Origin of the sequence: Erythrobacter sp. NAP1 (genome assembly GCF_000152865.1) — a bacterium.
In the GTDB taxonomy this organism is placed as follows: domain Bacteria; phylum Pseudomonadota; class Alphaproteobacteria; order Sphingomonadales; family Sphingomonadaceae; genus Erythrobacter.
In genome coordinates this window covers 286,286-509,602 of record NZ_CH672390.1, presented here as the reverse complement: position 1 = coordinate 509,602, position 223,317 = coordinate 286,286, and the positions used below count along the sequence as shown (strand labels likewise).

The window sequence follows — 223,317 nt, the reverse complement described above, 5'->3', positions numbered from 1 at the left end:
TCACTTTCATCGGTCTCACGCTCAACAAGCGCGGTATCATGCGCGGCCTTGCAACGCGCGAGGGCGGAAGGCGTGGGATAGATCAGGCGGGCTGCGTAATCGTGGCGAGCGATACGTTTGGCATAAAGAACCAGGGCCAGACCATCGACGAAGGGATCGCAGAAAACCGCGACATGATCCGCTTCGCCAAGGCCGAGGGCCTGCGCGCACAGGTAACGATCAGCGCCGCTTTCGGATGCCCGTTCGAAGGCGAAGTCAAATCCGAAACCGTGCTCCGGATCGCCGAGGAACTGGCAAGGGAAGGCCCGGAGGAGATCGCGCTTGCCGATACGATTGGTGTCGGCGTTCCATCGCAGGTCACAGACCTGTTCGGACAGCTTGGAGAACTTCTCGGCGGCAAGATCCCGATGCGCTGTCATTTCCACAACACGCGCGGGACCGGCATCGCCAATGCCTGGGCGGCTTACGAAGCTGGCGTACGCACATTCGATGCATCGCTAGGCGGGCTTGGCGGCTGTCCCTTCGCGCCCAACGCCACGGGTAACATCGCGACCGAGGACCTCATCTACCTGATGCAGCAGTCGGGCGTTGCCACGGGCATCGACCTCGATGCCGCCATCGCCGCTAATCGCAGTTTCAGCGCGGTCCTTGGCCGCTCTCTCCCCTCGCTCGTTGCAAAGGCTGCCTGAGACGAGGGCAAGCACCACTCACACCCTCTCCATCAGATCCCACCCGGAGAATATATGACTTACAGATTGGGCGTTGATGTCGGCGGCACGTTCACCGACCTCCTGCTGTTTGATGAGGCCAATGGCCGTTTCTGGCGGCACAAGACCCCTTCGACCCCGCATGACAGCTCCGAAGGAATCCTCAACGGGGTGAAGGCCATCACCGAAGAAGCGGGCGTCGCCGCGAGCGAAATCAGCTATTTCCTTCACGGCACGACCGTGGCGACCAACGCGGTGCTCGAAGGAAAGGGCGCGAAGGTCGGGCTCGTCACCACCGAAGGCTACCGCGACATCATGCAGATCGCGCGAAGCTTTGTTCCCGGCGGGCTGGCGGCGTGGATCGTGTGGCCCAAGCCCCAGCCGCTTGCACATCTCGAAGACACGGTCGAAGTTCCAGGGCGCATGGGAGCGGACGGCGATGAAGTTCGCCCGCTCGACGAAGACGCGGTTCGCGCCGCGCTGCGCAAGCTCAAGGATCAGGGGATCGAGGCGCTCACCGTCAGCCTCATCAACGCCTATGTGAACGGCGCGCATGAAAAGCGCATCGGCGAAATCGCAGCCGAAGAACTGCCCGATATTCCCGTCTCGCTCAGCCACGAAGTGCTGCCCGAAATGCAGGAATATGAGCGCACACTCTCCACCGTAGCCAACGCGGCGGTGCGTCCGGTGGTGAGCAAATATGTCTCGAACCTGCGGACCAAGCTGGAGGATGAAGGCGTCGAGGGGCGGTTGTCGCTGCTGCGCTCGGATGGCGGGCTCATGTCGAGCCACAAGGCTGAAGAGCATCCGGTGAACATCCTCATGTCCGGCCCTGCTGGCGGGGTGACGGGCGCGAAGTGGGTCGCGCAGAATGCGGGGCTCGAGAACATCCTGACCCTCGATGTCGGCGGCACTTCGACCGATGTTGCGCTGATCGAAGGGCTGGAGGCCCGCCGCGTGCGCACGACCGACGTCGGGCACTTGTCGGTGCGTGCATCGGCGCTCGATGTGAAGACCGTGGGCGCAGGGGGCGGTTCTATCGCTCACGTGCCTGAACTCACCGGAGCGCTGCGCGTTGGCCCGGAAAGCGCGGGCGCGGTCCCCGGTCCGGTTGCCTACAACAAGGGCGGAGAGCTTCCGACCGTGACCGACGCCAATGTCGTGCTCGGCTATCTTCCCGAAGACCTGCTCGGCGGCAGTTTCAAGCTCGACCGTGAGGGCGCAAAGGCGGCGGTGCAGACGATTGCCGATGCGCTGGGCGTGAGCTTGATGGAAGCGGCGCGCGGGATCATCGACATTGTGAACGAGAACATGTTCGGCGCGCTGCGCATGATCAGCGTTCAGCAGGGCTACGATCCGCGCGAATTTGCGCTGATGGGCTTTGGCGGGGCTGGCCCGCTGCATGTGAACGCCGTGGCAAAGCTGATGGGAAGCTGGCCTGCGGTCTCTCCCGTCTCCCCCGGCGTGCTCTGCGCTCTGGGTGATGCGACGACCCAGATGCGGACCGAAACGGCGCGCAGTTTCTCAAAACTCGCGCGCGAAACGTCTGTCGCCGACCTGGTCGCCGTTCTGGACGAGATGGCCGAGCAGACGCGCGGTGAATTGCTCGCCGATGGCGTGCCCGAAGAACAGATCACCACCCAGTTCGAGGTCGATGTGCGCTATGCAGGGCAAGCCTTTGAAGTGCCGCTGACCATCGACAAAATGGTGCTCGATGCTGACGGGATCGAGGGTATCCTTGCGCGCTTTGATGAGGAGCACTTGCGGCTCTTCACCTTCAACATGGATACCCCGCACGAGATCGTGAACCTTCGCGCCGTTGCATTGGGAGAGGCCCCCGCCCTTCCAGCCAACGAACTCGACAAAGGCGATGGCGATCCGAGCGCCGCAAAAATCCGCGACCACACGGTCTGGATGGACGGACGCCAGCAGCCAGCCGTCATCTACGACCGCGCTAAGCTGAGGCAAGGAGACCGCATCCCCGGCCCTGCCATCATAACCGAGATGGATTCGACCACCCTCGTCGAAAGCGGCTGCAAAGCGACGATCGACGCGGTCGGCAACATCCTCATCAACCCCGATCAGGAGGGCTGAGCCATGCCCGCGACTATTATCGAGACCAACGACAAGCCGTTCGAGCGCGTCGAAATCGACCCGGTCACGCTCGACATCATCGAAAACGCGCTTCGAAACGCGCGGATCGAGATGGATGCAACTCTGGTGCGCACCGCGATGAGCCCCGGCATCCGCGAACAGGGCGACAGTTTCCCACTGATCGCCGACCCTTCGGGCAAGATGATCGTTGGCCAGTTCGGCAGTTTCATCGACGGCTTCCTGCGCGGGTTCGACGGGACACTGGAAGATGGCGACATGATCTTCCTCTCCGATCCCTATTCCTGCGAAGGCGCGATCAGCCACTCCAACGACTGGCTCATCCTGCTGCCCGTGTTCAAGGATGGACGCCTCATCGCCTACACCGCGATGTTCGGCCACCAGTCGGATATCGGGGGGATGGTCCCCGGCTCCATGCCGATCGGGGCGTCCTCCATCTTCGAAGAGGGCGTGCGCATCCCGCCGGTCAAGATCTGGCGAAAAGGCGAATATAACGACGACCTGATGAAGCTCGTCATGCACCAAACCCGCAAGCCCGACTGGTGCCAGGCCGACCTAAACGCGCTCATCGCCAGTTGCCGCGTTGCCGCCAACCGCGTGATCGAAATGGCAGGCCGCTTTGGCGACGATGTCTATTATTCGGCAACGCAGGAATTGCTCGACCGCAATCACCGCGCGATGAAAGCGCTGATCGGCATGGCGGTCGCCGAGGAACCGGTGAGCTTCGAGGATTACATCTGCGACGATGGCAAGGGCTTCGGGCCCTACAAGATCAAATGCACGATGCGGCGCGAGGGCGACAAGGTCATCCTCGACTTCGACGGAACCGACCCGCAGTCTGCCGCATCGATCAATTTCTACCTCAACGAGAACATGTTCAAGATGTTCTTCGGAATCTACATGATCATGGTCTTCGACCCTCAGATCATGTTCAACGATGGGTTCTACGACCTCATCGAAGTGCGCATCCCCGAAGGCTCGCTCCTCAAACCCAAGTTCCCGGCAGCCCTGTCGGGTCGCACCCACGCGCTAGGCCGCATCTTCGATATTCTTGGAGGACTATTGGGCCAGAAGACGCCCGAATTCCTCAATGCGGCGGGTTTCAGCTCCTCTCCCCACCTGTTCTATTCAGGCTGGGACGAAAGGGGCGGAAAAGAGCGCGAATGGTACCAATTGTTCCAGATCGGCTTTGGCGGCATTCCCGGTCGCCCGCTTGGCGATGGCCCGGACGGCCACTCGCTCTGGCCGGGCTTTACCAACGTGCCCAACGAGTTTCTGGAACGCTATTTCCCGCTGCGGATCGAGCGCTACTCGACCGAGCCGGACAGCGGCGGTGCAGGGCTTCACCGCGGCGGGAACGGTATCCACATGACCTATCGCTTCCTCGCCGATGGCGCGATTGCGATCCACGATGATCGCTGGTTCGTGCCCCCGTGGGGCGTGAATGGCGGGCATCCGGGAATGCGCGCGAGGAAAGTGCTCGAACGCGCTGACGGCACTAAAGAGATTGTCGGCAACAAGATCGAAGATGTCGAGGTGAAGGAAGGCGATCTGCTCCACTTCATCACCTGGGGCGGCGGCGGCTGGGGCGACCCGCTCGAGCGCGATCCGGAAATTGTCGGTCTCGAAATCCGGCAGGGTCTCGTGACGCCAGAGGGCGCGAAGCATTACGGTGTTGTCGCTAACGAAGCGGGCGTGATCGACACCGGCGCAACCGAGGCGCTGCGCGAGGAACTCAAGTCGACACGCGGCGACTTGCCGCTGTTCGATTACGGCCCCGGCATCGACACCCTGCGTGAAAATTGCCTCGAAGAGACCGGCCTTGAGCCGCCCAAGCAGCCCGAATGGCACGCCTCCGAAATGCGCGAGGCAGCGGAGTAATGGGCGCGCTAGGCGACATTCGCGTGATCGAGATGGGGCAGCTTCTCGCCGGCCCCTTCTGCGGTCAATTGCTCGGCGACATGGGCGCTGACGTCATCAAGCTCGAGCCTCCAGGAAAGGGCGACCCGATGCGCCTGTGGGGTCAGGGCGAAGAAAAGGTGCAATGGGAAGTCATCGCGCGCAACAAGCGATCGGTCACCTGCAATCTGCGCATTCCCGAAGGCCAGGCACTCGCCCGCAAACTGATCGCCAAGGCGGACGTGCTGGTCGAGAACTTCAAGCCCGGAACGCTCGAGAAATGGGGCCTCTCACCCGAGAGCCTGCTCGAAGAGAACCCCGGCCTCATCATCGCGCGCATGTCGGGATACGGTCAGGACGGCCCCTATTCGAACCGCGCCGGCTTCGGCGGCATTGGAGAAGCGATGGGCGGCTGGCGCTATATCGTGGGCGATCCGGACCGTCCGCCTGCGCGCATGGGCATCTCCATTGGCGACACGCTTTGTGCGACCTACGGCACGATGGGCGTGCTTGCCGCCTTGCATCACCGCGAGAAAACGGGTCAGGGTCAGGTGGTCGACACCGCCTTGTACGAAGCGGTCCTGCAGGTGATGGAGGGTCTCGTTCCCGAATACGATCACAACGGATTTATTCGTGAGCGTTCCGGCTCGATCCTGCCGGGCATTGCGCCATCCAATGTCTATCAGTGCAAGGACGGGCACTTTATGATCGGCGCGAACAAGGACGAGATCTTTGCGCGGCTGGCGCAGGCGATGGGACAGCCCGAGCTTGCCACCGACGAACGCTACGCAACCCACATCGCGCGCGGCAGGAACCAGACCGACCTCGACACGCTGGTCAACATGTGGACCAACACCTTGACCGTGGACGAGGTCGAGGCCGCGATGATTGAGCATTCGATCCCCGCAGGCCGCGTCTACCGCGCGCCCGACATGATCGCCGACCCGCATTTTCAGGCGCGCGAGGCCATCATCGAGGTCGAAACCGAAAAGCACGGCTCCCTCAAGATGCAGAACGCCTTTCCCAAGCTCTCCGCCACCCCATCGGGCGTACGCCGCCCCGCCCCATCGACGCCTGGCCAGCACAATGCGGAAGTGTTTGCAGAACTGCTCGGCATGGGCGCGGACGAGATGGCGCAGCTCACTCAAAGCGCGGCAATCTGAGATGACCGACTGGGACGGCGCCTTTGCGGGAAAGCTCACCCCAGGCAAGTCCCCGGCGCTCCTGCTGGTCGATCCGGTGCGCGCCTATGTCGAGCCCGCTTTCCCCCTCTTTCTCGAAAGCGGCAGTGCGGCGGTGTCGCATATGGCGCAGCTGGCTGACGAGTTTCGCAAGCGCCGCCTCCCCGTTATCTGGACCGGGGTTCGCTATTCCGAGGGCGGCGGCGATGGCGGGCACTTCTTTCGCAAGGTGCCCGCGCTCGAGATTTTCGTCGGCGACACCACCGCAGGCTCGTTCCCCGAACAGCTGACCCCGCACGGCGAAGAACCGGTGTTCTTCAAGCAGTACCCGTCCGCATTCTTCGGTACTGCGCTGGACGATTGGTTGCACGATCACGGCGTCGACACGCTCTATATCGGCGGTTTCTCGACCTCCGGCTGCGTCAGGGCGAGCGCCTTGGATGCGCTGCAATATGGCTTTGTGCCGATCACGATCTCCGATGCCTGTGCGGACCGCGACGACGAATTGCACGGCTCGAACCTGCGCGATCTGGGCGCGAAATATTCCGAGATCGTGCGCGCGAGCGATGTTCCCGCAATGCTCGACAGCGGCGAATTGCCTGCCAACTAGGCTCGTGGCGCCCCCGCGACAATTTGCGACGAGCAGCGACGTGACTTGAGCGCGGCTCTCAGGCACCTTCTCTTTTCGAGGAAAGGGAAGAGATGAGCACCGACATTTCCGCGCACATTGCCCTCAACCGCTTCGGCTACGGCATCCGCTCGGGCGACCGACCGCCTGACGATGCGCGGCGCTATCTGCTGCGCCAGATGGAGCGGTTCGACCCCAAGCCCGCAGCAATCGCCGCGCGCGAGGATGTGTCTGCGAAGCCGGGTGAAATCCTCGAAATGCTGCGACGGCTGCGGCGTGAACGCCAGCGCAGCGGCGGCGATACGGCGATGATGGACATGTCGATGGGGGACGAGGCGATCCCATCCGAAGTGCGCCAATCCTATATGAGCGCAGGCCGTTTCCTGCGCACCGATATCGCGCTGCGCACCAATGTCGCGATTGGAAGCGACACGCCCTTTGCCGAGCGGATGGTGCATTTCTGGGCCAACCATTTCAGCGTCAGCGCGCAGAAGCCCGGCACGCATTATCAGGTCGGCGCACACGAATTCGACGCGATCCGCCCGCATGTCTTCGGGCGCTTTTCCGACATGCTGAGGGCGGCGGTGCTGCACCCCGCGATGCTGCTCTACCTCGACCAGTTCCAGTCGGTCGGGCCGAGCTCACGCTTCATGCAGTTTCGCAGGCGCAGGCAGCAGGGCATTGGTGGCGGGCCGCAGGGGCTCAACGAGAACCTCGCGCGCGAGATATTCGAGCTGCACACTCTGGGCGTCGATGGCGGGTATTCGCAGGGCGACGTGACTGAGTTCGCCAAGGCGCTAACAGGTTGGACGGTATCCGGGATCGGCAGGATCGATCGGTTTGCAGAGGACAAACCCAACGGCGCTGCCTTTGTGGCTCCCGCGCATGAGCCGGGGGCGCGGCAGATCATGGGGCGGACCTATCGTGACAGCGGATCGGATCAGGCGCTCGACGTGATCGCCGACCTTGCGCGCCACCCATCGACCGCGCGGTTCATCGCGGCGAAGCTCGCGCGGCACTTCGCAGGCGATGAACCACCTGCAAGCCTTGTCGCAAAGCTGGAGAAGGACTTTCTCGCTACCGGAGGCGACCTTGCCAGCCTGACCCGCACCCTTGTCGAAGCTCCCGAAAGCTGGGTGGCTGGCCCGGTCAAGTACCGACAGCCGTTCGAATGGCTTGTCGCGAGCCTTCGCCTTTGCGGCGTCGATGACCTCGATTTCCGGCGCATCTCGGGCGCGCTCGACCAATTGGGACAATTGCCGTGGCGGGCGCCCTCGCCTGCTGGCTACGACGATCTCGAAGGCAGCTGGGCCGGGCCCGATGCGCTGTTCCGCCGCGTCGAACTGGCTGAGCGCCTCGCGCGCAACGTGCGCACCGACACAGTACTTGAGCATGCCGAGCGCGCCTTCCCCGGTGCGCTTTCAGACCACACCCGCACCTGGCTGGCGCGCGCGGAAAGCGGGCATCAGGCGCTCGGCCTGTTGCTGGTCTCACCTGAAATGATGCGGAGGTAAAAGAGCCATGACGATGAACCTGAACCGCCGCACGATGCTCGCCGGATCGCTGGCGCTTTCTGCCGGACTGACGCTGCCGAAGATGGCGTTTGCGCAAGGGACCGGCTCCAAAAAGCTGCTGTTCGTGCTGCTCCGCGGCGCAGCGGACGGAATGGCGATGGCCGCGCCGATAGGCGATCCCGGCTTTGCGGCTCTGCGCGAGGCGAACCTTGGCGACTATGAGAGCGCCGTGCGCGCCGACACCATGTTCGCGATCCATCCGGCCTTCGAGCGCGTCGGCGAGGCATACGCTTCGGGCGATGCTCTGTTCGTGCACGCCACCGCGACAGCCTATCGCGAGCGATCGCATTTTGACGGGCAGAACATGCTCGAAACCGGCGGAGCCTCGCCCTACGCCGCTCGCGATGGGTGGCTCAACCGCCTCGTCGGAATGATCGCGGCGGACAGCGGCACCGAGCCACCGCGCGCCCTCGCCATCGCGCCCACCATGCCGCTCGCGCTGCGCGGTGATGCCCCTGCCTCAAGCTACGCACCAAGCGCGCTGCCGCAAGCGAGCGATGCGTTTATGGAACGTGTGGGCCTGCTCTACGAGGGCGACCCGCAGCTAGGCGCCCTGTGGGAGCGGGCCTTGGAAACGCAGGCGATGGCGGGCGACAGCGACATGCGAAACCTGCGCGATGCAGAGGCCGCAGGCGAGCTTGCCGCTTCGCTGATGAACGGCGAAGGGGCGGCGCAGATCGCGATGATCGAGCTTGGCGGATGGGACACCCACGCCAACCAGCGCGGCGCTTTTGCACGCGCAGCGCGCCAGCTCGACACGCTGCTAGGCGCCTACCGCAAGGGCGTCGGGGGCGACTGGAATGACACCCTGGTCGTCGTCGCGACCGAGTTCGGGCGCACCGCCAGCCTCAACGGTACAGGCGGCACCGACCACGGCACAGGAGGTGCGGCGCTACTTATGGGCGGCGCGGTCAAGGGTGGGCGCGTGCTTGCCGACTGGCCGGGACTTGCGCCCAGCCAGCTTCACGAAGGCCGCGACTTGAGGCCCACCACTGCGCTCGAAAGCGTGCTCGCAGGCGCTCTTGCCGAGCATATGCGGCTCGACCCGGCGCGCGCGATGGCGCAGCTTTTCCCGGGCAGAAGCGCGAGCCCGTCCAGCGGGCTGATCGGCGTCTAACGCTTACTCGGCGTCCATGATCGCAGGCGCGCTCGGCATGACGCCGCCGGTCTGGATCGACCGCGCCTCGTTCGCGAGGATGCCCACGACCTGTGTCCACACCGCGACATTCTGGCGCAGCTGCACCGGGTCGATCTTGTCGAGTGTGTCGTCGGGCGTGTGGTGCAGGTCGAAATAGCGCGTTCCATCCTGCTGCAGGTCGATGATCGCCCCGCCCTGATCGCGCGAGATGTTGATGTCCGCCCCGCCGCGCGCAACGATGGTCGAATTCGCAACCCCGAACCGCGCGACCGAAGCAGCCAGCCGGTTGTGCAGGCCTTCGTTGGTCTCGCGGAAATTGCTTTCAAACCGCCAGATCCGGTCCGCACCGAAATCGCTTTCGAGCCCAACGCCGATCTTCTCGTCGATGTGAGCCTCGGAGTACGCGCTCGATCCGAACAGGCCGACTTCCTCTGCGCCCGCCATCAGCACGCGAATGGTGCGCAGCGGCTGGCCGCTCTTGGCGACGTTGAGCGCGGCGGCAGCGACGATCCCACAGCCTGCGCCATCGTCGAAAGCTCCGGGAGCATTCCACCAGCTGTCGATGTGGCATGCCACCAGCACCGGTGGGAGTGAGGGATTGCGGCCCACGATCTCGCCAACGACATTGCCGCTCAGCGTCGTGCCAAGGTTTTCAGGCGTCAGCGTCAGTTTCATCATGATCGGGCGGCCATCGGCGCGCTCGAACATGCGCTCAAGGTTCGCTGCGTCTGGGAGTGTGAGTGCGCCAGCCGGGGTCGGCACAGGACGGCCCACATCCGATCCGCCTTCAGCGGTGCGGAACGTCGTGCCGCCCGTATGCGGGTTGCGGTGATAGTCGGTGCCGACCGACTTGATCACGGTTGCGACCGCGCCGCGTTCCTTGGCAAGCTGCGCGCCGACCCAGCGAGCGGGGCCCGCAAAGCCATATTGCGAACCGTCCTGCGTCGGTGTCATCGCGTGGCTGATATAGGCGATCTTGCCCTCAAGGCTGCCCATCGGAGCGGCGGCGAGCGCGGCTGTGTTCTCGAACATCACGACTTCGGCGGTGATACCATCAGGCCCGGTCGAAGCGCTTCCGCCCAAAGGCTGGATCACAAGCGGTTGAGGGAATGGACTGGTGATCTCGGCGCGGTGAATGTCGCCCTGAACCCAGGTTTCCATCTCGAACGGCTCATCGGCAACGTTGGTAAAGCCGTGCTTCGTCATCCAGTCCATCGCCCATTTGCGACCGCGTGCTTCGGCTTCGGTTCCCGCCTGTCGCGGCCCGACTTCGGTAGTGATCCCCTCGACAAAGTCCCACGCATAGGTGTCGCTTTCGAGCGCCATATCGGCGACCTCTTCAAGCGAAGGCGCCTGCCTCGCGTCTTGGTGAGCCTCGGCAAAAGCGGGCGCAAAAGCGTTCGGGGTCAGAAGGATGGCGGCAGCGGCGGTGGCCGAAAGGAGCGTCGTTTTCATGGAGGCTAGCGCTAGTCGCGCAGCGCCCCACTGTCCAGAAGGCTATCCCTTGCCGCCTGCACTCTTGAGCTCGACAAGCTCAGGCTCGCGGCTTGGCGCCTGCTGCTCCGACCCTCGCTCATTGGTGGGCTCGCGTTGAGAGCCCTGAACCACGGATTGACCTTTGTTATCGTCGTTCTCGACCCTGTTCCGACCGTTCGATTTGGCGCGGTAGAGCGCAGCATCAGCACGGGCGAAGAGGCGTTCGTAGGACTCGCCTTCTCGTACCGTCGCAACGCCGAAACTTGCCGTTAGTCGAATGTCGTCGTTCAGCCCGTCATGCTCAAGCCGCGCAAACGCAGTCCTGATCCGGTCTGCGAGGCGCTCAGCGGGTTCGTTGGGGCAATTCCAGACGGCTACGCAGAACTCTTCGCCGCCGATCCTGCCTGCCGTATCGCAGCCGCGGATCGTTTCCTGAATCAACTTGCCAAAGCCCGAAATCGCGCTGTCGCCTGCCTGGTGACCCCAGATGTCGTTCACCTGCTTGAAGTGGTCGATATCGGCAACGACAAGGCTGAAAGGCTTGTCCTCGGTGTGAGCGCGCGGGATGATCCGGCCCATCGCTTCTTCGAACGCGGCGCGATTGTTGAGGCCGGTCAGGGGGTCCTTGTCGCTGCTTTCGCGCAGTGAATTGGTCCATTCAACGATGGTTGCTCCCATCAGGACCATGGCACCTGCAATCGACTTCACGCCAAGAACAAGCCCGATCAGCGAATAATAGATCGATCCGCGATACTCCTCTGCCGGGATCGTCTGTTCGAACATCATGGTGAGCGTAGGACGAATGAAGAAATCCGCGACCTGGATCGCGGTGACGGCGATGATCGCCTTGTCCACCCAGTCGCTGCGCTGTGCCGAAAGCAGTGCGACGAGGTTGACGAGGAACATCGAGCCATAGCCGATATTGATGAGGATCAGCCGCGGGCCGACATCGTTGGTGAAGTTGACCGCGAGCGCCAGAACCAACGCATTGGCGATGTAGATACCCAGCAACAAGGGAAGATACGGACGCTGCCCCACTCGTTCGCAGGTCGACACCACGAAGATGCCGCAGCCGATCGAATAGAAGAACTGGGTCAGGTGGAACGTGTAGAACGCGTTAGCCGGGAGCAAATGGGTTGCAAGGAAACCGGCGGCGAAAAACAGATATCCGATCGCAAAACCAAGGACGTGACGCTTCATGCGCCCCGCTTTCCAGAACACCGCGAATGTCACTGCAAAAAGCAGCGCCATCATCGGTGTTAATAGTCCTAGGATTTGAGTTTGCATCGACCCGTCCGTTTCCCGTCAAGACCGAGTAGGCCAATAAGGTTAAGAGGCCCTTTAGGTGAGTGCCCTGAACCGGTGAAAAACCTTTCCACGAGGCATGTTTAGCGCAGGAGTTAGGGGGCTCAGGGCAATTTCGGCCAACGGGGTTTACTTGAACTTGCGCAAGGGCACGACGCGCGATTGCCTTGTGGAGGGGTCTGTATTTTCTTCGGCGCTTGCCTCGGTGACGCTGGGACCGCCCGCGGCGCTTTCTACCCGGTTTCGGCCGGAGCGCTTTGCTGAATAAAGCGCCCCGTCGGCCCGCCTGAAGCATTGCGCATAATCCTCGCCGCGCTGCCATTCAGCGATCCCGAAGCTGGCGGTGAAACTCTCGCTAGTCGGCAAGCCTTCGATCGCCTCGCTCGCGAAGCTCAAACGAAGACGCTCGGCAAGCGAGACAGCGCCTTGTTCATGGCAGTTCCAGACAAGCACACAGAACTCCTCGCCGCCGATCCGGCCTGCCACGTCGCCGGGCCTGATCTTGCGAGCCATGATGTCGCCGAATGCCGAGATGACCTTGTCGCCTACGCTGTGCCCCCACGTGTCATTGACCTGTTTGAAATGGTCGATGTCGCCGACCAGCAGGCTTACCGGAATACGCTCCTCTCGCGCACGGGCCAGAAGCTCATCGACCTGTTCCTCGAACGCCGCGCGGTTCGGCAACCCGGTCAGCGCATCGATCCTGCCGCTCGCAATCTGGTCCTCCCACTCATCGGTCACGACAAGGGCGAGCAGGATCATGCCGAGCACCACCGGCAGGACTGTCATCGCAATCACCTGCACCGCGTGGAATTCCGAGGTTCGCGAAATCAGCCCGGTGAGATCGCCTTCCGCCATCAGCGCGATGACCGGTCGCAGAAAGCCAACCGCCGTCATCATTGCCATCGTCCAGATAACCGCCTTGTCGAGCCATTTCGCCGGCTGCGCGGTCCACAGCACCGTCGCTGCCATCGTGAAAAGCAGCGCAGAGCCGCCATTCTGCACAATCACGATTGCGTTGGCATCGGCCAGCAGGATCGCTTCTGCCAACAGCCCGGTCGACAGCACCGCGATGCTGGCCATGACGCCGATCGGCATGCGTATTCCCAGCCGCATCCCCGCACCCATCGCGAGCGCGATCACTCCCACACACGCAATCACATGGACAAGCGGACCGATGACGAGAGAACTCATCGAAAAGGGAAGCAAATTCAGCGCGTAGCAAAGCGACAGCGAGAGATAGCCGACGAAGAAGGCGATCACGCTCGGCTTGCGCCCGCCACGCAGCCACAGGGCGCCGAAAGCCAGCGCAAATAGTCCTGCAAGGACCGGAATGACGATCGCGATATATTGCAAGGGGGTTGCAACTCCTTCGATTGCTGCCGCCTAAGCAAGCTGGGTAAACAGGCGGTGAAGCGCCGCCTTCGTATCGCGCGCTTGCCCCGCCGCTCTTGCGCGCCTATCTGCGCAGTCAAATCCAGCACACCCAGACACGTTTTACGAAGGACGACCCCCATGGCCGCGCAATACGCCTTTGTCATGAAAGGCATGACCAAGAGCTTCCCCGGTGCCAACAAGCCGGTTCTCTCGAACATCAATCTTCAGTTCTATCAGGGCGCGAAGATCGGCATTGTCGGACCCAATGGCGCGGGCAAGTCGACGCTGATGAAGATCATGGCCGGGATCGACACCGATTTCTCGGGCGAAGCATGGGCCGGTGAGAACATCACCGTCGGCTATCTCCCACAGGAGCCGGAGCTTGATCCGACCAAGACCGTCCTCGAAAACGTGCGTGACGGCGCGCGCGAGACCGCTGAACTGGTCGAGCGTTTCAACGCCGTATCCGCGCAGATGGCCGAACCCGACGCCGATTTCGACGCGCTGGGCGACGAAATGGCCGAACTTCAGACCAAGATCGACGCTGTTGACGGGTGGACGCTCGACAACCAGCTCGAAATCGCGATGGAAGCGCTTCGCTGCCCGCCTTCGGACGCTTCGGTCGAAAACCTCTCGGGCGGGGAAAAGCGCCGCGTCGCGCTTACGCGTCTGCTGATCCAGAAGCCCTCAATCCTGCTGCTGGACGAGCCGACCAACCACCTCGATGCAGAAAGCGTCGAGTGGCTTGAAAATCACCTCAAGGAATATGCGGGCGCGGTGCTGATGATCACCCACGATCGCTACTTCCTCGACAACGTGGTGGAATGGATCCTCGAACTCGATCGCGGCTCCTACTTCCCGTACGAAGGCAACTATTCGACCTATCTCGAAAAGAAAGCCAAGCGCCTCGAACAGGAAGCGCGCGAGGAAAGCGGGCGTCAGAAGTCGCTCAACCGCGAGCTTGAATGGATCAGGCAGACGCCAGCTGCGCGCCAGACCAAGTCGAAGGCGCGTATCCGCAAGTTCGAACAGCTCCAGGACGCGCAGGGCGACCGCAAGCCCGGCAAGGCGCAGATCGTCATTCAGGTGCCCGAGCGTCTTGGCGGCAAGGTGATCGAGGCCAAGAACATCTCGAAAGCCTATGGCGACAAGCTGCTCTTCGAAAACCTGTCCTTCATGCTGCCTCCGGGCGGCATTGTCGGCGTGATCGGTCCTAACGGCGCGGGTAAATCGACGCTGTTCCGCATGATCACCGGCCAGGAAACGCCCGACAGCGGCACGATCGAGATCGGCGACACCGTACACCTCGGATATGTCGACCAGTCGCGCGACGATCTCAATCCGAAGAACAATGTCTGGGAAGAGATTTCCGACGGGCTCGACTACATGCAGGTCAACGGCCACGACACCTCGACCCGCGCTTACGTAGGCGCGTTCAACTTCAAGGGCGCAGACCAGCAGAAGAATGTCGGCAAGCTCTCGGGCGGCGAACGCAACCGCGTCCACATGGCCAAGATGCTAAAGCAGGGCGGCAACGTCCTCCTGCTCGACGAGCCGACCAACGACCTCGACGTGGAAACGCTCGGCGCGCTCGAAGAAGCCATCGAGAACTTCGCCGGCTGCGCCGTGGTCATCTCGCACGACCGCTTCTTCCTCGACCGCCTGGCAACGCACATCCTGGCGTTCGAGGGCAACTCACACGTTGAGTGGTTTGAGGGCAACTTCGAGGCTTACGAGGAAGACAAGCGCCGCCGTCTGGGCGATGCTGCGGATCGGCCTACGCGATTGGCTTATAAGAAGCTGACGCGGTAGATTCGGGGTATCAGTGTGAAAGCAGAATCAAAGCTCACTGTTGTAGGGCTAGCACTAACTTGTGCTTACATATTTGCTTTCACTGTCTACGGGATCATTGTCCACGAGAAACTTGCACAGCTTGCTCCAAATGAGTTCGGAGACTTTCTCGCCGGGCTCTTCGCACCGTTAGCGTTTTTATGGCTTGTGATCGGATATTTCTTGCAAGCGAGAGAATTGCGGAACAGCGTCAACGCCCTTCGCCTGCAAGGCGAAGAGCTTGCTAAATCGGTCGAACAATATCGGGAGATGGTTTCTCTCGATCGCGAGCGTCTGCGATTTGAACAAGACTCTGTGACGCGAGTAGAAAAAGAGCGACGGGCTAAATCGCAACCTTTGTTGCGTGTTCGCGGCAAAGGACACATGAAATCGGGCCTTCAATACACTTTCAAATTTGCATTGGCGAACATTGGGCACGAATGTCGCGACGTCCACGGGACTATCGTCCTAGATGGTTTGACAGAGGCTCAAGCGATTGAACCGAAGGACCATTTTCCGAAAGAAGCAGAGCTCCCTTGGACTATTTACTTGAACAACGATTATTTTGAGACAGGCCGCCTCGTCATTTCTTACAAAGACACTGAAGGTGAAGATCAGCAGGTCTATTTTCAAATCTCAGGCAGTGGGCCACCTGAAGACTTCAAAGTGAAAGTCGCAAATACACCTCGCATCGCCACAGATTGTTAACAAAGCAGTCTGCCAATCGCTTCCGAAAAAGCTTCTGTGAGATCAAACTCGTTTCAGGCAGCTCATTCCGCCAAATGACCGCCACCCACCTCATAATCCACGGCAAGGTCCAGGGCGTGTTCTACCGCGACTGGACGGTCGAGACCGCGCGTTCCCTCGACCTTGCAGGATAGGTGCGCAACCTCGCCCATGGCACGGTCGAGGCGCATTTGGAGGGCAATTCCCAAGCCATCAAGCACATGATCGCCGTGGTGTTGCTGCCCTCCCCGCGCTGCGCCGACGCGGATCGATGTTAGTGAGGTAGATTCACAGGAATTGCGCAATTTCAAGCGCCCCCCAATCCGGAACGCCCCGACCCTTTCGTTTGTTGCAACCAACGAATGAGAGGGAATCGATGCTCAACAAGAACCGCATCTGGCCGCTGGCCGCGTTTGTCTTCATCTGCCTCGTCGGATACGGCGCGCGGATCGCCATTGGCGATGTCTATTCGGCGGCGGAGGCGCGGCAGTTGCTCGAAGCGCTGAGCCGAGCGGGGCTTTATCTGGGCTCGGCCATCGCGACCGCATCGGCAACGGTGCTGGCACTGATGCTGACGCTGATCGGCATGATCAACCGAATGGAGAAGGAATTCGACAGGGAGGCGTTTCACAATGTCGATCTCGTGGCAAAGCTCGCCACCTCTGCCCTGATGATGAGCCTTGTCGTGCTGCTCGCCTTCGTACTGCCGATCGGCGAATTCGAAGAGCTTCCCAACAGGTGGTACACTATTCTCTATGACGTGCTGTTTGCAGGCAGCGTCCTGATGGTCGCGCTGATCGCAGCTACCGTGGTGATGATCTACCGCACGCTGCAGCGCGTGATGTCCAAGATCACTCCGGGCGAAGACGTCTAGCGCCCGCATTTTCCTACTTCGAATGCGGGTGATAGCGTCGCGGCCTTGTGCTGATCTCCGTGAACTCTCGCCCAACAAGTTTCGCTATGGCCTCGCTGAGCGCCGTACAACGCCGCACGAAAGCGCATGTCGCCCGCAGAAACCGAAAAGTCACACTTCCTACAGCCATTTCTCCCGCAAACCCCTCTGATTGCGCCATTTTCGCCGAAAACGCGTATTTCCCAAACGCCCCCTTGCGTGTCACACCCGCCCGCAAAACCCGCCCGTCCAGCCTGCTTTACTCCGCCTTAACTACGGATCGGGCACATTCCTGTGTAATCGAGGCAAACAGGGGCAGCATCGATGCAAGAGGTCGCGCTCGCATTATCGGCCAATCCGGCGCTCACGCTGGCAACGGGGGTTGTCGCGGGGGCCTTGCTTGTGCTGGTGTCCCAGTGGCTTCGTGCCCGCACGCGCCCCTCGACCAACGCGCTACAGGGGCTCTTCACCAAAGAAAGCCTTGGCGAGGAAATGGACAAGGCGGCCGATCGGCGCAGCTTTGCCGGTCGCTCAGGAGCAGTGCTGCGCGCTCGGGTCGACCATCTGCCACAGGTCGGCCAACTTTGGGGCTTAGAGACCCGCTCGGCTGCGATCGCTCAGGTTGCGCAGGTGATGCGCGCCGGTGTTCGCAGCGAAGACGCGGTGAAAACGGTCAGCGACGATCCCGACACGCTCGAGATCCACACCGGAGATGTGAGCGAGGTCGAAGCAGGCGCAATTGCCCGCAGGCTGCTCGACACGCTGGCACAGATGCCGATGCCTGGCATGGCGCCGGGTATGCGGGTCAGTGCGAGTTTCGGTGTCGCAGCGCGCCAGCCGGGCGAAAGCGAAGAGGAAGCGCGCCAACGGGCCGAAGTCGCCCTCGCAGCGGCTCAGGCGGCAGGCGAGGACAGTGTCATGACCGCTGGCGAATGGGAGGAGATCAAGCTGCTCCCCGCGCCCGAACCTTCACCTGCGAAAGACAGCAAGGCCGCTTGAGCGCGGTCTCAGGGCGAGACCCAGCGCCCTTCCCATTGATCGCCGCTGCGCTCGAACTGCGCGCGCACATGTCCGGTGTGGGCGAGATAGAACCAGTCGAGCTCTTCCAGCGTGATGCGCAGCACCGCGAAATTGGGTCGGCCCGGCGCGACCTCGTCATCTGTCGGCTCGACTCCTTCGAACCGCTCGGGAAGGCCCGACGTGGGCGCATCGCTGACCGCTCCCGGTCCATCGCCAAGGTAACAGCGGCGCGCGAAGTTGGTGCTGTTCGACCATGCGGTGTCGGTCAGAGCGTCCTGCTCCAGCACCTCGCCCGTGCCTCGAACGCGGATCTGTATCTTGGCGCTCTTGTCGTAGAACAGCACCGCCATGCGCGGGTCGGCCTTGACCGCATCGACTTTGGGCGCGCGGGTGTCGGTGTGGAAACGCAGAGTCCAGGCTTTGGGGTCGAAAGCGCGCAAAACCATGGTGCGCGCATCGACGTCGCTGGTGACAACCGCAGGAACGTGCATCGGCGAGCGACGGTCCTTGGCAGCGCGGGTCAGGCGCCTTGCAAGATCGCTTCGCACTTCGTCGAGATCATCGAACATGCGCCGTGCCATCGGAGCATCGGCGTGTATGGTCAAGTCATTCAGGAAATGATCGCGAAACATGAACAGGGCCCTAAACACCCGGTTAAGGTTGAAGTCAGCGACCAAGGCCTAGACCGCTCACATCACTTCATTACGAAGGGTATCAAGCGCCGTAGGTGGTGGGCGGCAACACTGGAGGCATTTCATGGATATTACCCTGTTCCTTAAGGGTAGTGCGCTTTCGGCCCTCGCCTTGGCGTTGGCATTGGTCGCACCCCCCGAGACCGCTCAGGCGGCAACCGGTTCGGCGGAGGCATCGTCCTCGGCTGAGCAATCGCGTCAGGACAGGCGCGCAGAGCGACGTAGCGAACGACGTCAGGCACGCGGCGAACGGCGTGGCCAGCGTCAAGACCGCGGTTTTGAACGCCGTGGCGCGCGCTCGGCTGAACCCGATGCGCGGCCCGTCGCACGACAGCGTGCGCAGCGTGCCGAGCGCCGCGGTGATCGCCGTGCGCAGCAGGTCGACCGCCGCTCCGAACGTCGCGCAGACCGCGTCGACCGCCGCTCTGAGCGGCGCGCTGGCAGCGTCGATCGTCGTTCCGAGAGGCGTGCAGACCGCGTCGAACGGCGTGGCGACCGCGAAGCTCGGCGCTTCCAGCGTCGCGGCAACGAGCGGGCAGCGAACCGCGTAGACCGCCGTAGCGAAAGGCGCGCCGACCGGATCGACCGTCGCGGTGATCGCCGGGCGGACCAGATTGAGCGGCGCGGTGATCGCCGTGCCGACCGGATCGAGCGTCGCGGGGACCGCCGCGCTGACCGGATCGATAGGCGCAGCGATCGTCGCGGAGACCGCATCCGCAACGGCCGCGGTGGCCAGTTCGATGGCCGCGCAGACCGGCGTGCTGATAGGCGTGCCGACCGGCGCGCTGACCGCCGGGGTGACCGTTTCGACCGGCGCGACCGCCGTGGGGATCGCGTCGACAGGCGCGACCGTCGGGGCGACCGGTTCGACCGGCGTGACCGTAGGGGCGACCGTTTCGACCGTCGCTTTGACCGGCGTGATGCCCGTAGGATCCGCCGCGATGGATATCGCAATGGCGTGAGGGACGGCCGGCGTTTCGAACGGCGTGCAGAGCGTCGCCGCGACTTCCGCCGCTGGAACCGCAATTCCTGGCGTAACGACCGCCGTTTCCGCTGGCGCCAGCACCGCTTCTCCAACCGCGGCCTTTATCGCCTCGGTCGGTACTACGCTCCGTATCGCGGCCACTTCTACAACAGGCTCAACATCGGGTTCTTCCTCGATGCCGGGTTCTTCGGCTCGCGCTATTACATCAACGATCCGTGGCGCTATCGCCTGCCGGACGTCTACGGACCCTATCGCTGGGTTCGCTATTACGATGACGTCGTGCTGGTCGATATCTACACCGGAGAAGTGGTCGACGTGATCTACGACTTCTTCTGGTAAGCCCCGGCAATTCAACCAAGCTTGAGCCCCCGTCGCTTTGCAGCGGCGGGGGTTTGCTTTTGCCCATCCTTTGCGTAGCAGGTCGCCATGTCCAAGACCGAGACCATCCCCGACCAGGACGCGCTGCGACGCGTCGGCAAGCAGGTTCGCGAGCGCCTCGACAACGATCCCGGCGTCTACAAGATCGATACGCCCATGGCCGAGCTTTACGCGGTCGGCGACTTTCTGAGCATGGCCGAATGCGAGCGGCTTTGCCTGATGGTTGATCAAACCGCGCGGCCCTCTTCACTGCACGAAATTGGTTATGACAGCGGTTTTCGCACCTCCTATTCCGGCGACCTCGACCCCTTTGACAGCTTCGTAAAAGGGATCGGGCGGCGCATCGACGATCTGCTTGGCCTGCCGTCAGAGATCGGAGAGGCGATCCAGGGCCAGCGCTATCTTCCGGGGCAGCAGTTCAAGCCGCACAATGACTGGTTCTACACGACCGAAAACTACTGGAAGGGCGAACGCGAACGCGGAGGTCAGCGCAGCTGGACGACGATGGCCTTTCTCAATGACGTCGAAGCAGGGGGCGAAACCCACTTCACGCACATCGGGATCAAGATCGAACCAAAGCCGGGCGTCCTGCTGATCTGGAACAACGCGCTTCCCGACGGCACTCCCAACGAGGACACGATGCACGCAGGCACCCCCGTGCTGAAAGGCGCGAAGTACATCATCACCAAGTGGTATCGCACGCGTAAGTGGAAGTAGGAAAGTGGTTTACGTTGCGAAGCCGCATCCGCTGCGGACGGGCGGTCGCCCTTGCGGCGCTTTGCGCCGTTTGGTGCGACCTAACCTTTGCGCTCGACTACGCCCGTTCCAAAGCCTCCGCGATCAGCTTCCTCGTTGGCGCAATGCCGTAGAGCTTGATGAAGCTGCCCATGCGCGGGCCCTGCTCTGAACCAAGCAGCGTTTCATAGAGCGCACGGAACCAGTCGCGCAGGTTCTCGAAACCGAACTCCTCGCGCTTGCCGATCTCGTAGACCATCGTCTGCAGCACCTCTGCATCTGCATCCCCAGGTGCCGCGGCAAGCTGCGTATCGAGCTCGGTCAGAGCCAGCACTTCGCCCCCTGCCGGAGCGCGCTTCTTCAATGTCGGCGCCACGAAGTCGCGGTTGTAGTTCACCGCCGCATCGATCAAACCGAGCAGCGCAGGGTCCTCGACCGGCTTGCCGGTATAGGCCGCGACGTATTCGGCGAGGTTCTCCGGCGTCGCTTCGAGGCCAAGCACACTCACGAGGTTGAGCAGCAGGCTGTAAGGCACACTCAGCGCATCGCCGGCACCCGGTGCATCGGGGCCTTCGAACCGCTCATTCGCGCGTTGCAAATGCCACACCGGATTGCCCAGCTGCTTGTCGAGCGGTTGCTCGGCAAGGCGCTCGCGGAACTGCCAGTAATCGTCGATCGCCTTGGGGATGACGCCAGCGTGCAGTTGCTTTGCGCTCTTGGGATTGGCGAAGATGTAGAAGCCGAGGCTCTCCTCGCTGCCATATTGCAGCCACTCGTCAATCGTAAGGCCATTGCCCTTCGACTTGCTGATCTTCTCGCCCTTGGCATCGAGGAACAGCTCGTAGATCAGGCCTTCGGGCTTGTTGCCGCCCAGCACGCGCGCGATCTTGCCCGACTGCACGCCGCTGTCGGTGAGGTCCTTGCCGTACATCTCATAGTCGACGCCAAGCGCAACCCAGCGCATCGCCCAGTCGACCTTCCACTGGCACTTGGCCATGCCGCCAAGCGCGCTTTGTTCGACCATGCTGCCGTCTTCATCGGTGAAGCGGATCGTGCCGGCCTCGGCATCGACCACCTCGATCGGCACCTGCAGCACCGCGCCGGTGGTCGGGCTGACTGGCATGACGGGCGAGTAGGTCTGCTGGCGCTCTGCGCCCAGCGTTGGCAGCATGATGTCCATGATCGCATCGAAGTTGCGCAGCACCCCGCGCAAGGCATCGTCGAACGCGCCCGAGTTGTAGCGGTCGGACGAGCTTACGAACTCGTAGTCGAAGCCGAACTGGTCGAGGAACTCGCGCAACTTGGCGTTGTTGTGCGCGGCAAAGCTCTCGTGGCTTGTCCCGAACGGGTTCGGGATGCGTGAGAGCGGCTTGCCGAGATTGGCAGCCAGCAGTTCCTTGTTCGGCACGTTTTCGGGCACCTTGCGAAGACCGTCCATGTCATCGCTGAACGCGACAAGACGCGTCCTCTCACCCGTCAACGCCTCATAGGCGCGGCGAACGAGCGAGGTGCGCAACACTTCCTGAAAGGTGCCGATATGCGGCAGACCCGACGGGCCATAGCCCGTTTCGAACAGCACAGGCTCACCGTCTTTCTTCCCGCCACGCAGCCTCTTTGCGAGGCGCTGAGCCTCCTGGAACGGCCATGCCTTGGAATTGCGTGCGGTTTCGATGAGCGTTTCGTCTGTCATAGTGCTGCGGCCTTTAAGCAAGCGCGACCATGTTGCAAGCGCGAAGGCGGGCGTTTGGTTCCCGAAGCTTGCGGGAACATGGACCACGCAAGGCCCCGTTTGGAAAAACCGAAACCCCCGCGCAAAGCCCGGTTTCCTGAGGGCTTGAAGCGAAAAGGGCGTGTTGGATGTGTGACTTTTCAGATTCCGGCCAGGACAATGGGTGGTAATGGCGGGCCTTAAAAAGCCCGCTCCATCATTACCAAATCCCACGCCTGTAGGACAGGTCGGCCCTACCGATACTGTGTCGCCTGACCGGCTTTTGCTTTAGCCGCTGCCCGACTGGAGAAACGCAATCTTGCCGTCCGCTCTGACTTCGTATTCCGAATACGAACAGCACATTTCCTGTCCGCCTTCGAAGACATAGCTCACCGAAAGATAGATGTTCTCGCCATTCACGCCGCTGTCGAGCACCTTCAGCTGCGGTGCGCCGGGGATGAAGTTCAGTTCATACAGGGCGCGGATCTGGTCGCGGCCCATGGCGACAAAACCATCAGCGCGCACAATCGCATCGGGAGCGAATGTTGCGACGAACGCGTCGAGATCGCCTGAACGATAGGCGTCGACATGGCGCTGGATCGCGGCGATTTTGGCAGCTTGCTGCGCTTCAGCACTGGCCGTTTCAGATGCCTTCTGCACAGGTTCTTGTGCCAGCGCGATGGCCGGTGCAATCGCTGCAAACAGGGCGAGCGGGGCGAGAGCTTTGCGCATGGACGGTTCCCTTCGATAGCTAGTCACAGAACTATTGAGACCATTCGTTTACAACTGGTTTAGCCGTTGCCATCTTGGCGGATCAGTGACTTCGCCTGTCCCCCTCCCCTTGCCTGCACTTCACGCCAGTCATGGCGGCAATTGGCTGCGCCCCGCAAACGGCGTGACCGAGGCGGTGTCGAAGGGCGATGCAATCATGGCCGCGGCCGATACGCCGGTGCTGCTATTGAACGCGCCATTGGTCGCGAACCGGCTGGGCTATCCCGACCTGTCGGGGCTGGACGTGCTGGAGCTGTTCGCGTTCGTTCACCCGGCGCGCTTTTGCGTGCCGACGCCTCGCGGGCTTGCGCAGGCGCTGGGGCTGGAGGAGCCGGAAAGCGACCAGCATGTCCCCGGCTTCCTGTTGCAAGCGGCAGGGGCGCTGGTTGCAGCCTGCGAAGATCCCGAATGGTTCGAACGCGCCGGCGCGTGGAGCTCGCTTCATTCGCTCGAACGGCTGCGCTGGCCGTGGGCGCAGGTGTTGAAGCCCCATATCAAGCGTCCCGAGAAAGCGGAAAAGTGGCTGTTTGCCGCACTGCCGGAATGGGAGGAGACGGGCGAGCGCGCTCCCCCGCGGCAGGTGGAATTGCCCGATGCGGACGTGCTGGGCGAGCTCGACGCGCTCACCGGTGAAGGGTCCGAGAAACGCGAGGGTCAGCGCCAATATTCGACCGAGGTCTCGCGCATTTTCGCCCCGCGCGACCGGCGCGAACTTCCGCATGTGGCGCTCGCACAAGCGGGGACAGGGATCGGCAAGACGCTCGGCTATCTCGCGCCCTCCTCGCTGTGGGCCAAGCAATCGGGCGGGACGGTCTGGGTGTCGACCTTTACCAAGAACCTGCAACGCCAGCTGCGCTCTGAAAGCAGGCGCGCTTGGCCGCTGAAACGCCCCGACGGCACGCCGCCTGTCGTGGTGCGCAAGGGGCGCGAGAATTACCTTTGCCTGCTCAACCTTGAAGACGCGCTGCAAGGCGGGTTTGCGGGTCGCCCGGCGATCCTTGCGCAGCTTGTCGCACGCTGGGCGAGCTTTACCCGCGATGGCGACATGATCGGCGGGGATTTGCCCGGCTGGCTCGGCACGCTTTTCCGGAAACGCGGGATCGCGGCACTGACCGACCAGCGCGGCGAATGCGTCTATGCCGGGTGCCCGCATTACCGCAAATGCTTCATCGAGCGTGCGGGACGCGACAGCGCGCAGGCCGACCTTGTCATCGCCAACCACGCGCTTGTCATGGTCAATGCCGCGCGTGGGAGAGACCATGCACAGCGTCCCACCCGCATCATCTTTGACGAGGGCCACCACGTCTTCGAAGCCGCCGACAGCACCTTTGCCGCGACGCTTTCAGGGCAAGAGGCGATTGAGCTGCGGCGCTGGATCATCGGCCCAGAGCGCAAAAATCGGGGCCGTCGCCGCGGGCTTTCCGCAAGGCTCGCGGATGTGGCCAGTTACGACGACGAAGGCGGCGAAGCGATCGAGGCGGCGTGCGAAGCGGCACAGGCCTTCCCCGGCGAAGGATGGCTGCAACGCCTGATCGAGAACGAACCCTCGGGCCCTATTGAAACGCTGCTCGGTGCGGTGCGAACGGCGACCTATGCGCGCGATGAGAGCGGGCAGGAGGCAGGCTACGGGATCGAGACCGAGGCAAGCGGGCTTCCGGGCGAAGTGATCGAAGCGGCGAGCGCAGCTGGCGAGGCGCTGGCTGCGATCCGGACCCCGCTCATCCGGCTGGGCGGCAGGTTAGAGGCGATCCTTGCCGATCCGCCCGACTGGCTCGACGGAGCAGGCCGCGCGCGGATCGAGGGGGCGCGCTTCTCGCTGCAATGGCGCGTCGATCTGCTGGCTGCGTGGGAATCGCTGCTGGACCGGCTTGGCGGGCCTGCGGACCCCGAATTCGTCGACTGGCTTGCGGTCGACCGTTCCGATGCGCGCGAGTTCGATGTCGCGATCCATCGCCGGTGGCTCGACCCGATGAAACCGTTTGCGCGCGTTGTGTTGGAGCCTTCTCACGGCGTGATGCTGACCAGCGCGACCCTGACCGACCGCATTGGGACCGAGGGCGATCCATGGGAGAGCGCCATCCGCCGCTCGGGCGCAAACCATATCGAGAGCGCTCCGATGCTGTCCGCTGCCGACAGTCCCTTCGATTATGCGAGCCGCGCCGAGGTGCTGATCGTCACCGACGTGCGCAAGGGCGACCTTCCCGGCCTTGCGGGCGCCTACGCGAGGCTCATCGAGGCATCGGACGGTGGGGTGCTCGGCCTGTTCACCGCGATCCGCCGAATGCGCGCCGTGCACGGCCGCATCGCCGACCGCCTCGCACGCGAGGGCCTGCCGCTTTATGCGCAACATGTCGATCCGATCGACACCGGCACTTTGGTCGACATCTTCCGCGACGATCCGCGCGCAAGCTTGCTTGGCACCGATGCCCTGCGCGACGGAGTGGATGTGCCAGGCCGAAGCTTGCGCTGCGTCGTGATGGAAGCCGTGCCGTGGCCGCGCCCCGATATCCTCCACAAGGCCCGCCGCGCTGCCGCCGCGCAGGATGACGGGACCGGCAGCCAGTATGACGACCGCATCATCCGCGCGCGGCTCGCCCAGGCGTTCGGGCGGCTGATCCGCAACAAGGACGATGCCGGGCATTTCGTGGTCCTCTCCTCCGCGTTCCCTTCGCGTCTGCTGTCGGCGTTTCCGGAAGGCACAGCTGTTCGGCGCGTCACGCTCGACGAGGCTCTGGTGCGTGTGCGCGACGGCCAAATCGGCGAAGACCCGAGCGAGGTCGCCCAAAACACTGGCGCGCTGGACGACAATATCCCAGATAGTTTCGCATGATCGAGCAACTCGACTATCTCGTCCGCCTCATCGCCATTGGCGCCGCGCTGATGCTGATCGCGCAGATGGTCGCAAGCGAGGTACGCGACCACATCAAGTTCCCGCTGGTGGCGATGGTGGTGGGCGTTGTCGCCTATCTCCTCAACGCGTCGCCGCTGATGACGGCCGAAGGCCCGCTCGATCCGTGGGTCGACCTCTTCGCGATCTCTTCGCCCTACTGGATCTGGCTTTTCGCGCGCCGCCTGTTCGAGGCAGAGCCCGAGCGGCGCGTCGCTTTGGGAGCCATGGCGCTCCTGCTTGTCGGCTGGATCATCGGGAATTTCATACCCGGCACCGGCAGGCTCGGTTTCTACATGCTTCACATCGTCGCGCTCGCCCTGATCGCGGACCTCGTGCGGGTTGGGCTTGCCGAACGCAACGACGACCTCGTCGAAGAGCGCCGCATGGTGCGCTTATGGCTACCCCTGCTGGTCGCAGCGCAGGCAGGAGGCATCCTGCTGTTCGAAACGATCGTCGGTGCATCGGGCGAGTATCCGCCGATCCAGCTCGCAAACTCGGTGCTCATCGTGATCCTCACCCTTTTTGCTGGCGTGGCGCTGCTCGATCCTAACGAGGCGCTGCTGATCGAAAGCGAGGAAGATCTGCCCGGGGACGAGCCCGAACCGCTCGACCTGTCGCCAACCGAGAAGGTGCTGCACGAAAACTTGGTGCGCGCCATGGCAGAGGGCGCCTATCGCGAACCGGGCCTCACGATCGCTGCCCTCGCCGCACAGCTTGATACGCCCGAGCATCGCTTGCGAGCGCTCATAAACCAGCGGCTCGGCCATCGCAATTTCTCCGCCTTCCTCAACCGCCATCGCATTGCAGAGGCGAAAGAGCGGCTCGCGGACAAGGAAACAGTCGATCTGCCCGTTCTCACGATCGCGATGGACCTGGGCTACAATTCGCTGACCCCATTCAACCGCGCGTTTCGCGAGCAAACCGGCACCACACCGAGTGAATTCAGACGTTTGTCGATGGCCAATGGCGCGGACGAGGCGGGCGTTACACAGAGCGTTCAGAACTGAAAAAAGCTGGTCGATTTCGAAAAAGACCGGCATTTTCTGATACAGACGAGCCTGCGAAAGCCGGGTTTGGCAAGACAGTCCGCATCACTTGCATGAAGGACATCTGACGCATGATCATTCCGGTCCCCGAAACGGCTGAAAAGGGCTCTTTCGAATATGCGCTCGCCAAGGTCGCGAACCATTTTGCCGATGTGCTCTATTTCGATTTCAGCCGCTACCTGATCGCGGCCGGGGTACTGAGCGCTTTTCTGATCGTCGTCAAAGTATGGGCCGACAATCGCCGCATCCAGAACCGGCGGGCAAGCGGGCGCGATTACCGGCGCGAGTTCTTCTCCTCGATGCGAACGGTGCTGGTCTTTGCCTTCATGACTTTGGCAACGCTTGTCGGGCGCGAGATGGGGTGGATTGCTCTCAAGCTCAATGGAGCGAGCCTGCTCGTCGTTGCGTGGCAATTCGCGCTGATCGTGGTGGTTCACGATGCCTATTTCTACTGGATCCACCGCGCGATGCATTCCAAGCGCCTGTTCCGCGCGACCCACCTGCACCACCACAAGTCGCGAACGCCGACGCCGTGGGCCGCTTACAGCTTTTCGACCTGGGAAGCCGCGTTCGAAGCCGCCTACATGCCGCTGTTCCTTTTCATGACCAGCCAGTTCGGCATCGCATATGCGGGCTTCGCTGTGTTCCTGTTCATGTGGCACATGATCATCCGCAACGTGATGGCGCATGCGGGCAGCGAGCTGTTCCCGGCAGGCTGGGTCGACAACAAGCTGACCAGCTGGATCAGCACCACCACTCACCACGACCTCCACCACTCCGAAGGCCGCTACAATTACGGCTTCTACTTCACCTGGTGGGATCGCTGGATGGGGACGGAGCACCCCGATTACGCCGAGCATTTCCGCCGGAATGCTAAGCCGGTGATCATGTGGGGCGAGCGCGAAAGCGAGCGACCGGCGGCTCCCACCACCTGATCTTTTCACAGATACGGGCAACCGCTCTCCTCGCGGGGCCCGCCGATGCGGCAGTCTTCCGCGGCGCTCTCCCCAGACTGGCGCCCGCGAAAGGCTGCCGCATTTTCACATGGGGGATTGCATGGCATGGTGTAGAACGTGCAAAGCGGCGGCGCAGCGAAGGGCTGCACCTATGGTGGGGATTCTAGGCACTTGGCGAAACTTCTTGGCCTTTTCCGGCATGCCAAAAGCGATTGGGGCGACGGAGCGCAGCGCGACTTCGACCGCGGCCTGAACGAGCGCGGCATCAAGGGCGCAGCCGTGATGGGCGACCATATCCGCGCGCACGGGGTCGAGTGGGACCGCCTGATCGGAAGCCCTGCGGTGCGCGTGGTCGACACGCTCAAGGGCGCAGTCCCGGAAATGCCCGCGATCTATGACGAGCGGCTCTATCTGGCGAGCTCCGACACCATCCTCGAAGTCGCTCAGGCGCATGCGGGCGAAGGCGATGACGAAGCGCATTCGATCCTGCTGTCGGGTCACAATCCCGGAATGCAGGAAGTGGTGCTCGACCTCGTGTCGCCAAGTCATGAGAACGACCTCTTTCGCGAAGCCGTGGTGAAGTTTCCGACCGCGACCTTTGCCGTGCTTGAATGCGATATCGAAAGCTGGGCCAAGCTGAAGCCGCGCTGCGCCAAGCTCATTCACTTTGCGCGGCCTCGCGATCTTGATCCGGATTTAGGCCCCGGCGCCTAATCCGCCAGGACCTGTCGCGGCCCCGGTCCATCTTCGCCGAGCTTGTCGCCCGGATTGTAGATCGCGCATTTCTCAAGACTGAGACACCCGCAGCCAATGCAGCCGTCGAGGCTGTCGCGGGTGCGTTCAAGTTCCTTGATGCGCACCTCGATCCGGTCGCGGATCTTTGCGCTGATCGCCTTCCAGTCGCGCGCATTGGGCGTGCGGCCATAGGGAAGGCCGCGCATCACCTCATCGATCTCGCCAAGGCTCAGGCCGAGTTGCTGCGCGATGAGGATGAAGCTCAACCGGCGGATATCGGAACGCAGGAAGCGGCGTTGGTTGCCACTGGTGCGCACGGGCTCGACCAATCCCTTGTCCTCGTAAAAGCGGATCGCGGAGACCGACAACCCGGTTCGCCGCGCCATTTCGCCGATGGGAATGAGGTCCTTGGAGGAGAGGGTTTTCGCCATGACCCGCCTGATAGCGCAGAAATAGCTTGATCTCAAGTTAGGTTGAGGTTGCAGAATGAATGGCGACGATGATTCGCTGCGTCCCTCCGAGGCGCCCGGATCGACCGAACCGCACGAAAGGAGCCTTGTTATGCCGACAGGAACAATCGAACACGCCAACCTGACCGTCACCAACCCTGCCCGCAGCGCCGAGCTTTTCAAGCAGATGCTTGGCTGGGAGGAACGCTGGAGCGGCCATTCGCAGATGGGCGGCGACACGATCCATGTCGGCCAGCCCGGCAACGGCGCGGCCTACATGGCGCTCTACACCAATGACGATGTGCGCGCTGATGAGGAGCGCCGCTATTCCAAGGGCCAGCCTCTGAACCATGTCGGGCTGCTGGTCGACGACCTCGACGCGGCGGAGAAAGTGGTGATCGCCGCCGGCCTCGAACCGTTCGGGCATGACGATTACGACCCGGGCAAAAGGTTCTACTTCTTCGACTGGGACGGCATCGAATTTGAAGTCGTCAGCTATGCAGGAGATGCGTCATGAACGAACCGATCCTGCGCGAACCGATGTTCAAAGCCCCTTCCAAGCCCGATCAGAGCAAGGACTTCTGGCTGGCCGCTCCCCGCGTCCAGGCCTGGTCTGTCCGGTCAATCTTGAGGTCGCCCGTCCAAGCTGTGCAGAGAGCTTTTGCTTCATCGGGTGATCCCGACACCCAGCCCTCGTAGTTTTCCGGCGAAAGCAGCACCGGCATTCGGCTATGCACCTCTTCGCTGGCCGAACCGGCGCTGTCGGTCATCACCATCGAATAGCACAGCCCAAACTCGTCGCTGTCGCGCCACACGCCTGCAACGGCAAACAGGTCGTCATCGGGCAGCGACATCCATGTACGCGTCTTGGCGCCCTTCGCCCCCTGCGCTTCCGCCCATGCGCTCACCGGGATAAGGCAGCGGCGCTCTTCGAAGGAATAACGCCAGAAGAAACTGTCGAGCTTGTCGGTGCGGGCATTGTTGACCGGTTTGGGCTTTAGCGGCTGACCGCTCTTGCCCTTCATCACCAGCGGGAACCCCCAGCTCATTTTGGAAACTTCACCGCCTGCAACCACGAGGCCGGGGTAGCCCGGATAAACCTCTTCACCGAAATTAGCCCCGCCCTGCGCGGCGATGGCGTCAAACCACTTGGCGACCTCGTCCACGTTTTTGGTCATGCGATAGAGGTTGCACATCAGGTCGCTCCTGCATTGCCGATAATGAAGCACGCAATCGCCATCAACGCGCCCGCCCACCGGTTCGAGCGAAAACGCGCTAGCGGGTTGGCAGGGTCGTCAGGATCGAGCGTCGCAACCTGCCACATGAGGTGAAACGCCACCGGCAGAAGTGCGAGCAGCGCAAAGATATCCGGGCGGTAAAGCCATACCCCCAGCCCCCACAGCCCGACGGTCGCGGTGTAGAATGCGGCGATCCCTGCACGAAAACTCTCGCCCATTCGAAGCGCGCTCGACTTGATGCCGACCAGCGCATCGTCCTCGCGGTCCTGCAGAGCGTAGATTGTATCGTATCCAATCACCCAGCAGATGCAGCCCGCATAGATCGCGGCGAGCGCGTCCCAATTATCGAAGCGCAACTGCGTCCACCCGACCAGCAGCCCCCAATTGAACACCATGCCGAGCCAAGCCTGCGGCCACCATGTGATGCGCTTCATGAAGGGATAGGCCGCGACCAATGCGAGACTTGCGAGAGCAACAATCTGCGCCTCCAGCCGCAATTGCAGCAGCACGACGAGGCCGATGAGACACAGGAAGATAAGCCAGCCCCAGGCGACCTTCTTGCTCACCCGCCCGCTTGCCACCGGGCGCGCAGCCGTGCGCGCGACGCTCGCATCGAGCTTTGCATCGACAATATCGTTGTAGACGCACCCTGCCCCGCGCATCGCGATGGCGCCGAGCAGGAACCAGCCGATGAGCGCAAATTGCGGCCCTGCCCCGGCAAGCCACACTCCGAAGACGCATGGCCAGAGCAGCAGCCACCAGCCAATCGGTCGGTCGAACCGCGCAAGCTGCGCAAGATCACGCGGCAATTGCGGCAGGCGCTCGATCAGCCTGCGATGCTCTGTGTCTGGAACGATGTCGGCTGTCACAGGCTTCTTATTCCCTGGCTGTCTTGCTCATCGAGCTTCGCTGCGCGCCAGCCGATGACGCAGGCGACGAACATGGTCAAGTTGCCTGCGAAATCGAGCATCCCGATCGAGGTCAACACCGGCACTTCGTAATGGAAGTACCAGTTGAAGACGAAGAATGGCAGCAGCACCACGGCGAAGGTCGCGAACGCGCGCGAGCCCCATTTGACCACCAGCGCCATAACCCCGAACATCACCGCCTGCGCTCCGAAACACGCCATCATGAAGCGGGTTACGAAGGTGTTTTCGCGGTAGGGTTCGGTCAGGGCGAGCTCGATCACACTCGACGGGGCAAAAAGGGCCCAGCCGCCCAGTCCCAGAAACACGATGGCAATGAGAAATTGGCAGATCCGCGCGGTCATGGCTTGCACCCTAGCCACGACCGCGCCTAGGGGCAAAGCCATGCCCGCTACTCCCGCCTGGCCACCGAAGTCCGCACCGCGCCTATTCGTCGAGGACGAGCTTGGCGACGGACGCATTTTCGCACTCGAAGGCAATCAGGCGCATTATCTCGGCAAGGTCATGCGCGTATCGCCGGGCGATACGGTGATCCTTTGCGACAACATCACCGGCGAATGGGCGGCGCGTGTCGGGCAGGTGGAAAAGCGCCGTGTCGACCTGACCGTCACCGACCATCTGCGCCCGCGCGGAGAAGTGCCAGACCTGTGGCTGTGCCCTGCCCTGCTTAAGAAGGACCGGTTCGACTTCGTTCTCGAAAAGGCGACCGAGTTGGGCTCAGCGCGCATCCAACCGATGATCACCCGCCGCTGTGTCGCGGACAAACTCAACATGGAGCGCGCGCGCATCATCGCGACCGAAGCCGCCGAGCAATGCGCGCGCACCGCGCTGCCGGACATCGCCGAACCGGTGAAGCTCGACGCGCTCCTCGCCGACTGGCCTAGCGAGCGCGCGATCTTCTTTGCTGACGAGGAAGGCGGCGAACACGCTGCCGATGCATTCTGCTTTCACGAAGGCCCAGCCGCCATCCTGATTGGGCCGGAAGGCGGCTTCGACGATGCCGAGCGCGCCGCGATCCGCGCTCACCCGCAGGCGCGCGCCATTTCGCTTGGTCCGCGTATCTTGCGCGGCGAAACCGCTGCGATTGCTGCGCTTTCTGTATGGATGGCCGAAGCGGGCGACTGGCCAGATGTGGGCGAACCATAGATTGGCTTTGTCCGCTCAAACGCAGATTACACTTCCCACCGTCAATTCCGTTTTATAGGGCAACCTTCGAAAGAGAGCCTGAATGAGCACACGCGAAGCATCCTCTGCCGACGAGCCTATCCTCGAAGGGATGGACGACCTTACCGCCCCGATGCGGGCCGGTGAAAAGCCGAAGGCGGACTGGCGCATCGGGACCGAGCACGAGAAGTTCGTCTATCATACAGGTGACAAGCACGCTCCGTCCTATGACGAGGACGCGGGCATCCGCGACATCCTGATGAGCCTTCGCGAATTCGGGTGGGAGCCGATTGAGGAGAACGGGCACGTCATCGCCATGAAAGGCGCGGACGGCACGGTCAGCCTTGAACCTGCGGGCCAGCTTGAACTGTCAGGCGCACCGCTCGAAACCCTGCACGAAACTTGCAACGAAACCGGGCGGCATCTGGCGCAGGTGAAGGAAATCGGTGAGCGGTGCGGGGTTGGCTATCTTGGCCTTGGCATGTGGCCCGACAAGACGCGCGAAGAACTGCCCGTGATGCCTAAGGGCCGCTACAAGATCATGATGAACCACATGCCCAAAGTGGGCAATCTGGGTCTCGACATGATGCTGCGGACCTGCACGATCCAGGTCAATCTCGACTATTCTTCCGAAGCCGACATGGTGAAGAAGTTCCGCGTCGGCCTCGCGCTGCAACCGCTTGCGACCGCTTTGTTCGCGAACTCGCCCTTCACCGAGGGCAAGCCCAACGGATACCTCTCCTACCGCAGCCACATCTGGTCGGACACCGACCCGCACCGCACCGGGATGCTGCCTTTCGTGTTCGAGGATGGCTTCGGATACGAACGCTGGGCCGAGTATATGCTCGACGTGCCGATGTACTTCGTCTTCCGCGACGGGAAGTATATCGACGCAGCCGGCCTCTCTTTCCGCGACTTCATGGACGGCAAGCTCTCCGTCCTTCCCGGTGAGCGTCCCACGGCGAGCGACTGGTGGGATCATCTTTCGACCGCCTTCCCCGAGGTGCGTCTCAAAAGCTTCCTCGAAATGCGCGGAGCCGATGGCGGGCCGTGGAGCCGGATCTGCGCGCTGCCTGCCTTGTGGGTTGGCCTTCTCTACGATCAGGGCGCGCTCGATGCTGCATGGGACCTGGTCAAGGACTGGACGATGGAAGAGCGCGAGAAGCTGCGCACCGACGCACCGAAACTCGGGCTGCAGGCTCCGATCCCCGGAGGCGGGACGATGCAGGACCTTGGCCGCGAAGCTCTGAAGATCGCGCATAAGGGCCTCGCCGCACGCGGCAAACTCAATGCGAGCGGCGACAACGAGACCGGATATCTCGAAACCCTCGACGAAATCGTCTCGACAGGTAAAGTGCCTGCACAACGGCTGCTCGACGCCTATCATGGCGAATGGAACGAGGACGTCTCGCGCGTCTACAAATACTCGTTCTGAGCAGCGGTTCCCCCTTTGAGGGCGGAAAGGGAGAGAGAACATGCTGATAGTTCTGGCCGAGGCGAACCTTGGCGAAGGCGCACTGGATGCAGGCCGCGACGCGTTCCCCGCCATGGTCGAGGCGTCGCGCGCTGAGGAAGGGTGCCTTGGTTATTCCTATGCCGTCGACATTCTGGACGCTTCGAAATTCGTCATCGTCGAAAAGTGGGTCGACGATGCCGCGCTGGCATTCCACTTCCAGACACCGCACATGGCCAAGTTCCAGCAAGCCCTCCAAGGCCTCGACATCGAGATAACCGAACTCGCCAAGTACCAGGCCGATGACGGATCGCCCTTGATGTGAGCGTGTATCGCTCGCATAAGCTTCTGTTATGATTGTTGTAATCGGCTCCTTCCGCATCCCGCCCAGCATGGTCGAGGTCGTGCGCCCCGTGATGGGGGAAATGATCACCGCCAGCCGCCGCGAGGAAGGGTGTATCGAATACGCTTATGCGCTCGACGTGATCGACGAGGGGCTGGTGCGGGTGTGCGAAAAATGGCGCGACCGCGCCGCTCTCGAAGCGCATTTTCGCACGGCCCACATTGCCGAATGGCGCGCACAGGTTTCCGCGCTTGCAGTGTCGGAGCGTGACCTTGTTGCACACGAAACGGACGAGGGTTTCTACCTCTGATCCCGACTACTCGGCTGGCTCCTGAAGACCCGCTTCGGGCTTGCCAGAGGCACGCTTACCGCCACTGATCCGACCGATCAGCTTGAGCTTCAACCGGGCGAGCGGCGCGGTAACAAGGCCGTTCACTTCCATCCAGTCGTAATATTCGCGGTACTTGGGGTCCTCGGCCAACAAGTGCGCTTCCTCGGTCCGGGCGCGCCAATAATAGATCGCGTTCACCACAGCCAAGAAGAAGGTGTTGCGGATTGCATCGACAGCCGACCCGTTCGTGACAAGGAACGGCATGACCGAGCACCACCAGAACAGGTTCTTCGACAAGTAAGCCGGATGGCGGGTGAAGCGATACGGCCCGTTGGTAAGCACGCCGCGATAGGTGAGGTTCGAAAAGCGGATGCCGAATACAACCGTCGCCCACGCATAAATCGCTGTCAGGAAGACGAGCCACGCTGCCCACACCCACAGCAAAGCTGGTTGCCCTGCCATCCAGTGTCCCCAGCCCGCAGTCGCGCCCTCATAACTCAGGATCTGGCCGTTATTGCCGATGATCCCCCACACGAACGGCGGATAGCAGAGAAGCGCCGCAAGCCACCCAGCCACGAACGGATTGCCCGAGCGAATATGAGCATCGAGCGGCCGCAACGTGAAGAGATACCCGACCGTCCCGATCTGCACATCCACCACAAATAGCAGCGTGATCAGCAGCATCCCGAACTCGAATGGATTGGCGATAATCGCTGCCGGATCGGCTTCGACAATGAAAGCGAAGCCCGGCGGCAGGATCGAGATCATGAACGCGCCGAAAAACGCCTTGATGATCCACGCTCGCCAATGCTTTTTAACTTGATCAAGATCGACACCCTCACGGCCCAACAAGGCTGCGCCGAAGTGCCAGGTGCTGTCGCGCTGGTCAGTCATGAACCGATCAAGCCAGATGATGTAGGGCACCGAGAGCACCACCATCGGCACGATCAGGAAACCGAGCACCTCCATCGCGAAGAGGTAGCTTCCGTCCCAGTACCAGCGGCACAGGCAATACAGGGCAGCGATGATCGCCCAAGTGGCCCAAAGGCCAACGATCTTGACGGTCGAGACAGGCAGCACATCCTCAACACTGCGCCGGATGCTCCAGTCGAGACCGGTTGACGCGCGCAGATGCACCTTGTCGACCAGCAGCGACCAGATCGCCATCGGTCCCGCAGTGAACGCCATCGCTGTCAGCGCCGCATATGGTCCTGAAAGAACGCCATAGCCGCTTCCCAGGCCCAGTGTTTCGACAATTACGGGAAAGGTGCGGCAGAACAGGATCCACAGCATCAGGCCCAGCAGACCCGCAAGCCCCACACCCGAAGAGACATCGCTCTTGGGCAGGTTCAGCGGCGTTGACGCCGATGCGGGATGAGATTCTGCGCTCATTACCCTCAGGCGTTTAGCGCCAAAGGGTTAATTCTCCGCCCACCAAGACGCCCGCGTGCCGCATGGAGACGACACCGGCACAAAGGTTAACGGCTGTCTTGGGGCTGCGAAAGGCCTGGCGGCAAAGCCGTCAGCGCCAAGCGTGGATGGTACCCGAATCGTCGAGGATATAGAGCATGTTGTCGGCAACAACTGGCGGCAGGCTGACCGCTTCCTTGACGTCGGCAAAAAGCTGCGCCGAGCCTTCGCCCGCGCTCACCTTCCAAACCTCGCCTTCGGAGCTTGCAACCCATAGGTTGCCGCCCGCGAGAACCGGACCCGTCCAGAAGATCGGGTCCTTCTTTTTCTCGACGTTGCGGAACGGGGCAAGCTGAGTGATCCAGCGCACGCGGCCCGTCGAACGAGCAATCGCCAGAAGCCGCGCATCGTCGGTCAGAGTGAAGATCCACTCACCCGCGATCGCCGGGGTGGAAATGCCAGCAAGGTTAAGCTCCCAGATACGCTGCCCGGTGACGAGCTCGTAAGCGGCCATACGACCGCCCTGCCCCAGCGCGTAAACACGGCCCGAATCGATGATCGGGTCAGCATCGATGTCGGTGAGCGAGCTCACCACGGTCGAGATGTTCGTGCGCGCCAGAGCGTCGGCCCACAGCGTGCGACCGTTCTCGTAGCGGTAGGCCGATAGTTCGCCCGAGGAATACCCCGCGATCACGGTGCCCTGTCCCGCTGCCGGAGCAGCGACGCCGAAGACACCGGACTGTGCCGATGAACCCGACTCGTTCCAGAGCAGCTCGCCATTCTCGGTGTTGAGCGCGATGATCTGGTTGTCCTGCGTCATCACGTAAACCTGCCCAAAGGCGATGGTCGGTGAACCGCGCAGCGGGCCGGAAGGCGTCGTCTTCCAGATCATCGAACCGGACTGGGCATCCAGAGCCTTGGCATCGCCCGCGCCGTTAGTTGCGTAGACCCGGCCGCTGTCATAGCTGACGCCGCCGCCAAAGGCGGATGGGCGCATGTCATCGTCCATCTCTTCGTCGTCGAATTCCCACATGCGCGAACCCGACTTCTTGTCGAAGGCGTGGATGACGCCGTCAGAACCCACTGCAAACAACATATTGCTGCCGATCACCGGAGCGGCCGCAAGGCGCTCTTTGTCGCTCGAACCCGCGATGCGAGCGGTCCAGGCCTTGGTCGGGTTTTCAGGCAGTGCCAGATGGCCGTACGACTTGCTTGCCGAACCACCGACCTGTGCCCATTCGGAATTAACCTGTGCGGGCGGCAGAACGACGGTCACGCTGGCAAGCGCAGGATCGACAGTCGCGCCAGTTTCGATCCGCGACAGGATTGGCATACGCTCACCAATCGTCGGCGTGGTCTTGTTGTCGCCTCCGCAGCCGGTCAGCAGCATAGCCAGCGCGCCAGCCACGATAGCGCCGCTTAAACGCTTGTTATACTTCATCATTCGCACCGTCCGTCCAAACTTGTATTCTTAGGTTCCGGGCACCTGCCGGCTCCTCGCTTATTCAGCGGGCCCTTCAGCCGGAGTAACGCCTTCATCTTCGAGCAATTGCTCGACATCTTCAATTGCATCGACCCCTAATAGCCCAGCCATCTGGCGCGCACGTGAACGAAGCGTCTCTGGCAACGCCTCGTCATTCGCCATCTCGGCAAACAGGGCGCCTGCTTCGTCGCGGTTACCCGCCTCAAGGTGGGCGATCGCGGTAAGTTCGCCTGCGCTGCCGAAATACGGGTTGCCGGGCACAGCGAGGTCGCTGAGCTTGGCGATCACGTCAGCTGGATCGCGCTCGTCAAAATTGGTCGAAACTTCGCGGATCACAGCCAGGTTGCGCAGCGGGCCAGGGGTTTCGGGGTCGGCCGCAATGCTGGCGTAAAGCTCGACGGCCTTTGCCGGATTGCCCTCTTCCAGGGCGGCTGCCGCCTGGAGGAACTTGGCCGAGGTGCGGGCGCCAATAGACCCCTCATCGACCAGCCCATCGACCTTCTCCGATGCGCCTTCGAAGTCATTCACGTCGACAGAATCGAGCGCGCTGATGATCTGCTCGGACTGGCGTTCAAGCGCAGCCTCATTGCGGCCATCCCAGAAGTAGAATCCGAACATGCCAGCCAGCAGCAGCGAGATCGCGAGGCCGAGGGGCACGCCGTATTTCTGGAAGAATTCCTTGGTGTCGTCCTGCCGCACCGCCTCGTCGATCTCGCGCATGAGGATTTCGTCCTCGCGCGATGGGCTGCCTGGCTGGTTTTTGTTCTTGTCAGTCGGAGTGCGCGCCACTTGGCGATGATCCTTGTTAGTCGTTTTCAATCTTTGGGCGGGCTTTTAGGGAGCGCGAGGGGCTTGCGCAATGGCTCAAACCTGCCTCTCACCGGTTGGCAGGTCGCCCCGCTACTTAGGCATCGCGGCCTAAAGCCCCCCAATAGAGCGAGCGATAGGCCTCAATCATCTGCGCTTCGTCATATTGCTCGCGCGCCTTGGCCTTGTTGGCAGCGCCAATATCAGCGCGCAGAGCCTCGTTTGCGACGAGTTCGCTAAGCATCGCGGCCAGCGCATCGGTGCTGTCCGGAGCGGCGATGAAAGGCCGGTTCGCCTCGGCGACGATGGACTTTACATCGCCCACATCGGGAGCGGCCACCGGCAGCCCTGCCGCCATCGCCTCGACAACCGAGATCGGGAATTGCTCACTCTTGGAAGACAGGGCGAAGATATCGAACATCCCGATCAGCTTGGCCGGGTCTTCAACATCGCCGGGCAGGTGAACGCGGTGGCTGATCTCATGCGCATCGGCAGCGGCGCGGATCGCGTCTTTCTCTGGTCCATCACCCAAGATCACGAGATGCCAGTTTTCCGGCAGATCGGCGCAGGCTTTCACAAGCTGGTCGAGCTGCTTCACCGGACGAAGCCCCGCAAGCGTCCCGATCCAGCGCTCTCCCTCGCGCTTCACTACGCGAAAGCCGCCGGGCTTGGGGCGCTTGCCGAAGGCCTTGGTGTCGATGCCGTTGGGAATGCGCTGCACCCGCGCAGGCGGTTGCTTCCACGTCTCGACCGCGATTTTCTCGAGCGTGCGGCTGGGCACAACCATCGCATGTGTGCGCCCCGTGGCAATCCGGCGATACCAGTTGCGGCGCGTTTTGAGCTCGCTTGCTTCGTCCTCGTTGAAGCCATCCTCATGATGGATGAGCGGCGGCAGACTGAGCGCCTCACCAAAGACGGTGTGCGCCATCACCACGTCCATCGCACCGAAATTGTAGGTGAGCACAAGGTCATAGTCGCTTATCGCCTTGGCAATCGCGACCAGCCTTCCCGGCGTCGGCCAGCCCTTGAGCGAGGGGAAGCGTGTCGGAAAATGCGCCGGGACGGTGCGATTGATGAGCGCTCTTGCGCCCTTCTCATCCGGCTCTCCCGATATGATTGTGTGATCGAGCGACTTGCCGAACGCGTTCATCAACTTGACCGCGCGCAGCTCCTTGCCGCCGGCAGCAAACGTCGAATGGCAATGCAGGATGCGCGGCGCGCTTTTCTTGTTTGGCATTGTCGGATCAGACCTTCGCCAACAGCGCGTCGATCGCCTCACGCGCCTCGGGTTCGTCGAGTGTGGGTGCATGGCCCACACGCGGCACGGTCACGCTGGTCATTGCCGGATTGCGCGCTGCCATCTGCCTGACCGTTTCGGGCGTCAGCAGGTCGGAAAGCTCGCCGCGCACGAGCAGCATCGGAACGCCGCGCAAGGCCTCGAATGCGAGCCACAAATTGGGCGGCGTTGCGTTGTCTGCCTTCTTGAAAGGCTCCGCGATCGCCATGTCATAGTCGTAGCTGATCCGCCCGTTCTGGCTGACCACCAGAGTGCGCTTGGCCATTTCGAGCCACTGGTCGAGCCCGAAATCGGGGAACGCCTCGCCATGCACCTCGCACATCGAGCGCGCGGCGTGGACCCAGGTGGGATAGCTGCGCCCCTGCCCGACATAGCCGTTGATCCGCTCGATCCCGGCAGGATTTATCTCAGGGCCGATGTCGTTCATCACCACAGCAGCAAGTCGCCCCGGATTGGCGGCGGCGAAGATCATGGTGATGAGCCCGCCCATCGACGTTCCGACCGAGATGAATTTGTCGATGCCAAGTTCGTCGAGCAACACCTTCACATCCTGCGCATACTGGCCGCCGTGATAAGTCGAGGAATCGGGAGCATAGTCGCTCTGACCGCGCCCGCGCATTTCCGGCACAATGACGCGGCGCGTTTCGCTAATATGCTCGGCAAGCCGGGCAAAATCGCGCGCATTGCGAGTGAGGCCGTGGAGGCAGACGACCGGCAGGCCGTCATAGCCATCTGGCCCCGCATAATCGCGATAATGGAGCGACAGGCCGTCCGAACTCGTCCAGCTCTTGTCTTCGTATGGATTGGCCATGGTGTGGCGAGAATCTCCGGTGAATCTATGTGAGCGTCAGAGCGCTTGCGCCCTCGCTCGCTTGTCCCCACTATCGCTACATGAGCGATGAACCGCAAGCAGCCATCTACAGCCCCGACCCTGCAATTCAATCCCTGTCCGACTGGCTCGCCTCGCCGGTCGAGGCTGCTGATTTCCCGCAAACGCAGGTTCGGTTCCGCAATGATCGTGCGGCCCAAAGTGTCGGCCTCGCGGCCCTGAGCGACGATCAGTGGGCGCAGCATTTCGGACGCCTCGAGCCGCTGGAAGGCAACCTGCCGCAGCCGCTCGCGCTCAAATATCACGGCCACCAGTTCCGCGTGTACAATCCTGAAATCGGCGATGGACGCGGCTTCCTTTTCGCGCAGATGCGCGATGGCAATGGACGGCTGATGGACCTCGGCACCAAAGGATCGGGAACGACACCCTATTCGCGCGCTGGTGACGGTCGTTTGACCCTGAAAGGCGCGGTGCGCGAGATACTGGCGACAGAGATGCTCGAAGCGCTAGGTGTGAACACCTCGAAGACCTTCTCGGTCATCGAAACGGGCGAGCAATTGATGCGCGATGACGAGCCCTCGCCCACGCGCTCTGCCGTGATGGTGCGGCTCTCGCATTCGCATATCCGCATCGGCACCTTCCAGCGCCTTCTCGCGCATGAAGAGAAGGAGGATATGGACGCGCTGGTCGATTATTGCCTCGAGCATTTCCCCGGCCCGCCTCCGCCAGACGATGCGCCGGGCCGCGATGAACCTGCTGTGCGCCTGATGCACAATGTGGTCGAGCGCATGGCAGACCTCGCAGCCAGCTACATGGTCGCAGGCTTCGTCCACGGCGTGCTGAACACGGACAACATGAACATCACCGGTGAAAGCTTCGATTACGGACCGTGGCGGTGGCTTCCGAAGTGGGAGCCGGGCTTCACCGCTGCCTATTTCGACCACGCCGGGCTCTACGCTTTCGGCCGGCAGCCAGAGGCGCTGCACTGGAATTGCGGCCAGTTCGCGGTGGCTTTGAGATTGCTTGCCGACACCGAGCCGCTGGTGGCCGCAATGGAGCGCTTCGGGCCGCTCTACATGGAAGCGGTCGCGCGGCGCTGGACGTGGCGGCTAGGCGTCAAACCGCGAGGCGCAGAGTTCGATGCGCAGCTCGTCGCCGCTTGCGAGAAGGCTATGCGTGAGAGCGAGGCGCAGCCCGATGCGTTCTTCTTCGCTCATCGTGGCGGGCGCGGCGCGGAGGGCGAATTAGGCGAAGCGTTGCGCGAGTACGAAGCAGTCGAAGACGCGCACGATTACTGGTCGGACGATGCCCCACAAAGCATGGTGATCGCCGAGGTCGAGGAAATTTGGTCCGCGATCGATGAGCGCGACGACTGGAGCCCGCTCATGGACAAGGTATCGGCGCTGCGGCGGATGGGAGAGGCCCATGGCCCTGCTCCCACGCCCGCCGGACACGCTTAGCGCGTCAGCCTATCGAACCGGTTGCGCTTCGACCATCTGCTGCGGCTGAAGGTCGATGCCGAACAGTTTCCAGCGCCCCTGTTCCCACTGGTAATAGACATCAAAGCCGATCGAGATCGGGCGCAGCTGAAACACGCCGCGCACGCGGAAGACGTCATTGCTGATCATCTGCGGCGCTTCGTAATAGGTCGGCGGGACCAGCAGAGCGTTCGACAGATCCATGTTGAGATTGCGAAGGCCGGAAAAGATCTCGGTCAGGCGGGCCGGATTAAAATTGATCTGGAAGTTCTGCGCCGAGATGTCCCGCAGCACGGAATAATTGCCCGACTGGTTCGCATGATCGACTGCGGCAACAGTCGACCAGAGCAACTTCGATAGCTCAAGCTGGCTCGGCGTCGGACGAACCGACGGCGGCGGCTGAAAGCTCGGCTGGGCTTGCTGCTGCTGCTGCTGCGCCTGAGCGCTTGCCGGAGTAAACCACAGCCCTGCACATACGGCTGCAAGGGTGGCAAAACGAAATGCCGGGGCACTGGGCCCCGGCATCGTATTTTTCGAGGTCATTACAGTCATGACCTGATGTCTAACGGCTTACCAAGCAACTTGGAAGCCGCCGCGTGCACCGACTTCACCGCTGTCGAAACCGACACCGATACCGGCCGAGATCGAAGCGTTCTCAGACACGCGGGCCGAAAGGGCCATCGAGCCTGCGCCGCGATCTTCGAAGTAGCCGATGCCGCCCGACAGAGCGAAGCTCGTGCCAGCCGGAAGCGCCGGGCTTTCCATGGCGAGCGCCATCGCGACACCTTCGTTCGCGCGATCGATCGCATCCCGGTTCGCAGCCGTCTGGCCGAACAGGGTGTTGATCTGAGCCTGGTTGTTGGCGGTCAGGCTCTGAAGACCTGCAATTGCCGTACCGTTGGCCGCAATACCCGAAGCGTTGGTGTTGATCGCTGCCGTGTTGGAAGCGATGCCCGCCGAATTGGTGCTGATGCCGGCCGCGTTAGTGGCGATCGACGTCGTGTTGGTTGCAATCGCGCCCTCGTTGGTGGTGACGCGAGTATCAAGACCAACCACCAGCGCGTTGTTGTCCGCAATCGCCATCGCATTGGTTGCGATGCCGCTTTCGTTCGTCGTCACGCGCGTATCGAGACCGGCAATCGCCGTCGCATTGGCACCAATCGAAGTGGTGTTTGCTGCGATGTTGGTTGCGTTGGTCGCGATACCAGTGGTGTTCGTGGCAATCGCGCCCTCGTTTGCGGTTACCCGCGTGTCGAGACCGGCAATCGCCGTTGCGTTGGCACCAATGGCAGTCGTGTTCGATGCGATGTTGGTCGCATTCGTCGCGATGTCAGTGGTGTTGGTTGCGATGTTGGTCGCGTTCGTTGCGATGTCCGCCGTGTTGGTGGCGATGTTCGTCGCATTGGTCGCGATGTTGGTCGCATTGGTCGCAATATCGGTCGTGTTGGTCGCGATATTGGTCGCATTGGTCGCGATGTCGGTGGTGTTCGTGGCGATATTCGCCGCGTTCGTACCGATATCGGCCGCATTGACTGCAATCGCTGCCGAGTTGGTGTCGATGTTGCCCTGAAGGGTCGCATCGGCAGCCATTCGTGCAGCGGTTTCAGCTGCCAGCTCTGCATCGGTTGCAAGATCATCGACTGCAATCGCCTGACCCAGCGTACCCGAGGCATCGACAGTTGCCACGAACGGCGTGCCTGTCTGAGCCGCGGTGCTTGCTGCGATGTCACCGACCGTCACAGACGTACCGGCACCGCCAAGCACGACCTGGTTGGCCCGCGTGGTGGCTGCAAGAGCGCCAATGGCGACCGAGTTGTCGAACAGAGCCGACGAACCGTTGCCAAGGGCAACAGCGTCAGTGCCGTCCGCATCGCTCTGGTTACCGATGGCGACCGAACCGTCACCCGAGGCATCGGCTGCTTCACCCACTGCCAGCGAACGGATGCCCGATGCGCTTGCGAGGTGACCGATGGCCTGAGCGCGTTCTGCGCTCGCACTCGAACGCCAGCCGAAGGCCGAAGCGCCCGGACCCGAAGCGAAGGCTTCGCCACCGATTGCAGTGGTCGAGTTGCCAAGGGCCTGTGCACCGGTGCCGTTGTTGTCGCCACCAAGGGCAACTGCGTCGGTGCCAGTGGCGAACGAGCCGTCACCGATTGCGATGGCCGACTGACCATCGGTTGCAGCGAGTTCACCGATCGCGACCGTGCCGTCACCGTCCGCAACCGCGAGACGACCCAGAGCAACCGAAGCGCGACCGTTGGCAGTCGAGTTGGCGCCGCCAGCGAACGAGTTCTGGCCAGTCGCCGCCGACGCGGTACCCACGGCCGTGGAGTCAACGCCGAAAGCGTCCGCCCCGGAACCGATCGCCGTGCTGGACAGTTCGGTTGCCTGAGCGTTCGGGCCAAGTGCTAGCGAACCGGTTCCGGTTGCGCGGGCATTGCGGCCAAACGCCGAAGCGTTCTGTTCGGTAGCCTGAGATGCAAAACCGACTGCCGTCGAGCTCAGACCCGAAGCTTCCGAGCCATCACCGACCGCGGTCGCTTCATCGGCGGATGCGAGCGAAGCTGCACCAACTGCCGTCGAGTCGATGCCGGTAGCTTGCGAGTCTGCACCGAAGGCCGAACCGTCCTCAGCGGTTGCCGAGGAATTGGTACCCACGGCAGTGGTGTTGAAGTCGGTCGCCTGAGCGATGACACCAACTGCGACACCGCCCTCGCCGCTCGCCACGGCGCTGTTGCCGAGTGCGGTCGAGATGAAGCCGCTCGCATCAGCAAGGGCACCAAGCGCGGTCGTGAAGTCGTCGCCTGCCGACGAACCCGAACCGATGGCTACACCGCCTTCGCCGGCGGCGCTGGCGCCGACACCGAATGCCGAGGTGAAGTCGCCCGATGCGCTGGCAAGAGCGCCGACAGCCGTGCCGACGAAGCCGCTTGCGTCTGCGTCGGTACCGATAGCGATGCCGCCGTCAGCACCAGCCGAAGCGCCAGTGCCGTTGCCGTCATTGTCACCGCCGATTGCGATCGATTCGAGACCGGCTGCCGAAGCGAGGTTACCCGCTGCGATTGCCTGATCGGCCGATGCGTTGGCTGCCTCACCGATCGCGAGCGAGCGAACGCCCGTTGCGCTTGCGAGGTGACCGAAGGCGTGAGCACGCTCTGCGTCAGCGACCGAGCGCCAACCGATGGCGGTTGCGCCCGGGCCTTGTGCGAAGGCTTCACCACCAACCGAGGTGGTGGAGTTGCCGAGTGCCGAAGCACCAGCGCCTGCATCGTCACCACCGATGGCGAGAGCATCAATGCCCGAAGCTACGGTCGAGTTACCGATGGCAATAGCGCCATCGCCAGCCGTTTCGGAAAGATCACCAACCGCGATCGATCCGGTGCCGGTTGCGATCGAGAGGTTACCCAATGCAATTGAGCTGTCGCTGTTCGCAAGAGCGGCTTCACCCACTGCGAGCGAACGGATGCCCAGCGCGTTGGCGAGGTGACCGAAAGCTTGAGCGCGTTCTGCGTCAGCGACTGAGCGCCAACCGACTGCGGTTGCACCCGGCCCTTGCGCGAAGGCTTCGCCACCCAGAGCGGTGGTCGAGTTGCCAAGCGCCTGTGCACCTGTGCCTGCATCGTCACCACCCAGAGCAACGGCGTCGATACCGTCCGCTACCGAGGAGTTACCGATGGCGATCGAGGAAAGATCGCTTGCAGCGGCGTTGTCACCCTGCGCGATTGCGAAGTCAGCCGAAGCGTTGGCCGCTTCGCCGACTGCCAGTGAGCGAACGCCCGTTGCGCTTGCAAGGTGACCGAAGGCCTGCGCGCGCTCTGCATCGGCAACCGAACGCCAACCGATGGCGGTTGCGCCCGGGCCTTGTGCGAAGGCTTCACCACCAACAGAGGTAGTCGAATTTCCGAGTGCCGAAGCACCGGCGCCTGCATCGTCACCACCGATGGCAAGAGCATCGATGCCCGACGCTACGGTCGAGTTACCAATGGCAATCGCGCCATCGCCAGCCGTTTCGGAGAGATCGCCAACCGCGATCGATCCGGTGCCGGATGCAATCGAGAGGTTACCCACTGCAATCGAGCTGTCGCTGTTTGCGAGAGCGGCTTCACCCACTGCAAGCGAACGGATGCCCAGCGCGTTGGCGAGGTGACCGAAGGCCTGTGCGCGTTCAGCGTCAGCGACCGAACGCCAACCGATTGCAGTTGCGCCCGGGCCCTGTGCGAAGGCTTCGCCGCCTACTGCGGTGGTTGAATTGCCGAGAGCTGCGGCGCCGCCGCCAGCATCATCGCCGCCGATTGCAAGTGCGTCGACACCCGAAGCCACGGTCGCATTACCAATGGCAATCGCGCCGTCGCCTGCCGTTTCGGCAAATTCACCGGCTGCGAACGAACCGAAACCGTTAGCAATCGCCTCGCGGCCGAGCGCGATCGACGAAATGCCGTTGGCCGTAGCGCCTGTACCAATTGCGGTTGCGCGGTTTGCGCTGGCAAGGGTGTTGTGACCAAGTGCGGTCGCTTCATTGGCAAGCGCCTGTGCGGTCGAACCGATCGCCGTGGCAGAAACTTGATTGGCAAGGGTATTTGCGCCAATCGCGGTCGCACCGGTGTCAGTTGCACGGGCGTTTTGACCAAGCGCGCTCGCATTCAGGTCGCTTGCGACTGCAGAATTGCCGATAGCTGTTGCGCTTTCGCCCGACGCTTCCGAATCGGTGCCGATTGCTGTGGCCTCATCGCCGCTGGCTTCTGCGTTATCACCGCAAGCCAGCGCGTCGACGCCGGTAGCGGTCGCACCGCCGGTTACGCCTGGATCAAGCAGACAGACGTCCTGTGCAGCGGCAGGCGTGGCTGTCGCCCCCAGCCCGACGACTGCAGCGATCACCGCGCTGGACGCCGAAAGGCCCAGAGCGGATAGGCTCAAATTCGAGTATTTCATTTGGATCTTCCCCTTACCAAAGCGCCCGAGAGACGCTTGACGGATTGCAACTCCGCGACCCGGCTAGGGGGTATGATCTTGATGTCACGCACTACCATCACGGCAGCTCCCCCCTAACACGTGCCTGACTTCCATACGCATAGTTACGTAGAAGGGAAACCCTTTTGGGCTCAGTTGTTAACCTAATGTTGGGGCTATGCATGGGACTTTGTGGTCGCTACCAGACCGCCTGAAGCGCAAGGGGTTAACGCCCACGGATCGGTCGTCTTGCAACGCAAACCTTGAAAACCAAGCGAACGTGACAGTGACAGACCAAACAGCGCACGACACTCTTACATCCTTCTCACCTTCAACCGGCGAGGAAGTCTGGCGCGGGCCTGTGGGCGACGTAGACGCCATAGTAAGCCGCGCGCGCAAAGCCTGGCCTGCATGGGCGGCACAGGCGTTGAGCCACCGGGTCGAGGTTGCTCGCCGCTTCGCCAACGAAGTGCGATCCGACGCAGACAAACTGGCAGAACTGATCGCGCGCGAGACAGGCAAGCCGCTTTGGGAAGCGCGCACCGAAGTCGACGCGGTCGTCGCAAAGGTGGACATCTCGGTTCAGGCCTATGCAGAGCGGACCGGAAAGAAAAAGCGCGACAGCGCCCTTCAGGGAACGGCCGCTCTTCGGCACAAACCGCACGGCGTCATGGCTGTCTTGGGCCCGCATAACTTCCCGGCGCACTTGCCTAACGGCCATATGGTCCCGGCGTTGATCGCCGGGAACACCGTCATCTTCAAGCCATCTGAAAAAGCACCAGCGGTTGGAATGGCCCTGCTGGAATGCTGGAGCCGGTCGGGGATCCCCGATGGCGTGGTTCAAGGCCTTGTCGGCGGTCCTGATCAAGGCAAAGAGCTGGTCGCGCATCCGGGAATTGACGGTGTTCTGTTTACCGGAAGCGCTCAGGCCGGCATCGCGATCAATCGCAAGCTCGCGGCCAATCCTGGCAAGATCGTCGCGCTCGAAATGGGCGGCAACAATCCCCTGGTAGTTATCGATACGCCGAAGATCTCCGATGCATGCGCGCTCATAATCCAAAGCGCGTTCACGTCTGCAGGCCAGCGTTGCACCGCGGCCAGGCGATTGATAGTCAAATCCTCGATGTATGAGCCGCTCATGGCTGAATTGCTGCCGATGGCTAAACGGTTGATCGTCGGCGATCCTTTCGACAATCCGCAGCCCTTCATGGGCCCGGTGATCGACAATGAAACCGCCGATGGGCTCAGCGACTCGTTTCTTGCGCTTCTGACCTCTGGGGGCAAGGCGCTGTTGCATATGCGCAGGCCCAATCTCGATCGTCCCTTCCTAACTCCCGGTATCATCGACACGACCGAGATTGAGGATCGCCCGGACATCGAGCTGTTCGGCCCTCTTCTGCAAGTAATCCGTGTCCCAGACCTTGATGCGGCCATTGCTGAGGCCAACAACACCCGGTTTGGGCTTTCGGCCTCTCTCATCGGAGGATCGCCTGATGATTATGGGCGCTTCTGGGCGAACACACGCGCTGGGATCATCAATTGGAACCGCCCCACGAATGGAGCGTCTTCGTCAGCCCCGTTTGGCGGAATTGGCCTTTCGGGCAATCACCGTCCGGCAGCGTATTATGCCGCCGACTATTGCGCTTACCCCGTGGCAAGCAACGAGATGGAACAACCGCGCGCAAACATCGAGATTGGAATCGGCGACTAGGGTGTCACCGCCTTACTTGCGCCAATGAACCACATCCACGGCGGTCATCCCGCCCGGTCCTTCGCGAAACTCGAAGATGACCTTCTGGTCGCGCCGTTCGCCATGAAGCTGCGCAGTGGGTTGGGCATACCGAGTGATATCAAAGCGTGCCCGCTCAATCTTGGTCCAGTGGTATTCCAGCGCATCGTCGATCGAGACAGGCGTCATATATCGCACGACCCGCACGACACAGGTCCACTCATCCACCCCTGCAGCCTGTTGGACCATGCCATGCGGCATGATGGAAGAGGTCGGAGGCATGCGGGTGGACCATACCAGATCGCTATCCATGCGAGCGATGCAATCCGTCCGCGCCCCTGCTGCCTCGACCATCTGGTCTGCTGTTTTCAAGTCGGCAAAGGTGGTCTCGCTTGCCTGTGAACTGGCACTGGGAGTTACGGGGATCTGGCCGTTCTCGAGAAGTTCGAGGCGGGCCTCCTCGCGAGCTCTCGCCGCAGCGTCTTCTCTTGCTTCGATCAAAGGAAGCGGGTGGCCATCGCGATAGGCGATCACGGCATTGGCTTCGCTACGCCATGAAAGATCAGGATCGACCATCAGCGGGTCGTTAAGCGCGCGCGCCAGTTGCGGGTCCTGTGCAAGGACCTGCGCTGGTGCTTCATCGACCTGTTCGCCGCAGCCAGAAACGAACGCGAGCGTGAGCGCGAGAAAGGCAAAATGAGTGGCACGGGTCGTCATTGGCCTTTGATGCCCGACTTTGGTTAATTTTCGCTGAGATGAAGCGCTTCTTGCGCGAAAAGTTGAAAGCGCCCCCACGCCCCTTTTTGGGGTCATGGGAGCGCCTTCCGCGACTGGTGGGAGCCGCGCCCGGACCGCTTGGTGGATAGCGACCCAAGGTCAATTGAGAGACCCGCTCACAGGAGAAGGGGTGGAGAGGGGAGAGCGGTGTCTCTCAGTGTGCGTTCATCTATAGAGGGTTGAAACTGAACGAAGCGCGAAAGCGGATGTTGGTTTTCGTTCAGGTTTGCGGGTCGCTTGGGAGCGATTTGGCCGCAATCGGCGTGCTTGCGCATGGGGTCGCCGCCGCCTACTTGCCGGTGCCAGATGTCCCAGCCAAACGACCCTTCCGCTTCGCCCAGCCCTTCAGGCCTTCCAGCCGCGCTCGGCGCCTACATCATCTGGGGCTTCCTGCCGCTGTACCTGTTGCTCGTGACGGCGGTGCCGCCGTTCGAGTTCGTGGGCTGGCGCATCATCTGGACACTGCCGCTATGCCTGCTGATCGTGGCCTTCCGCAGCCAGTTTGCGGAACTGCGCCGCGCTCTCAGTAACAAGCGAACAATGCTCGCACTGTTCGCCAGTGCGATCCTGATTGCGATCAACTGGTTCGTCTACATCTGGGCGATCATGCAGAACCAAGTCTACGCGGCCAGTCTTGGCTATTACCTGAACCCGTTGCTCAACGTGCTGCTCGGCACGCTGTTGCTCGGTGAGCGGCTGAGCCGGTGGCAGTGGCTGGCAGTCGCCATCGCAGCAAGCGGGGTGGCGCTCTTGGCCGCCGGTGCGCTCACGACCTTGTGGATCAGCCTCACACTTGGCCTCAGCTTTGGCCTTTATGGCATTGTTCGCAAACAGATTGATGTTGGATCGCTACCCGGCCTCACGATTGAAAGCATGATCCTCCTCGTGCCAGCTATTGGCATCGTCGCCTGGTACGCGGCGAGCCCGGCCGGCCCTTCTTTCGGTAACGACTTATTCCTCAGCCTCGCGATCATCTTTTCGGGCGTCGTCACCGCAGTGCCGCTGTTGCTCTTTGCTATTGCGGCGCGGCGGATGGATTATTCGACGCTCGGCTTCATCCAGTATCTGGCACCGACCATCGTCTTCTTCCTCGGCCTTACCGTGTTCGGTGCGCAGCTTCGGCCAGTACAGTTGGGTAGCTTCGTCCTGATCTGGACCGCCGTTGCGATCTTCGTTGCAGACCTCTGGCTACGCAGTCGCCGGGCAAAAGCGGCCGCCGCCGCTTAGCCTACGAACCGCCAGCCGATAGTCTGCCCGCCATGCCAAGGGACGATTTCCGAGCCGACCAGCGGCAGGCTATCAGGCACTGACACCTCGGCCCGCTCCAGCGTCACCGTGTCCTCGTTTACCGGCAGCCCATAAAAGGCAGGACCGTGGAGCGAAGCAAAGCCTTCGAACTTGTCGATGGCGTCCTCTTCATCGAACACTGTGAGATAGCTTTCCAGCGCAAAAGGCGCACCAAAGATGCCCGCACACCCGCAGGCGCTTTCCTTGTCGCCGCGCAGATGCGGCGCGCTGTCGGTGCCGAGGAAGAACTGCGCATTTCCGCTCACCGCGGCCTTGCGCAGTGCAAGACGGTGACTCTCACGTTTGGCAACCGGGAGGCAGTAATTGTGCGGCTGGATACCGCCGACAAGCAAGGCGTTGCGATTGATGTGGAGATGCTGCGGGGTGATGGTTGCGGCGACATTGGGGCCGCTCTGCAGCACGAAGTCCACCGCATCGCTCGTGGTGATATGCTCGAACACGACCTTCAGCTTCGGAAAGCTTGCAACGATATCGCGCAGGTGGCGCTCGATAAATTCGGCCTCACGATCGAAGACGTCGATGTCCGCGCTGGTGACTTCGCCGTGGACGCAAAGGACGATGCCCTCTGCCTCCATCCGCTCGAACACCGGGTAGATCTTTGCAACATCGCTGACGCCATGCGCGGAATTGGTTGTCGCATTGGCTGGATAGAGCTTCGCCGCAGTGAACACCCCGTCAGCCGCTCCGCGCGCGAGGTCATTGGCGTCGGTCGTGTCGGTGAGATAGCAGGTCATCAGCGGCGAGAATTCCACGCCTGCAGGTACGGCTGCGAGAATACACTCGCGGTAATCTGCCGCCATCGCCGCCGTCGTGATCGGAGGCGTAAGGTTTGGCATGACGATCGCACGCGCGAACTGGCGAGCGGTGTAAGGCACGACCCCGCGCATGATATCTCCATCGCGGAAATGCAGGTGCCAGTCATCGGGGCGGCGGATGGTGAGTGTGTCGGTCATCGATCGCGAGCCTTAGGCGGCGGCTTCCCCTCGCGCAACGGGGGTTTCCAGCCCCTTTCATCAGCCCTAAGGCCGCAAACCAATGAGCAAGATTGCATTCCTCGCCTGCGAAACCACTCTGCCCGGCGCGGGTCAGCGCCGCAGCGACGCTTTCGAGCATGATCTGATGGTTGCATCACTCGAACCGGCGATGCGTAGTGCAGGCCTGGAATTCGCCGTGATCGATTGGGAAGCACCGCTTGAGACCTTCGACGGCGTCGATCTCGCGATGCTCGGCACGGCTTGGAATTACCAAGACAAGTCAGAGGCTTTCCTCGCGAAACTCGAAGCTCTCGAAGCTCGCGGAGTTCAGGTCTGCAATTCAGCGCAGGTGGTGCGCTGGAACATCACCAAGACCTATCTGCGCGATTTGGCCGAGCGCGGCGCTGCGACGATCCCTACGTTATGGCTGGACGGTCTGAACGCCGACGATGCCCGTGCCGCGATGGACGAGTTCGACACTGACAGGATCGTGGTCAAACGTCAGGTGGGAGCTGGCGCGGAGGGGCAGGAACTGCTGACGCGCGGAGAGGTTGGCGATGAATGGCAATTCGAGCATCCGGCGATGGTGCAACCTTTCCTCGAGGCGATCACCCGCGAAGGCGAGCTCAGCTTCATCTTTATCGACGGCGAGCTAAGCCACGCGCTGCGCAAGAAGGCGGCAGACGGCGATTATCGCATCCAGTCGCTCTATGGCGGGACCGAAAGCGTGCATACCCCCTCGCCCGGCGAAGCACAGGCTGCACGGGCCATCATCGATGCCCTGCCCTTCAATGCGCCGCTCTACGCGCGCATCGACATGCTGCGCGCGGACGATGAAACGCTGATGGTCATGGAAGCCGAGCTTATCGAACCCTATCTCTACCCCGAACAAGGACCGCAGCTGGGCGAGCGTCTTGCCAGAGCTGTTGAAAAGAGATTGAAGCTATGAGCGGCAAACTGTTGAACGACAGGGCGATCATCCGCCTTGCAGCCACCGAAGATGGCGAAGATGTGCGTGGGTTTCTCCAAGGCCTCGTTACCAACGACGTATCCGGTGAACTGCCTGTTTACGCAGCACTGCTGTCGGCGCAGGGCAAAGCAATGTTCGACTTTTTCATTTGGGAAGGCGAAGATGGCGAGATCCTGCTCGATTGCGAAGCGGAGGCAGCGGACGATCTTGCAAGAAGGCTTTCGCTCTACCGCCTGCGCCGCAAGATCGACATCGCGCGCGACGAGACACAAGCCGTTTTCTGGTCGCGGGAAAAATTTGACGGAGCAAAGCCCGACCCGCGCCTGTCCGACCTGGGGTACCGTGCTGTTGCAGAGCGCAGCGAAACTGAATCAGCCGATGCCGAATACCTAGCCTACCGCCTCAGCCAAGGCGTGCCCGAGGGCCGCGCGGAGATTGCCGATATCCTTTGGCTTGAGACAAACGCGGTGGAGCTTCACGGCGTGAGTTTCGAGAAGGGCTGTTATGTCGGGCAGGAAAACACGGCCCGCATGAACTGGCGTCAGAAGGTCAATCGCAGGCTGGTAGTGGTTCCGCTGGATCAGTCCGAAGAGAAGCGACGCAAGGCGAGCTATCCCGAGCTTGCGCTCGCCGTCGATCACCTGCGGGTGACGGACCTCGATCCCTCTACCCTGCCCGAGTGGCAGGCAGCCGGCATTTCGGACTGAGTTACGCCTCGTAGTGCTCGGCCATCGAGGCTTCGAGGTTGGCGGCAGCCCGTTCGCGCGCGGTGTCGCGCGGCAGGCCCAGCGATTTCGCAAGCGCCGCGCCGATCAAAGCATCGCCGAGCGCCAGCAGCACAAGGCTCAGAGTATCCTTGTGCACATGCAGCGGATCGTTGTGCGTTTCCGCCTCTTCCGGAGCGACCTCGTCGACCAGTTCGTGGATAGTCGTGATGATCGGATTGAGCGCGTCCTCGTTGCCGGTCAGCAGCATCCAGCTGGTGAGCGCGCCTGCCCCTTCGCGGTCGAAAGCATCGAAGGCGAGATCTACGACTTCGCGAGCCGAGCCAAGCCCAGCACGGCTTGCGCGCACGGCTTCGATGATCGTTTCGCACACGGTCTTCGCCAAGTGCTCTGCCAGCGCCTTTTGCAGCCCGGATGCCGAGCCGAAATGGTGCAGCAAGTTTGCGTGCGTGCGCCCTATGCGCGCAGCCACCGCCTTGAGCGTTACCGATTGCGGGCCTGTTTCGATCAACAGCGCGCGAGCAGCTTCAAGCGCCGATTTGCGCGATTCTTCCGGGCTTAGTCTTTTGCGACTTGTCATATTGATTGCGAGTTTAGGCCAATCGGCAGCGCCTCTCAAGCGCTGCCGGTTGGCCTTACCCGAAGGTTTTACGCGGCCCGCTTCTCGCTGGCCTCGCCCTGCGCCGCGAGATCGAGCACGAATTCAGCCGTCGGAGCCGATTCGCCGCGCCCGCACGAATGCCGCTCGACGATCCGCCCTGTCGGCTGGAACCCCAGCTTCTCGAGCACCCGGCCAGAGGCGGGATTGTCGAGGAAGTGGCCCGCGTGAACTTGCGTGTGCCCAAGCGTGCGCGCGATCTTCAACGTCGCTTCACCCGCTTCGGTGGCATAACCCTGCCCCCAATGCTCACGCGCGATCCAGTAACCGAGCTCGATCGTGTCGCTCTCGTCCATCCGGTCGATCCCGACGCAACCGATCACCTGCGCATCGCTGGCGCGGGTGATGAGGAAGCGCGGGAACAGCGGCTCGCAAGGCAGCGAGGTAAACTCGCGCGCGTCTTTCGCCGAATAAGGCCATGGAGCGCGCGCCAGGTTTCGCACGACGCCTTCATCGGCGATGCCCTTGAGCACGCCTTCCCAGTCTTCCGGCCAGATCGGTCTGAGCAGCAATCTTTGACTGCGATGAAACACGAGAACTCTCCATCTCGCCCCGCGAGTGCGCTTAGGCACGATGCGTGACAATTGCGTGGCAGCGAAAGATAATTTCGCCGAGCTGAGAGGGAGAAACGACAAGAGGGAGACGGGTCGGCCCCATCTCCCTCTTCGTTGCCGATTGCTATGATCGGCTAGGACCGTCCCGGTGGACGATCCTTTTCTTGAACCGTCCGGTTATTCGGCTGCTTCCGCAAGCATGTCTACCGACACGTATTTGCGGTCTTGCTTGCCCTTGTGGAATCGCACGACGCCCGCTTCGAGTGCGAAGAGGGTGTGGTCCTTGCCCATGCCGACATTGGTGCCCGGGTAGAACTTGGTGCCGCGCTGACGCACGATAATGTTGCCAGCGAGGACCTGCTCGCTGCCGAACTTCTTCACACCAAGACGACGACCGGCTGAGTCGCGACCGTTACGCGATGAACCGCCTGCTTTTTTATGTGCCATTGGTCTCTACGTCCTTACTTGTCTTCAGCCTTGGGCGCTGCCTTCTTGGCAGGAGCCTTCTTGGCCGGTGCTTTCTTTCCAGCGGGCTTCTTAGCCGCTGCGGTCTTCGGTGCTGCCTTCTTGGCCGGAGCCTTCTTGGCAGGTGCGGCCTTGGCTTCTGCTTCTTCCTTCTTGGGAGCAGCTGCCTTCTTGGCCGGAGCCTTCTTGCCTTCGCCTACGTCGGTAATGCGCAGGAGCGTCATCTGCTGACGGTGACCGGCCTTGCGGCGGTAGTTGTGACGGCGACGCTTCTTGAAAACGACGACCTTCTCGCTCTTCGCCTGAGCGATAATCTCAGCCGAGACGGTCACCTTCGATGCGTCAGCGATCGAATCGCCTTCGCCGGCGAGCAGAACGTCGCCCAGGGTGACGGTGTCGCCCGCTTCACCAGCGAGCTTTTCAACGGCAATCTTGTCTCCGGCGGCAACCCGATATTGCTTGCCGCCTGTGCGCACTATCGCGAACATGGCTTGTAACTCTCAATCTTGCGTGTGTGTCCGGAGAGCGACTTTGAGGCGCGACAACCGAACGACATTACGGCGCCGCGTGGTTGCAGCGCCGGAAAGAGTGGTGCCGTTAAGGGAAAGGGTGCGACAAGTCAACGCCTCACGACCGACAAATTCGCGGTGAGTTCACACCAATTGGCGTATTTGCGCGCCTACGATCCCGTGATAGTCGGGAAAGGGACGATGAAAAGCTATTCTTGCAAATTTGTACTGACAGGTACCGCCGTGCTGACGTTGGCTGCGTGCGCTGGCGATTCTGATCGCTATCCCTCGCTTGCGATACGCGATGCGGAGCGGGCGTCGGGTCAGTTTACGCCTGTTCAGACGCCGGCTCCGGCCGCGATCACACCTGCCGATCGTGCCAGCATCGGTGCGGCGCTCGAGCAGGCTCGCAGTACCCATGAACAGTTCATGGCACAGCAGCCCGCCGCTCTCAGCTTGGCCCGCTCCGCCAGCGGCAGGGGGAATGACAGCGACGTGCGATCACGCGCTCTCGTGGCGGTTGCGAGCCTGTCATCTCTAAGAGGACAGACCGCGATTGCGCTTGCTGATCTCGACCGGATGGAAGTCGAAGCAGCAACCAGTTTCGCCGCTATCGAGGACATTCGAACCGCGCAAAGCTATGTCGCGCGGCTTGCAATGGAACAGGATGAAATGCTCGAAACTCTGAGTGAGGTGATGCGCTGATGAACCTTGCCTGCGCAACCTGCCCGGTAAAGGACAGCGCGGCCTGCGCGGTCCTCACGCCTGAAGAACGCGACGCACTCGCCACCGCCGGCCGCACGCGGACCTTGAAACGCGGAGAAATGCTGTTTGCTGCGGGCGATGACGAGGCCGCTTGTGCGACACTCGTCAGCGGCGCGCTGAAAGTGAGCGCATACGATCAGGACGGAAACGAGCAGATCCTCAGCCTCGTCCATCCCTCGGGCTTCATCGGCGAGCTGTTTACGCCATTTGCCCATCATGACGTCGTCGCCCTTACAGAGAGCCGCCTTTGCACCTTTGCCCGCGTCGATATCGAGCGGGCGATTGACGACTACCCCGCTCTCGCCCGTGCCCTGCTGCGTCGCAGTCAGGAAGACCTGCTGGCGACCCGCAACCTGCTCGAACTGACAGCCCACGCCAGCGCCGAGGCGCGGCTAGCGGCGCTGCTGCACGATTTTGCGGCTGCTGCGAGCGATTCGTCGTGCCATCTCGCTTCGTCATTCGAATTGCCGCTAACCCGCGGCGAGATCGCCAACATGCTTGGCCTTACGATCGAGACGGTGAGCCGCAAGCTGGGCGAGCTCGAAGAGATGGGCGCAATCGCGCGCAAAGGAAAACGCGGGATCGATGTGCTCGACCCCGCGCTTCTTCAGGATTTATCGGGGCGCTAGGATCCCTTCAGCGCCCCGGCGGGTTTCCACTCCCGTCCCCCGCAAAACCTGTCAGGCTACGAACGCCGCGATGGTTACGATCGCGATGCCCCAGGCGACGATCAATACCGGAAGGATGAGCGTCTGGATCGCTGCATCGCGCGGTGCGAGGCGACCGGTAGCGGTCATGATGCCGCCTTGCCCGAACTTGCCAAGCGTCATTGGGCGCGAGCCATTTTCCTTGAGGCGGGTCCAGATCGACGGGACACCGAACCCTGCGACGATGAACAGACCAAAGATCACCATCGGGATGGCCAGTTCGGCATTGCCGAATGCTGCGGTCATCAGGCCAAGAAAACCGAAATAGCAAGCAACGGTCGCACCATAGAAGAAGGTCGGAAGTTCGAAGTTGCGGTCGGCTTCGACCTGATGGCGCGGTGCGACGGGCGCTTCGACAAGACGCGCATTGCCGCGGGCGAGTTGTTCATGAATTTGCTTGCTCATGGATGTTCTCCTTCGTTGAAAGGAGAATTAGGTCAGGTGCTCAGACACCACCTTGATCCAAATCAAACAAATGCGGTTTTCTAGCTCCAGCGCGCAAGGTCGGCGTGATCTTCAATGCGAGGTTCGATCCAGTGCCATTCGCCGCCACGCTTCTCGCGCTTCCAGAACCATGCCGCGCTCTTGAGATGGTCCATGCAGAAATCGACCGCGAGGATGGCATCGCGCCTGTGCCTTGCGGCAGCGCCAACAAGGACGATGGGATCACCGGGGCCCATTGTTCCGATCCGGTGGATCATGGTGAGGCCCATTAGGGCGAACCTCTGCTCCGCCTGCGCGGCGAGCTCTTGCATCCCGGGCAAAGTGAGCGGCTCGTAATGCGACAGCTCCAGCGCTTCCACCCCGCCGCTCGCGCGGACCTTTCCCACGAAACTCGCGATCCCTCCAGCATCGGGCGTGGCCGCTGTCAGGGCTTCAAGCTCCGCGCCAGGATCCATTGGTGTTTCGAGCAGGCGAATGTCGCGCAAAGGACTACCCGCCGCTCACCGGCGGAAGCAGCGCGACCTCGTCGCCATCCTTTGCCTTCAATGCAGTCTTGTCAGCGAGTACGCGACCCGCGCATGCGACGTTGACGCGTTCCTGCTGAAGCTGATCGGCAACCTCTTCGCCCACAGAGCCAAGAAGCCCCGACCAGTCGAGAGGCGCTTCAACTTCGAGCGTCTCTGCGCCAGCCAAGTCGCGCAGGGGGCCAAGGAACAGGATCGTCACGGCCATGTCCGATTACCCTCCAGTCATAGACATATGGCGGACGAGCGCGGGGTCGGCGCCTCGCTCATCCATGCGGAAATGGTGACGCTCTGGCTTGATCAGCATCGCCTGATCGAAAGCGCGGGCAAGTTGCTCTTGCGGATCGTCCGAACGCAGCGCCGCGCGCAAGTCGACCCGCTCGCCGCCTCCAAGGCACGGATAGAGCTGCCCGGTCGCGGTCACGCGGATGCGATTGCACCAGTCACAGAAATTGTGCGTGTGTGGAGTGATGAAGCCGAGCCTGCCGCCGGTTTCCTCCACATCGACATAACGCGCGGGACCTCCGGTCGATGCCGCGTTGTCGGTAAGCGTCCAGCGCTCTTCCAGCCGCGTGCGCACCGTATCGAGTGGAAGGTACTGGTCGAGGCGCTCTTCCTCGACATCACCCAGCGGCATCACTTCGATCAGCGTCACCTCGTGGCCCTGCCCGTGCGCCCATCCGATCAAGTCGGGCAGTTCCTCCTCGTTGGCACCCTTCAAGGCGACGGCGTTGAGCTTGACCTTGAGCCCCGAGGCTTTTGCCGCCGCAATCCCATCAAGCACTCGTGGCAAAGCGTCGCGCCGCGTCAGCTTCGCGAATAGTTCCCGGTCGAGCGTATCGAGCGACACGTTGACCCGCCGCAACCCCGCCCTGACCAAGGCATCGGCATGATCGGCAAGCTGGGTCGCATTGGTGGTCAGGGTCAGCTCCTCGAGCCCCTCACCCAGCTTGCGGCCAAGCGCGCGGATGAGATCGACGATATCGCGGCGCACCAGCGGCTCTCCGCCGGTGATGCGTATCTTCGTCACCCCGCGGTCGATGAAGCCGCTTGCGAGGTCGTAGAGCTCTTCGAGCGTCAGCACTTCGCGCTTGGGCAGGAAGGTCATGCGCTCTGGCATGCAATAGGTGCAGCGCAGGTCGCAGCGGTCGGTGACCGACAGTCGCAAATAGGAGATGCGCCGACGAAAGCTGTCGACCAAAGGCGCGCGCGGCTCCCCGCTCATATCCAGCGTGTCGCGTGTTCGTGAGGAGCCAAGCTCAGTCATGCGCCTGAACATAGTGCCCCGTGACGCCGGGCGCATCTTTCAAATAATCAAGGACGCGATCGAGCGCCGCGCCCGGCTCACCGCCTGCAATGTTCACCCGCTTGGGCGCGTAGGTGCGCGCCAGATCGCCTGCGAGAGACTTGCGCCAGCCATCATGGTCCGATCCTGCAGGCGGCAGGGCAACGGTGAGCGACAGGCAGGCAGCATCCTCGATCGCCTCGCGCACGATCGGGAGCATTTGCGAGACGAAGAATGTGTGCGCATTGAGCGCGCCTTGCGGCAGGTCGCGCTGGCATTCCCAATCGACGTGCCGCGCTTCGCCCATCAATCGGCAGGACGTTCGCGGTGGAGGGTAATGCCGATTTTCTCGTTCGCCTCGGCAATCGCAAGTTTCACGATCTTCACCGTGACCGCTTGCACGCGCCTGTCCTGCACGAAGAGGGTCTCGCATATGTGGTCGGCCACCGCTTCGATCAGCTTGAAGTGAACCCCTTTCGGGAGGCCCTCTCCAGCTGCGAATTTCAGGTCCATGTAGTTCTTGCTCGCATCTAGCGGCGTATCCGGCTCGTAGCGATCGGCGACATCGTACCGCGCCTGGATCGTGATACGCAGCGGCTGCGGCTTGCCGGTTTCCTCTGAATAGATGCCGGTCAGGACATCGACTTCGAGATCGGCGACTTCGAGAATGAGCGAATCGGTGTTGTTCATCGTCTCGCCCCTTAGCCGGGATTGCTCCAGCGCGCGAAGATTGCGGTAGGGAGCAAGCGTCCGCCCTCGCCCTCTTCGCGCACGGCTAAATCGCCGTGCTCGATCTGGCCGGGGAGGTCGCGCAGCGCTTCTTCGAGCAGACCGGCGATAGCGAGGCTGCTCATCCGCACGGCATAGACGGTGAGAAAAAGGAATGCGCTCCTGTCGTCGAGCAGCTTTGCACAATCGCCGACGAGGGAGGGCAATCCCTCTTCCAATCGCCAGGTCTCATTCTTTGGACCGCGCCCGAACTTGGGCGGGTCGAGGATGATGCCGTCATAGCGACGCTCCCGCCGAACCTCGCGCGCGGTAAATTTGGCCGCGTCGTCGACCAGCCAGCGGATCGGGCGATCCTCCATTCCTGAGAGTGCAGCGTTGTCGCGAGCCTGCGCCACCGACTTCTTGGAAGCATCGACATGGGTGACACGGCCATGGTCGCTCAACGCGAGCGACCCGACCCCCGTGTAGCCGAACATGTTCAGCGTCTCGGCATCAGTGCGCCCAGCGAGTTGCGCTCGCATCCAGTCCCATACGGGCGCCATATCGGGAAAGAATTGGAGATGGCGGAAAGGAGTCGGCTGCGCTGTGAAGCGAACGTCGTTCCAACCCAGCTCCCACCCATCTGGAACATCTGGCGTGAGGTTCCAGCGACCGCCGCCGTCTTCGTCCGAGCCGGACACGAATTCACCCGCTGCGGGCCAGTCGGCAAGGCGCGGTTGCCACATTGCCTGCGGCTCGGGACGGATGAACGCATGCGGGCCGAAGGATTCGTATTTGCGCCCCGCTCCACTATCGAGCAGGCGGTAGGCGTCCCAGCCCTCGCACTCCATGACGACCGGTTGTTGAACAAGTTTGGCCATCAGATCGCCGACGGGGTCGCCGTCTGAAGCACGAAATCGCGCGACGCCTCGTAGTCTCCGCCAAGCTCGGTGAACATCTCTTCGCGACCAAACAGATCGCCGACCCGCGCAGGCAAGGAAGGACGCACGCCCACGGCGCGCTCGACCGCATCGCGGAATTTCGCTGGGTGCGCGGTTGCCAACGTCACGATAGGCGTACCAGGCGCAATACCCTCGGCAACCTGCGCCGCGTGAAGTCCGACACCGGTATGCGGGTCGATCACCTGTCCGGCATTGCGATACGCCCATTGCAGGGCGCGGGCGGTTTCGTCCTGATCGGCGCGTGCGCTCGAAAACAAAGCCGAGGCGCCCTCGCGCTGCGCATTGGTGAGTTGCATGGCTTTCGATGCATCGAAGCCAGACATCTGATGAGCCATCGCAGGTCCATCTCGCCCGCCAACATCGAACAGTAGCCGCTCGAAATTGGAGCTGACCTGGATGTCCATCGAAGGCGTAATTGTAGCGGTGGTTTCACCCGCCGAATAATCGCCTTTGGTTAGCGCGCGGTGGAGGATGTCGTTCACGTTGGTCGCCACGATCAGCCGCTCGATCGGCAAACCCATCTGCGCGGCGACGTAGCCTGCGAACACGTCGCCAAAATTGCCTGTTGGTACGCTGTAGGCAATCTTGCGATCAGGCCCGCCAAGCTGGAGTGCGGAGTAGAAGTAGTAGACCACTTGCGCCATCAACCGCGCCCAGTTGATCGAGTTGACTGCGCCGAGGTTCAGCGTGCCGGTCACGCTCTCATCGGCGAACATCCGCTTCACGTGGCGCTGGGCGTCGTCGAAGCTGCCTTCGATCGCGAGATTATGGACGTTGGGCGCGCGCACCGTCGTCATCTGGCGCCGCTGGACTTCCGATACTCGGCCCGAGGGGTGGAGCATGAAGATCTCGACCCGTTCGCGCCCCGCCACCGCATTGATCGCAGCCGAACCGGTATCACCGCTAGTCGCGCCAACGATGGTCAGACGCTCGTCACTGCGGGCAAGGAAGATCTCGAACAGGTGCCCGAGCATCTGCAGCGCGACGTCCTTGAATGCGAGCGTCGGGCCGTGGAACAGCTCAAGCAGCCAATGCGTCTCATCCATCTGCACCAACGGGGTCACGGACGCATGACCGAAATCGCCGTATACCGTCTCGCACAGCTCTTCGAGTTCGTCCTCGGTCAGCGCGCCCTCGACAAAGGGTAGCATGATGCGTGCGGCAAGCTGCGCGTAGGACAGTCCGCGCAGCTCACGGATCTCTTCGTGGCTCAGGCGCGGCCATTCGCGCGGCAGGTACAGACCGCCATCCGAAGCGAGCCCGGCAAGAGTGGCTCCCTCAAAGTCGAGTGTCGGCGCGGAGCCTCTGGTGGAGATGTATTCCATTGTGCGCCTGCGAATAGCTGCGAGCCCGTTCCGGGGCAAGAAACGCAATGTTGCAAGTCCCCCACCGAGGCTTTCAGTCCCGCTTTGCCTTTCGCGATTTGAGAGCAAGGAAGTAGATGACGAGCGCTGTCAGCGCGAAGAAGAACCACTGCCCAGCATAAGCCAAATGATTGTTGGGAAGGTCACCCGGATCGGGCTTGGCCAAGGGTGCGAGCTCGGCGACCGGCGGGTCGGCCACCAGTCGCGGACCCGGTGCAATGATGCCGGTGACCTCGCCGCCGCTCCACTCCGGCATTTCCAGATCGCGCGTGAAGCCAAGATCGATGGTGATCGGGCTGTCAGGGCTCTCGCCCGCGCATCTCACGCGCATCGCCCAACCCTTCGCGCCATTGAAAGCTGTGCCTGCAACTGGGTCACTGCCTAGCACCTGCGTGCAATCGACCGTGCTTCGGCGAAAGAGCACAGATTCAGCATCGCCTTCCTCAGGGAAATTCACCTCGTCCTGCACCCCAGTGGCGGCGGCGTAGTTGGCGATGAGCGCGGCCTTCTCATCGGCCCGGCCCAACTGCCAGATTCCGAGTGCGACCATGGTCGCCGCCGCTGCCACGACTAGGATTGTCGGGATAATCGGAATTCGCGAAGTCATTCGCCTTGGTCCTCGCGGTTTTCGTATGAAGCATGAAGCAGCGTAGTCTTGAACAGGCGCAGCGCGAAGATCACGATGCCGACCGTCAGCGGCGCCCAGACAACCGCCTGAAGCCAGAGTGGCGGTCGCACTGTCTCTTCGATGCCATATGCGATCATGATGAGGATAATCGCAACCAGCGCTGTAAGCACGCCTGCAAATCGTCCTCCGCGTTCAAGCTCGCCCAGATCGATACCGCAATGCGTGCATTTGAGCGCCACGCGCGCGGGTGCTTCGAACAGAGTTCGTTCTCCGCACTGGGGGCATAAACCCAAAAGGGCAGCCCGGAAGATACCGGACTGCCCTTTGGTTTGGTCAGGGCCGCGGCCCGAACTCATCAGTGGTATTCAGCGCCCCAGCCGCCCCAGATGTAGACGACGATGAAGAGGAACAGCCACACCACGTCAACGAAGTGCCAGTACCACGCAGCCGCTTCGAAACCGAAGTGCTGGCGCGGGGTGAAGTGGCCCTTGTATGCCCGGAACAGGCACACGGCGAGGAAGATCGTTCCGATCAGAACGTGGAAGCCGTGGAAGCCGGTCGCCATGTAAAAGGCTGAGGAGTAGGTGTTCCCACCAAAGCCGAACGGAGCAACGCTGTACTCGTAGGCCTGGATGAAGCTGAACAGGATGCCGAGCGCAACAGTCGCCCAAAGACCCTGCTTGAGACCTTCGCGATCACCATGGATCAGCGCGTGGTGCGCCCAGGTAACCGTGGTGCCCGAGCAAAGCAGGATCAACGTGTTGAGCAGCGGAAGGCTGAACGGATCGAGCACTTCCATGTTGGCCGGGATGAACTGCGCGATCGAGCCTTCTTCGCCGAAGAGGCTCGTCGTGGTGTCGGCGGATGGATCGTATTCGAGCGCGGTCGGGAAAAGCGCGAAGTCGAAGAAGCTCCAGAACCAACCCACGAAGAACATCACTTCCGATGCGATGAACAGGATCATGCCATAGCGCATGTGCAGCTGCACAACCGGGGTGTGATCGCCGCGCTCGGCTTCGACCACAATGTTCTTGAACCACATGAAGAAGGTCGCGATCAGACCGGCAAGGCCGAGATACATCACGATCGATCCGGTCGAACCGAACAGGTCCGGATAGAAATTGAGCACCATGCCGCTGGTGAAGCTGAGTGCCGAGATCGAGCCGACCAGCGGCCAGATATCGGGCTCAAGAATGTGATAGTCGTGGTTTACGTTGCCAGCCATGATGGTCGTTCCCGTCCCTAGGATGCGTGTGACTTATTGCGAGCGGTCAAGAGCACTCGATACGGGCTCTTTCGCGCGGTGAAAAGTGTAACTCAAGGTAATCTGTTCGACATCGGCGATCACGTCATCTTCGAGGATCGCCGGATCGACGTAATACAGCACCGGCATGGTGACTTCCTGCCCCGGTGCGAGCGTCTGCTCGGTAAAGCAGAAGCACTGGATCTTGTTGAAATATGCGCCCGCCTGTGCGGGTTCGACATTGAAGGTCGCGGTGCCGGTGATCGGTTCGTCCGACAGGTTGCGCGCGGTGTAAGTCGCCATATCGCGCTGACCAATGCGAACGGTGTCGGTCGACTGAGTCGGTGCGAACTCCCACGGCACATCGCGCGCCATCGAGGCATCGAAGCGGATCGAAATTTCGCGGCCAAGGCCAATAGAGGCTGCACGATTGGCGTCGGCCTCGCTCGCAACCTGAGTGGTCCCGCCAAATCCAGTCACACGGCAGAAGAGGTCATACAGCGGCACCGCCGCATAACCCATGCCAAGCATGGCCAAAGCGCCTAGCATCGCCAGGATGCCGGTGCGCAGGTTCTTGCGCGCGGTATCGTCGTGAAGGGGAGCGCTCGCCATCGATCAGTCTCCGATCCGGACCATGGTGATGGCGTAGAACAGCACGGCGAAGAACAACAGGGTTCCGCCGACCACGTAGTTACGTGCCTTCTGGCGGCGCTTGAATTCGGTTTCTTCGTCAGGCGTCATGCTAGCACCCCTGCACCGATGATCCCGTTGTTCTCAAGCACGCGGTCAGCAACCAGCGCTGCGAACAGGATGAACAGGTAATAGATTGAGAACTTGAACAACCGGATTTCCGGCTTCATGTCCTCACCTTCCTGGCGATTGCGCAGGCCCACCGGCCATGCGAGCGCGAAGAACAGAATCGAGAGCGCGACGGCGAAAGAGCCGTAAACCCAGCTCGTCCCGCCGATCAGCCAAGGTGCGATTGCCACAGGTGCAAGCAGCACCGTGTAAGCCAGGATCTGGTGGCGGGTGTGACGTTCGCCCTTCACCACCGGCATCATCGGAATGCCGACATTGGCGTAGTCGGTCTTCACGAAGAGAGCGAGCGCCCAGAAGTGCGGCGGCGTCCACATGAAGATGATCGCGAAAAGCAGGATCGGCATTGCGGTGAGTTCGCCGGTGACTGCAACCCATCCGATCAGCGGAGGGAATGCGCCCGAACCGCCACCAATCACAATGTTCTGCGGCGTGCGCGGCTTGAGCCACATCGTGTAGATGACCGCGTAGTAGATGATGGCCGCGAACAGCAGCCCAGCGGCGAGCCATCCAATCGCGACACCCATCACGAAGACGGACACTGCCGAAAGGAAGATACCGAAGTCGCGCGCATCCTCGCGGCGCATGCGGCCACCGGGCAGCGGGCGATTAGCGGTACGCTTCATGCCAGCATCGAGATCGGCTTCCCACCAGTGGTTGAGAGCAGCCGATCCGCCCGCACCCATAGCAATCGCGAGCACGGCCGTGAAGCCAAGCACCGGATGGATCGAACCGGGCGCTGCGAGAAGGCCGCAGATCGCGGTGAAAATCACCAGCGTCATGACTCGCGGCTTGGTCAGCGTGAAGAAGTCACGCCACTCGGTCGGCAGCTTTGCAGCAACCGCGCGCGTCGCGTTTTCGCCAGGGATGATGTCAGCGGTCTGGTTCATTGTTGTATCTGTGAGAGAGAGCGCACCTCGCGGCGCGCCCTCTCATTGTCTGGTCTGTTGGCCCACCTGAGCAGGCAACCCTCAACCTCAGGCCGTTGCCGGACGGTGGTCGTGGTAATCGTGGTGATCCTCGATCACCGGAAGGGTTTCGAACTGGTGGTACGGCGGCGGGCTCGGCAGGGTCCACTCAAGCGTGGTCGCACCTTCGCCCCACGGGTTACCTTCGGCCTTCTTACCGGCCAGCAGCGCGTAAGCGATGTTGACGAAGAAGAAGATCATCGAACCGGCCATGATGTAATAGCCGTAAGTGCTGATCTCGTGCCAGAACGTGTAGGCTTCTGCGTAGTCGGGATAGCGACGCGGCATACCCTGCATTCCGAGGAAGTGCTGCGGGAAGAAGATCACGTTCACGCCGACGAAGAAGGTCCAGAAGTGGATGTGGCTGAGCAGTTCGGAGTGCATCCGGCCGCTCATCTTCGGGAACCAGTAGTAGAAGCCTGCGAACATCGAGAACACCGCACCCATCGACAGCACGTAGTGGAAGTGAGCAACCACATAGTACGTGTCGTGCAGGTTATCGTCGATGCCGCCATTGGCGAGTACGACGCCCGTCACACCGCCAACGGTGAACAGGAAGATGAAGCCCAGCGACCAGACCATCGGCGACTTGAACTCGAGGCTGCCGCCCCACATCGTCGCGATCCAGCTGAAGATCTTCACACCCGTCGGAACGGCGATCACCATCGTCGCAGCGGTGAAGTACATCTTCGTATTCACGTCGAGGCCGACGGTGTACATGTGGTGCGCCCACACGATGAAGCCGACGACGCCGATAGCAACCATGGCGTAGGCCATGCCGAGGTAGCCGAAGACCGGCTTGCGGCTGAAGGTCGCAACGATCTGCGAGATCATGCCGAAGCCCGGCAGGATCATGATATAAACCTCGGGGTGACCGAAGAACCAGAACAGGTGCTGGTAAAGAACAGGGTCACCGCCACCGGCAGGATCGAAGAAAGTCGTGCCGAAGTTACGATCGGTCAGCAGCATGGTGATCGCGGCAGCAAGCACCGGAAGCGCGAGCAGCAGCAGGAATGCAGTGACCAGCACCGACCACACGAACAGCGGCATCTTGTGCAGGGTCATACCCGGCGCGCGCATGTTGAAGATGGTGGTGATGAAGTTGGTAGCACCAAGGATTGAGCCAGCGCCTGCTAGGTGCAGCGAGAAGATTGCGAAGTCGACCGCAGGACCCGGCGAACCAGTGGTCGAAAGCGGTGCGTAAACGGTCCAGCCAACACCCGCACCCGGACCCGAGCCGCCGGGAACGAAAAGCGAGAAGAGAAGGCTGAAGAAACCGGCAACGGTCAGCCAGAACGACACGTTGTTCATGCGCGGGAACGCCATGTCAGGCGCACCGATCATGAGCGGGACAAACCAGTTACCGAATCCACCGATCATGGCCGGCATGACCATGAAGAAAACCATGATCAGGCCGTGGGCCGTAATGAACACGTTCCACATGTGCAGCGCGGTGTTGATGTCGTTCGCGCCGCCCATGAACTGGGCCCACCACTGCAGGTATTGAATGCCGGGCTCAGCGAGCTCGACACGCATAATGCCCGAGATCGCACCACCGATGATACCCGCGACGATCGCGAACATCAGGTAGAGCGAACCAATATCCTTGTGGTTGGTCGACATGAACCAGCGGGCAAAGAAGCCCGGCTTGTGGTCCGCATGATCGTGGTCATGGTCTCCACCGTGACCTGCGTGAGCGCCGGCGCCTGGTGCGAAATCGTCTGCGGTTGTGGCCATCTGTTTGGTCTCTCGCGTTCGTACTTTAATCGTCGTTTCTATTCGGCTGTCCGGCGCGGATTACGCGTCGGCAGCTGCTTCCGGATCCGCTGCGGCCGGCGATTCGTCGCCGGTGTCGATCGGATCATTGTTGTCTTCGAGTTCAGCTGAACCCGGAATGCTGCCACCTTGTTCTACAACCCAAGCCTCGAATTGCTCCATTGGAAGCGCTTCGACGGTGATCGGCATGTAGCCGTGGCGCGAGCCGCAAAGCTCAGAGCACTGGCCGTAATAGACGCCCGGCTCTTCGATCACGAGCATGCGCTCGTTGAGGCGACCGGGAACAGCGTCCTGTTTGAACCAGAGCGAAGGCACTGCGAATGCATGAATTACGTCTGCGGCAGTGGTCTGGATGCGAAGCGGAACGCCAGCGGGAACAACCATTCGGTTGTCGACTGCGAGCTGGTAAGGCTCGCCGCGGCTGAGCGCTTCGTCGGCTTCGAGCATGTTCGAAATCACTTCAACGTCATGGTCGGGATATTCGTAACCCCAATACCATTGATAGCCGACAGCCTTCACGGTGATCGCCTCTTCCGGCGGGGTCTCATACTGGCGCGCCAGCAGAGTGATCGACGGGACGGCAATAACCACAAGGATGATGACGGGAACGATCGTCCAGACAACTTCGATCATGGTGTTGTGAGTCGTCTTCGAGGCAACCGGGTTGGCACCGCGACGAAACTTCACGACCACGTAAAGAAGCAGGAAGAGCACGAACAGGCTGATCACGGTGATGACCGGCATCAGGATGTAGTCGTGCATGCCAAGCGCATAGGCACCATCGGCCGTGTACTGATCCTGGAAGGTCATGCTCTTGAGCGCATCCTCCTGGTAGGACGTCGGCATGCCCTTGCCTTCGGTCGGAGCCATCGGCGCATAACCACCAGCCGAAGCGGCGTTCACTTCGCCCGCCGGTGCATCGATGCCGCCGTCGAAAGCGTCTGCAGCGGCAGCAGCCGCGTCAGCATCGGCAGCCGCGCCAGCAGCGCCGCCACCAACATCGGTGCCCGATGCGTCCTGCGCCATCGCTTGCGGTGCAGCGAAAGCGAGGCCGAATGCCATCGCCGCTGCCATCAAAGCGACAATTCCAAACTTCATGCGGTCGAGTGCCTGACCCATAATCATGCCTAATCGGTTCAAAAATTTATCCCATGTGCGGGCTGTCTCGTGTCTTTATTAAAGCACCGAGTGCACCGCGCGTCGATGGCATTCCAGCCATCTTCGGGTTCCCCTTAGCCGCGCTTGCCCAGTGCCTCAAGCGCTTCTAGGGAGAAAATTATGCACTCCCACATGTTGTTGGCGCAATCAGCCTCCGCAACATCCCTTCGTTCCCCGTTGACAAGAGCTTCGAAACCGCACCTGCCATGACTTTAAACGAGACCATTCCTTCGACCCTGGACGATGTACTTGCCGAGTTTCGTAACTCAGGCGCGCTTCTCGAAGGGCACTTCAAACTTTCGTCAGGCCGTCATAGCGGTCACTACCTTCAGTGCGCACGCGTGCTGATGGACCCGCACCGCGCCGGCCGGCTGGCTCAGGCGGTCGTCAACGCCATACCGGAAGACGTCATCGCAAAAATCGACGTCGTGGTTTCGCCGGCAATGGGCGGGATCATCATAGGTCATGAAGTCGCGCGGGTGCTCGGTAAGGACGCTCTTTTCCTCGAGCGGCCAAACGGTGTCTTTCATCTGCGCCGAGGATTCGCGCTGGAACCGGGCGCCAAAGTCTTGATGGTCGAAGATGTCGTGACCACCGGACTTTCCAGCCGCGAGGCAATCGCGGCAGTGGGCAAGGAAGGCGGCGAAGTGATTGCGGAATGCTCGCTCATCGACCGGTCGATGGGATCGGTCGATCTGGGCGTGCCCTTCTACCCTCTCGCGGCATTCGACTTTCCCACTTACGCAGAAGACGAAATCCCAGAGGAGCTTGCCCGCGTAGCTGTCACCAAACCGGGAAGCCGCAAGGAATAAACAGCGCCAATGACCAAGCCTCTCCGCCTCGGCGTCAATATCGACCACGTCGCGACCATCCGTAATGCGCGCGGCGGCGATCATCCTGATCCTGTGCGCGCCGCGGAAATCGTGGCTGCCGTCGGAGGCGACGGGATTACCGCTCACCTTCGCGAAGATCGCCGTCATATTCGCGACGAAGACCTTGCGCGGATTCAGGATGCGACCGACCTTCCGCTCAACCTCGAAATGGCCGCGACCGAGGAAATGCTCGAGATCGCGCTGAGGCACAAACCGCATGCAGCCTGCATCGTCCCGGAGAAGCGAGAGGAACGCACAACCGAGGGCGGGCTTGATGCTGCGGGGCTTCACAACACGCTGACACCGATTGTGTATCGGTTGAAGGATCACGGCATCCGAGTCTCGCTCTTTATCGAGGCGGATGAGCGCCAGCTTGATGCCGCGCTGAAACTGGGCGTGCCGGTCGTCGAATTTCACACCGGAGAATACGCGCACGCGATTCTCGACGGCGACAGCGAACGCACCGCAAAGGAATTGCGCCGCATCACCGACATTGCCGCGCTCGCCGCAAAGAACGGGATCGAGCCACATGCAGGCCACGGTCTGACATTTGACAATGTCCAGCCGATCGCCGCCATCCCGCAGATCGCCGAGCTCAATATTGGCCATTACCTGATTGGCGAGGCGATCTTCGCAGGGCTTGAACCTGCAATCCGCCGCATGCGCGACTTGATGGATGAGGCGCGCGGGTGAGCGAGCCTGAACTCCCCACCCTTGCACCGGCTCAGAAACTCTGGGCGAGTCTTGCCGCGCTCCTGTTCCTGATCGCAATCGGCTTTCTTGGCTTCGCGCTGAATACCGGCGTCTTGCGCCTATTCGCTGTTGGATGGGTCGGCTTGCAGATCTTCGGCTTTGTTGGAGCACTCAAATTCGCAAACGGCGATTTCGCCCATCCGCTCTTCAAGGCGCAGGTGATGATCCACATTATTGGTCTTGCGTTGCTCGTTCTAAGCTTTTCAAGGGCGCTCTAGACCATGATCATCGGCCTCGGCTCCGACCTTTGCAACATCGAGCGCATCGGCAATTCGCTCGCCCGTTATGGCGAGCGCTTCGAGAACCGCGTCTTTACGGAAGTAGAGCGCGCCAAGGCTCGCAAACGCCCTTACACGATCGCCGGAACCTACGCGAAACGCTTTGCCGCCAAAGAAGCTTTCAGCAAGGCGGTCGGCACAGGTTTTCGCCGCGGTGTCTTCATGAAGGACATCGGCGTCGTGAACGCTCCATCCGGCGCGCCCACGCTTGCGCTCACCGGAGGCGCTGCGAAGCGGCTTGAAGAATTGACGCCAGCGGGCCATGAGGCGCACATTCATCTCACCCTCACGGACGATCATCCATGGGCGCAGTGCTTTGTCATCATCGAAGCCTTGCCCAAGAGCTGACCCGAACAGAAACGAAAACCTACTTTGAGCCAGACCAATACGCCCGCTTCCGACACGGACCAGAAGGCAGACGTGCATCCTCATGTCGAGCTGAAGCAACAGCTCGCGCAGAAGAAAGAGGAAGAGAACGACAAGGTCGACTGGTTCGCCGAATTGCGCGGACTTGCGCTGATGTTGTTCGCAGTGCTTGCGTTTCACAGCCTCGTCGCCAAGCCCTTCTACATTCCGTCGACCTCGATGATGCCGAGCCTGCATGTCGGTGACCGCTTGGTGGTGAGCAAGTACCCCTATGGCTGGTCCTGGGCATCGGCGAGCTTCCACCTACTCCCTCGCGGAGATTGGCGCATCTTCGGATCGACGCCCGAATATGGTGATATCGTCATCCCGGTGCATCCCACGCGTGATGAGGATTACATCAAGCGCGTCATCGCGCTGCCGGGCGATACGATCGAAGTGCGCGACGGACGCGTTATCCTTAATGGTACGCCGGTAAAGCGTGAGGTCGTTCCCCCGGTGCGCATTCCGTTCGAGCCGGAACTGATGTGCGAAAATGGCCCGTGCCTTACCGCCTTCGAGAACTACCGCGTTCGCGATGAAAGCGGCGCAGAATATTTCGAGCCGCCAACCTATCGCGAGACGCTGCCCAACGGCGCGACCTATCTCATCATCGACCACGTCGACCAGAGCCGAACGCGCTCGGGTGCTAACGATCTCGATAATTTCGGACCCTATACGGTACCCGAAGGTCATGTCTTCGTAATGGGCGACAACCGCGATGAAAGCGCGGATAGCCGCGCTCCGGCACAGGCACGCGGTCTGGGCGGCGGCATTCCGCTTGAGAACATTGGCGGCCGCGCCGAATTCATCACCTTCTCGCTCGACGGTTCGGCGACGTGGAACCCGTTGACCTGGTTCTCCGCCATGCGCGGCGACCGTGCGTGGACGACGTTGCGCCCCGCGATCGCCGAAAGCGGTGAGCGGGCCAGCGAGACAGCCGAGTAAACCAAAGGGCAAGCGCGCCAATGGCAAGGAAATTCCTCTACTTCGTCGCGATCGTGATCGTCCTCTTCCTCGTTCTGCGCATCGGGTACGAGATGTTCCAGGACGAACTGGCAGAATTCGCGCTCGTCCCCAGCGCAGAATTCACTCCGACCGAGCCATTGGAAGCCAACGCTTATCAGGATCCGGCCCTGTGGTACTCGCGCCCCGGCATCGGCGTGAACGACCCGGCACGCTGGCAGCCAGCGCTGGCCGAGGCGACGTCGCGGCCCGAGGAACTCACAGCGCGCCAGGCCGCTGGATCGCGGCCTGTCGATCCCGAGGCAGCCGAGCTCGGCACCAGCGGCGACGTGCCCGAATTCGCTGTCTTCTTTATCCATCCCACGAGCTATCTCAGCCGCGACAACTGGAACGCACCGATCGGTGACGAAGAAGCCGAACGCGTGGCACGCATCTACGTGCGCGGCATGGCGAGCCCCTTCAACGCAGCCGATGAAATCTGGGCACCGCGCTATCGCCAGGCCACCATGGGCGCATTCCTGACTGACGCGCCCGAAGGCGAACAGGCGATTGAAGCGGCCTACGCCGACGTGCTGGAAGCCTACCGCTATTTCCTCTCCTCCATCGACGACGACACACCGGTCGTATTGGCAGGACACAGTCAGGGCGCGCTCCACCTGCTGCGCTTGCTGCGGGAAGAGGTGAACGGTTCTGATGTCGCGCAACGGCTCGTGGCGGCTTACGCAATCGGTTGGCCGATCTCAGTCGAGCGCGACGTGCCTTCGCTTGGTTTTGCTGCGTGCGCCACGCCTGCGCAGACGGGTTGCATCCTGTCATGGTCGAGCTTTGCCGAGCCCGCTGACCCGTCCGCCGTCATGGAAACATATGCCAATTCGACTGGGTTCGACGGTCAGCCGCGTGGTGACAGCCAGATCCTCTGCACCAACCCGATCACAGGCACTTTCGGAGGCAGCGCGCAGGCGAGCGCCAATCTTGGCACGCTCGTTCCCGATGATTCGATCTCAACCGGAGAACTTGTGGCCGGAGCCGTCCCCGCGCGTTGCGACGATCGCGGACTTCTTTTGATCGGCGATCCGCCCAAGATGGGTTCCTACGTGCTGCCGGGTAACAACTATCACGTATATGACATCCCGCTATTCTGGGCGAACACCAAGGCTGATGTCGCGCGGCGCGTCAGCGCTTTTGCGGCCGCGTCGGGTGACGCAAACTGATTACCGAGAACGCAGCTGAGTTCGGCGAGGCGCTGCCCGATGGCGGGGTCCTGCTTGGCCTTGATCTCGGCACCAAGACGATAGGCACTGCCTTTTGCGATGCCGGATGGCGATTTGCCACCAATGGCAAGACGCTTGGCCGCGGCAAATGGGGCAAGGACCGCGAACGCATCGCCGCCCTGATCGCCGAGCGCGGCGTCAAGGGCCTCGTGCTTGGCCTTCCGCGCAACATGGATGGAAGCGAGGGCCCCCGCGCTCAGGCCAGCCGCGCCTTTGCCCGCAATGCCGAAGAGGCCTTTGCGCTGCCGCTTCTGCTTTGGGACGAGCGCTGGTCTACCCAAAGCGCCGAGGCGGCGATGATCGGGCAGGATATGAGCCGCAAGAAACGTGCAGAATCAATCGACAGCCATGCGGCCGCTGTGATCCTGCAGGGGGCGATTGATCGCCTCGCCGGGGGCGTTCTCTAGGCTTCGAGTGCTTCGCGTCGCTCCTTTGCGATAGTCGAAACCATCAAGCTGCCGGAATGTTCACCCTCTCGCCAAAGCGCATCGCGATCACAAGAAACACCGCTCCGCGCTTCAAAGCTTGCGAGCCGCATCCTGTCGCTTGCGTGCGTGCGCCCCACCCACTCGGCAAAGGCCAGCGCGTCATCCGACCCGCTCGCCACGGCTGCGCGCAGAAAGACTTCTGTTGCATTGGGACTTAGAATGCGGGTGATGGTGCCGCCTTCGAGATCGAACCCATACTGATCATACCAGCACTGCGCCGGATCGACATGCATCACGTTGAGGGAGACCGAGAGGCTTTCTGGCGGCAACTGCGAATGCACATCGCGGTGCGCGCGGTATAGCATCGTCTTGCCTTCATACAGCGCGCTGCGCTCGATAAAACGAAGCCCAGCTTCCTCGGCGGGTAAACCGCAGACCTCGCCATAATCGTATTCGAAATAGTCGCTGCGATAGCCAGGTCCGAGATAGCCGGTCGTCAGGAATGCGAAGTTGTGATCGTGCGGTACGCCATAAACAAACGTCTTAGCGCCCGAATTGCGAAAGCTCAGGTCGTGTTCGGCGGGCCAGATGTTAGCGCGCAGGAACATGCTGCCGCGCAATGGCGAAAGGACAATGGCCTGCGGGCCGTAGCCGCTTTCAATTTCGCCCGCCGTGCGCCCGGCAAGCCGGTCGAGAAGGATATCGGCGAGGAATTCGTGATTGTTGCCCAACCGTTTGAGCCAGCGAGCAGCTTCGAGCGTCGCCCCCGCATCGCGCGGGTCGAAATCAAGCGCGGCAAGCGCCTCAATCGCTTCGGGAAGGGAGCATGAGGCATCTTCTGCAAGATCGAACAGTTGTGGCATCACTGGTTCTCCAGGATCCGCTGCTGATCGCGCAATTGAGAGATCAACGACTTAGCTGGCTGCGCGATGGGGTCCCCAGCCCGGCTGGCGATTTCATTGAGAAGCGACCATCCCGCTTCGGCATCAAGCGCCAGCAACTGGCGCACTGCTTCCCAGCGCGCGTTTTCATCCTGATCGGTGTCGCGTGCGAATGAACTGATCGTAGGAATTGTCCGAGCCTGACCGAGCGCTCCCAGGACCCCCAGGGCCATGACTTTCTCGCTTGCACGCCGATCCGCACTCACCTCTCGCACCAGCGCGCCGCCGCTCAATCGAATTTCGAGCGTAGGCTGCGGATTAGAACGAATGCGGGTCAGCTGAAGCACGAGCAGTGACTTACGCACGTTTTCAAATTGGCGCGCTTCGAACCGAGCCATGGGAGACAGCATGCTGCCCTCGCCTAGCATCAGATCGGTTGAATGCACTTCGCGTTGCCCAGCCGCGTTTCGTTCGAGCCGGTGCATCCGGCCAATGGCCGAACCGGCGAGCACCAATTCGTGAAGCTCACTGTCCGCAAATTGAGCCCAGTTGGCCTTGCGGTTCACTTTCGCAGGCTCATAGACGCACAACGACAAAACCACCCCGCCCTCTTGCATCAGTTGGAGCCGCGCAAAGCCGAGTGTCGCCGTATGGCGCAGTGGTACTTCTCCCAGAGATTGCCTGCGCAATGAGGAAGTGAACTCGCCGATCAATCCTTGCGCGAACGCCTTTCCCTTGGCGATGTCGCCGATTACTCCGCCCAGCACCGGCAATTCAGCCAAAGGACGCCCTTCGGCATATTCGTGGATGTCGCGAGCAACGCCGCGCACATCCTCGCGCTGAAGCCAGGCATCATGCGCAGACTTCATCTCGGCACGGGCGCAAAGCTGCAAAGCGTGATCGCTCCGCAGCCTTGCTATGGCAGGATGAACAATCATCTTTCCGCCAACCCGACTTGATCAAAAGATGCCGGGCGGCGGCGGCGGCGGGGGTGCTGTGTCGTAGACGTACACCATCAGCGAGACGATCGAATCGTCGTAGGTCGCGACCTTTTCACTCACTGCTCCGAACAGCGCTTGTGCTGTCTCGAGGCCAGGAATACTGGCGAGCTCGATCTTTGGCATTTTACTTCTCCTTGCTACTGATCCCGCACCGGGCAAGAAACGCCGATGCACGGACATGGCTGCAAGAATTCTCCCAGTCTGTGAAATTAAAGGATTGTAATGATTAGAGAAAATCTGCGAAACTTGCGGAAATGAGCGCGGATAGAACGCGCATGGCGCCGGGCTTCGATGTCGAGGCGGCGGGAAAGATGTTCTTTCAGCATGGTCATTCGGGGTGGCTGGGTCTCGAATACAGCGCCCATGGCGACAATTGGGTCGAACTCAAGCTGCCTTGGCGAGAAGACCTCATCGGCGAACCTGATCGCGCCGTGCTTGCATCTGGTCCCGTTATCAGCCTGATGGATATGGCAAGCGGGATGGCGATCTGGACCACCAAGGGCGCTTTCATGCCTATCGCTACACTTGATCTCAGGGTCGATTATCAGCGCGCCTCGCGAGAACGCAGCGCGATCTGGGGCCGGGTCGAATGCCATCGCATTACCCGCTCTGCCGCTTTCGTTCGCGGATTTGCGCATGATGGCGATGCGGATGATCAGCTTGCGACGATGGCCGGGGTTTTCATGACGCTGAGCAAAGACCCGCGTTCACGCAAGATGGTGACGGGACAGGGCGAGGCGAGCGAAGCGGGGACCGGTGATGAGTGACATTCAACTGCCCGCTTACGCCAACGCGCTCGGGATCAGGCTTCACGAGATGGAGGATGGCGTGCCCGTGCTCACAGTCGACTTTGGACCGTCTGTCGAAGGGCGCCCTGCCCACTATCACGGCGGCGCGACGGCAGGCCTGCTTGAGAATGCCGGCTATGCCGCTCTTCGCGCGCGCCTCGAGGCCGATGGCCGTGACGCTCAGCTGAAGCCGGTCAATATCACCGTTCAATATCTGTCAGCCGGAAAATCGCATGCGAGCTTTGCAAAAGGACGCATCACCCGGATTGGACGGCGAAACGCCAACCTGACGGTCGAAGCATGGCAGGACAACCGCGACCGTCCAATTGCGAGTGCGGTGATGAATATACTGATGGCAGAAGTGGCCTAGCGCTAATCGATCGGGTCGATGTTGAACCCGTCTTCATCGATGCGGATTTCGACAGGCACGCCTTCCTGAGACAGGATGACACCGTCTTCCTCGAAGCGAAGGACCGTGCCGTCTTCGCCAAGCGGAATTTCCTCGCCTTCCTCGATGTCGAAGGGTTGAACCGGACCTTCGGGATCGGGCGAAGCGCTCGGGCGCGGGGCCGGCAGGTCGAGCGCGCCTCGCATGAAGTCCTTCCAGATGCGGGCGGGCAGTCCGCCGCCTGTCACCTGATTGAGCGGAGAGTTGTCATCGTTGCCGACCCACACGCCGACAACGAGATCGCCTGCATATCCCACGAACAGGGCATCGCGATAATTCTGGGTCGTGCCGGTCTTGCCGAAGTTTGCGATCGGTAGCTCAGCCGCCTCACCCGTACCGCGATTGATCGCGGCGCGCAGCATTCGCTCCATGTCTGCGTGGGTGCGGTCCGAAGCGCTGTCGATGGGAGTGGTCAGCCATTCCCACCAACCCTGCTCCTCTTCTTCGAACGCATGAGCCTTCACCGGGAATCGGTTGGCGGCGACCCCGGCATAGGCGGTAGTCAACTCCAGCAGCGACATCGTTGAGGTGCCCAGCGCAAGGCTTGGATCGCCTTCCGGCATGTCCGAAGTAATGCCAAGCGAGCGCGCAGTGCGGATCACGCGTTCGCTGCCGACCTCGTTGAACAAGCGGACTGCAGCGACGTTGCTGGATGAGGCGAAAGCATCCTCCAGCGTGATTGTGTCCGAATATTGCTCGCGCGCGTTCTTGGGGCGGTAGGACCCGGCCTCGATCGCCGTGTTGGCGATGCGATCGTCGGGCGACCAGCCCGCTTCAAGCGCAGCGAGATAGACGAACAGCTTGAAGGTCGAGCCCGGCTGCCGCCGAGCCTGCGTCGCGCGATTGAAAGGGCTTTGAGCATAGTCCTTGCCGCCAACCATAGCGACAACCTCGCCAGACGGACGCATGGCGACGAGCGCCACCTGCGCATCGCCGAGCCCGGCCCGGCCCACTACTCTGCCTGCGAGGGCCTGCAATTGGGCATCGAGCGTCGTTTCGATGACCTGCCGCTCGTACCCTGCCTCCATCCCTTCTCGCGCCAGCGGCAAAGCCCAGTCCGCAAAGTAGGTGCCGGTTGGAAGATCATTCACTGTGCGCACGTCGAGCTTGGGGTCTGGCAACGTGGCGGCTTCGGCCTCGGTCAGGTAACCCTCCTCAACCATCGCGCCCACCACCAGATCCATGCGCGCCTTCGCTCGGTCGTAGTGGTGCGAGGGTGCATAGCGTGACGGTGCCTGAAGCAGACCAGCGAGCATCGCCGCTTGCTGTGGAAGCAGGTTTTCTGGTTGACGATAGAAGTAATGGAGGGAAGCTGCGCGCAGACCGTACTGGTTGTCTCCAAAATAAGCGTTCGAGAGATAGCGCGAAAGGATCTCGTCCTTGGTCAGCCATCCTTCGAGCCACAGCGCAATCAGCGCCTCACGCGCCTTTCGCGAAAGGCTCTGTTCGGGCGTCAGGAAAGTGAACTTTGCGAGCTGCTGCGTGATCGTGCTCCCGCCGCCGCGCCCGGTCCACGCAGCGCGGGCGATCCCGCGCGGGTCGATGCCCCAGTGCGAATAGAACCGCCTGTCCTCAATCGCGAGGAAGGCCTGAACGACATGCGGAGGCAGGTCTGCCACCTCAACCGGTTCTGCCACCATTGCGCCGCTGCGCGCGATCGGAGTGCCGTCGCTGGCGAGCAACGTTACCTGAGGCGCAGCAATGGGTTCGAGGCTTTTCGACAGAGGTGCTGTGATCGCAAGCCAGGCGAACAGAACGATGAGCACGGCGAACATTGCCGCAACGATGCGAACGCCCCACCAGCGCTTGCGGCGCCCGCGCCAAAAGTCCTTCCTCCAAAATGGCAGGCGCTTGCGCTCTTCGCGAGCAACATGGCCATCTAGGCTCGAAAGACGATTGTCCCAGGACGCGAAGTCGGGAGAACCTGCGGCGCGAAATCGTGGCGCTTCGTCTTCAATGTCGAGAGGGCGCTGGGACTCATAAAGCGCGTAATAGCCCGCATCCCCGCGCTGCGGATCTCGATTGCCTGAGCGTTTCCAGAATCTTTCAAACAGCGCCATGGAACACTGTGTTAGCAGCCTAATACAGCCTTGCGCAAGTGGGCCTTAACTGCCCTTTGCTGCCCCTTCCGGGAGATCTTCGTTGAACACGCGCTGGTAATACTCGCTCACCAGCGTGCGCTCGGCCTCGTCGCACTTGTTCAGGAACGAAAGCCGGAAAGCAAAGCCGACCGAGTTGAAGATCGCGGCGTTCTGCGCCCAGGTAATGACGGTACGCGGGCTCATCACGGTGGAGATGTCGCCGCTCATGAAACCCTGACGGGTCAGTTCGGCAACCTTGACCATGTCTGCGATCATCGCGTCGTCGGCCTCGGGCGTCTTGGATTTGACGATCTTCTGCTCGGTTTCAGCGGGCAGGTAATTGAGCGCCACGACAATATTCCAGCGGTCCATCTGCGCCTGATTGATCGCCTGCGTGCCGTGGTAAAGGCCGCTTGTGTCGCCAAGGCCGACCGTGTTGGTAGTCGCGAACAGGCGGAAATAGGGATTTGGCGTAATCACACGGTTCTGGTCGAGCAGGGTCAGGCGACCGTCAAACTCGAGCACGCGCTGGATCACGAACATGACGTCAGGGCGGCCTGCGTCATATTCATCGAAGGTCAGTGCAACCGGGTGCTGAAGCGCCCAGGGGAGGATGCCTTCTTTGAATTCGGTGACCTGCAGACCGTCCTTCAGGACAATCGCATCGCGCCCAACAAGGTCGATACGGCTGATATGTGCATCGAGGTTTACGCGGATGCTCGGCCAGTTGAGGCGCGCCGCGACCTGTTCGATGTGGGTCGATTTACCCGTGCCGTGATAGCCCTGAACCATCACGCGGCGGTTGTGCGCAAAACCAGCGAGGATCGCGAGCGTGGTGTCCGGATCGAAGACGTAGTCTCTGTCGAGCTCGGGCACATGCTCGTCATTCGCACTGAAGGCGGGGACCTGCCAATCGACGTCGATGCCGAACGTATCGCGCACGTCGACCATTGCATCGGGCTCGGAGGGAATGGCGCTCTTGCCGGCGAATTCTTCAGAGGAGTGTGAGTTCATTTCGACCGGACCGTTAAAGGCCTAGCGCCGCGCGGGCAAGTATCGGTTTCAAATCTAGACCTGACATTTTCACCTAGGCCTGCTCGGGCACGCGAATCTCGCTCAGGTGACCCCGCTTGATCCAAATGCGTGCGCCGTCGTGTCCGGCAGTGATGGTGGCGCTTCTTCCTGCAGGCCAACGGATCCAGTCGTACACGCCGTAGTTCTCGCCTTCGAGCGAGATCGATCCGTCGAGGACGAGAACCTCGAAACCGCCATCATCGACCAGTGTCGCTTCGGTGGACGGTGCCCACTGTTCGAGCGAGACATTCTCGTAATCGCGCTTCGCCAGCACGCTCATCTCAACTCCGGGCCGCGCAGGATCGGGAGATAACGGTGCACTGCCAAGATCGACAGAGATCTGTTCCTGATCGTCGGCGTCGAACTGCCAGAGCTTAACGAAGATCGTGCAGCCCGTTTCGGAGCGAGGGATGTGATGCGTGCCGACCGGATTGCGAACGTATGTGCCAGCGGGATAATCGCCGTGCTCATCTTGAAAGACGCCTTCGAGCACGATGAATTCCTCACCGCCTGAATGGGTGTGTTCGGCAAACGAGCTGCCCTCGGCATAGCGTACGATCGAAGTCGCGCGCGCTACCTCGCCGCCGATGCGATCGAGCATGCGGCGATCGACTCCGGCCATCGGAGAGGGAATCCAATCAAGCGACGCGGTGTGCACTGTCGCCGGCTCTTCGAAGTTGGCGTTGATTTGCATGGACGTGAAGATGGGCGCAGAATGTGGCACTAACAGGTACGCGCTTCTCGAAATATCCGATCAGTGTGATTAGATTAGCTTTATGCCCTCGCCGCTCGACACACCGATTGAACGCTTTCGCCTCAAATTGGTCGAACAGGTTCGCAACACGTTCAACGACAATGCGAGCAAGCAAAAGCCGGTCCCACCATCCGACGACGCGCTGTTCGAGAAGGACACGCCGATCCGCATGGTGCACGCCGATATCGTCGGGATGATGACCGGCGGCATTCGTGCGCTGCTGCTGCAAATGCTCCACCCGCATGCGCTACAGGGAGTGCTCGATCACTCGAACTTTCGCGAGGACATGCACGGGCGCCTGCAGCGCACGGCGCGCTTTATCGCCGTGACGACATTCGGCCACCGTGACGAGGCGATGAAAGCGATCGACCGCGTAAACCGCATTCACGCCAAGGTCGGGGGCACCCTGCCCGATGGCAGCCGTTACGAAGCGACCAATCCGCGCACGCTCGCCTGGGTCCACGTGACAGAAGCGCAGAGCTTTCTTGCAGGCTATCTTCGCCACGTCCGCCCGGACATGCCGAGCGCAGAGCAGGACGAGTATTACCGCCAGATCGCGGTGATCGCACGTGCTCTCGGCGTCGATCCTGTCCCGGAAACGCGTCGCGAGGCCGAAGCGTTGTTTCGTGAACTTCGCACCGATCTTCGCCCCTCGCCGCAAGCCCGCGAGATTGCGCAGCTTGTGCTCAACCAGCGACCGAAAAACACGCCCCCTGCGCTGCAGACCATGCTGGGAGCCGAAGCGGTGACGATGCTGCCGCCATTCGCGCGCTCGATGCTGAACCTGCAACGCCCAGTGCTGACCGCATTGCCTGCACGCGCGGCCACTTGGGGCATGGGCCGGACACTGCGATGGGCCTTCCGTCAGAACTGACTGGATATCGCCGCGATCCTCCTGCATTCTTCACCCGGATCGATTGGTGGGAGAAGCATTATGTATGTGGCAATCGCTGCGCTTTCCGTGTCCGAAGAAAACAAGGATGCCTACATAAAGGCCGCTGAATTCATGGCGGACTGGTCCATGAAGCATGGCGCGCTTGAAGTGATGGAGGCATGGGAAGCCTTCGTCCCCGAGGGGAAAAACACCGACCTTCGCAAAGCAGTTGCCGCGCCTGAGGGCGAGAAAATCGTCACAGGTTGGGTTATCTGGCCCGACAAGGAGACCCTCGAAAATGCCAAAGTCGCGATGGGCAAGGGTGAGGGATTTGAGGGATACCCAGAGGGCGATCCTCCCTTCGATGGCTCTCGCCTGATCTTTGGCGAGTTCGAGCCGCTCATCACAAAGGGGCGCTGAGCCATGACCGAATTCACATTCTACACGGTACCGATGAGCCGTGGGCAAATCTCGCGCTGGGCGCTGCATGAAGCGGGCGCTGATTATGAGCACCGGTTGCTCGATTGGGGATCGCGGCCAGAGAGCTACAAGGCCATCAATCCAATGAACAAGGTGCCCGCACTGGTGCACCATCACGGCGATCACGATCACGTCGTCACAGAGGCAGCGGCGATCAATCACTACTTGGCGGAGACGCATCCCGACAAAGGCTTGTTGCCCGATGCGCACGAAATGGCAGCCTATTTCCGTTGGCTATTCTTCGCGGCCGGGCCATTGGAACAGGCCGTTCTGGCGAAAGCGATGGGCTGGGAAGTACCCGAAGAGCGTTCGGGAATGGCAGGCTTTGGCAGTTTCGACCTTGCAGTTTCGGCAATCGACGACTGGCTGAAGAAGAACGACTTCGCCGCCGGATCGCGCTTCACGATGGCGGACACCTATGTCGGCAGCCAGATCGATTGGGGCCTGCAATTTAGCACGATCGGCGAAACGCCTGCCTTCAAGGCCTATGTCGAGCGTATCAGACAGAGACCCGCCTATGGGGAAGCCAAGGCAATCGACGCAAAACTAATCGAGGAGGCATCGCAGGAATGAACGAGGCCAGCGTCTCCCGCTTCATCGCTGCGCCGCCCGAAAAGGTTTGGCAGGTGATGACCGACCGGATGGACGAATGGTGGTGCCCTTCGCCATGGCGCTGCGAGACGAGCGTCCTTGAACGCAAGTCGGGAGGCCGATGGTTTGCAACGATGTTTGGGCCCGACGGCGAGGAGATGCCCAATGACGGCATCGTGCTCCACTGGGAGGAGGGTCGCCGGTTCGTCGGGACGGATGCAGTTCAGATCGTGGACGGCGAATTCCATCCCGCCCCCGCCTTCATGATCGGCACGTGGGAAATCGAACCTGCGCAGGAGGATGGCATCAACGGCACCAGCTACACCGCGACCGCCCGGCACTGGACGGCAGAGGCGCTCAAGCAGCACGAGGAAATGGGTTTCGTTGAAGGCTGGAACGTCTGCGCAGCGCAGCTTGCCGCCTTGTGCGAGCAATAGAGGTCAGGCGATCGCGGCGCTATTCCTGAGCAATTGGTACGCGTCGACCACCTTGCCGAGCCGAGCTTCGTGACTGCGGTCCCCGCCATTGCGGTCGGGGTGATAGCGACGAACCAGCTCCGAATAGCGGCGACGCAAGCGGCGGCGGTCGGTGTTGGAGCCAAGGCCCATGGTCTCGAGCGCTTCGGCCTCTTCCTTCGAAAAGCGTCCGTCCATCGCCATTGCCGCTTCGCGTTGCGCCCGGCTGCGAATGCCGTTTGCGCGGGCTGAGATGGCGTCGAGCGGGTCGTCGAAATCGGCCCAGCGCGGCATACCGTCTACCGCAGCGCGCGCGCTGAAGCTCGGGCTTTCGGTGCGCCAGCCACTTGCAGGAGATTGCGCGGCGAGGATCTCCTCTGCGCTCATGCCTTCGAACCAATCGTAACCGGCATTGAATTCGCGCACGTGGTCAAGACAGAACCAGCGCCAGTCGCCCGGGCCATCAAAGCCATTTGGGCGGTAACCGGGTGCACGAAATTCACCCGGCTCGCGGCAGGTCGGATGCTCGCACACCCGCTCTTCGGTTTCGAACCGTCCATGGAATCGCGTCTGAGACATGAACCCTTGAGAATGGCGATTGAGATGCCAAATTCCAAGCATCGCAATGTTGCAAAGAAGGAAAGTGGTGAGATGAGCGGGACGGTGGCTGAAGAGATGCGCGATTTGCTGACGAAGACATTTGAGCCGACGCGGCTCGAGATCATCAACGACAGCGCGATGCATTCGGGCCACGCAGGCGATGATGGCTCGGGCGAGTCCCACTTCACTGTCGTGATCGAAGCGCCTGCCTTTGGCGGCATGACTCGGCTCGCCCGCCAGCGTTCGGTCATTGCGGCGCTGGGCGACATCGTGGGCGAACGCGTCCACGCCGTCGCGATCAAGGCCAGCGCCCCGACGGGCTAGTCCGAAGCATGAACGAGTTCGGAAACACCAAGCGCATTCGACGCGCGGCGCGGATCATCGTGCTCGACGATGCGCAGCGTGTGCTCCTGTTCCGTTTCACCCTCTCGGACAGACCGCCATTCTGGGTCACCGCAGGAGGCGAGTGCGAACCGCATGAAAGCTTCGAAGAGGCGGCGCGGCGCGAACTGCTCGAAGAAACCGGCATCGAAGCCGATCCTGGCTACCAGATCGCGCGCACGACGCCTGAGTTCATCACGGTTGAAGGCGAACCCGTGCAGGCGGACGAGCGCTATTTCGTGGTTCGCGTATCAAGCACGCAAATCTCAACCGACGGCCATACTGCGCTTGAGCAGCGAGTGATGACCCAGCACCGCTGGTTCGAGCTTGCAGAACTTGGCGATTGGCCGGAAGCTGTCTTCCCTGAGACACTCGCCCAGATCATCACGCAGGATAGAGGCAATTCATGACCGAGCTCATCACCCAGACCGTCACGCCGACGACACACGACCTCGGCCAGTTCGAAGTGCGCCGGGTGCTGCCTTCCAAAGCTCGGCAAATGGTGGGGCCTTTCATCTTTGTAGATGAATTCGGTCCGGGCCAGCTCGACATTGGCACCGGCATGGACGTGCGTCCTCATCCGCATATCAATCTCGCGACCGTCACATGGCTGTTCCAGGGCGCGATCGACCACCGCGATACGCTTGGTACATTTTCGACCATTCGCCCGGGCACTGTGAACCTGATGACCGCAGGGCGAGGCATCGCTCATTCGGAGCGCTCGCCCGAGGACGAGCGCAAGAAGGGCCCGATGCTCTACGGGATGCAAACCTGGCTGGCCCTGCCCGACGGACAGGAGGAAATCGACCCCGCGTTCGAGGCGGTAAGCGACCTGCCGTGGATCGAGGACAACGGTGTGAAGGCCTGCGTCATTATGGGCGAGTTGTGGGGCAAGCGTGCGGCGACCACGACCCATGCGGACACGATTTACTCCGAGATATTGCTTGGCCCGAACGGCTCGATCCCGATCGATTCGAAAGCCGACGAACGCGCGGTCATGCTGGTCGGCGGCGAGGCAACTATCGGGAACTGTACGCTCACGCCTTATGAGTTGGCCGTATTGAAGCCCGGCGAAACGATGACGCTTTCGAGCGAAAGCGGTGGCCGGGTTATGCTGCTGGGCGGCGAGGCATTCACCACGCGCCGCCACGTCTGGTGGAACTTCGTCAGTTCCGATCGCGAGCGGATCAATCAGGCCAAGGACGATTGGCGCGAAGGACGCTTCGGCAAGGTACCGGGCGACGAAGGGGAGTTTATCCCCTTGCCCGACGTGCCCAAGACCGTCAGCTATCCATAAAGAGAGACATCGGGAGGGGAATTGATGGACTACACCGGTAAAGTCGCCTGGGTCACGGGCGCGTCATCGGGCATCGGCGCGGCGCTCGCGAGCGATTTGTCATCGCGTGGCGCACACCTGGTGCTTTCGGGCCGCGACGAGGCAAGATTAGGAGACGTCGCGAAGGAGTGCGGCGATACCCTCATCCTCCCGTTTGACGTGCGCGATGACGCGGCCCTTGCAGAGGCAACCGCTAAAGCCATCGCATGGAAAGGCGGCGTCGATATCGCGATTGCCAATGCCGGCGTTTCCCAGCGCAGCCGCGCTCTCAAGACCGACATGCAGGTCTATCGCGACATCATCGACATCGACCTCACCGCACAGATCGCCTTCGCGCAAGGACTGATCGGGCACATGGTCGAGCGCGGCTCTGGCGCGCTCGCTTTCATCTCCTCGATCGCAGGCAAGGTCGGCGTGCCGATGCGCACCGCCTACAGCGCGGTGAAGTTCGGGCTTGCCGGCTATGGCGATGCACTTCGCGGAGAGCTGTCGCAAACCGGAGTTAGCGTCCACGTGATCTATCCCGGCTCGGTCGCGACCAATGTTTCGCGCAATGCCCTCAAGGGCGATGGCAGCAAGCGAGGCGTTTCGGACAAGGTGATCGATGAGGGCATCCCTGCGCCAGACGCCGCTAAGACGATGCTCGATGGGATCGCCGCGGGCGAACGCGAGATTATCGTCGCCGAAGGCATGGAACAACAGATGGGCGAGATGCGGCGCACGCCCGATGCGCTGTTCGACCAGATCGCCGGCATGGTCGCAGGCGGTTACATGGAGCGGATGGAGGAAACCGAGTGAGCGGCATGGAACAGACGCGCGTCACGCTCGCCAACGGGATCGAGCTCGACGTGGTCGACGAAGGACCGCGCGATGCGCCTGTCCTCGTCTTCCTCCATGGCTTTCCCGAAAACCACCGCACGTGGCGCCACCAGATCGCGCATTTCTCAAAGCAGTATCGCTGCATCGCACCCGACCAGCGCGGCTATGCGGGCTCTTCCAAACCGCAGGGCGTCGAGAATTACTCGCCCGACAAGCTCATCGGCGATGTCTTTCTGCTGGCGGATGCGCTGGGGGTCGAGACATTCACTATCGTCGGGCACGACTGGGGCGGAGCGGTTGCCTGGGGCGTGGCGCTTGCCGGACAGAACACGCGGGTCACCCGCGCAATCATCGCCAATGCCCCTCATCCGGCGATCTTCCAGAAGCTGCTCTACACCCATCCCGGCCAGCGCGAATCCAGCCAATACATTCGCGGCTTTCGCGATCCGGCAAATGACGAACTTATTCGCGAGCACGGGATCACCGGGATACTCAAGCAGGAAGTGAACTGGGACCGCCCCGGCGAAATGCCGGTCGAAGAGCGCCAGCGCATGCTGCGCGAATGGGAAGACCGCGATGCGTGCTTCGGCATGATCAACTATTACCGCGCGAGCGCCATGCAGGTGCCGACGATGGACGAGCCGTTCGAATTGCCCGCCGACTATTCGCCTCCCACACTGCCCAAACTCACGATCCCGACTCTGGTCGTCTGGGCAATGGACGACCTCGCCTTGCCGGCCGAAAACCTCGAAGGGCTGGAGGAGATCATCGACCCGCTCACCATCGTGCCGGTGCATGGCTGCGGCCATTTCGTGACGTGGGAGGCGCCCGAGGCGATGATCGAGGCGATGGAAACCTTCCTGCAATCTTGAGCGCCTAAGTCACGCACATCATCAAACCAAAGGACCGTTTTTAATGAGCACCGAAGAAGGCCGCGACGTCACCAAAACCTACACGACCGAACAGAACATCCAAAAGCTCGAGCGCCTGGTCAAAGCCTTGAAAGAGAACAAGGCGTTCGAGATTCAGGTAGCGGGCGAGCGGCTCTACATTCCGGCCGAAACCGAATTCTCAATCGAGCACGAACAAAGCGGCAGCGACCACGAACTCGAGTTCCAGTTCCGCTGGAGCGACGAGGACTGAGGCGGATCAGGCCGAAAGAGCGCGCTCGATCCAAAATTCACGGCGGATGCGCGCGACCGTCCAGCTGCGATAGTCGGCGTTGTCGGACCATCGCCACTTCCGGCGAAGCTTGCGCGATTTCCAAGCGATGACCGGATAATCGGTGATCGCACGCAGGCAACCTTTTGCGATCGTGGCCCAACCCACCTCTTTGATCAGTTCCTTCTCTTCGGGGAGATCCATAAAGTCGCGAACGTCTCGCAGCGAGATATCTGTCCCGAACAGTGTCCAGCCATCGGCTTGCGCTTCTTGGCGAATGCTGGTGTCGAGGCCAAAGAGGACATGCACCATGTCGTGCCTCTCAAAGTGCGCCTTCGCGCCTTCCCGCATGTCGGCGTACTTCTGATGGAGACCATGATGCTGGCGGAAAGCGACGAGCGCCTCCGCAAGGGTTAGATCGGAATTGGGAAGCTTCTCTCTCATGCCCAATGCACACCAATGTTAGTTGCAATTTGCAACCTTATGCGCTGCCAGCCCATTCAACCCATGCTCCGTGAGGGTGCGCATGGCTGAGAAGCGTGGTCTCTCCGTCGCTCTCGCCGCCGTTCCAGTATCTCACCTTCAATTCATGCCGGAACGTCGCGGGATCGGTTTCGAGGCTGATCCAAGCGAGAGGCTTTTCGGCTGAAGCTTTTGTCCCTTCGCGCTCGACCATTTGCGTGATCGCTTCTTGCGTTTCGGCGGGCATGTATTGCCACATGATCGAGTGGAACATCGCCCGCGTTGTGCCCTCGGCTTGAGGCTCGCTAAGCATATCGCCGACGAATTCGCCTGCATCTTTCCGAACGATTTGCGGCGGGTCTTGGCTTGCAAGTTCAATCGCGGCGTCAATACGGGCCATGCGAGCAGGAGCGTCAGGCCAGACATAGCTCTTGAGGCGCAGCGCGCTTGCCTCGTCCGCGAGGTTGATCGGCGCGACGTCGCATCCACGAACCGACACGATCTTGAATTCGTCAGGTGCATTGGGAGGCGAGCCGGCCCCACCGCGCCATTCTGGTTCGATCCGCATGGGCGAATCTGCGGGTCCAACCTCGGTGTCACCCAGCCGGAATCGGTAGCGATTAAGCATGGTGTTCACCCCAGCGCTTGCGCCCAATTCGAGCAATTCGAAGCGCGGAGCCACACGCTGCGCGAGCCACAATAGCCCAGCCATGATGCTCGCTGAGCGGCCTGCCTCGTTGGTCTGAGGCGGCCCGTCGAGCCATGGAAGCAAGCGGTGATCATAGGTCTCGACCAACTCGCACACCAGTCGGTCGACCTGTCCCTGATCGGTAATCTGGCCGCTGTAAACGCGCGCCAGCCGGTCATCCTCACCGGAAAGCACGAGATGATGCAATCCGCCAGCAATCCTCAAGGGCATTGCATCCTTGAGCGTGAGTCCGTGCCAGCCAGCAATTCGGCGCCCTGTCGCGGTCTCGCCGGCAGCGACCTTGGTCAGGGAGCGGATCACGCGTGCGGTACACGGTGCATCGTTGATCTCGGCGTGTTCGGCCTGCCATTCGATTGCGGAACTGAGATCTTCGATCGCCATGACCGCTCCGTAGTCACTTCCGACCTTTCCGCTGTCAGTCATGCCGCTTTAATCTCCACCTTGGTTTGTATTGCCCTTTGGGTGCCCAGTGCCTAAGTCCCGCCGCGAAATGACAACCGACCTCTCATCCCCCGCTGGCGACCAACTCACCTTCGCCGTTCCCAAGGGCCGCATCCTCGACGAAGCGCTGCCCGTCATGGCGCGCGCTGGCGTGGTGCCCGAGGATGGCTTTCACGACAAGGCCAACCGCTCGCTTTCGTTCGGCACGAACCGCGAAGATATGCGGCTGATCCGCGTGCGGGCGTTCGACGTGGCGACATTCGTTGCGCACGGTGCCGCACAGGTAGGCATCGTTGGCTCTGACGTGGTCGAGGAGTTCGACTACGACGATCTTTACGCCCCGGTCGACCTCGATATCGGGCACTGCCGCTTGTCCGTCGCGCGGCTTGCTGGTGACGAGAATGACCACGCTGGTGCGAGCCATTTACGCGTCGCGACCAAGTATCCCAACCTGACCCGCCGCCACTTCGAGCGGCAGGGCATTCAGGCTGAATGCGTCAAGCTGAACGGTGCGATGGAGCTCGCGCCCTCGCTCGGTCTCGCGCGCCAGATCGTCGACCTCGTATCGACCGGCACGACGCTCAAGATGAACGGCCTCGTCGAAACGAGCCGCATCATCGAGATCACCGCGCGCCTGATCGTCAACCGTGCTGCGCTAAAGACCGATCCGCGCGTTGGCGAGCTAGTCGCGGCCTTCCGCGCCGATGCCGAAGCGCGCGCTACTAAGGACGCCGCGTGATGCAGATGCTTTCGACCATGGACCCGGATTTCGCGGTCAAGTTCAAGCGCGTCGTCCACGCTCGCCGCGAAGCCGACAGCGATGTCAGCGGCGTTGTTCAGGACATCCTTCGCACGGTGAAGGGATCTGGCGACAAGGCGCTGGTTGACTACACCCAGCGCTTCGATGGCTATTCGCTTGTCGACGACGCTGACTGGATGGTGACCAAAGAGCGTTTTGCCGAAGCGTATGACGCGCTCGAGCCTGAGCTCCGAGAAGCACTCGACCTCGCGGCAAAGCGCATTCGCGCGTATCACGAGGCGCAGGTTCCGGAGAACCGCGACTACACCGATGACACTGGCGTGCGCCTTGGCGCGACGTGGCGGGCGGTCGATGCAGCTGGGCTTTACGTGCCCGGCGGTCGCGCGGCCTATCCTTCTTCCCTGCTGATGAATGCAATCCCTGCGCGGGTCGCCGGGGTTGAGCGTGTTGCAGTCGTGACACCAACGCCCAAGGGCCAGTCGAATCCCCTCGTCCTCGCCGCCGCTCACGTTGCTGGTATCGACGAGATGTGGCGCGTTGGCGGGGCTCAAGCTGTTGCTGCACTCGCTTACGGCACTGACCGGATCAAGCCAGTCGATGTGATCACCGGTCCCGGCAACGCCTATGTCGCGGAAGCCAAGCGCCAACTTTACGGCGTGGTCGGCATCGACATGGTCGCAGGGCCAAGCGAGATACTCGTGGTCGCCGATGGCAAGAACGATCCAGACATCACCGCCGCCGACCTGCTCAGCCAAGCCGAGCATGATCCGACCTCGCAATCGATCCTCATCACCGACGATGCTGGCTTTGCCGCCATGGTCGAGGACTGCATCGACCTTCAGATCAGCCAGCTCGCAACTGGCAAGACCGCGCGCACCAGCTGGGACGATCACGGCGTGATTATCGTCGTCAACGACATCCCCGAGGAAGCGCCCGCACTCATCAACGCGCTTGCCTCTGAACACTTGCAGCTTGCCGTCGACGATCCCGAAGCGATCATGACCAAGACGCGCCACGCCGGCAGCGTGTTTTTGGGCAGGTTCACGCCCGAGGCTGTCGGCGATTATGTCGCCGGCCCCAATCACGTGCTTCCGACCGGTCGCCGCGCCCGCTTTTCAAGCGGGCTATCGGTGCTCGATTTCATGAAGCGCACCAGCTTTATCTCTCTCGACGATGCCGCACTGGCGAGCATCGGTCCCGCAGCAGCAGCCCTTGCCCATGCAGAAGGTCTGCCCGCGCACGCCAAATCCGTGGAACTCCGCCTCAAATGAACACTCCCGCCCGATCCCAGGCCCGCTCGACCGCGCGCCTCGCCGCCGTACAGGCGCTCTACCAGCAGCAGATGGAGGGCACCGCGCTCAACAAGCTGCTCGACGAGTTTCACCAGCACCGCCTTGGTCGCGAAGTCGATGACGAGGACCACGAAGGCGAGGTCTATGCCGACGCCGAGGTCGAGTTTTTCGACGACATCGTGCGCGGCGTCGATGCGCGCCGTGATGAGATCGACGAGATCCTGACCGCGCGGCTGGCGCAGGGGTGGACCCTGATGCGTCTCGACAAGACGATGCTGCAGATCCTGCGTGCAGGCGCTTACGAATTGATCGCACGTGCCGATGTGCCGCGGGCGAGCGCGATCACCGAATATGTCGACGTCGCCAAGGCCTTCTTCGACGACCGCGAGGCGAAGTTCGTGAACGGCATCCTTGACGCGGTAGCCAAGGAAGCGCGCGACTAATCCCCCCTTATCGCGCGCGCCGCTTCGACATTGCCAGTGCAAGCGCCTAGCTAGGGGTCATGTCTGAAGCCGAATTTCTCAGCGCGCTGCGCACCTTGCCCCTTCACCCGGGCGCGCGCGGACTCACCGACGATTGCGCGGTGATCGAATTCGGCAGCGAAACGCTGATCATAAACCATGACCTGATGGCCGAGGGGACCCACTTCCGTCCCGAAGCGGACCTTGCCGACGTGGCGTGGAAGCTGCTTGCCATCAACCTTTCTGACCTTGCGTCCAAGGGTGCAGAGCCAATCGGCGTCCTGCTGGGTCATTCGCTCGGCGGGAATGATCGTCGCTTTCTGGAAGGGCTTCGCGCCGGGCTCGCAGCCTTCGACGTACCGATACTGGGCGGCGACACAGTGGCCGTGACCGGGGCCAGCACATTCTCAATGACGGCCATCGGGCGCGCCACCCACAAACCTGTGCCATGGCGAAAGGGCGCTGCAATCGGTGATGGCCTATTCGTCACCGGGACGCTGGGCCGCGCGATGCTGGGTTTCGAAGGGGAAGTCGACCACGAAGACGCCTTCAATCGCCCCGCCCCGCGGCTTACCGAAGGCAGGGCATTGGCCCCTCATGTCACCGCGATGATGGATGTCTCCGATGGCCTGTTACTCGACGCATTCCGCATTGCCGAAGCGAGCCAGGTCACAATCGGCATCGAGAGCTCCGAGGTGCCTGTCGCGGACAATGCGCGGTGCGCAGATTGCATGCGTTGGGGCGACGATTACGAGCTGCTCTTCACAGCGCCTGCGGACGCAAAGCTGCCCGTCCCCGCGACCCGGATCGGCACCGTCGCCCCGCGCGGCTTCGCACCGCTGGTTCTTGACGGAGACCCGCTGCTGAATGCGCAGGGGCTCGGCTATCAGCACGGCTGAAGCGCTCGAAACGCGCACTTGCCCCCATAAAAGCGACGAAACGCGGGCCAAACCCCATCATTGCGCCTTGCGCGCTTGACTCTTGCCCCTACACTCACCGGCCTCGCGTCAATGGGAAACACCCAGGCGCGCTTTCCACGCTTTGAGAGGGGATACTTCGTGGACCTAATATACATATCAATAGGGTTGGGTTTGCTTGCCATCGTCTATGGCATCGTCACAAGCCGCCAGGTGCTGGGAGCCAGCGCCGGTAATGCAAAGATGCAAGAGATTGCGGGCGCTATCCAGGAAGGCGCGCAGGCATATCTCAACCGCCAATACACCACCATCGGCATTGTCGGCATTGTTGCCGCCGCGCTCGTCGGTTTCTTCCTCGGCATCGTTCCGGCGGTCGGGTTCGTCGTTGGCGCAGTCCTTTCCGGTGTGGCGGGCTATATCGGGATGAACATCTCGGTGCGTTCGAATGTTCGCACCGCAGCGGCGGCAGAGACCGGCCTTCAGGAAGGTCTGACCATCGCGTTTCGCGCAGGCGCCATCACCGGTATGCTGGTGGCAGGCCTCGCGCTGCTCGCCATCGCGGTGTTCTTTGCCGTGCTCGTTGGCCCGATGGGGCTCGATGCAAATAGTCGCGTCGTTATCGACGGACTCGTCGGCCTTGCGTTCGGCGCATCGCTGATCTCGATCTTCGCGCGTCTGGGCGGCGGTATCTTTACCAAGGCCGCTGACGTGGGCGCTGACCTTGTCGGCAAGGTCGAAGCCTCGATCCCGGAGGATGATCCGCGCAACCCGGCCACCATCGCTGATAACGTCGGCGACAATGTGGGCGACTGCGCAGGCATGGCCGCCGACCTGTTCGAGACTTACGTCGTGACGGTCGGTGCAACCATGGTTCTGACCGCACTGCTGTTCGCAAGCCAGCTTGGCGAGAACCTTCTGACGCTGATGACGCTTCCGCTTCTTATCGGCGGTGCGTGCATCGTGACCTCGATCATCGGCACGTACTTCGTTCGTCTCGGCAATGGCACGAACGTCATGGGCGCGATGTACAAGGGCTTCATCGTCACCGCTGTCCTTGCAATTCCGCTGATCTATCTGGTCACGCAATATGCGCTGTCGACCTTCGGTAGCGATATGACCACCGTGCTCGGCACAGGTCCGGGCGGCGTCGATTTCAACGGCATGGACCTGTTCTATTGCTCGCTGATCGGCCTTGCGCTGACCGGCATCATCATCTGGATCACCGAGTATTACACCGGCACGAACTTCCGTCCGGTCCGCTCGATCGCCAAGGCTTCGGAAACGGGCCACGGCACCAACGTGATCCAGGGTCTTGCCATCAGCCTTGAATCGACCGCTCTGCCGACAATCGTCATTATCGCGGCGATTATCGGAGCCTACCAACTCGCTGGCCTGATCGGCCTTGCCTATGGCGCAACCGCGATGCTGGCACTTGCCGGTATGGTCGTCGCGCTCGACGCTTACGGTCCGGTCACCGACAACGCAGGCGGCATCGCCGAAATGGCGGGCCTCGATGAAAGCGTTCGTGAGAAGACTGACCTTCTCGACGCGGTCGGCAACACCACCAAGGCCGTGACCAAGGGCTACGCCATCGGTTCGGCAGGTCTTGCAGCGCTCGTGCTGTTTGCCGCCTACACCGCTGACCTTCGGGAGTTCTTCCCGGAAGCCAACGTCGATTTCGGCCTCGAAAACCCATACGTCATCGTCGGGCTGCTGCTCGGCGCGCTGCTGCCGTACCTGTTCGGTGCGATGGGCATGACCGCTGTGGGCCGGGCAGCTGGCGACGTGGTGAAGGACGTGCGCGAGCAGTTCGCTGCCGATCCGGGTATCATGGAAGGCACAAGCCGACCCAACTATGCCCGCACGGTCGACCTTGTGACCAAGGCCGCGATCAAGGAGATGATCATCCCGTCGCTGCTTCCGGTGCTTGCACCGATCGTGGTCTACTTCGTGATCCTCGGCCTTGCAGGTCAGGACAATGCCTTCGCTGCGCTCGGTGCGCTGTTGCTGGGCGTGATCGTAGGCGGCCTGTTCGTCGCGCTTTCCATGACCGCCGGTGGCGGCGCGTGGGACAACGCGAAGAAGTACATCGAGGATGGCAATCACGGCGGCAAGGGCTCCGAAGCTCACAAGGCTGCGGTGACCGGCGATACCGTTGGCGATCCCTACAAGGATACCGCGGGTCCGGCCGTGAACCCGATGATCAAGATCACCAACATCGTCGCGCTGCTTCTGCTCGCGGCACTGGCAGGCGGAGCGCATTGATTTGGGGAGTGGCGGCCCATCTGGGCCGCCACGTCCTTGCTTCGGTGCGGGCGGGTAGTCGCCCTAACGGTTGCTGACGCAACCGACGACTTCCCTGAGCCAACACATTCAGAACCCCGTTCGGAGCGATCCGGGCGGGGTTTTGCTTTGGCCGTTTGCACTTTGCCGGCGCGGTGTGCCGTTTCGGGTCGGTGGCTCACATCCTTCGCAAAACCCAAGGCTTTCTTAAGGCTAATCCCGTATGCAAGCCCGTGATGCGCAGGTGGATGCGCACGGTTAGGTTAACGCAATGGACTTGGCAGGTACGCCCAGCATGGCCGATATTCGGCCTACCGATAGCCGCACCCGTCGCGGCGAGCCCTCCGTGCGCCTTATCTCCGCGGCCGATGCCGCCACTCCCGATTTCCGCACTCAGTGGGACGCGCTGTGCAACGATGCAGCCGAACCCAACCCCTTTTTCGAGCCGTGGTTCACCCTGCCCTCGCTGGCTCACTTCGAAGCTCACAAGGCCTCCACCATCGCCGCGCAATTTGACGGCGACCGGCTCGTCGGCCTTATGCCGCTCAGCCGACCGCCGCGCTATTACGGCTACCTCGTCCCGCACTGTGCCGCTTGGCTGCACGACAACGCTTTCTGCTCGGGTCCGCTGATCGCGCGCGGTTATGAGCATGCCTTCTGGCGCGGCTTGCTGGACCGCCTCGACAGCGCTCCGGGGCGCTCGCTCTTTCTCCATTTGCCAGAGCTTCCCGCCGATGGCCGCACGGCAAGGGCGCTCGATGCCGTCCTTGCCGAGACCGACCGTTACAGTGTCACGGTCGATGAAGGCTCTCGCGCCATGCTTTCCTCTGACCTCGATGCCGAGGCCTATCTGTCGCAAGCGATGAGCGCGAAGAAGCGCAAGGAGTTGCGCCGCCAGCGCAAGCGTCTCTCCGAAGAAGGCTCGCTCACCGTCGAACGTCATGCGGCCGCCGAGGGGCTTCAGGATTGGATCGCAGAGTTCCTCGGCCTGGAGGCCGCCGGCTGGAAGGGTGAACGCGGTTCCGCCCTCGCCAATGCGCAGCGAACCCGCGCCCTGTTTGCCGATGCGCTGGCAGGTGCTGCGAGCGCAGGCAGGCTCGAACGCCTCGCCTTGCGGCTCGACGGCAAGCCGATTGCGATGCTGGCGAACTTCGTCACGCCGCCAGGCGTCTTCAGCTTCAAGACCGCGTTTGACGAAGCGTATGCGCGCTTCTCGCCGGGCCTCCTGCTCCAGATCGAGAACCTGGACCTCCTCGACCGCAGCGACATCGCGTGGGCCGATAGCTGCGCTGCTCCCGGCCACTCCATGATAGAACGCATCTGGCGCGAGAAGCGCCGCATCACCAGCCGCAACATCGCAATAGGCGGCCCGCTTCGCCGCGCTCTGTTCCGGGCGATGATGGCATACGAGACCCGCGGAAAGGACAAGGCATGAACGCTCCGCACGACAAGTGGCACAAGGTGCGCACCGCATCGCTCGAGACCTTCGACGCGCTCGCTCGCCACACCTTCGCATCGAGCTATCCCGAGACGCCGCATGTGCTGAAGCACGGCTTCGGCGATCATCCGCTGCTCGATCTCGAAGCGCTTGCCGAACTGGCAGAGGCGCTGCCCGAGAGCAGCGTCGAGTACAACCGCGGCGACCTGCCCATCGGCGTAGATGGCAAGCCGGGCTCGAATGGGCTTTCGATCGCCGAGACCATCATCGAGATCGCGAAGTCGAACAGCTGGGCGGTGCTCAAGAACATCGAACAGCACGATGCATACAACGACCTCCTCATCGATCTGCTCGACGAGATCCGCCCGGAGATCGAGGCCAAGACCGGCGCGATGCTGACGCCTCAAGGCTTCATCTTCATCTCCAGCCCGAATGCGGTCACGCCCTATCACTTCGACCCTGAGCACAACATCCTGCTCCAGATCCGCGGTTCCAAGGTGATGACCCAGTTCCCAGCTGGCGACCCGCGTTTCGCTCCTGACGAGACGCACGAGAGCTACCATTCGGGCGGGCCCCGCGAGCTGACCTGGAGCGACGACCTGATGAAGGGCGCAACCCAATTTGCCATTGGTCCGGGGCAGGCGGTCTACGTGCCGGTCATGGCGCCGCATTTCGTGAAGAACGGACCGCAAAGCTCGATTTCGCTGTCGATCACATGGCGCAGCGAATGGAGCTATGCCGAAAGCGATGCTCGCGGGCTCAACCACCTGCTGCGCCAGCGCGGCTTTTCGCCTGCGCCTCCGGGTCGCTGGCCGGCGAGCAACATGGCCAAAGCCTACACCTTTCGTGCGCTTCGCAAGCTCGGCCTCACCTGACGACACATGCGGGGCTAACCCTGCTTGACGTTTGCGTAAGCGCTGCGCAATGCGAATGCCATGACCGATAGCCCCGATCCCGCCCGCCTTGTCGCTGGCCTCGTCGACCTCCTCACCGTCGAGAAGCGCTCCTCCGACATCTACCTCGGCTCTCCGCAGAAGGGCGGCGTTGGCCGTGTCTTCGGAGGTCAGGTGGTCGCGCAGGCGCTTCAGGCTGCGCAAGCGAGCGTAGCTGACGGCAAGGTTGCTCATTCGCTTCATGCCTACTTCCTGCGCGGCGGGCGCGAAGGCATTCCCATCGAGTACCGGATCGAACGCGACTTCGAAGGCCGCTCCTTCGCCAACCGCCGAGTGGTCGCCAGTCAGGAGAACGAGGACGGCGCGCCGAGCCCGATCCTCAACCTCACAGCAAGCTTTCAGGTGCCCGAGGAAGGCCTCGCTCACGAGAACTCGCCGATGCCAGACGTCGCAGATCCCGAGGACCTCAAGTCCGACATGGAGATGCGCCGCGCAATGGCTGACCGGCTGGGCGACAAGCTGTCCGAAACCCAGCGCACCCTCATGCTCCGCCCTCGCCCGATCGAGATGCGCACGACCGACAAGCTGCACTGGATGAACTCCGAACCCAAGGCCCCGCAGGCGCATAGCTGGTTCAAGACGGCGGCTGCGCTGCCCGACGACCCCGCGCTTCACCGCGCGGTGATTGCCTATGCGAGCGACTACACGCTGCTTGGCACGAGCGCGCTGCCGCACGGCCTTTCTTGGATGCGCGGCGAGCTGGTGGGCGCGAGCCTCGATCACACGATCTGGTTCCACCGTGAGGCACGCGCCGATGAGTGGCTGCTCTATGCAACCGACAGTCCATGGTCGGGCGGCGGTCGCGGCTTCAACCGAGGACGCATCTTCAACCGCTCCGGCGACCTTGTCGCAAGCGTCGCGCAAGAAGGGATGATCCGGCGCCGGAAGCGGTGAGCTGGACCACGCAAAGGGGTGGTTTGAAAAATTGCGGATTCTCGGCAAAGCCTTGTTCCTGAACTGATTTTTCAGGAACTGGGGTGTAGGATGTGTGACTTTCCGCTCGTTTTGCATCCAACTCGGCTTTTCTCACCGCAACAACGCGATATCCGCAGCAATCTAGCGCGGCTCATCCGAGTAGGAAAATGACCGGGGGTCAGGGGCTTACTTCGCGCCCTCACCCTGCGTGCGCCGCGCCTGCCAGAATTGCTCCAGCATCGTGAGCGCCTGCGCCTCTGCACCGTGTCGCCGGCCAGAGATTGCCCAGATCGACACGATCGCTGCGCCATATACCACGGCTCCGATTGCGACCTCAACAATCAGCGCAGGCAGCGCGCCCATCCCGCCATCTGGCACAGACGCCACCGCCCAGCCCATCAGGCAGGCGGCTGCGAACGGGCGCAGGATTGCCAGTGTTGGTCCTGCCCAGTTGATCCGCTCTACGATGCCAAGCACGCCGATCCCGGCCGCCAGCATGACCGCACAGGCGCCAAGAACCGCCTTTGCCATGTCGAGCGGCCCACCGCCCATTACGACAATCACCGAGATCGCGGTCGCGACAAGGCCAACCCCGCCAATTGCGAGGAATGCTGCAAGCCTTGCTCCGCCCGATGCCTGAAGGCTAGAGATGATGAGCTTGTGAACCGCGAAAATGGCGGCGGCTGGCGCGATCAACTGGAGGAAGGGCGGCGCTGCGCTCCACTGATCGCCAAGCAGGACGGCAACGGCATTGGGCGCTGTCGCAGCCAGCCCAAGGCCAAGCGGCGCTGCAATCAGAGCATAGGCCCCGAGCATGGTCTCAACGCGCAAGGGATCGGCTCCGAGCCGTTCACCGGTCTTTGCGGTTGTCACGAATGTCACCCGGTTCAGCGCGGTCGCAACTTCCTGTGTGAAGATCGAGGAGAGGTCCTTCGAAACCGAATAGAGCCCGGTCACGCTCATCGTGCCGAGGCGCCCCACAAAGAAGCGCTCCATCTCGGTGTGGATGGTCTGCGCTGCATTGGCGAGGAACATCCAGAGCGACATTCCCAGCATCTCCTTGCGCCGGGCAAAGGAGAAACGTGGGCGATAGGGATGAGCGATATAGGACGCGGCGCAGTGGCAGATTGCGAAAGCGACCGATCCGATCACTAGCGCCCAATAGCTTTGCAGAAGCACTGCCGCCGCGACCGTGATCGCAAAACTGGTCAGCCGCACCGAAAGCCGCATCTTCAGATCGCGCCCGAACTCAAGATTGCGATCGAAATCGGTGATGCCGATATTGGCAAAGCCGATGATGACGAACCGCGCCGCCAGAACGATTGTCACAGCGACAAGCGCAGGCTCTTCGTAAAACCACGCGACCACCGGCGCGAGCGCAGCCACGACCAATGCCATGGCGCTCAGCACCAGCAATTGCAGCGTCCAGACGGTATCGTAATGGCTGCGCTCCGGCTCTGTGACGCGAAGGAGCGATTGCCTGAGGCCGAGGGACGTAAAGATCTCCGCAAGCGACAGGAATGCCGCCGCAAGCGCGACAATCCCGAAATCAGCGGGGGTCAATAGACGCGCGAGGACCAGGACCGAAAACAAGCCGATAAATCGCATCGACCACGCGATCACGATCGCGGTCGCAGCACTGCGAACAACGCGCGTTGGCGCTGGGGCCGGATCGGATGTGTCGTGCTGCTCCAAAATGCTCGCTTTCGCCCGCGCGCAAAGGTGCGCAGTGCGCGCATGGGTTAGAGGCAATAAGCAAAGATTTGGTAAGCCTAACGGGCTGTTAGGGAAAACAGGTTAGGCAGGTTCGCTTCAAACCCGGGTGAACCAGACCATGAAACTTGCCTTGCGATTGTTCCTTCTCGCGCTCGCTGCCTATTCGGCAGTGCTGCTGGCGGTCGAGTGGAGCACGTCGCAGGATTATGTTCGTCATTATTTCAGCGACATAGAAGACGGCAGACCATTTTTCGCGGTCAACACGACGCTGAGCACATTCCTGCTGCTTAGCTCGGCCCTGCTCCTGGTTTTCGGCGCGCTTTCGGGTCGCAAGGAAAGCGCCAAGGGCGCACACCTTTTTGCCTGGTGTCAGTCGGGCATGTTTGCATTCCTCGCCTTTGACGACCGATTCCAGCTTCACGAGGCGCTCGCTTACAAGATCGGGATAGCTGACCATTTCATCATGATGGGCTGGGCCATCGTACAAGTGGCGATCCTTGCGTTGCTGGCACGCCCCGCGAGCATTCCGGTGCGATCCGCCGGCTATTTCATCGCAGGAGTCGTGCTGTTCGCGGTGATGATGGTGTTCGATGCGCTCATGCCTCACGACATGGAGATGCGGCTTTCGCTCGAGGATCTGACCAAGGCCTGGGCGACAGCGATGTTCTTCTTCTCCGCATGGTTCTTCGCCCGCTTCCAGATCGGTCTGGACCCGGATGAAAAGACACTGGGGCAGTTCCTGCGATGGATCGTGACGGGTGAACGCACCTGGGCAATGCCAGCCCCGCGAACCGCGAAGGCGGATCGGTGAATTCGCCATTCAAGCCTGAGAACCTGAGCAAAGGAGCAAGAGTCTGCGCGCCCGCTCGACGCAAGCAACGCGCTCGCAAGGCGTTGGTGCTGGCAGACAATATCGGCGTGTTCCTGGCGATAGCGCGTTCGCTTGGGCGCGCCGGGATTGCGGTTGACGTCGCCACTTCAGAGCTTGGCTATGCGGGTCTATCTTCGCGCTTCGTAGCGCAGGTTCACCGGATGCCGTCCTACCTCAGCGACCTTGACGGGTGGCTCAGCGCGCTTGCCCGGTTGGTCGAGAACGAGGGTTACTCACTGATCATCCCGACGAGCGACGCCAGCCTCGACGTGCTCTCGCGCGCAGTCGATCACGTGGCCCGCGATTTGCTCGCGCTTCCGGGTGATGAGGCGCTTCGCATCTTCACCGACAAGCGCGCCACCCGCAGCCTTGCCACCTCGCTTGGCATCCCGATTGCCCATGGCGAGAGCGCAGACAGCCTGACGACTTGGAAACGCGAACATCAGGCCAGGTTTCCGCTCGTCGTGAAACCGGCTGCGTCCTACGCCCATGGCAGCGGCTCGGCGAAAGCTCCCGTGTCGATCGTCCGAGACGAGGCTGAGCTTGACCGCTGCGCTGAGATATTGGGCGAGCGCGCTGTCATCGTCGAAGACTATCTTCCCGGCACCGGGATCGGCGTTTCCGTCCTTGCCCGGCACGGTTCAATCGAACTCGTGTGGCAACATCGCCGCCTTGCATCGACCCACGAAACGGGTCGATCTTCCGTGCGATTGGGAGAGCCTCCCTCGCCTGCCTTGCTCGAAGACGCAACCCGGATGGCGGGGGCAACCGGGCTGAACGGCGTCGCCATGTTCGAATTTCGCATGGATGAGCGTACCGGCAACTACATCCTGGTCGAGGTGAACCCGCGCTTCTGGGGCTCGCTTCCATTGGCGGTGGCTGCCGGATACGACTTTCCCCTGGCCGTATGGGCGATGCACACCGGGGAACCGTTCAAGGGCCCCACACCGTCACCTTTGCGCGGCGCGCGCCAGATCAATCTCGACGGCGAAATCGACCGCCTTTCTGAAACCGGCCAAGGGTTCATCGGGCAATTGCGAAGGGCTGCAAGGACTCTCTTGCTCTGCGCGGCTGCAATCGTGAGGCCTGAAATGTTCGACAGCTGGGCGAGCGACGATCCCGCTCCGCACAGGGACGAGATCCGGCGCGCGTTTTCGAGGCTTGTCGGCGCGGCCGGTCGGCGGCTGCGATCCTGATCATTCGCGACGAAGAAAAACCCGGCCTGCAGCATAGCGCAGACCGGGTTTCTCAAGTGTTGGCTTTTCGAAGTGCTTACTTCGGGTAAGTCCAGGTCGTACCGCGCGCGAGGTTCTCGCTGGCGAAGGCCCAGTTGATCTTGTTGTCAACCACGGCGTCGAGATAGGCCGGGCGGGCATTCTGATGGTCGAGGTAGTAGGCGTGCTCCCACACGTCGATCGTCAGCAGCGGGTTGAAGTCGCTGTCAGCGAGCGTGTCGCCATCATGCGTTTCCTCGATCGAAAGCTTGCCGTCCTTTTCCGCAAGCCAAACCCAGCCGCTGGCAAAGTGGCCTGCGCCGCGTGATTTGAGCTGGCTCTTCAGCTCGTCGACCGAACCAAAAGCTTCTTCGATCTTGGCCTTGAGTTCGTCGGACGGAGCGGTCTCGCTGCCGGCCATCGAGTGCCAGTAGAAACCGTGGTTCCAGGTCTGTGCCGAGTTGTTGAACAGGCCCTGGTTCGAACCGCGAGCAGCCGAAATCACATCTTCGAGCGCGGCGTCGTCATGCGGCGTGCCTTCAATCGCGTCGTTCATCTTGCTCACGTAAGCGTTGTGGTGCTTGCCGTGGTGATAGGAGAGGGTCTCGGCCGAAACCGCCGGATCAAGCGCGGTGTCAGCGTAGGGGAGGTCGATCAGTTTGAATGCCATGAGTAGGGTCCCTCTTTGGTTCGAGTGTGCTTGAGTTCGTTTTTAGGGTTCGTATTGTAAACTCGCGAAACACCTAGTGGTTTCGAGACAGATTAAAAGGGGCGAGTTTCCCTAGGCAGCCTGCGCCTTGCGCTTGAATTCAGCGTCAGCAGCAAGCTGGCTGTGCTCGACCCAACAGGTGTGCACGCCGCTCGAAATCTTGTGCGGCAAGGCGGCGCGGCAGATCGGTCCCTTGGCGATGTCGGAGGCATCGAGGATCGCAAGCTGCGAGGTTCCGGTGTTCTCGTCGATCAGGAAGGTCACGAGGTAACCATCGTCCTCGGATGAAGCGCCTTTCCTCGGCACCATCGGGCTTTCGCTCGCATAGACGCCTTCGGGAAGCTGATAGACTTGCTCCCCGCCGGTCTCGGTATCGTGGCGAACATATCCGTTGAACAGGAACCAGCCGGGGCGCGTGGTGGTCGACCAGATGTAGCGGCTCTTCTGCATGAGGTAGTCGGGATTGATCATCCCGAATTCGACGATGCGATCCGACAGGCGCTCCTCGGTAGTTTCGCCGGTCTTGAGGTTGAAGCGCCAGCGGTGGAGGCGGCTCTGGAAGCTGTGTTCGTCCACGTACGCCATCATGTGGCTGTATTCGCCCGCTTCCTCGATCGGGTCGGGCATGGGCTTGTCCTGATAGTAACCTTCGAGAACGACCTCGTCGCCATCTGACCCAGAAACTTCATACGCGTTGGTCCAGTGGAGAACGTAGGTGGGAGAGGCTTCGAACCAGCGGATGTCCTCCGGTGCCCCGTGGCGCGGGATAAGCGCGAAACGCGTCGGTACGCCCTCGTGGATGCGCGCCGCGTGAATGTTCCGCTCCAGCAGGTTCGCGTCCCAGAACAGCGGCATGTCGTTGAGGATCGACCAGTTCTTCGTGATCGCCATGTCATGCGGCAGGCGCGGACCGGGGAGCGGGATCGGCACGTAATGCGCAAGGTTCCCCTCACGGTCGACCACGCCATAATGCATGTAGGGCGCGTACTTGGAATAATTGAAGAACATCATCTCACCGGTCGCTTCATCGACCTTCGGGTGCGCCGACACCCCATCGACTGGCCCCCACGGCGCCTTGCCCTTGTTGGCGAGCGTCACGGGGTCGAGCATCCACGCCTCCCCGCATTGGTAGAAGGTCGCGTAAGCGGTCCCAGCGTGAACGATGATGTCGGTGGAGCCTGTGTCCTTCAGTCCCTCATGCGCGCCATAACCGGGCCGCGCACTCGTGCCATGAGGGTCCATCAGACCGCCCCAAAGTGACTTTCCAGCGATCTGCTCTTCGGTGAAGCAATGGGTGCGGATGAAGCGGTTGCGGTAGCTGGCCTTGCCGCCCGAAATGCTGACCTGGTGAACCATCGCATCGCCATCGAAGGGATGGTGGCGGCCAAGCGGCTGGTGAACCGGGTTCTCTGTATTGCGCAGGTAGATGCCGTCGATATCGTCGGGGATCGCGCCCTCAATCACTTCAAGCTCATCGACGTCGACCTCTTCGTGGCACGGCGTCCACGGCCCTGACAGATAGGGGTGGTTCGACGGCTCAAGGCTGGTCTTGACCGGCGGATGGCGTGTGATCGTCACGGGCGTCTCCCTCTTCGCTTCCACCCTAGCGCGATCCAGAACCTGCGCAAAACCAATCTCGCGAAAATTGATCTGGATCAATGCTGGCTTGTGCGGGCTGGTCCACAATGCAATTCAACACTGGGAGACGAGCTATGAAATCCATACTTCTTCACATCGACGCCGACCACTGCATGGAAGCGCGCATGCAGGTCGCACTGGACCTTGCGCGAGCATCTGGCGGACACATCACCTGCCTTCAGGCGGTCAGCTACGAGGTGTTCGCACCTGGTGACTTCTACGGATCGGCGATGGCAGCAGCGATGCCGCGCATCAAGGAAGCCGCCGAGGAACTGCGCAAGGAGATCGAGACCGACCTCGCCAACGAAGACGTCGCTTGGGAGTGGCGCTTTCTCTACGGCATGCCCGAACAACGGCTGCTCGAACAATCGGCGCTGCATGACGTCATTATCGTCGGCCCGCACGACGTGGGCGAGGAAGGCTCGCGCGGTCCTTCGTCTATGGTGGGCGAGCTCGCGATCAAGGCCCCGGTGCCGGTGCTGGTGGTGCCGGGCGATACCAAGAAATTCGAGGTCAACGCCCCGGCTCTGATCGCGTGGAATGGCTCACCCGAAGCGGCGACCGCACTTCGCATGGCGCTGCCGCTGCTGGCTAAGGCGAGCAAGGTCTTCATCGCCTGCGTGTCCGAAGAGGACGAGAAGAGCTTCTACGATTTCCCGCCCACCGAAGCCGCGATGTATCTCAGCCGCCACGGGATCGAGGGCGAGGTAATTTCCATTCCCAAGGATAAAGCGAAAATTTCCGATACGCTGTTTTCGGCAGCCCAGATGCGCGATTGCGGGCTGATCGTGATGGGAGCCTATGGCCACTCGCGCCTTGCCGAGATGCTGCTGGGCGGTGTCACCCGCCGGATGCTGAGCGACCCGCCCATGCCGATCCTGCTCGGCCGATGAGCGAGAGGCGGCGGCGGTCAGGTTCCGTAGAGGAACATGTTGACCGTCAGCCGCCCTTCTCGCGGATTGTCGCTCAGCGCGTGCGCGTTCGGGATGATACCGGAATGCAAGGACCGCCCGCGATACAGCGCCACGCGGTCCACCCGCGCCTCGACCGAACCGATCTGCTCGAAACGCTCGCTGTCTCCTGAGGGATAGCCCGGCTCGACAGGACCGAATTCGCGGTCGTCCTCTGCAAGCGCGGCGGCGTAGGCGGCTTCGCGCTCGGGCGTGATCTTTTCAAAGCCGGTGCGGCGGTGGCGATAGAAGGCCGTGCCGCCACTCTCTGGTCCATCGAGGTAGTGCATCAGGGCAACGCGTCCCGGATCGGAATGATCGTGATGCGGGATGCTCTGGCGCGCGTTCAATTCGCCCGGCGCGAGGCTGACGATCGAGAAGGCTGCGACCTCGCACTGGATTGACCGCGAGAGGCCGAAAACTCGTGCCATCACCTGCATCATCAGGTCGCGCCTGATATCGAGATAGGACGGGTCCGCAGGCGCGCGGCGTCCCGGATAATCGACTCCGGCAGGATAATATTGCGAGCGATAGCCGAGATCGCGCAGCCGCTCGGGCTGATCGGTGAAATTGTCGATGATGACAAGCGGTTCGCGCTCTTCGCCGATCGTTTCGACGCTGACCTTGGCTTCGGGCAATTGCATGGCTCACCCCCTAGCGACATTGGCGTGAGAAATCATGCTTTCGTGACGGCTGATGCCTCGGTCGATCCCGCGAGTCGCGCAATCATGCAAGCGAGAGCCCTATGAATCTTTCACCCTGTTTGAAGGACCGATGCGCCAAGATTTCCCTCGTTTCAGGCACTTGCTAAAAGCGGCCGAATTTACCGTTTACGCTACGTCAACCGTGGAGCACAATTCGCTCAGGGGTTGCGATGGATGGGGCGGACGTCCCGCTTCGTCGGTTTGGGGGAAACTGCCATGAAAAGGATGATTGCATTTGCAGCGCCAGTTGCTCTGGGGCTGTCGGGAATGGCTGTTGCACCGGCAACCGCGCTCGCTGCTCCGGGCGGCAAGTCTGCGGCTGCAAGAGCTTGCAACAGTGGCCTTGCCGAAGCGATTGGCGTCAATGTCGGCACATGCATCGCGCTGTTCGCCGACGGCGATGCCCACGCTGTTTGCAAGGCTCTCAAGGACCTCGACCTGCTCGACGTGGTCGGAGCCCGCAATCAGGGCCAGTGCATCCGCATCTTGCGCTGAAGCACCTAGCCTAACGGTTAGAAGGGGCCGCGGAGCGACACGCGGTCCCTTCGCCTTTTCGGCGGTCCGCCCCTATCCGCCCGCGTGGTAGAAATCGTATATCTTGCGCGCAACCGCGTCGCTTACGCCGGGCGCGCGTTGCAGGTCTTCGAGCGCGGCTGCGCGGACTTTCGATGCGGTACCGAAGTGGAGGAGCAGCGCCCGCTTTCTCGCAGGGCCGATACCGGGGATTTCGTCCAGTGGTGACGCGGTGATCGCTTTTGACCTCTTCGCCCGGTGCGCGCCGATGACATAGCGATGGACCTCATCGCGGAGCCGCTGGGCGTAAAACAGGACCGGCGAATTGGTCGGCAGGGTCTTTTCGCGCCCATCGGGGAAGTGAAACACCTCCCGCCCTTCGCGCCCGTGATGCGGGCCCTTGGCGATGCCGACGACCGGCACCTCATCCGCGATACCAAGTTCCTCCAGCACCTCCATCACCGAGGAGACCTGACCCTTGCCCCCGTCGATCAGGACGAGGTCGGGCCAGATCGTCTCGTGGCTGTTCTTTTTGCCACTCTCGCCATCCGGGTTCTCGGCAAGATTGCGGAAGCGGCGGCGCATGACCTCGCGCATCATCCCGAAGTCATCGTTGGTCTGCGCTTCGCGGATGTTGAACTTGCGATATTGCGACTTTTCAAAGCCTTCTGGGCTGGCGACCACCATCGCGCCCACCGCCTTTGCGCCCTGAATGTGACTGTTGTCGTAGACCTCGATCCGCTCGGGCGGTTCGCCCAGCTCTAGGAATTCGGCTAGCTCGCGATTGACCTTGGCCTTGGTCCCTGTCTCTGCAAGCCGCCGGTCAAGCGCGTCGACGGCATTGCGGCTCGCCTGCGCCATCAGCTTGCGCCGGTCGCCGCGCTGCGGGATCGAGATCTGCACCTTCTTGTCGGCAATTTCGGTGAGCGCTGCTTCCATCAACTCGCCTTCGGGCAAGTCGCGGTCGACCAAGACCATCGGCGGCGGAGGCACTTCCTCGTAGAATTGCAGCATGACATCGGCGAGCACCTGCGCTTCGCCGACATCCTTGGTGTGGCTCGGAAAGAAGGCGCGGTGCCCCCAATTCTGCCCGCCGCGAATGAAGAAGGCCTGCACGCATATCTGCCCGCCCTTGGCGGCGAGCGCGAAGACATCGGCATCGCCCACTGCCTTTGCATTGATCGCTTGGCTGCCTTGAATGAACGTCGCCGCACGCAGCCGGTCGCGCAGGATCGCGGCGGTTTCGAAGTCGAGCTCTTCGGCGGCCTTCGCCATCTGCTTTTCGAGATCGGCTTGGACCTGGCTAGACTTGCCAGCGAGGAAGTCCTTCGCCTGGCTCACCAGCGCGTCATAATCCTCGACCGAAATTCGATCGACGCAAGGGGCCGAGCAGCGCTTGATTTGGTAGAGGAGGCAAGGCCGGTCGCGGTTGTTGAAGAAGCTGTCGGTGCATGAGCGCAGCAGGAACAGCTTTTGCAATGCATTCAGCGTCGTGTTGACGCTCCCCGCACTCGCAAACGGGCCATAGTAGTTCCCCTTCGCGCGCCTTGCGCCGCGATGCTTGTGGATGCGCGGAAACTCATGGTCGGCGCGCAGCAGGATGAAGGGAAAGCTCTTGTCGTCGCGCAGCAGCACATTGAACGGCGGGCGAAAGCGCTTGATCAGCTGCGCTTCGAGCAGCAGCGCCTCGGCTTCCGAATTGGTGGTGACGATTTCCATGCTGCGACATTGCGAGACCATCCGCATCAGCCGCGTCGTGAGCTGATTGACCTGCGTGTAATTCGCCACCCGCGCCTTCAGGCTACGCGCCTTGCCGACATAGAGCACGTCGCCGCGCGCATCGAGCATGCGGTATACGCCCGGCACCGGCTTCAGCGTCTTCACCGTCTCACGGATCGCCTCTACGCCCGCCTCGAGGTTAGGCTGAGCGCGGGCAACCGTGGAGGCTGCGCGACTCTCATCGAAACGCTGCGCGCCTCGGGGATCTTGGGGAGAACCTGCCTTCGTTCGGGACATGCCCAGCTAGATAGTGTGCTTCCCTCGACGATGAAAGCCACTGCGAAACGCTCATGCACGATCCACTTTGATAGTTTCGTCGCACGTAGTGCACAGTAAAACGCAGTTTTCACCGAATGTCGGATGAGTCCAATAGAACAATTCGGGGCTATTCATATTCCCATGACAAAATAAATCTGACGGGTTGCCTTTGTTTAACTAACAGGAGGCAAATAAATGGCTGGTCAAGAACACCACGGGATGAAGCCCCTCGAGGGCCTCAGCCCCTATTGCAACGTAAAGAAATACGGCCACGAAAACGAAGGAGAGCAGCGGGACGACCGGTTCGGTCGGATGTTCCCCAAGCTCAGCCCGGCCTACACAAACCCGAACATTCTTTCCGCTATCGGCGCAAAGGGCGGCCCGATGGATGGCGGCGCAAAGAACGACCGCACCGACACCGTGCCGGTCGGCATGATCTTCTTCGGCCAGTTTGTTGATCACGATATCACTCTGGATGCGAGCACCACGTTCGACAGCGTCGTCGACAATCCGGGCGAAATTGCCAATGTGCGGACCCCGACGCTCGACCTCGACTGCATCTACGGCCTCGGCCCCGAGGCGCAGCCTTACCTGTTCGAACAAGGCGGACCGTTTGGCGGCGTAAAGCTGCTGACCGGAGCCGATAATCCGGGTCAGGCGGGCCTTGCCGAACACGATCTCCTTCGCGCCCCAAATGGCCGGGCGATCATCGGCGACCCGCGCAATGACGAGAACCGGATCATCAGCCAGATCCAGCTGGCGATCATCCGCTTCCATAACCACGTCGCCGATACGATCCATGGCGAAACGGGCCTTGAGGGTCACGAGCTCTACGAAGCCTCTCGCGAGGAGACGACCTGGCATTACCAGTGGGCGCTGGTGAATGACTTCCTGACCGCGATGTGCGGCATTCCGGTAGTCGAGAAGATCCTCGGCTGCGGGCGCAAGCATTATTGCGGCCCGGTACCCTTCATCCCGGTCGAGTTTTCGGTCGCCGCTTATCGCTTCGGCCACTCGATGATCCCAATGAAGGTCCAGACCCGCAAGGGCGAGAGCGCGCTTGAACTGTTCGGTTCGCTGCTCGGTCAGGGCTTCGACGCGGTTGGCGATCCAAGGGCGGTGGTCGACTGGCACGAGCTGCTCTTCACGCCGGAGAACCGCCAGGTCGAACGCGCGCAGAAGCTCGACACGAAGCTTGCAGGCGACCTACTTGCCCTGCCCTTCATCGCGCCCCCTGCCGAGAACTCGCTCGCAACGCGCAATCTGCTTCGCGGCAACACCTTCCTCCTTCCCGGAGGTGAGAAGATTGCCGATGCGATCGGATGCGACGAGGCGACGATCAAGAAGGTGATCAAGAAAGTCGAGAAGGTGAACGGCGACCTTGGCGCCGATGGTATCCCGCTGTGGCTCTACCTCCTCGCCGAAGCCGAAGTGATCGGCCGGGCAGAGGTGAATGGCAGCGACAAGGAAGGCGAAGCGCTCGGCCCCGTGGGCGCGACAATCGTTGCCGAAGTCATCATCGGCCTGCTCGAGCTTGATGAGCACTCTTATCTTGGCGCGAACCGCAACTGGTCCCCGCGCGAGGAATGGAACACGCTCGGCAAGCTTGTCACAGTTGCTCAGCCCGCACTGCCTGCGGTCTGACCATTGTCCCGGGAGAGGGGAGGTCGGCGCCAAACCCCGGTGCGTCGGCTTCCCCTCATACCGCAAGCTCGTGCAATAACGACAATTGGCAAGCGCGGCTGGCGCGCCTACGGGCGTGGCGGTGAAGCATTATGACGTCATAATCCTAGGCGCAGGCGCAGCCGGCCTGATGTGCGCGGCAAGAGCCGGGCAGCATGGCAAGCGTGTCGCGGTGCTTGAGAAGGCGGACCGGCCCGGTAAGAAAATCCTGATCTCTGGCGGCGGGCGCTGCAACTTCACCAATGTCGACGCAGGCCCTGCGAACTATCTCTCAGCCAACCCGCATTTCGCCAAGTCTGCGTTGGCACGATACACGCCGCAGGACTTCATCGACCTCGTCGATGCTCACGGGATCGCATGGCACGAAAAGACGCTGGGTCAGCTGTTCTGCGACGGATCGGCCAATCAGATCGTGCAGATGCTTCTCGATGAATGTCCCGAGAGCGTCGACGTTATCTGCAACGCAGACGTGAGCGCGGTTGTGAAGGACGGTGAAGATTTCGCTGTATCAGCATCGGGCGAAAGCTACGCCGCTCCTGCCCTCGTTATCGCAACTGGTGGCCCCTCGATCCCCAAGATGGGCGCTACCGGCTTTGCCTACGACCTCGCGCGCCAGTTCGGTCTCAAGGTGGTTGAGCCGCGCCCTGCTCTCGTCCCGCTGACACTGGGGGGAGACGACGTGCTGTTTCGAGAATTGTCGGGCGTTTCTGCGCCGGTTCAGGCACGCGCGGGCAAGACCGCCTTCGATGAAGCCGCGCTTTTCACGCACAAGGGGCTGTCAGGCCCGGCGATCCTGCAAGTTTCGTCCTATTGGCGTCACGGCGAGGAAGTCGGCATCAAGTTTCTTCCGCAAGCCGATGCCGAGTGGCTGATCGAACTCAAGCGCGACCGCCCGCGTGCAAGCCTCAAAAGCGTGCTGCGGGAGCATCTCCCGGACAGGCTTGCTGACGCATTGGCAGACCGCCTCGGCATCGAGCGCGAGCTTGGCAATGTCTCGGACAAGGAACTGCGCAAGGCAGGCACTCAGCTTGGCGACTGGCGCTTTTCCCCCACCGGCACCGAGGGTTTTGCCAAGGCAGAAGTGACCATCGGCGGCATCTCGACGTCCGAATTGTCGAGCAAGACGATGGAAGCGAAGAAAGTCCCCGGCCTCTACGCCATCGGCGAAGCGGTCGATGTGACGGGGTGGCTGGGCGGCTACAACTTCCAGTGGGCCTGGGCGAGCGGAGTGGCCGCAGGCGAAAGCATTGCGACGCAATAAAGTTACACAGATTGTGACAACTGCGCCACTTCACGGGCGCGTAAGGTTGTCACGCAGATGAAACGTGCCTACCAATCGACTAAGAGCTCGATAAAGAGCCGGATGGGACAGCCCTCGCGCGCTTTGGGTGCGAGGAAACGGAGAGGCAGCTTGCGTCAATTGCAGGGTATGGATTCATCGTTCGTCGCGATGGAATCACCAAATTCGCCGATGCATATCGGCAGCGTGCTCATCTACAATCCAGAAACCGCGCCCGGCGGCTTCGTCCGCTTCAAAGACATATTGAGCTTCATCGAGAACCGGCTGCAGCTGTCGACCACCATGCGTCAACGGTTGGTCCGCGTGCCGTTCGACCTCGACTATCCATACTGGGTCGAGGATCCCAATTTCGACCTTGAGTACCACGTCCGTCACGTCGCCCTGCCCAAGCCCGGCGACTGGCGACAGTTGTGCATTCAGGCCGCGCGCATCCACGCCCGCCCGCTCGATCTCAGCCGCCCGCCTTGGGAATTCACCGTGGTCGAAGGGCTCGACAACGTTCGCGGCTATCCCAAGGGTTGCTTCGCTTTCGTCACAAAGGTCCATCATGCCGCGATCGACGGGATGAGCGGGATCGACCTGATGGAGGCAACGCACACCACGACGCCCACGACAACGCCCCCGAACAAGCCCGACGACTGGAAGCCAGAGAAAATCCCCGGCCCGGTCGAACTGCTTGGCAAGAGCTATTTCAACGCGCTGCTCAACCCATTGAAGCAGGCGCAGGTCGCTGCACAAGCCGTCCCGGGCGTCGCGAGCGCAATCAAGGGTCTGGTGACGCGCGATTTCCAGCTCACCAGCGATTTTGTCCCCCCGCGCACGCGCTTCAACAAGACCATTTCACCGCACCGCGTGGTCGAAGGGCGCACTTTCGATCTCGCCGAGTTCAAGTCGATCCGCGCGCTTCTGCCAGACGCCAAGGTCAACGACGTTGCGCTCGCGGTCGTGGGCGGGGCGCTTAACAAATACCTCACCGCCAAGAACGACCTGCCCAAATCGACGATGACGGCGATGGCGCCGATCTCGGTCCGCTCGACCGACGAGAAGGGCGATATGGGCAATCAGGTCGCAGCGATGATCGCGCCGCTTGGATCGCATATTGCCGATCCCAAGGAACGGCTCCAATACGTCTTCAAGCAGACCAGCAATTCCAAGGCGATGACCAACGCGCTGGGAGCGCGCACCATGACCGAGGTGAGCAAGGTCAATCCGCTACTCTACATGGCACTGGGCGCGCAATTGTTCAGCCGCGTGAGCCTCGCTCACAAGGTGGCGATGCCGTTCAACACGGTCGTCACGAATGTTCCCGGCCCGCCGGTCCACATCTATTCGAGCGGTGCGCGGATGGAGAGCATGGCGCTCTCGCTCATCTGCCTCACCGACGGCCTCGGACTCGCGCATGTCGTGCAGTCCTATGTCGACGAGGCCTACATCAGCTTCACCGCCTGCCGTGACATCCTGCCCGACCCGGAATTCTACTCGCAGTGCATTCAGGACAGCTTTGACGACATGCTGGCAGCGGCAAAGGCGCTGGACGCGGCTCCGAAGGCAAAGGCCCCCGCACGCAAGACGGCTGCGAAACCGGCGGCACGCAAGACCACGCGCGCAGCACCGGCAAAAAAGGCGCCAGCGAAGAAGGCACCAGCCAAGAAGGCAACTACGACCTCGTCGGCGGCGAAGCCTGCCAAACGCAAGCCAAAGGCCACGACCAAAAAGATCGAGAGCAAACCGGCCAAATAGGAATATCAAGTTTTCGCGGGATCATAACAATAACGAGTGCGTACCGCATAAAAGCACAAGGGCGCACAAGCAGGAGAGAACATATGGCGAGCATCGCCCCCAGCCAATCCGGTTTTTCCGGAGGTCCTCAGGCACGGGTAGCCCAGCCGCCCAACCGGCTCTGGACCCTGACCGAAGGCCGCGCGATGGGCGAATTCGCCGCTTTCTACGCCGCGCTTCCCGCCATGCGGATGCTGCCACGCGGCGATGGGCATTCGGTGATGTTCCTGCCCGGCTTCATGGCCTCGAACCGCTCGACCGTCCCGATGCGCCGGCTCTTCACCGAGCTCAATTACGACGCACATGGCTGGGAATCGGGCCGCAATGTGCGCGTCAACGAAGCGACCGTCATGAAGATGGAGAACCAGCTGACCCGGCTTTTCAAGTCATCGGGCCGTAAGGTTTCGCTGATCGGCTGGAGCCTTGGCGGCGTGCTGGCGCGTGAACTGGCGAAGCTGCATCCCGAAAAGGTGCGCCTTGTCGCAAGCCTGGGCAGCCCGCTTTCGAACGATCGCGGCCATTCGTCAGCCAAGCGCCTGTTCGAACTGCTCAATGGCAACGAGCCGAAGGTCATTCAGAAGGGCAAGTTCGACGAATTGCACATCGCTCCGCCCGTTCCAACGACTTCGATCCTCACCAAGACCGATGGCGTCGTCCACTGGCGCGCGAGCGTGCAGGAAGAAGGCGATCACCCAAGCGAGAACATCGTGGTCCACGCAAGCCATCTTGGCCTTGGCGTGAACCCCTCGGTCATGCTCGCGCTGGCTGACCGGCTTTCGCAGGATGAAGGCGGATGGAAGCCCTTTGCTCCCTCACTTATCCAACGCTGGATGTTTCCGAAGCTAAGCGTGAACTAAACGTAAGGCTCGCTGCGTTGCTGGACTAGAACAACTTCCGGATGTCGATGCCGACAAATCGGCCCACGGGGTCGATCAGGAACGGCTGGAAGTTGATCGGCGTCTCGCCGTTGCTGTCGATCACCTGCCGCTGCGCGTCGAAGACGTTGTCGGCGCGCAGGGAAATGCGCAGGTTCTTAAGCACCGGGCTTTCGCTTTTGAAGACCTCGTCGAGGTTGGCAAACACGCGCAGGTCAAAGGTTGCGAGGTCGCCAAAGAACAGGTCCGCCGATCCTGGCTGTCCCGTGCCATCGAGGCGTGTCGAGCCCGTGTAACGTCCCGAAAGCCGCATACCGAGACCGCCGCCAAAGATGCCCGCCTCAAGCCGCGAGGAATGGCGCGGCAGGCCGAATGCGCCCGTGCCCTGACCGTCAAGCTGATCGAGCGGCGCAAGGCCGGGTGCGATCAGGATCTCGTTCTCAAGCTCGATCGTGTGGTTGAGCGACACGAAGTAGCGGAAACCGGGGAAGCTGCGCCGCGCAAGAGGGTTGAAGCCGCCCGGAGGACCACCGCCTCCACCGCGCGCACCGGGACCACCGCCGCCCTGACCGCTGTCACCCTGCGCGCCGCCGCCCTGGCAGAAACGTCCGCGCAGTTCGGCTATGCGTTCATCGGAGATGTTGCCGTCTTCGTCACGAAGACGGTCGAGCATGCGCCCGGCCATTGCCGGATCGAAGCCGGGAAGTTCATCCGAGACATCCTCGCCCGCATCGATGCGCGCGATCAGCGCCTTGATCCGTTCGGCTCCGTCCTCGGCACAGGCTATCGCTCGGAACGCGGCAAAGCCTTCGCGGCGTCCGCTACCCGGAGCACCGGGAGGACCGCCCTCGCCGCCGCCGCCGCTCGCTCCCGGTCCCATCGACGCCGGATCGAAGCTGCAAATGCGCTCGCGCGCCCGGGCGAGGCGTTCGGGGTCGATCTCACCATCCTCGCCGCGTACTCGGTCGAGCAGACGCGCAAATCGCTGCGCATCGAAACCGGGGACGATGGTCGAAAGGTCTTCGCCGTTCGCCACAGCCTCGGCCAGCCGTGTGAGCACTTCGAGGCCGTCATCGGCGCAAATGCGTGTCCGGAACTGCATAAAGGCTTCACGCTGCTCGGCACTCGGGGGCCCGCCGCGTCCACCAGGACCGCGAGCGCCTTCGGGAGGTCCGCCAGCGCCCGAACCCGATGCCTGCTGCGGTCGCCCACGAGGCGGTCCGCCTCCGCCACCGGGAGGCCCACCGCGCTCTTGGCCAGCGCCGATGCTGCCGCGGAAGAAGAGGCTGAACTGAAGACGATCAGCCCGCGTCTCGGCAAAGGTCACCGCGCGTCGGTCGACCGAAAGGATCTGGCCAGCATCATCGCGCACGACTCGGCCCGGAAACGCAGCTTCGATTTCGGGCGTGATCTGCGGGAAGCCTGCGGTCACATCATCCGAGCGGTTGCGGATATACTCGACCGTGAAGCGCGTGCCGGACCAGAACGGAAGCTCCCAGTTGGCCGCAAATTTCCAGTCGCGCTGTGTCTCGGCAAGCAGGTCGGGATTGCCACCGGTGATGACGGTCGCGAGCACGGTCTCGCCGTTCGTAAAGTCAAAGACTGGAGAATTGAGGTTTTCGACCTGGGGCGCGCCAAGAGCGCTCAGACCAGGTGCAACTTCGCGCACGATGTAAGTTGCGGACAGGTCCAGATTGTCGAACGGCGCCCAGGTCAGGCCAAGCGTGTAGTCGCCCAAGGTTCCGAAATCGCTAAGCCGGTCGACCCCGATCTGGCCGTTGAGAGTAAAGCTACCCAAGGCATCTGCAAAACCGTTGCGGCGACTGGTGATCGGAATGACGAGGTTCATTCCGGTCGAGAGATCGCCCCGCGTCAGGTCGGCAGGGAGGCTGCCGCGCGTATCGGAGCTCTGCAAATTCGACCAGTCGTATGCGACATCGAATGTCGCAAGAAGCTCCCCACCGGGCAACTGAGCGAGCGGTCCCCTCACAGTCGTGAGGGTTTCAGCGCTTACGCCTCTGCGGCGCGCAATGTCGAACCCTGCGTCGACCGCCTCCGGCAGGGCGCCATCGATAGCCAGACCTCCATCGAGTGCGCGGGCCTGCAGTTCGCTGGTATCGAAGCGCCGGTCGATCTCCTGAGTGTTTTCGGAATATCCCGCATTGAACGTGGTGGTCAGTCGAAACGCATTGATCGGTTTCGTCAGCGATCCCGAAGCGTTGAAGAAGTCCTCCGCCGTCACCTGCTCAAGCGGCGTCTCCTCGCCGAAAGTCCTGAGAGCACTGTTCCCGTCCGCATCGGTCAGCCTCACCGTATTGAGGCCCCTCAAAGAGCGCCGGTCGCTGCGATTGTAATTCGCGTTGGCCGACAATGAGATTCCACTGTCGATCAGCGCCTTTGCGTAGCTCACATTCGCTTCAAGCCCGCGAGCATCTGCAACGAGGCTGCGAAATTCGGCCTGATCGGGATCGCCCGCCACGTCAGATATCGAACCGGGCGTCTGGATGATGTCACGTTCATCCTCCGTCAGGATCGAGTTGTCCGATGCCTCGAAGGTGAAGTTGATCCGCGCACCGTCAGCAATCTGGAGGAAGCCCAGTTCCTGCTCGCGCTGGTAATAGCCACCCCGCGACGGGCCCTCGAATTCAAACTCAACCTCGGCGTTGCGGTAGTTCTCCTTGAGGATCAGGTTGATAACGCGGCGGTCGGGCGGAAAGCCGAAACGCTGCGCGGTTTCTTCGGGGAAGACCTCGACGCGTTCGAGTGCTTCTGGCGGGTAATTCGCAAATTCGCGGAAGGAGCCGACGCGGATGCCGTTGATGAGAATGACGGGCCGCCCGCCTCCTCCCCGTCCGCGCGCGGAGCCGGTCTGGTTGGTGATCTGGGTGATGAGATCGGCGATCGAGGTGACGCCTTCTGCTGCGATCGCGTCGGTATCGAGTTCAAGAAGCGGCGCCTGCTCCACGTCGAGCTGGCCGCGAAGACGCTGACCCGAAACCACGATCTCGCCGGAGCCCGAGCCGAAATCCTCGCCCAACTCGCGCTCGCCTTGCGGTTGAGAACCAGACTGGTCACCCGATTGCTGCGCGGTAGTGGGCGCGTCATTCTCTGCATCGACATCGCTTGCGGAAAGAGGCGCTCCGGCAAAGGCGGCATAGCTTGCCCCCGCCAGCAGGGCGGTGCGCGAAATGGGGGAGAGGATCATTGAGGCCCTTTTGAGCGAATTCTTAGGAGGGGCAAGCGGCTGAATTGTATCAAAATGCAACGCAAGAAACGCAAGAACGATCCGTTCGGATGCAACAAACCGCCCTGCAAACCACATCGCAAGTGGCCGCTCGGTAACGGCGCGCTCTTCCCTTTTCGTGCTTCCATCGCTAAATGGCCCGCGCAGAACGACCAACTGCACGGCGAATGTCAATTCGTCGACAACCAGAAACGCAAGGAATTACATGGCCAAGGAAGAACTTCTCGAAATGCGCGGGCGCGTCGTCGAGCTGCTGCCCAATGCGATGTTCCGGGTAGAGCTTGAAAACGGCCATGAAGTGCTGGGTCACACGGCAGGCAAGATGCGCAAGAACCGCATCCGCGTGCTGGTGGGTGACGAAGTGCTTTGCGAACTGACGCCGTACGACCTCACCAAGGCGCGCATCACCTACCGCTTTATGCCGGGCCGCGGCGGTCCCGGTCCTCAGTAAGCGCACGCGCTGATGAGCGCGCTTCACCTGACATTGGCATCGGCCTCACCGCGCAGGCGCGACCTTTTGGCGCGTCTCGGCGTGACGCCCGATGCTGTGACACCTGCCGATATTGACGAGACACCGCTTAAAGATGAGCGGCCGCGCGACTACGCGCTTCGCATGGGCCGCGAGAAGGCGCTTGCCGTCGAGGCTCCCGGCTTCGTGCTGGCGGGCGATACCGTCGTCGCGGCAGGGCGGCGCATCCTCCCTAAGACCGAAGACGAGAAAGAAGCACGCGATTGCCTGAAACTGCTTTCGGGCAGGCGACACGTCGTGCTTTCCAGCGTCGTCCTGCGCGCGCCTGACGGGTCACTGCGCGAGCGGCTCAACGAGAATGTCGTGCGCTTCAAGAACCTCTCGGACGAAGAAATCGCGAGCTACCTCGATGGCGGCGAATGGCGCGGCAAGGCGGGAGGCTATGCGATTCAGGGACAGGCCGAAGCCTTGATTCAGTGGATGAAAGGCAGCCACTCAGGCGTAATGGGCCTGCCGCTCTACGAGACACGGGCGCTGCTCAAGTCGGCGGGTTTCGCAATTGGCTGAGTGGCTTGTAGAGCACGGGATTGGGGAAACCCGGGCGCTGCTTATCGAAAACGGCGAGATCGTGGCTTCCAAGCTGAGGTGGCCGGGCGAAATCAGCGCGGGCAATAGGCTTTTTGCCAAGCTCACTTCCAGGACTGCCGGCAAAAGACGCGGCACCGCAACGCTTGAAAGCGGGCAGGAAGTGCTCGTCGATCAATTACCACCCGAGGCCACTGAAGGCGCCCAGATCGGAGTACGCATCACCCGCGCTCCCATCGCCGAACGCGGACGCCTTAAACGCGCTCAGGGCCGCTGTTTCATGGTTGGCAGCCGGCCATTGGACGATCCTGAAAAAACAGCGGGCGAAACACGGACGAAGGACCTGTTTGTTCTTGGCGATAGCGTCAGCCAGTTCGAAATGGGCGACTGGGAGGAGGTCTGGCACTCGGCCTCTTCGGGCACCATCGCGTTCGCAGGTGGCGAAGTGCTTTGCAGTGTGACCCCGGCCATGACGGTGATCGATATCGACGGCGATCTGCCTCCACGCGATCTCGCGCTTGCCGCCGTCCCTGCGATCGCAAAGGCGCTGCGCTGGTTCGATATCGGCGGCAATATCGGCATCGACTTTCCCACTTTAGAAGCCAAAGCAGACCGCCGAGCCGTCGACGAAGCGCTTGAAGACGCTCTCGCCGACTGGTCGCATGAGCGCACGTCGATGAACGGTTTTGGCTTCGTGCAACTGGTCGCGCGGCTCGAGGGCCCCTCACTCCTCCACCGCTTTGCCACCTCCCGCACGGCTCTGTGCGCGCGCTATGCCATACGCGTCGCCGAGCGCGCCTCAGGGGCAGGCGTCACACTCTTACGGGTCCACCCTGCCCTCGCGGCCAAGATCAAGCCCGACTGGATCACGGACGTCGAGCGCCGGACAGGCCGCCCCTTGCGGATAGAGACCCAACCAGGGCTTGCGCTCGAAGCGCCCAGTGCCCAAGTCGTCAGCGCATGACGAGACCTTCCAAACCCTGCCCCATCTGCAAGAAACCGCGCGCTGAAGAATTCACACCCTTCTGTTCGCAGCGGTGCAAGGACCGCGATCTCGCGCAGTGGTTCGGCGATGGATATACGGTTGCGGGCGAGCCGGTCGACCCCGAAACCATTGCCGCACGTGACTGGGATACACAGGAATAGGAAAAAGGCGCGATTTGCTCCCTTTTCCCTCTTGCCAAGGCCCGCCAGCTTCGCCATAGCGCCGCTCTCATTGGCTCGCCGGGGCAGCGTAAATGCGCTAACGTCCCCGTCGCCGCAGCGAATGCCCGGGTAGCTCAGGGGTAGAGCAGCGGATTGAAAATCCGCGTGTCGGTGGTTCGATTCCGCCCCCGGGCACCATTCGCAGCAAGAGGGGAATTTTCTGTCGATGTCCCGCCGCTCCAAAATCTACGAAGGCAAGGCCAAGATCCTCTATGAGGGTCCCGAACCCGGCACGCTCATCCAGTATTTCAAGGATGATGCGACCGCCTTCAACGCCGAGAAAAAGGGCACGATCAACGGCAAGGGCGTGATCAACAATCGCATCAGCGAGCACGTCTTCACCCGCCTCTCGCATATCGGCATCCCGACCCACTTCATTCGCCGCCTCAACATGCGCGAGCAATTGGTGCGCCAAGTCGAGATCATCCCGATCGAAGTGGTTCTGCGCAATGTCGCGGCAGGCTCCATCTCCAAGCGCCTCGGCATCGAGGAAGGCGAGCCGCTGCCTCACACGCTGATCGAGTATTACTACAAGGACGATTCGCTCGGCGATCCGCTGGTCGCGGAAGAGCATATTGCGTGCTTCAACTGGGCCTCGAACGAGGAGATGCACGACATCTCTTCGATGGCGATCCGCATCAACGACTTCCTGTGCGGGATGTTTGCAGCGATCGACATCCGCCTTGTCGACTTCAAGCTTGAGTTCGGACGGCTTTACGATGGCGATTACAGCCGCGTGATCCTCGCTGACGAGATCAGCCCCGACGGCTGCCGCCTGTGGGACATGGCGAGCGGCGAAAAGCTCGATAAGGACCGCTTCCGCCGTGACCTGGGCGGTGAGGAAGAGGCCTATCGAGAAGTCGCGCGCCGTCTTGGCCTGCTGCAGCAGGAGGACAACGGGCCAGGCGAGGTTCTCGACCTCTCCAGCCACCGTTCACGCCTGCGCGGAACGCCTCCCGTCAAGAAGTAGCAGTGGACGCGAAGGCAGCCGCCCGCGTTTGAAACTGGACGAATTGAACAGGCGCTCTATTCTCGCTCCCCAAGGGGAAGAGGATGGAGCGGATTGCATTGGCATGGGCGGCTGCCTGGGCGGCGCTGGCAGCGTTGCTGCTCGCTTCGCCTGCACCCGCCAGCGCGCAGAAAGTCGCGCTGGTCATTGCCAATTCGGATTACGAACACACCTCGCAGCTTGCCAATCCGGGGCGTGATGCCGGACTGATCGCGGGCGCTCTGCGTGAGGCGGGCTTCGACACGGTGGAACTCGCATCCAACGTCGCGCGGCCTCAATTCATGAATCAGCTGCGCGCCTTTCGCGAGAAGGCTGAAGGGGCGGACGCCGCGCTCGTTTACTACGCAGGGCACGGGGTCGAGAGCAAAGGCACCAACTGGCTGCTGCCGGTCGATGCCGCGCTCAATGCAGAGAAGGACCTGCCGTTCGAAGCGGTTGAGTTCGGACGTATTCTGGACACGATTGAGGGCGCGCAGTTGAGAATTGCAGTGCTCGATGCATGCCGCAACAATCCGTTTGCAGTGCGCTGGACCGACGACAATCGCAGCGTCTCGCGCGGCCTCGCGCCGTTTGAGGTTGACGACATGCTGGTGATCTACGCCGCTGCTCCGGGCAATTTCGCCTTCGATGGAGCGGGCGGCAATTCGCCCTTCGCGCTCGCTCTCGCCCGCAGGATCGTGCAGCCGGGATTGCCGGTGCAACTGCTCGGTGGGATGGTGCGCGATGATGTGCTGGCCGCCACCGATGGCGAGCAGCGCCCGTTCATCTCCGCTTCCATGACCGGCAGACCGCTATTTCTGGTTGAAGGGCCCGACACGCAGATGGCGTGGCTGACCGGTCTTTATGCCGAAGATGCGCCCGCAGCGGGCGACGCAGCGCCGCTCGTGGATTTCGCCGATGCGACCGACGCGCTGTCCTCGACCCGCGGTATCGAAAGCACGGACACCGCCGCGCTCGACGAACAGGCCTGGCTCGCCGCCGCACGCACCGACACGGTGCAATCCTACCGCGCCTACGCCGCAGAGTTTCCCGATGGCGCCTATGCACGCTTTGCCGAGGCGAACATCGCGCAATTGCTCGACCCGACCGCCACCGGAGGCGAGATCGAGAGCGAGAAGCCGTGGATCATCTCACTTGGCGCGGCCCTGCCCGATCGCTACGCCGTGGATCTTAGTACGCCGCTCGCGATCGATGGCATCTGGCGCATCTCCACCAACAACAAGCGCATCCGGATAGAGCGCGGGCGCGCCTTTGCGGTCGATGGCTGGAACCATGCGCTGCTGTTCCGGGTGCAGCCGGAGCAGGTGGTGGCAATCAACATGCGCGAAGGCGAGAACGGCGAATTTCTAAGCCGCGACATCCTGCTGAACGGCGACACGGTCATGACCCTTCGCGACGATGGCAATCTCGATGTGCGCGTTGCGACCTTCCCATTCCCTATCGAATTCGTCCTGATCCGCGAGGCGCTGGACGATCCCGACGCGCTCGCCCGCCGGACGCCGGGATGAAAGCATTCACACCCAATTTATCCATGAGACCTTAGGACACTTTCCCACTTATGAAATTTCCGACGCGCGCACTTGCTGCCGGCCTCCTGCTTGCCCTTCCCAACATCGCACTCACAAGCGCCCTTTCCGCGCAGGATAGCGCGGCGTCCGCTGAAGCCGCCGAGGAGCCGACCTGGTACTTCGAGCAAAGCGATATTCCGGTCGATCCCGGCTACACCTTCGGGGTGCTCGACAACGGCATGCGCTACATCCTGCGCGAGAATGCGACGCCCGAAGGCACAGCGATGGTGCGCATGCGGATTGATTCGGGCTCGCTTGCCGAGAACGAAGCAGAGCGCGGGCTTTCGCATTATCTCGAACACATGGCCTTCAACGGATCGAAGGGCATCCCGGAAGGCGAGATGATCGCGCTGCTCGAACGCGAGGGGCTTGCGTTTGGCGCGGATACGAACGCTTCGACCGGTTATGGCGCGATCACTTACATGCTCAACCTGCCGCGCAATGACGAGGATTTGCTTGGCACCGCTCTGATGCTGATGCGCGAGACTGCTAGCGAGCTCACCATCGCCGAAGATGCTGTCGAGCGTGAACGCGGTGTTGTGCTTTCGGAGCGGCGCGACAGGCGGAACTATGCTCAGAAAGCGCGCGAGGACGGCCTTGAATTCGTGGCTCCCGGCGCACGCTTCGTCGATCGCCTGCCGATCGGCACGCTGGAAGCGCTCGAAAACGCGACCGCAGCACAGTTGAGGAGCCTGTACGAGCGCACCTACACACCCAGCAACACGGTGCTGGTGATTGTCGGGGACTTCCCGGTCGAGGTGATGGAAGCCGCCATCCGGGAGCGTTTTTCCAGCTGGGCTCCCGCACCGGCCCCGGTCGAACCGGAAACAGGGCCGGTCGACATCACCCGCCGCGGCGAGACCGACATCTACATCGACCCCGCGCTTTCGGAATCGGTGACGATCACCGCGCTAGGCCCATGGATCGACCGGCCCGACACGCTCGCCGCGCGCCGCGACAATTTGCTGCGCTCCATCGGCATGAATATCATCGCGCGGCGTATCTCGCGCCTCACGCGGCAAGAGGACGCTCCATTCTCGCGCGCCCGTTTCAGCATGGGCGAGGTCTTTGAAGATGCACGCACCAACTCGATCACGATCTCAACCGAGAACGGCGAATGGCGCGAAGGCATGCTTGCCGCTGTTCGCGAGGTCAATCAGGCGCTCACTTATGGCTTCACACAGGCCGAGGTGGACGAACAGGTGGCCAATGGCCGCACCGCGCTGGAAAACCGCGTGGCGGGCGCCGGGACGCGGGCCAATGGCTTCTTCATCGGCTCTGCGCTCAGACTGGTCGCCGATGACGTGGTGCCGACAACGCCCGAAGACGCGCTCGCCCGGTTCAACGAGACCGTCCAAGACATCACGCCCGAAGACGTCTTCGCGGTTCTAAAGGCTGACGTCCTGCCAATCGACGATCCGCTGATCCGCTTCCAAGGACGCACCGCGCCAGAGGGCGGCGAAGCGGCGCTGAGAGCGGCGTTCGAAGAGGCGATGGCATTGCCGATCGAGGCCCCAACCGACGCTGGCCGGGCCGAATTCGCCTACACCAACTTTGGCGAGCCCGGCACGGTCGTCTCCGACACACGAGATGACCGCTTCGGCTTCCGCTACATCACCTTTGCCAATGGCGTGCGGCTGACGATCAAGCAGACAGATATCCGCGAAGACCGCGTCAGCTTTCGCGTGCTGCTCGACGGGGGGAGCCTCTTGAACACGCGTGAAGACCCGCTTGCGACCTATCTGGTCACCTCGCTCCCTCTTGGCGGCCTTGGGCAGCACAGCCGCGATGAATTGCAGACCATCCTTGCCGGGCGCAGCGTCAGGCTCAACGTCGCGGCAGGCTCGGATACTTTCAGCTTTGCAGGCGGGACGACGCCGCGCGACCTTGAATTGCAGTTGCAGCTGGTCGCCGCCGGCATCACTGACCCCGGCTACCGCCCGGAAGGCATTGACCAGTTCAGGCGGAACATCGACAACTTCTTCGATGCAATGGGATCGACCCCGGCAAGCGCATATGGAGAGGTCAGCGGAAAAATCCTATCGGATGGCGACCCGCGCTTCAGTCTGCAAAGCCGCGAGGCTTTTTTCGCCAAGGACTATGACCAGCTGGCAAACGTGATCGCAGACCGGTTTGAGAACGGCGCAATCGAAGTCGCGCTGGTCGGCGATATCAGCGAAGATGCCGCCATTGCGAGCGTCGCATCGACGCTTGGCGCCCTGCCCCCTCGCGAAATCGACTTCCAACCGCGCGAGGCTGCGCGGACCCGAACCTTCACCGAGGACCGCGGCGAGAAGGTCGTACGCCATAGCGGCGAAGAGGATCAGGCATGGGTGCGCATGATCTGGCCCACGCGCGATGACAGCGACCTTGCCGAAACAATCGAGCTCCAGTTGCTTGCACGGGCAATGCGGATCGCGCTTACCGACAGGCTCCGCGAGGATCTGGGGCAGGCCTATTCGACGCAGGCGAGCAGCTTCGCGAGCAGCGTCTATCCCGGATACGGCACTTTCACTCTATTCGCGCCCGTCGGGGCGAGCGAGGTGGAGACCGTACGCGGTGTCTTCCGTGAACTTCTCGCCGAATTTCGCGAAGGCACGATCGATCCTGACCTGATCGATCGCGCGCGTCAGCCGATGCTTGAGGCTTATGAGAACGCGCTCAAGAATCTTGGCGGATGGATGAACCTGGCGGACCGCGCGCAGAGCCAGGCCGACCGGCTCGACCGCTGGTTCGAGGGGCCTGAAGTGCTGAAGGCCGTCACGGCTGAGGACTTGCAAGCCGCCGCTTCGCGCTATCTTGCGCCTGAGGATGCAGTGGAGTTCCTGGTGCTGCCGGAAATGACTGGCATCACGCGCCCGCCTGTCGATCTCGACACGATGCGGCAAGCTCCGCCCGCCCGCGTGATCCAGCGCTGAACCCCCCACAAACAAAAAGAACCGGCAGGTCGCCTCCTGCCGGTTCTCCTTGTTTCAGTTCCGGTTGCCTCCCGAAGTGAGCAACCGGACCCAGATCAAGCTGATACTTAGTAGTTGAAGTTGACTGCAACCCCAAACACGCGCGGTTCGTTCACGAACGCGGTGTTGTTGTTGAAGTCGACCACGCCCAGCACGTTCACCTCGTTGGTGATGTTGCGCGCGAAGGCCGACACTTCGTACTCGCCGCCATTGCCGCGATAGCCGATGCGAAGGCCGCCTTCGATGCGGCTGTCGGCGTTGAACTCGAGGCTTTCGTAGAGAAGGAAGTTGGTGTCGCCGAGATAGGTCCAGTCGGTGAAGACGAAGAACTCGTCGTTCGCTCCGACAGGCAGCGTGTATTCAGCGGTGAAGTCGCCGCTCCACTCAGGCGCGTTCGGGAACGGGTTGCCGTCCACGTTCGCAAAGGTCACCGGACCGAATGCGCCAGGCGCCGTGCGCGTCGGGTCGGTGACGGTGCACTGTGCGCAGGTGCCGACTTCGAGGTTCGGGTCCTGAATCTCGGTGTCGTTGTAGGCAACGCCGAGAGTGACGACGAAGTCCGGCGTGATCTGGAACGCAGTGTCGAGTTCGAAGCCGTAGGCCTCGCCTTCGTTGGCGTTGATCAGCTGGACAAGGTTGCCACCGCCGCCGACCGCGGTGAACTGAGGATCGTTGACGGTGTAGTAGAATACAGCGCCGTTGATGCGGATCGTGCGGTCGGCAAACTCGCTCTTGAAGCCCACTTCGAAGCTGGTGATGTCTTCGCTGCCTGCGGTGCTCGGCGGTGCGAAGAAGGCAACGTCGCGGCCCTGGATGGTCGGAGCGCGGAAGGCGTTGGCGACACGGCCATAGATGCTCGTGTCGTCCGAGACATCAGCGAAGAGGCTGATGTCCCAGTCCACGTTGTCATCCTGAACCGAGACCGGCTGCGGCGCCGCGCCCGAGACGACGAAGAAGTCCTTCTCGTCGTCGGTGTAGCGAAGGCCGCCGGTGACGCGCAGCATCTCGGTCAGCTGATATGAAAGCTGGCCGAAGACTGCCCATGCTTCGTTGGTGTGGTTGACGGTGACGGGCGGCGGGAAGGTGAAACCGACCGTGGTCACGTCGAAGTCGCTGTCGAAGAAGAAGCCGCCGACCTGCCAGCTAAGCGGGCCATCGCCGTTCGAGGCGAGACGGATTTCCTGGGTGAACTGCTGGAGGTCGATCGAGTCCTGCGTGTCCGACGGGAACGGGATAAAGCCCGGGCCGGTCACAAGGTTGCCGCCATCGACGTCGCCGCGGCTCGAGCCTTCGCTCTCATAATAGCCGGTGATCGAAGTCAGCGTCGCGCCGTCGAACTCGTAATCCATCTTCAGCGAGGTGCCGAACTGCTGGTAGTTCGCCTGGTTGCCGCCACCGCCGTCGTAGAAGACGGTCTGACGGTCGAAATCGTCGCGCAGATCGTTGTCGCCCACGTCGATCGCGTTCGCGCGGAAGAAGGTCGAGCTGCCGTTCAAGTCACGGAACTGGACTGATGCCAGCATCGAGAACCGGTTCGCTTCGTCCGGGGTGAGGAGAAGCTGACCACGGATCGCGAAATCGGTGTAGCCGCCAAGGACATTCTCTTCACCGGTGAAGCCGTTGTCGATCCAGTCGCTGCGACGCTGAAGCTGGGTGGACACGCGGAAGCCGAGCGTATCGTCGACGATCGGTGCGCCAACGGCTGCCTGGCCGGTGATCGTGCCGAACGAACCGCCCGAGAGGCCGATATTGACGCTGGTGTCGGTCGTGCTCGGCTTGACGGTGTCGATCTTGACGATGCCAGCCGGGGTATTGCGGCCGAACAGCGTGCCCTGCGGCCCGCGAAGGACTTCGATCCGCTCTACGTCGAAGATCGGGAAGCTCTTGAGCGTCACGTTTTCAAGGACGATGTCGTCCATGATCACCGAAACGGGCTGCGATGCGGCGAGGTCGAAGTCGGTGTTGCCGAGGCCGCGAATGTAGAAGCGCGGAGCAACGCGGCCGTTCGAACTTTCGACGTTGAGGCCGGGCACAGTGCCTGCGAGCGCGGTGGTGTCTGCGGCGGAGGCAAAGATGTTGTCGATGCGCTCCTGGCCAAGAACATCAGCCGAGATCGCGACGTCCTGAAGGTTTTCCTCGCGGCGGTTCGCGGTGACGATGATCGAACCGAGCTGGCCGCTAGACGCGCTCTCGTCGGTTTCGTTGTCCTGCGCAGCGGCAGGTGCGGCGGCGAGCATCGCTGCTGCCGAGATTGCGGTTGAGCACGCCCAGAATGCGCGCGCCTTATCGATACGGTGGGACATGAATGGGCCTCATGTTTGGGTGGCTTTGGAGGATTAGCGAGGCTGGCCCTTACAGTTTTGGTCGATTCGGGCGAGATGCACTGCGCGCTACACTGCGAGAATCAGGGCTTTTGTCTCGGTTCTGGTAGCTATTGTTGCGACTGGGTTACACTTTGTGACCGCTATCTGACCAAGTGGTGCTTTTAAAGGGCGATCGGCCGGGTGATTGTCGCCGCCCGCTTTGTTGCACCCGCGCTCGCAGGCGCTATAGGCTCCACAGCGCAACGCCAACCATTTGCAGGACACTCCGCCATGAAAGTTCGCATCCTCGTTCGCCTCAAGCCCGGCGTGCTCGACCCGCAGGGTCGCGCCGTTCACCACTCGCTTGAGAGCCTCGGGTTCGACGGCGTAGAGGACGTGCGCATTGGCCGGATGATCGAGATGCAAGTCGCGGATGACACCAGCGACGAAGCTCTCACCAGGATGTGCGAACAATTGCTCGCCAACATGGTGATCGAAGATTTCGCCATCGAGAAGCTCACCCCGTCCGGGGAGCCGGCCTGATGGCTTTCCGCGCTGCGGTCATCACCTTTCCCGGATCGAACTGCGACCGCGACATGGCGGTGGCGCTTGAAAGCGTCTCGGGCGAGGCTGCGATCCGGGTTTGGCATGGCGACGCTGACCTGCCCGACCAACTTGACCTGATCGCGCTTCCCGGCGGCTTCTCCTATGGCGATTATCTGCGCTCAGGCGCGATGGCAGCCAAGAGCCCGGTTCTGCGCGCCGTTGTCGCCGCAGCCGAGCGCGGCGTTCCTGTGCTGGGCGTATGCAACGGTTTCCAAGTGCTAACCGAAAGCGGTCTGCTCCCCGGAGCACTGATGCGCAACGCCGGACAGCGCTTCGTCTGCAAGACGGTGGAGCTTGAGGTCGCCAACACGACTTCGCCCTTCACCTCCGGCTTTGCAGCGGGCGAGCGGTTGCGTGTCCCGGTCGCACACCATGACGGCAATTACTTCGCGGATGAGGCCACGCTCGACGCGCTGGAAGCGGAGAACCGGATCGCATTTCGCTACTGCGACAACCCCAACGGTTCACGCCGCGACATTGCCGGGGTCCTCAGCGCCAATGGCCGTGTCCTTGGCATGATGCCGCATCCCGAACGCGCGATGGAGCCAGCCGCTCATGCGTCGCTCGGCGGCGCTGACGGGCGCAAAATCTTCGAGAATGTGATCGCGAGTCTCGTCGACGCGTAACTCAACGCGCGACTGCCCAACGGCGGTCGAGCTCGCTTACGCCGTCAACCGATCATGGCGTCTGCCGCTTGAGGCAAACAGGCGGAGCGCTTCCTCACGCGACATCGGTCGGCCAAAGTAGAAGCCCTGAATCTTGTCGCAGCCAAGGTTGCGGATCAGTTCGGCCTGTTCAGCATCCTCTACGCCTTCGGCGGTCGTGGTCATCTCCAGACTCTTCGCCATGGCCACCACGGCATTGATAATGGCGAGGCTTTCGTTCGCCCCCTGAGCAGCGCCCTGGACGAATGTCCGGTCGACCTTGATGGTCGAGAACCTGAGCTTGCGCAGATATCCGAGCGAGGAGTAGCCGGTGCCAAAGTCATCGAGTGCGATGGAACAGCCGAGCGCCATCGCTTGCTCCAGCGCGTTACGCGCAATGCTGGCGTCGCGAAGGAATATGCTCTCGGTCACTTCGATCTCGAGCCTTTCCGGGCGCAAGCCGCTCGATGCGAGAGCATCAACGACTTCCTGATGAAAGTCCGGCTCCAGCAACTGCTCTGGCGAGACGTTGACATTGACCTTGACGTGCTCAGGCCAGTTGCGAGCCTCGAAACAGGCCTGACGCAGCACCCACTTGCCGATGGGCACGATTAGGCGGGTATCTTCGGCAAGCGGGATGAACTTGCCGGGGCTAACAAAGCCATGCTCGCTGGAATTCCAGCGAACCAGTGCCTCGAAGCTGACGATGTTCTCGCTGCGGGCATCGACCACTGGCTGGTAGTGCAGCACGAATTCATCGAGGCCGAGCGCCTTGCGCAGGCTCGCTTCAAGCTGGCGGCGTTCTTCGGCAGATGCGTGAAGAACCGGCTCGAACCGGCAATGCTCGCCGCCGCCGACATCCTTGGCGCGGTAAAGCGCAAGATCGGCATTTCGCATCAGTTCCTCGACCGTCTTGCCGTCGCGAGGTCCGATAGCCGAGCCGACGCTGGCGCCAACATAGAGCGTGTGATTATCGACCTGATAAGGTTCTGAGAGCGACTGGATGATACGGATCGCGAGCTGTCGCATGAAATCTAGGTCGCTTGCGTCGCGAATGACGACCGCAAACTCGTCGCCACCAAGCCGACCGACCATGGCCTTGTCGCCCATCAACCCCTCAAGCCGCGCAGAAACCTGTGCGAGCATCTTGTCACCGGTGATGTGACCCAGAGAATCGTTCACCGCCTTGAAGCGATCAAGATCGACCATCAGCAATGCGCATCGCGTCCGCCACTGATTGGCGTAGTCGAGGGCATCGCTCAAAGCCTCGGTGAGCATAAGGCGATTGGGCAGCGAAGTAAGCGTGTCGTAGCGAGCAAGGTAAGCGATCTTCTCGCTTGATTCACGCTGCTCCGTGACATCCGAGCCAACGCCGCGGAAGCCTGTGAACTTGCCGCGATCGTCGCGCATGGGCGTGCCTGAAAGCTCCCACCAACGTTCTTCGCCCTTGATTGAAACCTGAACGATGAGGTTGGAGAAATTCTCCTTGTTGCGCAGCTTGTCGGCAAGTTCATGAAGGCTCGCTGCAAACTTGCCGCTCTCCCATGTTTGGCCTGCGATCAGTTCCAGCAATGGCTTGCCTTCTACGTCGCGCTCACTGCTGTTGAGAGCGAAGGCAAAGCGAGGGCTAACCGAACGAAGCCGGCGGCGCGTGTCGACCTCCCAAAGCCAGTCCGCTTCGTTCTCTTCGAATTCGCGCAGCAGTAGCGAGACAACCTCTTCCTTTTCGGCAATGGCATCCTCGGCAAGACGTGTCGCAAGGTAGCTGCGTCCCACCTCGAAAGTGCCAAGGATCGTGGCAATTTCGAACAGAGCGATCGCACCAAGGACGGTCCACTCCCCGGAGACAGCATAGGGCAGCCCAGCCCCTATGCTGAGCAGAAGCGTGTAGGCGAGGATGTTGAGCGGCGAACTGACGAAGAAATAGACACTCAGCGCCATCAACAACGCGGCGACGACCAGCAAGGCCGAAGCCTCCTGCGGCGTTCCCATCTGCGAGAAAAAGACGAACGGAACGCTCCACAAAAAGCCGCAAGCGACCGTGAAAACCATGTGCCAGCCGAATGGTGAGCGTACTGCGCCGTCGCCGGCGCGCGAATGCTGGCGCTCTCGGAAGGCTCCGTAGAGTTGAATTGCAATCAGCGTTGCAAGCCAAAAGCCAACTGTGAGCGGCCCGACTGAGGTTGCGTACATCTGAGCGACAAAGACACCGAGCGCAGCGTTGGTCCAGGCTCGATAAAACGTGAGTTTTCCGATGCCTGCTTCCTGAAGGCCGCGCAGGCGCGACCAGTCTACCTTCCCCTTTTTGGAAAGGCCGAACACCGCAGCAATCGAAAAATCTTGCTCGATAACTGTTTGTGGAAGGGCTTTTGGGTCGCTCACAGGCACACGAATTAACCCCGAAAGGTTATGGCCCGGTAAAGGTTGCACAGCCTGGTGACGAAAAAGTCGTCAGACTGTCCAGCAAATGTTTGATCGAAAGAGGTTATTCGACCGTCACGGACTTCGCCAGATTGCGTGGTTGGTCGACATCAGTACCCTTAACAACCGCTACATGATAAGCGAGCAATTGAACCGGGATCGCATAGACAAGCGGCGCGATAAGCGGGTGCACGACCGGCATTTCGATCGTCGCAAGACACCCCTCGCCCGCTTCTGTAATGCCTTTCGCATCGGAAATCAGAACGACCTTGCCGCCACGCGCGCGCACCTCTTCCATGTTCGAGACGGTCTTTTCGAAAAGCGGGCCGGAAGGGGCGATAACCACCACCGGAACATCGTCATCGATGAGAGCAATCGGTCCGTGCTTCATCTCACCCGACGCATACCCTTCGGCATGGATGTAGCTGATTTCCTTGAGCTTTAGCGCACCTTCGAGTGCCAATGGATAGTCCTGACCTCGCCCAAGATACAGCACGTCGCGCGCTGGCGCGATAAGGGGCGCCATGGCGGCGATATCATCGTCGTGATTGAGTGCTTCGTTCAGGCAGGCTGGCGCTTCTAGCAAGTGCTTCACGATCTCGCGCTCTTCCTCGCGCGAGATGCGTCCCTTCTTGACCGCCACGTGCGCCGCGAGTGCTGCAAGCACCGCAAGCTGACAGGTAAACGCTTTGGTCGAGGCGACACCGATTTCAGGCCCGGCGTGCGTGGGAAGGAGAATGTCGGCCTCACGCGCCATGGTGCTGGTGGGCACGTTGACGACGACAGCGATGACCTGCTTGTTTTCCTTGCAATGCCTTAGTGCAGCGAGGGTATCCGCCGTTTCACCGCTCTGCGAAATGAACAGTGCAAGACCGCCATCCTCGAGCACTGGCTCGCGGTAGCGAAACTCAGACGCGACATCGATGTCGACAGGCACACGAGCGAATTGTTCAAACCAGTATTTCGCAACAAGTCCAGCGTAATAAGAGGTACCGCAAGCGACAATCGTAAGGCGGCTGATGGCCGAAATGTCGACGTCGAACTGCGGCAGGGCAACCGAGACATCCTCACGGCGCAAATAAGATCCGAGCGTCTGGGCCACCACGGTCGGCTGCTCGAAAATCTCCTTCTGCATGAAGTGGCGATAATTGCCCTTCTCGGTCGCGGCAGCGGAGGCGCCGGATGTCTGGATTTCGCGTTCGACAGGGTTGCCCTCGCGGTCGAAAACCTGCGCGCTGGTGCGCCCGACGACGACCCAATCGCCCTCCTTGAGATACGAAATTTGCTGCGTCAGCGGAGCGAGCGCGAGTGCGTCCGAGCCAAGGAACATCTCGTCCTCGCCATACCCCACCACCAGCGGCGATCCGAGCCGCGCGCCGACCAACAAGTCAGGGTACTGGCGGAACGTGATCGCAAGGGCGAATGCACCACGCAGGCGGGGAAGGACTTCGCGAACGGCGTCGAGCGGGTCGAGACCGCGCTCAATCTGTTGCGAGATCAGGTGAGCCACGACCTCGCTATCGGTTTCGCTCTCGAATTCCCGGCCTGCGTCGGCCATTTCGGCACGCAATTCCTTGAAGTTCTCGATAATTCCGTTGTGGACGATCGCCACTTCGCCCGTGGCGTGCGGGTGCGCGTTTGCCGCAGTCGGTGCGCCGTGCGTGGCCCAACGCGTATGAGCAATACCCGTCGTGCCTTGTGCCGGATCATTTTTGAGAACTTCGACGAGGTTGTTGAGCTTCCCTTCCGCGCGGCGGCGGATCATCGTGTCTTCAAACAGCGTACAGATCCCGGCGCTGTCATAGCCGCGATATTCCATGCGCCTCAAACCATCGACGAGCCGGTCGGAAACCTCATTGGTGCTCACAATGCCGATGATGCCGCACATAGAATTGCTGTCCCCATTTTTGGTCGCCTGCCCGATGGCCGACCGCGTTAACTGTCTAAGGTTGAATAAGGCTTGAAGAAAATCGTTCCAGAGCCCGGATCAAACTTTCTGGGCACCTGAAGACGGTGCCCCGTTGGTTTTGAGGCCATCGCGCCAGAGGTAGAGACCGGCAGCGATGATCAAAGAGGCACCGATCAATGTGTATCCATCAGGCACGTCTCCGAAGAATGCCCAGCCAAGAGAAACAGCCACCAGCATCTGCACGTAGATGGCTGGCGCAACCTGTGCAGCGCCTGCGCGCGTTGTCCCGATATAGGCAAGCCAGTGAGCGGTGCTGGCAGTGACTGCGACAATGGCACAGCGAGCTACCACGTCCCAACTGGGCCAGCCGAATTGAAGCTCCGGGATGCCCGACAGGTGCGCTCCGGCTGCGCCCACGATCAGGATCGGTGCACAAAAACCTGCGACAAATACCTGCGCGGAAAGCACGCTGCCTTGCCCTGCGCTCACCCGGTTTAGCACCATCATTGTTGCAAAGAATATGGCGGAAATCAGAGGCAGCAGCGCCGCCCAACCCAACAGCGCGAGATTGGGTCGAAGAATTATGATCACACCTGCAAGCGCGATAAGAGAGATCACATAGACCTTGGGACGCACCTTCTCTCCGAGAAACAGCCCGGCCAGGATTTGCGTCAGGATCGGTGCGAGAAACCCGATTGCCATCGCCTCGGCCAATGGCATGATGTAAATCGCGGAAAAAAAGCAGGTCGAGGCAAGCGCGAGACATGTCCCGCGAGCGATCTGCAATCCCCAGTTTTGCGGGACAAATGCCGCCGGCCCTTCGCTGCGCCACAGCAACACCGAAAGCCCCATTGCGCCCAGACTGAAACGCAGGGCTGCGACCGCAAATGCGGGCCAGTCACTTGCCATGCTTTTCACCACGGCATCACCAACCGAAAGAATGGCAAAACCTGCGACGGCGATGGCGACGCCGCTGCGCTCTGTTGGACTCATGCGCGGCCCGTATTCAATCACCGGGCCGTTGGGAAGCGTTTTGAGAGGCGGTCAGGCGACTTTGCGCTGATCGACCTTGGGCGCTTTTTCGGCGACGTCCCCTACCCCTGGTCGGAGATGCCGCATCAGAACTTCAACCGCATCTTTGCGCAATTGTGCAATATCAGCACCATATGACGCATCGTAGCTCTGCATGACGCCGCGCCAGCCGGGGGCGTTATAGAAGCCCTTGAGCCGATCGTAGATGTCATCGGTCCACCACGGGACCGAGATTACTAGGCGGCTCGCGACGAAACCATTGGCATCGAATTGAAACCCATCGAGGCTCGAAAGATACGCCACGGGACGCCCGCCGCTCAGGACATTCATCGCGACCCCGCTATTGCCGCAGATAACCATGTCGCATGCAGCAATCTCGTCATCGAGCGGGTTGCCAATCGTGAGCTGGGTCAAAGGATCGTCGATCCCAATGAGCGAAAAGTCCGTCTTGAGCAGTGTTACCGGATGTTGGCGCACGATTATACGAGCGGTCGGCAGGTCGACGCGGATCGTTGCGATGAGGCTTTGAAGGGCGTCAGCCTTGGTACCCGCGGTCAGAAATATCCCGACAGTTTCAACCTTTTCGCGCCACTGCATTTCACCTGCGGTCCCCGGCTGCCCGATCAAGCCAATATCGGCGATACAACGCGAGCGGCTCTGGTAGGTCTGCGTGATCTTGTTACCGTAGAATATCGCGCAATCAGCCAGCACAGGCGGCACCACGGCCCCGTTCGCAGGAACGGGGGCATGGTTGGAATAAATTACACGCCGTCCATGCTGATGCGCAGCTGCGGACATGCCAACCGCCTCGGGGCTATAATTGCTCGCGACAATGGCCGACTTGAGCTGCGGACGGGCGGCAAAGTGGCGCGAGAAACGCATGTAGAAGGCAAGCGCGCTCGCGATCCTTGCCGACGGCATGAAGCTGTGACGGCGCACCAGAACTTTCAGGAATGACCAAAGTCGCGGGAGCGCCGCGATCATAAATAACGCTTCTCTGATTTGGCTGAAGGAGACAATGTGACCGCGCGCCACAGTGATCCGCTCGATAGCTACGTCAGGAACAAGCGCGGTGATCCTCGCAATTGTCTTATGCTCGTTCGGGAAGTTGGAGATGGCCGCAGCCTCGGCGCTTTCATCATCGAAAGGGCCAAGCGAGACCACGCATTTGAGCATGTAGGCGAACAGGATCAGCGGTTGCAAAATCTGTGTGCCCGCCATCCGATAGAGCTTATCGACGAGGCGATAGATCAGGTTCTTCGCCTTGATTTCTTCATAAACGGCCGACCGGCTTGCAGTGGTTTCCATCTCGCGCACCACGCCCAATGCGGTGGCGAGATCATAGCGATCCTTCAGATCGGTCGCAGGTGGCGAAACAGGAATGGAATGCGCTTCATCAGGAAATGCACGCTCGACCACACCTTCAGAAAACGTCCCTTGGGATTTTTGCGTATCGCACTCGAATGATTGGTCGAGTTTTACCGCTTTGAAAGCCACTCTGATCTACCCCGAAAACCGTAACTGCTCCAAGATCAGCCGGATGTACCGACCGAGAATGAAGGTCGTTATCTCAGGCAATCGTTAACAATTTAGGTTTACGAGTTATCAAGCACTGGCCGAATGCGGGTGCGACCGGGGAACAGGGCACAAGAGCGTTTGATGATTCAGAAGTTACTCAGATTGAATGCCAAGACGTTTCTGGCATTGCAGTCTCTCTTCTACGCGTTTGCGAACAGCATCGAGGCGCTCGTACCGCTTCTGCTGGCCCCGATCCTAACGCGCATGCTCGATCCGACGGGCTACGGTGTCTGGGTGCTGTTTGTCACCTATGCGACCTTCATGCGTCCGATCGTTGGGCTCACGACCCAGGACGCAATCCGCATGCGTTTCCTCGATTTCGAGCAGAAGCAGCTTGACCAGTTCACCCACACCGCCCTGTTCGTGATGGTTGTGCTGGCACTGTTCGTATCGTTCGTGACAGTGGTGTTCGGCGACTTCATCGAAACCGCCACCAAGTTTCCGCAAGCCTGGCTGGTCAGCATCGTCGTCGCCGCGCTTCTGTACGAAGTGTTCTACATGGTCCTCGCGCTCCAGCAGTTCCACAACCGCCGCAAGCAGTTCCTTGCAACGCAGTTGATCCAGGCGGTGCTGAGCATGGTCTTCATCGTGGCGTTCCTGATGTCAGGCTGGGATTGGCGCGGCGTAGTGCTTGGCCGGATGCTCGGAATGGCCTGTGCCTCGATCTATTCGCTGCGCTCGCTCGGTTTCACCATTCCGACCCTGTTCCGCGTTCCCCAACGCTCCTTCTATCGAAACATCGCGTCCTTCGGCGTCCTGTACTGGCCAGCTGGCGCGGTCGTCATGGTGGTTGGCACCACGGACAAGGTCATTGCAGCGCATTTCCTCGGCGTGGAAGCTAGCGCGATGTACGGCGTCGCAGCCTTGTTCGCCTCAGCCTTCTGGATGGTCAATTTCAGCTTCGTGATGGCCTGGACCCCGTGGCTGTTTCGCAAGCTCAAGGTGGCCCACCAAGAAGGTATGCAGGAAGTTGCCTCGGTATCGGTTCTATACTTTACGTTGGCCGCGATTGCCGCTGCAGCGTTCTATTTCTTTGCACTTATCTTCGCCCCGATCATCCTGGGCGAGGCATTCCACACCGCAATCCCGCTGCTCAAGTACATCATGCTCGCGATCGTTTTGCAGGGCTTCTTCATGCACAACATGAAATTCCTCCATTTCGACAAGCGTATTGAGATGATGTCTGCTTTCAGCGCGCTTACAATCGGCCTCAATATCTGGCTCAGCATGACATGGGCGCAGAGCATAGGAATTCGGGGTATTATGCTGGCCACGGCGGTGTCTTTCGGTGTGGCATTCATTATCAGCGGGGTGCTCGTAATCCTTCGATACGTAAACCTGCAAAAAGGAGCGAAGTCCTTTGTTGGATAACAAAAGCATTCTGGTGACCGGAGGGACCGGCTCGTTTGGCCGCGCTTTCGTCCGTACCGTGCTCAAGAAGTACCCTGGCGTGCGCCGTCTCGTGATCTATTCGCGTGACGAGCTCAAACAATACGAAATGGCCCAGGAATTCTCGCCGCAGGAAAACCCTGCGCTGCGTTACTTCATCGGCGACATCCGCGATCAGGATCGCCTGCGCCGCGCGCTCGAAGGGATCGACATCGTCGTCCACGCAGCCGCGCTCAAGCAGGTGCCGGCAGCCGAATACAACCCGTTCGAATGCATCAAGACCAATGTCCTTGGCGCGCAGAATGTGATCGAATCCTGCCTCGATACCGGCGTTACGAATGTGGTGGCGCTATCGACTGACAAGGCAGCGGCTCCGATCAATCTGTATGGCGCGACCAAGCTGTGCTCGGACAAGATCTTCACCGCCGCCAACAACATCCGCGGTGCGCGTGATCTGCGTTTGTCGGTGGTTCGCTATGGCAACGTGATCGGGAGCCGTGGCTCGGTTGTTCCATTCTTCCTGAACAAGCGGGAAAGCGGAGTTTTCCCGATCACCGATCCGACGATGACGCGCTTCAACATCAGCCTTGAAGAAGGCGTGGACATGGTCCTGTGGGCGCTCGAAAACGCGATCGGTGGCGAGATTTTCGTCCCGAAGATCCCAAGCTACCGCATCACTGACGTTGCCGAAGCGATCGGCCCGGAATGCGAGATCAAGATCGTCGGCATCCGTCCGGGTGAGAAGATCCACGAGGAAATGATCACCACCAGCGACAGCCTCAACACGGTCGACCTAGGCCCCTACTACGCGATCCTTCCAAGCACCGGCGACGAATATGTCGAAGACTACATGAAGAAGCGCGGCGGCAAGCCGGTTGAACCGGGTTTTGCGTATAACAGCGGCACCAATCCTGACTTTCTCAACGTCGAACAGATACGCGCACTGATCAGGCAGCATGTCGATCCGACGCATCAGGTGTGATGTCTGACTTCATTCCCTATGGACGCCAGTCAATCAGCGACGCTGATATAGACGCTGTCGTCGATGTTCTCAGGTCCGATTTCCTGACGCAGGGGCCAGTGGTCCCTGCGTTCGAGAACCGCGTCGCCAGCATGTGCGGCGCGGCTCACGCTGTCGCAGCCAACAGCGCAACCAGCGCGCTTCACATTGCCTGCATGGCGCTGGGCGTAGGTCCGGGCGACCGCGTCTGGACCAGCCCGCTCACCTTTGTCGCAAGCTCGAACGCGGCGCTCTATTGCGGGGCCGAGGTCGATTTCGTCGATGTGGATGAGCGGACCTTCAATATGTGTCCGGTGCGCCTTGCAGAAAAACTCGAGCGGGCCGCACGCGAAGGAACCTTGCCCAAAGTCGTCATTCCGGTGCACCTCACCGGCCAATCCTGCGATATGGCTGCAATCCACGCAGCCGCCAGCAAGCACGGCGTTCGCATCATCGAGGACGCCTCCCACGCCATCGGCGGTAGCTTTGGCGACAAGCCGGTAGGAGCCTGCGAATTCAGCGACATCGCCGTTTTCAGTTTCCACCCGGTCAAGATCGTCACAACCGGCGAAGGCGGCATGGCGCTTACCAACTCGGACGAGCTTGCCGAACTTATGCGCCTTGATCGCAGCCATGGCATAACCCGCGACGCCGAGATGCTGGAAGAGCATGACCCCGGCCCATGGTACTATGAGCAGCACCGCCTCGGCTTCAATTACCGCATGACCGACATCAATGCTGCGCTGGGCCTTAGCCAGATGGACCGGCTCACCGACTTCATTACCCGTCGCCGCGAAATAGCGCGGACTTACGATGAAGGCTTCGCGGATGTGCCCGTTGCGACACCGTGGCAGCACCCTGACGCGCATTCTGCCTGGCACCTCTATGTGATCCGAGTAGCGGCGGAAAAGCACCGCGCGGTGTTCTCTCATTTGCGCGATGCCGGGATCGGCGTGAACCTTCACTACATCCCGGTCTATCTGCAGCCATACTATCGGCGCCTCGGTTTTGAGCACGGCCTTTGCCCCAATGCAGAGAGCTATTACGCCGAAGCGATCAGCATTCCCATGTTCCCGACGATCACTCCCGATCAACAGGCCCGCGTCATGGACGAGGTAGCCAAGGCGGTGTCGGCGTGAACATCGCGATCATCCCTGCGCGCGGTGGCAGCAAGCGCATCCCGCGCAAAAATCTAAAAACCTTCGCGGGCAAGCCGATGATAGGTTTTGCGATTGAGGCGGCGATGGCCTGCACCGAGATTGAGCGCGTCGTGGTCTCGACCGACGATCCCGAGATCGCACTGGTCGCCCGCGAATTGGGAGCAGAATTGCCATTTGAACGTCCGCCAGAACTCGCCGACGATTTCACCCCAACGGTCCCCGTGGTCGCTCATGCAATAAGCGAATGCCAGAAACTTGGGTGGGACATCGCTCACGTATGTTGCATCTATCCAGGCGTCCCCTTCATCCGCACGGCTGACATCTCTGACGCGCTCGCCTTGTTGGATGAGAGCCGGGGCAAAGGCTATACGTTCCCGGTCGCGGAGTACCCCTCGCCCATCCAGAGGGCATTGAAGCGCGCGGAAGACGGCAGCCTGGCTCCATTTCAATCGGAGCACGTGACTACGCGCACGCAGGATCTTGAGCCCGCATACTATGATGCCGGACAGTTCTACTGGGCCGCCGCCAACACTTGGCTTGCAGGCGAAGATGTTCATTCGAATGGGAGCGCAATCGTGCTGCCAGCATCGCGCGTCGTCGATATCGATACACCCGAAGATTGGGAGCGCGCCGAACTCCTTTATCGCGCTCTCGGCACGGCGGGGTAAGGCGGGTGAAGATAGCCATTAGGGTGGATGCATCGGTCGAAATGGGGATCGGCCATCTCCAGCGATGCCTGTCGCTCGCTAGGGCGTTGCAAGACCTGAATACCGACGTGCGTTTCGTGACGCGCGATCTCGGCATTGCGAGCGCGAAGACAATACTAGATCGCGGTTTCGACCGGACCGTGACCCTGCCCGCGATTGACGAACTTTTCGAGCCCGATCCTGCGATCCCTCACAGTCGCTGGGCGAATGTCTCGCAGGATCGCGACGCCGAAGAGACCATCAGCGCGCTGGAGGAGTTCAGACCAGATTGGCTCGTGGTGGATCATTACGCTTTCGACGCGCATTGGCATGACCGAGTAAGCAGCGCGTTGGATTGTCGAATTGCCGTGATCGAGGATCTCGCCGACCGAGCTATTGATGCTGACCTACTGCTAGATCACAATCTCGCGCCCGATCATCGCGCAAAGTACGATGAGCGTCTCGTGGGGAAAACCCGCATACTCGGTGGAACGCGCTATGCTCTTCTCGCGCCCGCCTATGCAGACGCTCCGCCCTACGAATTCTCTGAACAGGTACGCAGCATTGGCGTTTTCATGGGCGGGAGCGACGCGCCGAACTACAGCGAACTCGTGGTCGATGCTCTAGTAGAAGCGCGCTTTGATGGACCGGTTGAGATCGTGACCACATCGGCAAACCCACACCTCGAAAGCCTTCGCCAAAGGGTCGAGGCTTTGCCCAATGCAATGCTTTCTTTCGACCTGCCCGACCTGGCTGCGTTCTTTGCGCGCCACGATCTGCAGATCGGTGCCGGGGGCGGCGCGACGTGGGAGCGATGCTGTATCGGGGTGCCAACGCTGCTTGTGATTGCCGCGGAAAATCAGAACGTCGTCGTACCCGAACTCGCGGCGCGCGGTATCGTCGCGACGGTCGAAGACCCGACGCCGCAACGGATTGCCGGGCGCATTACATCGCTGATCGGCAATCCGATAGAACGCCGTGGTTTGGCCTCGAAGGCGCGGGAGACCGTCGATGGACTCGGAGCCGTGCGGGTCGGCTTGTCGATGTTGAAAGATACGCTGTCGGTCCGAAGGGCCACCAACGAGGATGCACGACGCCTCTTCGATTGGCGAAATGCGCCTGAAAACCGGGCGATGATGACCAACCCTGAAGAGCTGGCGTGGGCAGATCACGTTGCTTGGCTCAGTCGCGTACTCGCGGATGAGACGCGCTTGCTGCTTATCGGACATGTGGGCGAGCGGGATATCGGCTCGATACGCTTCGATTTAGACGAGCAAGGCGCAGCTGAGGTCTCACTGCACATTGACGCGAGGTTTCATGCTCTGGGCCTCGGTCCCAAGCTCCTCGCGGCCGGGGAAAAGGAGAGCGGAGCATCGACCTTTCTCGCAACCGTACTGTCCAAGAACCGTCCTTCGCAAGCCTTGTTCGAGCGCAGCGGTTACGAACGAACCGGCACCCAAGATTGGCGAAAAACTGCACAATGACGAAGTCTGTTGCACCTGTGATGTTGGCGAGGTCAGACGCGCGGGCTAGGCTGCGCCAATGACGTTTCGCATCGCCATCGCAACCCCGCATGCCCGTTACGACGCGCTCACCAAGGCTTTGGACCAGAGCGACGACTACGATGTCCTGCGCATTCGCGAGAAGAATGATCTGTCGCGCGATGCCTTGGAGCAATTCGGGTGCGACTGGGTTTTCTTCGCGCATTGGTCGTGGATCGTGCCGGCCGAAATCCATGAGAATTTTCGCGCCGTCATCTTTCACATGACCGACCTACCCTATGGTCGCGGAGGCAGCCCGCTTCAAAATCTCATCGCGAGGGGGCACGAGCAAACAAAGCTTTCTGCCCTCCAATGCGAAGCCGGGCTGGACACCGGGCCAATCTATCTGAAGCGCGATTTGTCGCTTGCAGGGACCGCCGAAGATATCTTCGAGCGCGCAGCACAATTGATGTTGCCGATGATCCGCGAAATGGTGGAGCAGGACCTGAAACCTGTCGCGCAGGAAGGTGAGCCGGTTATCTTCAAAAGGCGAACACCCGATCAAAGCGCGATCGACGGCGAAGCAGCGCTCGACGCCGTGTACGATCACATCCGCATGCTCGATGCGGAAGGGTACCCCCACGCGTTTATTGAGACGGGGAATCTCAGGATTGAATTGACAAAAGCCGAACGCGAAGACGACGGCACCATCGTCGCGCGGGCACGGATAATTGCAAAGGACGCCGCCACATGACGACGATGGTGATAGCCGCACATCCCGACGACGAGGTTTTGGGCGCAGGGGGATTCGTCGCGAAACTCTCCGCTGCCGGGGAAGAGGTGCATCATCTCATTCTGGCAGAAGGCGCGACGTCGCGCGACGATGCTCGCGATGTCGCGGCCCGAGACGAAGATCTGTCTGAGCTGGCCCGCTGTGCGCACAAGGCAGCCGGAATCGTCGGCGCGGCCTCGGTCACACTTGAGAGTTTTCCCGACAACCGGATGGATGGGGTTGAACTTCTCGATGTGGTCAAGGTGATCGAGCAACACCTGGCAAAGCACAAACCGACCCGGGTGCTGACACATTCGAATTCCGACGTGAACATCGACCACCGCGTGATTCACGATGCTGTCATCGCAGCCACGCGCCCGCAGCCCGGAAACGCCGTGCGCGAATTGTTGTTCTTCGAGACGATGTCGAGCACCGAATGGCGTCCGCCTACCTCTATCAACCCGTTCGCACCGACTTATTTCGTCGACATTTCCGATCACTTGGAAACCAAATTGCGGGCCCTTGGCGCCTATGCTCCCGAGATGCGCGAGTGGCCGCATGCACGCTCGATCGAAGCGTTGGAGTATCTGGCTCGGTCGCGCGGAGCATCGATCGGCGTTCAGGCAGCGGAAGCATTTGAAACCGGGCGCATTTGCGCCTGAAAATGGATCAATTTCGATGACACCAAAAAGCATCCAGATCGCAGGCCAGACCATTGGCCACGACGCACGCCCCTACATCATCGCGGAGATGAGCGGGAACCATAATCACTCGCTCGACCGAGCATTGGAGATCGTCGACGCCGCCGCAGACAGCGGCGCGGATGCCCTCAAATTGCAGACTTACACTGCCGATACGATGACGCTCGATTGCGACGGACCGGGCTTTGTGATCGAAGACGAAAAATCGCTGTGGAACGGCCGTCAGTTACACGAACTCTACGTCGAGGCGCACACGCCATGGGACTGGCACAAGCCGATTATGGATCGCTGTGCGAGCCATGGCATGCACTGCTTTTCCACCCCCTTCGATGCGACCGCGGTCGACTTTCTGGAAGAGCTGGACATGCCGGCCTACAAGATCGCCAGCTTCGAAATGATCGACCTGCCGCTCATCCGAAGGGTTGCCGAGACCGGGAAGCCGATGATCATCTCGACCGGCATGGCGAGCGTGGTTGAAATCGGTGAAGCGCTGCGCACGTGCCGCGAGGCGGGGAATGAGCAGGTCGTCATTCTGAAATGCACGAGCACCTATCCCGCAACGCCCGAGAACACGAACATCGCCACCATTCCAAATATGCGCGAGACTTTCGGATGCCTGGTGGGCTTGTCCGACCACACGATGGGGGTTGGCGTTGCCGTTGCTGCAACCGCCCTAGGAGCCGTCTTGGTGGAAAAGCACTTCACCCTCGCGCGCGCCGATGGCGGCGTCGATAGTGCCTTCAGTCTCGAACCTGCTGAACTTGCCCTGCTCCGCGAAGAGACCGAGCGCGCATGGCAATCGCTTGGAGAGATAACATATGGCGGCACCAAGGCGGAGAGCGCGTCAAAACAGTTTCGCCGTTCGCTCTATGTCGCGCAAGACATGGCCGAGGGTGAAGCCTTTACGTCCGCAAGCCTGCGCGCAGTGCGTCCTGGCTACGGGCTTGAACCAAAGTATTACGACACACTGCTAGGCAAGCGGGTCAATCGGGCCGTGGCAAAAGGCACACCGGTTGATTGGGACCTGATTGCTTAATCGCCTTCCGATTCAATACGGACGAGATATGTGAATTTGACCAGATCGCCCTCGTGCTCGAGCGCAGGGCGATACTGCGCCAGGATGGCCTGAAAGCGTTCGTCCTCGGCAAAGACCCGGTCCCATCGAACCTTGATGTGATCGAGCGGCCAACTGGTGCTGTGGTCAAGTATCAATGCGTCGGGCGGCATGTCCTCCCACAGACGCAACATTTCATCATGGAGCATCTGACGCTCTGGCGAGGTGATCGAGATCGCCGGTGCCAAGGCGCCATTACTCTCCTTGACGTCATGGACCTTCAATTCTGATGCCGCGTAGGCATTATTCATCAGTGAAATCCATCGCATCGCGCCTTCTGACGCGAGATACTGGTTGAAAGGCGAAGGATGCATGGTGAGCAAGCCGACCCGCTTGTCTTGCACCGACAGCCCTGAGCTATCCATTGCTTCTTCGAGTTCGCTAACGGAGTCCTGATAGTAGCCGGTGCTGTGAAACTCCCCAGCGATCGGAACAACCAAGAAGACCGAGATTGCCAAGACCCACACGCGTTTCAATTTATTCCAGGCCATCCAGAGCCAGCCGATGTATGCGAGCGTGATCGGGAATTCATGGTGGCTGTACCAACGCGACTGCATCCAGGCCGCAATCACCGCCCCCGCAACCATAGCCAAGCCGATGGCGGTGATCCGCAAGGGCAGCTTGTAGATGTAAGCGAGCGCAAGGAGTGCCAGCGCGAGCGCCGAATGGATCGCTAGTTTCGCCCAATTTCGAACGGGATTGTCGATGTTGGCATCGATGGCGCTGACCATGATGCCGATTGCTTCGCGCTCGGCCGGATCAATAACGAGCCAGAAAAACAGGTAGAGCGCGACAATCGCGCCCGACACGAGATTCTCGATCCGGAATAGTGACACGAGCCGACGCTGGATCACAGCATCAGCCAGTTCAACCAGCAGTACAACAATCGCATAAAGATATTTGAGCGTGAGCGTCGCACCCAGCCAGGCGCCAACAAGAAGCCTGGTTTTCCAGCCAATCTTGGAGCTGTCCGGGTCCGACAACCGTAAGACTAGGTAGGGCCATAGTCCTAGCACGACCATATGTTCGCGCAGGCCGAATACATTTTTGTAGAGGACAGGCAGCACCACGAGGACGGCCGCTGGCACCAACAGGAACAACGGTGTTGCCCCCGCGGTCTCGCGCCTGATCCGGTATGCCAGTGTTGTCGAAAAGAGGACCGCAAGACCAGCCAACAAGATAGCCGACAGGTCCAGCCGCAAGCCAGTGAGTTCGCTCAAGGGAACCGCCAGACCGTACCAGCCTCGCTCAGCAGGTGGGAAATACAGGCTGTATTCGTCAAATGCATCGCCCAGCGCATCAGCCAGTTGGGCCGATAGCGTTATTCCCGCCAGATCCTGATGAGGCGAATAGACCAGCAGATAGAAGGCCAGGACGGCCGTCAGAAGCACCACTGAAAACAGAACATAGAAGATAGTCCCGGCCACGCCGGACGCGTTCAGCTTACTTGCCGAACCGATTTCGAAACGGTCGGGTAAGGCCATGCCGTCTGTATTTTCGGAGGTCATCACCATCCTATCGAATTGCGGGCGCCAGGTCCCTCGCGCTCATGCGGGGGGACTAGGGCTAAACCATTTGAGCTTGGTTAACGATAGACTGATCCAGTTAGACACGATCCTCGCAGGAAGAAAACCGGTGCGCCGCACCCCTCGCACCAGCGAACAGGCCTTGATCGTGAGCCTCCCGATACCTGACCATGGCCACTCACTTAACCGTGTCCTAACCTTTATTCTTCACTGCTGACCCTTGAAAGAACGCAAATTGCCGGAAGTCTGGCGCGACATTCGAGACGTCGCGGAAGGCTCAGCGCTCTGTTGACGGGGGAACACCAAAATCATGGCTGATGCGGCAGCCCTGCCAAATGCACCGTCATCGCGCCGGTCGACCGTCGAGCCGGGCGAATGGCGTGCCTTAAAGAACTGGTTGCTGGTCTGGGTGGTGCTCGCAAATGCGGGCTTTGCGCTCATGTATTTTGTCGGATCGCCCCCGCGTTTTTTCGAGATCATGGTCTTCGGCGCGGTCGGCCTGGTGGTGCGCAAGCGTTCCTACGCCGTCCAGCTGGCCGCTTTCCTTGCCATGATGGCCTTCTCTCTCCTGTCCTTCATCGCAGGCCTGTTCAACCTAGGCATGGCATCCCTGACACACTCGATCATGTTCTTTGCAGAACTCGATGTGAGCCAGTCGATCGAGTACGTCGCAGGAAGCATCCTCGTAGCTGCGCTGATCCTGGTCGCCGGCCTCATCATGCGGCGTCCGACGTCGTTCGAAGATCAACGAATGACGCTGCTTGCCGCGGGTGCGACCTTATCACTGGCGCTGGTCGATCTGTATATGGGTTACGGAATGCGCGGGCACTACAACCGGGTAGCCGCAGCGGGAGCACCTTTTGAGTCGGCAATCGAGAATTCGAACATCGTTCCAGCCTCGGGAGCGCTAGAGCGCAACCTGCTGGTCGTCATGGTAGAGTCCATGGGCGTGCCGGTTGGCAACGAAGAAATGGATGCCCTGCTCTTTCGCCGGTTTGACAATGCAGGCGTCAAGTCCCGCTTCGAGGTTTCGAGAGGGACAACCACGTATTACAGCTCGACCACGTCGGGCGAAATCCGCGAATTGTGCGGGCGCTGGGGTGAATATCACGACCTGCGCGAAAATGCCGATCGAGGCTGTCTGCCTGCAAAATTCGCCGAGCAAGGCGTGCCAACGACCGCCTACCATTCGTTCGATGGCAAATTCTTCGATCGCAATTTGTGGTATCCCAATATCGGTTTCCAACACGCGCATTTCCGCGAAGCCCTGGCCGAAGGGGGTGCCGAGAGGTGCGGAGGCGTTTTCCCCGGTGTGTGCGACCGCGATGTTCCCGCCCAGATCGCCGGACGTCTCAAGGAGACGGAAGAGCCGCAATTCGTCTATTGGCTATCCGTGAACTCGCATCTGCCCGTCCCATTGGAAAGCAATCTTGACGTGGAGAATTGCGAGCGGATTTCGCCGGTACTTGCGAAGGACTACCCAATGATCTGCCGCCAATTCGCGATTTGGGATGCGATGGACGCGGCGCTGGTCAAGGAAATCCTAGCTCCTGATTTCCCGGCTACCGACATCCTTATCGTGGGCGACCACATGCCGCCCTACTTCGATCGACATAATAGGCAGCAATTCGCCCCGGATCGTGTTCCGTGGTTGTTGCTGAAATGGCGCGGGTGAATGCGTAGCTGAGTTTCGCATTCCGATCCTTAGTCCCTGCCAATTCCATTGCTGTCACGCCAAGAGCACTCGCTGCAAATCATTAGCTACGTGATCCGCCGGGTAATCCCATGTTTACCATGGCTTGTGACGAGATTTACCGCCGGATCGCATCAACCGCCTGGCGCAATTCACCTGAAACCTGCGGGAAATTTTAGAAAAAAATAAGCTTTCCCAATTATTCACCAAATTTCGAGAGGCGCTCTTCGCGATAAAACGCGATTGCGCACGTGGATTGATTTAGTGCCTGGGGGCTTGAGAATGAGCGCATTCGGCAAAAAGGGTGGCGCAGGCGGCATGAGGCCCGGCGCCAAGCCCGCTTTCGGCGTAGCCCGGCCGATGAAGGGCAGTAGCCCGAAAGCTGACGAAGCTAGCGGTGGCGAACAGTTTCCCCCGCTTCCCGGTGATGGAGGCAGCGCAGAGCCTGCGAAGGCCAAGGCTGCACCTCCTCCCCCTCAGCAAGGCGGCGGCAACGCCACCGCCAATGCGATGGACCGCCTCGCCGAACGCATGAACTCGGTCAACGCTGCTGAAAGCGAAGCCGGTGGTTTCGAAGCGAGCGTTCACAAGATCAAGGAACAGGTGCTCCCGCGCCTGCTTGAACGTGTCGACCCGGAAGCCGCAGCGACGCTCACCAAGGAAGAGCTGTCCGAAGAATTCCGTCCGATCATCATGGAAGTGCTGGCCGAGCTCAAGGTCACGCTGAACCGCCGCGAGCAGTTTGCGCTCGAGAAGGTCCTGATCGACGAACTGCTGGGCTTTGGTCCGCTAGAGGAGCTCCTCAACGACCCGGACGTGTCCGATATCATGGTCAACGGCCCAGATCAGACCTACATTGAAAAGAAGGGTAAGCTCGTTATTGCGCCGATCCGGTTCCGCGATGAACAGCACCTTTTCCAGATCGCCCAGCGTATCGTGAACCAGGTCGGCCGCCGCGTCGACCAGACCACGCCGCTTGCCGACGCCCGTTTGAAGGACGGATCGCGTGTTAACGTCATCGTGCCACCGCTTTCGCTGCGCGGCACCGCTATCTCCATTCGTAAGTTTTCCGAGAAGCCGATCACCTTGGACATGCTCAAGGAATTCGGTTCGATGTCGGAAAAGATGTGTACCGCGCTGAAAATCGCGGGCGCATGCCGGATGAACATCGTTATCTCGGGCGGTACGGGTTCGGGTAAAACGACCATGCTCAACGCCCTGTCGAAAATGATCGACCCGGGCGAGCGCGTGCTGACCATCGAGGACGCCGCCGAACTTCGCCTGCAACAGCCGCACTGGTTGCCGCTCGAAACGCGCCCGCCGAACCTTGAAGGGCAAGGCGCGATTACCATCGGCGACCTCGTGAAGAACGCCCTGCGTATGCGTCCTGACCGCATCATCCTGGGTGAGATTCGCGGCGCGGAATGTTTCGACCTTCTCGCCGCCATGAACACGGGCCACGACGGTTCGATGTGTACGCTTCACGCCAACTCGCCGCGTGAGTGCCTTGGCCGTATGGAAAACATGATCCTGATGGGCGACATCAAGATCCCGAAGGAAGCTATCTCACGCCAGATTGCGGAATCGGTCGACCTGATTGTTCAGGTGAAGCGTCTGCGCGACGGTTCGCGTCGCACGACCAACATCACCGAGGTGATCGGGATGGAAGGCGATGTGATCGTCACGCAGGAACTGTTCAAGTTCGAGTACTTGGACGAGAGCGAAGACGGCAAGATCATGGGCGAATTCCGTTCTTCAGGCCTACGCCCCTACACGCTCGAAAAGGCGCGTCAGTTCGGCTTCGACCAAGCGTATCTGGAGGCGTGCCTTTAAAGGCTGCCCAGAACCACCGGCAAACTCATCGCGAGGCATCCGCCTCCAATGATAGCCAGCGCAACGAACAGGCTCGTCCACGGCATAAAGCCGACTTGTTCGAGCCGTTCGGGCGAGCGCCTTTTCTCGCGCAGCCGGTCCATGATCAGGCAGAAAATTGCCAACGCCCAGCAAACAGCGCCAACTAAAGCGAGCTGAACCGCGTCGCTGGCAAGCGCAATCTGTGTAAGCAATTCCATGGTGCCGCCGATTTAAGCAAGGCTGGCCATTGCGCAATCCCGGGATGCTTATAAAGCGGGCGGCATGGATGGCTCGGTAGCTCGCCCTCGCCCGTATCTGGCGCTCAGCCTGCGTCTAGCCACCGCCGGAACTCTCGCAACGATGTCGATGCTCGTCAAAGTGGCAGGCGAACGCGGGGTCGAGCTGACCGAGCTTATTTTCTGGCGTCAGGCAATCACGCTGGTGTGTGTTGCCGTCCTGCTCGCCGCGATGGGTCGGCTTGCCGATATCAAGACCAAACGCCTCGGTGCTCACGCGCGGCGAGCTGTGCTCGGCATCATCGGAATGTTCTTCGTCTACGGCGCGGTGATGCTCCTGCCGCTTGCCGAGGCGACAGCGCTCAGCTTCACCGCGCCGTTCTTCGCTGTTGTCCTGTCGGTGCTGCTCTTCAAGGAGAAGGTTGGCCGCTATCGCTGGGGTGCGGTCGTGCTTGGATTTGCAGGCGTTCTGGTTCTCACGCAGCCCGCATTCGGCCTTGGCGCAGAATCTTCGGTCAGCCTATTCGGTGCGGCAGTGGCGCTTATCGCCGCAGCGCTTGTGGCCGTAATCAGCTTCCAGATCCAGGATCTCAACAAGACCGAGGCGCCCTGGAGCATCGTCTTCTGGTTTTGCGCCTTCACCACGCCGCTGATGGCGCTTGCCCTGCCCTTCGTGATCGGACCGCACGATGCCGAAACCTGGGGGATCATCGTTGCCATGGCCCTGTGCGGGGCGCTTGCGCAGATCTTGCTCACTTCATCTCTGCGCTTCGGATCTGCAGGCGTGATCCTACTGATGGATTACACTTCGTTGCTCTGGGCGACTTGGTACGGGTGGAGCATTTTCGAGCGGACACCGCCAGCGTCGCTCTGGCTAGGCGCGCCGCTTATCGTGGCCGCAGGGCTGCTCATCGCATGGCGTGAGAGACAACTGGCTGTGGCTCGAGCGCGTCGTACCGAAACGATGGAACCATAGCGCCAATTGAAGGGTTTTGTGTCCGTGATCATCAACCCCCGAAGGAGAACCCCATGATCCGCAAGACTATTCTCGCAGTCGCACTTGGTGCGATGACCCTCGGCGCCGCCGCATGCAACACCGTCCGCGGCGCTGGCGAAGACCTTCAGTCGGCAGCAAATGCGGTTGACGAAGAAACCTAAGCGGACCCCCGCTGGAAGCAAATTGGGCTCACCCTCCGGGGTGGGCCCTTTTTTGTTGTGCGAGATACAGAATACGGCGACTATCAGGTCAGCGAAAAGGAGCCCTGACCGATGAAACGCAAGATTCTCACCGCCGTCGCGCTTGGCGCGATGCTCACCGCTACTGCTGCCTGCAACACCGTTCGCGGCATGGGCGATGACCTGAAATCGGTGGCTGATGCGGTCGACGACGAAACCTGAGCGCGCTCAGGCGCTGCGGAACACCAGCGTGAGATTGTTGGCTGGCATTTCGTAGCGCGCAGTGCGGGCGAAACCGTGCGTGCTCGCCAGCTTGCCCAAATCCTCAGCATTGCGGATGCCCCACTCGGGGTTGCGAGCGCGCAGGCCTTCATCAAACGCTTTATTTGATGGCGTGGCCTCGACGTCCTGCTCAAAATATGGGCCATAAAGGATAAGCGGCAAATTCCTGCCGCTCAACAATTGGGCAGCGCCTCTGAACAATCCCTCCGTCGCAGCCCACGGCGCGATGTGGAGCATGTTGATGCACACAATTGCATCAACGCCCATGATCTCCCATTCACTCTCCGTCTGCGTATCGAGCACCATAGGCATGGGCAGGTTGGTCCCATCGTAATCACTACGATAGGCGAGGATTGAGGCGATGGCTTCGCGGTCAAAGTCGCTGGGCTGCCATTCAAGCTGCGGGAAACGGCCTGCGAAGAAGACGGCATGTTCCCCCGAACCGCTTGCGACCTCGAGCACCCGGCCGCTTGGCGGAAGTTCCTTCTCAAGGACTTCCGCAATGGCCTCCCGATTGCGCAGAGTTGCAGGCGCGTGCTTTTTCATCGTCAGGTGAACTTGTAGTGTCAGGACACTTGCCGGTCCTGCCCTTCCCAATATGGCGCGCGCAATTGACGCCGCAGGATCTTGCCGGACGCATTGCGCGGCATCTCGGCAATGATGTCGATGCTTTTGGGGACCTTGAAAGGAGCGATGCGTTCGCGCGCATAGGCGAGCACGTCGCCTTCCTCGATCTCCATGCCCGGCTTGGGCACACAACAAGCTTTCACCTCTTCGCCCCAGCGTGCCGACGGAATACCGATCACCGCAACCTCTGCAATCGACGGGTGGCCGAAGATCGCATTCTCGACCTCTGCGGGATAGACGTTCTCACCGCCAGAGATGATCATGTCCTTGATGCGGTCCTGGATGTAGACATATCCGTCCGCATCCATGATCCCGGCATCGCCGGTGTGGAGCCAGCCATCCTCGTCGATCGTCTTCGCTGTGGCTTCGGGAAGCTTCCAATATCCAGCGGTGTTTGATGGCGAGAGGATGCAAATCTCGCCAATCTCGCCCAGCGGGACCTCCTTGTTGTCTTCTCCGCGGATCTGGATTTCGACCCCGGGCACGGCCTTGCCGGCCGAACGCATGCGCTCATTGCCTTCGAGCGAGTGATCATCGGGCGGGAGCATTGTCACCGTGCCCGTCGTCTCGGTCATCCCATAGACCTGCAGGAAGCCAGTGCCGGGCATGGTACCCACCGCCGCCTTGAGCAATTCGAGCGGCATGGGTGCAGCGCCGTACATGAGATAGCGCAGGTTCGAGAAATCGGTTTCCTTGGCCAGCGGGTGCTGGATCACGAATTGGATCGCAGCGGGCACCAGGAACATGTGCGTTGCGCCGTTCTGAATCGCACTCAGAACGCCGTCAGGCGTGAATTCGGGCAAAATGTGCCCGCGAATGCCATTTGCGACTGCAATCGCCGAAAGACCTGTACCGCCGATATGCGCGCAAGGCATGGCCGCAAGGATGCAGTCTCCTTCTTCGTATTTGTGCCAAGGGGCTTGCTCTTCGAGGCTCGGCTTGCGCAGCGAGAAGAGGTTGGTGTTGGAAAGGCCGACACCCTTGGGATTTCCCGTGGTGCCCGAGGTGTAAAGCTGGAGCACCGGATCGTCGCCATGAGCGGGTTCGTATTTCGCCGGCTCCATGTCGAGCGCCTGGCGAACGGCTGTCTCGGCTTCGACCACACGTGGCGCATTCTCCATCGAACCGGTCACTTCGCTCGCTGTGTCGATGAATTGCTCTTCGACGAAGAGGACCTTGGTGCCGGTGTCGCCAAGAATGTAGGCGATCTCCGGCGGGGCAAGCCGCCAGCCGATGGGTGCCATCACGACGCCCACGCGCGCAGCTGCGTAGAGCAGCATGAAATAGCGATCGGAGTTCTTGCCCAGCCAGGCAATCCGGTCACCGTGGCCTACGCCGTGGCTCTGGAAATAGGCGATCAGCTGCCGGGTCTGGAGATCGGCCTCACCATAAGTCGTCGCACGCTCGCCCATTTCGAGCGCGATGCCCTCAGGCCGTTCCTTTGCCCAGAAGCTCAGGAATTCGTCAAAACTCAACATGTCGTGATTGGCGTCGCTGGCCATTGGCTACCCTCTCTACCCCGGATTGTTCGCTTGCCGTAGGGTTAGCCAAGATTGTGGCGCCGCGTCCAACACTTTGATGTTGTCGTTTGGGTCAGGCCGGGCGACCTTGCTTTCGTGCTGCCGGTTCGCGCGCGATCAGCCAGACCAGCAGACCGACCGGGCCAAACAGAAATGTCGCCAACAAGACCGGGGCCTGAAGGATGCGCGAGATGCCCTTTGCATCACCGTCGCGCGCGATCCAGAGGCCTACGAAGAGGTCGAAGGCGAGGTAGTGCACCCAGCCAAGCGTCAATCCGGCATCGCTCCCGAACAGGGTGCGCACGCCTTCGATACTGGTGAAATTGCCACCGTCACTTCCAGTCGCAAAGCCTGTCAGCAGCGCAGTCAGAATGCCTGCATAGAGCAAGCACAGCACTCCGACGCCCAGGTAGAGCAACGCCGACAGCAGAGCTGGCCAGCGCGGCAACAGGATCAGCGCTGCCCACCCGACCATCGCCATCAAATTGGCGCCATTGAAAACCAGCCCCCAGTCCATGCCTTCCCCCCTTTATTCAGGCGCGGGCGTCTCGGCCTTTGCCCTCCATTCGCGCGCAGCCCGCTTCATGGCCTCGTTGTCGTGCGTAAAGCGCCCTGCCGCCTTACGCATGGCCAGACCAAGCGCCGCCTCGCAAACGAGGTCGGACGAGATCGAACGATACATCTCCCACTTTGCCGGGAGCAGCGGATCGATCACCGGGCTAGCAAATCGCGCCGCCGCTTCCACGGGACGCAGGTCGCCTTTTCGCTGTCCCCGCAGCAGGCCAGGGCGCAAGATATCGAGCCGCTTGAAGCCGACCTTGGACACTTCGGCTTCAACTTCGCCCTTGACCTTGAGGTAGAAGTTCTTCTGGCGCGGATCGGCGCCGGCAGAGCTGATCAGGACCATGTTGCGAATGCCCGCATCGACTGCGGCTCTGGCGGTTGCGAGGACGAGGTCATGATCGACCGCGCGAAACGCCTCTTCATCGCGCCCGGCCTTTTTCCATGTTGTACCCAAAGCGCAGATCAGTGCCCTGGGCTTCACGGCCTCGAGGACTTCGCCCCATTTCTCGGTCTCGGCGATGAACATTTCGACCCGCGCACCCTTGGGCAGATCCATTTCACGCCGCGCAATGCCGACGATGCGCGCCTGATCGCCGGCGCTCGAAATCTCGATCAGCCTCCGACCGATCATGCCGGTCGCTCCAACCAGGCCAATGCGGAGAGGTGCTTTATCGTGCGCTCCGTATTCGGTCATGCCGCGCTCCATTCGTCGATCTGGCGCTTAGACATTCACGAGCCCCTGCGGTTGCTCGCCATAAATCGCCTCGCATGCCCGAATGGCGAAGCGGTCGCTCATTCCTGCGATGAAATCGGCGATTATGCGGCTTCGACCTGGCTCGGTATCGGGCAGGCGCGCTTGCCATTCCTCCGGCATGAGCCGCTGGTCTTGCGAGTAGGCTGCGAAGAGCCGCGCGATCACGTCTCTTGCTCGCTCAGCGGCGCTGACCTGTTCCGGATGATAATAGAGTTTGTCGTACATGAAGGTCTTGAGCGCCCGTTCGTTCTTTTCCATTTCCGGCGAAAAGCCCGCCAGCTGTCGCCCTGCATCGCGAACCTCGGCGACCGAACCGATGTTTTTTACCTGCGCCCGCGTGTGTTCGAGCACATCGTTCACCATCAGGCCGATTTGATCGCGGATGAGTTCTCGCAGCAGGCGCTCGCGCGGGGCGTTGGGAAAGCGTTTTTCGACCGATCGCCACTGGTCTGCGAGGAAATCCAGTTCCATCAGGTCATCGAGGATCAAAAAGCCTGCTCGCAGCCCATCATCAATATCGTGGTTGTCGTAAGCAATGTCGTCCGAAATCGCCGCCACTTGCGCTTCCAGCGACGGCCAAGTGCCAAGATCGAGCGGGAAGGCTTCGTCGAGTTCAGCGAGCGCCCAGTTGGGCGCTGCTACAGGGCCATTGTGCTTGGCTAACCCTTCGAGCAAGTCCCATGTGAGGTTGAGACCCTCATGCTCCGGATAAGGGCTCTCGATCCGCATTACGGTGCGCAGCGCCTGCGCGTTGTGACAAAAACCGCCGTGCCGGGCCATCGCCTCGGACAAGGCCGCTTCGCCTGCATGGCCGAACGGTGGATGGCCGAGATCGTGAGCGAGGCACAAAGCCTCGGTTAAGTCTTCGTCCAGGCCTAGCACCCGAGCCAACACTCGGCCGATCTGCGCGACTTCGATCGAGTGCGTCAGCCGCGTGCGGTAGTGGTCGCCATCGGGTGCGATAAAGACCTGCGTTTTCGACTTGAGCCTGCGAAAACTCATTGAATGGATGATGCGGTCGCGGTCGCGCTGAAAGTCGGTGCGCGGGCCGCGCGTTTCGCCGCCACTCAGGGGCGGCGACGTCTCACCGGGCCGCGCGAATTCGCGTCCGCCATGGGCGAAGGGGTCTGCTGAGTAGGGGGCGCGTGTTGTCACGGGCATACCGCTTAAGTCACCGTGACAGTCCGCTCAACGGGAACAGAACGGCAACCCGCCACGATTGCGGTGGACAGCAACAAAACGCCGCCTCAGCGGCGCTCGAAAGACGCGATTTCGGGAAAAAATGGGACCGCCCACCGGGTGCAATGGGGGGGTGGTAGGCGGTCCCAAGAGCCCTAAAGCTCTTGGGTCATTCGGAGCGACCCGAAGACCCGGAATCTGCCTGTTACTTTTCGATGACAAATTCCTCGCCGCACCTATAGGCCGCGATGGAATGTTGCACCCCGTGCATTGTTGCTATGCGGCCAAGCGTTGCGTGCAAGGGTCGAGCTGCAGATTAATTCACCAGTTCCTGCTCAAGAATCCAGTCTGCAGCCGCTTCGCAGTGAATTCGAGTTGAATCGAATACCGGCAGGACATTGGCATCGACATCGACGACAAGGTCGAGTTCCGTGCAGGCAAGAACGATGGAATCCGCCCCTTCCTGAGCCTTATTCGTTATGATCGTCTTCATCGCGCGCTGTGCATCGCGCGTCACCTTGCCAACCATCAGCTCGTCGTAAATGATCCGGTCAAGCGTTTCGACATTGATCATGTTGGGCGGCAGCAGATCGATCCCGTGCGCAACGAGCCTCTTGCGGTAGAAGCTCTCGGTCATCACGTTGCGCGTCCCGATCAGAGCAGCGGTCTTGTGCCCCGCACGCTTCAGTGCCTTTCCGACGTAATCGGCAATGTGGAGGATCGGAATGTCGACGCCTGCCGAGACGTCGTCATAAAGCTTGTGCATGGAATTGGCGCCTATGATCAGCGCTTCTGCACCTGCGCCTTCGAGGCGCTTGGCGCTTTCGGACAGAATGCCGCTTGCGCGCTTCCAATCCTTTTCTTCGCGCAGCGCATAGAGCTGGCAAAAATCGAGGCTTTCTATCAGCATCGGCGCCGATGCCATGGGGGCAGCGCGGCGTTGCACGATACGGTTGATCCGGTCGTAATAAATCCCGGTCGACACCCAGCTCATGCCGCCGATCAGTCCCAATTTTCGCAAAGCCATTCCTCGAATCCATACTGCGCCGCACAACGATGTAGCCACCAAGCGCGCTATCCGTCCATAGGGCGTGGATTGCTCAGGCGAATTAGCCGTTTAGATGGCTAACGCTGTCTTAACGGTCAGCCTTGCTCAAGTGTTCCCAGCCAACTGCGCAAGTCGCGAAGCGATGGCTCGGCGGTCTCTTCCTGCGGGAGATGGCCGATGCCCTCGTAGATCACGAGCTCGCTTTGCGGCAGCGTTTCGTCGAGCCAGCGTCCGGCGCTCACAGGGATGAGACGGTCCTCGTCTCCCCACAGGATCAGCGTTGGCATCGAGAGTTGGGCAATTTCTTCACGGGTGAGCGGCTGATATTCCGTGCTGAAGCGCGCCATGGTCGCCGCTCGGTTGCCGGGATAGCGAAGCAGCTCCCAATAGCGATCGATCATGTTCTCGGTGACGATCTCCTCGACCGAGACCGATTGCTCAAGGCTCTGCGCAATCAGGCTGCGCGGGGTGATCTGCTCGGCGATCCGGTTGATCCCCGGCGTGCGAGCGATTGCGAAGCCGATATTGCCGCTGTCATCGTCATCTTCGCGCACCTCGACTTCGCGCCTTGGGACACCGCCGGCATCGACAAGCACCATGCCGATTACTCGCTCAGGATAGGCCGAAGCAAACGCCAAAGTGTGCTTGCCGCCCATCGAATTGCCGCCGATCACGAAGCGGTCGAGTCCAAGGCTATCGGCAACTTCGCGGATATCTTCGGCGTAGTTTTCGCGGCTGTAGTCGTGCTGTGGGTCAGGACCGGTCAAGCCGTGCCCGACCTGATCGAAGCGAATAACACGGTAGGTGTCCCGCAACCCTTGGGCCCATGGCTCCCAGGTATGCAGGTCCGCGTTTGATCCGTGCAGCAGGATGATAGGCAAACCATCTCGAGGGCCCTCGTCACGAAGGTGGACGGTAACGCCACCATCGATTTCGACGAATTGCGAGGGCGCACCGCCATACTTTGCGCGCATCTCGTCGGCGTCGGTGTCAGGCGTTCGGAAAATCAGGAAAAGGACGACGAGAAGCGCGGCGATGACGCCAATGATGCGCAGAGCCCACTTCAACTGCCCATCTCCGCAATCCAGTCACGCATCAGCGCTACCGCCTCTTCATCAATCGTGGAGCGTCCGAGTTCGGGCATCGCAACGCCCGGCTCGTTCGAATTCATACGATGCACAAGGATCGAGGCGTCCGGATCGCCCGGCTCGATCGAGACAAGCAGCCCCCCTGCCCCGCGTCCCGCAGCGACCGGCGGCTTGTTCACGCCGAGCGCGAAAGGCGCATCCTGCTCCCAACGCAGGTCGAGACCTGAATTGGACGCGCCTCCGCCCGGCCTGTGGCAGTGAGCGCAGTTCACATCGAGATAGGCCCTCGCCAGCGGCTCCTTGCCAACGCTCGCATCGCTCCAGCGTGGCATCGCCTTTGCGACCGTCGGCGCCCTATCCAGCTTTCCCGACGCGGCGAGCTGCTCGAGCAATTCCGGCGCAAGATTGCGTGCCTTCGGGCCGATGGGGATTACCGCGTCGTCGAGCGAATGACAGGCCTTGCACTGGTTCTTGTTCGGGATGCGGTAACTGATCTCCTCGCCGCCCGGTGTAGTGATCGGAATGCGACCTCCAGCGAGCGCTAGGCGCGCCTCGGTCTGCTCGTCGTTCCAGCGATACGGCAGCGCGACCCAGCCATCGGCGCGGTTCAGCAGTACGCGCGTCTCGATGAGCGTGCGATCCTCGCCCTCGCCAAAAGCGAAGGTCTTGATGATCGCCGAGCCGACAGGAAACTGCAGCAGACCGTCCCCGCTCGGCTCGATCACTGCCCCATCGGGCACGTAGAGGAAGCGCAGCTTGTCCGCGCCGTCCGAATAGAGCGGCGTGTTGAGCTCGTAGGGGATCACGCCAGGCGACGGCACCTGCGCATCGGCGTGGATGAAGAAACCGAATTCCTCGAGCGTGCGCGGGAAGCCATCATCCGTGATCGCGTTGTCGGAAACCTCGGGAGCGACCAGCCGCGCCTCCGCCATTGCGCCGCCCAGCGCCACCGCGCTGCCCGCAAGCATGAGGGCGGCGAAACGCATCAGATGCGCTCTTCGAGTTCAGGCGGAGCACCGATGCCGCTGCGATCGAATTCGGCGGTAGGCACAGGCACGCTCAGCGGCGCGGGAGAGGCCCCTGCAACGCCCTTGCCCGGCTCGGGCAGATTAAGCGTCCAGCCAGCGGTGCCATCGACAGCATAAAGGCTGCCAAGTCCGTCCCACATCACCGGAGGCAGCGCACCTCCGAAAGCGGCCATCAGCATCTCTGCACCTTCAAGCTGCGGATCGTCGCCTCCGCGCCCATAAAGGTTTTCGCCCACCACGATGTTGCGCGCGAGCGGGTTGTAGCGTTCGTCCTCGAAGCTTTGGGTGTAGGCGATCACCATGATCGGTGCGGTTGGGTTCTCGTCGATGATGTTATCCTCGATGAGAACGCCTTCATTGGCCATCACCATGATGCCCGTGCCCCTGCGAACACCAGCAACGATGTTTCCGGGAGGCGCGAAGTTCGCGGTATCGTTCGCAACCACAAGGTTGTTCGCAACCACCACATTGCCACCGCCCATTACCGGCAGGCCGGGCAGATCGAACACCAGAATGCCGCCTGTATTGCGCGTCGCGATATTGTGTTCCACCAGCGCGTTACGGCTGTTCTCGATCTCGATCCCGGCAACGTTTGCCTCGGCAATCGAATTGCGCACGGTGATGCGGTTCGACTGACCAACGTAGATCCCCGCGTCCGAAGCGCCCGTGACCTTCACCCCGTCCACCAGCACACCGGTGCTTTCGACCGGGTAGATCGCATAGGCACCATTCGATGGGTCCGGCCCGTTCGTCCAGGTCACGCGAACCCGGTAATAAACGATATTGTCAGCACCCTTGGACTTGATCCCGTCGCCCTTGGGATTTTCGAGCGCGAAGTCGCGCAGGGTGACGTTGTCGCTGGTAACGAGCAGGCCTTCGCCCGATCCTTCCTGCGAGGTGAAATCGAGCACTGTCCCGTCCATTCCGGCCCCGCGAACGGTGACTCCCTCGACGTCGAGGCTGAGCCCGTCCGTGAGCGTGTAGCGCCCGGCTTCCAGCATGATGGTGTCACCCGGCTCTGCCAGGATCAACGCTTCCTGCAGGCGCTCCTGCGCGCCATCCCCCGGGCTAATCGAATGCGTTTCAGCCAAGGTCGGCGCGGCACTGGCAAGCAGCGCGGCGGCGAACGAAATCCTGATCATCACGTGTGTCTCCCTCTCCGCCTTGCATGATGAAGGCCAAGAGGTTGCAAGACAAGACCCATTCAGCCGCCGGACTGAGCCATTTCTAGCCCTTCGCGTGACAGACGCCGTCCCGGTGCGAATTCGAGCGACTGGCGGAAAGCCTCCGCCGCGTCGTCCTCGCGGCCCATCGCCAGCAAGCGTTCGCCCAGAATCTCCCAACTGGGCTTGGGCATTATCGGGGGCCCGAACACCACCGGAAGAGCGCTTTCGGCCTCTGCCGCGGCTCGCAGGGCCTCAAGACCGGCCGTTTCCTTGCCGCTTGCAAGCAGCTCAAGAGCAGCGACCTGCGCGACCCAGCGCTCGGCCCACGGCATCGTCGTACGGTCGTCGGGCGACCATCGCGCAAGGCCCTTGGCTAGCGGCTCAATGTCGGCCTGCATCGCGGCGAGAATACCCTCGAGCATCGCCGCATCATCATGATGGCGAAGCGCGTTGATGTGCGCTTCCTTCAGCCGGACGACCGGGAATTGCCGCGCGCTCTCGTCCAGCTCCTGCGGCCAGATTTGCGTGTCCACGGCCTGCCACCCGGCCATTGTGATATAGCTCCAGACCGGACCATAGAGCCTCTGTTCTCTCCCATCGGCCAAAGCGACAGCGCGGCAAGACGCGACCCGGTCGCTCGCATCTTCGCCCTGTTGAAGAAGCGCGTAGACCAGCCACTCATTATAGTGGCCGCAATCTGCAGGCGGTCGGCCCGCTGCCGTGCGCTGACGGTCAACGACCGCATCGGCGAGGATATTGGCCTTTTCCGAGGCCTCCCAATCGGCGAGCGCGTGGAAGATGTGGCTTATCATGTGCTGAGCGTGCCCTGCATCGGGCGCGACCACGGCATAACGCTGCGCCATACGTTCGCCGAGCGGGGCGTGGACCGGATCGTCATAGGAATGGATCAGGTAGTGCAGGATGCCGGGATGCATCTCATGGGTCATGAAGCCGGGTTCGAGGATGCCTGCCGCCTCCATGTAAAGCGCGATCTGCCGCCCGCCATGCGAGGAGCCGAGGACCGCAAGACCGGTGAAAGCGCGTACGTCGATATCATCGGGGTAGTCGGCCAGCATCGCCCGCATTGCGGCGAGGTATTCAAGGTCCCGCGCTTCCTTCTCGCCGTCTCCGTAAAGCGTCTCCACCGCGGCGAGCCACCGGCTTTCCATAGGATTGCGCGCCTTGGCCGCGCGCGCCTCCCGCGTGCTGCTAAGCCGGTTGAGGATTGCGGTTGCGGCGTCGTAATCCTGCTGTTCCCACAGCGGATGATTGTGGGTCATCGCCTCGCCCCAATAGGCCATCACGAAATCGGGGTCGGCTGCCTGTGCGGCGCGGAAGGCTTCGGCTGCGTAATCGTATTCGAAGTTGTGCAGAAGGGCGAGGCCGCGCAGGAACGGCTCGCGCGCCGCTTCGTTTGCGGTGGTTTCCATGACCATGAATTGTGCGCCGACCTGCTTGGGCGCGAAGGGCTGATCTTCCGAATGGCCCTCATGAGCCGATGCCGGAACGCTCAGGCTCGCAGCCGCACCTGCGAGAAGCGCCGCAGCGATGGTCGAAATCTTGGTCATGGTAATGTCCCCCTACTCGCCCTGCATTGTGCCGTAGGCGGGGGGATCAATGCAAGCGGTCAGCGCCCGAACATCTCAAGCCCGATTTCAAGGCCGCAGCCGCCTGCGACGCGCACCACTTGTTCCACTGCCTGACGATCGTCGACGCGGCGAAGGCGTGCCATCGCTTCTCCGGTGGACAGTGGAAGGCGCGTCTCGCCTTCTTGCGGTGCGAGCCGCTCGAGTTTGCGCAGCTGCGCGATGGATAGCCTGTCGACGAGACGCGGCGCCATGCATTCCGACATGTTCACCGGCACGCCATTGTCGAGCAAAGCCTGCTCCACTCGCTGCTCGGTCACGCGTTCGAGCATGCCGTCGCCGCGAAAGACGAAGTAGATCCCGACGCCGAACGCCAGCACCAGCAGCATGATGACGAGTAAGCGCATTGGGCTATCCTGGTCGCCCCCTAGTCCAGCGCCTTGACGATTTCCTCGACCATCTTCTTGGCGTCGGACAGCAGCATCACGGTCTGGTTCATGTAGAACACATCGTTGTCGACACCGGCATAGCCAACCCCGCCCATCGAGCGCTTGATGAAGAAGACCTGCTTTGCCTTGTCGACGTCGAAGACGGGCATGCCGTAGATCGGCGAGGATTTATCGGTCTTCGCTGCCGGGTTCACAACGTCGTTTGCACCGATGATAAAGGCGACGTCGGCGGTGGCGAATTCGCTGTTGATGTCCTCCAGCTCGAACACCTTGTCATAGTCGACGCTGGCCTCTGCGAGGAGGACGTTCATATGGCCGGGCATGCGCCCTGCGACCGGGTGGATCGCGTACTTCACCTCGACGCCCTTTTCCTCAAGCACGTCTGCCATTTCGCGAAGCGCGTGCTGTGCCTGCGCCACCGCCATACCGTAGCCCGGGATGATGATGACCTTTTCGGCCTGTTCGAGCATGAAGGCCGCATCGTCTGCGCTGCCCTGCTTGTAGGGGCGCTGTTCGCGCGGCTCGCCGCCTGCCCCGGCGCTGTCATCCGCACCGAAGCCGCCTGCGATCACGCTGATGAAACTCCGGTTCATCGCGCGGCACATGATGTAGCTCAGGATCGCACCCGAGGACCCCACCAGCGCCCCAGTGATAATCATCGCGGTGTTGCCAAGCGTGAAGCCCATCGCGGCAGCAGCCCAGCCCGAATAGCTGTTTAGCATCGAGACGACGACCGGCATGTCAGCCCCGCCGATCGGGATGATCAGCAGGAAGCCGATGGCAAATGCGAGCACGGTGATCGCAATGATCGGCCAGCCTGCGCCCGGCCCTCCGTCAGGCGAGACCGCGTAGAAACCGATGATGCCAATGATCGCGACGATGGTGCCGAGGTTGATGACGTGACGCGCCGGGAGAAGGATTGGAGACCCGCTCATCCGGCCAGAAAGCTTGAGGAAGGCGATAACCGAGCCGGAGAACGTGATCGCACCGATGGCGATGCCAAGGCCCAGCTCGATCCGGCTGACCATCAGGATCTGGCCCGCCTCATCGAGAATGCCGAACGCACCGGGGTTCAACCACGCGGCGAGGCCAACCACTACGGCGGCCATACCGACCAGCGAGTGGAAGCCTGCGACCAGTTCCGGCATCGCGGTCATGGCGATCTTGCGCGCAATCGTGACACCGATGATCCCGCCGAGGAAGATCGCAATCCCGATCTCGATGATATTGGCGATGTCGTGCGTCACCAGCGTCGTCACCAGCGCGATTGCCATACCGATCATGCCATTGCGGTTACCCGCGCGGCTCGTTGCGGGGCTCGAAAGACCACGCAGCGCAAGGATGAAGAATACGCCCGAGGCCAGATAAGCAAGCATGGCCCAGGCGGGGGTGGCTCCGACGCCGTCAGCGGCGCCTGCAAGGATGGAGAAGCTCATCTCTTACTTCTCCTTCTTCTTGTACATGGCGAGCATGCGCTGGGTGACGGCAAAGCCGCCGAAGATGTTGATGCTGGCCATCACCACGCCCGCAAGGCCCAGATACTTGGCCACCGGATCGGTCGATTCAGCCGCAGCAATCAGCGCCCCGACAATGATCACCGAGGAGATCGCGTTGGTCACCGCCATCAAAGGCGTGTGCAGCGCCGGGGTGACCGACCAGACCACGTAATAGCCGACGAAACACGCCAGCACGAAGATGGATAGGATTGAGATGAAGTCCATTATCGCGGTTCACTTTCTGACACTGAAGTCATCATCGGATTGTTACGCGGATTGATACGGCAAAGGGCTTTTGTTCGAGGGGTTCATCGACGCGGACCCGAATCGCACCGTCCTCAAAGCCGAGCACGGTCCATTTGGCGCCAAGCCCTTCGGCACCCATTTCCTTAGGCAATTCGTCTCCATCGGTGGAGAACCAGCGGCTGAGTTCGCCCTTTGCATACTCGCCACCAAACGCCACTCGGAAGTAGCGGGACTTGCCTATCGCGAGAAAGCCGCGTCCATCGAACTCGATGCCGACGTAGTAGACCTTTGTGAGGGCACGTGGATCGATCTTCTCGAACGATCCACCCGAAATCTCCCGCAAGTTTCGGCGGTGCTTTCCCCGAAGCTGTGGGAAGGCCGAGGGCTGCAACTTCTTCTTGAAGCCGCCATCGAAAGTCCCGTCGCCGTCAGCATCCTTGAAGCAGCTTGCCTGGAATATCGCCCCGACCATCAGGGCACCGACCGGATTGTATTCAGGCCGTTTGTCGAGGCAGTAGACATCGCCCGAGCCCGAGACGACCCCGAACAATTCGTCACCCGCTTCAGCCAGCACATCGCCATCACCATCGACTATCGCGCTGGTCAATCGAGCTGCCGTCGGGGGAAGCAGGCGCTGCTTGATCACGAAATCGTCGTTCGCGACCAGCCGTCCTTCCTCGTCAGCCGGAGCCGACGAATCACTCTCGATAAGGTCGACGTCGGAGATTGTCCAAAGCGTCTCGATATGGCGCTCATGCATGTCGCGCGCGGCAGCAGGATGGCTCGCCGTAAGCCCAGCGGCCGCTGCGACCGCAATCAGAGACGCTGCGGGGCTTCTCACCCCTTGAGCCTCTCATTCACGACTTCACCGCCCTTGGTCAGGCGCACGGCGTCGCCGATCTCTTCGTCGAGTTCGGGCTTGCCGGCTTCCTTGTCCCAGAAGGCCGAGAGGAAGTTGAAATGGTTGCGAGCAAACAGCGCGGATGCGTCGGCGGCAAGGTGCGCGGGGGTGTTGGCGTAGCCGATGATCTTGACGCCGTGGCGCTCCGTGACCTCATCCGCTTTCGAGCCTTCGACGTTGCCGCCTTGCGCAACCGCAAGGTCGAAGATCACACTGCCCGGTTTCATCGTTGCGATCTGTTCGTCGGTGATCAGCACCGGAGCCGCTCGACCAGGAATGAGCGCGGTTGTGATGACGATGTCCTGCTTGGCGATGTGTTCGCTTACAAGCTTTGCCTGAGCGGCCTTGTATTCATCGCTCATCTCGGTGGCGTAGCCGCCCGAGCCTTCGCCCTCGATCCCTTCGACATCGGTGACGAAAATCGCTTTCGCGCCAAGGCTTTCGATCTGCTCTTTCGTAGCCGATCTCACGTCCGTTGCTGAAACCTGCGCGCCCAGACGCCGCGCGGTAGCGATGGCCTGAAGCCCCGCAACACCCACACCCATGATGAAGCACTTGGCGGCCTGAACAGTACCAGCAGCCGTCATCATCATCGGAAAGGCACGGCCATAGGTGTCAGCCGCCGCAAGGACAGCCTTGTAGCCTGCAAGGTTCGACTGGCTCGAAAGCACATCCATCGATTGCGCTCGGGTGATGCGCGGCATGAATTCCATGCTCAGCGCCTCGTATCCGGCCTTGGCATATGCCTCGACCAGGTCGCCGTTCTGGAACGGGTTGAACAACGCCGCCACCCACGCGCCGGGCTTTGCACCTTTCAGCAGTTCTGCATCGGGAGCCTGAATGCCGAGAACGATGTCGGCATCCTTGACCGTCGAAGCCAGATCACCGGTCGCTGCGCCTGCATCGGCATAGGCATCGTCACCGATCGCCGCATGCTTCCCTGCGCCCGACTCGACAGCGACTTGCGTATCGAGACCGATGAATTTCTTCACCGTTTCGGGCGTCGCCGCCACTCGGGTTTCCCCCGGGCTGCGCTCCTTCAGAACTGCGATTTTCATATAGGTTTGGGTTTCCTTATGGCGCGATCAGCGTGACGACGAAGAGCGTGATCACGGCGATCACAGGCACGATCCACTTCAGCGATCCCATGAACCTGTCATAGGTCGAGCGTGCCTTGTCCATGTCATGCGTGCTCATTCTTGCGTATCCCCTTGCAAAATGTGCGGCGCGCCCCCGTGTCGGATCTGTTGAACCGGATTGTGATCCCAATTCAACAAAGCGCGCCAGTTAATGATTGGTTCCTGATCCCGTATCGAAGCAAACGGGGTTGCTCAACCCACCTTTGCGACCCGTGATCGGGATGCGCACCGAAATGCGACACAAGCAATTCCTGTGAATAGCCTTAATTCAGTCTTTACCTGAACGCCTTACACCATCGGGACGTTTCACCCCGGGACGATTGCCGGGGGCCGGAGGAATCAAGGCTCGCTTATGTCTCACGCGGATACGCCATCTGACAGCGTACCGGTTTCAGGCGCAGCCGATGTGCAGGACGATGCGCGCATCGTAATGCTGATCGACGATGAGCCTGCGCAGAGCCGTCTTATCACCGCGATTGCCGCCCGCGAAGGCTGGCGCACGGTGGTTGCCGGTGACGCAGAGACAGCCATTGCGATGCTTGGCACGCGCGAAGGCATGCAGCTTTCGGCAATTCTGCTCGACCAATGGGTTCCGGGTGACGATGCCTGCTCGCTTATCGCAGAGCTTAAGGAACGCCGCCCTGCTTTACCAATCCTGATGCTGACGACGTCCGCTTCCCCGCTTCTGGCGGTCGAAGCCATGCGTGCAGGCGCAAGCGACTACCTCGTCAAGCCGGTCTCGCCTGATCGCCTGATGGAAGCCCTTCGCGCCGTCACCACCAGAGAAGCGCCACGTGACGAGCTTGCCCCGCTGACCGAGAAGATGTCGGCAAGCCTCGACTTCGATGCGATGATCGGCACCGCTCCCACATTCCGCACCGCGCTCGCGCAAGCGGCCAAGGCTGCGCGCGGGCACGGACACGCGCTTATCGAAGGCGAGAACGGGACGGGCAAGGAGATGCTGATGCGCGCGATGCACGCTGCTTCTCCGCGTGCCAAGGAGAACCTGCGGATCATCAACGTCGCCAGCGTTCCGCCCAATTCGATCGAGTCGGTGCTGTTCGGGCACGAACCCAACGCCTTCCCCGGTGCCTTCGACCGCCAGATTGGCGCGCTTCAGCATTGCGATGGCGGCACTCTGGTCCTCGACGAGGTCGACCGGCTTAGCATGGCGGTGCAGACCCGCCTCCGAGACGCCCTGGAAACCGGCATCGTTCGCCCTGTTGGCGCCGCGCATGGTTTCCGTGTCGATGTGCGCATTCTCTCGGCTGCGAACAGCAATCTTGCGCAGATCGTCGAAGGCGGCCTTTTCGACGAGATCCTTGCAGAGCAGCTTTGCGCCACCCGCATCAAGTTACCGCCCTTGCGCGAACGCACCGGCGACATCCCCGCCCTCACCCGCCACTTCCTCCAGCGGATCGGCGAGCAGCCTGGGCTGACGCACCTTTCGGTCTCGGACAGTGCGCTAGGGCTTTTGGGCGCCTTCGACTGGCCGGGTAATGTGCGCCAGCTTCAGTCCGTGCTCTTCCGCGCCGCCGTCTATTGCGAAGGCGATACGCTGACCGCCGACAGCTTCCCGCAGCTATCCGAGCTTATCGGAGAGCTTGAAGCAGGCTGCAGCTCGCATTTGCACGAAGGCGTGGGTGTGATGCTCTACACCGAAGACGGCAATCTGCGCCCGCTCGAAGAGATCGAGGCCGACGTCATTCGCCTCGCCATCGGGCACTATCGTGGCCGCATGACCGAGGTTGCGCGCAGGCTCGGCATCGGGCGCTCGACACTTTACCGCAAGCTCTCCGATCTCGGCATCGACAACGCAGCGTAGCACGCGCTGCTTGATCGCGGTCTGAGGCGCAGCTAGCGCTCGGCCATGACTAATCTTCAAGACTTCACCGGGCGCACCGCGCTCGTCACTGGCGCTTCATCGGGGATCGGTGCGGCGTGTGCGACAATGTTGACCCAGCGCGGGGCGGCGAAGCTGATCCTTGTCGATGTCGATACGGACGGCATGGCCTCGCTGGACCTCGGTTGCGAGGTCGAAGCCATCACCGGCAGCGTTGCCGACGAAGCGCTCTGGATGGACCTAGCACCCAGCCTGGAAGGCCTCGACCATGCCGTTGTCAACGCTGGCATCGGCGGCTTCGGAGAGATCGCCGACCTCGAGTTCGCCGAGTGGCGGCGGGTGATGGACGTCAACCTTGATGGCGCTTTCCTGACCCTGCGCGCTGCGCTCAGGGCCATCCGCGCCAACGGCAAGGACACCGGCGGCAGCGTGGTCATCACCGGCTCTTCAACCGGCGTGAAGCCCGTCGCCTGTATCGGCCCCTACGGTCCTGCCAAGGCCGCGGTGGCGCATATGGCGCGCATTGCCGCGATGGAGAACGCCGAGGCCGGCATCCGCGTCAACGCAATCGCTCCGGGCGGGGTCGATACCGCGATCTGGGAGACGGGCGAGGACTTCAACCGCTCGGTCGAAGCCATCGGCCGCGACAAGACCATCTCGCGCATGGCCAAGACCACGCCTTTGGGCCGCTTTGCCTCTTCCGAGGAGATGGCAGCGACGATCCTCTACATGCTGTCCGATGCGGGGTCGAACATCACCGGCCACGTCCTCGTCAGCGACGGCGGCTTCACGCTCTGACGCTTACCAGCCGACAGTGCGGGTCACCCGCACCTCGCCCTCGCTCCCGCGCATCGACATGGTGAAGGTACGCGCTTCCCAGTCGATGTCGACGAGGCCGAAGTTCTCTTCCGAGATGAAGTCGGTGACGCGCTTCGTATCGGGTTCGCGTGCGGTGTTCCGCTCGGTCGAGGAGAACGAGTAGTTGAGCGAGGAGCTGGTCAGCTCCCAGATCTGCTCACCGCCTGCGGCTGCGGGTGTATCAGTGTAGATGCCGCCCGCGTGACGGTCGCCTGACAGCAGCACCATCCCGCTCTCTTCGCGACCTGCGAGCATGCGATATAGCTTCTCGCGCTCAAGCGGCAGGTTCTCCCAGTTCTCATAGTCATGCGCGTCGGTGATGACCTGAACGGATGACGCGATGATGCGGAAGTCGGCGGGCTTGGCGAGCTCTTGCTCAAGCCACTTCCACTGCTCCTCGCCCAGCATCGTCTTTGCCGGATCGTCGCTCGGCACATACGGCCCGAGCGGCGGACGTTCGAGCGAATACGGCATGCGATCAAGGTCGGAACGGAAGTAGCGCGTGTCGAGCACGATTACCTGCGTTCGCTGGCCTTCCGCGCCGAAGATCGCCGAATCGTAGACGCCGGGGCGCGACTTCACCTCGTCGGACGATCCCCAAAAGGTCTCGAAGATGGTCTCGGCCCAGCCGCGGAAAGCGAAGCTGCCGCCTGCATCGTTCATGCCGTAATCGTGGTCGTCCCAGGTTGCCATCATGGGCACCTGCTGGCGGAAGGCGGTGAGTTCTGGCGTGTTCGCCTGCACCCGGTACGCCTCGCGCAAGGTCTCCAGCGTCGCCTCGCCGGTCCAGCCGTTGTCGCCATAGTTGTTGTCGCCGATGAACAGGAACAGCTGCGGATTGGTCTCGGCGATCTCGCCCCAGATGTCCTGCGGGCGCAGCTGGTGGTTGCAGCTTCCGAATGCGAGGCGCGTGATCGTCGTGTCCTCGCTCAGCGTGACGCCAGCGGGCGCAACGGGTAGCTCGATGCGGCTTTCGAGCTTGTCGTAGTAGGCTGCCAGCAGATCCTCTGGATACATCGGCACATGCCCGTCGCCGTGGTGGTGAGCGTGCATTTCGCTGTGCGCTGAATGCTCGTGGGCTTCCATATGCGCATCCGCCATCAGCGGCGCCGTGGCAAGCGCGGCGGCGGCGGTTCCGAGAGTGAGAAGCATGGGGGTGCGCATCGGGTCGTGTCTCCTGTTCGTGTGCCAGCGCCTTTGCCGCGCCAACGTGACTCTATTGCTACAAGGCGCCGATCACAGCGGCGGCAATTGGGTGAAGTCGGTGAGCGCCGCATCGCGCATTCCGCGCCAGACATTGCGCGCCTGCACCGTTTCGGGAACGTCGTGGACGCGCAGCATGTGCGCGCCTGCATCCATCGCTTTCACGGCAAGCGCGATCGACCCGCCGAGCCGCTTGTGCGCGGGCTCCTCGTTCGAGAGCGCACCGATCATGCGCTTACGGCTCACGCCTACGAGCAGCGGGCTGCCAAGCGCGTGGAACAGAGGCAAAGCGTTCAAGAGCGCGAGATTGTGCGCGAGGGTCTTGCCGAAGCCGATGCCGGGGTCGAGCATGATCCGCTCTTCCGCCACGCCGCCCGCGATGGCGGCTGCGCGCACTGACTTGAGCGTATCGAACACTTCGCTCACGACGTCGCCATAGTCACCACCGTCCAGCGTGTCTTTGGCATGCAGGTCGTCGCCCGTCCCCGGCGCGTGCATCAGCACCACCGGGCATCCCGCGCCCGCAACCAGCTCGGTCATGCGCGGATCGTAGCGCATGGCTGAGACATCGTTCGCCATCTGCGCTCCCTTTGCGAGCGCGGCTTCGAGCACGCCGGCGCGCCTAGTATCGACGCTGATCGCGGCGCCCATGCTCGCGCAGTACTCGACCGCCGGGACCACTCGCTCGATCTCGTCGCCTTCCCATGTCGCTGCGCCGCCAGGGCGCGTGCTCTCGCCGCCAATGTCGATGATCGCCGCGCCCGCTTCGAGCATTGCAAAGGCATGCGCGCGGCCTGCGTCGGGCTTTTCGAGGAACTCGCCGCCATCGCTGAAGCTGTCAGGCGTCACATTGAGAACGCCCATCACCTGCGGCTGGTCGAGGCGCACCGTGCGCTCTCCCAACTGCAGCGGTGCGTGAACCAGTTGCAGGTTCGCCCATTGGCGCTCGGCCTCAGATGCCAGTTCACCGCCGGGCTCGCCCAGCGCCTCCGCCGCCTCGCGAACGCCGAAGACCCGGCGATGCGTCACCGACCCGCCCTCGCGCACGATCAGCGCAAAGCGCGCGGCATAGGCCATCGTGCCCGCCAGCCGGATCGCCGCGCCATCCTCGGCCTGCGGACCGCTGACGAGACCGATGGGCTGGACGTAGACAGACGCGCTCACAAGGCTGCTCCGAATGTGGTGTTGAGGTGAGAAGTGGACCGGATGTTACACGGTCCAGGGGCAAAACCCGCAAAGTGTAACCCTGCGCCCCAAAAAGTGTGACTGTAGCCCCCGATGCGTGACCTTGAGGCGCAAAACCGTGGCCCTTGATCGCCACAGTGTGACCTGGCCACACCGCCGTCTGCTGCCGGCATCTGCGCTATCGTCATGAAGCTCATGGCAAAGCCCTTAGCGCGTAGGCTTGATGTAGGACAGCCGTGTGCTTCGCGAATTGCCCAGACTTCATATGAAAAGGGCCACGCATCTCTGCGCGGCCCTTCGGGTCTTATCGTTTCAGTCTGGTTTAGCCGCCGAACTTCACGCGGACGCCTGCGGTGAGAAGCGACTGCTGGCTTTCGACTTCAAGCGTCGCCGGAAGCAGCGTGAGCGGGATCTCAGCGTCTTCGGTCATGTCGCGGAACGTGTACTGGCCGAACAGCTCGACACCCGGGCTGACTTCGTAGCCTGCGCCTGCCATCAGCTGATAGGCAAAGCCGCTGTCGTCATCCTCGCCCACTGCGACGCCCGAGGGGCGATAGTCGACATCAACCCACTGATAGCCGAGGCCAGCGCCAACATAGGGCTTGAACCCGCTTCCGGTCTGAATGTCGTAATAGACGTTGGCAAACAGGCCGAAATTGGAGACATCGCCCTGCCCGTCGGCAAGCACTTCGCCAACGGTCGGGTTGGCGCCGCTCGCGTCACCGCGGGTCAGAACTGCCGAATCCACGCCGTCAATATTCGCACCGCCAACCAGCAATTCGCTGTGGCCGCTTACGTCATATTCGGAATAGGCGGCTTCGGCTTCGAGGCGGAAACCGTTCTCGAAGGCGTAACCGACCTGGCCACTGATTGTGTAGCCGGTGTCGAAATCGGTGTCCCAGGCGAGGTCGGTTCCGTTGGGGATCGAGCCAAAGTCATCCGTTGCGGGCACTTCGGCTTCAAACTCTCCTTCGTTTGAACTGTCGCTCGGCAGGCTGACGCCGCCACTGACACCGACATAGGGGCCAGCTTCGGACTGAGCGGCTGCGGGGACAGCGGCGAAGGCAAGCGCGGCAAGGGGGAGCGCTGCGTATTTAATTGAGTTTTTCATGTCATTCCTCTTTCGTTTCTCCCAAGCGCGACGAACGGGGGATGCGCGCGGGATCACGCTGCTTACGCGTTAGAAAGCTGAATGGTTTCCGACCGATACGGTGAACCGTGCGGTGCAAACGACAATCAGTCGCACCAATCGACGAAGCGTTTATGGCAGTCGATGATAGTCAGGCCGAGCCCGGTTCACTTGATCATGTTTCGGTGCGAAAATCGGCTGGGATCGGACAGTTCGTGCAGACGCTGTCCTTGCACAAGCGGCACAGGGTTCGGCGTTCGAGATCGCTCGTTTCGAGCGATGCGAGCAGCCGGTGAAGCAGCCCATCAAGCTGCGCCACGTCCTCCCGCTCCAACCCTTCGAGCAGAGGCGTGATTGCCGCAATGCGCCCGTCGAGCAATTTTTCGCGTGCGGCCATACCCTCGGCAGTCAGGAACAAGGCCACGGCGCGCTTGTCATCGCCCTTGCGCCGCTCGACCAGCCCGTCGGCGACCAGCCGGTCGGTCAATCTCACCGTGCCTGAATGCGAAAGGCCGAGGGTTCGGCGCAGCGCATCATTCGAAGGGCCCATGCCATATCCTATCACCACCAGCGCAGCCGGAGTCTCGCCGGCGTGGTTGAGGATTTCGCGCGCCGCCTGCTCGATTCTGTCGGCCACTGCGAGACCCACGACGCCGAGGAGATTGGCTGTCCTGTCGATCATTCGATCAGCTTTATGTGCAAGGCGCACATAAATTCCGAAAAGCAGCGATTTCCATGCTGCACACGGAGAGAGACATGGCCAATACGATGACTGCTGGGCTCAGCGCAGAGCACGCCGACTTCTACCGCCGCTTCCAGTCGTTCTGGGCCGATCCATCAGGTGAGCGCGTAGCAGAGATCATCGGTCCGGACGCAGTGATCCATTTCTCAGGACAGGGGACCTTCACCGGTGAGGAATACAAGGCGGTGATGCAGGGACTGCTCGACCAGATGGAGGGCCTCGAAGTCACGCCGCTCGACTGCGCGGGCAATGGCGACCAGCTTTACATCCACTGGCGCACGAGCGTGCCGATCGACGGAAAGCGCGTCGAGTATGTCGGCTTCGACCGCTTTACCGTGCGCGATGGCATGGCGGTCGAGGAATATGTGATCTTCGATACGGCGGTGCTGGCTGCCGCGGATGCGGGTTAGTCCTCGCTGGCCAGCCGGTAGAGTTCACGTGCAGCGTCGACCGGCTTGATCTCGCCACCATTCTCGTAGTGCCAGAAGGTCCAGCCATTGCAGCTGGGCGCCTCTTGCAACTCCTTGCCGAGCCCGTGGATCGAGCCGACTTTTCCGTCACAATCGAGCGATCCGTCGGCGCGCACGGTGGCTACCCAGCGGCGCTTCTTGTCGAAAACCTGCGTGCCCGGCGGGATGAGACCGTTTTCGACCACGGCACCAAAGGCCACACGCGGGGCGGCTTTCTTGGATTGCATCGTGGTGAGCGCGCTTTCATCGAGAGGAAGCTCTTTCTCGATCCGCTTCATCGCAACGCCGCGGTAGAATTCCTCACGCTCGCATCCGATCCACTCGCGGCCCAGACGCTTGGCAACCGCGCCGGTGGTGCCGGTGCCGAAGAATGGGTCTAGCACAACGTCGCCCTTCTCTGTCGTCGCGAGCAGCACGCGGTAAAGCAGCGCCTCGGGCTTTTGCGTCGGGTGGGCTTTCTTGCCGTTTTCCTTCAGGCGCTCCCCGCCCGAACAGATCGGCAGCACCCAGTCTGAACGCATCTGAAGCTCGTCATTGAGCGTCTTCATCGCCCGGTAATTGAAGTGGTAGCGCGCCTTTTCCCCCTGGCTCGCCCAGATCAGCGTTTCGTGCGCATTGGTGAAGCGCGTGCCCTTGAAATTGGGCATCGGATTGGTCTTGCGCCACACGATGTCGTTGAGGATCCAGAAGCCCAGATCCTGCAGGATGGCACCGCAGCGGAAGATGTTGTGATAGCTGCCGATGACCCACAGCGAGCCATCGGGCTTCAGCACACGGCGCGCTTCGGTCAGCCATTCGCGGGTGAAATCGTCATAGGCTCGGAAGCTGTCGAACTGGTCCCAATGGTCGGTCACGGCATCAACTTCGCTGCCGTCGGGGCGATTGAGATCGCCGCCCAGTTGCAGGTTGTAAGGTGGATCGGCGAACACGCAGTCGACCGAATTGTCGGGCAGCGAACGCATTGCCTCGATGCAGTCACCATCGAGAATCTGGCCCAATGGCAAGGACTTGCGCACGTCATCTGCGACTCTTTGAGAGCCCGCCGCGCGCAGCTTCTGTTTTTCCATCACGCCCATTGTTCTGCCTTCAAGTGATAGTGTTCGCCAAACTTATCCACAGGCATGAGTCCTCGCGGACTCCGCGTCAAGCGCTGAGATTCTGAGGACTTATGGTTAATGCTTGGTAAACGCTCGCAGGCACGGGCAGAACGAAACGAGACCGGCACAAGATGTTGAGTCCCGCTTGTGAGCGCGGACTCCAGATCAAGGGGGTGTTACCCCAAAGACTCGGCTGCCGCCTCAATTTCGATTTCATCGGAGGCTGCCGAATCAGGCGCGCCGAACAGCAGAGCCGTATTTGCTGCAAAGGCAATGAGGAGCACGGCGCCAAGCACACGCCCGATGCTCTTGAAGAACCAAAGCACGGCGAGCAGACCCACCGCACTCGCGGTCAGCAATGCCATCTGCAGCCCGACAAGCTCCTGAGGCAGCGCGAAAGGCGCGATGCTCATTGTCGCACCGCCGATCAGCAGGATGTTGTAGATGTTCGAGCCGAGCACGTTTCCGATCGCCAGCCCCGACTTGCCGCGCAGCGCCGCTGCGATCGATGCCGCCAGTTCCGGGAGCGATGTTCCGATTGCCACCACGGTCAGGCCGATCACCGTCTCAGGCACCTTGAAGATCGTTGCTAGCGAAATCGCGCCCGTCACCAGAGCGTTGCCCCCCGCCACCAGAATGCCGAGCCCGACAAGGAACAGTGCTGAGGCAACAACGATGCCGGTCGGCTTGTCCGAAGAGTCCTCCTCCTCGATCGAGGCTGCCCCTGGATGGCGATAGCGCCAAACGATGTAGACGAGGATCCCGGCAAGAAGGGCAAAGCCGATCCACCGCGCACCAAGCTGCGACCACGCAAGCGCCCACAAGAGCAGCGTCACGCCCAGCGCCACAACCGCATCGCGCCGTCCGGTTCCGATCAGCGCAATCGGCATGACCAGCGCCGAAACGCCAAGGATCAGCAGCGTGTTCGCGAGGTTCGAACCGACGATATTGCCCCAGGCAATCTCGGGAGAGCCAGCAAGACTCGCCTGAACGCTCGCCACCATTTCAGGCATCGAGGTCGCGAAGCCGACGATCACGAGCCCTGTAAACAAGGTCGAAACGCCAAGCTTCTCCGCGATCCCTACAGAGCCGCGCACGAGGAGTTCACCGCCAATCGCAAGGCCGACCAGCCCCGCGACGCTCAACAGGATCGCTTCAGTCATGCAGCGGGGCCTAGGGCCAGCGGCTCGCGATCACAACCACGATCAAAGAAGCGATGCTTGCGCAACGGGCGCAAAGCTCTGGCGGTGCAGACTTGTAGGACCATGCAGGCGTAACGCCTCCATATGTTCCTTGGTTCCATAGCCCTTGTTGCGCTCCCACCCATAGGCCGGATGCGCGCGCGCGGCCGCGATCATCATCCGGTCGCGCCATTCCTTCGCGATAATGGAGGCAGCGCCGATGCTGGGCTCGATCCCGTCGCCGCCCACGATAGCGCGCGCAGGCCAGCGCCATTCGGCACACCGTCGCTCGGGCGTCTGGTTGCCGTCGATCAGGACAATGTCGGGAGAGCCGGGCAACTGCGCGGCCAGATCGCGCACGCAGCGCGTCATCGCCTCCATGGTCGCCTGGAAGATGTTGAGCCGGTCGATCTCGTCGGCCTCGACCACCGCGACAGCCCATTTGCAGCAGGCGCGCAGTTCCTCGTCGAGCGCGGCGCGCCGCTTGGCGGATAATTTCTTGGAATCCCCGATCCCTGCGGGTAGTCCCTCCCCCAGCACAACCGCAGCGGCGACCACCGGTCCTGCAAGCGGCCCACGCCCGGCCTCGTCGACCCCTATGATGATGGACCGGCTATCAGACGCCTGATTGAGAGATTTAACCATGAAGACCTTTGCTCAGATGACCGCCGGATTTTCGCTCAGCGCTCTCGCGCTCGCAAGCTGCGCGCAGGCGGAAAGCGTGGAAAGCACCGCCACGGCAAGCGGCGCAGCGATGTCGATCAGCGAAATGGCGACGATCGAGCAGCCGTGGGCGATCGAATTCATGCCCGGCACTTCCATGCTGGCGATAACGATCAAGGAAGGCGGTCTGATGCTGATGGACACGTCCAACGGCTCGATGATCGAAGTTGGCGGCGCTCCCGAAGTGGCCTTTGGCGGTCAAGGCGGGTTCGGCGATGTCGCCTTCCTGCCGAGCGAGGCCGGTTCCGCTGGTCCGCGCACAATCTATCTCAGTTGGGCGGAATTCGGCGAAGATGGCGATACGCGCGGCGCGGTAGTGGGACGCGGCAACCTTGCCTGCGACAGCGGTAACACCGCGTGCAACATCGAAGGCCTCGAAGTGATCTGGCGTCAGGCGCCCAAGGTCACTGGGCGCGGTCACTATTCGCACCGCATCTCCTTCTCGCCCGATGAGCAGTATATGTATGTCGCAAGCGGCGACCGTCAAAAGCTGACCCCTGCGCAGGATCTCACCAACACGCTCGGCACCATTGTACGCCTCAACCTCGACGGCACGCCTGCCCAAGGCAATCCATTCGCCGACCGGGGCGGCGTCACGGCAGAAATCTGGTCCTACGGCCACCGCAACATCCTTGGCATGGACTGGGATGCACAAGGTCGCCTCTGGGATGTCGAGCACGGTCCGGCTGGCGGGGATGAGTTCAACCTCGTCGCAGAGGGCGCCAATTACGGCTGGCCCACGCGTTCCTACGGCAATCACTATAACGGCGACCCGATCACCGACCACTCGCCCGACGACGGCTTCACCAAGCCCGCGGTCCACTGGACGCCGGTGATCGCGCCGGGCGACATGATCTTCTACACCGGAGACATGTTCGCCGACTGGAACGGCGATGCGCTGATTGCAGGCCTGTCGAGCAACGCCATCGTGCGCGTCGAACTGACGGGCGATGGCGGCGCGACCGAAGCAGAGCGAATCGACATCGACGGCCGCGTGCGCTCTATCGACGAGGCTCCCGACGGCTCGATCTGGCTGGCAACCGATCAGGGCAAGGTGATGAAGGTCAGCATGTGAGAGCCCGCCCAGTTGCAGGCCTCAGACACAGCGAGTAATCGCGCCGCTCGATGAGCAACGACACGGCAACCCTGATTCCGCTGAGCGCGGTCGAACCGGTTATGGTCGAGCAATTGCTGGACCGTGTTTTCGGTGAGGATCGCCATGCGCGCACCGCCTATCGTATTCGTGCAGGCATGAACTGGCTCGAGGCGCTGAGCTTTGCCGCGCTCGACGCCGACGACATGCTGGTCGCGACGATCCAGTGCTGGCCGGTCGCACTGCATGACCGCGAAGGTCGCCCGGTGCCGCTCGTGATGGTGGGGCCGGTTGCTGTCGTTCCCGAAAGACAGGGCGAAGGATTTGGCGTCGGGCTTATGACCGCAATGCTCGATGCCGAGCGCCGCATGGCCGCCGATGGAGCGCCGCCGCTGGCGCAGGTCCTGATTGGCGATGCGGAATATTACGGACGTTTCGGTTTCAGCGCGGCGGCGACCGGCGGCTGGAAATGCCCCGGCCCTTACGAAGCCGAGCGCCTGCTCGCCCGCGGCGCAGCGCTGAGCGCGATGCCAGCCGAGGGGATGCTGGGGCCGTGGGGTAAGTGAAAGAGCGCGGATGCGAGTGCGGTAACAAACACCTCTTCACTACGCTGTGCTGATCTGCCATCGCACGCTGCGATGCCTTACGAACCCCCTCCCTATCTCGCCGAACTCACCCTTGCCCAAATCGCCGAGCAGGTGGCGCAGCGAAAGCTGCCGCCGGTCGAAGGCTGGGCGCCGCAGAAATCGGGCGACAGCCAGATGCGCATCGCTGCCGATGGCACATGGTACCACGAAGGCGACCCTATTCGCCGGCCTGCCATGGTGCGCGCCTTCTCCGGCTTGCTCACCCGCGATGAGAGCGGCCAGCACTGGCTCGTCACCCCGTTTGAAAAGCTCACTATCGAGGTCGAGGACGCCGCCTTCATCGCGGTCGATTGCACCCGGACCGAGGGCGACCTCGCCTTCCGGCTCAACACCGACGACCTCGTGATCGCAGGCCCCGACCATGCGCTGCGCGTCGCTGGCGATCCTGACACGCCCGCCATCTATCTCCACGCCCGGCGCGGATGCGAGGCGCGGCTCAACCGCTCGACCTACACCCAGCTGGCTGAGATCGCGCTTGAGACCGGCGGAGACGACTGGATCGTCTCAAGCCAGGGCGCGCTTTTCTCGCTGAGGGGCTGAAGCGTTTGAGCGCACTCTTCAACACGCTGTCAGGTTTGTTCGAGGAAGGCCATTCGCGTAAAGTCGATGGCCTCCTGACCGACTCCGCCTTCGCACAGGCCGAGCGCCAGACCCCGGCGGCAGTGCTGATCGCTATTACCGAACGTGAACGTCCCGGAGTGCTTCTCACCCAGCGCCCCAATGACATGCGCGATCATCCCGGCCAGGTCGCCTTTCCCGGCGGCAAGGTCGATGCGGGCGAAGACGCCGTGACCGCTGCCTTGCGCGAGGCGGAAGAGGAACTCGCCCTGCCACGCAGCGAAGTAAGCCTGATCGGGACGACTGATCTCTACCAGACCGGAACCGGGTTCGACATCACCCCGGTCGTGGGCGTGGTGCCGCCTGACTTGCCGCTCGAACCCAGCCCCAGCGAAGTCGCCGCGTGGTTCGAAGCGCCGCTCGACCTGCTGCTCGATGCCGACAGCTGGACCGCGAACGAGGTCTTCTGGCGCGGGCGCACGCGGCGCTATCTGGAGATGGATTACGAGGGCTTTCGCATCTGGGGCGTCACCGCCGCGATCATCATGAACCTCTCTAAACGCATCGACGCATCGCGCTTGCGGTGATCGCGAGAGCATTGCAGCGCTTGTCTTTAACCAGTTTCTTGGATTAGCGGACAAAGCCGTGACCAACCCGCTTCAAAACGCCGACTGGCCCCGCCGCGATGGCCTTACCGCGCTGACCACAGCGCTGGGCGCTCAGCATATCCGCTGGGTCGGCGGCGCGGTGCGCGATACGCTGCTTGGCGTTGCCGTGCACGACGTCGATTGCGCGACCACGCACACGCCCGATCAGGTGATCGACCTTTGCGCCGACGCTGGGATCCGAACCGTTCCCACGGGCATCGAGCATGGCACCGTCACCGCGATCCTCAAAGACGGGCCGGTCGAAGTCACCACGCTGCGCCGCGATGTCGCGACCGACGGGAGGCGCGCGACCGTCGCATTCGCCACCGAATGGCGCGAGGATGCCGCGCGCCGCGATTTCACCATCAACGCGCTTTATGCGCATCCCGAAACGCTCGAGGTCTCGGACTATTTTGGCGGGCTCGACGATCTGGCCAAACGGCGCGTGCGTTTCATCGGCGATGCCCGCCAGCGCATTGCCGAGGATCACCTGCGGATTCTTCGCTACTACCGTTTCCAGGCGCGCTTTGGGGCCGAGCTTGACCCGGAAGCCGAAGACGCCTGCTCCGAACTGTCGGCCACGCTCAAGGGCCTCAGCCGCGAGCGGGTGGCCGATGAACTGCTCAAGCTGCTCTCGCTGCCCGATCCCGGCGCAACGATAGAGCGCATGTTCGACCGCGCGGTGCTGCGCGTGATCCTGCCCGAAACCGCGCTTCGCCATGTCGAGCAATTGCGCGAGTTGATCGAGCGCGAGGCAGAGCAAGGTTTTGCCCCCGACCCGATCCGCCGCCTCGCCACGCTGCTGCCGCCCTCGCCCGATGTGGCTGAAGGTGTGGCGGCTCGACTGCGTCTTTCCAAGGCCCAGCGCGCGCAGCTGGTCTCCGCGTCCGAAAGGCTCGGCCACGATGTCAGCAACCCAAGGGTGCTCGCCTACGAGCTTGGTAACGCCTTTGCGATCGACCGCCTGCTGCTGCTGGGTGAGGACGCCGCCGCGATAGCCGGCTGGCAAGCTCCGACCTTCCCATTGAAGGGCGGCGCGATCGTTGCGCGCGGTGTTGCGGCGGGACCAGACGTCGCGCGTATCCTTCAACTCGTCGAGAAGCGATGGGTCAGCGAAGGTTTCCCAAGCGAAGCCCGCGTCGAAGAGCTGCTCTGTGAAGAGCTTGAACGCTCTGGATTTTCTGCCTGACCTTTACGTTAAGGTGAGCTTCAGTCGGCCTTCCCTACACGGGAGTCCAAGTCACCGACTTGTCATTTTGGCTCCGTGCCATTAGGGAACCGCACCGCGTCTCGGCCGTTTTCGGTTGTGCGCGCTTCCATCGCTGTAGGACTGCCAATTGGCATGTGCGCCGCCTCCGGGCGGAATGTTCGCAAAGTTCTTCACGCGCGCGCTGCCCTCTCATCACACGGCGGCCATCCGAGGAATACAGTAACTGGAGAGTTATCAATTATGAAGTTTGCAAAGCTGGCTGTCCTGGCCACCGCCATGGCTGTGACCCCGATCGCGGCAAATGCGCAAGACGTTGGCGCAACCGTTTACGGCAATGACGACGCGCCCATCGGCACCGTCGAAGCCAACGCCGACGGCATCGTCACCGTCAACACCGGCAAGCACGCCGCTCCGCTGCCAGCAAACCTCCTCGCCGAGCGCGAAGGCAAGTGGACCGTCAACGCCACCAAGGCACAGATCGACGGCATGATGGACCAGCAGGTCGCCCAGGCGAATGCAGCGCGTGACGCCGCTCTCGTCGAAGGCGCGATGGTCATGAGTGCAGACGGTATGCCCGCAGGCGTGATCTACACCGTCGACAGCGAAGACACCGTCATCGTCAAGAATGACGGCGGCATCGTCACGCTGACCCGCGAAGCTTTCGCAGCGGACGCGAACGGCCAGCTGATGGCTCTGTATTCGATGGAGCAGCTGACCGCGAACACCACTGCCGTTCCCGAAGGCGCCGAAATCCTGACCCCGGCACAGGCCGCGGCCAAGGAAGCCGAAATGGCAGCGACCGCTGAAGGCGAAGCCGCAGCAGGCGCGAGCGAGTAACGCTCACTTGAAATTGCAAGGGCCTTCGCAAGAGGGTCTCTCAAGAACCGCGGTCATCGGGGATGGTGACCGCGGTTTTTGTTTGGGTGGTGGCTATTACCCCCCAACTCCTACTCGTCATTGCGAGGAGCGTCAGCGACGAAGCAATCCATGGCGCAACCTATCGAACCCTCGCGAGTTCAGATGCTCTTTCCATGGATTGCCGCGCGCCCTGCGGGCGCTCGCAATGACGGTTGAGCTCAACCGAATCGATTGTTCTTCGGGAACCCTTGCGGCGGCAGGCGCCCGGCTGCCCCCCTCGCAACTTTCCATTGCCAGATGTCATTCTCGGTTCGGGTGCGTTCGCCCGATCCGCCCATCTGCCAGCTGAGGCCATCCTCGAGCACGAAGGTCGTCGCATCCGACAGCCCGCCATCGCGGTAGCGTTGCAGCATCACGCCCTGCCCGCGTGCCATGACAGGCATTTCCTCAAGATTGAAGACGATCAGCTTGCGGTTCTCGCCCACTGCCGCGACGTGGTCATGGTTCTCGGGGACTTCGCGGATCACCTGCAGCTTGGCATCGCCCTTGAGGTTGACGACCTGCTTGCCTTTCTTGGTTTCGGCCAGCAGTTCCTTGGTCTCGGCGATAAAGCCCTTGCCGATGCTGGAAGCGAGCAGAAGCTTGCCCCCTTCCTTGTGCACCATCATCGCAGCGATCTGCGTTTCGGCAGGCAGGTCGATCATGGTGCGAACCGGTTCGCCAAATCCGCGCGCGCCGGGCAACTTGTCCGCGCCCAGCGTGTAGAAACGCCCGTCGCTGCCCGCGATCAGCAGCTTGTCGGTGGTCTGCGCGTGGAGGATGAAAGCGAGCGCGTCGCCTTCCTTGTATTTGAACTCCTGCGCGAGATCGACGTGACCCTTGGCCGCGCGGATCCAGCCCTTTTGCGAGAGGATCACCGTCACCGGCTCCTTCTCGATCATCGCGTCCATGCTGAATTCGACCGCAGGCGCGGCCTCCTCGATCCGCGTGCGGCGTGCGCCGAGCGCGGTGTCTTCGGCGTAGTCCTTGCGAAGCGCGCGCAGGTCCTTCTTCAACCGCGTGCGCTGGCGCGCCGGGCTTTCGAGAAGCTTGTTCAGCTCTTCCTGCTCAGCCAGCAGTTCGCTCTTTTCCTGCTTGAGCTCCATTTCCTCAAGCTTGCGCAAAGAACGCAGCCGCATGTTGAGGATCGCCTCGGCCTGACGGTCGGTGAGGCTGAACTCGGCCATCATCACGGCCTTGGGCTCGTCCTCGTATCGGATGATTTCGATCACCCGGTCGAGGTTGAGGAAGGCGACAATGTAGCCGTCGACCAGCTCCAGCCGCCGTTCAATCTGGCCGAGCCGGTAGCGGGTGCGGCGCTGGAGAATCTCAATCTGCGCGGCGGTCCAATTCTGGAGCAGTTCTTTCAGCCCCATGACCATCGGCGTGCGGGTCGCGTCGAGCACGTTCATGTTGAGCCCGAAGCGGGTCTCCATGTCGGTCAGCTTGAAGATCGATTCCTTGAGCAGATCCGGATCGACATTGCGGCTGCGCGGGACGAGCACGATGCGGATGCTCTCATCGCTTTCATCGCGCACATCTTCGAGGATCGGCAGCTTCTTGTCGGCGATCGCCTGCGCGATCTGTTCGATCAGCTTGCCCTTGGCAACCTGGTACGGGATTTCGGAGATGACGAGCTGCCACTGGCCGCCGCCCAGCCGCTCGATACCCGCTTCGATGTCCTCCGTTTTTTCGGCTTCGGGTGCGTGGAAGACGCCGCGCAAGCGGAAGCTGCCGCGACCTGTGCGATAGGCCTCGGACAGCACTTCCGCGCTGTCGACCAGTTGGCCGCCTGTCGCAAAATCGGGCCCCGGCATCAACTCCATCAGCCGCTCATGCTCGACATGCGGATTGTCGATCAGCTCAAGCGTCGCGTCGATCACTTCGGCCACGTTGTGCGAGGGGATGTTGGTCGCCATGCCCACCGCGATCCCGCTCGCACCGTTGCCGAGCAGGTTGGGGAACAGTCCGGGCATCAGCTCGGGCTCTTCCTCTTCGCCGTTATAGGTCGGGATGAAATCGACCGTGCCCGCATCCAGCCCTTCCATCAGCTGGATCGCGGTCTTGGTCAGCGCGCCTCGGTGTAGCGATAGGCGGCGGCGTTATCGCCATCGATATTGCCGAAATTGCCCTGCCCCTCGACCAGCGGATAGCGAAGCGAGAAATCTGAGCGAGGCGCACCATCGCGTCATAGGCGGCGGTGTCGCCATGCGGGTGATACTTACCGATCACCTCACCAACGACGCGCGCGGACTTCTTGAACCCGCTCGACGGATCGAGCTTCAGCTGGCGCATGGTCCACAGCAGCCGCCGGTGAACCGGCTTCAGCCCATCACGCAGGTCCGGTAGCGAGCGCGCCGTGATCGTGGAGAGCGCATAGACAAGGTAACGCTCGGACAAGGCGGCATCGAAGGGTGCATCGACGATTGTGTCGAATTCATCAGAATCATCGGTAGTCGTGGGTTCAGCCATCCCACCCGCTTAGCAACGCCTTGCCGGTGGGTGGAGAGGCGTTTCCACAGGGAAACTTGGATTTGCAGCTGGTCCCGGCTCACGCACAGCCAGACGGCGGATTTGGAACGCTATCCGCCTCCTCTTTGTAGCCCAGATGTACAGCAACTCATCAAACGAAGGGATACAAAGATGAAACGCGTTCTTATCGTCGCAACCGACGGCTTCGAACAATCCGAACTTATGCAGCCCAAACAGATGCTCGAAGAAGCGGGCGCCGAAACCATCGTCGCCAGCCTCGAAGATGGCGAGATCAAGGGCTGGGAAGATGGCGACTGGGGCGAAAGTGTGCCCGTCGACCTGACCATCGATGAAGTGAGCGTTGGCGACTATCACGCACTGCTTCTGCCGGGCGGCCAGATGAACCCCGACATCCTTCGCATGGAAGAGTCGGTGATCAACCTGATCAAGGAATTTGACAATGCGGGCAAGCCAATCGCAGCGATCTGCCACGCACCGTGGCTCCTGATCGAAGCCGACCTTGTCGACGGCAAGACCGTCACCGGCTGGCCCTCGATCCGCACCGACCTCGAAAATGCAGGCGGTGAAGTGATCGACACCCGCGTCGCGTTCGATGGCAACATCATCACCAGCCGCAATCCGGACGACATCCCCGCCTTCACCGAAGCGCTGATGGATGCAACGACGATTTCGAGCGAAGCTGACCGCGTTCTCGAAAACGCCTGATCCGACCAAACAATCAAAGGCCTGACGCCGCGCCTTTCGGAATGCGGAGTTATGGTCGGCCCTTGGCGCACCCCTTCATGGGGTCGACCACTGGCTCCCTCCCCGCCGTGCCCCTCCAAGCGCGGCGGGGTTTTTCATGTCGAGTTACTCTTTTCGCCAGACGGAAATGTGTTTTTCAGCCTCCGCGTCATAAGCCGCGCGAGTCCAGTCGGCATACCGCGCAGTGAGCGTCATTCCTGCCGCTGCGGCCATTCGGTCGCATTCCTCAGGCGATATATAGCGAAACGGAAGCGCCATCCTCCGTACACCGTTGGCATCAAGCCACAGATGATGAGATATCCCTTGCTGATTCTCGAAATCGTATTCGTCGATACCCCAGTGTTCTTCTGTGCAAGCGAAGGCGCGCAAGCGTTCTCTGGTATTTATGTTGGCGTAGGGCGGTAGGCCGTTCTCGACGACGAAGTGCCCCCCTTTCGCCAAATGCTTCGCGGCATTGGTGAAACAGGCGGATTGAGCCTCAAAGCTCGTAAGATTCGACAATGTGTTGAAAACGAGAAAGACCAGCGAAAACTCGCCTTCGATCCTCTTGGTCGCCATGTCTCCCTGAACCAGCGTGATGGCATCGCCACCGGGCTTGCTCTGAAGTTGTGCGCACATGGCTGAAGAAAGTTCGATTCCACTGACCTTGATCCCGGCCTGCGCTAGCGGGATCGAGATGCGCCCCGTTCCGGCCGCGAACTCCAGAGCTGTATCATCGAATGCAAGCTCTCTGAGAAAAGCGACGATTCTTTCCATCTCCGCCGCCGACTGGTTGCAGTGATCGCGATCATAGTGCCGCGCGATCTCCGCAGGAAAGTGGTTTGGCAGGCTCATCGCACGCCTACATCCGCCTCGCGTCGTGGCTTTCGCCAGGCACGCTGACCGTCAGCCCATCGAGCGCCGGCGTAAGGTCGATCTGGCAGGACAGGCGCGAGGTGCGCCGGGCGCCGGCGGCGAAGTCGAGCATGTCCTCTTCCTCTTCGGAAGCTTCGGCGAGCTTCTCGAACCACTCGGCGGCGACGATTACGTGACAGGTCGAGCAGGCCATCTGGCCCTCGCACGTCCCTTCGAGCGGGAGTCCGGCTGCCTGTCCGACCTTGAGCAGATTGTCGCCTACCTTCGCCTCACAGGCTACCGCATTGCCGCGCGGGTCGATGAAGGTGACTTTCAGCCCCACTTATCCTGCTCCTTTGCCGCTGCATTGATCTGCTTTGCCGCCTTCTCGATGTCTTCGAGCGTGGTGTAGCGCCCCCAGCCCAGCCGGATCGAGGATTTTGCCTGCTTGTCGCTGAGCCCGATGGCCTTGAGCACATGGCTCGGGCGGCCCGATCCGCTGGCGCAGGCGCTTCCGGCTGAAAACATCACGTCGCGGCACTCGCTCATCAGGCGGGCAACGTCGAGGCCGTCCTTGCGGATGTTGAGATTGCCCTTGTAGCGAGCCGTGTCGCTCCCATTGAGCTCCCAGCCATCAAAGATCTCGCGGGCGCGGTTCCAGAGTTCTTCGACGTGATGCTCGTCCTCGGCCATGCGCTCCTGGGCGAGCGCTGCCGCCGCACCGAACCCTGCGATCAGAGCCGGACTGAGCGTGCCTGAGCGAAGACCCGCTTCCTGCCCGCCGCCGGTCTGGTGCGCTGTCAGGTCGATGCCGTTCCTCACCCACAAGGCGCCCACGCCCTTGGGTCCGTGGAACTTGTGCGCGCTGACCGCGATCATGTCGGCCTGCGTCACCTCGATCTTGCCGTAGGCCTGCACCGCGTCGATCAGGAAGAGCGCATTGTTCTCCTTCGCCTTGCGATGCCAGTCGATCGTAGGCTGGATCGTCCCGATCTCGTTGTTGACCTGCATCACTGCGATCAGGCGCACGTCATTGGGCACATCCTGCGCAGTGTTGCATTGCCCCTCTTTCGAGACGTTGAGGACATGTTTTGCGCCAATCGCCTCGGCTGTGTCGCTCACCGCCGCGTGTTCGATGGCGGATACCGAAACGGACCCCGTAGTGCCGCTTCCCCTGATCGCGAGGTTCAGCGCCTCGGTCGCGCCGCCGGTGAAGATCACCTGTCCGCCCGGAGGGAAAAGCGCCGCCACCTTCTCGCGCGCCGCCTCGATCGCGGCGGCGGCCTGCCTGCCCAGCTTGTGCGGCGAATGCGGATTGCCGAATCCCATGCCGTCCGGCCCGTCGAGCCACCGCATCATCGCATCGCGCGCTTCGGGCGCGAGGGGGGTGGTGGCCTGGTAGTCGAGATAGATCATGCGCTGGGCACCATGGGTTTAGAGCAATTCGGACAGTTCTGAAGCGTTTCCACTCCCCGGAAATGGGCCGAAATCTTGTGATTGAAACCCGAAAGCCCGCAATTCATGCAGCGCAGCGAGATCAGCGGCCAGAACAGCGCGGCCAGAACGGCGAGGCCGCTCCACGCGGTGTCATTGACCCAAACCTCGATCACGGGGATCAGCCATGCGAACTGGCCGAGTTTGAAATAGACCTTCCACTGGCTGAGCGTCACGAGAGCGACCTCCAAGCTTCTGCAAATTGTTCCAGCTCTTGAGCGGTCGTCGACCAGCCGATGCTGACTCGGATCGTCCGCGAGGCGACGTCATCCGCGACGCCGAACGCGTCGAGCACGCGGCTTTTCTTGAGCGTGCCCGATGAGCATGCGCTTCCGGCCGAGACAGCGAAACCCATGGCATCAAGGCGGATCAGGAGAGCCTGCGCGGAGATGGTGGGGTGCGTGAGTGCGACGATGTAATCGACCGCTTCGCCGATGGTCAGACGGTGCGCGCCAAAGCCTCTGGCAAACGTGGCGCGCTCCTCAGCGGTGGTTGCCCACTCACCCGCTTCGAGCGCTGCCGCCATGCCGATCGCTCCCGGAAGGTTCTCGGTCCCCTGCCGGTATCCGCGCTCGTGCCCGCCCATCGGCTCGAGCAGATTGAATTCGCGCACCAGCAGCGCGCCGATTCCGATGGGCCCGCCGAATTTGTGCGCCGAGACCACCAGCATGTCAGCGTCGGGCAATCCGAGCTTTCCCGCACTCTGCGAGCAGTCGGAGAGGATCAGCGCGCCGGTCGGCCTCACCGTCTCGGCCATTTGCGAAACGGGGTTGATCGTGCCCGTTTCCGAATTGACGTGCTGGACGCAAAGCATTGTCTCGCTGTCGAGCGGCTTTTCTTCGTCGAAGATCTGCGCATCGGGCGCGGCACGGAACACCGCATCGTGCTCGATGGCGCTCACCACCGTCCGTTTTGCCTTTGATCGACCTAGCGCGAGGGCAAGCGCTTCGCTCGCGCCGCTCGTTAAGATCACCTCCCCATCCCAGCCCAGCGCTCGCTTGATCCGCTCGCGCGCGTCTTCAAGCGCCTGCTTCGCCTTGCGCCCTTCGGCATGGGGAGAGGACGGGTTCGCCCACAGCGCAAAGCCCTCCTCCATCGCCGCACGCGCTTCGGAGCGCAGGGGCGAAGTGGCAGCGTGGTCGAGGTAAATACGGGTCTTAATGAGAACGATTCTCGATAAATTGCACAATGGGTTGCGACTCGTATATAGAGCGCAGCCTCGCTGCTGCCAGCCGGTTGTCAGCGCAACCCATTTCACAAGGTTCTACAGATGCCATCAGTCATCTTTCCCGGTCCCGAGGGCCGCCTCGAAGGTCGTTTCTCTCCTCCGCCCCGCCCGCGCGCACCGGTTGCAATGATCCTTCATCCCCACCCAGAAGGCGGCGGCACAATGAACGACCGGATCGTTCAGCGGCTCTACAAGACCTTCGCCGACCGCGGCTTTGCAGTCCTACGTTTCAATTTTCGCGGCGTGGGTCGCAGCCAGGGTTCGTTCGATAATGGTATCGGTGAGCTTTCCGACGCAGCATCCGCACTCGACTGGGTGCAGTCGATCCACCCCGAAGCGCAGACCACCTGGGTCGCTGGCTATTCATTCGGTGCGCTGATCGGCATGCAGCTCTTGATGCGCCGCCCCGAAGTGCGCGGCTTCATCTCGATCGCGCCGCCTGCGAATATGTACGACTTCTCGTTCCTGGCCCCCTGCCCTGCGAGCGGGATTTTCGTGCAAGGCGCTGCCGACACGGTGGTCCAGCCGACCGCCGTCCAGAAGCTCGTCGACAAGCTGCGCACGCAAAAGCACATCACGATCCACCACGACGAGATCCCGCGCGCCAACCACTTCTTCGAGAATGAAATGGAAGAGATGATGGCGAGCGTCGACAACTACCTCGACTTCCGCCTCTCGCCGGATTGTCCGATCAAGTGAGCGTATTCTGGGCGAAGGCGCATCCGCACCTTCGTCCTCGCTAGACGCGCAGCATAGCTGCACCCGCTGCGGGCGGACGCCATCAGTTTTTGGCGCCCTTGCGACGCCTGTGGCGACGACGCAGCGCGACCGATTGTTGCGTCGTGGCGCAAATTTTCTCCACTTCTCAATCGGTTGCGATTGCGAACAGGTCGCAATTGGCAACTCGATAGTTCTTGCCAAGCAAATGTTATGTTGCAACATTCTTCTTCTGCGAGGTGAACCGCCCCTAACGGCAACGCCCCGCAGCGCTCGTCGCGACAAGAAGAGGAGATGTCCCCATGAGTTATGCAAACTCCGCAAACCGCCCCAACCCTGCAGCCGCTTTAGGCGCGCTTGGAATACCTGCCGCCGTCGGCGCGGTGTTGATGCTCGGCCTCGCGGTCACGGTCGTTCCGCCGGTTGAGATCCCCGGCCTCAAGGGCGTCACCGTCCCGATCGAGCCGATAGACGAACCGGTCGACCCGGTCGTTGAACCGGACGCTCCGCCTGCCAGCGACGCCCCTACCCCGCGCACCCCCGAAACACCCGCCCCGCGTCCGCTTCCACCATCGGGACCGATTGACCTTGGCGTCGAAACGAGCGGCCCCATCACAGGCCTCCCCGGACTTGGCGAGATCAACACAGGCGGGATTGGCGATGAATTCGTGATCCCCACACCTGCCCCTCGCTTCGATCCCGTGGCCGCTGCGCCGCGCGGCAATCCGGGCCGCTGGATCACCGACAACGACTACCGGACCCCGTGGATCAATCGCGGATATTCGGGCGTCGCGGGCTTCACGCTCAGCATCGATGCAAGCGGCAAAGTGACCGATTGCTCAATCACGCGGTCGACAGGGCACACCGCGCTTGATGAGGCGACCTGCCGCCTGCTTGAACGCCGCGCTCAGTTCAATCCGGCGCGCGACAGCAATGGAGCGCCGGTTGCGGGGCGATATTCAAACCAGGTTGCGTGGGAAATTCCTCAATAACGCAAACATGGGCGGGCGGCTGGACCTATCGCCCTTCAGCCGCCCCGCTCGCTTCCGGCGCGCTCCCCATCGGCGATGAGCCGTCCGAATTGGGGATCGTCCAGATCAGCACATTCGCAATCGCCACGATCGCAAGCACCACCATCAGCGCGGGCTGCTTCGCCTCGCCGGTGCGCTTCCACATGGCATAAGCGCCCAGCAACAACAGGATCGCTGCCAGCATCACGATCGACAGAACGAGGTCCACAGTCACTTTTTAATTCGCTCCCAAACTATGCGGCGTTGTCATAGCACTGGCACATGCGATGACTAGCGTTTAGCGTGACGAACGGACGGTAAGAACGGAGAGAAACATGGGAATTTTCAGCTCGATCAAAAACGCGATCTTCGGCGACGACGAAGAAGACAAGAAGCCGGTCGACAGGCCGGACACCAAACCAACCGCGACAAGCGGACCCAAAGAGCGCGCCGCAATCACGCTTGACGAGGTGGAAAACCGCATTGGCAACATTCCCGGCGCAGACAAGCTCAATTGGCAGACCTCGATCGTCGATCTCATGAAGCTTGTGAAGATCGACCCGAGCTATGAAAACCGCAAGGAGCTCGCGACCGAACTCGGCATGGTCGATTATTCAGGCACGGCAGAGCAGAACATCGCGCTTCACCGCGCGGTGATGAACAAGATCGCGCTTGCCGGCGGCGTCGTGCCGGGTGATCTCAAGGATTGATTGACACGCGACATGCGCCCGGTAAGCCATGAGCGCATGAACGACATTCCAACGAACTTCACACGCCGCCAAGCTCTCACCGGGCTTGGCGGCGTTTCTGCGCTTGCGCTGCTTCCTGGTTGTGCGGGGGCCGCATACCAACCTGTAACTGCCGCGCCGACCACATACGGCCCCGACGAGATGCTCGACCGCATCGCTTATGCGATGTTGCAGCACGAGCCGGGGCGCGCGACGGGCCTTGGCGTTGATACGGGCGAGTTTGCAGACTGGCGCGGCACGCTTGGCGCGAGCGGAGGCGCAGGGCGCGAGGCTTACAAGGCCACCCTCACCGAATTGCTTGCCGATGCGCGTAGCTATCCCAAGGAAGGTTTGACTGCAGATCAGCAGGTCGGCTTCGAGGTTGTCGAAAGCGCCTTTTCCAAGGCTATCGAGGGCATGAACCTGCCCTATGGCGATGTCGCGGTCGGAAGCTGGCGCAACGCGCCCTACCTCGTGATCCAGAATGTCGGCGGCTACATCGACTTCCCGCGCTTCTTTGGCGCGACCCAGCCGCTGCGCGATGCGCAGGATGTCGAATATTACCTTGGCCGACTGAACGAAGTCAGCGCGGTCCTCGATGGCGAGCTTGATCGCATTCAGGAAGCGCGCGGAATGGGCCTCGTCCCGCCTGACTTCCTGCTCGACAAGACCATCGCCCAGATGGAAGCCAATATCGCATCAGCGGGGGACGCAGGCGGCGCGTATGTCGAACCGCTGCGCACATCGGACCTCGCCCCCGCCAGTGCCGCCATTCAGCAGGCCGAGGCGATTGCGCGCGACAAGGTGGTTCCCGCACTCCAGCGCCAGCTTGCCGAGCTAAAAATCCAGCGCGCCGCCGCGGGCTCTAACGCCGGAATGTGGGCTCAGCCAGAGGGCGAGGAATGGTACAGCTGGTCGACCAGCGCATCGACCACCACCTCGCTGACGCCAGACGAGATTCATGAGCAAGGGCTTGAGGAACTCGCCGAATTGCATGGCCGGATGGACCCGATCCTGCGCGAGCTCGGCTACACGCAAGGCACCGTGGGCGAACGGATGCAGGGCCTTTCCGAAGACCCGCGCTACCAATTCTCCGAAGGCGATAAGGGCCGCGAGGAGATCTTTGAATTCATCGATGAGCGCATCGCCTGGATCAAGGCGCAGATGCCGCGTGCCTTCACCCAGCTGGTCGATCCCAACATGGAAGTGCGCCGCATCCCGGTCGCCGAGGAAGCGGGCGCGCCGGGCGCTTATGGCGGGGCTGGCAGCAAGGACGGGCAGATACCGGGCCGCTTCTGGATCAACCTTCGAACCACCGACCTGCACCGCAAATACGACCTGCCCGACCTCACCTTTCACGAGGCGATCCCCGGCCATGTGTGGGAGGGCGAGTACTCGAACCGTCTGCCGCTCATCCGCTCTATCCTCGCATTCGGCGCATTCAGCGAAGGTTGGGCGCTTTATGGCGAGCAGATGGCCGACGAGCTCGGCGCTTACGATGACTTCAAGGTCGGGCGGCTCGGATACCTGCAAAGCCTCGCCTTCCGTGCCTGCCGCCTTGTCGTAGATACAGGCCTCCACAACAAGCGCTGGACACGCCAGCAAGCTCGCCAGTTCTTCGTCGAGCGCAACGGATCGAAGGAAGAGGAAGTCGCGAGCGAGGTCGATCGCTATTGCAGCTGGCCGGGTCAGGCGTGCTCGTACAAGATCGGGCACTCCGAGATCGTGCGACAGCGCAGCCGGGCTCAGGCCGAACTTGGCGATGCCTACGATTTCCGTGCGTTCAACACGGCAGTCATTCTCGGCGGCAATGCGCCGCTCGACGTGGTCGGCAAGACCGTCGACCGCTATATCAGGGATGCCCGCGCCTAGGGCATCCAACGGGTCCATGCGGACCGCACCAGGAGGTAGATGAGGTGGAGCAGCTCGGACCTGATCTTGAGACGATGCGCCGCGTGCCGCTGGCGGATTCTCATGTCGAGGAAATCTGCAAGATCGGCGGTGAGCGCAGCTATGCGGAGGGCGAAACGGTGGCCGATATCGGCGATCCGATGGACACCTTCGTCTATGTGCTGGAAGGCGAGATCGAAGTCGTCGACCCCTACACCAATGAACGCCTGCTAGAGGCCTCGCTTGGCCCAACTCAGTTCATGGGCGAAATCGGCTTTCTCAATCGCGGGACCAACTACCTCAAGATGCGCGCGGCGAAAGACACCCGCGTGATCGAAGCGCCACGCACCGATATGCTTAAGCTGATGGAGCGCATCCCGGAACTCTCCGACCATATCATCACGGTCTTTGCCGCAAGGCGCAGGGCGCAGTTCGAGATGTCCAACGGCTCGGTAAAGGTGATCGGAGCCGACCGCGATGGCGCGGTGCAGGAAGTCGAACGGTTTCTGTCGCGCAACCGCATTCCCTTTTCGAGCTACGACATGGATTCGGGCGATAGCGAGACGCTCGAAGCCTGCGATATTCTGGGTCACGAACCCGGCGTGATCCTTGGCACCGACCAGAAGCTTGAGGATCCAACCCCGCGCAAGGTCGCACAATTCCTCAATCTTGATCTCGACATCTGTTCACAGCGCGAGTTCGACCTGCTGATCGTCGGCGGCGGCCCAGCGGGTGTTGCAGCGGCGGTCTATGCCGGGTCCGAGGGGCTCGATGCGCTGGTGATCGAGGATATGGCAGTGGGCGGTCAGGCCGGGACGTCGAGCCGGATCGAGAACTATATGGGCTTTCCCACCGGCATCAGCGGAACCGATCTCACCTATCGAGGGCAGATCCAGGCACTGAAGTTCGGCACCCGCTTCGTCATGCCGCGCCGCGTGGTTGGCCTGACCAAGCGCGAGGACGGCTCGTTCTGCGCAAAGCTCGACGATGACGATGAAGTCTGCGCCAAGGCGGTTCTGGTCAGCACCGGGGTCCAGTACCGACGCCTCCCCCTCGACAACCTCGAACGGCTCGAAGGTGCGGGCGTATTCTATTCGGCGACCGAGATGGAAGCGCGTTTTTGTTCTAACACCGAAGCGGTCGTGATCGGCGGCGGCAATTCGGCGGGGCAGGCCGCGATGTACCTGTCGCGCACCGCCCGTTGCACCCATCTCGTGGTGCGTTCCGACAGCCTTGCCTCATCCATGTCGAGCTATCTTTCGAGCAGGCTCGAAAAGGATGACCGGATCAAAATCCACTACAACACCGAAGTCACCGCGCTTCATGGCGAAGACTGGCTCAAGGCCGTCACCTTCACAAGCGATGGCAGCGATCGCACCATCGACACGCGCGCGCTGTTCATCATGATCGGCGCAGCGCCCAACACTGATTGGCTCTCCGGCCTCGTTGAAACGGACGAGAACGGCTTTGTCCGAACCGGCGCAGAGGTCGGGCGCGAGACCCCGTTCGAAACTGGCACGGACGGAATCTTTGCTGTGGGAGATGTGCGATCGGGATCGGTCAAACGCGTTGCCAGTGCGGTCGGCGAAGGCTCCGTGGTGGTCAGCCGGATCTGGACCTATCTCGACGACCTGCAGCAGAAAGAAAACCCAGCCGCGCAAGACTAGGCCCGTCTTTGCTCGTCGGGCCGTGCATAATCAATCACTTCGCAGGTGAATTGTGCGACATCGGCCCTAGCCAGAGCCTCGACTTTTTATATAGTCTGCCCAAGCGCCGCCGATTTGTACGGCGCGTAAGAGGGGCTGAATTCTGATATGCTGACGCGTTTTCTTGCGCTGCTCTTGGCAGCGATCGTCATGGTCTTTGCCAGCCAACCCGCAGCGGCCAAATGGCACAAGGCCGAAAGCGATCGTTTCGTCATCTACTCCAACAGCGAAGAAAGCGACCTTGCAGACTTCGCCGAGATGCTCGAGCGGTATCATGTCGCCATGGAGCTCGAGAGCGGGCGACAAGTGGCCGTGCCCAGCCCGTCGAACCGGCTGACCATCTTTCTCGTTGGGAGTATCGACGACCTTCAGGACATCTACGGCGCGAAAGGGCGCTCATCGGTTGCGGGCTTCTATATTCCGCGCGCGAATGGGTCGGTCGCTTTTGCTCCCAATATCCGTTTCCGCCAGCCCGACAGCGGTCGCGGGCGGATTGGCACGCGCTATCAACGCAGCGCCGGGGGCATCGCTCCGCTGAACCGCTCGGTCCGGATTCTTCTCCACGAATATGCGCACCACTTCCTGATTTCGTCGGCCCGTCACGCCATGCCGCGCTGGCTCAGCGAGGGGGCGGCGGAATACTTCTCCTCCGCGCGCTTCAACGATGATGGCTCGATCGACATCGGCCTTCCCAACAACAGCCGCGCATGGGAGATCAGCCAGGCTGCGCCCGTCTCGGTTCCCGAACTGCTCGATTACGAACTCTACCGCGACAATCGGGGCAATCGCTATGACGCCTATTACGGTCGCAGCTGGCTCCTGTTTCACTACCTGCGCTTCAATCCGGAGCGTGCCGGCCAGCTCGCGCAATACTGGCAGTACGTCGCACAGGGCGCGGACAGCATGGAAGCGGCGCAGGCCGTGTTCGGCGACCTCGACGCACTCGAAAGCGAGCTTCGCGCTTATGGGCGCGAGCGTTCGATGGCGGGCATGCGCTTTGCCTCAAACCGCATCCGGATTGGTTCGATCAAGACCTCGGAACTCTCCGAGGGCCATGCCGCGATGATGCAGGTCATCATGCGCTCAAAAAGCGGCGTAAACGAAGAGGAAGCCGCCGCGCTGGTCGAAGACGCGCGCCGGGTGGCTGAACGTTTTCCCGGCGATGCGCACGTCCTCGCAGCTCTTGCCGAAGCGGAATATGACGCAGGCTTCGACGATGCAGCGATCGAGGCAGCCAATCGCGCAATCGTCGCCGATCCGGGCATCCCAAACGCCTATGTCCAGCAAGGCTACGCGCTGTTCCGCAAGGCGAAGAGCGCCGACGATTCCGCCGAAGCCTTTGACCGGGCGATGGGCCCGTTCCAGTCGCTCAACGCAATTGAGGCCGATCACACGCAGCCGCTGATCTACTATTACCGCAGCTTTGCCGCGCGCGGTTTGCCTGCCCCGGAAGACGCGCGATTTGCGCTTGAGCGTGCCTCGCAGCTGGCCCCTTTTGACAAGAACCTGTCGATGGAAGTGGCGGTCATGCTCGCCAATGAAGGCAAGCCGCGCATCGCCGAGATTTTCCTGCGCCCGGTCGCTGCCGACCCACACGGACGGACACGCGCTGCCGCAGCGCAGGCAATGCTCGATGAGCTCGCTAATGCATCGGATGGCAGCGTAGTGCGTATCCGGGTAAGCGAGGTGGACGGCTCGGAAGAAGGCTGATCTTCTGGACCCGAGTCGGCGACGCTTAACGTGCCTCCGGCTCGATCCTAGCGCTTCATCATTCCGCCGACGATCGAGCCGAGAATACCGCCGAGCGGATTGCTCGATCCGCCTCCGGCGCCGCTTGGCGCTTGGCCGGTGGCCTGTTTCGCCATGTATCCAGCAACGGCCATCGCCAGGATCGGCAGCATCTTCTTGAGAAGCCCTTCGTCTAGCCCAGTCATCGCCGAAACCTCGCCCGCGACTGAACGGCTGACGTCCTTGCTGCCAAAGATGTTGCCCAGAATGTCGTTGCCAGGCGCCGTGGGCGTGGGACTTGAGCCGAGAACCGCATCGAGCAGCCCGCCTCCCAGCATCCCGCCAAGTCCGCCAGCAGCCGAACCGCTTCCCCCGCCGAGGATCGCGCCTGCAAGTCCGCCCAGCCCGCCCATCGGGTCAGGCGTGGTGGTGCCACCGGTCGCGCTTCGGCCCATCCCGGCGACAATCGCAGGAAGCAGCGCCCCCGCCGCGGTCTTGGCGGTCGTTTCATCGACGCCCAATTCGCGCGCCATCGAAGAAATCGCTCCGGTCTGCTGGAGCATTGCGGCAAGGCTCATCTGTCTCTCTCCTGTCAGGCGCTGTGCGCTTACTTGCGGCCAAAAAGCCCTGAAGCGATGTCGCTGATATCGTCCATCGCGCTGCCATCGCCGTCACGATCGAGCAGGCCCATCAGCGAAGAAGGATCGTCCTGAATCGCCTGGGCGAACTGGGTCAGCGATCCTTCGCCGCCGATATGCTGGACGATCTGACTGAGGACGCCGGTGTCCAATCCGGTCTTCGCCGATGCGAGTTCGACCGTATCGCCCTGCATCTGGTGCGTCTGGCCAAGCACCGCGATCGCCTTTTCCGCCATCGCCGGATCGATCCCCACCTTGCTAGCGAGGTTGGCGACATCGTCAGGCGCGCCGCCGATATTCTTTAGGATTCCGTCGAGCAGGCTCATTGCAATTCTCCCCATTGTTTCGAGTCGCGGAGGAGTGTGGAGCAAAGACTGGGCAATTCAAAGAAAAAGCCCCGCTCCAGCCAATCGGCCGGGCGGGACCTCCTCTCCAACTGAAATGTCAGTGTGTCAGGCAGCGATGGGCGACGCGGGTGCAGCCTGGCGCACGCCTTCGTCGACATGCGCTTCGAACTCGGCGAAATTGTCGATGAACAACTGAACCAGCTTCTGCGCGGTCGCGTCGTAATCTCCCTTGTCCGCCCAGGTGCTGCGCGGGTCGAGGATCGTCTGGTCGATACCAGCCTCGGCCAGCACCGGCACATGGACCGGAACGTCGAAACCGAAATTCGGATCTTCGCGGAATTCGACATTATCAAGGTCACCGTCGAGCGCAGCGTTGAGCAGCGCACGGGTTGCCTTGATCGGCATGCGGTTGCCGACGCCGTACTTGCCACCGGTCCAGCCAGTGTTGAGCAGCCAGCACTGCACGCCGCCCTTGGCGATGCGCTCTTTCAGGAGGTTGCCATAAACGCTCGGGTGGCGCGGCATGAATGGCGCGCCGAAACAGGTCGAGAAGGTCGCTTCGGGCTCGGTCACGCCGATTTCCGTGCCTGCAACCTTGGCTGTGTAGCCGGACAGGAAGTGGTACATCGCCTGATCGGGCGTGAGCCGCGCAATCGGAGGCAGCACGCCGAACGCATCGGCGGTGAGCATCACGACGTTGCTCGGCACCGGGCCGAGGTTATCCTTGCTCGTGTTCGGGATGTAGTCGATCGGGTAAGCGCCGCGCGTGTTTTCGGCGAGCGTGTTGTCGTCGAAATCGAGCTCGCGCGTTTCGTCGTCCATCACGACGTTCTCAAGAACAGTGCCGAAACGGCGCGTCGTTGCGTAGATTTCGGGCTCAGCCTCTTCGGACAGCCGGATCATCTTGGCGTAGCAGCCGCCTTCGAAGTTGAAGACCGCCGTGTCCGACCAGCCGTGCTCGTCATCGCCGATAAGGGTGCGCGAGGCGTCTGCGGAAAGCGTTGTCTTGCCCGTGCCCGACAGGCCGAAGAACACAGCCGTCTTGCCATCGGCGCTGATATTGGCCGAGCAGTGCATCGGCATCACGCCCTTTGTCGGGAGCAGGTAGTTGAGGATGCCAAAGACGCTCTTCTTCATCTCGCCCGCATAACGCGTGCCGCCGATCAGGATCAGCTTTTCGGTCAGGTTGACCGCGATCACGGTCTCGCTGTTGGTTCCGTGGCGCTCTGGATCGGCCTTGAAGGTCGGCAGGTCGATAATCGTGTATTCGGGAGCGAAATCCCCGAGTTCTTCGGCAGTCGGGCGCACCAGCAGCGTGCGGATGAACAGGTTGTGCCATGCAAGCTCATTGATGACGCGCACGTTGACGCGGTGCTCTGGCTGCGAACCACCAAACAGGTCGGCGACGTAGAGCGTTTCCTTGCCCCCGACCGCTTCCATGAAGTCGGCCTTGAGGTTGGCGAAATGCTCCGGCGTCATGCTCTTGTTGACCTTGCCCCACCACACGGTGTCCTCGGTCGTTTCGTCGCGAACGATGAACTTGTCGTTCGCGCTGCGGCCGGTTTTTGCGCCGGTCTGAACGACGAGCGCGCCGTGCTTGGAAAGCTTGCCTTCGCCAGCAGCGATCGACGCTTCGACAAGCGCAGACGTGCCAAGATTTGAGTGGATTTCGGCTCCGGTTTCGATGCCCTGGGAGCTAAGCGGCTGGGCGAGGGGGATCAACGTATCTTCTCCTGGTACGATGGTGTTCGTGTCCGAATTTTCGTGTGGGTCCGCCAACCGTTGCGAAGCGCCTCGCGATCAAGCCTGATGAAGCGATTCGAACGGGGGAATGTCCGCGATCCCAAGGGCGGCATATCCGTGCTTTTCGCCCCCGTCAAACCGGCGTAAAATCGCTGCATTGCACAATATTCTCGGCAGTTGCGCAGGGCATCATCGGCCTCGCGCATGCCTTTCAATGACCCTGTCCAGCAGGCCTGACATTTCGATCAAAAAGTGTCGGGCCGACTTATATCATGCACGCCGTGCGCCGTTTGTGGCTTCCATCCAAGCCGATTGTTTCGGCTGCCGTAAGGCGCTACCGCTGACCATCACGCGAGGAGGCACGCAAGCGATCATGGCAGGCGAAATCAGCGACATGCAAAGTTCAGAGGTCGCAGGCGGCGCGTCGGCGAACGGCGAGACGCGGCGCGAGGCTATCGAGATCGCTTTGGTGGATGACGACCGCAACATCCTGACCACGGTCTCGATCGCCTTGCAGGCCGAGGGGTTCGTCACTCGGCTCTATTCCGACGGCGAAACCGCTCTTCGTGCACTGATTGATAACCCGCCCGACCTCGCGGTGTTCGACATCAAGATGCCCAAGATGGACGGGATGGAGCTTTTGCGCCGCGTCAGGGCGCACCAACCTATCCCCGTAATTTTCCTCACCAGTAAGGACGACGAGGCCGACGAAGAAGCAGGCCTCGAACTGGGCGCTGATGACTACATCGCCAAACCTTTCAGCTTGCGCCTTTTGACCGCGCGCATCCGAGCGATCCTGCGCCGGGCAGAGCCCGATCGCGCGCTTGGCCACGAAACGAGCGCTCCCGATCCCGTCCACCCGAGCATCGACCGCGGGCGGCTGTTCATGGACCCTGCCCGCCATCACGTAACTTGGAACGACAAGCCGGTGAGCCTCACAGTCACCGAGTTCCTCATCCTTGAAGCGCTTGCCGCGCGCCCCGGCGTCATCAAGAGCCGCAACCAGTTGATGGACGCAGCCTATCCCGACGATGTCTTCGTTGATGACCGCACCGTCGACAGCCACATCAAGCGCATGCGTCGCAAATTCCGCGTGGTCGACCCCGAATTCGCGGCAATCGATACGCTTTATGGCGCAGGCTACAGCTTCAATGACGGCTAAGAGCCATGGGTGAACTTGCAGGAGAGGGAAACGCGGAAGTCCAGCCCGCAATAGGGCGACCGCCCGAGCGGCCTGACCTTGCCGGGCGCCTCTCGCTCACGGCACGAATACTCGCGGTGAACATCCTCCCGCTCGCGCTGCTTTCGGGCGGGCTGTTCTATCTCGACACCTACCGTACGCAGTTGATCAACGAGCGTTTCAAGCTCGCGCGGATCGAGGCGCAGATCACCGCCGAGGCGCTTGCCGGTGCAACGCGTGAGCGACAGGAAGCGCTGCTGGTCCAAATTGGCCGGGAGCAGGGGATGCGCATGCGCCTGTTCGATGCCGAAGGCGCGCTGACCGCAGACAGTTTTGCGCTGGCTGAACCTGCCTTCGAATTGAACGACATCACCGACGACAACTGGGAACAGCAATTCGCGCGCTGGCTCGACCGCACGGTCGACACGATCGTCAGCGCCGAAGCCGTCACCGACTATGTCGAGCCCGAAGCACAAACCGCCGATGCGTGGCCGGAACTCGTTCAGGCACGCGAGGACGGCCTCAGCCAAATCCGCCTTTACGACTGGGTCGACGGAACGCCTGTCATCACCGCAGCCGCACCCGTTGGTTTGCAAGGCGCGACCTTGCTGACCGTGCGCAACCCGGTGGACATCACCGAAAGCGTGCGCTCGGCGCGCTCGGCGCTGATGATCGCGGTGCTGGTGATACTTGGCGCATCGGCGCTCCTTTCACTTTATCTCGCGCGCACCATCGTTTCCCCGCTTCAACTCCTGGCGAGTGCTGCGCAAAAGGTGCGACAGGGCCGCGAACGCGATGTGGAAGTCCCTCGCCTGCCAGAACGCAGCGATGAAATCGGCCAGCTTGCGCGGTCGGTCTCTGACATGACGCTGGCCCTTCGCCAGCGCATTGACGCGGTTGACAGTTTTGCGGCGGACGTCGCGCACGAGATCAAGAACCCGCTCGCCAGCCTGCGCAGTGCGGTCGAATCGCTGCCCAAGGTGACGGATGCCGACACGCGCCGCGAACTTGAGCAGATCGTGACGCATGACGTGCGCCGCATTGATCGGCTCGTCACCGAGATCTCCGATGCAAGCCGGATCGACGCTGAAATGTCGCGTGCCACGCGCGAACGCATCGACTTTGCGCAGCTGGTGCGCGCAATCATTGGCAGCCGCGAGTTTCGCGCCGAGAATGACGACCACCGCATCGAACTCGATACAAGAGGATTTGCAGCCAATGTCGAAGGGGTCGGCGCGAGGCTCGAACGCGTTGTCGAAAACCTGCTCGACAACGCCGTCTCCTTCTCACCGCCCGACGCGCCGATCGAAGTGGCAATCGACAACGATGGAAACTGCGTCACCCTGACTGTTTGCGATTCAGGCCCGGGCATACCAGAGGAATCGCGCGAGAAGGTGTTCCAGCGCTTCCATTCGGTCCGACCCGACGAGGAGGCCTTCGGCAACCACTCCGGGCTCGGCCTCGCCATCGCGCGCACCATAGCCGAAGCGCATGATGGATCTTTGTGTGCAGAGGCGCGGCCAGACGGGAAGCCAGGCGCATGCCTTCGGCTCCGACTGCCAGCGGCGACCTGATGGGCGAGAGCATGGTCATGCAGGCTAGCGCGGTCGCGATAGACGGGCGCGCACTGCTGATCGAAGGCGAACCCGGAAGCGGCAAATCATCGCTCGCCCTCGCGCTGATCGATCGGGGCGCGCAGCTGATCGGCGATGACGGCGTAACGCTTACCCCCGCAGGCGAAAACCTTATCGCTAGCCCACCTCCCAATATCGAAGGGCTGCTAGAAGTGCGCGGTGTCGGCCTTGTCGAGATGCCGGTCGCGAAAGGCACGCCGGTTGCGCTGATTCTTGCGCTGGGTGCTCATGGTGAGCGGCTACCGCAAAGAATTCCGACGCGAACGATCATGGGATACGACATCCCTTGCCTGCCGTTTGAACCCGGCGCCATCGCGCCTGCGCAGCGCGCGCGATGGGCCCTGAAGACGCATGGATTAGCGAAATGAAACCAGCTCGCCCTTCCATTCCGATGCGCGACAACGCATTGAGAAGTTCATGACCACCGGCTCGGCCATTCCTGCACCGATGCAACAGCGCCTCTTGCTCGTTACCGGGCTTTCAGGCGCCGGGAAATCCACTGCCCTCGATGTCCTTGAGGACCTGGGTTGGGAGACGATCGACAACTTTCCGATCCGTATGCTCGACCGCCTCACCGGAGATCCCGGCGACACACCCGATGCGGGCCGTTCGCCTCTCGCCATCGGCTTCGATTCGCGCACGCGTGGGTTCGTCCCTTCCGAGATCATCGAGCTCGTCAAAGCGCTGGCCGACAGGGGCGACATTGCGCTGACCTTCGTCTTTCTCGATTGTGCCGATGACGAGATCGAGCGCCGCTTCAACGAGACCCGCCGCCGCCATCCGATGGCGCAGGATCGCACCGTCAAGGAAGCTATCGCTGCCGAACGCGAGCTGCTCGAACCGCTTAGGCGCTGGGCAGAAGTGGTTGTCGATACAACTGAATTGTCCTCGAACGATCTTCAGGGCCACGTGCGCGAATTGTTCGATGATGAACTGCCCAGCGAGCCGAGCCTGACCATCTCAAGCTTCGGTTTTGCACGCGGCATGCCTCCGCTCGCCGACCTCGTCTTCGACATGCGCTTTCTCGACAATCCACACTGGGTCGACGGTCTGCGTGAACTAACCGGTCTTGATGCGCCCGTCGGCAATCATATCCAGTCCGATCCGGCATTCTCCGAGGCATTTGAACAGATCAAGGCACTGCTCCTCACCCTGCTCCCGCGCTATTCGGCGCAAGGCAAAGCCTACGTCCATGTCGCGTTCGGATGTACCGGAGGGAGACACCGCTCAGTCTTCACCGCAGAAGCGATGGCAGAAGGCTTGCGTAAGGCGGGGTTTTCGCCCACTGTCCGCCACCGCAATCTGAAGTCGCGGGCGGCAGATGCCATCGAAGGTGAGCCGCGCTGACGCGAACACTCACGATTGCCTCGCATGGTGGTAATTGGGTTAGCGGATCAATGTTGCGAAATCGCGATAAACCGCAAGGATACTAACGGACTGAAATACGTATGATCGGTTTGATCCTGGTTACCCACGGCCGCCTGGCCGACCAATTTGTCGAAGCGATGGAACATGTCGTTGGCCCCCAAAAGGCTGTCGAAACCGTTTGCATCGGCCCCAATGACGACATGGAGCAACGCCGCGCCGACATCGCCGAGGCGATCGAAAAGGTCGATGCCGGGGAAGGTGTGGTGATCCTCACCGACCTGTTCGGCGGAACTCCTTCCAATCTCGCCATCTCTCTGCTCGATGCCGGGCGGATCGAGGTGATCGCGGGGATCAATCTGCCGATGCTCATCCGTCTCGCAGGCGCGCGCAAGTCAATGGATGTGGTCGAGGCGGTCGAGGCCGCGCAGACAGCGGGGCGCAACTACATCACCGTGGCGAGCGAGCTGCTGGGTGCAGATACGCCCAAGCGGGCAGCAGGCGGAGGAAAATAGCCCTGCGATGAGCGAAGTTCGCAAGACCGTCACTATCGTCAACAAACGCGGCCTGCATGCGCGGGCGAGTGCGAAGTTCGTGGGGGCCGTCTCTGCCCTCCCCGATCCGGGCCAGGTGCGCGTTGCCAAAGGCGGCAACGAAGCCGCCGGTGGGTCGATCCTGGGCCTGATGATGCTCGGCGCTGCAAAGGGTGACGAGGTCGAAGTGATCGTTGCTGGCGACGGTTCGGAAGATGTCCTCGCGCAGCTCGTCGCGCTGGTCGAAGACGGCTTCGGCGAAGACTGAGCCAGCAGAAACGAGGCGCGCACAATGCGCAAGCACATTACCGGTTTCTCGAACCCGACAGTCAAGTATCTGCGTTCGCTGCGCGACAAGAAGCACCGCAAGCGCGCAGGGCAATTCCTTGTCGAAGGCTTGCGCTTGCTTGAGGATGCCCGCGTGTCAGGCCACGTGCCGCGCCAGCTGGTGATGGCCGAAAATCGCGATCGACACGACCTAGTCGACCGGCTCGAAGGCGAGGTCGGGGCCGCTGGCGGAGAGGTCATCACGACCACGCCTGACATTCTTTCCAAGATCACTGGCAAGTCGAACAGCCAGAGTGTTGTGGGGGTGTTCGATGAGCTCGACACGTCGCTCGCGCGGCTCGATCGGGGCTCAGCCAATATTTGGCTGGTGGCGCAGGACCTGCGCGACCCGGGCAACCTTGGCACCATGCTACGCACAGGCGACGCGGTGGGAGCAGGCGGGTTGATCCTGATCGATGATTGCGCCGATCCCTTCAGCGCAGAAGCCGTGCGCGCGAGCATGGGCGCTGTGTTCACGCAAGGAATGGCGCAGGCGCGATGGGACGAATTCGTGCCGTGGCTGAGGGGCGGCCCAGGTCAGCTTGTCGCAGCCTCGTTGCGCGATGCGGTGCCGTATCGCGGCGCTGCATATCAAGCCCCGTGCTTCATCCTGGTCGGCAACGAATCACAAGGGCTTCCCGAGGCCTACGAAGCCGAGTGCGACCTGCGCGTCACCATGCCAATGAAAGGACGAGCTGACTCGCTCAATGCCGCGGTCGCGGGCGCGGTGCTGGCTTACGAGGTCTTGGCGAGCCTCGACGGCTGATTATTCGGCAGCGTCGCGCTTTTCGTCGCTCGCATCTTCGATCTTGGCGACATCGTCGTTGTTGTAGCGCGGGGTGGATTCGACCAGCGGCACGTCTTCGATCTCGCGTTTGCCGATCTCGATGCCTTTTTCGGCCAGACGCCGTCCGGACGACAGGACATTTCGTTCGAAACTGCCGACGAACTTGTTGTAATTGTTGACCGCCGTTTCGAGCCCGCCTCCGACGCGCTTCATGTGTTCGGCTGCAACGGCGAGGCGGTCGTAAAGCTCCGCTCCGGCGCGTCCGATATCGGCGGCTTCCTCAGCCATCTTGTCCTGCCGCCAGACCTGCGCGACCGTTCGCGCAATGGCAACGAGGTTGGTAGGCGTCGCGAGCAGCACCTTGTTGTGAAAGGCAAAGTCCCAAAGCTCGGGGTCGTGTTCGAGCGCGGCGGCAACGAAATGCTCACCAGGAACGAACATCACGACGTAATCGGGCGCGTCCTCGAACTGGCTCTGATAACCCTTGCTGCCGAGCGTCTGGACGTGGCCGCGCATCGACTTGGCGTGAAGGTCGAGGTGACGCTTGCGCTCATCTTCATCGTCGGCCTCGAACGCGGCCTGATACGCGTTGAGCGAGACCTTGGCGTCGATCACCAGCTTTTTCTGTCCCGGAACGTTCACGATCGCGTCGGGTCGCTGGCGTCCTTCGTCGGTTTCAAGCGACTGTTCGAGATGGAAGTCGGTGTGCTCGGCCAGTCCGCACTGTTCCAGTACGTTCTGCAAAGCGCGCTCCCCCCAGCGCCCGCGCGCCTTGGGTGCATTGGTGAGCGAATTGCCCAGCCGCTGCGCTTCCTTGCGCACCTCGTCCTGTGACAGGCGCAGTCCCTCGATCTGCTGGTGCAGTCGCGAAAACGCATCGGCGCGCTGGCTTTCGAGCTTGCCTACCTGATCTTCATACTTCTGCAGACGTTCGCTGACAGGTTTGAGCAGGCTGGCAACAGCTTCCTTGTTCTGGGCTTCTGCCTCGCCCAGCCGCTTCGTCGCCTCGCTCGAAAATCGCTCGCGCGCAGCTTCAAGCACCTTGGCGCCCGTGTTTTCAAACTCTTTCAGCAGCTTCTCACGCGATTCCTCGAGCAAGCGTTTCTGCTCCTCAAAGCTGGCGCGTTCGGCCCGGAATTGCGCGTTTTCTTCGCGCATGTCTTCCAAAGTCGCGGAAAGCTTGTCAGCTTCGCCCGCCCGCACCCGCGCCGCTGAAAGCTCTTCCTTTGCGCCCGACAGCGCTATCTGCGCTTCGCCTAATTCGGCGGTCGCGCGCTTGAATTCTTCCTCACGCGTGGCGAGGCGAATTTCGAGATCGGCCATGGGCCGTGCGCCCGATTTTGCCCCCAGCAACCAACCGAGCGCGAGCGCACCGAAGACGGCGACCAAAGCGACTATCAGGAGAATCGGATCAATTTCCATCGCGGGAACATACATGGAACACGAATCGCCGCCAAGCGGCTTTTGCAGGCAATTCGGAACCTATCCCCACTCTCGTGCGCTATCTCTGCGAAGGAGAAAATACGATGTCGATCAAGGAAATGATCCGCGAACACCCCCACGTCGGGGACGACTACACCGATACGCTAGGCAATGCGGTGAAGCACGCCATGTATGGCGCGGCGATCATCAATTCATGCGCTGATGCATGTCTGGCCGAGGCCAACGTGAGCGAGCGGCTTGAATGCATTCGCCGCTGCATGGACGCTTCCGACGCCTGCACCGCGTTCTATCGCATCGGATCACGCCGCACCGGCGGCAACGTGACAGCGATCAAGGCCATGGCGATGGCGACGATCGTGGCGTGCGAACAGTGTCTCGAACATTGCTCGATGCATGACGATGCGCACTGCAAGCGCTGCAGCCGCATGTGCGAGGAAGTCATCCGCGACGTGAAGGCCGCATTGGAAGAAATGAAAGCTCACGCATAAACCAGACCGCATCTGCGACCGCCCGCCCATAGCGGGCGTCGCTTTGCTGCGCGTCGAGCGAGGACGCGCCCGCAAATGCGGGCGCGTTGAACAACTAAGCCGCCTGACGCAGCTTCTTCAGCTTCTTGAGCGCCATGTTGCGCTTGAGGCGCGAGAGGTGGTCGATAAACAGGATGCCTTCGAGGTGATCCATCTCGTGCTGGAGGCAGGTCGCGAGCAGCCCTTCGAGCTGTTCCTCGTGATGGTTGCCATCAAGATCCTGATATTTGACCGTGCAGGTCGCCGGACGATCCACATCGGCGTAGATCTCAGGTACCGAAAGGCAGCCTTCGTTGTACGTCGAAAGCTCGTCCGCCGGATCGAGGATCACCGGGTTTACGAAAACCCGCGGTTCCTTCTTGGTCGCCGGGTGCGTGTGCTTGTGGCCATCATGCTCGCATTCGACGGGCTCCGCATCGGGGTCATCGGGCTGCAGGTCGATGACAAGCAGGCGCTTGGGCACGCCGACCTGGATCGCCGCAAGGCCAATGCCGGGTGCGTCATACATCGTTTCGAACATGTCCTCGGCGAGCTGCTTGAGCTCGTCATTGAACTCGTCCTCACGGACAGGTTCGGACACGACTTTGAGCCGGGGGTCCGGCACTTCCAGGATTTCACGAATAGCCATGGCGCTAAAATAGTCGCGGGGTCGCCATGCTGCAAGCGCAACACTTCGATCAGCGTGATCGGCTGACCGTTAACATCGTGCGTTTACCACAAGAGCCGCAGTTTCGCAGGATTCGCTTGCGACCGCGCGAGGCATAGCGAATACCACCCCTATCGCTGAGGTCTTGCTCATGCCCGCATTTCGGACACTTCGCGCTCCATGTCGCAGTTTCAGAATCGGCGCCGCCGCCGAGAAATTTAGCAAGAATTCGCCGCACCATTACTACCCCACCGGCCGTCTTGCCCTCAATGCTTGAGCAAGTGTCCCCTCGTCCAGATAGTCGAGTTCTCCCCCGACTGGCAAGCCATGAGCTAGCTGTGTTATCCGTAACTTATGTTCATCTAGACGCTCTGCGAGGTAGTGCGCAGTGGTCTGGCCTTCGAGCGTTGCGTTCATGGCGAGGACGACCTCCTCGACTTCGCCGTTTGCAGCGCGTTCCATCAGGCTCGCGATATTTAGGTCATCTGGACCGATGCCGTCGAGTGCGGAGAGTTTGCCGCCTAGAACGTGATAGCGACCCTGAAAGAGGCGCGCTCGGTCGAGAGCCCAGACATCAGCGACGTCCTCTACGACGCACAAACTCTTGGGATCGCGGCGTGGATCGGCGCAGATCCCGCAAGGATCGCTGGTGTCGACATTGCCGCAAATCTGGCATTCAACCAGCGTTTCCGAGACGGCATCGAGCGCCTCAAGCAAGGCCGGCAGTGCTTGCTCGCGGTTTTTGACCAGCCACAACACCGCGCGCCTCGCTGAGCGAGGGCCAAGACCCGGCAACCGGGCGAGCGCGGAGGAAAGCGCCTCGATCTCTTGCGATGCCATGGGGGGAGAGATAGGGGCTGGCGCGTTAATCACAAAGCGCGAGAGCGAGGCTTATGCGCATTATCTTTATGGGAACGCCTGACTTTGCCGTACCGGCGCTGTGCTCGCTGCATGCGGCGGGGCACGAGATCGCCTGCGTTTATTCGCAGCCGCCGAGCCGTTCGGGCCGTGGCAAGAAGCTGCGCCCCTCGCCTGTTCACGCGAAGGCTGACGAATTGGGCATTCAAGTGCGCACGCCCAAATCACTCAAGCCTGCCGAGGAGAAAGAGGCGTTCGCCGCGCTCGGAGCGGACGTTGCGGTGGTGGCTGCCTACGGTCTGATTCTGCCGCAGGCGATCCTCGATGCGCCGGTGCACGGTTGCCTAAACATCCATGCCTCGATCCTGCCGCGCTGGCGCGGCGCTGCGCCGATCCACCGTGCCATCATGGCGGGCGACGATGAGACGGGCGTGACTATCATGCAGATGGAAGTGGGCCTCGATACAGGGCCGATGCTGCACATCGTGCGCACTCCGGTGAATGACAAAACGACCGGCGAGCTTACCGCCGAGCTGGCGGAACTGGGTGCGGGCGCGATGGTCGAGGTGTTGGCCAACTTCTCTCACTATGAAGCACAGCCGCAGGATGACAGCCTCGCGACATACGCTCCCAAGATCGACAAGGCCGAGGCGCGCATCGACTGGTCTCGACCAGCGAGCGAGATCGTTCGCCATGTTCACGGCCTCGCCCCCTTCCCCGGTGCATGGTTTGAGCTTGAAGGCGAACGGGTAAAGCTGCTTCAGGCAAGCCTGACTGCAGGCAGTGCGCATCCCGGCACGGTGATTGACGAACAATTCGGCGTGGCTTGCGGCTCGGATGCCATTCGCCCCGACCGACTTCAGCGCGCCGGCAAACCGGCGATGGACCGGGACGATTTCTTGCGCGGGCGCCCCGTCGCACAAGGCACGGTGCTTTCTTGACCCGCTTCGCGCTCACCATCGAATTCGACGGCACTCCGTTTCAGGGCCTTCAGCGCCAGAAGCATGGGCCAAGCGTGCAGCAATCAATCGAAGAGGCGCTGCACCGGATTACGGGTGAAGACGCGACCTTGCACAGCGCAGGGCGCACCGACACGGGCGTCCACGCGCTCGGCATGCGCAGCCATGTCGATCTCGAGAAGGATATCGACCCGTTTCGCCTGTCCGAGGCGCTCAACGCACATCTCCGCCCCGATCCAATCGCAATCCTCGCTTGCGAGGTGGTGGACGAGGACTGGCATGCGCGTTTTTCGTGTGTGGGTCGGCGCTACGTCTACAAGATCGCCAACCGCCGCGCGCCGCTGACACTCGCGAAGAACCGCGCATGGCAAGTCGCGCACGATCTTGACCACGAGGCCATGCACCGCGCCGCGCAGGCGCTGGTGGGGCGTCATGACTTCACCACCTTTCGTTCGGTCCACTGTCAGGCAAAGGATCCGGTCAAGACGCTCGACCAGCTCAATGTCGAACGCGTTGGCGACGAGATACACATTCACGCTGCCGCTCGCAGTTTCCTGCATCACCAAGTGCGCTCGATGGTCGGATGCCTCAAGCTGGTTGGCGCAGGCTCTTGGCGCGAGGAACAGGTCGCAGAAGCGCTCGCCGCGAAAGACCGTAGCAAATTAGGACTTAACGCGCCGCCGCAAGGTCTCTACTTCGTCGAAGCAACATATCCAGATTGAGAGAGGAAATCCCCATGACCACCACCGGAAAACAGCTTTTCACGACACTCACCGCCGACGGCAAACTGACCCTTGAGGTGAGCGAGGAGAGCTTTCCCGAGCCCACGGGCAACCAGGTGCTGGTCAAGATGGAAGCCGCGCCGATCAACCCGTCGGACCTAGCGATCCTCACCAGCGCCGCCGACTTCGAGAACGCCGAGTATTCCGAAGGCAAGGTCGTCGCCGACATGCCCGAGCCCTTTCTGTCGGGCCAGCGTGGCCGTCACGGCCAGCGCCTTCCCGCTGGTAACGAAGGCGCCGGTACGGTCGTGGCAACGGGCGACAGCGACATGGCGAAAGCTCTCATGGGCCAGCGCGTCGCCTGCGTTCCGGGGAACGCTTTCAGCCAGTACGCCATCGCCGATGCAATGATGTGCCTGCCGCTGGGCGAGCATTCGTCGGAAGTCGGCGCATCGAGCTTCGTCAACCCGATGACCGCGCTCGGCTTTGTCGAGACCGCCAAGATGGAAGGCCATGACGCAATCATCCACCTCGCGGCGGCGTCGAACCTTGGCCAGATGCTCAACAAGATCTGCCAGGAAGACGGCATGAAGCTCGTCAACATCGTGCGCCGTCAGGAGCATGTCGACCTGCTGAAATCGCAAGGCGCGGAATATGTCGTGAACTCGTCGGACGACGATTACATGAAGCAGCTGCGCGAAGGGATCAAAGCGACCGGCGCGTTCCTCGGCTTCGATCCGATCGGCGGCGGGCAGAACACCGATCATGTGCTTAAAGCCATGGAGCAGGTCGCGGCTTCACAGATGGACGAATATTCGCGCTACGGTTCGAACCAGGACAAGAAGATGTACATGTACGGGCGTCTGGACCTCCAGAACCCGACCATCCTTACGCCGTCCTATGGCCTGCAATGGACCGTTTCGGGTTGGCTGCTCACGCCCTTCCTCGCCAAGGCGGGCATGGAAACCGTGGTCAAGATGCGCACTCGCGTGCAGCAAAACCTCACGACCACCTTTGCCTCGAGCTACAAGGCAAAGGTCGATCTGGAAGGGATGCTGACCAAGGACGCGATCCTCGACTATCGCCAGATGAAAACCGGCGAGAAGTATCTCGTCACGCCTTGGGGCTAATGGTGCGCTCGGTCCTCGCCATGCGCGGGGACCCGGCGAGCCTACATCAAGGCCGGTCGAACACCGCCTGAACTTTTGCAGGATCGGTGACGCCATTTGCCAGCAGAACCATCGCCAGTATCCGCGACTTCTGCGGGTTGAGCGCGCGTGAGGCGACGAAGCGGTTCGCATCGTCCTCTGGCTCGCGGTCGACCAGACCTTCGTCGACCCGGCTCGCGCGGATGACCAGAAGACCATTAGCGGCACGCTTTGCCAGCATGGCGCGCACCGCTTCGGGCATGTTGCCCTCACCCACTCCGGCGACGACCACCCCTTGCGCGTCTTCAAGCAGGCGCCCTGCCATGCTCGGCCTGATCCCTCCAGCGGCGTAGAGGATCGGCACTTCAGGAAACTCGCTTGGAAACGCGAAACGTGGGCTAGGATCGTCCCTCCAAGGATTGCCGAACCATTCGAGCGCGCTTGGCGTCACGATCGCAACAGATCCGCGCGGGAAGCCGCGAAACGCATCGTCGGTGCCGCGGGTGCGCACCTTTCGCGCATCGCGTGCCGCCAGCACACGATCACCCATGACCAGCAGCACGCCGCGTCCTTTCGAGCTCTCGGCACTCGCCACGCGCACGGCATTCACGAAATTGCGCATCCCGTCGCTGCCCACCGCATCCGCAGGTCGCATCGCTCCGACCAGTACAACTGGCTTCGTCAATGGCAGCGTCAGATCGAGCAGAAAGGCGGTTTCCTCAGCGGTATCGGTTCCGTGGGTGACGATGATCCCGTCGAGCGCGTCATCCTCCATCGCCTCGCAGATCACTTCGTGAAGAACCTTCCATATCTGAGGCCCCATGTTCTCAGACCCGACATTGGCGATCTGGCGACCGACAAAATCGACATCGAGAGTATAGCGCCCCGCATCCTCAAGCCATTCGTCAATCCCGATCTGCCCGGGCTGATAGTCGTGCCGCATCGCGTCGCCAGCGATACCTGCAATTGTACCTCCGGTCCCGAGGACAAGGATTCTAGTGTTCGTCATCACCTCCGCACTAGCCCCCAAGGTGCGTTCTGGACAAGCACCGGATCGCAGCATGGCTGCGCTGACCTCTGCCGACCGATGATTGTTGGAACTTAAGCCGAACCTGGCTCTTCAACATATTGGACGGCATTGATTTGAAGGGAATTCTTCATGCTTGGTTGGGCTATTACATTTCTCATCATCGCGCTCGTCGCAGCTATCCTGGGCTTCGGCGGTCTTGCCGGTGCAGCGACCAATATCGCTTACGTGCTTTTCGTGGTCTTCCTCATCCTTGCGGTCATCGCCTTCGTGCGCCGAAAGGTCTGAACACGGCCAAAAGGCAAGCGGCGCGCCCGAGTGTCGCTTGCCTTTCATCACGGCACACTAGATATCCGCGTTGAATTAACGAGGATGTTCAGGATGCCGTTCGCAAATCCCAATCGCCGCCAGTTCCTTGGTGCCACGACCGCCGCGTTTTCCGCGTTGATCGCGAGCGGATGCGTGACGCGCGGAGCGCCGCTCGCATCGGCATCGACAACGTTTTCAGGGTACGGCCCCTTGCGGCCCGATCCTGCTGGGATGCTCGATCTTCCGGAAGGCTTCTCCTATCGCCTGCTATCGAGCCTTGGCGATGCGATGAGCGATGGCGGCACCGTACCCGACAAGGCCGATGGCATGGGCTGTCTTGATCTTGGCAATGGCGAGATCGTTCTCGTCCGCAATCACGAACTGATTCCGACCGACGATGCCGGGGGAACAATCGCGAAGGGTTTCGGCACGCGAAATGGCGAGATCGTTCCGGGAGGCACGACAAACATTGTCCTTGATGTCGAGACGCTCGAGGTGAAACGCCAGTTCCGCACGCTTGGCGGCACGATTCGCAACTGCTCGGGCGGTGTGACTCCGTGGGGTAGCTGGCTTACCTGCGAGGAAGCGCCAACCGGACCCGGACAGCGCTATGGCGACGGTCTCGCGGTCAATCACGGCTGGGTCTTTGAGGTTCCGGGCAATGCCACCGGGTTAGTCGACCCCGTGCCCTTGCGCGCCATGGGCCGCTTCAATCACGAAGCCGCCTGCGTCGATCCGGTGACTGGATACGTGTACCTGACGGAAGACCGCGACGACGGCGTGCTCTACCGCTTCATCCCGAACACCCCTGGCAAGCTCATCGAGGGCGGAAGGTTGCAAGCCATGGTGATAGATGGCCCGGCAGACACGCGAAATTGGGATGCGGCCACTATGCCGCTTGCCCGTGCATTCAACGTCAGCTGGGTCGATCTCGACAATGTCGAAGCCCCGCAGGACGACCTGCGCACCCGCGCAGCTGCAGACGGCGCAGCCCTGATCGCGCGCGGCGAAGGCATCCATATGGGCGTTGACGATCTCTACATCTGCTCGACCAGTGGCGGCGCGAAGAAACTCGGTCAGATCTTCCGCCTTGTGCCCGGTCGCGGCAACGGCCCGGACCGCTTCGAGCTGTTCTTCGAGAGCGAAAGCGAGGAGCAACTCAATTACGGCGACAACCTAACCGTCGGCCCCAATGGCCACCTGATGGTGTGCGAGGACCAGTATACGCAAGTCGTCGACAACCACATTCGCGGCATCACGCCCGATGGTCGCCCTTACGACTTTGCCAAACTCAACATGCAGACTGAGCTTGCAGGGGGGTGTTTCTCGCCTGACGGCAAATGGTTCTTCGTTAACGCATATGGTCCCACGCGCACGGTGGCGATCACTGGACCGTGGGCAGCGTGATTTCGCGCAAAGGGTGACTTGACCGCGCAAGGCTTCGAGCCTATCTGCGCGCTTCCCAAGTCTCTGGGGCGATTAGCTCAGTTGGTAGAGCATCTCGTTTACACCGAGAGGGTCGGCAGTTCGAGCCTGTCATCGCCCACCAGATTTTCGAGACTCGTGCATGTCCGTGGGACATTCGCGGCCGAAAATCTCCCAAGCGCAAGCGCGGGAGGGACTACGCTCCCCCAACCCCCTCAGCTTCGACCAAAGCCTCGCTCACACGCGCGATCGCTTCCTCGCTGTCCCACTCATAGCCGCCTGCCACGCGCAGGATCTCCTTGCCCTCGGCATCGAAGAGGATCGTCACCGGCAGCAGCCCGCCATCGCTGAATGCGAGCGCCAGCTCGTTTTCGGGGTCGAGCCATTGTTCCAGGTACTGGAAATCGCGCGCTGCAAAGAACGGTTGCACGACCTCTGCACCGCGCACGTCCTGGCTGATCGTGAGCACTTTGAGATCGCCCTCAAGCTCGCCCGCCAGATTGTCGAGCGCCGGCATCTCGATCACGCATGGCGCGCACCACGTCGCCCACAAGTTCACCAGCACGGGGCTGTCGAGTTCGCCGAGGTTCAGCGTGTTGCCTTCAGGGTCGTTGAAAGTCAGCGGCGGAAGCTCGGTGCCAGCGAACGCTCGCACCACCTGTCCCGGAAGTTGTGGCGGCGGAGGAGGAGCCTCGCTTGCCCCGGCATTAGCAGCGCTTTCTTGCGCAGGCTCCCCGGCCCCACTATCGCAGGCCGCCAGGGCCAGCGCGGCTGGCAGCACCAATGCAATCGAACGGATCATGAGCGACACTCCATCCAAGCCTGACACCGCCACCAACACGATGTGGGGCGGCCGGTTCGCTGAAGGGCCTAGCGCGATCATGCGCGAAATCAATGCCTCGATCCCGTTCGACAAGGCGCTATGGCGCGAAGATATCCGCGCATCGAAGGCGCATGTGGCGATGCTGGGGGCGCAAGGTATCGTCAGCGCCGAGGATGCCGAGACCATCACCAAGGGTCTGCACGAGATCGCAGCGGAGTATGAGCGCGACGGCGTTCCCGAGGACTGGGACCTTGAAGACATTCACATGACGGTCGAAGCGCGGCTCACTGACCTTGTCGGTCCTGTCGCAGGGCGCCTCCACACCGCGCGCAGCCGCAACGACCAGGTCGCGACCGATTTCAAGCTGTGGGTGCGCGCTGCCAATGCCCGCGCGATTGCGGCACTGGGAGCCTTGCGGTCGGCCCTTGTGGAGCGTGCAGACGAGCATTGCGGCACGATCATGCCCGGCTTCACGCACCTCCAGACCGCGCAGCCGGTGACGCTGGGCCATCACCTCATGGCTTATTACGAGATGCTCACCCGCGACACCGCGCGGTTTGCGGCGGCGCAGGAGCGTCTCGATGAATGCCCGCTCGGGTCAGCTGCCTTGGCGGGTACAGGCTTTCCGATTGATCGCGGCGCAACGGCTTCGGCGCTTGAGTTTTCCGCGCCCACTCGCAATTCGCTCGACGCAGTTTCCGACCGCGACTTCGCGCTCGACTACCTGATGGCGGCGAGCCAGTGCTCCATCCACCTTTCGCGCCTCGCCGAAGAGCTGATCCTCTGGGCAAGCCAACCTTTCGGGTTTGCCTCGCTGCCGGACCAGCTATCGACCGGTTCCTCGATCATGCCGCAAAAGCGCAATCCCGATGCGGCCGAACTGGTGCGTGGTCATGCCGGGCGGATCGTGGGCGCGTGCACGTCGCTCATGATCACGATGAAGGGCCTGCCACTCGCCTATTCGAAGGACATGCAGAACGACAAGCCGCCGGTCTTCGAAGCCGCCAGCCTGTTCGACCTCAGCCTTGCGGCGATGACCGGCATGATTGCCGAGACCACCTTCAAGCCCGACCGCATGCGCGCCGCGGCACAGGCAGGCCACGCAACCGCGACCGACCTTGCCGACTGGCTGGTGCGCGAGGCCGACATCCCGTTCCGCGAAGCGCATCACATCACGGGAGAGGCCGTGAAACTTGCCGACACCAAGGCATGTAGCCTCGAGGAATTGTCGCTTGAAGACCTCAAGGGCATCGATGATCGGATCGACGAACCTGTGTTCAAAGCGCTCTCGATCGAAGCATCGGTCGCATCGCGCGCATCCTATGGCGGGACCGCGCCTGATCAGGTAAGGCAGCGCGTGGCCGAGGCGCGCGAACGCCTCGCTGCCGAGAATTCGCCGGAGGATTAATGCGCGTATTCCTGATTACCCTTGCTGCCCTGTCGCTCGCCGCTTGCGGTTCGCGCGCGCCGCTGACGCCGCTCGAAGGGGCAAGCCTGCCGCCTGCTCCGCATGGGGCGACCGACCGACCCGAGCCTGAGGAACTGCTCGAGCTCGACGCGCTCGCCGCACCGGAACGCAGCGTCGAGTTGCGCCGCCGCTCCGAAGAGCGCGAGGACGACCCCTTCGATCTCCCCCCTGATTGACCTCCCGGAACCATGGACCACTTCACTTACCAGAACGGTGTGATGCACGCCGAGAACGTGCCGTTGCCGCGGATCGCCGACGATGTCGGCACGCCTGTTTACGTCTATTCGCGAGCCACTCTCGAACGCCATGCCCGCGTGTTTCGCGAGGCACTCGATGCGGTGCCGGACAAGCTGATCGCCTTTGCGGTGAAGTCGAACCCGAACCTCGCCGTGCTCAAGGTGCTGAGCCGCGAAGGATACGGCGCCGATGTCGTCTCGGTCGGCGAGATGCGCCGGGCGCTCGCTGCCGGAATGCCGCCTGAGAAAATCGTGTTTTCAGGCGTAGGTAAGACCCGCGCCGAGCTTCAAGCGGCGCTGGAAGCGGGGATTGGCCAGTTCAATATCGAGAGCGAGGAAGAGGGCCTGGAGCTTGCCGAACTCGCAGCGGAAATGGGGCGCGAAGCGCAGTGTGCGCTTCGGATCAATCCCGATGTCGATGCGGGCACGCATGACAAAATCTCGACCGGTAAGGCCGACAACAAGTTTGGCGTTCCGATCAGCCAGGCGGGCCAGATCTTTGGCAAGCTCGCCGGGCAGGAAGGCGTGCGCCTTCGCGGCGTGGCCGTGCATATCGGCAGCCAGCTGGGCGAGCTTGCGCCGCTTGAGCGCGCATTCACAAAGCTGGGTGAGCTCGTCACCTCGCTGCGCGGAGCGGGTCACACGATCACTCATGTCGATCTGGGTGGTGGACTTGGCGTGCCTTATAGGGCTGGCGAGGAGCTTCCCTCTCCTGCCGAATATGGCGCGATGGTAGCGCGGGTGACGAAGGACTGGGGCGTGAGCCTCATCTTCGAGCCGGGCCGCGTGATCGCTGGCAATGCAGGCGTGCTGCTGACCCGTGTCGTTCGCGTAAAGCGCGGGATCAAGGATCCATTCGTGATCGTCGATGCGGCGATGAACGACCTTGCGCGCCCTGCGCTCTACGGCGCCTATCACGATTTCGTCGCGGTCCAGCCCAGAGGCAGCGACATGACTGCAAACATCGTCGGCCCCATTTGCGAAACCGGCGATACCTTCGCCATGGGCCGTCTGACTGACAAGCTGGAATCTGGCGATCTCGCGGTTTTCCGTACGGCGGGCGCATACGGCGCAACGATGGCTTCGTCCTACAACTCGCGCGGCTTTGTCGCCGAGGTGCTGGTGGATGGTGACAAGTTCGCAGTGGTCGCCGACCGGATCGATGCAGGCGCGATCATGGATGCAGAGCGCGTGCCCGAGTGGCTCGAATAGGCACAGTTTGAGCGAGCTTGCCAGCCTTCCGCTGTTCCATCGCATTGCCGGCCAAAGCGTGTTGGTGCTCGGCGATGGCGAAGCGGCTGAACCCAAGCGGCGACTGGTTGAGCGCGCTGGCGGGATCGTGGTCGATGACCCACAGCGCGCGGTCGACGAAGGCGTTCGGATTGCCTTCATTGCTTATGAAGACCGCAAGGCTTGCGAAGCCGCAGCGATCAATCTTCGCTGTGCGGGGATGCTGGTCAATGTCGTCGATCGCCCAGACCTTTGCGACTTCACCACACCGAGCATACTCGACCGCAATCCGGTGTTGATCGCGATCGGCACAGGAGGCGCATCGGCAGGCCTCGCCAAGCATGTGCGGCTCCGCCTTGAGCGTATACTCCCTCAATCGCTTGGCCGGTTGGCCAAGGAGCTGTTCGGCGCGCGCCCTAAATTGCGCGAGCGTTTTCCGGATGGTGCGGATCGGCGCCGCGCGCTGGATGACGCTCTTCGCGAAGGCGGTGCGCTGGATGCCCTCAATGCTGGGTCGGCGGATCAAGTCGAGGCTTGGCTCGACGGAGGCGATAAACCGCCCGCAGCAAGGACCGAGGAGCTTTGGCTTGCGAGCGAAGATCCCGAAGACCTGACCTTGAAGCAAGCGCGGCTACTTGGAGAAGCCGACATCGTGTGCGCCGACCCTGAGGTTGCGCCCGACATTCTCGCACGAGCACGAGCTGATGCTGTCCGCTTCATTTGCGACAACGCGCAGTGCCGTGGGAACGGCGTCTGCGCAAAGGCGCACGCAAGCGATCAAGCGAGCGGGCTCACCGTGATCCTTCGCTTGCCGGACGGCTCCTAAGCCGCCTGCTGGAAGAGAGGCGTCTCGACCTCTGCAAAATAGCGCGCCATCGCGTCTGACGATTGATCGCTCAGCGCGATGAAGGCACGCCGCCGGTCAGAGGGATCTGCAACGCGCAGAAAGACGCCTGTATCGACCAATTGCTTGATCCAGCGCAGCGCTGTCGTTGCAGGGACTTCTGCCGCAATGCAGAGCGAGGTAACCGAAACCTGCTGCTTCTCTGCCTTTGCAGCGGTTAGATCGAGCAGCATGTCCCAGGCGGGATCTGCAAACAGCTCTCCATCAAAGAACTTTGAACGCGCCTGACGTGCCGAGATCATCCGGCGCACCAATTGCGGATCGGGCATCGAAGCGCGCTGGGAGTTCGGCAAGGATGGCGGTTGCGATGCAGCGAATGTCCCCTGCGTAATCTCTGCGGTCTCGGCATGCGCGCGCAGCGCGGATTGCGGCGACCCTGTGCCGCCTTTCGCACCCGTCAACCCTTCAAGCTTCGAGGCGATTGCATCGACCTGACGCGAAAGATGCAGAAGGCTCAGACGGTCTTCCTCAGTCATTTCGCGCACGCGGGCATTGCCGATATCGGCAAGCACCCGGCCCACTGCGACAATCCGCTCCCCGCGAGTGGGTTGCACGAGGATTTGCGGGTCAGATTGATCGAGCGAGGCAAACACCGCATCGAGAGCATCAATCGCGGTGGTGACAATCAGCTTCGCCCCTGCGCGTGACACCCGCATGTCGAGCCGCGCAAGCGCGGCGAGCGTTTCTGCATCGACCAGCGGGCAATCGACCATGACCACATCGCCAAGCAGCGTGATCGGTCCATCAAGCAGGTTCGCGATTGCGCCCCCATCGACCGTACGAAAACCGGCGCCTGAAAGGTCTTCTTCAATCTGCTCGCGCGCGGCAGCACTGTCAGCGAAAATCGCGACCCGTGCGGGCAGACCCGACGCATCCTCAGCCGCACCATAAGAGAAATCAGTCATTTCGAAATCCGGCTGCTTCATCGAATCGTCCCCTTGTTTGACGAGAACGAGAGTAGAACAAAACGTGTTCAAGTCAAGATTTTCATACATTTGCCCGATTTCTGAGCTCTCCGGTTGAACTCTTTGCCGCTCTTGCGCGACTACCTTTACGATGGCTCGCAAAGACACATCCGACCTGTTCGACCAATTGCTGGTCGTCGAGGTGCAACGCGGCGACAAACGCGCGGCGGAGCGGCTTTTTGCGCGCTGGAACCCGAGGCTCCTGCGCGCCGCACGCCGTTATTGCGGCGATGGTCATGCGGCGGGCGACCTTGTTCAGGATTGCTGGCTGGCGATCTGGAAGGGGCTGCGTACACTTCGCGATCCTTCGCGATTTCGCAGCTACGCCTTCGCGGTGTTGCACCGGCGAGGATCGGACCAGCTGCGCCATATCGTCAAGGAGCGCGGCGCGCTCACCAATGCGTCGCCAGCCACAGAACCAAGCCACAAGGCGTCGCAATCGGATAGCGCGGCGCTGAACCAGGCCTTTGCGAGCCTGCCGCCCGACCAGCGGCTCGCCGCGCACCTCCATTTCGTCGAGGGGCTCACCCTTGCCGAGATCGCCGAGGTGCAGGCCATCCCCGAAGGCACGGCGAAGAGCCGCCTTTTCCACGCGCGCCGCAAGCTCAAGGCTGCGCTTTCACCGATTGATGAAGGAGAACTCCTATGACCACTCAAGACGAACGGATCACCGCCGCGCTCGATCATGACGATCACGCGTTTCTGGCGAGCCTCGACACGGATCGCGGCATGTTCAAGCAGATCGGCGACAGTTGGAAAGGGCCGCTGGGCGGATGGGCCAAGTTCAGTTTCGCGATTGCGATCGTGATCGGGCTTGGCCTTGCCTACTGCTTTTTTCGCGCCGTCACAGCCGACACCACCGATGCGATGGTTGGGTGGGGGCTCACCACCATTGGCCTTCTGATCATGCAGGGCTTCCTGAAGGAGTGGATGTTTGCCCGCATGAACATGCTGACCGTGCTGTCGGAGGTGAAGCGCCTGCAGGTGCAGGTGGCAATGCTTTCCGAGGATCGCGGCTAGGGCCGGATTTCGATCGGCGTCCCGTCGGGCACGAGCTGCCACAGCTCTTCGATCTCCGTATTGGAGAGCGCGATGCAGCCATCAGTCCAGTCGCCGCGCATGCGGCCGGGGCGCCCGGTGGGTTGACCATGGATGAAGATGTCTCCGCCCGGCGATCGACCATATTGCGCAGCAAAGGCGCGGTCCTGGCGGTTGGGATAGGAGATACGCAGCGAGAGGTGAAAGCGGCTCTGCGGGTTGCGCGTATCGATCGTATAGAGCCCTTCCGGCGTGCGCTCGTCACCTTCGAACCGCTTGTGGCCCATCGGCGTATCGCCGAATTGCAGGCCGCGATAGGCCTTGATCGGGCGACCGTTTTGATAGGCGACCAGCAACCTCTCAGATTTGTCGATCAGCAGGTAATCCGCAACCGGCGGGCGGCTGGGGATCGACCGGCTGGCATTGCCGCGGGTGGCAGCGGGCACGATTTGAGTAGGAAAGCTGGAAGTCGCAGCCGCCTGCTGCGCCGTGCCGCCGCCATTCGAGCCCGCACATGCGGCGAGCAGGACGGTTAGCAGCAGGGCGACCACGCGTTGCATGACGCTGTTCTACGCTGCCCGGCTCGCCCTCGCAATTCCGGCTTTTCCCGCATGTCCCAGCACGGGAATATTGGTGCAGGATCAGTCCTCGAACGGATCGCGCATCAGGATCGTATCGTCACGCTCCGGGCTGGTGGAGACGAGCGCGACCGGGGTTTCGATCAGTTCCTGCACGCGCTGGATGTACTTGATCGCATTTGCCGGAAGGTCGGCGAAACTGCGCGCGCCGGCTGTGCTTTCGGTCCAGCCTTCCATTTCCTCGTAGATCGGCTCGACCGCGGCCTGGTCGGCTGCGTGGCTCGGCAGGTAGTCGTAGACGTTACCATGGAGGCGATAGCCGGTGCAGATCTTCACAACCTCAAGCCCGTCGAGCACGTCGATCTTGGTGAGGGCAATGCCGGTCACGCCCGAGACCGCGCAGGTCTGGCGCACGAGCACGGCGTCGAACCAGCCGACGCGGCGCTGGCGGCCCGTGACGGTGCCGAATTCGTGGCCGCGTTCACCTATGCCCTGTCCTACCTCGTCCTCAAGCTCGGTCGGGAACGGGCCGGAGCCCACGCGGGTCGTGTAGGCCTTGACGATGCCGAGCACGAAGCCGGTCGCGTTGGGGCCGAGGCCACTGCCTGACGCCGCCGTGCCGCTCACCGTGTTGGAGCTGGTGACGAAGGGATAAGTGCCGTGGTCGATGTCGAGGAGCACGCCCTGCGCGCCTTCGAACAGGATCTTCGCGCCCGCCTTGCGAACCTTCTTCAATCGCTTCCACACCGGCTGCGCAAACCGCAGGACGAAGGGCGCGATTTCGCGAAGTTGAGTGAGCAGGTCTTCGCGGTCCACCGGCGGCTGGTCGAAGCCTGCGCGTAGCGCATCGTGGTGAGCGCAAAGGCGGTCAAGCTGCGGCTCAAGGCTGTCGAGGTGAGCCAAGTCGCACACGCGGATTGCGCGGCGGCCCACCTTGTCCTCGTAAGCCGGGCCAATGCCGCGCCCGGTGGTCCCGATCTTTCCCTTGCCAGCCGCAGTTTCACGCAGGCCGTCGAGGTCGCGGTGGAGCGGCAGGATCAGCGGGCAGTTGTCGGCAACCGCGAGGTTGTCGTCATTGATGGTGACGCCCTGCCCTTCGAGCTTCTCGACCTCATCGCGCAGCGCCCACGGATCGAGCACGACGCCATTGCCGATCATGCTCATCGTGCCCGAGACGATACCCGATGGCAGCAACGAGAGCTTGTAGGTCGTCCCGTCGATCACCAGCGTGTGACCGGCATTGTGACCGCCCTGAAAGCGGACCACGGCATCGGCGCGGCTGGCGAGCCAGTCGACGATCTTGCCCTTGCCTTCATCGCCCCACTGGGCGCCGATCACGGTTACGTTAGCCATCAGTCAGCATGTCCTTCACGCATTCAAATCCGCGCGGGGCCTAGGGGCATCGCTTGGCAAGGGCAAGTGCGGTTCGCGATGGACCACACAAGCCCGTCTTTGGAAAAAGGCGAATTTCCCGCAAGTGACTGACAAACATGGTGAATTTGGCTGTTCGCGTGAAGGAGGTGTGACTTTCCGTTTTCCCGCGAAAAGCACGCTCGCGCGAGGCATGGATGAAAACGATTGGCCATGCGCGTATCATGCCCGCGACGTGCATCTGTAGGAAAGCGCGAAACGCCCTCTATTCGATTACGATGCTCTGCTCTTCGCAGACATTGATCGCGGGAACCTCGATCTCACGCGCATTCTCGGTCACGGCCTTGAAGTCGAAGATGCAGGCGGATGAACCGTCCTGCACGGTCACGTTCCACTGCTGATCGCGCGAGAGTGTGTAGCCCGTACCAAGCCGGTCGTAGCCCCATTCGAGCGTGGCTGAATTGCTCCAGTAAATCTCGCTCACGGTCTCGCCCGTCTGGTTGAGGATCGATAGCCGCCGGTCCTGCCCATCGGGGCTGACACCGGGACGGCGCACGCCGACAAGCTGGCCGGGAGGCGCAAGCGTCGACTTGAGCGCACCCAGCGCACCGCGATCAGGCGTCCCGCGTTCCATCGTCCCTCTGCGCTCCGGCGCTTTCGCATTCACCACGGCGTCCTCCCCGAAATCGATTGTGAGCATGTTGTAGACATCGCCCAGGTTCTCGACCGCCATCTGGAAATCACCACATTCGCTCCCCGGATCGAGAGTAAACTCCGTCGTGTCGGTCGTGTCGTAATCGGAGTGGATCGAGGTTCCCGCGCTGTCGGTCACGTCGAAATCGAGGTCGGTGTCGCCATCGCCGCGCGCGCTGACCTTGGTCACCGAGCAGACGCGCAGCGCAACCTTGGTCGCGGCATTAGCGCTGACGCGATATTCGCCCGGCCCTTGCAATTCGGCACGGGTCGCAGGGTCGATCAGCGCGACGGTGAAGACATTGTAGACATCGCCGAGATTGTCGACCTCGAGCGCGAAGGTCTCACATTCCTGAGCAGGACTGAGCAGCACGAAAGTCACGTCCGACATATCGAAGTCGGAGTGAACGACATTGCCCGCTTCGTCGTTGATGGTGAAATCGAGATCGGTATCGCCATCGCCGCGCACTTCGACACGGGTCGCACCGCAGACCGGCAGGTTGACCTTTAGCGAGGCATTGGCGTCGGCCCGGTACTCGCCCGCACCGCTCGTATCAGCGGTGCTGCTGGTGCGCGCGGTTGAGCCCGCAGCCTGAGTTGCGGAAGCGAGGCTTGTCGTGGGGGCCGTACCGGCAAACGGCGTATCGCTTGCCCCTTCGGGTTCGACCACCAGCATCATCGCGTTGTAGACCTCACCGA

Annotated in this window: 224 protein-coding genes, 2 tRNA genes and 1 pseudogene (2 of these 227 only partly in view); 124 read left to right on the top strand and 103 right to left on the bottom strand. The window is 61.6% G+C overall.

Features of this window, described 5'->3' with window-relative positions:
- From NAP1_RS02340 to NAP1_RS02310, 7 genes are all read left to right on the top strand, one after another.
- A protein-coding gene (locus tag NAP1_RS02340) for a hydroxymethylglutaryl-CoA lyase (protein ID WP_007163612.1) crosses the window boundary here: on the top strand, positions 1-689 show its 3' portion. It extends 241 nt beyond the left edge of the window; only the last 689 of its 930 coding nucleotides appear in the window; its start codon lies beyond the left edge, outside the window; it ends in the stop codon at positions 687-689.
- Between the two features lie 54 nt (positions 690-743).
- The gene (locus NAP1_RS02335; RefSeq protein WP_007163611.1) at positions 744-2,801 is read left to right on the top strand and encodes a hydantoinase/oxoprolinase family protein; all 2,058 of its coding nucleotides are present in this window, start codon (positions 744-746) and stop codon (positions 2,799-2,801) included.
- A gap of 3 nt (positions 2,802-2,804) precedes the next feature.
- The gene (locus tag NAP1_RS02330) at positions 2,805-4,700 is read left to right on the top strand and encodes a hydantoinase B/oxoprolinase family protein (protein ID WP_007163610.1); all 1,896 of its coding nucleotides are present in this window, start codon (positions 2,805-2,807) and stop codon (positions 4,698-4,700) included.
- Positions 4,664-5,881: a CaiB/BaiF CoA-transferase family protein gene (locus NAP1_RS02325; RefSeq protein ID WP_241761166.1), complete on the top strand. Its 1,218-nt coding sequence runs from the start codon at positions 4,664-4,666 to the stop codon at positions 5,879-5,881. Before NAP1_RS02330 ends, NAP1_RS02325 begins: the two co-directional genes overlap by 37 nt.
- 1 nt (position 5,882) lies before the next feature.
- A complete protein-coding gene (locus tag NAP1_RS02320) occupies positions 5,883-6,509 on the top strand; it encodes an isochorismatase family protein (RefSeq protein WP_007163608.1) in 627 nt (208 codons plus the stop codon).
- Positions 6,510-6,601: 92 nt separating this feature from the next.
- A complete protein-coding gene (locus tag NAP1_RS02315) occupies positions 6,602-8,041 on the top strand; it encodes a DUF1800 family protein (RefSeq protein WP_007163607.1) in 1,440 nt (479 codons plus the stop codon).
- A 13-nt stretch (positions 8,042-8,054) separates the two neighbouring features.
- Entirely contained in the window at positions 8,055-9,218 is a 1,164-nt protein-coding gene (locus NAP1_RS02310; RefSeq protein ID WP_040464655.1) for a DUF1501 domain-containing protein, read from the top strand.
- Between the two features lie 3 nt (positions 9,219-9,221).
- Here NAP1_RS02310 and NAP1_RS02305 read toward each other — a convergent pair whose 3' ends face one another.
- From NAP1_RS02305 to NAP1_RS15790, 3 genes are all read right to left on the bottom strand, one after another.
- Complete coding sequence (locus NAP1_RS02305) at positions 9,222-10,694, bottom strand: M28 family peptidase (RefSeq protein ID WP_007163605.1); 1,473 nt, start codon at positions 10,692-10,694, stop codon at positions 9,222-9,224.
- Between the two features lie 42 nt (positions 10,695-10,736).
- On the bottom strand, positions 10,737-12,002 hold the full coding sequence (locus NAP1_RS02300; protein WP_156777173.1) for a GGDEF domain-containing protein: 1,266 nt from the start codon (positions 12,000-12,002) through the stop codon (positions 10,737-10,739).
- 147 nt (positions 12,003-12,149) lie between these two features.
- Positions 12,150-13,376, bottom strand: coding sequence for a diguanylate cyclase (locus tag NAP1_RS15790; protein WP_007163603.1), 1,227 nt, complete (start codon positions 13,374-13,376; stop codon positions 12,150-12,152).
- Between the two features lie 159 nt (positions 13,377-13,535).
- Between NAP1_RS15790 and ettA the strand changes: the two genes are divergently transcribed.
- The 5 genes from ettA (at position 13,536) to NAP1_RS02270 (ending at position 17,844) form a co-directional block, all read left to right on the top strand.
- Positions 13,536-15,209, top strand: coding sequence for an energy-dependent translational throttle protein EttA (gene ettA, locus NAP1_RS02290; protein WP_007163602.1), 1,674 nt, complete (start codon positions 13,536-13,538; stop codon positions 15,207-15,209).
- A gap of 15 nt (positions 15,210-15,224) precedes the next feature.
- Positions 15,225-15,935 (top strand): hypothetical protein, encoded by a 711-nt coding sequence (locus NAP1_RS16405; protein ID WP_007163601.1) that lies wholly within the window; start codon positions 15,225-15,227, stop codon positions 15,933-15,935.
- Between the two features lie 74 nt (positions 15,936-16,009).
- Positions 16,010-16,108: an acylphosphatase gene (locus tag NAP1_RS16400; RefSeq protein WP_007163600.1), complete on the top strand. Its 99-nt coding sequence runs from the start codon at positions 16,010-16,012 to the stop codon at positions 16,106-16,108.
- Between the two features lie 221 nt (positions 16,109-16,329).
- On the top strand, positions 16,330-16,827 hold the full coding sequence (locus NAP1_RS02275) for a hypothetical protein (RefSeq protein ID WP_007163598.1): 498 nt from the start codon (positions 16,330-16,332) through the stop codon (positions 16,825-16,827).
- A 342-nt stretch (positions 16,828-17,169) separates the two neighbouring features.
- The gene (locus NAP1_RS02270; protein WP_007163597.1) at positions 17,170-17,844 is read left to right on the top strand and encodes a diguanylate cyclase domain-containing protein; all 675 of its coding nucleotides are present in this window, start codon (positions 17,170-17,172) and stop codon (positions 17,842-17,844) included.
- A gap of 8 nt (positions 17,845-17,852) precedes the next feature.
- On the opposite strand, the gene NAP1_RS02265 is transcribed toward NAP1_RS02270, so the two are convergent.
- Positions 17,853-18,497 (bottom strand): pyridoxamine 5'-phosphate oxidase family protein, encoded by a 645-nt coding sequence (locus NAP1_RS02265; protein WP_007163596.1) that lies wholly within the window; start codon positions 18,495-18,497, stop codon positions 17,853-17,855.
- Positions 18,498-18,621: 124 nt separating this feature from the next.
- Here NAP1_RS02265 and NAP1_RS16395 point away from each other — a divergent pair, with 124 nt between their 5' ends.
- On the top strand, positions 18,622-19,881 hold the full coding sequence (locus NAP1_RS16395) for an RcnB family protein (RefSeq protein WP_156777172.1): 1,260 nt from the start codon (positions 18,622-18,624) through the stop codon (positions 19,879-19,881).
- An 87-nt stretch (positions 19,882-19,968) separates the two neighbouring features.
- Complete coding sequence (locus NAP1_RS02245) at positions 19,969-20,637, top strand: 2OG-Fe(II) oxygenase (protein ID WP_007163592.1); 669 nt, start codon at positions 19,969-19,971, stop codon at positions 20,635-20,637.
- Positions 20,638-20,734: 97 nt separating this feature from the next.
- Here the strand turns inward: NAP1_RS02245 and NAP1_RS02240 are convergent, their stop codons facing one another.
- Positions 20,735-22,345, bottom strand: a complete 1,611-nt coding sequence (locus NAP1_RS02240; protein WP_040464651.1) for a lysine--tRNA ligase — start codon at positions 22,343-22,345, stop codon at positions 20,735-20,737.
- Between the two features lie 306 nt (positions 22,346-22,651).
- A complete protein-coding gene (locus NAP1_RS02235) occupies positions 22,652-23,095 on the bottom strand; it encodes a nuclear transport factor 2 family protein (RefSeq protein ID WP_007163590.1) in 444 nt (147 codons plus the stop codon).
- Between the two features lie 85 nt (positions 23,096-23,180).
- On the opposite strand from NAP1_RS02235, the gene NAP1_RS02230 reads away from it, so the two are divergent.
- The 4 genes from NAP1_RS02230 to NAP1_RS02215 all read left to right on the top strand — a co-directional run bounded on the left by NAP1_RS02230 (position 23,181) and on the right by NAP1_RS02215 (position 28,740).
- Positions 23,181-25,964 carry an ATP-dependent DNA helicase gene (locus NAP1_RS02230; RefSeq protein WP_050750400.1) on the top strand — a complete coding sequence of 928 codons (2,784 nt, stop codon included), beginning with the start codon at positions 23,181-23,183 and terminating at the stop codon, positions 25,962-25,964.
- The gene (locus NAP1_RS15775; protein ID WP_007163588.1) at positions 25,961-27,031 is read left to right on the top strand and encodes a helix-turn-helix domain-containing protein; all 1,071 of its coding nucleotides are present in this window, start codon (positions 25,961-25,963) and stop codon (positions 27,029-27,031) included. The genes NAP1_RS02230 and NAP1_RS15775 overlap by 4 nt, the downstream gene beginning before the upstream one ends.
- Before the next feature lie 110 nt (positions 27,032-27,141).
- Positions 27,142-28,005 (top strand): sterol desaturase family protein, encoded by an 864-nt coding sequence (locus NAP1_RS02220; RefSeq protein ID WP_007163587.1) that lies wholly within the window; start codon positions 27,142-27,144, stop codon positions 28,003-28,005.
- Between the two features lie 192 nt (positions 28,006-28,197).
- Positions 28,198-28,740, top strand: coding sequence for a histidine phosphatase family protein (locus tag NAP1_RS02215; RefSeq protein WP_007163586.1), 543 nt, complete (start codon positions 28,198-28,200; stop codon positions 28,738-28,740).
- On the opposite strand, the gene soxR is transcribed toward NAP1_RS02215, so the two are convergent.
- The gene (soxR, locus tag NAP1_RS02210) at positions 28,737-29,192 is read right to left on the bottom strand and encodes a redox-sensitive transcriptional activator SoxR (protein ID WP_007163585.1); all 456 of its coding nucleotides are present in this window, start codon (positions 29,190-29,192) and stop codon (positions 28,737-28,739) included. The two genes, NAP1_RS02215 and soxR, sit on opposite strands and share 4 nt — an antisense overlap.
- A 130-nt stretch (positions 29,193-29,322) precedes the next feature.
- Here soxR and NAP1_RS02205 point away from each other — a divergent pair, with 130 nt between their 5' ends.
- Positions 29,323-29,727, top strand: a complete 405-nt coding sequence (locus tag NAP1_RS02205; protein WP_040464648.1) for a VOC family protein — start codon at positions 29,323-29,325, stop codon at positions 29,725-29,727.
- A 49-nt stretch (positions 29,728-29,776) separates the two neighbouring features.
- Here the strand turns inward: NAP1_RS02205 and NAP1_RS02200 are convergent, their stop codons facing one another.
- The 3 genes from NAP1_RS02200 to NAP1_RS02190 are packed head-to-tail and all read right to left on the bottom strand — an operon-like array spanning position 29,777 to position 31,760.
- A complete protein-coding gene (locus NAP1_RS02200; RefSeq protein WP_007163583.1) occupies positions 29,777-30,406 on the bottom strand; it encodes an SOS response-associated peptidase in 630 nt (209 codons plus the stop codon).
- Positions 30,406-31,317 (bottom strand): 4-hydroxybenzoate octaprenyltransferase, encoded by a 912-nt coding sequence (gene ubiA / locus NAP1_RS02195; RefSeq protein WP_007163582.1) that lies wholly within the window; start codon positions 31,315-31,317, stop codon positions 30,406-30,408. Before ubiA ends, NAP1_RS02200 begins: the two co-directional genes overlap by 1 nt.
- Positions 31,314-31,760 (bottom strand): hypothetical protein, encoded by a 447-nt coding sequence (locus NAP1_RS02190; protein WP_241761165.1) that lies wholly within the window; start codon positions 31,758-31,760, stop codon positions 31,314-31,316. The genes ubiA and NAP1_RS02190 overlap by 4 nt, the downstream gene beginning before the upstream one ends.
- Here NAP1_RS02190 and NAP1_RS02185 point away from each other — a divergent pair.
- The 4 genes from NAP1_RS02185 to NAP1_RS02170 all read left to right on the top strand — a co-directional run bounded on the left by NAP1_RS02185 (position 31,759) and on the right by NAP1_RS02170 (position 34,644).
- Positions 31,759-32,520: a 16S rRNA (uracil(1498)-N(3))-methyltransferase gene (locus NAP1_RS02185; protein WP_007163580.1), complete on the top strand. Its 762-nt coding sequence runs from the start codon at positions 31,759-31,761 to the stop codon at positions 32,518-32,520. The genes NAP1_RS02190 and NAP1_RS02185 overlap by 2 nt on opposite strands.
- Before the next feature lie 82 nt (positions 32,521-32,602).
- Positions 32,603-33,973: a glutamate--cysteine ligase gene (locus NAP1_RS02180; protein WP_007163579.1), complete on the top strand. Its 1,371-nt coding sequence runs from the start codon at positions 32,603-32,605 to the stop codon at positions 33,971-33,973.
- Between the two features lie 40 nt (positions 33,974-34,013).
- Positions 34,014-34,316, top strand: a complete 303-nt coding sequence (locus tag NAP1_RS02175; protein ID WP_007163578.1) for a putative quinol monooxygenase — start codon at positions 34,014-34,016, stop codon at positions 34,314-34,316.
- A gap of 28 nt (positions 34,317-34,344) precedes the next feature.
- The gene (locus NAP1_RS02170; protein ID WP_007163577.1) at positions 34,345-34,644 is read left to right on the top strand and encodes a putative quinol monooxygenase; all 300 of its coding nucleotides are present in this window, start codon (positions 34,345-34,347) and stop codon (positions 34,642-34,644) included.
- Positions 34,645-34,650: 6 nt separating this feature from the next.
- Here NAP1_RS02170 and NAP1_RS02165 read toward each other — a convergent pair whose 3' ends face one another.
- The 5 genes from NAP1_RS02165 to NAP1_RS02145 all read right to left on the bottom strand — a co-directional run bounded on the left by NAP1_RS02165 (position 34,651) and on the right by NAP1_RS02145 (position 40,473).
- Positions 34,651-36,057: an isoprenylcysteine carboxylmethyltransferase family protein gene (locus tag NAP1_RS02165; RefSeq protein WP_007163576.1), complete on the bottom strand. Its 1,407-nt coding sequence runs from the start codon at positions 36,055-36,057 to the stop codon at positions 34,651-34,653.
- Positions 36,058-36,187: 130 nt separating this feature from the next.
- Positions 36,188-37,519, bottom strand: coding sequence for a PQQ-binding-like beta-propeller repeat protein (locus tag NAP1_RS02160; protein WP_007163575.1), 1,332 nt, complete (start codon positions 37,517-37,519; stop codon positions 36,188-36,190).
- 57 nt (positions 37,520-37,576) lie between these two features.
- On the bottom strand, positions 37,577-38,347 hold the full coding sequence (locus NAP1_RS02155; RefSeq protein WP_007163574.1) for a tetratricopeptide repeat protein: 771 nt from the start codon (positions 38,345-38,347) through the stop codon (positions 37,577-37,579).
- A gap of 115 nt (positions 38,348-38,462) precedes the next feature.
- Positions 38,463-39,602 (bottom strand): glycosyltransferase family 4 protein, encoded by a 1,140-nt coding sequence (locus tag NAP1_RS02150; protein WP_007163573.1) that lies wholly within the window; start codon positions 39,600-39,602, stop codon positions 38,463-38,465.
- A gap of 7 nt (positions 39,603-39,609) precedes the next feature.
- Positions 39,610-40,473 (bottom strand): alpha/beta fold hydrolase, encoded by an 864-nt coding sequence (locus tag NAP1_RS02145; RefSeq protein WP_007163572.1) that lies wholly within the window; start codon positions 40,471-40,473, stop codon positions 39,610-39,612.
- A gap of 80 nt (positions 40,474-40,553) precedes the next feature.
- On the opposite strand from NAP1_RS02145, the gene NAP1_RS02140 reads away from it, so the two are divergent.
- On the top strand, positions 40,554-41,951 hold the full coding sequence (locus tag NAP1_RS02140) for a protein adenylyltransferase SelO family protein (RefSeq protein ID WP_007163571.1): 1,398 nt from the start codon (positions 40,554-40,556) through the stop codon (positions 41,949-41,951).
- A 9-nt stretch (positions 41,952-41,960) separates the two neighbouring features.
- Here the strand turns inward: NAP1_RS02140 and NAP1_RS02135 are convergent, their stop codons facing one another.
- Positions 41,961-42,512: a hypothetical protein gene (locus tag NAP1_RS02135; RefSeq protein ID WP_007163570.1), complete on the bottom strand. Its 552-nt coding sequence runs from the start codon at positions 42,510-42,512 to the stop codon at positions 41,961-41,963.
- A gap of 27 nt (positions 42,513-42,539) precedes the next feature.
- Positions 42,540-46,898 (bottom strand): YadA-like family protein, encoded by a 4,359-nt coding sequence (locus NAP1_RS02130; RefSeq protein WP_007163569.1) that lies wholly within the window; start codon positions 46,896-46,898, stop codon positions 42,540-42,542.
- Positions 46,899-47,202: 304 nt separating this feature from the next.
- Here NAP1_RS02130 and astD point away from each other — a divergent pair, with 304 nt between their 5' ends.
- Positions 47,203-48,627: a succinylglutamate-semialdehyde dehydrogenase gene (astD, locus tag NAP1_RS02125; RefSeq protein WP_241761164.1), complete on the top strand. Its 1,425-nt coding sequence runs from the start codon at positions 47,203-47,205 to the stop codon at positions 48,625-48,627.
- A 12-nt stretch (positions 48,628-48,639) separates the two neighbouring features.
- On the opposite strand, the gene NAP1_RS15770 is transcribed toward astD, so the two are convergent.
- A complete protein-coding gene (locus NAP1_RS15770; protein ID WP_007163567.1) occupies positions 48,640-49,362 on the bottom strand; it encodes a hypothetical protein in 723 nt (240 codons plus the stop codon).
- 366 nt (positions 49,363-49,728) lie between these two features.
- On the opposite strand from NAP1_RS15770, the gene rarD reads away from it, so the two are divergent.
- Positions 49,729-50,649: an EamA family transporter RarD gene (gene rarD, locus NAP1_RS02115; protein ID WP_007163566.1), complete on the top strand. Its 921-nt coding sequence runs from the start codon at positions 49,729-49,731 to the stop codon at positions 50,647-50,649.
- On the opposite strand, the gene pyrC is transcribed toward rarD, so the two are convergent.
- Positions 50,646-51,683, bottom strand: a complete 1,038-nt coding sequence (gene pyrC / locus NAP1_RS02110; RefSeq protein ID WP_007163565.1) for a dihydroorotase — start codon at positions 51,681-51,683, stop codon at positions 50,646-50,648. The genes rarD and pyrC overlap by 4 nt on opposite strands.
- An 82-nt stretch (positions 51,684-51,765) precedes the next feature.
- Here pyrC and NAP1_RS02105 point away from each other — a divergent pair, with 82 nt between their 5' ends.
- Positions 51,766-52,653: a RimK family alpha-L-glutamate ligase gene (locus NAP1_RS02105; protein WP_007163564.1), complete on the top strand. Its 888-nt coding sequence runs from the start codon at positions 51,766-51,768 to the stop codon at positions 52,651-52,653.
- Positions 52,650-53,381: a folate-binding protein YgfZ gene (locus tag NAP1_RS02100; RefSeq protein WP_007163563.1), complete on the top strand. Its 732-nt coding sequence runs from the start codon at positions 52,650-52,652 to the stop codon at positions 53,379-53,381. Before NAP1_RS02105 ends, NAP1_RS02100 begins: the two co-directional genes overlap by 4 nt.
- Before the next feature lies 1 nt (position 53,382).
- Here NAP1_RS02100 and NAP1_RS02095 read toward each other — a convergent pair whose 3' ends face one another.
- The 4 genes from NAP1_RS02095 to rplU form a co-directional block, all read right to left on the bottom strand.
- A complete protein-coding gene (locus NAP1_RS02095; protein WP_007163562.1) occupies positions 53,383-53,979 on the bottom strand; it encodes a TetR/AcrR family transcriptional regulator in 597 nt (198 codons plus the stop codon).
- Positions 53,980-54,047: 68 nt separating this feature from the next.
- Positions 54,048-54,590: a GNAT family N-acetyltransferase gene (locus tag NAP1_RS02090; protein ID WP_040464169.1), complete on the bottom strand. Its 543-nt coding sequence runs from the start codon at positions 54,588-54,590 to the stop codon at positions 54,048-54,050.
- 198 nt (positions 54,591-54,788) lie between these two features.
- Positions 54,789-55,058: a 50S ribosomal protein L27 gene (gene rpmA / locus NAP1_RS02085; protein WP_007163560.1), complete on the bottom strand. Its 270-nt coding sequence runs from the start codon at positions 55,056-55,058 to the stop codon at positions 54,789-54,791.
- Between the two features lie 14 nt (positions 55,059-55,072).
- On the bottom strand, positions 55,073-55,564 hold the full coding sequence (gene rplU, locus NAP1_RS02080; RefSeq protein WP_007163559.1) for a 50S ribosomal protein L21: 492 nt from the start codon (positions 55,562-55,564) through the stop codon (positions 55,073-55,075).
- A gap of 222 nt (positions 55,565-55,786) precedes the next feature.
- Here rplU and NAP1_RS02075 point away from each other — a divergent pair, with 222 nt between their 5' ends.
- Complete coding sequence (locus NAP1_RS02075) at positions 55,787-56,290, top strand: hypothetical protein (RefSeq protein ID WP_007163558.1); 504 nt, start codon at positions 55,787-55,789, stop codon at positions 56,288-56,290.
- A complete protein-coding gene (locus NAP1_RS02070) occupies positions 56,290-56,979 on the top strand; it encodes a Crp/Fnr family transcriptional regulator (protein WP_007163557.1) in 690 nt (229 codons plus the stop codon). The genes NAP1_RS02075 and NAP1_RS02070 overlap by 1 nt, the downstream gene beginning before the upstream one ends.
- Positions 56,980-57,030: 51 nt before the next feature.
- Here the strand turns inward: NAP1_RS02070 and NAP1_RS02065 are convergent, their stop codons facing one another.
- The 16 genes from NAP1_RS02065 to coxB all read right to left on the bottom strand — a co-directional run bounded on the left by NAP1_RS02065 (position 57,031) and on the right by coxB (position 68,900).
- Positions 57,031-57,462 carry a hypothetical protein gene (locus tag NAP1_RS02065; protein ID WP_007163556.1) on the bottom strand — a complete coding sequence of 144 codons (432 nt, stop codon included), beginning with the start codon at positions 57,460-57,462 and terminating at the stop codon, positions 57,031-57,033.
- An 80-nt stretch (positions 57,463-57,542) separates the two neighbouring features.
- Complete coding sequence (locus NAP1_RS02060; RefSeq protein WP_007163555.1) at positions 57,543-57,986, bottom strand: molybdenum cofactor biosynthesis protein MoaE; 444 nt, start codon at positions 57,984-57,986, stop codon at positions 57,543-57,545.
- Positions 57,987-57,990: 4 nt separating this feature from the next.
- Entirely contained in the window at positions 57,991-58,233 is a 243-nt protein-coding gene (locus NAP1_RS02055) for a MoaD/ThiS family protein (RefSeq protein ID WP_007163554.1), read from the bottom strand.
- A 6-nt stretch (positions 58,234-58,239) separates the two neighbouring features.
- Positions 58,240-59,250 carry a GTP 3',8-cyclase MoaA gene (gene moaA, locus NAP1_RS02050; protein ID WP_007163553.1) on the bottom strand — a complete coding sequence of 337 codons (1,011 nt, stop codon included), beginning with the start codon at positions 59,248-59,250 and terminating at the stop codon, positions 58,240-58,242.
- 34 nt (positions 59,251-59,284) lie between these two features.
- A complete protein-coding gene (locus NAP1_RS02045; RefSeq protein ID WP_007163552.1) occupies positions 59,285-59,617 on the bottom strand; it encodes a Rossmann fold domain-containing protein in 333 nt (110 codons plus the stop codon).
- A complete protein-coding gene (locus tag NAP1_RS02040) occupies positions 59,617-60,000 on the bottom strand; it encodes a dihydroneopterin aldolase (RefSeq protein ID WP_007163551.1) in 384 nt (127 codons plus the stop codon). Before NAP1_RS02040 ends, NAP1_RS02045 begins: the two co-directional genes overlap by 1 nt.
- A gap of 11 nt (positions 60,001-60,011) precedes the next feature.
- The gene (locus NAP1_RS02035) at positions 60,012-60,899 is read right to left on the bottom strand and encodes a class I SAM-dependent methyltransferase (protein ID WP_007163550.1); all 888 of its coding nucleotides are present in this window, start codon (positions 60,897-60,899) and stop codon (positions 60,012-60,014) included.
- A complete protein-coding gene (gene thrC, locus NAP1_RS02030; protein ID WP_007163549.1) occupies positions 60,899-62,305 on the bottom strand; it encodes a threonine synthase in 1,407 nt (468 codons plus the stop codon). Before thrC ends, NAP1_RS02035 begins: the two co-directional genes overlap by 1 nt.
- 73 nt (positions 62,306-62,378) lie before the next feature.
- A complete protein-coding gene (locus tag NAP1_RS02025) occupies positions 62,379-62,951 on the bottom strand; it encodes an SURF1 family cytochrome oxidase biogenesis protein (protein WP_007163548.1) in 573 nt (190 codons plus the stop codon).
- Entirely contained in the window at positions 62,948-63,328 is a 381-nt protein-coding gene (locus tag NAP1_RS02020; RefSeq protein WP_083776241.1) for a DUF983 domain-containing protein, read from the bottom strand. The genes NAP1_RS02025 and NAP1_RS02020 overlap by 4 nt, the downstream gene beginning before the upstream one ends.
- Positions 63,328-64,197: a cytochrome c oxidase subunit 3 gene (locus NAP1_RS02015; RefSeq protein WP_007163546.1), complete on the bottom strand. Its 870-nt coding sequence runs from the start codon at positions 64,195-64,197 to the stop codon at positions 63,328-63,330. Before NAP1_RS02015 ends, NAP1_RS02020 begins: the two co-directional genes overlap by 1 nt.
- Positions 64,198-64,230: 33 nt before the next feature.
- Complete coding sequence (locus tag NAP1_RS02010) at positions 64,231-64,827, bottom strand: cytochrome c oxidase assembly protein (RefSeq protein WP_007163545.1); 597 nt, start codon at positions 64,825-64,827, stop codon at positions 64,231-64,233.
- A 3-nt stretch (positions 64,828-64,830) separates the two neighbouring features.
- A complete protein-coding gene (locus NAP1_RS16705; RefSeq protein WP_007163544.1) occupies positions 64,831-64,956 on the bottom strand; it encodes a hypothetical protein in 126 nt (41 codons plus the stop codon).
- Positions 64,953-65,921, bottom strand: coding sequence for a heme o synthase (locus NAP1_RS02000; RefSeq protein WP_007163543.1), 969 nt, complete (start codon positions 65,919-65,921; stop codon positions 64,953-64,955). Before NAP1_RS02000 ends, NAP1_RS16705 begins: the two co-directional genes overlap by 4 nt.
- Before the next feature lie 87 nt (positions 65,922-66,008).
- Positions 66,009-67,736, bottom strand: coding sequence for a cytochrome c oxidase subunit I (gene ctaD / locus NAP1_RS01995; protein ID WP_007163542.1), 1,728 nt, complete (start codon positions 67,734-67,736; stop codon positions 66,009-66,011).
- Between the two features lie 60 nt (positions 67,737-67,796).
- Positions 67,797-68,900, bottom strand: a complete 1,104-nt coding sequence (gene coxB / locus NAP1_RS01990; RefSeq protein ID WP_007163541.1) for a cytochrome c oxidase subunit II — start codon at positions 68,898-68,900, stop codon at positions 67,797-67,799.
- Positions 68,901-69,139: 239 nt separating this feature from the next.
- Between coxB and pyrE the strand changes: the two genes are divergently transcribed.
- The 7 genes from pyrE to ruvX all read left to right on the top strand — a co-directional run bounded on the left by pyrE (position 69,140) and on the right by ruvX (position 73,882).
- Positions 69,140-69,745: an orotate phosphoribosyltransferase gene (pyrE, locus tag NAP1_RS01985; RefSeq protein WP_007163540.1), complete on the top strand. Its 606-nt coding sequence runs from the start codon at positions 69,140-69,142 to the stop codon at positions 69,743-69,745.
- Positions 69,746-69,754: 9 nt separating this feature from the next.
- Positions 69,755-70,498: a pyridoxine 5'-phosphate synthase gene (locus NAP1_RS01980; RefSeq protein ID WP_007163539.1), complete on the top strand. Its 744-nt coding sequence runs from the start codon at positions 69,755-69,757 to the stop codon at positions 70,496-70,498.
- Positions 70,495-70,776, top strand: coding sequence for a hypothetical protein (locus tag NAP1_RS01975; RefSeq protein ID WP_007163538.1), 282 nt, complete (start codon positions 70,495-70,497; stop codon positions 70,774-70,776). The genes NAP1_RS01980 and NAP1_RS01975 overlap by 4 nt, the downstream gene beginning before the upstream one ends.
- A gap of 3 nt (positions 70,777-70,779) precedes the next feature.
- Complete coding sequence (acpS, locus tag NAP1_RS01970; protein ID WP_007163537.1) at positions 70,780-71,184, top strand: holo-ACP synthase; 405 nt, start codon at positions 70,780-70,782, stop codon at positions 71,182-71,184.
- A 72-nt stretch (positions 71,185-71,256) separates the two neighbouring features.
- Positions 71,257-72,186, top strand: a complete 930-nt coding sequence (gene lepB / locus NAP1_RS01965; RefSeq protein ID WP_050750450.1) for a signal peptidase I — start codon at positions 71,257-71,259, stop codon at positions 72,184-72,186.
- A gap of 20 nt (positions 72,187-72,206) precedes the next feature.
- Entirely contained in the window at positions 72,207-73,415 is a 1,209-nt protein-coding gene (locus tag NAP1_RS01960) for a DUF3089 domain-containing protein (protein WP_007163535.1), read from the top strand.
- Positions 73,412-73,882, top strand: a complete 471-nt coding sequence (ruvX, locus tag NAP1_RS01955; protein WP_040464167.1) for a Holliday junction resolvase RuvX — start codon at positions 73,412-73,414, stop codon at positions 73,880-73,882. Before NAP1_RS01960 ends, ruvX begins: the two co-directional genes overlap by 4 nt.
- Here ruvX and NAP1_RS01950 read toward each other — a convergent pair.
- The 3 genes from NAP1_RS01950 to NAP1_RS16390 form a co-directional block, all read right to left on the bottom strand.
- A complete protein-coding gene (locus NAP1_RS01950) occupies positions 73,879-74,766 on the bottom strand; it encodes a hypothetical protein (RefSeq protein WP_007163533.1) in 888 nt (295 codons plus the stop codon). The genes ruvX and NAP1_RS01950 overlap by 4 nt on opposite strands.
- The gene (locus NAP1_RS01945; protein ID WP_007163532.1) at positions 74,766-75,653 is read right to left on the bottom strand and encodes a hypothetical protein; all 888 of its coding nucleotides are present in this window, start codon (positions 75,651-75,653) and stop codon (positions 74,766-74,768) included. The genes NAP1_RS01950 and NAP1_RS01945 overlap by 1 nt, the downstream gene beginning before the upstream one ends.
- A 90-nt stretch (positions 75,654-75,743) precedes the next feature.
- Positions 75,744-75,908, bottom strand: a complete 165-nt coding sequence (locus tag NAP1_RS16390) for a hypothetical protein (protein WP_007163531.1) — start codon at positions 75,906-75,908, stop codon at positions 75,744-75,746.
- Positions 75,909-76,060: 152 nt separating this feature from the next.
- Between NAP1_RS16390 and NAP1_RS01940 the strand changes: the two genes are divergently transcribed.
- Together NAP1_RS01940 and NAP1_RS01935 are read left to right on the top strand one after the other, a co-directional pair.
- Positions 76,061-76,552, top strand: coding sequence for a PaaI family thioesterase (locus NAP1_RS01940; protein WP_007163530.1), 492 nt, complete (start codon positions 76,061-76,063; stop codon positions 76,550-76,552).
- The gene (locus NAP1_RS01935) at positions 76,545-76,943 is read left to right on the top strand and encodes a PaaI family thioesterase (protein ID WP_007163529.1); all 399 of its coding nucleotides are present in this window, start codon (positions 76,545-76,547) and stop codon (positions 76,941-76,943) included. Before NAP1_RS01940 ends, NAP1_RS01935 begins: the two co-directional genes overlap by 8 nt.
- Before the next feature lie 2 nt (positions 76,944-76,945).
- On the opposite strand, the gene NAP1_RS01930 is transcribed toward NAP1_RS01935, so the two are convergent.
- From NAP1_RS01930 to NAP1_RS01920, 3 genes are all read right to left on the bottom strand, one after another.
- Complete coding sequence (locus NAP1_RS01930; RefSeq protein WP_007163528.1) at positions 76,946-79,081, bottom strand: transglycosylase domain-containing protein; 2,136 nt, start codon at positions 79,079-79,081, stop codon at positions 76,946-76,948.
- A 45-nt stretch (positions 79,082-79,126) separates the two neighbouring features.
- On the bottom strand, positions 79,127-80,116 hold the full coding sequence (gene cobS / locus NAP1_RS01925) for a cobaltochelatase subunit CobS (RefSeq protein ID WP_007163527.1): 990 nt from the start codon (positions 80,114-80,116) through the stop codon (positions 79,127-79,129).
- Between the two features lie 73 nt (positions 80,117-80,189).
- The gene (locus NAP1_RS01920; protein ID WP_007163526.1) at positions 80,190-80,870 is read right to left on the bottom strand and encodes a cupin domain-containing protein; all 681 of its coding nucleotides are present in this window, start codon (positions 80,868-80,870) and stop codon (positions 80,190-80,192) included.
- A gap of 82 nt (positions 80,871-80,952) precedes the next feature.
- Between NAP1_RS01920 and NAP1_RS01915 the strand changes: the two genes are divergently transcribed.
- From NAP1_RS01915 to NAP1_RS01900, 4 genes are read left to right on the top strand one after another with little or no spacing between them, the layout of a single operon-like run.
- Positions 80,953-81,804, top strand: coding sequence for an oxygenase MpaB family protein (locus tag NAP1_RS01915; RefSeq protein ID WP_007163525.1), 852 nt, complete (start codon positions 80,953-80,955; stop codon positions 81,802-81,804).
- 60 nt (positions 81,805-81,864) lie between these two features.
- Entirely contained in the window at positions 81,865-82,224 is a 360-nt protein-coding gene (locus NAP1_RS01910; protein ID WP_007163524.1) for a DUF1428 domain-containing protein, read from the top strand.
- Between the two features lie 3 nt (positions 82,225-82,227).
- Positions 82,228-82,857 carry a glutathione S-transferase family protein gene (locus tag NAP1_RS01905; protein ID WP_007163523.1) on the top strand — a complete coding sequence of 210 codons (630 nt, stop codon included), beginning with the start codon at positions 82,228-82,230 and terminating at the stop codon, positions 82,855-82,857.
- On the top strand, positions 82,854-83,312 hold the full coding sequence (locus NAP1_RS01900; RefSeq protein WP_007163522.1) for an SRPBCC domain-containing protein: 459 nt from the start codon (positions 82,854-82,856) through the stop codon (positions 83,310-83,312). The genes NAP1_RS01905 and NAP1_RS01900 overlap by 4 nt, the downstream gene beginning before the upstream one ends.
- A 3-nt stretch (positions 83,313-83,315) precedes the next feature.
- Here the strand turns inward: NAP1_RS01900 and NAP1_RS01895 are convergent, their stop codons facing one another.
- Positions 83,316-83,909: a DnaJ domain-containing protein gene (locus NAP1_RS01895; protein ID WP_007163521.1), complete on the bottom strand. Its 594-nt coding sequence runs from the start codon at positions 83,907-83,909 to the stop codon at positions 83,316-83,318.
- Positions 83,910-83,981: 72 nt separating this feature from the next.
- Here NAP1_RS01895 and NAP1_RS01890 point away from each other — a divergent pair, with 72 nt between their 5' ends.
- From NAP1_RS01890 to NAP1_RS01865, 6 genes are read left to right on the top strand one after another with little or no spacing between them, the layout of a single operon-like run.
- Positions 83,982-84,254, top strand: a complete 273-nt coding sequence (locus NAP1_RS01890; protein ID WP_040464637.1) for a BolA family transcriptional regulator — start codon at positions 83,982-83,984, stop codon at positions 84,252-84,254.
- 8 nt (positions 84,255-84,262) lie between these two features.
- Positions 84,263-84,721, top strand: coding sequence for an NUDIX hydrolase (locus NAP1_RS01885; protein WP_007163519.1), 459 nt, complete (start codon positions 84,263-84,265; stop codon positions 84,719-84,721).
- Positions 84,718-85,608: a pirin family protein gene (locus NAP1_RS01880; protein ID WP_007163518.1), complete on the top strand. Its 891-nt coding sequence runs from the start codon at positions 84,718-84,720 to the stop codon at positions 85,606-85,608. The genes NAP1_RS01885 and NAP1_RS01880 overlap by 4 nt, the downstream gene beginning before the upstream one ends.
- A gap of 24 nt (positions 85,609-85,632) precedes the next feature.
- Positions 85,633-86,445, top strand: a complete 813-nt coding sequence (locus NAP1_RS01875) for an SDR family NAD(P)-dependent oxidoreductase (RefSeq protein WP_007163517.1) — start codon at positions 85,633-85,635, stop codon at positions 86,443-86,445.
- A 5-nt stretch (positions 86,446-86,450) separates the two neighbouring features.
- On the top strand, positions 86,451-87,338 hold the full coding sequence (locus tag NAP1_RS01870) for an alpha/beta fold hydrolase (protein ID WP_007163516.1): 888 nt from the start codon (positions 86,451-86,453) through the stop codon (positions 87,336-87,338).
- A 43-nt stretch (positions 87,339-87,381) separates the two neighbouring features.
- Complete coding sequence (locus NAP1_RS01865) at positions 87,382-87,609, top strand: amphi-Trp domain-containing protein (RefSeq protein ID WP_007163515.1); 228 nt, start codon at positions 87,382-87,384, stop codon at positions 87,607-87,609.
- A gap of 6 nt (positions 87,610-87,615) precedes the next feature.
- Here the strand turns inward: NAP1_RS01865 and NAP1_RS01860 are convergent, their stop codons facing one another.
- A complete protein-coding gene (locus tag NAP1_RS01860) occupies positions 87,616-88,071 on the bottom strand; it encodes a hypothetical protein (protein ID WP_040464164.1) in 456 nt (151 codons plus the stop codon).
- 37 nt (positions 88,072-88,108) lie between these two features.
- Positions 88,109-89,221 (bottom strand): DUF2332 domain-containing protein, encoded by a 1,113-nt coding sequence (locus tag NAP1_RS01855; protein ID WP_007163514.1) that lies wholly within the window; start codon positions 89,219-89,221, stop codon positions 88,109-88,111.
- Positions 89,222-89,288: 67 nt separating this feature from the next.
- Between NAP1_RS01855 and hisG the strand changes: the two genes are divergently transcribed.
- The 8 genes from hisG (at position 89,289) to NAP1_RS01815 (ending at position 98,237) form a co-directional block, all read left to right on the top strand.
- On the top strand, positions 89,289-89,978 hold the full coding sequence (gene hisG, locus NAP1_RS01850) for an ATP phosphoribosyltransferase (protein WP_007163513.1): 690 nt from the start codon (positions 89,289-89,291) through the stop codon (positions 89,976-89,978).
- Positions 89,978-91,270, top strand: coding sequence for a histidinol dehydrogenase (gene hisD, locus NAP1_RS01845; RefSeq protein WP_007163512.1), 1,293 nt, complete (start codon positions 89,978-89,980; stop codon positions 91,268-91,270). Before hisG ends, hisD begins: the two co-directional genes overlap by 1 nt.
- Positions 91,267-91,734, top strand: coding sequence for a transcription antitermination factor NusB (gene nusB, locus NAP1_RS01840; protein ID WP_007163511.1), 468 nt, complete (start codon positions 91,267-91,269; stop codon positions 91,732-91,734). Before hisD ends, nusB begins: the two co-directional genes overlap by 4 nt.
- Before the next feature lie 59 nt (positions 91,735-91,793).
- Positions 91,794-92,651, top strand: coding sequence for a thiamine-phosphate kinase (thiL, locus tag NAP1_RS01835; RefSeq protein ID WP_007163510.1), 858 nt, complete (start codon positions 91,794-91,796; stop codon positions 92,649-92,651).
- A 159-nt stretch (positions 92,652-92,810) separates the two neighbouring features.
- Positions 92,811-94,934 carry a sodium-translocating pyrophosphatase gene (locus NAP1_RS01830; RefSeq protein WP_040464636.1) on the top strand — a complete coding sequence of 708 codons (2,124 nt, stop codon included), beginning with the start codon at positions 92,811-92,813 and terminating at the stop codon, positions 94,932-94,934.
- A 295-nt stretch (positions 94,935-95,229) separates the two neighbouring features.
- Entirely contained in the window at positions 95,230-96,387 is a 1,158-nt protein-coding gene (locus NAP1_RS01825) for a GNAT family N-acetyltransferase (RefSeq protein ID WP_241761162.1), read from the top strand.
- The gene (locus NAP1_RS01820; RefSeq protein ID WP_007163507.1) at positions 96,384-97,265 is read left to right on the top strand and encodes a cupin-like domain-containing protein; all 882 of its coding nucleotides are present in this window, start codon (positions 96,384-96,386) and stop codon (positions 97,263-97,265) included. The genes NAP1_RS01825 and NAP1_RS01820 overlap by 4 nt, the downstream gene beginning before the upstream one ends.
- Before the next feature lie 60 nt (positions 97,266-97,325).
- Positions 97,326-98,237, top strand: coding sequence for an acyl-CoA thioesterase II (locus tag NAP1_RS01815; protein ID WP_007163506.1), 912 nt, complete (start codon positions 97,326-97,328; stop codon positions 98,235-98,237).
- A gap of 207 nt (positions 98,238-98,444) precedes the next feature.
- Here NAP1_RS01815 and NAP1_RS01810 read toward each other — a convergent pair whose 3' ends face one another.
- Positions 98,445-99,953: an oligosaccharide flippase family protein gene (locus NAP1_RS01810; RefSeq protein WP_007163505.1), complete on the bottom strand. Its 1,509-nt coding sequence runs from the start codon at positions 99,951-99,953 to the stop codon at positions 98,445-98,447.
- Between the two features lie 139 nt (positions 99,954-100,092).
- Here NAP1_RS01810 and NAP1_RS01805 point away from each other — a divergent pair, with 139 nt between their 5' ends.
- A complete protein-coding gene (locus tag NAP1_RS01805) occupies positions 100,093-100,785 on the top strand; it encodes a hypothetical protein (protein WP_007163504.1) in 693 nt (230 codons plus the stop codon).
- Entirely contained in the window at positions 100,782-102,041 is a 1,260-nt protein-coding gene (locus tag NAP1_RS01800; RefSeq protein ID WP_007163503.1) for an ATP-grasp domain-containing protein, read from the top strand. The genes NAP1_RS01805 and NAP1_RS01800 overlap by 4 nt, the downstream gene beginning before the upstream one ends.
- Before the next feature lie 76 nt (positions 102,042-102,117).
- On the opposite strand, the gene NAP1_RS01795 is transcribed toward NAP1_RS01800, so the two are convergent.
- Positions 102,118-102,729: a superoxide dismutase gene (locus tag NAP1_RS01795; protein ID WP_007163502.1), complete on the bottom strand. Its 612-nt coding sequence runs from the start codon at positions 102,727-102,729 to the stop codon at positions 102,118-102,120.
- Positions 102,730-102,840: 111 nt separating this feature from the next.
- On the bottom strand, positions 102,841-104,346 hold the full coding sequence (locus tag NAP1_RS01790) for a carotenoid oxygenase family protein (RefSeq protein ID WP_040464634.1): 1,506 nt from the start codon (positions 104,344-104,346) through the stop codon (positions 102,841-102,843).
- 134 nt (positions 104,347-104,480) lie between these two features.
- Between NAP1_RS01790 and NAP1_RS01785 the strand changes: the two genes are divergently transcribed.
- On the top strand, positions 104,481-105,299 hold the full coding sequence (locus NAP1_RS01785) for a universal stress protein (protein WP_007163500.1): 819 nt from the start codon (positions 104,481-104,483) through the stop codon (positions 105,297-105,299).
- A gap of 17 nt (positions 105,300-105,316) precedes the next feature.
- Here NAP1_RS01785 and NAP1_RS01780 read toward each other — a convergent pair whose 3' ends face one another.
- Positions 105,317-106,000 (bottom strand): DUF6445 family protein, encoded by a 684-nt coding sequence (locus NAP1_RS01780; protein ID WP_007163499.1) that lies wholly within the window; start codon positions 105,998-106,000, stop codon positions 105,317-105,319.
- Positions 106,001-106,276: 276 nt separating this feature from the next.
- Here NAP1_RS01780 and NAP1_RS01775 point away from each other — a divergent pair, with 276 nt between their 5' ends.
- Positions 106,277-106,555, top strand: coding sequence for a hypothetical protein (locus NAP1_RS01775; RefSeq protein WP_007163498.1), 279 nt, complete (start codon positions 106,277-106,279; stop codon positions 106,553-106,555).
- A 72-nt stretch (positions 106,556-106,627) separates the two neighbouring features.
- Here the strand turns inward: NAP1_RS01775 and uvrC are convergent, their stop codons facing one another.
- Positions 106,628-108,589 (bottom strand): excinuclease ABC subunit UvrC, encoded by a 1,962-nt coding sequence (uvrC, locus tag NAP1_RS01770; RefSeq protein ID WP_007163497.1) that lies wholly within the window; start codon positions 108,587-108,589, stop codon positions 106,628-106,630.
- Positions 108,590-108,805: 216 nt separating this feature from the next.
- Here uvrC and NAP1_RS01765 point away from each other — a divergent pair, with 216 nt between their 5' ends.
- From NAP1_RS01765 to NAP1_RS01750, 4 genes are all read left to right on the top strand, one after another.
- The gene (locus NAP1_RS01765; RefSeq protein ID WP_156777171.1) at positions 108,806-110,254 is read left to right on the top strand and encodes a heme peroxidase family protein; all 1,449 of its coding nucleotides are present in this window, start codon (positions 108,806-108,808) and stop codon (positions 110,252-110,254) included.
- Positions 110,255-110,423: 169 nt separating this feature from the next.
- Complete coding sequence (locus tag NAP1_RS01760) at positions 110,424-111,554, top strand: NAD(P)/FAD-dependent oxidoreductase (RefSeq protein WP_050750448.1); 1,131 nt, start codon at positions 110,424-110,426, stop codon at positions 111,552-111,554.
- 102 nt (positions 111,555-111,656) lie between these two features.
- Positions 111,657-113,333 (top strand): wax ester/triacylglycerol synthase family O-acyltransferase, encoded by a 1,677-nt coding sequence (locus NAP1_RS01755; protein ID WP_256364603.1) that lies wholly within the window; start codon positions 111,657-111,659, stop codon positions 113,331-113,333.
- Positions 113,334-113,416: 83 nt separating this feature from the next.
- Positions 113,417-114,229, top strand: a complete 813-nt coding sequence (locus tag NAP1_RS01750; RefSeq protein WP_007163493.1) for a triacylglycerol lipase — start codon at positions 113,417-113,419, stop codon at positions 114,227-114,229.
- A gap of 25 nt (positions 114,230-114,254) precedes the next feature.
- Here the strand turns inward: NAP1_RS01750 and NAP1_RS01745 are convergent, their stop codons facing one another.
- A complete protein-coding gene (locus NAP1_RS01745) occupies positions 114,255-117,452 on the bottom strand; it encodes a hypothetical protein (protein WP_156777170.1) in 3,198 nt (1,065 codons plus the stop codon).
- Positions 117,453-117,696: 244 nt separating this feature from the next.
- Between NAP1_RS01745 and infA the strand changes: the two genes are divergently transcribed.
- From infA to NAP1_RS01705, 8 genes are all read left to right on the top strand, one after another.
- Positions 117,697-117,942, top strand: a complete 246-nt coding sequence (infA, locus tag NAP1_RS01740) for a translation initiation factor IF-1 (protein WP_007163491.1) — start codon at positions 117,697-117,699, stop codon at positions 117,940-117,942.
- A 12-nt stretch (positions 117,943-117,954) separates the two neighbouring features.
- Positions 117,955-118,527, top strand: a complete 573-nt coding sequence (locus tag NAP1_RS01735; RefSeq protein WP_007163490.1) for a nucleoside triphosphate pyrophosphatase — start codon at positions 117,955-117,957, stop codon at positions 118,525-118,527.
- On the top strand, positions 118,520-119,509 hold the full coding sequence (locus NAP1_RS01730) for a ribonuclease E/G (RefSeq protein ID WP_007163489.1): 990 nt from the start codon (positions 118,520-118,522) through the stop codon (positions 119,507-119,509). Before NAP1_RS01735 ends, NAP1_RS01730 begins: the two co-directional genes overlap by 8 nt.
- Positions 119,506-119,691, top strand: coding sequence for a DNA gyrase inhibitor YacG (locus NAP1_RS01725; protein ID WP_007163488.1), 186 nt, complete (start codon positions 119,506-119,508; stop codon positions 119,689-119,691). The genes NAP1_RS01730 and NAP1_RS01725 overlap by 4 nt, the downstream gene beginning before the upstream one ends.
- A 123-nt stretch (positions 119,692-119,814) precedes the next feature.
- Positions 119,815-119,889 (top strand) — tRNA-Phe (locus NAP1_RS01720).
- Positions 119,890-119,917: 28 nt separating this feature from the next.
- Complete coding sequence (purC, locus tag NAP1_RS01715) at positions 119,918-120,721, top strand: phosphoribosylaminoimidazolesuccinocarboxamide synthase (protein ID WP_007163487.1); 804 nt, start codon at positions 119,918-119,920, stop codon at positions 120,719-120,721.
- 83 nt (positions 120,722-120,804) lie between these two features.
- Entirely contained in the window at positions 120,805-122,268 is a 1,464-nt protein-coding gene (locus tag NAP1_RS15765; protein WP_007163486.1) for a caspase family protein, read from the top strand.
- Between the two features lie 50 nt (positions 122,269-122,318).
- Entirely contained in the window at positions 122,319-125,246 is a 2,928-nt protein-coding gene (locus NAP1_RS01705; RefSeq protein ID WP_007163485.1) for a pitrilysin family protein, read from the top strand.
- Between the two features lie 107 nt (positions 125,247-125,353).
- Here NAP1_RS01705 and NAP1_RS01700 read toward each other — a convergent pair whose 3' ends face one another.
- The gene (locus NAP1_RS01700) at positions 125,354-127,588 is read right to left on the bottom strand and encodes a TonB-dependent receptor (RefSeq protein WP_007163484.1); all 2,235 of its coding nucleotides are present in this window, start codon (positions 127,586-127,588) and stop codon (positions 125,354-125,356) included.
- 291 nt (positions 127,589-127,879) lie between these two features.
- On the opposite strand from NAP1_RS01700, the gene purS reads away from it, so the two are divergent.
- Together purS and purQ are read left to right on the top strand one after the other, a co-directional pair.
- Positions 127,880-128,131, top strand: coding sequence for a phosphoribosylformylglycinamidine synthase subunit PurS (gene purS, locus NAP1_RS01695; protein ID WP_007163483.1), 252 nt, complete (start codon positions 127,880-127,882; stop codon positions 128,129-128,131).
- A complete protein-coding gene (gene purQ, locus NAP1_RS01690; RefSeq protein WP_007163482.1) occupies positions 128,131-128,820 on the top strand; it encodes a phosphoribosylformylglycinamidine synthase subunit PurQ in 690 nt (229 codons plus the stop codon). The genes purS and purQ overlap by 1 nt, the downstream gene beginning before the upstream one ends.
- Before the next feature lie 36 nt (positions 128,821-128,856).
- On the opposite strand, the gene NAP1_RS01685 is transcribed toward purQ, so the two are convergent.
- The 4 genes from NAP1_RS01685 to NAP1_RS01670 form a co-directional block, all read right to left on the bottom strand.
- Positions 128,857-131,220, bottom strand: coding sequence for a bifunctional diguanylate cyclase/phosphodiesterase (locus NAP1_RS01685; RefSeq protein ID WP_007163481.1), 2,364 nt, complete (start codon positions 131,218-131,220; stop codon positions 128,857-128,859).
- Between the two features lie 103 nt (positions 131,221-131,323).
- A complete protein-coding gene (gene glmS, locus NAP1_RS01680) occupies positions 131,324-133,147 on the bottom strand; it encodes a glutamine--fructose-6-phosphate transaminase (isomerizing) (protein WP_007163480.1) in 1,824 nt (607 codons plus the stop codon).
- A gap of 99 nt (positions 133,148-133,246) precedes the next feature.
- Positions 133,247-134,161, bottom strand: coding sequence for a DMT family transporter (locus tag NAP1_RS01675; protein WP_007163479.1), 915 nt, complete (start codon positions 134,159-134,161; stop codon positions 133,247-133,249).
- 51 nt (positions 134,162-134,212) lie between these two features.
- Entirely contained in the window at positions 134,213-135,619 is a 1,407-nt protein-coding gene (locus NAP1_RS01670) for a hypothetical protein (protein WP_007163478.1), read from the bottom strand.
- Between the two features lie 240 nt (positions 135,620-135,859).
- Between NAP1_RS01670 and NAP1_RS01665 the strand changes: the two genes are divergently transcribed.
- The 8 genes from NAP1_RS01665 to pseI are packed head-to-tail and all read left to right on the top strand — an operon-like array spanning position 135,860 to position 144,003.
- Positions 135,860-137,149 carry a lipopolysaccharide biosynthesis protein gene (locus NAP1_RS01665; RefSeq protein WP_162013455.1) on the top strand — a complete coding sequence of 430 codons (1,290 nt, stop codon included), beginning with the start codon at positions 135,860-135,862 and terminating at the stop codon, positions 137,147-137,149.
- Positions 137,142-138,149, top strand: a complete 1,008-nt coding sequence (gene pseB, locus NAP1_RS01660) for a UDP-N-acetylglucosamine 4,6-dehydratase (inverting) (protein ID WP_007163476.1) — start codon at positions 137,142-137,144, stop codon at positions 138,147-138,149. Before NAP1_RS01665 ends, pseB begins: the two co-directional genes overlap by 8 nt.
- Positions 138,149-139,306 carry a UDP-4-amino-4,6-dideoxy-N-acetyl-beta-L-altrosamine transaminase gene (pseC, locus tag NAP1_RS01655; protein ID WP_007163475.1) on the top strand — a complete coding sequence of 386 codons (1,158 nt, stop codon included), beginning with the start codon at positions 138,149-138,151 and terminating at the stop codon, positions 139,304-139,306. Before pseB ends, pseC begins: the two co-directional genes overlap by 1 nt.
- Positions 139,303-139,995: a pseudaminic acid cytidylyltransferase gene (gene pseF / locus NAP1_RS01650; protein WP_007163474.1), complete on the top strand. Its 693-nt coding sequence runs from the start codon at positions 139,303-139,305 to the stop codon at positions 139,993-139,995. The genes pseC and pseF overlap by 4 nt, the downstream gene beginning before the upstream one ends.
- 5 nt (positions 139,996-140,000) lie before the next feature.
- Positions 140,001-141,497, top strand: coding sequence for a UDP-2,4-diacetamido-2,4,6-trideoxy-beta-L-altropyranose hydrolase (gene pseG / locus NAP1_RS01645; RefSeq protein ID WP_156777169.1), 1,497 nt, complete (start codon positions 140,001-140,003; stop codon positions 141,495-141,497).
- Positions 141,498-141,555: 58 nt separating this feature from the next.
- Positions 141,556-142,248: a formyltransferase family protein gene (locus tag NAP1_RS01640; protein ID WP_007163472.1), complete on the top strand. Its 693-nt coding sequence runs from the start codon at positions 141,556-141,558 to the stop codon at positions 142,246-142,248.
- Positions 142,245-142,928: a PIG-L deacetylase family protein gene (locus tag NAP1_RS01635; RefSeq protein ID WP_007163471.1), complete on the top strand. Its 684-nt coding sequence runs from the start codon at positions 142,245-142,247 to the stop codon at positions 142,926-142,928. The genes NAP1_RS01640 and NAP1_RS01635 overlap by 4 nt, the downstream gene beginning before the upstream one ends.
- 16 nt (positions 142,929-142,944) lie before the next feature.
- The gene (gene pseI, locus NAP1_RS01630) at positions 142,945-144,003 is read left to right on the top strand and encodes a pseudaminic acid synthase (RefSeq protein ID WP_040464149.1); all 1,059 of its coding nucleotides are present in this window, start codon (positions 142,945-142,947) and stop codon (positions 144,001-144,003) included.
- On the opposite strand, the gene NAP1_RS01625 is transcribed toward pseI, so the two are convergent.
- On the bottom strand, positions 144,000-145,589 hold the full coding sequence (locus tag NAP1_RS01625) for a hypothetical protein (protein WP_156777168.1): 1,590 nt from the start codon (positions 145,587-145,589) through the stop codon (positions 144,000-144,002). The genes pseI and NAP1_RS01625 overlap by 4 nt on opposite strands.
- Positions 145,590-145,917: 328 nt before the next feature.
- On the opposite strand from NAP1_RS01625, the gene NAP1_RS01620 reads away from it, so the two are divergent.
- Both NAP1_RS01620 and NAP1_RS01615 read left to right on the top strand, forming a co-directional pair.
- The gene (locus NAP1_RS01620; RefSeq protein ID WP_007163468.1) at positions 145,918-147,282 is read left to right on the top strand and encodes a hypothetical protein; all 1,365 of its coding nucleotides are present in this window, start codon (positions 145,918-145,920) and stop codon (positions 147,280-147,282) included.
- A 300-nt stretch (positions 147,283-147,582) separates the two neighbouring features.
- Complete coding sequence (locus tag NAP1_RS01615; protein WP_007163467.1) at positions 147,583-149,133, top strand: CpaF family protein; 1,551 nt, start codon at positions 147,583-147,585, stop codon at positions 149,131-149,133.
- On the opposite strand, the gene NAP1_RS01610 is transcribed toward NAP1_RS01615, so the two are convergent.
- On the bottom strand, positions 149,130-149,372 hold the full coding sequence (locus NAP1_RS01610) for a hypothetical protein (RefSeq protein WP_007163466.1): 243 nt from the start codon (positions 149,370-149,372) through the stop codon (positions 149,130-149,132). The two genes, NAP1_RS01615 and NAP1_RS01610, sit on opposite strands and share 4 nt — an antisense overlap.
- A 64-nt stretch (positions 149,373-149,436) precedes the next feature.
- Between NAP1_RS01610 and NAP1_RS01605 the strand changes: the two genes are divergently transcribed.
- The 3 genes from NAP1_RS01605 (at position 149,437) to NAP1_RS16700 (ending at position 150,788) form a co-directional block, all read left to right on the top strand.
- Positions 149,437-150,366 carry a DMT family transporter gene (locus NAP1_RS01605; protein ID WP_040464147.1) on the top strand — a complete coding sequence of 310 codons (930 nt, stop codon included), beginning with the start codon at positions 149,437-149,439 and terminating at the stop codon, positions 150,364-150,366.
- Positions 150,367-150,419: 53 nt separating this feature from the next.
- Complete coding sequence (locus NAP1_RS16200) at positions 150,420-150,548, top strand: entericidin A/B family lipoprotein (RefSeq protein ID WP_007163464.1); 129 nt, start codon at positions 150,420-150,422, stop codon at positions 150,546-150,548.
- A gap of 111 nt (positions 150,549-150,659) precedes the next feature.
- Positions 150,660-150,788, top strand: coding sequence for a hypothetical protein (locus NAP1_RS16700; RefSeq protein ID WP_007163463.1), 129 nt, complete (start codon positions 150,660-150,662; stop codon positions 150,786-150,788).
- Between the two features lie 6 nt (positions 150,789-150,794).
- Here NAP1_RS16700 and NAP1_RS01600 read toward each other — a convergent pair whose 3' ends face one another.
- From NAP1_RS01600 to NAP1_RS16695, 16 genes are all read right to left on the bottom strand, one after another.
- Positions 150,795-151,394: a DUF938 domain-containing protein gene (locus NAP1_RS01600; protein ID WP_007163462.1), complete on the bottom strand. Its 600-nt coding sequence runs from the start codon at positions 151,392-151,394 to the stop codon at positions 150,795-150,797.
- A gap of 20 nt (positions 151,395-151,414) precedes the next feature.
- On the bottom strand, positions 151,415-152,977 hold the full coding sequence (locus NAP1_RS01595; RefSeq protein ID WP_007163461.1) for a long-chain-fatty-acid--CoA ligase: 1,563 nt from the start codon (positions 152,975-152,977) through the stop codon (positions 151,415-151,417).
- A gap of 91 nt (positions 152,978-153,068) precedes the next feature.
- Complete coding sequence (locus tag NAP1_RS01590; RefSeq protein ID WP_007163460.1) at positions 153,069-153,512, bottom strand: ABA4-like family protein; 444 nt, start codon at positions 153,510-153,512, stop codon at positions 153,069-153,071.
- 12 nt (positions 153,513-153,524) lie between these two features.
- Complete coding sequence (locus NAP1_RS01585; RefSeq protein ID WP_156777167.1) at positions 153,525-154,253, bottom strand: NAD(P)H-binding protein; 729 nt, start codon at positions 154,251-154,253, stop codon at positions 153,525-153,527.
- A 27-nt stretch (positions 154,254-154,280) separates the two neighbouring features.
- The gene (locus NAP1_RS01580; RefSeq protein ID WP_007163458.1) at positions 154,281-155,474 is read right to left on the bottom strand and encodes a deoxyguanosinetriphosphate triphosphohydrolase; all 1,194 of its coding nucleotides are present in this window, start codon (positions 155,472-155,474) and stop codon (positions 154,281-154,283) included.
- 334 nt (positions 155,475-155,808) lie between these two features.
- Positions 155,809-156,519, bottom strand: coding sequence for an aspartate/glutamate racemase family protein (locus tag NAP1_RS01575; RefSeq protein ID WP_007163457.1), 711 nt, complete (start codon positions 156,517-156,519; stop codon positions 155,809-155,811).
- Between the two features lie 116 nt (positions 156,520-156,635).
- Positions 156,636-157,607 carry an alpha/beta fold hydrolase gene (locus tag NAP1_RS01570; protein WP_007163456.1) on the bottom strand — a complete coding sequence of 324 codons (972 nt, stop codon included), beginning with the start codon at positions 157,605-157,607 and terminating at the stop codon, positions 156,636-156,638.
- A complete protein-coding gene (locus NAP1_RS01565) occupies positions 157,604-158,614 on the bottom strand; it encodes an SO2930 family diheme c-type cytochrome (RefSeq protein WP_007163455.1) in 1,011 nt (336 codons plus the stop codon). Before NAP1_RS01565 ends, NAP1_RS01570 begins: the two co-directional genes overlap by 4 nt.
- Positions 158,614-159,798: a parallel beta-helix domain-containing protein gene (locus tag NAP1_RS01560; RefSeq protein WP_007163454.1), complete on the bottom strand. Its 1,185-nt coding sequence runs from the start codon at positions 159,796-159,798 to the stop codon at positions 158,614-158,616. Before NAP1_RS01560 ends, NAP1_RS01565 begins: the two co-directional genes overlap by 1 nt.
- Positions 159,799-159,860: 62 nt before the next feature.
- On the bottom strand, positions 159,861-161,390 hold the full coding sequence (locus NAP1_RS01555) for a hypothetical protein (protein WP_007163453.1): 1,530 nt from the start codon (positions 161,388-161,390) through the stop codon (positions 159,861-159,863).
- Between the two features lie 59 nt (positions 161,391-161,449).
- Positions 161,450-161,815 (bottom strand): hypothetical protein, encoded by a 366-nt coding sequence (locus tag NAP1_RS01550; protein WP_007163452.1) that lies wholly within the window; start codon positions 161,813-161,815, stop codon positions 161,450-161,452.
- Between the two features lie 20 nt (positions 161,816-161,835).
- Complete coding sequence (locus NAP1_RS01545) at positions 161,836-163,293, bottom strand: NAD(P)(+) transhydrogenase (Re/Si-specific) subunit beta (RefSeq protein ID WP_007163451.1); 1,458 nt, start codon at positions 163,291-163,293, stop codon at positions 161,836-161,838.
- Between the two features lie 3 nt (positions 163,294-163,296).
- Positions 163,297-163,578, bottom strand: a complete 282-nt coding sequence (locus tag NAP1_RS01540; protein WP_007163450.1) for an NAD(P) transhydrogenase subunit alpha — start codon at positions 163,576-163,578, stop codon at positions 163,297-163,299.
- Positions 163,579-163,609: 31 nt separating this feature from the next.
- Positions 163,610-164,440: a hypothetical protein gene (locus NAP1_RS01535; protein WP_007163449.1), complete on the bottom strand. Its 831-nt coding sequence runs from the start codon at positions 164,438-164,440 to the stop codon at positions 163,610-163,612.
- Positions 164,437-165,558, bottom strand: a complete 1,122-nt coding sequence (locus NAP1_RS01530) for an NAD(P) transhydrogenase subunit alpha (RefSeq protein ID WP_007163448.1) — start codon at positions 165,556-165,558, stop codon at positions 164,437-164,439. Before NAP1_RS01530 ends, NAP1_RS01535 begins: the two co-directional genes overlap by 4 nt.
- 16 nt (positions 165,559-165,574) lie before the next feature.
- On the bottom strand, positions 165,575-165,697 hold the full coding sequence (locus NAP1_RS16695) for a hypothetical protein (protein WP_007163447.1): 123 nt from the start codon (positions 165,695-165,697) through the stop codon (positions 165,575-165,577).
- A 372-nt stretch (positions 165,698-166,069) separates the two neighbouring features.
- Between NAP1_RS16695 and NAP1_RS01525 the strand changes: the two genes are divergently transcribed.
- Both NAP1_RS01525 and NAP1_RS01520 read left to right on the top strand, forming a co-directional pair.
- Positions 166,070-167,464 carry a sigma-54 dependent transcriptional regulator gene (locus NAP1_RS01525; RefSeq protein WP_040464619.1) on the top strand — a complete coding sequence of 465 codons (1,395 nt, stop codon included), beginning with the start codon at positions 166,070-166,072 and terminating at the stop codon, positions 167,462-167,464.
- Positions 167,465-167,509: 45 nt separating this feature from the next.
- Positions 167,510-168,280: an SDR family NAD(P)-dependent oxidoreductase gene (locus NAP1_RS01520; protein WP_007163445.1), complete on the top strand. Its 771-nt coding sequence runs from the start codon at positions 167,510-167,512 to the stop codon at positions 168,278-168,280.
- A gap of 3 nt (positions 168,281-168,283) precedes the next feature.
- On the opposite strand, the gene NAP1_RS01515 is transcribed toward NAP1_RS01520, so the two are convergent.
- From NAP1_RS01515 to NAP1_RS01500, 4 genes are all read right to left on the bottom strand, one after another.
- A complete protein-coding gene (locus NAP1_RS01515; RefSeq protein ID WP_007163444.1) occupies positions 168,284-169,504 on the bottom strand; it encodes an alkaline phosphatase D family protein in 1,221 nt (406 codons plus the stop codon).
- 72 nt (positions 169,505-169,576) lie between these two features.
- Entirely contained in the window at positions 169,577-170,707 is a 1,131-nt protein-coding gene (gene folP / locus NAP1_RS01510) for a dihydropteroate synthase (RefSeq protein WP_007163443.1), read from the bottom strand.
- A gap of 343 nt (positions 170,708-171,050) precedes the next feature.
- Positions 171,051-171,839 carry an outer membrane protein gene (locus NAP1_RS01505; RefSeq protein WP_007163442.1) on the bottom strand — a complete coding sequence of 263 codons (789 nt, stop codon included), beginning with the start codon at positions 171,837-171,839 and terminating at the stop codon, positions 171,051-171,053.
- Positions 171,840-172,032: 193 nt separating this feature from the next.
- Positions 172,033-172,539, bottom strand: coding sequence for a MarR family winged helix-turn-helix transcriptional regulator (locus NAP1_RS01500; RefSeq protein WP_007163441.1), 507 nt, complete (start codon positions 172,537-172,539; stop codon positions 172,033-172,035).
- A gap of 74 nt (positions 172,540-172,613) precedes the next feature.
- Here NAP1_RS01500 and NAP1_RS01495 point away from each other — a divergent pair, with 74 nt between their 5' ends.
- Positions 172,614-173,009 (top strand): nuclear transport factor 2 family protein, encoded by a 396-nt coding sequence (locus tag NAP1_RS01495; protein ID WP_007163440.1) that lies wholly within the window; start codon positions 172,614-172,616, stop codon positions 173,007-173,009.
- On the opposite strand, the gene NAP1_RS01490 is transcribed toward NAP1_RS01495, so the two are convergent.
- From NAP1_RS01490 to NAP1_RS01480, 3 genes are all read right to left on the bottom strand, one after another.
- Positions 173,006-174,145, bottom strand: coding sequence for a site-specific DNA-methyltransferase (locus tag NAP1_RS01490; protein WP_007163439.1), 1,140 nt, complete (start codon positions 174,143-174,145; stop codon positions 173,006-173,008). The genes NAP1_RS01495 and NAP1_RS01490 overlap by 4 nt on opposite strands.
- A gap of 197 nt (positions 174,146-174,342) precedes the next feature.
- A complete protein-coding gene (locus NAP1_RS01485) occupies positions 174,343-175,329 on the bottom strand; it encodes a calcium/sodium antiporter (RefSeq protein WP_007163438.1) in 987 nt (328 codons plus the stop codon).
- Between the two features lie 42 nt (positions 175,330-175,371).
- Positions 175,372-175,992 (bottom strand): ribonuclease HII, encoded by a 621-nt coding sequence (locus NAP1_RS01480; protein WP_007163437.1) that lies wholly within the window; start codon positions 175,990-175,992, stop codon positions 175,372-175,374.
- On the opposite strand from NAP1_RS01480, the gene NAP1_RS01475 reads away from it, so the two are divergent.
- The 6 genes from NAP1_RS01475 to NAP1_RS01450 all read left to right on the top strand — a co-directional run bounded on the left by NAP1_RS01475 (position 175,991) and on the right by NAP1_RS01450 (position 181,062).
- Complete coding sequence (locus NAP1_RS01475; RefSeq protein WP_007163436.1) at positions 175,991-177,145, top strand: PQQ-dependent sugar dehydrogenase; 1,155 nt, start codon at positions 175,991-175,993, stop codon at positions 177,143-177,145. The genes NAP1_RS01480 and NAP1_RS01475 overlap by 2 nt on opposite strands.
- A gap of 50 nt (positions 177,146-177,195) precedes the next feature.
- Positions 177,196-177,729: a GNAT family N-acetyltransferase gene (locus NAP1_RS01470; protein ID WP_007163435.1), complete on the top strand. Its 534-nt coding sequence runs from the start codon at positions 177,196-177,198 to the stop codon at positions 177,727-177,729.
- A 72-nt stretch (positions 177,730-177,801) separates the two neighbouring features.
- Positions 177,802-178,350 carry a DUF1285 domain-containing protein gene (locus NAP1_RS01465; protein WP_007163434.1) on the top strand — a complete coding sequence of 183 codons (549 nt, stop codon included), beginning with the start codon at positions 177,802-177,804 and terminating at the stop codon, positions 178,348-178,350.
- 5 nt (positions 178,351-178,355) lie between these two features.
- Positions 178,356-178,955 (top strand): CoA pyrophosphatase, encoded by a 600-nt coding sequence (locus NAP1_RS01460; protein WP_007163433.1) that lies wholly within the window; start codon positions 178,356-178,358, stop codon positions 178,953-178,955.
- 58 nt (positions 178,956-179,013) lie between these two features.
- Positions 179,014-180,204, top strand: coding sequence for a CCA tRNA nucleotidyltransferase (locus NAP1_RS01455; RefSeq protein WP_007163432.1), 1,191 nt, complete (start codon positions 179,014-179,016; stop codon positions 180,202-180,204).
- A 261-nt stretch (positions 180,205-180,465) separates the two neighbouring features.
- Entirely contained in the window at positions 180,466-181,062 is a 597-nt protein-coding gene (locus NAP1_RS01450) for a hypothetical protein (RefSeq protein WP_007163431.1), read from the top strand.
- A gap of 239 nt (positions 181,063-181,301) precedes the next feature.
- Here the strand turns inward: NAP1_RS01450 and parC are convergent.
- Positions 181,302-183,594 (bottom strand): annotated as a pseudogene (gene parC / locus NAP1_RS01445) (DNA topoisomerase IV subunit A).
- Positions 183,595-183,765: 171 nt separating this feature from the next.
- Between parC and NAP1_RS01440 the strand changes: the two are divergent.
- Positions 183,766-184,320, top strand: coding sequence for a type 1 glutamine amidotransferase domain-containing protein (locus NAP1_RS01440; protein WP_007163428.1), 555 nt, complete (start codon positions 183,766-183,768; stop codon positions 184,318-184,320).
- A 144-nt stretch (positions 184,321-184,464) separates the two neighbouring features.
- On the opposite strand, the gene NAP1_RS01435 is transcribed toward NAP1_RS01440, so the two are convergent.
- Genes NAP1_RS01435 through NAP1_RS01415 form a run of 5 tightly spaced genes read right to left on the bottom strand, consistent with a single transcriptional unit; the run spans position 184,465 to position 187,783 of the window.
- Positions 184,465-185,193, bottom strand: a complete 729-nt coding sequence (locus NAP1_RS01435; RefSeq protein ID WP_007163427.1) for a class I SAM-dependent methyltransferase — start codon at positions 185,191-185,193, stop codon at positions 184,465-184,467.
- A 7-nt stretch (positions 185,194-185,200) separates the two neighbouring features.
- Positions 185,201-185,536: a 2Fe-2S iron-sulfur cluster-binding protein gene (locus tag NAP1_RS01430; RefSeq protein WP_007163426.1), complete on the bottom strand. Its 336-nt coding sequence runs from the start codon at positions 185,534-185,536 to the stop codon at positions 185,201-185,203.
- Entirely contained in the window at positions 185,527-186,609 is a 1,083-nt protein-coding gene (locus NAP1_RS01425) for a cysteine desulfurase family protein (RefSeq protein WP_007163425.1), read from the bottom strand. Before NAP1_RS01425 ends, NAP1_RS01430 begins: the two co-directional genes overlap by 10 nt.
- A complete protein-coding gene (locus tag NAP1_RS01420; protein WP_156777166.1) occupies positions 186,606-186,863 on the bottom strand; it encodes a hypothetical protein in 258 nt (85 codons plus the stop codon). The genes NAP1_RS01425 and NAP1_RS01420 overlap by 4 nt, the downstream gene beginning before the upstream one ends.
- Entirely contained in the window at positions 186,860-187,783 is a 924-nt protein-coding gene (locus NAP1_RS01415) for a cysteine desulfurase family protein (protein ID WP_007163423.1), read from the bottom strand. The genes NAP1_RS01420 and NAP1_RS01415 overlap by 4 nt, the downstream gene beginning before the upstream one ends.
- A 174-nt stretch (positions 187,784-187,957) precedes the next feature.
- Between NAP1_RS01415 and NAP1_RS01410 the strand changes: the two genes are divergently transcribed.
- Entirely contained in the window at positions 187,958-188,614 is a 657-nt protein-coding gene (locus NAP1_RS01410; protein WP_007163422.1) for an alpha/beta hydrolase, read from the top strand.
- 320 nt (positions 188,615-188,934) lie between these two features.
- Positions 188,935-189,624, top strand: a complete 690-nt coding sequence (locus NAP1_RS01405) for an energy transducer TonB (RefSeq protein WP_007163421.1) — start codon at positions 188,935-188,937, stop codon at positions 189,622-189,624.
- Positions 189,625-189,649: 25 nt separating this feature from the next.
- Here NAP1_RS01405 and NAP1_RS01400 read toward each other — a convergent pair whose 3' ends face one another.
- Entirely contained in the window at positions 189,650-189,877 is a 228-nt protein-coding gene (locus tag NAP1_RS01400) for a hypothetical protein (protein ID WP_371169373.1), read from the bottom strand.
- Between the two features lie 100 nt (positions 189,878-189,977).
- Here NAP1_RS01400 and NAP1_RS01395 point away from each other — a divergent pair, with 100 nt between their 5' ends.
- The 4 genes from NAP1_RS01395 to NAP1_RS01380 all read left to right on the top strand — a co-directional run bounded on the left by NAP1_RS01395 (position 189,978) and on the right by NAP1_RS01380 (position 195,676).
- Positions 189,978-190,352 (top strand): DUF3597 domain-containing protein, encoded by a 375-nt coding sequence (locus tag NAP1_RS01395; RefSeq protein WP_007163419.1) that lies wholly within the window; start codon positions 189,978-189,980, stop codon positions 190,350-190,352.
- 36 nt (positions 190,353-190,388) lie between these two features.
- A complete protein-coding gene (locus tag NAP1_RS01390; protein WP_040464615.1) occupies positions 190,389-192,242 on the top strand; it encodes a DUF885 family protein in 1,854 nt (617 codons plus the stop codon).
- Between the two features lie 44 nt (positions 192,243-192,286).
- Positions 192,287-193,927: an FAD-dependent oxidoreductase gene (locus tag NAP1_RS01385; RefSeq protein WP_007163417.1), complete on the top strand. Its 1,641-nt coding sequence runs from the start codon at positions 192,287-192,289 to the stop codon at positions 193,925-193,927.
- A gap of 147 nt (positions 193,928-194,074) precedes the next feature.
- Positions 194,075-195,676: a hypothetical protein gene (locus tag NAP1_RS01380; RefSeq protein ID WP_007163416.1), complete on the top strand. Its 1,602-nt coding sequence runs from the start codon at positions 194,075-194,077 to the stop codon at positions 195,674-195,676.
- Positions 195,677-195,723: 47 nt separating this feature from the next.
- Here the strand turns inward: NAP1_RS01380 and NAP1_RS01375 are convergent, their stop codons facing one another.
- The 3 genes from NAP1_RS01375 to NAP1_RS01365 form a co-directional block, all read right to left on the bottom strand.
- On the bottom strand, positions 195,724-196,272 hold the full coding sequence (locus NAP1_RS01375; protein WP_007163415.1) for a DUF937 domain-containing protein: 549 nt from the start codon (positions 196,270-196,272) through the stop codon (positions 195,724-195,726).
- A gap of 29 nt (positions 196,273-196,301) precedes the next feature.
- Entirely contained in the window at positions 196,302-196,658 is a 357-nt protein-coding gene (locus NAP1_RS01370) for a hypothetical protein (RefSeq protein ID WP_007163414.1), read from the bottom strand.
- Positions 196,659-196,784: 126 nt separating this feature from the next.
- Positions 196,785-198,401: a phosphoenolpyruvate carboxykinase gene (locus NAP1_RS01365; RefSeq protein WP_040464614.1), complete on the bottom strand. Its 1,617-nt coding sequence runs from the start codon at positions 198,399-198,401 to the stop codon at positions 196,785-196,787.
- A gap of 394 nt (positions 198,402-198,795) precedes the next feature.
- Here NAP1_RS01365 and NAP1_RS01360 point away from each other — a divergent pair, with 394 nt between their 5' ends.
- The 7 genes from NAP1_RS01360 to NAP1_RS01330 all read left to right on the top strand — a co-directional run bounded on the left by NAP1_RS01360 (position 198,796) and on the right by NAP1_RS01330 (position 204,227).
- Positions 198,796-199,584 (top strand): response regulator transcription factor, encoded by a 789-nt coding sequence (locus NAP1_RS01360; RefSeq protein ID WP_241761158.1) that lies wholly within the window; start codon positions 198,796-198,798, stop codon positions 199,582-199,584.
- A gap of 5 nt (positions 199,585-199,589) precedes the next feature.
- Entirely contained in the window at positions 199,590-201,176 is a 1,587-nt protein-coding gene (locus tag NAP1_RS01355) for a stimulus-sensing domain-containing protein (RefSeq protein WP_007163411.1), read from the top strand.
- Positions 201,143-201,604, top strand: a complete 462-nt coding sequence (locus tag NAP1_RS01350) for an HPr kinase/phosphorylase (protein WP_007163410.1) — start codon at positions 201,143-201,145, stop codon at positions 201,602-201,604. Before NAP1_RS01355 ends, NAP1_RS01350 begins: the two co-directional genes overlap by 34 nt.
- 49 nt (positions 201,605-201,653) lie before the next feature.
- Complete coding sequence (gene rapZ, locus NAP1_RS01345; RefSeq protein ID WP_007163409.1) at positions 201,654-202,583, top strand: RNase adapter RapZ; 930 nt, start codon at positions 201,654-201,656, stop codon at positions 202,581-202,583.
- Between the two features lie 101 nt (positions 202,584-202,684).
- Positions 202,685-203,116 (top strand): PTS sugar transporter subunit IIA, encoded by a 432-nt coding sequence (locus NAP1_RS01340; RefSeq protein WP_007163408.1) that lies wholly within the window; start codon positions 202,685-202,687, stop codon positions 203,114-203,116.
- A 7-nt stretch (positions 203,117-203,123) separates the two neighbouring features.
- Positions 203,124-203,402, top strand: coding sequence for an HPr family phosphocarrier protein (locus NAP1_RS01335; RefSeq protein WP_007163407.1), 279 nt, complete (start codon positions 203,124-203,126; stop codon positions 203,400-203,402).
- A gap of 24 nt (positions 203,403-203,426) precedes the next feature.
- Positions 203,427-204,227 carry an RNA methyltransferase gene (locus NAP1_RS01330; protein ID WP_007163406.1) on the top strand — a complete coding sequence of 267 codons (801 nt, stop codon included), beginning with the start codon at positions 203,427-203,429 and terminating at the stop codon, positions 204,225-204,227.
- Here NAP1_RS01330 and rmuC read toward each other — a convergent pair whose 3' ends face one another.
- Positions 204,228-205,670, bottom strand: coding sequence for a DNA recombination protein RmuC (gene rmuC, locus NAP1_RS01325; protein ID WP_040464610.1), 1,443 nt, complete (start codon positions 205,668-205,670; stop codon positions 204,228-204,230).
- Positions 205,671-205,774: 104 nt separating this feature from the next.
- On the opposite strand from rmuC, the gene NAP1_RS01320 reads away from it, so the two are divergent.
- A complete protein-coding gene (locus tag NAP1_RS01320) occupies positions 205,775-206,179 on the top strand; it encodes a ferredoxin (RefSeq protein ID WP_040464609.1) in 405 nt (134 codons plus the stop codon).
- A gap of 94 nt (positions 206,180-206,273) precedes the next feature.
- Here NAP1_RS01320 and NAP1_RS01315 read toward each other — a convergent pair whose 3' ends face one another.
- Together NAP1_RS01315 and recR are read right to left on the bottom strand one after the other, a co-directional pair.
- Complete coding sequence (locus tag NAP1_RS01315; protein ID WP_007163403.1) at positions 206,274-206,846, bottom strand: peptide deformylase; 573 nt, start codon at positions 206,844-206,846, stop codon at positions 206,274-206,276.
- Between the two features lie 261 nt (positions 206,847-207,107).
- Positions 207,108-207,704, bottom strand: coding sequence for a recombination mediator RecR (recR, locus tag NAP1_RS01310; protein WP_007163402.1), 597 nt, complete (start codon positions 207,702-207,704; stop codon positions 207,108-207,110).
- A 53-nt stretch (positions 207,705-207,757) separates the two neighbouring features.
- Here recR and fmt point away from each other — a divergent pair, with 53 nt between their 5' ends.
- Genes fmt through NAP1_RS01295 form a run of 3 tightly spaced genes read left to right on the top strand, consistent with a single transcriptional unit; the run spans position 207,758 to position 210,533 of the window.
- Positions 207,758-208,663: a methionyl-tRNA formyltransferase gene (gene fmt / locus NAP1_RS01305; protein WP_007163401.1), complete on the top strand. Its 906-nt coding sequence runs from the start codon at positions 207,758-207,760 to the stop codon at positions 208,661-208,663.
- Positions 208,660-209,403: a tRNA pseudouridine(38-40) synthase TruA gene (gene truA, locus NAP1_RS01300; protein ID WP_007163400.1), complete on the top strand. Its 744-nt coding sequence runs from the start codon at positions 208,660-208,662 to the stop codon at positions 209,401-209,403. The genes fmt and truA overlap by 4 nt, the downstream gene beginning before the upstream one ends.
- A 14-nt stretch (positions 209,404-209,417) precedes the next feature.
- The gene (locus NAP1_RS01295) at positions 209,418-210,533 is read left to right on the top strand and encodes a zinc-binding dehydrogenase (protein ID WP_007163399.1); all 1,116 of its coding nucleotides are present in this window, start codon (positions 209,418-209,420) and stop codon (positions 210,531-210,533) included.
- Positions 210,534-210,579: 46 nt separating this feature from the next.
- On the opposite strand, the gene NAP1_RS01290 is transcribed toward NAP1_RS01295, so the two are convergent.
- Positions 210,580-211,560, bottom strand: a complete 981-nt coding sequence (locus tag NAP1_RS01290) for an asparaginase (protein ID WP_007163398.1) — start codon at positions 211,558-211,560, stop codon at positions 210,580-210,582.
- Between the two features lie 150 nt (positions 211,561-211,710).
- Here NAP1_RS01290 and NAP1_RS16195 point away from each other — a divergent pair, with 150 nt between their 5' ends.
- The 3 genes from NAP1_RS16195 (at position 211,711) to NAP1_RS01275 (ending at position 213,436) form a co-directional block, all read left to right on the top strand.
- Complete coding sequence (locus tag NAP1_RS16195) at positions 211,711-211,866, top strand: DUF1328 domain-containing protein (RefSeq protein WP_007163397.1); 156 nt, start codon at positions 211,711-211,713, stop codon at positions 211,864-211,866.
- A gap of 84 nt (positions 211,867-211,950) precedes the next feature.
- Positions 211,951-213,294, top strand: a complete 1,344-nt coding sequence (locus NAP1_RS01280; protein ID WP_007163396.1) for an alkaline phosphatase PhoX — start codon at positions 211,951-211,953, stop codon at positions 213,292-213,294.
- 66 nt (positions 213,295-213,360) lie between these two features.
- Positions 213,361-213,436, top strand: a tRNA-Val gene (locus NAP1_RS01275).
- Between the two features lie 72 nt (positions 213,437-213,508).
- Here the strand turns inward: NAP1_RS01275 and NAP1_RS01270 are convergent.
- Entirely contained in the window at positions 213,509-214,114 is a 606-nt protein-coding gene (locus NAP1_RS01270; RefSeq protein WP_007163395.1) for a TlpA disulfide reductase family protein, read from the bottom strand.
- Between the two features lie 40 nt (positions 214,115-214,154).
- Here NAP1_RS01270 and argH point away from each other — a divergent pair, with 40 nt between their 5' ends.
- The 4 genes from argH to NAP1_RS01250 are packed head-to-tail and all read left to right on the top strand — an operon-like array spanning position 214,155 to position 217,895.
- Positions 214,155-215,543: an argininosuccinate lyase gene (gene argH / locus NAP1_RS01265; protein ID WP_040464607.1), complete on the top strand. Its 1,389-nt coding sequence runs from the start codon at positions 214,155-214,157 to the stop codon at positions 215,541-215,543.
- Positions 215,543-215,779 carry a hypothetical protein gene (locus NAP1_RS01260; protein WP_007163393.1) on the top strand — a complete coding sequence of 79 codons (237 nt, stop codon included), beginning with the start codon at positions 215,543-215,545 and terminating at the stop codon, positions 215,777-215,779. The genes argH and NAP1_RS01260 overlap by 1 nt, the downstream gene beginning before the upstream one ends.
- 12 nt (positions 215,780-215,791) lie before the next feature.
- The gene (gene lysA / locus NAP1_RS01255; protein ID WP_007163392.1) at positions 215,792-217,051 is read left to right on the top strand and encodes a diaminopimelate decarboxylase; all 1,260 of its coding nucleotides are present in this window, start codon (positions 215,792-215,794) and stop codon (positions 217,049-217,051) included.
- A 7-nt stretch (positions 217,052-217,058) separates the two neighbouring features.
- The gene (locus tag NAP1_RS01250; protein WP_007163391.1) at positions 217,059-217,895 is read left to right on the top strand and encodes a bifunctional precorrin-2 dehydrogenase/sirohydrochlorin ferrochelatase; all 837 of its coding nucleotides are present in this window, start codon (positions 217,059-217,061) and stop codon (positions 217,893-217,895) included.
- Here the strand turns inward: NAP1_RS01250 and NAP1_RS01245 are convergent.
- A complete protein-coding gene (locus NAP1_RS01245; RefSeq protein ID WP_040464606.1) occupies positions 217,892-218,899 on the bottom strand; it encodes a hypothetical protein in 1,008 nt (335 codons plus the stop codon). The two genes, NAP1_RS01250 and NAP1_RS01245, sit on opposite strands and share 4 nt — an antisense overlap.
- 130 nt (positions 218,900-219,029) lie before the next feature.
- On the opposite strand from NAP1_RS01245, the gene NAP1_RS01240 reads away from it, so the two are divergent.
- Together NAP1_RS01240 and NAP1_RS01235 are read left to right on the top strand one after the other, a co-directional pair.
- Positions 219,030-219,587: an RNA polymerase sigma factor gene (locus tag NAP1_RS01240; RefSeq protein WP_007163389.1), complete on the top strand. Its 558-nt coding sequence runs from the start codon at positions 219,030-219,032 to the stop codon at positions 219,585-219,587.
- Positions 219,584-219,958 carry a DUF6768 family protein gene (locus NAP1_RS01235; protein WP_007163388.1) on the top strand — a complete coding sequence of 125 codons (375 nt, stop codon included), beginning with the start codon at positions 219,584-219,586 and terminating at the stop codon, positions 219,956-219,958. Before NAP1_RS01240 ends, NAP1_RS01235 begins: the two co-directional genes overlap by 4 nt.
- Here the strand turns inward: NAP1_RS01235 and NAP1_RS01230 are convergent.
- The 3 genes from NAP1_RS01230 to NAP1_RS15760 all read right to left on the bottom strand — a co-directional run.
- Positions 219,955-220,536, bottom strand: coding sequence for a murein L,D-transpeptidase family protein (locus NAP1_RS01230; protein ID WP_007163387.1), 582 nt, complete (start codon positions 220,534-220,536; stop codon positions 219,955-219,957). The genes NAP1_RS01235 and NAP1_RS01230 overlap by 4 nt on opposite strands.
- Before the next feature lie 81 nt (positions 220,537-220,617).
- Positions 220,618-221,907, bottom strand: coding sequence for an adenylosuccinate synthase (locus NAP1_RS01225; RefSeq protein ID WP_007163386.1), 1,290 nt, complete (start codon positions 221,905-221,907; stop codon positions 220,618-220,620).
- Between the two features lie 283 nt (positions 221,908-222,190).
- Positions 222,191-223,317 carry the 3' portion of a hypothetical protein gene (locus NAP1_RS15760; protein ID WP_156777165.1) on the bottom strand. The gene runs 613 nt beyond the window's last position, so 1,127 of the gene's 1,740 nt are visible here — the last part of the coding sequence; its start codon lies off the right edge, out of view; it ends in the stop codon at positions 222,191-222,193.

What these genes read in the sequence shown, in the direction of transcription:
- NAP1_RS02335 (WP_007163611.1), top strand. Translation starts at nt 744, where the DNA reads ATGACTTACAGATTGGGCGTTGATGTCGGCGGCACGTTCACCGACCTC.
- NAP1_RS02330 (WP_007163610.1), top strand. Translation starts at nt 2,805, where the DNA reads ATGCCCGCGACTATTATCGAGACCAACGACAAGCCGTTCGAGCGCGTC.
- NAP1_RS02325 (WP_241761166.1), top strand. Translation starts at nt 4,664, where the DNA reads ATGGCACGCCTCCGAAATGCGCGAGGCAGCGGAGTAATGGGCGCGCTA.
- NAP1_RS02320 (WP_007163608.1), top strand. Translation starts at nt 5,883, where the DNA reads ATGACCGACTGGGACGGCGCCTTTGCGGGAAAGCTCACCCCAGGCAAG.
- NAP1_RS02315 (WP_007163607.1), top strand. Translation starts at nt 6,602, where the DNA reads ATGAGCACCGACATTTCCGCGCACATTGCCCTCAACCGCTTCGGCTAC.
- NAP1_RS02310 (WP_040464655.1), top strand. Translation starts at nt 8,055, where the DNA reads ATGAACCTGAACCGCCGCACGATGCTCGCCGGATCGCTGGCGCTTTCT.
- NAP1_RS02305 (WP_007163605.1), bottom strand. Translation starts at nt 10,694, where the DNA reads ATGAAAACGACGCTCCTTTCGGCCACCGCCGCTGCCGCCATCCTTCTG.
- NAP1_RS02300 (WP_156777173.1), bottom strand. Translation starts at nt 12,002, where the DNA reads ATGCAAACTCAAATCCTAGGACTATTAACACCGATGATGGCGCTGCTT.
- ettA (WP_007163602.1), top strand. Translation starts at nt 13,536, where the DNA reads ATGGCCGCGCAATACGCCTTTGTCATGAAAGGCATGACCAAGAGCTTC.
- NAP1_RS16400 (WP_007163600.1), top strand. Translation starts at nt 16,010, where the DNA reads ATGACCGCCACCCACCTCATAATCCACGGCAAGGTCCAGGGCGTGTTC.
- NAP1_RS02275 (WP_007163598.1), top strand. Translation starts at nt 16,330, where the DNA reads ATGCTCAACAAGAACCGCATCTGGCCGCTGGCCGCGTTTGTCTTCATC.
- NAP1_RS02270 (WP_007163597.1), top strand. Translation starts at nt 17,170, where the DNA reads ATGCAAGAGGTCGCGCTCGCATTATCGGCCAATCCGGCGCTCACGCTG.
- NAP1_RS02265 (WP_007163596.1), bottom strand. Translation starts at nt 18,497, where the DNA reads ATGTTTCGCGATCATTTCCTGAATGACTTGACCATACACGCCGATGCT.
- NAP1_RS16395 (WP_156777172.1), top strand. Translation starts at nt 18,622, where the DNA reads ATGGATATTACCCTGTTCCTTAAGGGTAGTGCGCTTTCGGCCCTCGCC.
- NAP1_RS02245 (WP_007163592.1), top strand. Translation starts at nt 19,969, where the DNA reads ATGTCCAAGACCGAGACCATCCCCGACCAGGACGCGCTGCGACGCGTC.
- NAP1_RS02240 (WP_040464651.1), bottom strand. Translation starts at nt 22,345, where the DNA reads ATGACAGACGAAACGCTCATCGAAACCGCACGCAATTCCAAGGCATGG.
- NAP1_RS02235 (WP_007163590.1), bottom strand. Translation starts at nt 23,095, where the DNA reads ATGCGCAAAGCTCTCGCCCCGCTCGCCCTGTTTGCAGCGATTGCACCG.
- NAP1_RS15775 (WP_007163588.1), top strand. Translation starts at nt 25,961, where the DNA reads ATGATCGAGCAACTCGACTATCTCGTCCGCCTCATCGCCATTGGCGCC.
- NAP1_RS02220 (WP_007163587.1), top strand. Translation starts at nt 27,142, where the DNA reads ATGATCATTCCGGTCCCCGAAACGGCTGAAAAGGGCTCTTTCGAATAT.
- soxR (WP_007163585.1), bottom strand. Translation starts at nt 29,192, where the DNA reads ATGGCGAAAACCCTCTCCTCCAAGGACCTCATTCCCATCGGCGAAATG.
- NAP1_RS02205 (WP_040464648.1), top strand. Translation starts at nt 29,323, where the DNA reads ATGCCGACAGGAACAATCGAACACGCCAACCTGACCGTCACCAACCCT.
- NAP1_RS02200 (WP_007163583.1), bottom strand. Translation starts at nt 30,406, where the DNA reads ATGTGCAACCTCTATCGCATGACCAAAAACGTGGACGAGGTCGCCAAG.
- NAP1_RS02185 (WP_007163580.1), top strand. Translation starts at nt 31,759, where the DNA reads ATGCCCGCTACTCCCGCCTGGCCACCGAAGTCCGCACCGCGCCTATTC.
- NAP1_RS02190 (WP_241761165.1), bottom strand. Translation starts at nt 31,760, where the DNA reads ATGGCTTTGCCCCTAGGCGCGGTCGTGGCTAGGGTGCAAGCCATGACC.
- NAP1_RS02180 (WP_007163579.1), top strand. Translation starts at nt 32,603, where the DNA reads ATGAGCACACGCGAAGCATCCTCTGCCGACGAGCCTATCCTCGAAGGG.
- NAP1_RS02175 (WP_007163578.1), top strand. Translation starts at nt 34,014, where the DNA reads ATGCTGATAGTTCTGGCCGAGGCGAACCTTGGCGAAGGCGCACTGGAT.
- NAP1_RS02170 (WP_007163577.1), top strand. Translation starts at nt 34,345, where the DNA reads ATGATTGTTGTAATCGGCTCCTTCCGCATCCCGCCCAGCATGGTCGAG.
- NAP1_RS02165 (WP_007163576.1), bottom strand. Translation starts at nt 36,057, where the DNA reads ATGAGCGCAGAATCTCATCCCGCATCGGCGTCAACGCCGCTGAACCTG.
- NAP1_RS02160 (WP_007163575.1), bottom strand. Translation starts at nt 37,519, where the DNA reads ATGATGAAGTATAACAAGCGTTTAAGCGGCGCTATCGTGGCTGGCGCG.
- NAP1_RS02150 (WP_007163573.1), bottom strand. Translation starts at nt 39,602, where the DNA reads ATGCCAAACAAGAAAAGCGCGCCGCGCATCCTGCATTGCCATTCGACG.
- NAP1_RS02145 (WP_007163572.1), bottom strand. Translation starts at nt 40,473, where the DNA reads ATGGCCAATCCATACGAAGACAAGAGCTGGACGAGTTCGGACGGCCTG.
- NAP1_RS02140 (WP_007163571.1), top strand. Translation starts at nt 40,554, where the DNA reads ATGAGCGATGAACCGCAAGCAGCCATCTACAGCCCCGACCCTGCAATT.
- NAP1_RS02135 (WP_007163570.1), bottom strand. Translation starts at nt 42,512, where the DNA reads ATGACCTCGAAAAATACGATGCCGGGGCCCAGTGCCCCGGCATTTCGT.
- NAP1_RS02130 (WP_007163569.1), bottom strand. Translation starts at nt 46,898, where the DNA reads ATGAAATACTCGAATTTGAGCCTATCCGCTCTGGGCCTTTCGGCGTCC.
- NAP1_RS15770 (WP_007163567.1), bottom strand. Translation starts at nt 49,362, where the DNA reads ATGACGACCCGTGCCACTCATTTTGCCTTTCTCGCGCTCACGCTCGCG.
- rarD (WP_007163566.1), top strand. Translation starts at nt 49,729, where the DNA reads ATGTCCCAGCCAAACGACCCTTCCGCTTCGCCCAGCCCTTCAGGCCTT.
- pyrC (WP_007163565.1), bottom strand. Translation starts at nt 51,683, where the DNA reads ATGACCGACACACTCACCATCCGCCGCCCCGATGACTGGCACCTGCAT.
- NAP1_RS02105 (WP_007163564.1), top strand. Translation starts at nt 51,766, where the DNA reads ATGAGCAAGATTGCATTCCTCGCCTGCGAAACCACTCTGCCCGGCGCG.
- NAP1_RS02100 (WP_007163563.1), top strand. Translation starts at nt 52,650, where the DNA reads ATGAGCGGCAAACTGTTGAACGACAGGGCGATCATCCGCCTTGCAGCC.
- NAP1_RS02095 (WP_007163562.1), bottom strand. Translation starts at nt 53,979, where the DNA reads ATGACAAGTCGCAAAAGACTAAGCCCGGAAGAATCGCGCAAATCGGCG.
- rpmA (WP_007163560.1), bottom strand. Translation starts at nt 55,058, where the DNA reads ATGGCACATAAAAAAGCAGGCGGTTCATCGCGTAACGGTCGCGACTCA.
- rplU (WP_007163559.1), bottom strand. Translation starts at nt 55,564, where the DNA reads ATGTTCGCGATAGTGCGCACAGGCGGCAAGCAATATCGGGTTGCCGCC.
- NAP1_RS02075 (WP_007163558.1), top strand. Translation starts at nt 55,787, where the DNA reads ATGAAAAGCTATTCTTGCAAATTTGTACTGACAGGTACCGCCGTGCTG.
- NAP1_RS02070 (WP_007163557.1), top strand. Translation starts at nt 56,290, where the DNA reads ATGAACCTTGCCTGCGCAACCTGCCCGGTAAAGGACAGCGCGGCCTGC.
- NAP1_RS02065 (WP_007163556.1), bottom strand. Translation starts at nt 57,462, where the DNA reads ATGAGCAAGCAAATTCATGAACAACTCGCCCGCGGCAATGCGCGTCTT.
- NAP1_RS02055 (WP_007163554.1), bottom strand. Translation starts at nt 58,233, where the DNA reads ATGGCCGTGACGATCCTGTTCCTTGGCCCCCTGCGCGACTTGGCTGGC.
- moaA (WP_007163553.1), bottom strand. Translation starts at nt 59,250, where the DNA reads ATGAGCGGGGAGCCGCGCGCGCCTTTGGTCGACAGCTTTCGTCGGCGC.
- NAP1_RS02045 (WP_007163552.1), bottom strand. Translation starts at nt 59,617, where the DNA reads ATGGGCGAAGCGCGGCACGTCGATTGGGAATGCCAGCGCGACCTGCCG.
- NAP1_RS02040 (WP_007163551.1), bottom strand. Translation starts at nt 60,000, where the DNA reads ATGAACAACACCGATTCGCTCATTCTCGAAGTCGCCGATCTCGAAGTC.
- NAP1_RS02035 (WP_007163550.1), bottom strand. Translation starts at nt 60,899, where the DNA reads ATGGCCAAACTTGTTCAACAACCGGTCGTCATGGAGTGCGAGGGCTGG.
- thrC (WP_007163549.1), bottom strand. Translation starts at nt 62,305, where the DNA reads ATGGAATACATCTCCACCAGAGGCTCCGCGCCGACACTCGACTTTGAG.
- NAP1_RS02025 (WP_007163548.1), bottom strand. Translation starts at nt 62,951, where the DNA reads ATGACTTCGCGAATTCCGATTATCCCGACAATCCTAGTCGTGGCAGCG.
- NAP1_RS02020 (WP_083776241.1), bottom strand. Translation starts at nt 63,328, where the DNA reads ATGAGTTCGGGCCGCGGCCCTGACCAAACCAAAGGGCAGTCCGGTATC.
- NAP1_RS02015 (WP_007163546.1), bottom strand. Translation starts at nt 64,197, where the DNA reads ATGGCTGGCAACGTAAACCACGACTATCACATTCTTGAGCCCGATATC.
- NAP1_RS02010 (WP_007163545.1), bottom strand. Translation starts at nt 64,827, where the DNA reads ATGGCGAGCGCTCCCCTTCACGACGATACCGCGCGCAAGAACCTGCGC.
- NAP1_RS16705 (WP_007163544.1), bottom strand. Translation starts at nt 64,956, where the DNA reads ATGACGCCTGACGAAGAAACCGAATTCAAGCGCCGCCAGAAGGCACGT.
- NAP1_RS02000 (WP_007163543.1), bottom strand. Translation starts at nt 65,921, where the DNA reads ATGAACCAGACCGCTGACATCATCCCTGGCGAAAACGCGACGCGCGCG.
- ctaD (WP_007163542.1), bottom strand. Translation starts at nt 67,736, where the DNA reads ATGGCCACAACCGCAGACGATTTCGCACCAGGCGCCGGCGCTCACGCA.
- coxB (WP_007163541.1), bottom strand. Translation starts at nt 68,900, where the DNA reads ATGATTATGGGTCAGGCACTCGACCGCATGAAGTTTGGAATTGTCGCT.
- pyrE (WP_007163540.1), top strand. Translation starts at nt 69,140, where the DNA reads ATGACTTTAAACGAGACCATTCCTTCGACCCTGGACGATGTACTTGCC.
- NAP1_RS01980 (WP_007163539.1), top strand. Translation starts at nt 69,755, where the DNA reads ATGACCAAGCCTCTCCGCCTCGGCGTCAATATCGACCACGTCGCGACC.
- acpS (WP_007163537.1), top strand. Translation starts at nt 70,780, where the DNA reads ATGATCATCGGCCTCGGCTCCGACCTTTGCAACATCGAGCGCATCGGC.
- NAP1_RS01960 (WP_007163535.1), top strand. Translation starts at nt 72,207, where the DNA reads ATGGCAAGGAAATTCCTCTACTTCGTCGCGATCGTGATCGTCCTCTTC.
- NAP1_RS01950 (WP_007163533.1), bottom strand. Translation starts at nt 74,766, where the DNA reads ATGCCACAACTGTTCGATCTTGCAGAAGATGCCTCATGCTCCCTTCCC.
- NAP1_RS01945 (WP_007163532.1), bottom strand. Translation starts at nt 75,653, where the DNA reads ATGAAGTCTGCGCATGATGCCTGGCTTCAGCGCGAGGATGTGCGCGGC.
- NAP1_RS16390 (WP_007163531.1), bottom strand. Translation starts at nt 75,908, where the DNA reads ATGCCAAAGATCGAGCTCGCCAGTATTCCTGGCCTCGAGACAGCACAA.
- NAP1_RS01940 (WP_007163530.1), top strand. Translation starts at nt 76,061, where the DNA reads ATGGCGCCGGGCTTCGATGTCGAGGCGGCGGGAAAGATGTTCTTTCAG.
- NAP1_RS01935 (WP_007163529.1), top strand. Translation starts at nt 76,545, where the DNA reads ATGAGTGACATTCAACTGCCCGCTTACGCCAACGCGCTCGGGATCAGG.
- NAP1_RS01930 (WP_007163528.1), bottom strand. Translation starts at nt 79,081, where the DNA reads ATGGCGCTGTTTGAAAGATTCTGGAAACGCTCAGGCAATCGAGATCCG.
- cobS (WP_007163527.1), bottom strand. Translation starts at nt 80,116, where the DNA reads ATGAACTCACACTCCTCTGAAGAATTCGCCGGCAAGAGCGCCATTCCC.
- NAP1_RS01920 (WP_007163526.1), bottom strand. Translation starts at nt 80,870, where the DNA reads ATGCAAATCAACGCCAACTTCGAAGAGCCGGCGACAGTGCACACCGCG.
- NAP1_RS01915 (WP_007163525.1), top strand. Translation starts at nt 80,953, where the DNA reads ATGCCCTCGCCGCTCGACACACCGATTGAACGCTTTCGCCTCAAATTG.
- NAP1_RS01910 (WP_007163524.1), top strand. Translation starts at nt 81,865, where the DNA reads ATGTATGTGGCAATCGCTGCGCTTTCCGTGTCCGAAGAAAACAAGGAT.
- NAP1_RS01905 (WP_007163523.1), top strand. Translation starts at nt 82,228, where the DNA reads ATGACCGAATTCACATTCTACACGGTACCGATGAGCCGTGGGCAAATC.
- NAP1_RS01900 (WP_007163522.1), top strand. Translation starts at nt 82,854, where the DNA reads ATGAACGAGGCCAGCGTCTCCCGCTTCATCGCTGCGCCGCCCGAAAAG.
- NAP1_RS01895 (WP_007163521.1), bottom strand. Translation starts at nt 83,909, where the DNA reads ATGTCTCAGACGCGATTCCATGGACGGTTCGAAACCGAAGAGCGGGTG.
- NAP1_RS01890 (WP_040464637.1), top strand. Translation starts at nt 83,982, where the DNA reads ATGAGCGGGACGGTGGCTGAAGAGATGCGCGATTTGCTGACGAAGACA.
- NAP1_RS01885 (WP_007163519.1), top strand. Translation starts at nt 84,263, where the DNA reads ATGAACGAGTTCGGAAACACCAAGCGCATTCGACGCGCGGCGCGGATC.
- NAP1_RS01880 (WP_007163518.1), top strand. Translation starts at nt 84,718, where the DNA reads ATGACCGAGCTCATCACCCAGACCGTCACGCCGACGACACACGACCTC.
- NAP1_RS01875 (WP_007163517.1), top strand. Translation starts at nt 85,633, where the DNA reads ATGGACTACACCGGTAAAGTCGCCTGGGTCACGGGCGCGTCATCGGGC.
- NAP1_RS01870 (WP_007163516.1), top strand. Translation starts at nt 86,451, where the DNA reads ATGGAACAGACGCGCGTCACGCTCGCCAACGGGATCGAGCTCGACGTG.
- NAP1_RS01865 (WP_007163515.1), top strand. Translation starts at nt 87,382, where the DNA reads ATGAGCACCGAAGAAGGCCGCGACGTCACCAAAACCTACACGACCGAA.
- NAP1_RS01860 (WP_040464164.1), bottom strand. Translation starts at nt 88,071, where the DNA reads ATGAGAGAGAAGCTTCCCAATTCCGATCTAACCCTTGCGGAGGCGCTC.
- NAP1_RS01855 (WP_007163514.1), bottom strand. Translation starts at nt 89,221, where the DNA reads ATGACTGACAGCGGAAAGGTCGGAAGTGACTACGGAGCGGTCATGGCG.
- hisG (WP_007163513.1), top strand. Translation starts at nt 89,289, where the DNA reads ATGACAACCGACCTCTCATCCCCCGCTGGCGACCAACTCACCTTCGCC.
- hisD (WP_007163512.1), top strand. Translation starts at nt 89,978, where the DNA reads ATGCAGATGCTTTCGACCATGGACCCGGATTTCGCGGTCAAGTTCAAG.
- nusB (WP_007163511.1), top strand. Translation starts at nt 91,267, where the DNA reads ATGAACACTCCCGCCCGATCCCAGGCCCGCTCGACCGCGCGCCTCGCC.
- thiL (WP_007163510.1), top strand. Translation starts at nt 91,794, where the DNA reads ATGTCTGAAGCCGAATTTCTCAGCGCGCTGCGCACCTTGCCCCTTCAC.
- NAP1_RS01820 (WP_007163507.1), top strand. Translation starts at nt 96,384, where the DNA reads ATGAACGCTCCGCACGACAAGTGGCACAAGGTGCGCACCGCATCGCTC.
- NAP1_RS01815 (WP_007163506.1), top strand. Translation starts at nt 97,326, where the DNA reads ATGACCGATAGCCCCGATCCCGCCCGCCTTGTCGCTGGCCTCGTCGAC.
- NAP1_RS01805 (WP_007163504.1), top strand. Translation starts at nt 100,093, where the DNA reads ATGAAACTTGCCTTGCGATTGTTCCTTCTCGCGCTCGCTGCCTATTCG.
- NAP1_RS01795 (WP_007163502.1), bottom strand. Translation starts at nt 102,729, where the DNA reads ATGGCATTCAAACTGATCGACCTCCCCTACGCTGACACCGCGCTTGAT.
- NAP1_RS01785 (WP_007163500.1), top strand. Translation starts at nt 104,481, where the DNA reads ATGAAATCCATACTTCTTCACATCGACGCCGACCACTGCATGGAAGCG.
- NAP1_RS01780 (WP_007163499.1), bottom strand. Translation starts at nt 106,000, where the DNA reads ATGCAATTGCCCGAAGCCAAGGTCAGCGTCGAAACGATCGGCGAAGAG.
- NAP1_RS01775 (WP_007163498.1), top strand. Translation starts at nt 106,277, where the DNA reads ATGAAAAGGATGATTGCATTTGCAGCGCCAGTTGCTCTGGGGCTGTCG.
- uvrC (WP_007163497.1), bottom strand. Translation starts at nt 108,589, where the DNA reads ATGTCCCGAACGAAGGCAGGTTCTCCCCAAGATCCCCGAGGCGCGCAG.
- NAP1_RS01765 (WP_156777171.1), top strand. Translation starts at nt 108,806, where the DNA reads ATGGCTGGTCAAGAACACCACGGGATGAAGCCCCTCGAGGGCCTCAGC.
- NAP1_RS01760 (WP_050750448.1), top strand. Translation starts at nt 110,424, where the DNA reads ATGTGCGCGGCAAGAGCCGGGCAGCATGGCAAGCGTGTCGCGGTGCTT.
- NAP1_RS01755 (WP_256364603.1), top strand. Translation starts at nt 111,657, where the DNA reads ATGGGACAGCCCTCGCGCGCTTTGGGTGCGAGGAAACGGAGAGGCAGC.
- NAP1_RS01750 (WP_007163493.1), top strand. Translation starts at nt 113,417, where the DNA reads ATGGCGAGCATCGCCCCCAGCCAATCCGGTTTTTCCGGAGGTCCTCAG.
- NAP1_RS01745 (WP_156777170.1), bottom strand. Translation starts at nt 117,452, where the DNA reads ATGATCCTCTCCCCCATTTCGCGCACCGCCCTGCTGGCGGGGGCAAGC.
- infA (WP_007163491.1), top strand. Translation starts at nt 117,697, where the DNA reads ATGGCCAAGGAAGAACTTCTCGAAATGCGCGGGCGCGTCGTCGAGCTG.
- NAP1_RS01735 (WP_007163490.1), top strand. Translation starts at nt 117,955, where the DNA reads ATGAGCGCGCTTCACCTGACATTGGCATCGGCCTCACCGCGCAGGCGC.
- NAP1_RS01725 (WP_007163488.1), top strand. Translation starts at nt 119,506, where the DNA reads ATGACGAGACCTTCCAAACCCTGCCCCATCTGCAAGAAACCGCGCGCT.
- purC (WP_007163487.1), top strand. Translation starts at nt 119,918, where the DNA reads ATGTCCCGCCGCTCCAAAATCTACGAAGGCAAGGCCAAGATCCTCTAT.
- NAP1_RS15765 (WP_007163486.1), top strand. Translation starts at nt 120,805, where the DNA reads ATGGAGCGGATTGCATTGGCATGGGCGGCTGCCTGGGCGGCGCTGGCA.
- NAP1_RS01705 (WP_007163485.1), top strand. Translation starts at nt 122,319, where the DNA reads ATGAAATTTCCGACGCGCGCACTTGCTGCCGGCCTCCTGCTTGCCCTT.
- NAP1_RS01700 (WP_007163484.1), bottom strand. Translation starts at nt 127,588, where the DNA reads ATGTCCCACCGTATCGATAAGGCGCGCGCATTCTGGGCGTGCTCAACC.
- purS (WP_007163483.1), top strand. Translation starts at nt 127,880, where the DNA reads ATGAAAGTTCGCATCCTCGTTCGCCTCAAGCCCGGCGTGCTCGACCCG.
- purQ (WP_007163482.1), top strand. Translation starts at nt 128,131, where the DNA reads ATGGCTTTCCGCGCTGCGGTCATCACCTTTCCCGGATCGAACTGCGAC.
- glmS (WP_007163480.1), bottom strand. Translation starts at nt 133,147, where the DNA reads ATGTGCGGCATCATCGGCATTGTGAGCACCAATGAGGTTTCCGACCGG.
- NAP1_RS01675 (WP_007163479.1), bottom strand. Translation starts at nt 134,161, where the DNA reads ATGAGTCCAACAGAGCGCAGCGGCGTCGCCATCGCCGTCGCAGGTTTT.
- NAP1_RS01665 (WP_162013455.1), top strand. Translation starts at nt 135,860, where the DNA reads ATGATTCAGAAGTTACTCAGATTGAATGCCAAGACGTTTCTGGCATTG.
- pseC (WP_007163475.1), top strand. Translation starts at nt 138,149, where the DNA reads ATGTCTGACTTCATTCCCTATGGACGCCAGTCAATCAGCGACGCTGAT.
- NAP1_RS01640 (WP_007163472.1), top strand. Translation starts at nt 141,556, where the DNA reads ATGACGTTTCGCATCGCCATCGCAACCCCGCATGCCCGTTACGACGCG.
- NAP1_RS01635 (WP_007163471.1), top strand. Translation starts at nt 142,245, where the DNA reads ATGACGACGATGGTGATAGCCGCACATCCCGACGACGAGGTTTTGGGC.
- pseI (WP_040464149.1), top strand. Translation starts at nt 142,945, where the DNA reads ATGACACCAAAAAGCATCCAGATCGCAGGCCAGACCATTGGCCACGAC.
- NAP1_RS01625 (WP_156777168.1), bottom strand. Translation starts at nt 145,589, where the DNA reads ATGACCTCCGAAAATACAGACGGCATGGCCTTACCCGACCGTTTCGAA.
- NAP1_RS01620 (WP_007163468.1), top strand. Translation starts at nt 145,918, where the DNA reads ATGGCTGATGCGGCAGCCCTGCCAAATGCACCGTCATCGCGCCGGTCG.
- NAP1_RS01615 (WP_007163467.1), top strand. Translation starts at nt 147,583, where the DNA reads ATGAGCGCATTCGGCAAAAAGGGTGGCGCAGGCGGCATGAGGCCCGGC.
- NAP1_RS01610 (WP_007163466.1), bottom strand. Translation starts at nt 149,372, where the DNA reads ATGGAATTGCTTACACAGATTGCGCTTGCCAGCGACGCGGTTCAGCTC.
- NAP1_RS01605 (WP_040464147.1), top strand. Translation starts at nt 149,437, where the DNA reads ATGGATGGCTCGGTAGCTCGCCCTCGCCCGTATCTGGCGCTCAGCCTG.
- NAP1_RS16200 (WP_007163464.1), top strand. Translation starts at nt 150,420, where the DNA reads ATGATCCGCAAGACTATTCTCGCAGTCGCACTTGGTGCGATGACCCTC.
- NAP1_RS16700 (WP_007163463.1), top strand. Translation starts at nt 150,660, where the DNA reads ATGAAACGCAAGATTCTCACCGCCGTCGCGCTTGGCGCGATGCTCACC.
- NAP1_RS01600 (WP_007163462.1), bottom strand. Translation starts at nt 151,394, where the DNA reads ATGAAAAAGCACGCGCCTGCAACTCTGCGCAATCGGGAGGCCATTGCG.
- NAP1_RS01595 (WP_007163461.1), bottom strand. Translation starts at nt 152,977, where the DNA reads ATGGCCAGCGACGCCAATCACGACATGTTGAGTTTTGACGAATTCCTG.
- NAP1_RS01590 (WP_007163460.1), bottom strand. Translation starts at nt 153,512, where the DNA reads ATGGACTGGGGGCTGGTTTTCAATGGCGCCAATTTGATGGCGATGGTC.
- NAP1_RS01585 (WP_156777167.1), bottom strand. Translation starts at nt 154,253, where the DNA reads ATGACCGAATACGGAGCGCACGATAAAGCACCTCTCCGCATTGGCCTG.
- NAP1_RS01580 (WP_007163458.1), bottom strand. Translation starts at nt 155,474, where the DNA reads ATGCCCGTGACAACACGCGCCCCCTACTCAGCAGACCCCTTCGCCCAT.
- NAP1_RS01575 (WP_007163457.1), bottom strand. Translation starts at nt 156,519, where the DNA reads ATGGCTTTGCGAAAATTGGGACTGATCGGCGGCATGAGCTGGGTGTCG.
- NAP1_RS01565 (WP_007163455.1), bottom strand. Translation starts at nt 158,614, where the DNA reads ATGCGTTTCGCCGCCCTCATGCTTGCGGGCAGCGCGGTGGCGCTGGGC.
- NAP1_RS01560 (WP_007163454.1), bottom strand. Translation starts at nt 159,798, where the DNA reads ATGATCAGGATTTCGTTCGCCGCCGCGCTGCTTGCCAGTGCCGCGCCG.
- NAP1_RS01555 (WP_007163453.1), bottom strand. Translation starts at nt 161,390, where the DNA reads ATGACCAAGATTTCGACCATCGCTGCGGCGCTTCTCGCAGGTGCGGCT.
- NAP1_RS01550 (WP_007163452.1), bottom strand. Translation starts at nt 161,815, where the DNA reads ATGCGCTTACTCGTCATCATGCTGCTGGTGCTGGCGTTCGGCGTCGGG.
- NAP1_RS01545 (WP_007163451.1), bottom strand. Translation starts at nt 163,293, where the DNA reads ATGAGCTTCTCCATCCTTGCAGGCGCCGCTGACGGCGTCGGAGCCACC.
- NAP1_RS01540 (WP_007163450.1), bottom strand. Translation starts at nt 163,578, where the DNA reads ATGGACTTCATCTCAATCCTATCCATCTTCGTGCTGGCGTGTTTCGTC.
- NAP1_RS01530 (WP_007163448.1), bottom strand. Translation starts at nt 165,558, where the DNA reads ATGAAAATCGCAGTTCTGAAGGAGCGCAGCCCGGGGGAAACCCGAGTG.
- NAP1_RS16695 (WP_007163447.1), bottom strand. Translation starts at nt 165,697, where the DNA reads ATGAGCACGCATGACATGGACAAGGCACGCTCGACCTATGACAGGTTC.
- NAP1_RS01525 (WP_040464619.1), top strand. Translation starts at nt 166,070, where the DNA reads ATGCTGATCGACGATGAGCCTGCGCAGAGCCGTCTTATCACCGCGATT.
- NAP1_RS01520 (WP_007163445.1), top strand. Translation starts at nt 167,510, where the DNA reads ATGACTAATCTTCAAGACTTCACCGGGCGCACCGCGCTCGTCACTGGC.
- NAP1_RS01515 (WP_007163444.1), bottom strand. Translation starts at nt 169,504, where the DNA reads ATGCGCACCCCCATGCTTCTCACTCTCGGAACCGCCGCCGCCGCGCTT.
- NAP1_RS01505 (WP_007163442.1), bottom strand. Translation starts at nt 171,839, where the DNA reads ATGAAAAACTCAATTAAATACGCAGCGCTCCCCCTTGCCGCGCTTGCC.
- NAP1_RS01500 (WP_007163441.1), bottom strand. Translation starts at nt 172,539, where the DNA reads ATGATCGACAGGACAGCCAATCTCCTCGGCGTCGTGGGTCTCGCAGTG.
- NAP1_RS01495 (WP_007163440.1), top strand. Translation starts at nt 172,614, where the DNA reads ATGGCCAATACGATGACTGCTGGGCTCAGCGCAGAGCACGCCGACTTC.
- NAP1_RS01490 (WP_007163439.1), bottom strand. Translation starts at nt 174,145, where the DNA reads ATGGGCGTGATGGAAAAACAGAAGCTGCGCGCGGCGGGCTCTCAAAGA.
- NAP1_RS01485 (WP_007163438.1), bottom strand. Translation starts at nt 175,329, where the DNA reads ATGACTGAAGCGATCCTGTTGAGCGTCGCGGGGCTGGTCGGCCTTGCG.
- NAP1_RS01475 (WP_007163436.1), top strand. Translation starts at nt 175,991, where the DNA reads ATGAAGACCTTTGCTCAGATGACCGCCGGATTTTCGCTCAGCGCTCTC.
- NAP1_RS01480 (WP_007163437.1), bottom strand. Translation starts at nt 175,992, where the DNA reads ATGGTTAAATCTCTCAATCAGGCGTCTGATAGCCGGTCCATCATCATA.
- NAP1_RS01470 (WP_007163435.1), top strand. Translation starts at nt 177,196, where the DNA reads ATGAGCAACGACACGGCAACCCTGATTCCGCTGAGCGCGGTCGAACCG.
- NAP1_RS01465 (WP_007163434.1), top strand. Translation starts at nt 177,802, where the DNA reads ATGCCTTACGAACCCCCTCCCTATCTCGCCGAACTCACCCTTGCCCAA.
- NAP1_RS01450 (WP_007163431.1), top strand. Translation starts at nt 180,466, where the DNA reads ATGAAGTTTGCAAAGCTGGCTGTCCTGGCCACCGCCATGGCTGTGACC.
- NAP1_RS01440 (WP_007163428.1), top strand. Translation starts at nt 183,766, where the DNA reads ATGAAACGCGTTCTTATCGTCGCAACCGACGGCTTCGAACAATCCGAA.
- NAP1_RS01435 (WP_007163427.1), bottom strand. Translation starts at nt 185,193, where the DNA reads ATGAGCCTGCCAAACCACTTTCCTGCGGAGATCGCGCGGCACTATGAT.
- NAP1_RS01425 (WP_007163425.1), bottom strand. Translation starts at nt 186,609, where the DNA reads ATGATCTATCTCGACTACCAGGCCACCACCCCCCTCGCGCCCGAAGCG.
- NAP1_RS01415 (WP_007163423.1), bottom strand. Translation starts at nt 187,783, where the DNA reads ATGGAGGAGGGCTTTGCGCTGTGGGCGAACCCGTCCTCTCCCCATGCC.
- NAP1_RS01410 (WP_007163422.1), top strand. Translation starts at nt 187,958, where the DNA reads ATGCCATCAGTCATCTTTCCCGGTCCCGAGGGCCGCCTCGAAGGTCGT.
- NAP1_RS01405 (WP_007163421.1), top strand. Translation starts at nt 188,935, where the DNA reads ATGAGTTATGCAAACTCCGCAAACCGCCCCAACCCTGCAGCCGCTTTA.
- NAP1_RS01395 (WP_007163419.1), top strand. Translation starts at nt 189,978, where the DNA reads ATGGGAATTTTCAGCTCGATCAAAAACGCGATCTTCGGCGACGACGAA.
- NAP1_RS01390 (WP_040464615.1), top strand. Translation starts at nt 190,389, where the DNA reads ATGAACGACATTCCAACGAACTTCACACGCCGCCAAGCTCTCACCGGG.
- NAP1_RS01380 (WP_007163416.1), top strand. Translation starts at nt 194,075, where the DNA reads ATGCTGACGCGTTTTCTTGCGCTGCTCTTGGCAGCGATCGTCATGGTC.
- NAP1_RS01375 (WP_007163415.1), bottom strand. Translation starts at nt 196,272, where the DNA reads ATGAGCCTTGCCGCAATGCTCCAGCAGACCGGAGCGATTTCTTCGATG.
- NAP1_RS01370 (WP_007163414.1), bottom strand. Translation starts at nt 196,658, where the DNA reads ATGAGCCTGCTCGACGGAATCCTAAAGAATATCGGCGGCGCGCCTGAC.
- NAP1_RS01360 (WP_241761158.1), top strand. Translation starts at nt 198,796, where the DNA reads ATGGCAGGCGAAATCAGCGACATGCAAAGTTCAGAGGTCGCAGGCGGC.
- NAP1_RS01355 (WP_007163411.1), top strand. Translation starts at nt 199,590, where the DNA reads ATGGGTGAACTTGCAGGAGAGGGAAACGCGGAAGTCCAGCCCGCAATA.
- NAP1_RS01350 (WP_007163410.1), top strand. Translation starts at nt 201,143, where the DNA reads ATGCCTTCGGCTCCGACTGCCAGCGGCGACCTGATGGGCGAGAGCATG.
- rapZ (WP_007163409.1), top strand. Translation starts at nt 201,654, where the DNA reads ATGACCACCGGCTCGGCCATTCCTGCACCGATGCAACAGCGCCTCTTG.
- NAP1_RS01340 (WP_007163408.1), top strand. Translation starts at nt 202,685, where the DNA reads ATGATCGGTTTGATCCTGGTTACCCACGGCCGCCTGGCCGACCAATTT.
- NAP1_RS01335 (WP_007163407.1), top strand. Translation starts at nt 203,124, where the DNA reads ATGAGCGAAGTTCGCAAGACCGTCACTATCGTCAACAAACGCGGCCTG.
- NAP1_RS01330 (WP_007163406.1), top strand. Translation starts at nt 203,427, where the DNA reads ATGCGCAAGCACATTACCGGTTTCTCGAACCCGACAGTCAAGTATCTG.
- rmuC (WP_040464610.1), bottom strand. Translation starts at nt 205,670, where the DNA reads ATGGAAATTGATCCGATTCTCCTGATAGTCGCTTTGGTCGCCGTCTTC.
- NAP1_RS01320 (WP_040464609.1), top strand. Translation starts at nt 205,775, where the DNA reads ATGTCGATCAAGGAAATGATCCGCGAACACCCCCACGTCGGGGACGAC.
- NAP1_RS01315 (WP_007163403.1), bottom strand. Translation starts at nt 206,846, where the DNA reads ATGGCTATTCGTGAAATCCTGGAAGTGCCGGACCCCCGGCTCAAAGTC.
- recR (WP_007163402.1), bottom strand. Translation starts at nt 207,704, where the DNA reads ATGGCATCGCAAGAGATCGAGGCGCTTTCCTCCGCGCTCGCCCGGTTG.
- fmt (WP_007163401.1), top strand. Translation starts at nt 207,758, where the DNA reads ATGCGCATTATCTTTATGGGAACGCCTGACTTTGCCGTACCGGCGCTG.
- NAP1_RS01295 (WP_007163399.1), top strand. Translation starts at nt 209,418, where the DNA reads ATGACCACCACCGGAAAACAGCTTTTCACGACACTCACCGCCGACGGC.
- NAP1_RS01290 (WP_007163398.1), bottom strand. Translation starts at nt 211,560, where the DNA reads ATGACGAACACTAGAATCCTTGTCCTCGGGACCGGAGGTACAATTGCA.
- NAP1_RS16195 (WP_007163397.1), top strand. Translation starts at nt 211,711, where the DNA reads ATGCTTGGTTGGGCTATTACATTTCTCATCATCGCGCTCGTCGCAGCT.
- NAP1_RS01280 (WP_007163396.1), top strand. Translation starts at nt 211,951, where the DNA reads ATGTTCAGGATGCCGTTCGCAAATCCCAATCGCCGCCAGTTCCTTGGT.
- NAP1_RS01270 (WP_007163395.1), bottom strand. Translation starts at nt 214,114, where the DNA reads ATGATCCGTTCGATTGCATTGGTGCTGCCAGCCGCGCTGGCCCTGGCG.
- argH (WP_040464607.1), top strand. Translation starts at nt 214,155, where the DNA reads ATGTGGGGCGGCCGGTTCGCTGAAGGGCCTAGCGCGATCATGCGCGAA.
- NAP1_RS01260 (WP_007163393.1), top strand. Translation starts at nt 215,543, where the DNA reads ATGCGCGTATTCCTGATTACCCTTGCTGCCCTGTCGCTCGCCGCTTGC.
- lysA (WP_007163392.1), top strand. Translation starts at nt 215,792, where the DNA reads ATGGACCACTTCACTTACCAGAACGGTGTGATGCACGCCGAGAACGTG.
- NAP1_RS01245 (WP_040464606.1), bottom strand. Translation starts at nt 218,899, where the DNA reads ATGAAGCAGCCGGATTTCGAAATGACTGATTTCTCTTATGGTGCGGCT.
- NAP1_RS01240 (WP_007163389.1), top strand. Translation starts at nt 219,030, where the DNA reads ATGGCTCGCAAAGACACATCCGACCTGTTCGACCAATTGCTGGTCGTC.
- NAP1_RS01235 (WP_007163388.1), top strand. Translation starts at nt 219,584, where the DNA reads ATGACCACTCAAGACGAACGGATCACCGCCGCGCTCGATCATGACGAT.
- NAP1_RS01230 (WP_007163387.1), bottom strand. Translation starts at nt 220,536, where the DNA reads ATGCAACGCGTGGTCGCCCTGCTGCTAACCGTCCTGCTCGCCGCATGT.
- NAP1_RS01225 (WP_007163386.1), bottom strand. Translation starts at nt 221,907, where the DNA reads ATGGCTAACGTAACCGTGATCGGCGCCCAGTGGGGCGATGAAGGCAAG.